Origin of the sequence: Alsobacter ponti (assembly GCF_024294805.1) — a bacterium.
GTDB lineage: Bacteria > Pseudomonadota > Alphaproteobacteria > Rhizobiales > Beijerinckiaceae > Alsobacter > Alsobacter ponti.
The window spans coordinates 1-198694 of record NZ_JANCLU010000008.1; the positions used below are offsets into that span (position 1 = coordinate 1).

Annotated in this window: 183 protein-coding genes and 2 tRNA genes; 74 read left to right on the forward strand and 111 right to left on the reverse strand. The window is 71.1% G+C overall.

The features are described from left to right. Positions 1-217: 217 nt before the first annotated feature. Both NK718_RS09740 and gcvA read right to left on the reverse strand, forming a co-directional pair. Positions 218-1444, reverse strand: coding sequence for an NAD(P)/FAD-dependent oxidoreductase (locus NK718_RS09740; protein WP_256515533.1), 1227 nt, complete (start codon positions 1442-1444; stop codon positions 218-220). A 239-nt stretch (positions 1445-1683) separates the two neighbouring features. Continuing rightward, positions 1684-2598, reverse strand: coding sequence for a transcriptional regulator GcvA (gcvA, locus tag NK718_RS09745; RefSeq protein ID WP_254741104.1), 915 nt, complete (start codon positions 2596-2598; stop codon positions 1684-1686). A 126-nt stretch (positions 2599-2724) separates the two neighbouring features. On the opposite strand from gcvA, the gene amaB reads away from it, so the two are divergent. Genes amaB through NK718_RS09765 form a run of 4 tightly spaced genes read left to right on the forward strand, consistent with a single transcriptional unit; the run spans position 2725 to position 8433 of the window. Beyond that, on the forward strand, positions 2725-4245 hold the full coding sequence (amaB, locus tag NK718_RS09750) for an L-piperidine-6-carboxylate dehydrogenase (RefSeq protein ID WP_254741107.1): 1521 nt from the start codon (positions 2725-2727) through the stop codon (positions 4243-4245). A gap of 35 nt (positions 4246-4280) precedes the next feature. Next, entirely contained in the window at positions 4281-5495 is a 1215-nt protein-coding gene (locus NK718_RS09755) for an acyl-CoA dehydrogenase (protein ID WP_254741110.1), read from the forward strand. Positions 5496-5506: 11 nt separating this feature from the next. Continuing rightward, complete coding sequence (locus NK718_RS09760) at positions 5507-6712, forward strand: CaiB/BaiF CoA transferase family protein (RefSeq protein WP_254741113.1); 1206 nt, start codon at positions 5507-5509, stop codon at positions 6710-6712. A 38-nt stretch (positions 6713-6750) separates the two neighbouring features. Then, positions 6751-8433, forward strand: a complete 1683-nt coding sequence (locus NK718_RS09765; RefSeq protein ID WP_254741116.1) for a thiamine pyrophosphate-binding protein — start codon at positions 6751-6753, stop codon at positions 8431-8433. A 16-nt stretch (positions 8434-8449) separates the two neighbouring features. Here NK718_RS09765 and NK718_RS09770 read toward each other — a convergent pair whose 3' ends face one another. Together NK718_RS09770 and NK718_RS09775 are read right to left on the reverse strand one after the other, a co-directional pair. After that, positions 8450-9487 (reverse strand): proline racemase family protein, encoded by a 1038-nt coding sequence (locus tag NK718_RS09770; protein ID WP_254741119.1) that lies wholly within the window; start codon positions 9485-9487, stop codon positions 8450-8452. A 72-nt stretch (positions 9488-9559) separates the two neighbouring features. Then, positions 9560-10486, reverse strand: a complete 927-nt coding sequence (locus NK718_RS09775) for a LysR family transcriptional regulator (protein WP_254741122.1) — start codon at positions 10484-10486, stop codon at positions 9560-9562. A 149-nt stretch (positions 10487-10635) separates the two neighbouring features. Between NK718_RS09775 and NK718_RS09780 the strand changes: the two genes are divergently transcribed. Genes NK718_RS09780 through mmsB form a run of 3 tightly spaced genes read left to right on the forward strand, consistent with a single transcriptional unit; the run spans position 10636 to position 14212 of the window. Next, positions 10636-12135 carry a CoA-acylating methylmalonate-semialdehyde dehydrogenase gene (locus tag NK718_RS09780; protein WP_254741124.1) on the forward strand — a complete coding sequence of 500 codons (1500 nt, stop codon included), beginning with the start codon at positions 10636-10638 and terminating at the stop codon, positions 12133-12135. Positions 12136-12164: 29 nt separating this feature from the next. Beyond that, positions 12165-13322 carry an isobutyryl-CoA dehydrogenase gene (locus tag NK718_RS09785; protein WP_254741126.1) on the forward strand — a complete coding sequence of 386 codons (1158 nt, stop codon included), beginning with the start codon at positions 12165-12167 and terminating at the stop codon, positions 13320-13322. An 11-nt stretch (positions 13323-13333) separates the two neighbouring features. After that, positions 13334-14212, forward strand: a complete 879-nt coding sequence (gene mmsB / locus NK718_RS09790; protein WP_254741128.1) for a 3-hydroxyisobutyrate dehydrogenase — start codon at positions 13334-13336, stop codon at positions 14210-14212. Here mmsB and NK718_RS09795 read toward each other — a convergent pair whose 3' ends face one another. After that, positions 14213-14641: a YqaA family protein gene (locus NK718_RS09795; protein WP_254741130.1), complete on the reverse strand. Its 429-nt coding sequence runs from the start codon at positions 14639-14641 to the stop codon at positions 14213-14215. A 104-nt stretch (positions 14642-14745) separates the two neighbouring features. On the opposite strand from NK718_RS09795, the gene glpK reads away from it, so the two are divergent. Together glpK and NK718_RS09805 are read left to right on the forward strand one after the other, a co-directional pair. Beyond that, positions 14746-16239, forward strand: coding sequence for a glycerol kinase GlpK (gene glpK, locus NK718_RS09800; protein WP_254741132.1), 1494 nt, complete (start codon positions 14746-14748; stop codon positions 16237-16239). Between the two features lie 46 nt (positions 16240-16285). Continuing rightward, on the forward strand, positions 16286-17050 hold the full coding sequence (locus NK718_RS09805) for a M48 family metallopeptidase (protein ID WP_254741579.1): 765 nt from the start codon (positions 16286-16288) through the stop codon (positions 17048-17050). Between the two features lie 4 nt (positions 17051-17054). On the opposite strand, the gene NK718_RS09810 is transcribed toward NK718_RS09805, so the two are convergent. From NK718_RS09810 to sppA, 9 genes are all read right to left on the reverse strand, one after another. Then, positions 17055-19304: a transglycosylase domain-containing protein gene (locus NK718_RS09810; protein WP_371877262.1), complete on the reverse strand. Its 2250-nt coding sequence runs from the start codon at positions 19302-19304 to the stop codon at positions 17055-17057. 413 nt (positions 19305-19717) lie between these two features. Then, the gene (gene accD, locus NK718_RS09815) at positions 19718-20587 is read right to left on the reverse strand and encodes an acetyl-CoA carboxylase, carboxyltransferase subunit beta (RefSeq protein ID WP_254741582.1); all 870 of its coding nucleotides are present in this window, start codon (positions 20585-20587) and stop codon (positions 19718-19720) included. Positions 20588-20613: 26 nt separating this feature from the next. After that, positions 20614-21447: a tryptophan synthase subunit alpha gene (gene trpA / locus NK718_RS09820; protein ID WP_254741137.1), complete on the reverse strand. Its 834-nt coding sequence runs from the start codon at positions 21445-21447 to the stop codon at positions 20614-20616. 87 nt (positions 21448-21534) lie between these two features. Next, the gene (gene trpB / locus NK718_RS09825) at positions 21535-22692 is read right to left on the reverse strand and encodes a tryptophan synthase subunit beta (RefSeq protein WP_254741585.1); all 1158 of its coding nucleotides are present in this window, start codon (positions 22690-22692) and stop codon (positions 21535-21537) included. A gap of 109 nt (positions 22693-22801) precedes the next feature. Further along, positions 22802-23497: a phosphoribosylanthranilate isomerase gene (locus NK718_RS09830; RefSeq protein WP_254741139.1), complete on the reverse strand. Its 696-nt coding sequence runs from the start codon at positions 23495-23497 to the stop codon at positions 22802-22804. Positions 23498-23579: 82 nt separating this feature from the next. Beyond that, on the reverse strand, positions 23580-24539 hold the full coding sequence (gene lhpI / locus NK718_RS09835) for a bifunctional Delta(1)-pyrroline-2-carboxylate/Delta(1)-piperideine-2-carboxylate reductase (protein WP_254741142.1): 960 nt from the start codon (positions 24537-24539) through the stop codon (positions 23580-23582). A 7-nt stretch (positions 24540-24546) separates the two neighbouring features. Then, positions 24547-24888, reverse strand: a complete 342-nt coding sequence (locus NK718_RS09840; RefSeq protein WP_254741145.1) for a lipopolysaccharide assembly protein LapA domain-containing protein — start codon at positions 24886-24888, stop codon at positions 24547-24549. Positions 24889-24973: 85 nt separating this feature from the next. Next, complete coding sequence (locus NK718_RS09845; RefSeq protein ID WP_254741148.1) at positions 24974-25264, reverse strand: integration host factor subunit beta; 291 nt, start codon at positions 25262-25264, stop codon at positions 24974-24976. A gap of 58 nt (positions 25265-25322) precedes the next feature. After that, complete coding sequence (gene sppA / locus NK718_RS09850; protein ID WP_254741151.1) at positions 25323-26276, reverse strand: signal peptide peptidase SppA; 954 nt, start codon at positions 26274-26276, stop codon at positions 25323-25325. A 132-nt stretch (positions 26277-26408) separates the two neighbouring features. Here sppA and NK718_RS09855 point away from each other — a divergent pair, with 132 nt between their 5' ends. Both NK718_RS09855 and NK718_RS09860 read left to right on the forward strand, forming a co-directional pair. Beyond that, on the forward strand, positions 26409-27731 hold the full coding sequence (locus NK718_RS09855) for a bifunctional folylpolyglutamate synthase/dihydrofolate synthase (RefSeq protein ID WP_254741154.1): 1323 nt from the start codon (positions 26409-26411) through the stop codon (positions 27729-27731). A gap of 70 nt (positions 27732-27801) precedes the next feature. Next, complete coding sequence (locus NK718_RS09860; RefSeq protein WP_254741157.1) at positions 27802-27969, forward strand: hypothetical protein; 168 nt, start codon at positions 27802-27804, stop codon at positions 27967-27969. A 57-nt stretch (positions 27970-28026) separates the two neighbouring features. On the opposite strand, the gene trxA is transcribed toward NK718_RS09860, so the two are convergent. From trxA to ahcY, 7 genes are all read right to left on the reverse strand, one after another. After that, positions 28027-28344, reverse strand: coding sequence for a thioredoxin (gene trxA / locus NK718_RS09865; protein WP_254741160.1), 318 nt, complete (start codon positions 28342-28344; stop codon positions 28027-28029). A 95-nt stretch (positions 28345-28439) separates the two neighbouring features. Next, the gene (gene addA / locus NK718_RS09870) at positions 28440-31946 is read right to left on the reverse strand and encodes a double-strand break repair helicase AddA (protein WP_254741163.1); all 3507 of its coding nucleotides are present in this window, start codon (positions 31944-31946) and stop codon (positions 28440-28442) included. After that, the gene (gene addB / locus NK718_RS09875) at positions 31943-35095 is read right to left on the reverse strand and encodes a double-strand break repair protein AddB (RefSeq protein WP_254741166.1); all 3153 of its coding nucleotides are present in this window, start codon (positions 35093-35095) and stop codon (positions 31943-31945) included. Before addB ends, addA begins: the two co-directional genes overlap by 4 nt. Continuing rightward, on the reverse strand, positions 35085-35783 hold the full coding sequence (locus tag NK718_RS09880; RefSeq protein ID WP_254741169.1) for a nucleotidyltransferase family protein: 699 nt from the start codon (positions 35781-35783) through the stop codon (positions 35085-35087). The genes addB and NK718_RS09880 overlap by 11 nt, the downstream gene beginning before the upstream one ends. Positions 35784-35804: 21 nt before the next feature. Then, a complete protein-coding gene (tsaE, locus tag NK718_RS09885; protein ID WP_254741172.1) occupies positions 35805-37361 on the reverse strand; it encodes a tRNA (adenosine(37)-N6)-threonylcarbamoyltransferase complex ATPase subunit type 1 TsaE in 1557 nt (518 codons plus the stop codon). A gap of 14 nt (positions 37362-37375) precedes the next feature. After that, positions 37376-39904: a PAS domain-containing sensor histidine kinase gene (locus tag NK718_RS09890; RefSeq protein WP_254741175.1), complete on the reverse strand. Its 2529-nt coding sequence runs from the start codon at positions 39902-39904 to the stop codon at positions 37376-37378. A 228-nt stretch (positions 39905-40132) separates the two neighbouring features. After that, a complete protein-coding gene (ahcY, locus tag NK718_RS09895; protein WP_254741178.1) occupies positions 40133-41539 on the reverse strand; it encodes an adenosylhomocysteinase in 1407 nt (468 codons plus the stop codon). 178 nt (positions 41540-41717) lie between these two features. Here ahcY and NK718_RS09900 point away from each other — a divergent pair, with 178 nt between their 5' ends. From NK718_RS09900 to ptsN, 5 genes are all read left to right on the forward strand, one after another. Next, positions 41718-41900, forward strand: coding sequence for a hypothetical protein (locus tag NK718_RS09900; protein ID WP_254741182.1), 183 nt, complete (start codon positions 41718-41720; stop codon positions 41898-41900). A gap of 120 nt (positions 41901-42020) precedes the next feature. Further along, on the forward strand, positions 42021-42845 hold the full coding sequence (gene lptB / locus NK718_RS09905) for an LPS export ABC transporter ATP-binding protein (RefSeq protein WP_256515540.1): 825 nt from the start codon (positions 42021-42023) through the stop codon (positions 42843-42845). A gap of 107 nt (positions 42846-42952) precedes the next feature. Next, positions 42953-44482, forward strand: coding sequence for an RNA polymerase factor sigma-54 (gene rpoN, locus NK718_RS09910; protein WP_254741188.1), 1530 nt, complete (start codon positions 42953-42955; stop codon positions 44480-44482). A 120-nt stretch (positions 44483-44602) separates the two neighbouring features. Beyond that, complete coding sequence (hpf, locus tag NK718_RS09915; protein WP_254741191.1) at positions 44603-45190, forward strand: ribosome hibernation-promoting factor, HPF/YfiA family; 588 nt, start codon at positions 44603-44605, stop codon at positions 45188-45190. Between the two features lie 90 nt (positions 45191-45280). Continuing rightward, complete coding sequence (gene ptsN, locus NK718_RS09920) at positions 45281-45745, forward strand: PTS IIA-like nitrogen regulatory protein PtsN (protein ID WP_254741194.1); 465 nt, start codon at positions 45281-45283, stop codon at positions 45743-45745. A 7-nt stretch (positions 45746-45752) separates the two neighbouring features. Here the strand turns inward: ptsN and NK718_RS09925 are convergent, their stop codons facing one another. Beyond that, positions 45753-46760, reverse strand: coding sequence for a glucokinase (locus NK718_RS09925; protein ID WP_254741197.1), 1008 nt, complete (start codon positions 46758-46760; stop codon positions 45753-45755). 151 nt (positions 46761-46911) lie between these two features. Between NK718_RS09925 and NK718_RS09930 the strand changes: the two genes are divergently transcribed. Next, positions 46912-48528: a fumarate hydratase gene (locus tag NK718_RS09930; protein ID WP_254741200.1), complete on the forward strand. Its 1617-nt coding sequence runs from the start codon at positions 46912-46914 to the stop codon at positions 48526-48528. A 20-nt stretch (positions 48529-48548) separates the two neighbouring features. Next, positions 48549-48893 carry a hypothetical protein gene (locus NK718_RS09935; protein WP_254741203.1) on the forward strand — a complete coding sequence of 115 codons (345 nt, stop codon included), beginning with the start codon at positions 48549-48551 and terminating at the stop codon, positions 48891-48893. 61 nt (positions 48894-48954) lie between these two features. Here the strand turns inward: NK718_RS09935 and NK718_RS09940 are convergent, their stop codons facing one another. The 4 genes from NK718_RS09940 to NK718_RS09955 all read right to left on the reverse strand — a co-directional run bounded on the left by NK718_RS09940 (position 48955) and on the right by NK718_RS09955 (position 53402). After that, positions 48955-50058, reverse strand: a complete 1104-nt coding sequence (locus NK718_RS09940; RefSeq protein WP_254741205.1) for a polyamine ABC transporter substrate-binding protein — start codon at positions 50056-50058, stop codon at positions 48955-48957. 161 nt (positions 50059-50219) lie between these two features. Beyond that, entirely contained in the window at positions 50220-51374 is a 1155-nt protein-coding gene (locus NK718_RS09945; protein ID WP_254741207.1) for an aminotransferase, read from the reverse strand. A gap of 63 nt (positions 51375-51437) precedes the next feature. Further along, positions 51438-52010 (reverse strand): ActR/PrrA/RegA family redox response regulator transcription factor, encoded by a 573-nt coding sequence (locus NK718_RS09950; RefSeq protein WP_254741209.1) that lies wholly within the window; start codon positions 52008-52010, stop codon positions 51438-51440. A 78-nt stretch (positions 52011-52088) separates the two neighbouring features. Next, entirely contained in the window at positions 52089-53402 is a 1314-nt protein-coding gene (locus tag NK718_RS09955; RefSeq protein WP_254741211.1) for an ActS/PrrB/RegB family redox-sensitive histidine kinase, read from the reverse strand. 293 nt (positions 53403-53695) lie between these two features. Here NK718_RS09955 and NK718_RS09960 point away from each other — a divergent pair, with 293 nt between their 5' ends. After that, positions 53696-55018, forward strand: a complete 1323-nt coding sequence (locus NK718_RS09960; protein ID WP_254741213.1) for a polyhydroxyalkanoate depolymerase — start codon at positions 53696-53698, stop codon at positions 55016-55018. Between the two features lie 75 nt (positions 55019-55093). On the opposite strand, the gene NK718_RS09965 is transcribed toward NK718_RS09960, so the two are convergent. Together NK718_RS09965 and NK718_RS09970 are read right to left on the reverse strand one after the other, a co-directional pair. Continuing rightward, positions 55094-56260 carry a M20 aminoacylase family protein gene (locus NK718_RS09965; RefSeq protein WP_254741215.1) on the reverse strand — a complete coding sequence of 389 codons (1167 nt, stop codon included), beginning with the start codon at positions 56258-56260 and terminating at the stop codon, positions 55094-55096. A gap of 143 nt (positions 56261-56403) precedes the next feature. Next, a complete protein-coding gene (locus NK718_RS09970; protein WP_254741217.1) occupies positions 56404-57378 on the reverse strand; it encodes a threonine ammonia-lyase in 975 nt (324 codons plus the stop codon). 126 nt (positions 57379-57504) lie between these two features. Here NK718_RS09970 and argE point away from each other — a divergent pair, with 126 nt between their 5' ends. The 6 genes from argE (at position 57505) to NK718_RS10000 (ending at position 64462) form a co-directional block, all read left to right on the forward strand. Continuing rightward, positions 57505-58659 (forward strand): acetylornithine deacetylase, encoded by a 1155-nt coding sequence (gene argE / locus NK718_RS09975; protein ID WP_254741220.1) that lies wholly within the window; start codon positions 57505-57507, stop codon positions 58657-58659. 149 nt (positions 58660-58808) lie between these two features. Further along, positions 58809-60392: an ABC transporter substrate-binding protein gene (locus tag NK718_RS09980; RefSeq protein WP_254741223.1), complete on the forward strand. Its 1584-nt coding sequence runs from the start codon at positions 58809-58811 to the stop codon at positions 60390-60392. A 75-nt stretch (positions 60393-60467) separates the two neighbouring features. After that, positions 60468-61445, forward strand: coding sequence for an ABC transporter permease (locus NK718_RS09985; RefSeq protein WP_254741226.1), 978 nt, complete (start codon positions 60468-60470; stop codon positions 61443-61445). A gap of 7 nt (positions 61446-61452) precedes the next feature. Then, complete coding sequence (locus NK718_RS09990; RefSeq protein WP_254741229.1) at positions 61453-62406, forward strand: ABC transporter permease; 954 nt, start codon at positions 61453-61455, stop codon at positions 62404-62406. Continuing rightward, positions 62403-63446 carry an ABC transporter ATP-binding protein gene (locus NK718_RS09995; RefSeq protein ID WP_254741232.1) on the forward strand — a complete coding sequence of 348 codons (1044 nt, stop codon included), beginning with the start codon at positions 62403-62405 and terminating at the stop codon, positions 63444-63446. Before NK718_RS09990 ends, NK718_RS09995 begins: the two co-directional genes overlap by 4 nt. Then, positions 63443-64462: an ABC transporter ATP-binding protein gene (locus tag NK718_RS10000; protein ID WP_254741235.1), complete on the forward strand. Its 1020-nt coding sequence runs from the start codon at positions 63443-63445 to the stop codon at positions 64460-64462. Before NK718_RS09995 ends, NK718_RS10000 begins: the two co-directional genes overlap by 4 nt. A 4-nt stretch (positions 64463-64466) precedes the next feature. Here the strand turns inward: NK718_RS10000 and NK718_RS10005 are convergent, their stop codons facing one another. Further along, positions 64467-65708 (reverse strand): peptide ABC transporter permease, encoded by a 1242-nt coding sequence (locus NK718_RS10005; RefSeq protein WP_254741238.1) that lies wholly within the window; start codon positions 65706-65708, stop codon positions 64467-64469. 257 nt (positions 65709-65965) lie between these two features. Next, positions 65966-66397, reverse strand: a complete 432-nt coding sequence (locus tag NK718_RS10010) for a DUF1036 domain-containing protein (protein ID WP_254741241.1) — start codon at positions 66395-66397, stop codon at positions 65966-65968. Positions 66398-66553: 156 nt separating this feature from the next. Between NK718_RS10010 and NK718_RS10015 the strand changes: the two genes are divergently transcribed. Together NK718_RS10015 and NK718_RS10020 are read left to right on the forward strand one after the other, a co-directional pair. Next, positions 66554-67384 carry an N-formylglutamate amidohydrolase gene (locus NK718_RS10015; protein WP_254741244.1) on the forward strand — a complete coding sequence of 277 codons (831 nt, stop codon included), beginning with the start codon at positions 66554-66556 and terminating at the stop codon, positions 67382-67384. A 117-nt stretch (positions 67385-67501) separates the two neighbouring features. Continuing rightward, on the forward strand, positions 67502-67747 hold the full coding sequence (locus tag NK718_RS10020; protein WP_254741247.1) for a DUF2312 domain-containing protein: 246 nt from the start codon (positions 67502-67504) through the stop codon (positions 67745-67747). 100 nt (positions 67748-67847) lie between these two features. On the opposite strand, the gene NK718_RS10025 is transcribed toward NK718_RS10020, so the two are convergent. The 3 genes from NK718_RS10025 to NK718_RS10035 all read right to left on the reverse strand — a co-directional run bounded on the left by NK718_RS10025 (position 67848) and on the right by NK718_RS10035 (position 73170). Further along, the gene (locus NK718_RS10025) at positions 67848-69503 is read right to left on the reverse strand and encodes a peptidoglycan L,D-endopeptidase MepK (protein WP_254741250.1); all 1656 of its coding nucleotides are present in this window, start codon (positions 69501-69503) and stop codon (positions 67848-67850) included. 182 nt (positions 69504-69685) lie between these two features. Then, entirely contained in the window at positions 69686-71545 is a 1860-nt protein-coding gene (locus tag NK718_RS10030) for a L,D-transpeptidase family protein (protein ID WP_254741253.1), read from the reverse strand. Between the two features lie 149 nt (positions 71546-71694). Continuing rightward, a complete protein-coding gene (locus tag NK718_RS10035) occupies positions 71695-73170 on the reverse strand; it encodes a sigma-54-dependent transcriptional regulator (RefSeq protein ID WP_254741256.1) in 1476 nt (491 codons plus the stop codon). 218 nt (positions 73171-73388) lie between these two features. Between NK718_RS10035 and NK718_RS10040 the strand changes: the two genes are divergently transcribed. Further along, complete coding sequence (locus tag NK718_RS10040; RefSeq protein ID WP_254741259.1) at positions 73389-75227, forward strand: M3 family oligoendopeptidase; 1839 nt, start codon at positions 73389-73391, stop codon at positions 75225-75227. A gap of 40 nt (positions 75228-75267) precedes the next feature. Further along, positions 75268-76632 carry an ABC1 kinase family protein gene (locus NK718_RS10045; protein WP_254741262.1) on the forward strand — a complete coding sequence of 455 codons (1365 nt, stop codon included), beginning with the start codon at positions 75268-75270 and terminating at the stop codon, positions 76630-76632. A gap of 72 nt (positions 76633-76704) precedes the next feature. Here the strand turns inward: NK718_RS10045 and NK718_RS10050 are convergent, their stop codons facing one another. Genes NK718_RS10050 through NK718_RS10060 form a run of 3 tightly spaced genes read right to left on the reverse strand, consistent with a single transcriptional unit; the run spans position 76705 to position 78869 of the window. Further along, on the reverse strand, positions 76705-77787 hold the full coding sequence (locus NK718_RS10050) for a M48 family metallopeptidase (RefSeq protein ID WP_254741265.1): 1083 nt from the start codon (positions 77785-77787) through the stop codon (positions 76705-76707). Between the two features lie 18 nt (positions 77788-77805). Continuing rightward, positions 77806-78366 carry a LemA family protein gene (locus tag NK718_RS10055; RefSeq protein ID WP_254741268.1) on the reverse strand — a complete coding sequence of 187 codons (561 nt, stop codon included), beginning with the start codon at positions 78364-78366 and terminating at the stop codon, positions 77806-77808. 41 nt (positions 78367-78407) lie between these two features. Further along, the gene (locus NK718_RS10060; protein ID WP_254741271.1) at positions 78408-78869 is read right to left on the reverse strand and encodes a RidA family protein; all 462 of its coding nucleotides are present in this window, start codon (positions 78867-78869) and stop codon (positions 78408-78410) included. Between the two features lie 134 nt (positions 78870-79003). Here NK718_RS10060 and NK718_RS10065 point away from each other — a divergent pair, with 134 nt between their 5' ends. After that, positions 79004-80422, forward strand: a complete 1419-nt coding sequence (locus NK718_RS10065; protein ID WP_254741274.1) for a sodium:proton antiporter — start codon at positions 79004-79006, stop codon at positions 80420-80422. A 129-nt stretch (positions 80423-80551) separates the two neighbouring features. On the opposite strand, the gene NK718_RS10070 is transcribed toward NK718_RS10065, so the two are convergent. Continuing rightward, positions 80552-81439, reverse strand: coding sequence for an SMP-30/gluconolactonase/LRE family protein (locus tag NK718_RS10070; RefSeq protein ID WP_254741277.1), 888 nt, complete (start codon positions 81437-81439; stop codon positions 80552-80554). Between the two features lie 113 nt (positions 81440-81552). Between NK718_RS10070 and NK718_RS10075 the strand changes: the two genes are divergently transcribed. The 3 genes from NK718_RS10075 (at position 81553) to NK718_RS10085 (ending at position 83705) form a co-directional block, all read left to right on the forward strand. Continuing rightward, positions 81553-82254: a GntR family transcriptional regulator gene (locus NK718_RS10075; RefSeq protein ID WP_254741280.1), complete on the forward strand. Its 702-nt coding sequence runs from the start codon at positions 81553-81555 to the stop codon at positions 82252-82254. Beyond that, positions 82251-83174 (forward strand): dihydrodipicolinate synthase family protein, encoded by a 924-nt coding sequence (locus tag NK718_RS10080; protein WP_254741283.1) that lies wholly within the window; start codon positions 82251-82253, stop codon positions 83172-83174. The genes NK718_RS10075 and NK718_RS10080 overlap by 4 nt, the downstream gene beginning before the upstream one ends. A gap of 144 nt (positions 83175-83318) precedes the next feature. Continuing rightward, positions 83319-83705 (forward strand): hypothetical protein, encoded by a 387-nt coding sequence (locus NK718_RS10085; protein WP_254741286.1) that lies wholly within the window; start codon positions 83319-83321, stop codon positions 83703-83705. Positions 83706-83734: 29 nt separating this feature from the next. Here NK718_RS10085 and coaA read toward each other — a convergent pair whose 3' ends face one another. Genes coaA through hisB form a run of 7 tightly spaced genes read right to left on the reverse strand, consistent with a single transcriptional unit; the run spans position 83735 to position 88299 of the window. Then, on the reverse strand, positions 83735-84688 hold the full coding sequence (gene coaA / locus NK718_RS10090) for a type I pantothenate kinase (RefSeq protein WP_254741289.1): 954 nt from the start codon (positions 84686-84688) through the stop codon (positions 83735-83737). Positions 84689-84718: 30 nt separating this feature from the next. After that, a complete protein-coding gene (locus NK718_RS10095) occupies positions 84719-85039 on the reverse strand; it encodes a phosphoribosyl-ATP diphosphatase (RefSeq protein ID WP_371877258.1) in 321 nt (106 codons plus the stop codon). Next, positions 85039-85812 carry an imidazole glycerol phosphate synthase subunit HisF gene (gene hisF / locus NK718_RS10100; protein WP_254741292.1) on the reverse strand — a complete coding sequence of 258 codons (774 nt, stop codon included), beginning with the start codon at positions 85810-85812 and terminating at the stop codon, positions 85039-85041. Before hisF ends, NK718_RS10095 begins: the two co-directional genes overlap by 1 nt. Beyond that, positions 85805-86557: a 1-(5-phosphoribosyl)-5-[(5-phosphoribosylamino)methylideneamino]imidazole-4-carboxamide isomerase gene (gene hisA, locus NK718_RS10105; RefSeq protein WP_254741295.1), complete on the reverse strand. Its 753-nt coding sequence runs from the start codon at positions 86555-86557 to the stop codon at positions 85805-85807. Before hisA ends, hisF begins: the two co-directional genes overlap by 8 nt. Beyond that, positions 86545-87195 (reverse strand): imidazole glycerol phosphate synthase subunit HisH, encoded by a 651-nt coding sequence (gene hisH / locus NK718_RS10110; RefSeq protein ID WP_254741298.1) that lies wholly within the window; start codon positions 87193-87195, stop codon positions 86545-86547. The genes hisA and hisH overlap by 13 nt, the downstream gene beginning before the upstream one ends. Next, positions 87192-87680, reverse strand: coding sequence for a DUF2628 domain-containing protein (locus tag NK718_RS10115; protein WP_254741301.1), 489 nt, complete (start codon positions 87678-87680; stop codon positions 87192-87194). The genes hisH and NK718_RS10115 overlap by 4 nt, the downstream gene beginning before the upstream one ends. Before the next feature lie 31 nt (positions 87681-87711). Then, positions 87712-88299 carry an imidazoleglycerol-phosphate dehydratase HisB gene (hisB, locus tag NK718_RS10120; RefSeq protein WP_254741304.1) on the reverse strand — a complete coding sequence of 196 codons (588 nt, stop codon included), beginning with the start codon at positions 88297-88299 and terminating at the stop codon, positions 87712-87714. A gap of 175 nt (positions 88300-88474) precedes the next feature. On the opposite strand from hisB, the gene hslV reads away from it, so the two are divergent. The 3 genes from hslV (at position 88475) to NK718_RS10135 (ending at position 91494) form a co-directional block, all read left to right on the forward strand. Continuing rightward, the gene (hslV, locus tag NK718_RS10125) at positions 88475-89029 is read left to right on the forward strand and encodes an ATP-dependent protease subunit HslV (protein ID WP_254741307.1); all 555 of its coding nucleotides are present in this window, start codon (positions 88475-88477) and stop codon (positions 89027-89029) included. Between the two features lie 26 nt (positions 89030-89055). Next, complete coding sequence (gene hslU, locus NK718_RS10130) at positions 89056-90363, forward strand: ATP-dependent protease ATPase subunit HslU (protein WP_254741310.1); 1308 nt, start codon at positions 89056-89058, stop codon at positions 90361-90363. Positions 90364-90495: 132 nt separating this feature from the next. Then, complete coding sequence (locus NK718_RS10135) at positions 90496-91494, forward strand: complex I NDUFA9 subunit family protein (RefSeq protein ID WP_254741313.1); 999 nt, start codon at positions 90496-90498, stop codon at positions 91492-91494. Positions 91495-91525: 31 nt separating this feature from the next. On the opposite strand, the gene NK718_RS10140 is transcribed toward NK718_RS10135, so the two are convergent. From NK718_RS10140 to NK718_RS10155, 4 genes are all read right to left on the reverse strand, one after another. Continuing rightward, positions 91526-92233 (reverse strand): sulfate transporter family protein, encoded by a 708-nt coding sequence (locus NK718_RS10140; RefSeq protein WP_254741316.1) that lies wholly within the window; start codon positions 92231-92233, stop codon positions 91526-91528. Positions 92234-92262: 29 nt separating this feature from the next. Continuing rightward, positions 92263-92748, reverse strand: coding sequence for an MmcB family DNA repair protein (locus NK718_RS10145; RefSeq protein WP_254741318.1), 486 nt, complete (start codon positions 92746-92748; stop codon positions 92263-92265). A gap of 31 nt (positions 92749-92779) precedes the next feature. After that, complete coding sequence (locus tag NK718_RS10150) at positions 92780-94447, reverse strand: GMC family oxidoreductase (RefSeq protein WP_254741320.1); 1668 nt, start codon at positions 94445-94447, stop codon at positions 92780-92782. Between the two features lie 69 nt (positions 94448-94516). Continuing rightward, entirely contained in the window at positions 94517-94867 is a 351-nt protein-coding gene (locus NK718_RS10155) for a RidA family protein (protein WP_254741322.1), read from the reverse strand. Positions 94868-95124: 257 nt separating this feature from the next. On the opposite strand from NK718_RS10155, the gene NK718_RS10160 reads away from it, so the two are divergent. Further along, positions 95125-95724 (forward strand): NYN domain-containing protein, encoded by a 600-nt coding sequence (locus tag NK718_RS10160; RefSeq protein ID WP_254741324.1) that lies wholly within the window; start codon positions 95125-95127, stop codon positions 95722-95724. Between the two features lie 26 nt (positions 95725-95750). Here the strand turns inward: NK718_RS10160 and NK718_RS10165 are convergent, their stop codons facing one another. The 8 genes from NK718_RS10165 to NK718_RS10200 all read right to left on the reverse strand — a co-directional run bounded on the left by NK718_RS10165 (position 95751) and on the right by NK718_RS10200 (position 105399). Beyond that, the gene (locus tag NK718_RS10165) at positions 95751-96710 is read right to left on the reverse strand and encodes a dipeptide ABC transporter ATP-binding protein (protein WP_254741326.1); all 960 of its coding nucleotides are present in this window, start codon (positions 96708-96710) and stop codon (positions 95751-95753) included. After that, entirely contained in the window at positions 96707-97696 is a 990-nt protein-coding gene (locus NK718_RS10170) for an ABC transporter ATP-binding protein (RefSeq protein WP_254741329.1), read from the reverse strand. Before NK718_RS10170 ends, NK718_RS10165 begins: the two co-directional genes overlap by 4 nt. Positions 97697-97700: 4 nt before the next feature. Beyond that, complete coding sequence (locus NK718_RS10175) at positions 97701-98612, reverse strand: ABC transporter permease subunit (protein WP_254741332.1); 912 nt, start codon at positions 98610-98612, stop codon at positions 97701-97703. Further along, positions 98602-99615, reverse strand: coding sequence for an ABC transporter permease subunit (locus NK718_RS10180; RefSeq protein WP_254741335.1), 1014 nt, complete (start codon positions 99613-99615; stop codon positions 98602-98604). Before NK718_RS10180 ends, NK718_RS10175 begins: the two co-directional genes overlap by 11 nt. Before the next feature lie 110 nt (positions 99616-99725). Further along, on the reverse strand, positions 99726-101324 hold the full coding sequence (locus NK718_RS10185) for an ABC transporter substrate-binding protein (protein ID WP_254741338.1): 1599 nt from the start codon (positions 101322-101324) through the stop codon (positions 99726-99728). Positions 101325-101442: 118 nt separating this feature from the next. Continuing rightward, the gene (locus NK718_RS10190; protein WP_254741341.1) at positions 101443-102042 is read right to left on the reverse strand and encodes a tetratricopeptide repeat protein; all 600 of its coding nucleotides are present in this window, start codon (positions 102040-102042) and stop codon (positions 101443-101445) included. Positions 102043-102112: 70 nt separating this feature from the next. Further along, complete coding sequence (gene typA, locus NK718_RS10195; protein WP_254741344.1) at positions 102113-103936, reverse strand: translational GTPase TypA; 1824 nt, start codon at positions 103934-103936, stop codon at positions 102113-102115. 230 nt (positions 103937-104166) lie between these two features. Further along, the gene (locus NK718_RS10200; RefSeq protein ID WP_254741347.1) at positions 104167-105399 is read right to left on the reverse strand and encodes an argininosuccinate synthase; all 1233 of its coding nucleotides are present in this window, start codon (positions 105397-105399) and stop codon (positions 104167-104169) included. 146 nt (positions 105400-105545) lie between these two features. On the opposite strand from NK718_RS10200, the gene NK718_RS10205 reads away from it, so the two are divergent. Together NK718_RS10205 and NK718_RS10210 are read left to right on the forward strand one after the other, a co-directional pair. Further along, positions 105546-106151 carry a 2-hydroxychromene-2-carboxylate isomerase gene (locus tag NK718_RS10205; protein WP_254741349.1) on the forward strand — a complete coding sequence of 202 codons (606 nt, stop codon included), beginning with the start codon at positions 105546-105548 and terminating at the stop codon, positions 106149-106151. Continuing rightward, positions 106148-106927 carry a HesA/MoeB/ThiF family protein gene (locus NK718_RS10210; protein ID WP_254741351.1) on the forward strand — a complete coding sequence of 260 codons (780 nt, stop codon included), beginning with the start codon at positions 106148-106150 and terminating at the stop codon, positions 106925-106927. Before NK718_RS10205 ends, NK718_RS10210 begins: the two co-directional genes overlap by 4 nt. A gap of 642 nt (positions 106928-107569) precedes the next feature. On the opposite strand, the gene NK718_RS10215 is transcribed toward NK718_RS10210, so the two are convergent. Continuing rightward, a tRNA-Leu gene (locus NK718_RS10215) sits at positions 107570-107654 on the reverse strand. A gap of 48 nt (positions 107655-107702) precedes the next feature. Continuing rightward, complete coding sequence (locus NK718_RS10220; protein WP_254741353.1) at positions 107703-108449, reverse strand: class I SAM-dependent methyltransferase; 747 nt, start codon at positions 108447-108449, stop codon at positions 107703-107705. A gap of 177 nt (positions 108450-108626) precedes the next feature. Between NK718_RS10220 and gloB the strand changes: the two genes are divergently transcribed. Further along, positions 108627-109394, forward strand: coding sequence for a hydroxyacylglutathione hydrolase (gloB, locus tag NK718_RS10225; protein WP_254741355.1), 768 nt, complete (start codon positions 108627-108629; stop codon positions 109392-109394). Next, complete coding sequence (locus NK718_RS22170; RefSeq protein WP_254741357.1) at positions 109391-110173, forward strand: GNAT family N-acetyltransferase; 783 nt, start codon at positions 109391-109393, stop codon at positions 110171-110173. Before gloB ends, NK718_RS22170 begins: the two co-directional genes overlap by 4 nt. On the opposite strand, the gene yddG is transcribed toward NK718_RS22170, so the two are convergent. Then, entirely contained in the window at positions 110158-111066 is a 909-nt protein-coding gene (yddG, locus tag NK718_RS10235; protein WP_254741359.1) for an aromatic amino acid exporter YddG, read from the reverse strand. The two genes, NK718_RS22170 and yddG, sit on opposite strands and share 16 nt — an antisense overlap. Positions 111067-111176: 110 nt before the next feature. On the opposite strand from yddG, the gene NK718_RS10240 reads away from it, so the two are divergent. Further along, positions 111177-111764, forward strand: a complete 588-nt coding sequence (locus NK718_RS10240) for a hypothetical protein (RefSeq protein WP_254741361.1) — start codon at positions 111177-111179, stop codon at positions 111762-111764. A gap of 96 nt (positions 111765-111860) precedes the next feature. Here the strand turns inward: NK718_RS10240 and phbB are convergent, their stop codons facing one another. After that, positions 111861-112586: an acetoacetyl-CoA reductase gene (gene phbB, locus NK718_RS10245; RefSeq protein ID WP_254741363.1), complete on the reverse strand. Its 726-nt coding sequence runs from the start codon at positions 112584-112586 to the stop codon at positions 111861-111863. 106 nt (positions 112587-112692) lie between these two features. Beyond that, positions 112693-113871, reverse strand: a complete 1179-nt coding sequence (locus tag NK718_RS10250) for an acetyl-CoA C-acetyltransferase (RefSeq protein WP_254741365.1) — start codon at positions 113869-113871, stop codon at positions 112693-112695. A gap of 281 nt (positions 113872-114152) precedes the next feature. Between NK718_RS10250 and phaR the strand changes: the two genes are divergently transcribed. Next, positions 114153-114743, forward strand: coding sequence for a polyhydroxyalkanoate synthesis repressor PhaR (gene phaR / locus NK718_RS10255; RefSeq protein WP_254741591.1), 591 nt, complete (start codon positions 114153-114155; stop codon positions 114741-114743). Positions 114744-114896: 153 nt separating this feature from the next. Next, entirely contained in the window at positions 114897-115181 is a 285-nt protein-coding gene (locus NK718_RS10260; protein WP_254741368.1) for a hypothetical protein, read from the forward strand. Positions 115182-115286: 105 nt separating this feature from the next. On the opposite strand, the gene rpmF is transcribed toward NK718_RS10260, so the two are convergent. Both rpmF and mtgA read right to left on the reverse strand, forming a co-directional pair. Next, on the reverse strand, positions 115287-115472 hold the full coding sequence (gene rpmF / locus NK718_RS10265) for a 50S ribosomal protein L32 (RefSeq protein ID WP_254741370.1): 186 nt from the start codon (positions 115470-115472) through the stop codon (positions 115287-115289). 146 nt (positions 115473-115618) lie between these two features. Then, positions 115619-116320, reverse strand: coding sequence for a monofunctional biosynthetic peptidoglycan transglycosylase (mtgA, locus tag NK718_RS10270; RefSeq protein WP_254741373.1), 702 nt, complete (start codon positions 116318-116320; stop codon positions 115619-115621). An 81-nt stretch (positions 116321-116401) separates the two neighbouring features. Between mtgA and NK718_RS10275 the strand changes: the two genes are divergently transcribed. The 3 genes from NK718_RS10275 to NK718_RS10285 all read left to right on the forward strand — a co-directional run bounded on the left by NK718_RS10275 (position 116402) and on the right by NK718_RS10285 (position 119101). Beyond that, complete coding sequence (locus NK718_RS10275; RefSeq protein ID WP_254741376.1) at positions 116402-117337, forward strand: polyprenyl synthetase family protein; 936 nt, start codon at positions 116402-116404, stop codon at positions 117335-117337. Continuing rightward, the gene (locus NK718_RS10280) at positions 117334-118002 is read left to right on the forward strand and encodes a DUF1345 domain-containing protein (RefSeq protein WP_254741379.1); all 669 of its coding nucleotides are present in this window, start codon (positions 117334-117336) and stop codon (positions 118000-118002) included. Before NK718_RS10275 ends, NK718_RS10280 begins: the two co-directional genes overlap by 4 nt. Before the next feature lie 82 nt (positions 118003-118084). Further along, the gene (locus tag NK718_RS10285; protein WP_254741382.1) at positions 118085-119101 is read left to right on the forward strand and encodes an efflux RND transporter periplasmic adaptor subunit; all 1017 of its coding nucleotides are present in this window, start codon (positions 118085-118087) and stop codon (positions 119099-119101) included. A gap of 9 nt (positions 119102-119110) precedes the next feature. Here NK718_RS10285 and ispG read toward each other — a convergent pair whose 3' ends face one another. Continuing rightward, on the reverse strand, positions 119111-120394 hold the full coding sequence (gene ispG / locus NK718_RS10290) for a flavodoxin-dependent (E)-4-hydroxy-3-methylbut-2-enyl-diphosphate synthase (RefSeq protein WP_254741385.1): 1284 nt from the start codon (positions 120392-120394) through the stop codon (positions 119111-119113). 53 nt (positions 120395-120447) lie between these two features. Beyond that, positions 120448-120990, reverse strand: coding sequence for a Fur family transcriptional regulator (locus tag NK718_RS10295; protein WP_254741388.1), 543 nt, complete (start codon positions 120988-120990; stop codon positions 120448-120450). Between the two features lie 126 nt (positions 120991-121116). Here NK718_RS10295 and NK718_RS10300 point away from each other — a divergent pair, with 126 nt between their 5' ends. After that, positions 121117-121917, forward strand: a complete 801-nt coding sequence (locus NK718_RS10300) for a 3-hydroxybutyrate dehydrogenase (protein ID WP_254741391.1) — start codon at positions 121117-121119, stop codon at positions 121915-121917. An 18-nt stretch (positions 121918-121935) separates the two neighbouring features. On the opposite strand, the gene NK718_RS10305 is transcribed toward NK718_RS10300, so the two are convergent. From NK718_RS10305 to purC, 8 genes are all read right to left on the reverse strand, one after another. Then, positions 121936-122613 (reverse strand): class I SAM-dependent methyltransferase, encoded by a 678-nt coding sequence (locus NK718_RS10305; protein ID WP_254741394.1) that lies wholly within the window; start codon positions 122611-122613, stop codon positions 121936-121938. Positions 122614-122676: 63 nt separating this feature from the next. Then, the gene (locus tag NK718_RS10310; protein WP_254741397.1) at positions 122677-122931 is read right to left on the reverse strand and encodes a hypothetical protein; all 255 of its coding nucleotides are present in this window, start codon (positions 122929-122931) and stop codon (positions 122677-122679) included. 275 nt (positions 122932-123206) lie between these two features. Then, entirely contained in the window at positions 123207-123545 is a 339-nt protein-coding gene (grxD, locus tag NK718_RS10315; RefSeq protein WP_254741400.1) for a Grx4 family monothiol glutaredoxin, read from the reverse strand. Positions 123546-123589: 44 nt separating this feature from the next. Further along, positions 123590-123826 carry a BolA family protein gene (locus tag NK718_RS10320; RefSeq protein ID WP_254741403.1) on the reverse strand — a complete coding sequence of 79 codons (237 nt, stop codon included), beginning with the start codon at positions 123824-123826 and terminating at the stop codon, positions 123590-123592. 13 nt (positions 123827-123839) lie between these two features. Then, entirely contained in the window at positions 123840-126050 is a 2211-nt protein-coding gene (purL, locus tag NK718_RS10325) for a phosphoribosylformylglycinamidine synthase subunit PurL (protein WP_371877263.1), read from the reverse strand. A gap of 37 nt (positions 126051-126087) precedes the next feature. Beyond that, positions 126088-126792 (reverse strand): phosphoribosylformylglycinamidine synthase subunit PurQ, encoded by a 705-nt coding sequence (gene purQ, locus NK718_RS10330; RefSeq protein WP_254741409.1) that lies wholly within the window; start codon positions 126790-126792, stop codon positions 126088-126090. A 4-nt stretch (positions 126793-126796) separates the two neighbouring features. Next, on the reverse strand, positions 126797-127039 hold the full coding sequence (gene purS / locus NK718_RS10335; protein ID WP_254741412.1) for a phosphoribosylformylglycinamidine synthase subunit PurS: 243 nt from the start codon (positions 127037-127039) through the stop codon (positions 126797-126799). A gap of 200 nt (positions 127040-127239) precedes the next feature. Next, a complete protein-coding gene (gene purC / locus NK718_RS10340) occupies positions 127240-128034 on the reverse strand; it encodes a phosphoribosylaminoimidazolesuccinocarboxamide synthase (protein ID WP_254741415.1) in 795 nt (264 codons plus the stop codon). A 295-nt stretch (positions 128035-128329) separates the two neighbouring features. Here purC and NK718_RS10345 point away from each other — a divergent pair, with 295 nt between their 5' ends. Then, on the forward strand, positions 128330-128653 hold the full coding sequence (locus tag NK718_RS10345) for a DUF1476 domain-containing protein (protein ID WP_254741418.1): 324 nt from the start codon (positions 128330-128332) through the stop codon (positions 128651-128653). Between the two features lie 110 nt (positions 128654-128763). Beyond that, on the forward strand, positions 128764-129570 hold the full coding sequence (locus NK718_RS10350) for an HpcH/HpaI aldolase family protein (RefSeq protein WP_254741421.1): 807 nt from the start codon (positions 128764-128766) through the stop codon (positions 129568-129570). 6 nt (positions 129571-129576) lie between these two features. Here the strand turns inward: NK718_RS10350 and NK718_RS10355 are convergent, their stop codons facing one another. Beyond that, complete coding sequence (locus NK718_RS10355) at positions 129577-130491, reverse strand: methyltransferase domain-containing protein (RefSeq protein WP_254741423.1); 915 nt, start codon at positions 130489-130491, stop codon at positions 129577-129579. Between the two features lie 123 nt (positions 130492-130614). Between NK718_RS10355 and NK718_RS10360 the strand changes: the two genes are divergently transcribed. The 5 genes from NK718_RS10360 to NK718_RS10380 all read left to right on the forward strand — a co-directional run bounded on the left by NK718_RS10360 (position 130615) and on the right by NK718_RS10380 (position 134965). Beyond that, positions 130615-131385, forward strand: a complete 771-nt coding sequence (locus NK718_RS10360; protein WP_254741426.1) for a ComF family protein — start codon at positions 130615-130617, stop codon at positions 131383-131385. Positions 131386-131453: 68 nt separating this feature from the next. Next, entirely contained in the window at positions 131454-131708 is a 255-nt protein-coding gene (gene grxC, locus NK718_RS10365) for a glutaredoxin 3 (RefSeq protein WP_254741429.1), read from the forward strand. A gap of 12 nt (positions 131709-131720) precedes the next feature. Next, positions 131721-132602: a carbon-nitrogen hydrolase family protein gene (locus NK718_RS10370; protein WP_254741432.1), complete on the forward strand. Its 882-nt coding sequence runs from the start codon at positions 131721-131723 to the stop codon at positions 132600-132602. A 12-nt stretch (positions 132603-132614) separates the two neighbouring features. Further along, positions 132615-133094, forward strand: a complete 480-nt coding sequence (locus NK718_RS10375) for a DUF1178 family protein (protein WP_254741434.1) — start codon at positions 132615-132617, stop codon at positions 133092-133094. A gap of 131 nt (positions 133095-133225) precedes the next feature. Further along, positions 133226-134965 carry a DUF6600 domain-containing protein gene (locus tag NK718_RS10380; RefSeq protein WP_254741437.1) on the forward strand — a complete coding sequence of 580 codons (1740 nt, stop codon included), beginning with the start codon at positions 133226-133228 and terminating at the stop codon, positions 134963-134965. Positions 134966-135041: 76 nt separating this feature from the next. Here the strand turns inward: NK718_RS10380 and NK718_RS10385 are convergent, their stop codons facing one another. Continuing rightward, positions 135042-135932: a lipid kinase gene (locus NK718_RS10385; protein WP_254741440.1), complete on the reverse strand. Its 891-nt coding sequence runs from the start codon at positions 135930-135932 to the stop codon at positions 135042-135044. Positions 135933-135940: 8 nt separating this feature from the next. After that, positions 135941-136648 (reverse strand): phosphatase PAP2 family protein, encoded by a 708-nt coding sequence (locus tag NK718_RS10390; RefSeq protein ID WP_254741443.1) that lies wholly within the window; start codon positions 136646-136648, stop codon positions 135941-135943. Positions 136649-136775: 127 nt separating this feature from the next. On the opposite strand from NK718_RS10390, the gene NK718_RS10395 reads away from it, so the two are divergent. Then, the gene (locus NK718_RS10395; RefSeq protein ID WP_254741445.1) at positions 136776-138014 is read left to right on the forward strand and encodes a DNA topoisomerase IB; all 1239 of its coding nucleotides are present in this window, start codon (positions 136776-136778) and stop codon (positions 138012-138014) included. Here the strand turns inward: NK718_RS10395 and NK718_RS10400 are convergent. From NK718_RS10400 to clpB, 20 genes are all read right to left on the reverse strand, one after another. Next, on the reverse strand, positions 137941-138795 hold the full coding sequence (locus tag NK718_RS10400; protein ID WP_254741448.1) for a class I SAM-dependent methyltransferase: 855 nt from the start codon (positions 138793-138795) through the stop codon (positions 137941-137943). The two genes, NK718_RS10395 and NK718_RS10400, sit on opposite strands and share 74 nt — an antisense overlap. Next, entirely contained in the window at positions 138792-139784 is a 993-nt protein-coding gene (locus tag NK718_RS10405) for a GNAT family N-acetyltransferase (RefSeq protein WP_254741450.1), read from the reverse strand. Before NK718_RS10405 ends, NK718_RS10400 begins: the two co-directional genes overlap by 4 nt. Next, positions 139781-140839 carry a glycosyltransferase gene (locus NK718_RS10410; RefSeq protein ID WP_254741453.1) on the reverse strand — a complete coding sequence of 353 codons (1059 nt, stop codon included), beginning with the start codon at positions 140837-140839 and terminating at the stop codon, positions 139781-139783. Before NK718_RS10410 ends, NK718_RS10405 begins: the two co-directional genes overlap by 4 nt. Further along, positions 140836-141693 carry a PIG-L deacetylase family protein gene (locus tag NK718_RS10415; RefSeq protein WP_254741455.1) on the reverse strand — a complete coding sequence of 286 codons (858 nt, stop codon included), beginning with the start codon at positions 141691-141693 and terminating at the stop codon, positions 140836-140838. Before NK718_RS10415 ends, NK718_RS10410 begins: the two co-directional genes overlap by 4 nt. 13 nt (positions 141694-141706) lie before the next feature. Then, complete coding sequence (locus tag NK718_RS10420) at positions 141707-142636, reverse strand: glycoside hydrolase 5 family protein (RefSeq protein WP_254741457.1); 930 nt, start codon at positions 142634-142636, stop codon at positions 141707-141709. After that, positions 142633-143466 carry a TIGR04290 family methyltransferase gene (locus NK718_RS10425; protein WP_254741460.1) on the reverse strand — a complete coding sequence of 278 codons (834 nt, stop codon included), beginning with the start codon at positions 143464-143466 and terminating at the stop codon, positions 142633-142635. Before NK718_RS10425 ends, NK718_RS10420 begins: the two co-directional genes overlap by 4 nt. Beyond that, positions 143463-144272, reverse strand: a complete 810-nt coding sequence (locus tag NK718_RS10430; protein WP_254741462.1) for a nucleotidyltransferase family protein — start codon at positions 144270-144272, stop codon at positions 143463-143465. Before NK718_RS10430 ends, NK718_RS10425 begins: the two co-directional genes overlap by 4 nt. A gap of 2 nt (positions 144273-144274) precedes the next feature. Then, positions 144275-145360 carry a CgeB family protein gene (locus NK718_RS10435; RefSeq protein WP_254741464.1) on the reverse strand — a complete coding sequence of 362 codons (1086 nt, stop codon included), beginning with the start codon at positions 145358-145360 and terminating at the stop codon, positions 144275-144277. Next, positions 145357-145956 (reverse strand): histidine phosphatase family protein, encoded by a 600-nt coding sequence (locus tag NK718_RS10440; protein WP_254741467.1) that lies wholly within the window; start codon positions 145954-145956, stop codon positions 145357-145359. The genes NK718_RS10435 and NK718_RS10440 overlap by 4 nt, the downstream gene beginning before the upstream one ends. Before the next feature lie 19 nt (positions 145957-145975). Further along, positions 145976-147052, reverse strand: a complete 1077-nt coding sequence (locus NK718_RS10445) for an inositol-3-phosphate synthase (RefSeq protein ID WP_254741469.1) — start codon at positions 147050-147052, stop codon at positions 145976-145978. Between the two features lie 67 nt (positions 147053-147119). After that, on the reverse strand, positions 147120-148145 hold the full coding sequence (locus NK718_RS10450; protein WP_254741472.1) for a UDP-glucuronic acid decarboxylase family protein: 1026 nt from the start codon (positions 148143-148145) through the stop codon (positions 147120-147122). Between the two features lie 100 nt (positions 148146-148245). Next, positions 148246-149346, reverse strand: a complete 1101-nt coding sequence (locus tag NK718_RS10455) for a CgeB family protein (protein ID WP_254741594.1) — start codon at positions 149344-149346, stop codon at positions 148246-148248. A 14-nt stretch (positions 149347-149360) separates the two neighbouring features. Next, positions 149361-150458: a CgeB family protein gene (locus NK718_RS10460; RefSeq protein WP_254741475.1), complete on the reverse strand. Its 1098-nt coding sequence runs from the start codon at positions 150456-150458 to the stop codon at positions 149361-149363. Beyond that, positions 150455-151561, reverse strand: coding sequence for a CgeB family protein (locus tag NK718_RS10465; protein WP_254741478.1), 1107 nt, complete (start codon positions 151559-151561; stop codon positions 150455-150457). Before NK718_RS10465 ends, NK718_RS10460 begins: the two co-directional genes overlap by 4 nt. After that, positions 151558-152667, reverse strand: a complete 1110-nt coding sequence (locus NK718_RS10470) for a glycosyltransferase family 4 protein (protein ID WP_254741481.1) — start codon at positions 152665-152667, stop codon at positions 151558-151560. The genes NK718_RS10465 and NK718_RS10470 overlap by 4 nt, the downstream gene beginning before the upstream one ends. Before the next feature lie 47 nt (positions 152668-152714). Then, positions 152715-154007 (reverse strand): TIGR04295 family B12-binding domain-containing radical SAM protein, encoded by a 1293-nt coding sequence (locus tag NK718_RS10475; RefSeq protein WP_254741484.1) that lies wholly within the window; start codon positions 154005-154007, stop codon positions 152715-152717. Further along, positions 154004-155086 carry an SDR family NAD(P)-dependent oxidoreductase gene (locus tag NK718_RS10480; protein ID WP_254741487.1) on the reverse strand — a complete coding sequence of 361 codons (1083 nt, stop codon included), beginning with the start codon at positions 155084-155086 and terminating at the stop codon, positions 154004-154006. The genes NK718_RS10475 and NK718_RS10480 overlap by 4 nt, the downstream gene beginning before the upstream one ends. Beyond that, positions 155083-156195: an NAD-dependent epimerase/dehydratase family protein gene (locus tag NK718_RS10485; RefSeq protein WP_254741490.1), complete on the reverse strand. Its 1113-nt coding sequence runs from the start codon at positions 156193-156195 to the stop codon at positions 155083-155085. Before NK718_RS10485 ends, NK718_RS10480 begins: the two co-directional genes overlap by 4 nt. A gap of 530 nt (positions 156196-156725) precedes the next feature. Further along, complete coding sequence (locus tag NK718_RS10490; protein ID WP_254741493.1) at positions 156726-157799, reverse strand: heparan-alpha-glucosaminide N-acetyltransferase; 1074 nt, start codon at positions 157797-157799, stop codon at positions 156726-156728. Positions 157800-157947: 148 nt separating this feature from the next. Further along, positions 157948-160581, reverse strand: a complete 2634-nt coding sequence (gene clpB / locus NK718_RS10495) for an ATP-dependent chaperone ClpB (protein WP_254741496.1) — start codon at positions 160579-160581, stop codon at positions 157948-157950. 192 nt (positions 160582-160773) lie between these two features. Between clpB and NK718_RS10500 the strand changes: the two genes are divergently transcribed. Continuing rightward, positions 160774-161544, forward strand: coding sequence for an MOSC domain-containing protein (locus NK718_RS10500; protein ID WP_254741499.1), 771 nt, complete (start codon positions 160774-160776; stop codon positions 161542-161544). Between the two features lie 5 nt (positions 161545-161549). On the opposite strand, the gene NK718_RS10505 is transcribed toward NK718_RS10500, so the two are convergent. Beyond that, entirely contained in the window at positions 161550-162680 is a 1131-nt protein-coding gene (locus NK718_RS10505; protein ID WP_254741502.1) for an SDR family oxidoreductase, read from the reverse strand. Between the two features lie 95 nt (positions 162681-162775). Then, positions 162776-163519, reverse strand: coding sequence for a bifunctional 2-polyprenyl-6-hydroxyphenol methylase/3-demethylubiquinol 3-O-methyltransferase UbiG (gene ubiG, locus NK718_RS10510; RefSeq protein ID WP_254741505.1), 744 nt, complete (start codon positions 163517-163519; stop codon positions 162776-162778). A 184-nt stretch (positions 163520-163703) separates the two neighbouring features. Between ubiG and NK718_RS10515 the strand changes: the two genes are divergently transcribed. The 5 genes from NK718_RS10515 (at position 163704) to NK718_RS10535 (ending at position 170999) form a co-directional block, all read left to right on the forward strand. Next, the gene (locus NK718_RS10515) at positions 163704-164939 is read left to right on the forward strand and encodes an aspartate kinase (protein WP_254741508.1); all 1236 of its coding nucleotides are present in this window, start codon (positions 163704-163706) and stop codon (positions 164937-164939) included. 267 nt (positions 164940-165206) lie between these two features. After that, a complete protein-coding gene (ptsP, locus tag NK718_RS10520; RefSeq protein WP_254741511.1) occupies positions 165207-167474 on the forward strand; it encodes a phosphoenolpyruvate--protein phosphotransferase in 2268 nt (755 codons plus the stop codon). A 51-nt stretch (positions 167475-167525) separates the two neighbouring features. Then, positions 167526-168623: a peptide chain release factor 1 gene (gene prfA, locus NK718_RS10525; RefSeq protein WP_254741513.1), complete on the forward strand. Its 1098-nt coding sequence runs from the start codon at positions 167526-167528 to the stop codon at positions 168621-168623. Next, a complete protein-coding gene (gene prmC, locus NK718_RS10530; protein ID WP_254741516.1) occupies positions 168620-169546 on the forward strand; it encodes a peptide chain release factor N(5)-glutamine methyltransferase in 927 nt (308 codons plus the stop codon). The genes prfA and prmC overlap by 4 nt, the downstream gene beginning before the upstream one ends. Before the next feature lie 502 nt (positions 169547-170048). Beyond that, positions 170049-170999, forward strand: a complete 951-nt coding sequence (locus NK718_RS10535) for a DUF4167 domain-containing protein (RefSeq protein ID WP_254741518.1) — start codon at positions 170049-170051, stop codon at positions 170997-170999. A 152-nt stretch (positions 171000-171151) separates the two neighbouring features. Here NK718_RS10535 and NK718_RS10540 read toward each other — a convergent pair whose 3' ends face one another. The 5 genes from NK718_RS10540 to NK718_RS10560 all read right to left on the reverse strand — a co-directional run bounded on the left by NK718_RS10540 (position 171152) and on the right by NK718_RS10560 (position 178008). Continuing rightward, entirely contained in the window at positions 171152-171736 is a 585-nt protein-coding gene (locus NK718_RS10540) for a CarD family transcriptional regulator (protein WP_254741520.1), read from the reverse strand. Positions 171737-172152: 416 nt separating this feature from the next. Beyond that, on the reverse strand, positions 172153-172491 hold the full coding sequence (gene fdxA / locus NK718_RS10545; protein WP_254741523.1) for a ferredoxin FdxA: 339 nt from the start codon (positions 172489-172491) through the stop codon (positions 172153-172155). A gap of 272 nt (positions 172492-172763) precedes the next feature. After that, a complete protein-coding gene (locus NK718_RS10550) occupies positions 172764-173072 on the reverse strand; it encodes an RNA-binding S4 domain-containing protein (RefSeq protein WP_254741526.1) in 309 nt (102 codons plus the stop codon). A gap of 6 nt (positions 173073-173078) precedes the next feature. Then, positions 173079-176483: a helicase-related protein gene (locus NK718_RS10555; RefSeq protein WP_254741528.1), complete on the reverse strand. Its 3405-nt coding sequence runs from the start codon at positions 176481-176483 to the stop codon at positions 173079-173081. Positions 176484-177159: 676 nt separating this feature from the next. Beyond that, positions 177160-178008, reverse strand: a complete 849-nt coding sequence (locus NK718_RS10560) for a DUF3108 domain-containing protein (protein WP_254741530.1) — start codon at positions 178006-178008, stop codon at positions 177160-177162. Between the two features lie 326 nt (positions 178009-178334). Between NK718_RS10560 and rpmB the strand changes: the two genes are divergently transcribed. Both rpmB and NK718_RS10570 read left to right on the forward strand, forming a co-directional pair. Continuing rightward, complete coding sequence (rpmB, locus tag NK718_RS10565; protein ID WP_254741532.1) at positions 178335-178628, forward strand: 50S ribosomal protein L28; 294 nt, start codon at positions 178335-178337, stop codon at positions 178626-178628. Between the two features lie 137 nt (positions 178629-178765). Beyond that, complete coding sequence (locus NK718_RS10570) at positions 178766-179371, forward strand: queuosine precursor transporter (RefSeq protein ID WP_254741535.1); 606 nt, start codon at positions 178766-178768, stop codon at positions 179369-179371. 2 nt (positions 179372-179373) lie between these two features. Here NK718_RS10570 and NK718_RS10575 read toward each other — a convergent pair whose 3' ends face one another. From NK718_RS10575 to NK718_RS10590, 4 genes are all read right to left on the reverse strand, one after another. Continuing rightward, complete coding sequence (locus tag NK718_RS10575) at positions 179374-180399, reverse strand: esterase-like activity of phytase family protein (protein ID WP_254741537.1); 1026 nt, start codon at positions 180397-180399, stop codon at positions 179374-179376. Further along, positions 180396-182294, reverse strand: coding sequence for a cobaltochelatase subunit CobT (cobT, locus tag NK718_RS10580; RefSeq protein ID WP_256515538.1), 1899 nt, complete (start codon positions 182292-182294; stop codon positions 180396-180398). Before cobT ends, NK718_RS10575 begins: the two co-directional genes overlap by 4 nt. A 28-nt stretch (positions 182295-182322) precedes the next feature. Next, a complete protein-coding gene (cobS, locus tag NK718_RS10585; protein ID WP_371877264.1) occupies positions 182323-183300 on the reverse strand; it encodes a cobaltochelatase subunit CobS in 978 nt (325 codons plus the stop codon). 177 nt (positions 183301-183477) lie between these two features. Beyond that, on the reverse strand, positions 183478-184110 hold the full coding sequence (locus tag NK718_RS10590) for a J domain-containing protein (protein WP_254741546.1): 633 nt from the start codon (positions 184108-184110) through the stop codon (positions 183478-183480). A 114-nt stretch (positions 184111-184224) separates the two neighbouring features. On the opposite strand from NK718_RS10590, the gene NK718_RS10595 reads away from it, so the two are divergent. The 3 genes from NK718_RS10595 to NK718_RS10605 all read left to right on the forward strand — a co-directional run bounded on the left by NK718_RS10595 (position 184225) and on the right by NK718_RS10605 (position 185597). Next, entirely contained in the window at positions 184225-184494 is a 270-nt protein-coding gene (locus tag NK718_RS10595) for a BolA family protein (RefSeq protein WP_254741549.1), read from the forward strand. Positions 184495-184598: 104 nt separating this feature from the next. Beyond that, entirely contained in the window at positions 184599-185141 is a 543-nt protein-coding gene (locus tag NK718_RS10600; protein ID WP_254741551.1) for an HdeD family acid-resistance protein, read from the forward strand. 270 nt (positions 185142-185411) lie between these two features. Further along, positions 185412-185597 (forward strand): Flp family type IVb pilin, encoded by a 186-nt coding sequence (locus tag NK718_RS10605; RefSeq protein WP_254741553.1) that lies wholly within the window; start codon positions 185412-185414, stop codon positions 185595-185597. A 137-nt stretch (positions 185598-185734) separates the two neighbouring features. Here the strand turns inward: NK718_RS10605 and NK718_RS10610 are convergent, their stop codons facing one another. Continuing rightward, positions 185735-186976 carry a polysaccharide biosynthesis/export family protein gene (locus NK718_RS10610; protein WP_254741555.1) on the reverse strand — a complete coding sequence of 414 codons (1242 nt, stop codon included), beginning with the start codon at positions 186974-186976 and terminating at the stop codon, positions 185735-185737. A gap of 570 nt (positions 186977-187546) precedes the next feature. Here NK718_RS10610 and NK718_RS10615 point away from each other — a divergent pair. After that, the gene (locus tag NK718_RS10615) at positions 187547-187819 is read left to right on the forward strand and encodes a hypothetical protein (protein WP_254741557.1); all 273 of its coding nucleotides are present in this window, start codon (positions 187547-187549) and stop codon (positions 187817-187819) included. An 83-nt stretch (positions 187820-187902) separates the two neighbouring features. On the opposite strand, the gene NK718_RS10620 is transcribed toward NK718_RS10615, so the two are convergent. Continuing rightward, positions 187903-188484 (reverse strand): BA14K family protein, encoded by a 582-nt coding sequence (locus NK718_RS10620; protein WP_254741559.1) that lies wholly within the window; start codon positions 188482-188484, stop codon positions 187903-187905. A gap of 233 nt (positions 188485-188717) precedes the next feature. Between NK718_RS10620 and NK718_RS10625 the strand changes: the two genes are divergently transcribed. After that, positions 188718-191342 (forward strand): hybrid sensor histidine kinase/response regulator, encoded by a 2625-nt coding sequence (locus NK718_RS10625; RefSeq protein ID WP_254741561.1) that lies wholly within the window; start codon positions 188718-188720, stop codon positions 191340-191342. Between the two features lie 30 nt (positions 191343-191372). On the opposite strand, the gene NK718_RS10630 is transcribed toward NK718_RS10625, so the two are convergent. Beyond that, a complete protein-coding gene (locus NK718_RS10630; RefSeq protein ID WP_254741563.1) occupies positions 191373-191660 on the reverse strand; it encodes a hypothetical protein in 288 nt (95 codons plus the stop codon). Positions 191661-191848: 188 nt separating this feature from the next. On the opposite strand from NK718_RS10630, the gene NK718_RS10635 reads away from it, so the two are divergent. The 5 genes from NK718_RS10635 to NK718_RS10655 all read left to right on the forward strand — a co-directional run bounded on the left by NK718_RS10635 (position 191849) and on the right by NK718_RS10655 (position 198391). Next, positions 191849-192286: a translation initiation factor 2 gene (locus tag NK718_RS10635; protein ID WP_254741565.1), complete on the forward strand. Its 438-nt coding sequence runs from the start codon at positions 191849-191851 to the stop codon at positions 192284-192286. 784 nt (positions 192287-193070) lie between these two features. Further along, positions 193071-193895, forward strand: coding sequence for a putative universal stress family protein (locus tag NK718_RS10640; RefSeq protein WP_254741567.1), 825 nt, complete (start codon positions 193071-193073; stop codon positions 193893-193895). Between the two features lie 98 nt (positions 193896-193993). Continuing rightward, on the forward strand, positions 193994-196606 hold the full coding sequence (locus NK718_RS10645) for an ABC transporter transmembrane domain-containing protein (RefSeq protein WP_254741569.1): 2613 nt from the start codon (positions 193994-193996) through the stop codon (positions 196604-196606). Between the two features lie 14 nt (positions 196607-196620). Further along, positions 196621-197085: a Crp/Fnr family transcriptional regulator gene (locus tag NK718_RS10650; RefSeq protein WP_254741572.1), complete on the forward strand. Its 465-nt coding sequence runs from the start codon at positions 196621-196623 to the stop codon at positions 197083-197085. Positions 197086-197197: 112 nt separating this feature from the next. Next, positions 197198-198391, forward strand: coding sequence for an acetyltransferase domain-containing protein (locus tag NK718_RS10655; RefSeq protein ID WP_254741574.1), 1194 nt, complete (start codon positions 197198-197200; stop codon positions 198389-198391). A 54-nt stretch (positions 198392-198445) separates the two neighbouring features. On the opposite strand, the gene NK718_RS10660 is transcribed toward NK718_RS10655, so the two are convergent. Then, positions 198446-198522, reverse strand: a tRNA-Arg gene (locus NK718_RS10660). Between the last annotated feature and the right edge of the window lie 172 nt (positions 198523-198694).

Below are 198694 nucleotides of genomic sequence, written 5' to 3' on the forward strand. Positions count from 1 at the left end.
CTCATCACCCTCAACGCCATGCTCCGAGACCAGAAGGACTACCGATCCGCTTGACCGAAAAATACAGTTGCCGGATCCGGTTCCGCTTTCGCTGCACCGGTCCGGGGACGGGCGGGCCTGCGGCCCGCAGGCGGGAAACAGCGGGCTTTTCGCCCGTGAACTCCTTTGGCTGTCCACCACCTGGCCAGCCCCAACGGGAGCCCAGCCCCCCGCCCGCTCAGATCACGTTGCGCTCCAGCAGCGGGCGGTTCTCGACGATGCGCTCGTGGCCCAGCGCGGAGAGGTCGAGCGTGCGGTACGCGCCGTGGGCGACCAGCTCGGCGAGGCCGCGGCCGACGGCGGGGGCCTGCTGCAGGCCGTGGCCGGAGAAGCCCGTGGCGAGGTAAAAATTCGCCGCGCCGACGGCGCGCCCGACGATGGCGTTGTGGTCCAGCGTGCACATGTCGTAGTGGCCGGCCCAGGCGCGGCCGGGACGGATCGCCTCAAAGGCCGGCACGCGCGTCGCCAGCGCCGGCCAGTAGACCTCCTCGAACAGGCTCCACTCGACCTCGAAGTCCCGCCCGGCGTCCGGCTCGTCGTCGGCCTCGGGCGTCGAGGGCGGGCCGCCGCAGATGAACATCTGCCCCTCCGCGCCGCGCCGTCCCTCCGGCCGGAACCACACGCCGCTGGTGTCGATGACCAGCGGCGAGCCGTCGACCTCGCCCCGGCAGGTGAACGCGAACACGCAGCGCTTGCGCGCCACGACCGGGATGTCGACCCCGGCCATCGCCGCCACCTGGCGTCCGCCCGACGCCCCGGCCGCGTCGACCAGCGCGCCGCAGGCGATGCGCCCGCCACCGGCGAGCCGCACCGCGACGACCCGGCCGCCCTCGCGCTCCACCGCCGTCACCTCGTCGTCGACATAGACGACGCCCAGGCTGCGCGCCTTGCGGCGGAAGGCCTGCATCATCCCCCAGCCGTCGAACCACCCCTCGCCGCTGCGGCCCCACGAGGCGGCGGCGACGCCCTCCGTATCGAGCCACGGGAAGCGCGCCTGCAGCCCCGGCGGATCGAAGAGCTGGATGTCGGCCCCCATGCCGGTCTGCAGGGCGTTGACCTCGCGCAGCACCGGGGCCCCCGCCTCGCCGGCGAGGTAGAGATAGCCGCCCTCGTGCAGGCCGATGTCCGGCCGGTCGCCGTCGACCGACAGGCGCTCGCCGATCTCGCGCAGGAAGCCGATGCCGTAGAGCGAGATCGCCACGTTCACCGGGCTCGAGTACTGCTGGCGGATCGAAGCCGCCGACAGCGCCGAGGCGGAGAACTGGTAGGTGGGGTCCTTCTCCACCACCACCACGGAGCCGGCGAAGCCGGGATCGGCGGCGAGGTGCATCGCGACGGAGGAGCCGATGGCGGCGCCGCCGACGATGACCACGTCGGCGCTGGCGGGAACGGACTGGGCGGACAAGGCGAAACCCCGGACTGCGGAATCGGGCGGGTGAAGCGGGCGACATCATGAGCCGCGTTCATGATCCGCTCAACCCCGAATTTGTCGAACTGCGTTCTTCCGGCGCGGGACTTCCGGACCGGGATCGCGGCTTCGGAATTTCCGGCCGACGACGCGTTGTTCCGCATTCGTTGTGGAACAAGGCGGCCGAACTCCCGGTGTTCCGACGGGCTCGGCGTCGAACTCGGCGGCGAAGATCGCTATCGAGGTTCGGCGTTGGAATGTTCGCACGCCGCGAGCAGCCAGTCCCGGAAGGCGGCCACCGGCGGCCTGTCGCGGCGCTCGCGCGGGTAGACGAGGTAGTAGGCCTGGGCGCTCTCGACCGGCCGGTCGAAGGGGATGACCAGCGTGCCGGCCTTGAGCTCCTCCTCCACCAGGAAGCGCGGCACGATCGCCGCGCCGAGCCCCGCCTGCGCCGCCTGGGCCACCATGGCGAACTGCTCGAACACCGGGCCGGGGATCGTCTTCTCCGAGCCAAGCCCTTGAGATGTCAGCCATTCCGCCCAGCCGCGCGGGCGCGTCACCTGCTGCAAAAGCGGCAAGGCGAGCAGGTCGCGCGGCTCCCTGACCCCGGCCTGCGCCACCAGCGCGGGGCTGGCGACGGGGACGATGGTCTCGCCCATCAGCCGGTGCGCCACCGCCCCGGGCCAGTTCGCCTCGCCGAAGTGGATGGCGGCGTCCAGGTCCTCGGAGGCGAAGTCGAACGGCCGGATGCGCGTGGCGAAATTGATCGTGATCTCAGGATGTTGGCGGAAGAACTCGGGCAGGCGCGGGATCAGCCAGCGTGTGCCGAAAGTGGGCAGGATGGCGAGCGACAGCACGCCCCCCGCGCCCCGGTGCGTCATGATGCTCAGCGTCGCCGCCGAGAGCCGCACCAGCGCCTCCCGAACCTGCCCGGCATAGGCCTCCCCCGCCGGCGTCAGCGCCACCCGCTGCCGCACCCGCTCGAACAGCCTCACCCCCAGCTCGGACTCCAGCAGCGCGATCTGCCGGCTCACCGCCCCCTGGGTCAGGTTCAGCTCCTCCGCCGCCCGCGTGAAGCTGCCGTGCCGCGAGGCGGCCTCCAAAGCCTGCAGCGCGCCCAGCGAGGGGACCGGAATTCGTGTCGAATTCATGATGGAACCTGATGAGTTCGTGAGAACATATCGGTTGCGCCGCGACCCGGAAAGGGTCACTTTTCGGCTCGAAACGCGCCCCGGCCGCCGCCGGGAGCGCCCTTACGCGCACGCGGAGTGCTCAAAATGTCCGTTTCCGTCCGCGCCGATGTCCTGGCCGTGCTGTCGCGCCTCGGCGTCGACGAATCCGCCTTTTCCGCTTCCGGCCTGCCGGCCCGCTCGCCGGTCACCGGCGAGGTCGTCGCGACCCTGCGGGAGGACGGCCCGGCCGAGGTCGAGGCCGCCATCGCCCGCTCCGTCGAGGCCTTCGCCGCCTGGCGGAAGATCCCCGCCCCCCGGCGCGGCGAGTTCGTCCGCCTGATCGGCGAGGAACTGCGCGCCCACAAGGCCGATCTCGGCCTGCTGGTGACGCTGGAGGCCGGCAAGATCGTCTCCGAGGGCCTCGGCGAAGTGCAGGAGATGATCGACATCTGCGACTACGCGGTCGGTCTCTCCCGCCAGCTCTTCGGCCTGACCATCGCCACCGAGCGGCCGGACCACCGCATGATGGAGACCTGGCATCCGCTCGGGCCCTGCGGCGTCATCACCGCCTTCAACTTCCCCGTCGCGGTGTGGTCGTGGAATGCGGCGCTGGCCTTCGTCTGCGGCGATCCGGTGATCTGGAAGCCGTCCGAAAAGACGCCGCTCACCGCCCTGGCGGTGCAGGCGGTCGTGGCCCGCGCCGCCGCGAAGTTCGGCGGCGTGCCGGCCGGCCTGTCCCAGGTGCTGATCGGCGGACGCGGCGTCGGCGAGGCGCTGGTCGACGACCACCGCGTGCCGCTGATCTCCGCCACCGGCTCCACCGCGATGGGCCGCCAGGTGGGCCCGCGCGTGGCGGCGCGCTTCGGCCGCTCGATCCTCGAGCTCGGCGGCAACAACGCCGCCATCGTCGCCCCCTCCGCCGACCTCGACATTGCGCTGCGCGGCATCGCCTTCGCCGCGATGGGCACGGCGGGCCAGCGCTGCACGACGCTGCGCCGCCTCATCGTCCACGAGAGCGTCTACGACACCCTCGTGCCGCGCCTGAAGAGGGTCTACGAGAGCGTGCGCGTCGGCGATCCGCGCGAGGCGGGGGTGCTGGTCGGCCCGCTGATCGACGAGGGCGCGCTGGAGGGCATGGAGCGGGCGCTCGCCGAGGCGCGCGCCATGGGCGGCTCGGTCACCGGCGGCGGACGCCGGGACGTCGGCGGACCCGACGCGTGCTACGTCGCGCCGGCGCTGGTGGAAATGCCCTCGCACGCCGGGCCGGTGCTGCGCGAGACCTTCGCCCCGATCCTCTATGTGGTTCGCTACCGGACGATCGAGGAGGCCATCGCGCTCAACAACGCGGTGGGGGCGGGCCTGTCGTCGTCGCTGTTCACGCTCGACATGCGCGAGGCGGAACGCTTCGTCTCGGACGAAGGCTCGGATTGCGGCATCGCCAACGTCAATATCGGGCCCTCTGGGGCGGAAATCGGCGGCGCGTTCGGCGGCGAGAAGGAAACGGGCGGCGGCCGCGAGGCCGGCTCCGACGCCTGGAAGGCCTATATGCGCCGCGCCACCAACACGATCAATTTCGGCACCACCCTGCCGCTGGCGCAGGGCGTCAGCTTCGACATCGGGGCCTGAGAGCCCCGCCACCCAACTCGACCGAGGAGAGCCCGATGACCGCCGTCGCCAAGCCGCGCAGCCAGGCCAAGCCGGCCGCCTTCCAGTGGGACGATCCGTTCCTGCTGGAGGACCAGCTCACCGAGGACGAGCGCCTGATCCGCGACACCGCCCGCGGCTACGCGCAGGAGAAGCTGCTGCCGCGCGTGATCGAGGCCTACGCCCACGAGAAGACCGACCGCGCCATATTCAACGAGATGGGCGAGCTCGGCCTCCTGGGCGTGACGCTGCCGGAGGATTATGGCTGCGCCGCCGCGGGCTATGTCTCCTACGGCCTCGTGGCGCGCGAGGTCGAGCGCGTCGACTCGGGCTTCCGCTCGATGATGAGCGTGCAGTCCTCGCTCGTCATGTACCCGATCTACGCGTATGGCGACGAGAACCAGCGCCGGAAGTACCTGCCCAAGCTCGCCTCGGGCGAGTTCGTGGGCTGCTTCGGCCTGACCGAGCCGGACGCCGGCTCGGATCCCGCCGGCATGAAGACGCGCGCCGAGAAGGTCGCCGACGGCTACCGCCTGATCGGCTCGAAGATGTGGATTTCCAATTCGCCCATCGCGGACGTGTTCGTGGTGTGGGCGAAGTCCGCCGCGCACGACGACCAGATCCGCGGCTTCATCCTCGAGAAGGGCATGAAGGGCCTGTCGGCCCCGAAGATCGGCGGCAAGCTGTCGCTGCGCGCCTCCATCACGGGCGAGATCGTCATGGACGGCGTCGTCGTGCCCGAGGAGAACCTGCTGCCCAACGTCGCCGGGCTGAAGGGCCCGTTCGGCTGCCTCAATCGGGCCCGCTACGGCATCTCGTGGGGCGTGCTCGGCGCGGCGGAGGATTGCTGGCACCGCGCCCGGCAATACACGCTGGACCGCAAGCAGTTCGGCCGCCCCCTCGCCGCCACCCAGCTGGTGCAGAAGAAGCTTGCCGACATGCAGACCGAGATCACGCTGGGCCTTCAGGCTTCGCTGCGGGTCGGCAGGCTGTTCGACGAGGGCAAGGTCGCGCCGGAGATGATCTCGCTGGTCAAGCGCAACAATTGCGGCAAGGCGCTCGACATCGCCCGCGTCGCCCGCGACATGCACGGCGGCAATGGCATCCAGGAGGAGTACATGGTGATGCGCCATGCCCAGAACCTGGAGACGGTGAACACGTACGAGGGCACGCACGACGTGCATGCCCTGATCCTCGGTCGCGCCCAGACCGGGCTCCAGGCATTCTTCTGAGCGGCGCGACCATGACCGCCTCGGCTTCCCCCGCTCGGCGTCCGCTCGACGGCGTGCGGGTGCTCGAACTGGCGCGCATCCTGGCCGGCCCGTGGGTCGGCCAGACGCTGGCCGATCTCGGGGCGGACGTGGTGAAGGTCGAGCGGCCGGGCAGCGGCGACGACACGCGCGCCTGGGGACCGCCCTTCGTCCCCGCCGCGGACGGCGGAGACCTCTCGGCCGGCTACTTCCACGCCTGCAATCGCGGCAAACGCTCGATCGCGGTGGATTTCGAGACCGAGGAGGGCCAGGCGCTGGTGCGCCGGCTCGCCGCGAACGCGGACATCGTCATCGAGAACTTCAAGGTCGGCGGGCTGAAGAAATACGGCCTCGACCACGAGAGCCTGCGCGCCGTCAATCCGCGCCTGATCACGTGCTCGATCACCGGGTTCGGGCAAACGGGCCCCTACCGCGAGCGCGCCGGCTACGACTTCATGATCCAGGCCATGGGCGGGATCATGGACCTCACCGGCGACGCCGATGGCGAGCCGCAGAAGCCCGGCGTCGCCTACGCCGACATCTTCACCGGGGTCTACGGCGTCATCGGCGTGCTGGCCGCCCTGCGCCAGCGCGACGCCACCGGCGTCGGCTGCCACATCGACATGGCGCTGCTCGACACCCAGGTTTCCGTGCTCGCCAACCAGGCGCTCAACTACCTGGTGTCCGGCCGCACGCCCCGGCGCATGGGCAACGCTCACCCCAACCTCGTGCCCTACCAGGTGTTTCCGGTCGCCGACGGGCACATCGTCATCGCATCGGGCAATGACGGGCAGTATCGCCGGCTGTGCGGCGTGCTCGGCGTGCCGGAGCTCGCCGAGCATCCGGACTACCTCACCAACGCGCTGCGCATCGCCCATCGCGAGGCGCTGATCGCCCGGCTGACCGAGCGGACGCGTCTGTTCGCGCGCAACGACCTGCTCGCCGCGCTGGAAAAGGTCGGCGTGCCGGCGGGACCGATCAACACGGTCGCTGACGTGTTCGACGACCCGCAGGTGCGCGCCCGCGGCATGCGCGTCGACCTCGAGGCCCCGCAGGCCGCCGCCGGCTCCGTGCCCAGCATCCGCTCGCCCCTGACGCTCGACGGCGCGCCCATGGTGGCGACGCGTCCCTCGCCGCAGCTGGGGGAGCACACCGACGAAGTTCTGGCGGATCCGGCCTGGACCCGGCACAAGGCGTAAGCGTTCGCCCTCATCAGACGTCCCGGAGCCTGCCTGTCATGACCGACCCTCGTCCCGCATCCCGCACCGGCGGCGAACTGATCGTCGATTGCCTCGCCGCGCAGGGCATCGAGCACGTGTTCTGCATCCCCGGCGAGAGCTACCTCGCCGTCCTCGACGGACTCTACGAGCACAAGATCGAGGTGACGGTGTGCCGCCAGGAGGCCGGCGCGGTGATGATGGCCGACGCGGTCGGCCGGCTGACCGGCCGGCCCGGCGTCGCCATGGTGACGCGCGGCCCCGGCGCGACCAACGCGGCGCACGGAATCCATATCGCCGAGCACGACAGCGTGCCGCTGATCCTGTTCGTCGGGCATGTCGAGCGCGGCGTGCGCGGGCGCGGCGCGTGGCAGGAGATCGACTACAAGGCCGTGTTCGGCACCATGGCCAAGTGGGTCGTGGAAGTGGACGACGCCGCCCGCATCCCGGAGATCGTCTCGCGCGCCTTCCATGTCGCCATGCAGGGCCGGCCGGGTCCGGTCGTCATCGCCCTGCCGGAGGACATGCTGCTGGACCGCGTCACCGCCGCCCCGGGGCCGCGCGTTGAGCCGGTCGAGATCTGGCCCGGCCAGACGCAGATGGCCGAGTTGCAGAAGCGGCTGTGGGCGGCGCGCCGGCCGGTGCTGGTGCTGGGCGGCGGCGGCTGGTCGGAGACCGCCTGCGCCCGCGTCCGCCGCTTCGCCGAGCGTTTCGACCTGCCGGTCGCCACCTCGTTCCGGCGCGCCATGCTGTTTCCGGGAGATCACCCCAACTACGCGGGCGAGATCGGCCTGGGGCCGAACCCGAAGCTCGCCAGGCGCATCGCCGAGGCCGACCTGGTGATCCTGGCCGGGGGCCGCATGTCGGAGGTGCCCTCGCAGGCCTATACGCTGTTCGACGTGCCCGCGCCGCGCCAGACGCTGGTGCATGTCCACGCCGACGCCGCCGAGCTCGGCAAGGTCTATCACCCGGCGCTGGGCATCAACGCCTCGCCCAACGCCTTCGCGGCGGCGCTGGAGACGCTGCAGCCGCCCACCGCGATCGCCTGGGCCGACGATACGAAGCAGGCCCGCGAGGATTATCTGGGCTGGACGGAGCAGCCGACGCGCCTGCCGGGCGCGTTCCAGTACGGCGAGGCGATGGCCTGGCTTCGCAACCGGCTGCCCGAGGACGCGGTGGTGACCAACGGGGCCGGCAACTACGCCATCTGGGTCGGCCGCTACCTGCGCTACCGGCGCTTCGGGACCCAGCTCGCGCCGGTGTCGGGCTCGATGGGCTACGGCCTGCCGGCGGCCGTGGGCGCGAAGCGCCAGTTCCCGCAGCGCATGGTGGTGTGCTTCGCGGGCGACGGCTGCTTCCTGATGAACGGGCAGGAATTCGCCACCGCCGTGCAGTACGAGCTGCCGATCATCGTCGTCGTCGTCGACAACGGCATGTACGGCACGATCCGCATGCACCAGGAGCGCGAATATCCGGGCCGCGTCTCCGCCACGCGGCTGAACAACCCGGACTTCGCCGCCTATGCCGTCGCCTTTGGCGGGCACGGCGAGCGGGTGGAGACGACCGAGCAGTTCGCCCCCGCCTTCGAGCGCGCGGCGGCGTCCGGCAAGCCTTCCATCCTGCACGTGCTGATGGACCCGGAGGCGATCACGCCGGCGACGACGCTGACGGCCCTGCGCGAGAAGTCGCTCGCCGGCAAATAGGCGCGGCGGCTCCCGTTCAGCCCACCCGCTCGCGCGCCTCGGCGAAGCTGCGGCCGAGATCGAAGCCGAGACCCAGCCGGTCCGCCGGCTCGACCACGAACACGCCGCGCCCGGCGTGGAAGGAGCGGCCGCCGACCTCGACGCGCACCGCGCCCTCCGGCCCGTCCTCGGCCCGGCGGGTGACGCGGCCGGTGAAGGGCTCGCCGGAAATGCCTCGGAAGACGCGCTTCCGCCCCGTCTCGACGCGCCCGCTTGCGTGGTCGAGCGCCATGCGCGCCGTGACGCCCGAGCCGGTGGGGCTGCGATCGATCTGCCGCTCGGCGAAGACGCACAAATTCCAGCTCTCGGCCTCGGGCGGCGCGTCGTCCGTCAGGATCGTGCCGTAGAGGAAGCCCAGGTCCGGCTCGGTCGGGTGGTCGATGCGCATCCCGGCGCGGATCGCATCGGTCAGCGCGCCGGCCGCCGCCACGAGGTCGTCGACCGGCGTGGCGAAGAAATCGAGGCCGAAGCGGGAGGCCGGCAGGATGGCGTAGAACGCGCCGCCATAGGCGATGTCGGAAACGATCCGGCCATGGCCCGGAAGCTCGACCGCGACGTCGCGCGCGTGGACGAAGGCCGGAACGCTCTCGAACCTCACCTCGCCCACGACGCCGTCCTTCACCTCGCAGGACACGGCGAGCGGCCCGCAGGGCGCCTCGATGACGAAGCGCGTGACCGGCTCGACCGGCGCGACCAGGCCCTGCTCCACCACCCACCGGCCGAGCGCCACGGTCGCGTGGCCGCACATGGTCGAGTAGCCCTCGTTGTGGGTGAAAAGCACGCCCAGCGCCGCGCCGGGATAAGACGGGCGCACGGGGATGACGCCGTACATGCCGGCATGTCCGCGCGGCTCCAGCATCATGGCGCGGCGCAGATGGTCGTGGTTGTCGCGCGCGTCGCGGCGCTGGGCGAGGATCGTGTCGCCCTTCAGCGCCGGATAGCCGCCGGTGACGATGCGCACCGGCTCCCCGGCCGTGTGCATGTCGGTGAAGGACAGTTCGATGCGGCCTGGCATGGCGGAGCTTTCGCGACGAAGGGGACGGAGCGGATGGACGACGCTTAGCGCGGAGCTCGGCCGCTTTCCAGTTCAGGGAGCGGCCGGCGCGGGCTCGCGCGCTTCGCCCATCAGCAGGCCCCGCGCCTGGCGAACCTCGCGCAGCACGAAGTCGGCGACGGCGCGCACGCGGGCCACGTCGCGCAGCTCGGCGTGGACGATCAGCCAGAAGGTCCGCGTCAGGCTGACCTCGCGCGGCAGCACGGGGGCGAGCCCCGGCCGTCCCGCCGCCATGAAATGCGGCAGCACGCAGACCCCCGCGCCGGCCAGGGTCGCCTCCATCTGCGCGACGAGGCTGGAGGATTGCAGGCGCGGCCGCAGGCCCTTGGCGACCTCGTCGAGGTAATCGAGCTCGGGCATGTAGATGAGGTCGTCGATATAACCCACCAGCGGATGGGCGAAGAGGTCGTCCGGCGTGCGGATCGGCGGCGACGCCGCGAGGTAGTCGCGCGAGGCGAACAGGCCCAGCCGGTAGTCCGTCAGGCGGCGGGCGACGACGCGCCCCTCCTTGGGCGGAGCCAGCGCGACGGCGATGTCCGCCTCGCGCTTCGACAGCGACAGCAGGCGCGGCATGGCGACCAGCTGCAGCTCCAGGCCCGGGTAGCGCGCCACCAGCCGCGCCGTGCGCGGGGCGAGGAACAGGCTGCCGAACCCGTCGGGCGCGCCAATGCGCACCGAGCCCGACAACGCCAGGTCGGCCCCGCCGATGTCGCTGGAGGCCGCGAGCGCGGCGCTCTCGATCGCCTCGGCCGTCGCCACCAGCCGCTCGCCGTGCGGGGTGAGCGCGTAGCCCTGCGGGCGGCGCTCGAACAGCGTCGCCTTGAGCGCGGCTTCCAGCGACGCGATGCGGCGGCTGACCGTGGCGTGGTCAGCCCCGAGCCGGCGGGCGGCGACGGTGAGCCGGCCGGCCCTCGCCACCGCGAGAAAGAAGCGCAGATCGTCCCAGTTGAACTGGCTCATGGAAGGGGCGGACCTGTGGGTATTTTCGCACGGAACAGGACGAAAAACTCCCATGGTCGTGCGCGGATCGCAATGATACTCATGGCCTCAATATCTTGGCCCCAAGCCGGGCGCGAGGCGCGCCCTACGACCCGATCCGGGAGGACAGCATGGTTGCGGAACTCACCCATTTCATCGGCGGCAAGCACGTCAAGGGCACGTCGGGCCGCTTCACGGACGCGTTCTGGCCGATGACGGGGGAAGTCGCCTCGAAGGTGCCGCTCGCCAGCGCCGCAGAGGTCGACGCCGCCGTCCAAAACGCCAAGGCGGCGCAGCCGGCCTGGGCCGCCACCAATCCGCAGCGCCGCGCGCGCGTGATGATGCGCTTCCTCGAGCTCGCCGCGCGCGACAACGAGGCGATGGCCGAGCTGCTGGCCCGCGAGCACGGCAAGACCATCGCCGACGCCAAGGGCGATATCCAGCGCGGCCTCGAGGTGATCGAGTTCTGCATCGGCGCGCCGCATTTGCTGAAGGGCGAGTACACCGAGGGCGCGGGCCCGGGCATCGACATCTACTCGATGCGCCAGCCGCTGGGCGTCGTCGCCGGCATCACGCCGTTCAACTTCCCGGCGATGATCCCGCTGTGGAAGTGCGGGCCGGCCCTGGCCGCCGGCAACGCCTTCATCCTCAAGCCCTCCGAGCGCGACGCCGGCGTGCCGCTGCGCATCGCCGAGCTGTTCCTGGAGGCCGGCCTGCCGCCGGGCGTGATGAACGTGGTGCAGGGCGACAAGGAGGCGGTCGACGCCATCCTCGACCACCCCGACATCAAGGCTGTCGGCTTCGTCGGCTCGACCCCGATCGCCGAGTACGTCTATTCGCGCGGCTGCGCGGCGGGCAAGCGCGTGCAGTGCTTCGGCGGCGCGAAGAACCACATGATCATCATGCCCGACGCCGACATGGATCAGGCCGTCGACGCGCTGATCGGCGCGGGCTACGGCTCGGCCGGCGAACGCTGCATGGCGATTTCGGTCGCGGTGCCCGTCGGCAAGGCCACCGCCGACCGGCTCGTGGACAAGCTCATCCCGCGCATCGAGGCGCTGAAGGTGGGTCCCTCGACCGATCCGAGCGCCGATTTCGGCCCGCTGGTGACCAAGGCGCACCTCGACAAGGTGAAGGCCTATGTCGACCTCGGCGTGAAAGAGGGCGCGACGCTCAAGGTCGACGGCCGCGACTTCAAGCTCCAGGGCTACGAGAACGGCTTCTACATGGGCGGCTGCCTGTTCGATAACGTCACCGAGGACATGCGCATCTACAAGGAGGAGATCTTCGGCCCGGTCCTCTCCGTGGTGCGCGCGCCGACCTACGAGAAGGCGCTGAGCCTTGCCAACGAGCACGAATACGGCAACGGCGTCGCGATCTTCACCCGCGACGGCGACGCCGCCCGCGACTTCGCGGCGAAGGTCAATGTCGGCATGGTCGGCGTCAATGTGCCGATCCCGGTGCCGATCGCCTACTATACGTTCGGCGGCTGGAAGCGCTCGGGCTTCGGCGACCTCAACCAGCACGGCCCCGACGCCTTCCGCTTCTACACGAAGACGAAGACCGTCACCTCGCGCTGGCCGACCGGCATCAAGGAAGGCGCGGAGTTCGTCATCCCGACGATGAGCTGAGGCGGACCCGCGGGGGCGAGGGCAGGGCCATGAGCGCGTTCGCGTTGACCGAGGACCAGGTCGCGATCCGCGACATGGCGCGCGCCTTCGCCGCCGAGACGCTGGCGCCCCACGCGGTGGCCTGGGACGAGGCCAAGCACTTCCCGGTCGACGAGATGCGGCAGGCCGCCGCCCTCGGCATGGGCGGCATCTACGTGCGCGACGACGTCGGCGGCTCGGCCCTGGGCCGCCTCGACGCCGCGCTCATTTTCGAGGCTTTAGCCACCGGCTGCCCGACGGTGGCGGCCTTCGTCTCCATCCACAACATGGCCGCGTGGATGATCGACGCGTTCGGCTCCGACGAGCAGCGCCGGCGCTTCCTGCCGGCACTCACCACCATGGAGCACATCGCCAGCTACGCGCTGACCGAACCCGGCGCGGGCTCGGACGCCGCCGCGCTCAAGACGCGGGCGCGGCGCGACGGCGACGTCTACGTGCTCGACGGGGCCAAGCAGTTCATCTCGGGCGCGGGCGTCTCGGACGTCTACGTGACCATGGTGCGGACCGGCGAGGACGGCCCCGCCGGAGTCTCGACGCTGGTCGTCGAGAAGGGGACGCCCGGCCTCTCCTTCGGCGTCAACGAGCGCAAGATGGGCTGGAACGCCCAGCCGACCCGGCAGGTGATCTTCGACAATTGCCGCGTGCCCGTGGCGAACCGGCTCGGGGCCGAGGGCATCGGCTTCAAGATCGCCATGGCGGGGCTCGACGGCGGCCGGCTGAACATCGCGGCCTGCTCGCTCGGGGGCGCACAGGCGGCGCTCGACAAGAGCGTCGCCTACATGGGCGAGCGCAAGGCGTTCGGGAAGCGGCTGCGGGACTTCCAGGCCCTGCAGTTCCGGCTCGCGGACATGGCCACGGAGCTGGAAGCGGCGCGCAGCTTCCTGTGGCGGGCCGCGGCGGCGCTCGACGCCAAGGACCCGCAGGCGACGCAGCTCTGCGCCATGGCCAAAAGGTTCGTCACCGACGCGGGATTCGCAGCCGCCAACGAGGCCCTGCAGTTGCACGGCGGCTACGGCTATCTCGCCGATTACGGCATCGAGAAGATCGTGCGCGACCTGCGCGTCCACCAGATCCTCGAGGGCACCAACGAAATCATGCGGCTGATCGTGGCGCGCGGCCTGCTGGGGCGCGGGCGGAACGACGCCTGAAGGAGGACACCATGGCGACCATCGCCTTCATCGGTCTCGGCAACATGGGCGGCCCGATGGCCGCCAACCTGGTCAAGGGCGGACACAATGTCGTCGGCTTCGACCTCGAGCCGGCCCACCTCGCGGCGGCGCGCTCCGCCGGCGTCACGGCGGCGGCGAGCGCGGTCGAGGCGGTGCGCGAGGCGGACGTCATCGTCACCATGTTGCCGGCCGGCAAGCACGTGCTGTCGGTGTGGTCCGAGGTGCTGCCGGCGGCGCGCCGGGACGCGCTGGCCATCGATTCCTCCACCATCGACGTCGCCAGCGCCAAGCAGGCCCACGAACTCGCGGCCCGCCACGGGCTCGCCTCGCTCGACGCGCCGGTGTCGGGAGGCGTCGGCGGCGCGAAGGGGGCGACGCTGACCTTCATGTGCGGCGGCGCGGAGCGCGCCTTCGAGCGCGCCGAGCCGCTGCTGAGCCTGATGGGCCGCAAGGTCGTGCATTGCGGGGCGGCCGGCGCGGGTCAGGCCGCCAAGATCTGCAACAACATGATCCTCGGCATCTCGATGATCGCGGTGAGCGAGGCCTTCGTGCTCGGCGAGAAGCTCGGGCTGTCGCACCAGGCGCTGTTCGACGTCGCCTCCACCTCGTCAGGCCAGTGCTGGTCGTTGACGACCTATTGCCCCGTGCCGGGGCCGGTGCCCACCAGCCCCGCCAACAACGGCTACGCGCCCGGCTTCGCCGCCGCGCTGATGCTGAAGGACTTGAAGCTCTCGCAGGAGGCCGCCGCCGCCACCGGCGCGACGACGCCGCTCGGGGCGCAGGCCGCCGCGCTCTACGAGAGCTTCGCCGCCGCCGGCTTCGAGGGAAAGGACTTCTCCGGCATCGTCGAGTTCCTGCGTGGGCGCTGACTACACGGCAAGCCGCACGACGCCGGCCACCGCGAGATAGCGGGCCAGCTTGGCGAAGGCCACGATGGGCGTGAACAGCCACAGCGGCGTCCGGAACACGCCGGCGATCACCGTCAGCGGGTCGCCGATGACCGGCGTCCACGACAACAGCAGCGACCACAGGCCGTAGCGCCTGTACCAGTCGCAATAGCGGTCGAACCGGTCCGGCTTCACGGGGAATCGCGGATGGTCGCGCCACGCGGCGAGGAAGCGCCCCACCGCCCAGTTGGCGCAAGAGCCGAGCGTGTTGCCGACGGTCGCGACGGCCAGCGCGGTGGCGAGATCGACACGCCCCGTCGCCAGCAGGCCCACGAAGGCGAGCTCGGAGGAGCCGGGCAGCAGCGTCGCGGAGAGGAAGGCGGCCGTGAACAGGCCGGCGAGTTCGAGCATGGGGGTTCCGCCGCGCTCCGACGGGCTGGGGCCTTGCCGGACGCCCGTCCCCATAGCTTAATCGCGGTGCGGATGCCAATTTGCGCCGCGCCGAGGGAGGCACCATGACGTTCGTTCTCGCCATCGACCAGGGCACGACCTCGTCGCGCGCCATCCTGTTCCGGCCGGACACGTCGATCGCGGCGCTCGCCCAGCAAGAGTTCCCGCAGCATTTCCCCGCCTCGGGCTGGGTGGAGCACGAACCGGAGGACCTGTGGAGCTCGACGCTCCAGGTGTGCCGGGAGGCCATGTCCGCGGCTGGCGCGGCGGCTTCCGACATCGCCGCCATCGGCATCACCAACCAGCGCGAGACGACAGTCGTCTGGGATCGGCGGACCGGGCAGGCGATCGACCGCGCCATCGTCTGGCAGGACCGGCGCACCGCCGATTTCTGCGCGCGGCTGGTCCGGGAAGGCGCGGAGGACATCGTGACCGCGCGCACCGGGCTGCGCCTCGACCCGTATTTCTCCGCCACCAAGATCGCCTGGCTGCTCGACAACGTGCCGGGCGCGCGCGCCCGGGCGGAACGGGGCGAACTCGCCTTCGGCACCGTCGACACCTTCCTGCTCTGGCGGCTCACCGGCGGCGCGGTGCACGCGACCGACGCCACCAACGCCTCGCGAACCCTGCTCTTCAATATCCACGACGGGAACTGGGACCCCGCCCTGCTGGAGCTGTTCGGCGTTCCCGCCTCGATGCTGCCGCGCGTCCTGGACTGCTCGGCGCATTACGGCGATACGGTTCCGGACCTCTTCGGCGGCTCCATCGCGGTCCGCGGCATCGCCGGCGACCAGCAGGCGGCGACCGTGGGCCAGGCCTGCTTCCAGCCCGGCATGATGAAATCCACCTACGGCACCGGCTGTTTCGCGCTGCTCAACACCGGCGGCGCGCCGGTCGCCTCGCGCAACCGGCTGCTCACGACGATCGCCTACCAGCTGGCCGGCCAGCGCACCTACGCGCTGGAGGGGTCCATCTTTGTCGCGGGGGCCGCCGTGCAGTGGCTGCGCGACGGGCTGGCCATCATCGAGCGGGCCGCCGAGGCCGGGCCGCTGGCCGAGCAGGCCGACCCCGCCCAGGCGGTCTATCTGGTGCCAGCCTTCGTCGGCCTCGGCGCGCCCTACTGGGACGCCGAGAGCCGGGGCGCGCTGTTCGGCCTGACGCGCGCCACCGGGCGGCGCGAGATCGCCCAGGCCGCGCTGGAAAGCGTCTGCTACCAGAGCCTCGACCTTCTCGAGGCCATGCGCGCCGACTGGCCGGACGCGCAGTCCGCGGAGACCGTGCTGCGCGTCGACGGCGGCATGGTCGCCTCCGACTGGACGATGCAGCGCCTCGCCGACATTCTCGGCGCGCCCGTGGACAGGCCGCAGGTGCGCGAGACGACGGCGCTCGGCGCCGCCTACCTCGCCGGCTATTCGGCCGGCGTCTACCCGGAGCCGGAACGCTTCGCGGACCGCTGGCGGCTCGACACGCGGTTCACGCCCCGGCTCGACGACGCGACGCGGCGGACCAAGGTCGCGGGATGGCGGGACGCGGTGTCGCGCACCCTGACCAGAAGGTGAACACCGCGGCGTGGACAAGCGCCGCGCGATGCCTCACCCTCCCCTCATGATTCTCGGTTTGCGCCTCGGCCTCCGGCGGCATGCCGCGCCGGCGAAGGATCCGACCCATATCGACGTGACGCATGGCGACGACGTGTTCCGGGTCGCGGTGAAGCGGGCGACCGGGGCGCGGCGCTTCACGCTGCGCGTCAGCGCCGCCACGGGCGATGTCGTGCTGACGTTGCCGACGCGTGGCGACCTCGCCCGGGCCCAGGATTTCGCCCTGCGCCACGGCGGCTGGATCGCCTCGCGGATGGCCAAGCTGCCGGCGGGAGTCGAGATCGGCCCTGGCGCGATCATTCCCTTTCGCGGCGAGGACCACCTCGTCGAGCACCGAGCACAGGCGCGCGGCACCGTGTGGACCGAGCGGATGCAGGGGCGCGGGCCGGCGCGCCTCGTGGTGGCGGGCTCGGCGGAACACGCTCCACGCCGCGTCGCCGACTTTCTCAAGCGGGAAGCCAAGAAGGACCTCGACGCGGCGGTGCTGAAATACACCACGGCGCTGGGCGTGCGGGCGGTCAAGATCACGCTGCGCGACACGCGCAGCCGCTGGGGATCCTGCTCGGCCGCCGGGCGGCTGAACTTCTCCTGGCGGCTGATCCTCGCGCCGCCCTTCGTGCTCGACTACCTCGCGGCGCACGAAGTCGCGCATCTCAAGGAGATGAACCACTCGCCGCGCTTCTGGCGGATCGTCCACAAGCTGTGCGACCGCACCGACGAGGCCGAAGCCTGGCTCAAGCGGCACGGCTCCTCGCTGCACCGCTATCGCTAGGGGCTCATCCGCCGAACAGCCGGTCCAGGAAGCCGCCCGAGCGCGGCGGCGGCGGCGCGCGGCCGGGCGCGGAGCCGTTCGGGACCATGCCGGGCGGACGCGGCGGGCCGTCGAACCCGGCAGGCGGCCTCTGCGCGGGCATGGGCTGCGGGGCGGGAGGATAGGCGGCGCTCGCCTGCTGCGAGATCGGCGCGGGCGGCAGGATCAGCGGCCCGCCGCCGCTGGCGCGCGCCGGGGGCGTCGCCGCGGCCACGGGCGCGCCCGCCGACGGGTCGGGGATCAGGCCCGGCGGGGCCGGCACGAAGCTGGGGTCGCCGGCCGGAGCGGGCGAAAGCTGCTTCCACTGGCCTCCCGGCAGCGGCGACGGCGGCTGGCCCGCCAGCGCCACCTTCATGAAGCGGCTCCAGACCTCGACCGGCAGCGTGCTGCCGGACGCCTTGCGTGTCGGCGAGCCGTCGTCGTTGCCGAGCCAGACCCCGGTGAGCAATGTGCTCGTGTAGCCGACGAACCAGGCGTCGCGCCAATCCTGGCTCGTTCCGGTCTTGCCGGCTGCTTCCCAGCCCGGAAGCTCCGCCTTTCGCGCCGTGCCGGTGAGCAGCGTCTCGCGCATCATGGCGTTCATCATGCCGACCATCTGCGGATCGACGACGCGGCCGAGCCCCGTGCCTGTGCGCGAGTAGATCAGTTCGCCGGAGCTCGTCTTCACCTGCCGGATGACGTAGGGCATCACGCCGATGCCGCCATTGGCGAAGGGAGCGTAGCCGGTGACGAGCTCCACCGGCGTCACCTCGGACGTGCCCAGCGCGATCGACGCGTTGGGCTCGAGCTTCGACGTGATGCCGAGGCGCTGCGCCGTCTGCACCACGGTCTTCGGCCCGACTTCGACCGCGAGCCGCACCGCCACCGTATTGAGCGACAGCGCCAGCGCCGTGCGCAGGCTCACCGGCCCGCGATAGTCGCGCGAGTAGTTCTCCGGCTGCCAGCCCTTGACGTTGATCGGCGCGTCGTCGCGGATCGTGTCCGGCGTCAGCCCGCGCTCCAGCGCGGCGAGATAGACGAAGGGCTTGAAGGCGGACCCGGGCTGGCGCTTGGCGGCGGCGGCGCGGTTGAACTGGCTGTCGCCGTAGTTCCGGCCGCCGACCATGGCGCGAATCGCCCCGTCGGGCTGCATCGACACCAGCGCCCCCTGGCTGACGCCGAACTTGTCGCCCTTTGCGGCCAGTTCGTCGACAAGCGCCTTTTCGCCGGCCGCCTGCAGATTGGCGTCGATCGTCGTGGACACGACGATGTCGCGGTCGATGGAGCCGATGAAGTCGTCGAGCACGTCCATCACGTAGTCGGCCGCGTAGTTGACCGACCCGGCCCCGCCGGACTTCGCCGCGCTAGGCGGGTTGGCGAGCGCGATCTTGGCCATCTGGTCCGAGATCAGGCCCTCGCGCGCCATGGCGGCGATGACCAGCGCGCCGCGCGCCTGGGCGGCCTGCGGGTTGCGGTTGGGCGCGAGACGCGAAGGCGCCTGCACCAGCCCCGCCAGGATCGCGGCCTCGCCCAGCGTGACCGCGCGGGCGCTCTTGCCGAAATATTTCTGGGCCGCCGCCTCCACCCCGTAGGCGCCCGAGCCGAAATAGACGCGGTTGAGATAGAGCTCGAGAACCTGATCCTTCGTGTAGTTGCGCTCGAGCCAGAGCGCCAGGATGGCCTCCTGGATCTTGCGCGAGGCGGTGCGTTCCTGGGTCAGGAACAGGTTCTTGGCGAGCTGCTGGGTCAGCGTCGAGCCGCCCTGCACACTCCCGCCGCTGCGCATGACGTTGCGCACGAGGGCGCGGCCGATGCCGAGCGGATCAATGCCGAAATGCTGGTAAAAGCGATGGTCCTCGATGGCGACGAAGGCGGCGGGAAGGTATTTGGGAAGTTCCTTCAGCGTCACCGTGCGGCCGCCCGTCTCGCCCCGGTTCGCCAGCAGGGAGCCGTCGGAGGCGAGGATCGCGATGTTGGGCGGGCGCTTGGGCACCGCGAGCTGGTCGATGGGCGGCAGCTTCGAGGCGTGGAACGCGACCAGCGCGCCGACGCCGATGACGCACCACAGCGACAGGACGACGCCCCAGTAGACCAGCCGCCCGGCCCACGATCCGCCGCCGCGCCGGCCGCGACGGCCGCCCTTGCCACCCTTGCCACCCTTGCCGCCGTTTCCGCCGCGCGCGTCGCCGCGCCCGGCGCGGTCGGCGGAAGCGTCCTTGCGAGCGGTCCTTGCCATCGAAGCCTCGGGCGCGTCGGAGTCGTCGTCGGGGGGCGCGGCCGCGCGGGGCCTGGCCGGAGCTTCCGCCGCCTCGGCCGCGAGGCGCTGGCGACGGGTTTCGGACAGCGGGTCGTCTCCCGGCCGGATCACCGGGTCGAAGGTCGGTTCGCGGCGCTGGGTCGTTGCGTGGGCGTTCGCGCGCTTGGCGCGGACGGGCTGGGCTCCCGGCCGGTCCTCGGCGGTCAGGCGAAGATCGAAACCGGTCCGGTCGGCCGGTCCGCTTCCCAGAGCCGGTTCGCGCCGCTCGCGCGCATCGCCGCGCCGTCCCTCCGCCATCGACAATTCCAAGCACCCGCTCGCCGCCAAGCGGGCCACGACCCGCGAGGCAGCAAACTCACCCTAAATGCGGCGAATTAACGAAGGGCTAAGGATCAGGCGGCCGCGGCGGTCGCCGGCCGGGCCTTGGTCAGCAGGCGGCACAGCCGCGCGACGGTGGCGCGGATCTCGTGGCGGTGAACCACCATGTCGACCATGCCGTGGTCGCGCAGATATTCCGAGCGCTGGAAGCCCTCCGGCAGCTTCTCGCGAATCGTCTGCTCGATCACGCGCGGGCCGGCGAAGCCGATCAGCGCGCCGGGCTCGGCGATGTGGATATCCCCCAGCATCGCGTAGGAGGCGGTGACGCCGCCCGTCGTGGGGTTGGTGTGGACCACGATGTAGGGCTTGCGGGCGGCGCGCAGGCGCTGCACCGCGACCGTGGTGCGCGGCATCTGCATCAGCGAGAACATGCCTTCCTGCATGCGCGCTCCGCCGGACGCCGCAAACATCACGAAGGCGGTGTCGCGCTCGACGGCCGTCTCAAGCCCCTTGATGACCGCCTCGCCGGCTGCCATGCCGAGCGAGCCGCCCATGAAGTCGAAATCCTGCACGCCGACGGTGAGCTTCAGCCCCTCGACCTCGCCGAAGCCGACCTTCACGGCGTCCTGCGCGCCGGTCTTGGCGCGGGCGTCCTTGAGGCGGTCGACATAGCGCTTCTCGTCGCGGAACTTCAGCGGATCGACGGGGACTTCCGGCAGCGGAATGTCCTCGAACACGCCGTCGTCGAACATGGATTTCAGCCGCGCGCCGGCGGCCATGCGCATGTGGTAGTTCGAGCCGGGGATGACGAAGAGGTTGGCCTCGACGTCCTTGTGGAAGACGAGCTGACCCGAGTCGGGACACTTGATCCACAGGTTCTCGGGCGTGTCGCGCCGCAGGAACGAACGGATCTTCGGCCGCACGACATTGGAAATCCAGTTCATCGGGTCGATCTCCGGGCGCGCCATGGTCAAGCCGCCTTCTTCGAGACGCGCCGCACGCCGGCGGCGATGTCGCGCACCACGGCGCTCACGGCCTCGACCGTCGCCGGAGTCGCACGCCCCTCGCTGAGCGACAGGCGAACCGCTTCGACCAGCGCCGTGCCGACGACCACGCCGTCCGCGCCGCGCGCGATGGCCTCGGCCGTCTCGGCGTTCTTGACGCCGAAGCCGACCGCGACCGGCAGGTCGGTGTGGCGCTTGATGCGCGCCACCGCGCCCGTCACCTTGCCGTAATCGGGGATGGCCGCGCCGGTGATGCCGGTGACGGACACGTAGTAGACGAAGCCGGAGGTGTTCGCGAGCACGGCCGGCAGGCGCTTGTCGTCCGTCGTCGGCGTGGCGAGGCGGATGAAGTTGAGCCCGGCGGCCAGCGCCGGCTTGCACAATTCGTGATCCTCTTCCGGCGGAAGGTCGACCACGATCAGGCCGTCGACGCCGGCGGTGCGGGCGTCCGCGAGGAAGCTGTCGACGCCGTAGACGTAGATCGGGTTGAAATAGCCCATCAGGATGATCGGCGTGGCGTCGTCCTCGGCGCGGAAGGCGCGCACCAGAGCGAGCGTCTTGCGCAGGCTCATGCCCGCCGCCAGGGCGCGCACGCCGGCGGCCTGGATGGCCGGCCCATCCGCCATCGGATCGGTGAACGGCATGCCGAGCTCGATCAGGTCCGCGCCGGCCTTCGGCAACGCCCGGACGATGTCGAGCGAGGTCTCGGGATCGGGATCCCCGGCCATCACGAAGGTCACGAGGGCGGCGCGGCCTTCGGCGCGCACCGCTTCGAAGCGGCGGTCGATGCGTGTGGTCATGCGGCGTGCCTTAGCATGGGCGCGCGCGCCCTGCCAATCGGACGTGGCGCGCGGCCTTGGAACGGGAACTCCGCCATGCAGGCGGGGTCAGCTCATGCCGCCGAGATGATCGGCCACCGTGAAGATGTCCTTGTCGCCCCGGCCGCAGAGATTGACGATCATCAGGTGGTCCTTCGGCTTGGCCGCCGCGATCTCCACCGCCTTGGCGACGGCGTGCGAGGGCTCCAGCGCGGGAATGATGCCTTCGAGCTTCGACAGCAGCTGGAACGCCGCGAGCGCCTCCTTGTCGGTGGCGGAGATGTAGGTGACGCGCCCGATGTCGTGCAGCCAGGAATGCTCCGGCCCGATGCCCGGGTAATCCAGCCCGGCGGAGATCGAATGGCCCTCGGTGATCTGGCCGTCCTCGTTCATCAGCAGGTAGGTGCGGTTGCCGTGCAGCACGCCGGGCCGCCCGCCCGTGAGCGAGGCGGCGTGCTCGCCGGTCGGGATGCCGTGCCCGGCGGCCTCGACGCCGAAGATCTCGACGGACTTGTCGTCGAGGAAGGGATGGAACAGGCCAATGGCGTTGGACCCGCCGCCGATGCAGGCGATCAGCGAGTCCGGCAGCCGGCCCTCGCGCTCGAGCATCTGCTCGCGGGCCTCCCGGCCGATCACGCACTGGAAGTCGCGCACCATCGCCGGGTAGGGGTGCGGGCCGGCGGCCGTGCCGATGCAATAGAACGTGTCGGCGACGTTCGTCACCCAGTCGCGCAGCGCCTCGTTCATGGCGTCCTTCAGCGTGCGCGAGCCCGACTGCACGGGCACGACCTTCGCGCCGAGCATGTGCATGCGGAAGACGTTGGGCTTCTGCCGCTCGACGTCGACCGCGCCCATGTAGACGATGCATTCGAGCCCGAAGCGCGCGCACAGCGTGGCGGTGGCGACGCCGTGCTGGCCGGCCCCCGTCTCGGCGATGATGCGCTTCTTGCCCATGCGGCGAGCGAGCAGGATCTGCCCGAGCACGTTGTTCACCTTGTGCGCGCCGGTGTGGTTCAGCTCGTCGCGCTTCAGGTAGATCTTCGCACCGCCGCAATGCTCTGTGAGCCGCTCGGCGAAATAAAGCGGGCTCGGCCGGCCGACATAGTGCGTGAGGTACTCGCCCATCTCCTTGTGGAAGGCCGGGTCGGCCTTGGCCGCCTCGTAGGCCTGCTCCAGCTTCAGGATCAGGGGCATCAGCGTCTCGGCGACGAAACGGCCCCCGAACATGCCGAAATGACCCGTTTCGTCGGGGCCGGTGCGAAAGGAATTGGGGTTCTGGATCGTCACGGTCGAGGTCCTCGCGCGCCGAGCGGCGCTGGTGGGATGGGCGGCGGCGTCAGCCGCGGCCGCGAAGGGCGCCCGCGCCGGGCGGCGCGGGCCTGGGACGGGCCGCGCCAGCGCGCGCGGCGAGCACGAAGGAGGCGATGCGCGCCGGATCCTTGACGCCCGGGGCGCTTTCGACGCCCGACGAGACGTCGACGCCGGGAGCCCCGGTGACGGCGAGCGCCGCGGCGACGTTGTCCGCGTCGAGGCCGCCGGACACCATGAAGGGCTTGCCGAGGTCGAGGCCCGACAGCACCTCCCAGTCGAACGGCACGCCGTTGCCCCCCGGCAGCAGGGCGTCCTTCGGCGGCTTGGCGTCGAACAGCAGCCGGTCCGCTACGTCGGCGTAGCCGGCGGCGCGGGCGAGGTCGGCGCGTCCGGACACGCCGAGCGCCTTGATGATCGGCAGGCCATAGCGGCTCCGCACGGCGGCGACGCGCCCGGGCGACTCCTGTCCGTGCAGTTGCAGCCATTCCGGCCGAAGCGCCTCGACGATGGAGTCGAGCAGCGCGTCGTCGGCGTCGACCGTCAGCGCCACGCGCTCGGCCCGGCCGGCGACCAGCGCGCCCAGCGTGCGGGCTTCCGACAGCTGCAGGTGACGCGGCGAGCGCGGGAAGAACACGAAGCCGACCATGTCCGCGCCCGCGTCGAGCGCCGCTTCCAGCGTCTCGGGCGTACGAAGTCCGCAAATCTTGACGGTCAATGTCATGCGGGCATGTCCGGGCGGGGAAATCCGCGTCTCCATCGCATGCGCGGGCGTGCGAGTCCACCCGCCCACGCGAGCGGGAGACTCACCCCACGGACGCGTTCAACCTGTCCCACACCAGCATCGCGCCGGCGAGGTCCTCAATGGCCGTGCCGACAGACTTGAACAGCGTGATCTCGTCTGCCGCGCGCCGGCCCCGGTGCACGCCCCGGCACAGGTCGAACAGGTCCGCCCTGACGTCGCCCGGGCCGATCAGCCCGGAGGCCAGCGGAATCGCGAGGTCGCCGCCTTCCTTGGTCGCGCCCGCGCGGGTGTCGCAGAACAGCGCGGCGCGGCGCACGCACGCATCATCCGTCTCGCGCATGGTGGGCTTGAACGCCCCCACGCAATCGAGGTGGACGCCGGGCTTGAGCCATTCGCCGCGCACCAGCGGGTCGACGGACAACGTCGCGCACGAGACGATATCGGCCTCTCGCACGGCGGCCTCGAGGTCGTCGACCGCGCGCACCGGCAGGCCCTCGGCCTTCAGCGCGTCGGCGAGCTCGCGGGCGCGTTCGAACCGGTGGTTCCAGACGGCGATGTCGGTCAGAGGCCGCTGCGCGGCGTGGGCCCGGATCAAAAAGGGCGACAGCGCGCCCGCGCCGACCATCACCATCCGGCTGGCGTCGGGGCGTGACAGATACCGGCCGGCCACGGCGGAGGCGGCTGCCGTCCGCCAGACCGTGAGGCGCGTACCGTCGATGGCGGCGAGCGGTGCGCCGGTCGCGCCGTCCTGGAGGATGTACGAGCCGAGCACGCTCGGCAGGCCCCGCGCGGCGTTGCCGCGAAAAATCGTCACCAGCTTGGTGCCGAGATAGGCGGGACTGACCGACGCACCGGTCCAGGCCGGCATCAGCAGCAGCGTCGCCTCGTCGCCCTGCCGTTCGATGTCGTGGTGATGGCGGGGCGGCACCACGATGTCGGAGCGAAACGCCGCGTCGATGGCGTCGGCGAGCGAGGCGGGATCGAGCAGGCGGTCGACATCGGCCGCGGAAACGACGCGCATGGAAGGCTCAGCGTATGCTGGAGGGGACGAGATCGGCGGAGGTCGAGGTCGCGGCGGAGGCGCGCAGCCGCTCCGCCTCGTCGCGCAGCCGCGCGGCCTCGCGGGCGTGCAGTCGCGCCGCCTTGCGGTGGCGGCCCTGCGATAGCCATACGGCCGAGCCGCCGAGCACCACGCCCACCGCGAGGGCGAGGAAGACGATCGCGAACAGCGGCAGGCTGATCGCCGGCCCGATGCCGAACCACTCGTAGGGGTCGACCTGGACGGCGACCGGCTCGCGGTTGGCCACCGCGAACAAAGTGACGAGCGCGACCACGGGCAGCAGGATCAGCGCCTTGAGAAAACTCTTCATCGTGAACTCCTGCCTGGGCCCGCGGGGGAGCGGCGGGCGGGCGACGCTTCAGGACGCGACGACGCGCGTCCCGCGCCGTGCCGGCTCAGCGCGCCTCGTCCCGGTTCAGGCGCAGGCGCATTTCCTTGCCGGCCTTGAACACCGGAACGACCTTCTCGCCGACGGGCACATGCTCGCCGGTGCGCGGATTGCGGCCGATGCGCGCGTCGCGCTTCTTCACCGAGAACGCCCCGAACCCCCGGATCTCGACCCGGTCCCCGCGCGCCAGCGCCTGGGTGATCTCGTCGAGAATGGCGTTGACGACATTCTCCGCGTCCCGCTGATACAATTCGGGGTAGTGCTCCGCGATTTTCTGCACCAGCTCGGACTTGATCATGACGGTCTGGCCCCCCGCGGCCGCTAACACACTGCAAAGTCTAATTTATTGCCCGATGTCAAGGCTGCCAGAGCGCCAGCATCCCGTCAAGGACGGGCCGCGCGGCGGCCGTGTCGAGCGCCTTGAGCCCGCCCGCGAGGTCGCGCAGGCCAACGGCGCCGGCCACCGAGGAGGCGATGCCGAAGAGGCCCAACGCGCGGTCCTCGGTCCGTTTCCATTCCTTCACCGGCAGGTCCTTGGCGATGCCCTTTTCCTTCTCCAGCCAGGCCACAGCCTGCTTCTGCGCGCCGAGTTCGTCGACGAGCCTGAGCCCGAGCGCCTGGGAGCCGGTGAACACGCGGCCGTCACTGACCGTCGCCAGCTCCTGGCCGGTGATGCCGCGCCGCGACGAGACGAGCCCCTTGAACCAGTCGAAGCTCGAGACGACGAGCGAACGCAGCGCCTCCTGCGCCTCAGGCGTGCTGCGCTCGAACGGGCTCGGCGCGGCCTTGAGCGGGGCCGACTTCACGGTTTCGACGGTGACGCCGATCTTGTCGAGCAGGCCCACCACGTTCGGCATCTGGAACAGCACGCCGATCGAGCCGACGAGCGAGGTCTGCTGCGCGACGATGCGGTCCGTGCCCATCGCCGCGATGTAGCCGCCGGACGCCGCCATGCCGGAGACGACGGCCACCGTCGGCTTCTTGGCGGACAGTTCGCGCAGCGCGTCGAACAGCAGCTCGGAGCCGGTCACGGTGCCGCCGGGGCTGTTGATCTCGACCAGCACGGCGCGCGGGGCCGCGCTCTCGCCGACACGCTTGATCAGGTCCAGCGTCTTGTCGTCGCCGGTGATCACGCCGGAAATCTCGATCTTGGCGACATGGGCCTGCGCCCGCGCCCCGAATTCGCGGTCGCCAAAGGCGAGCGCGAGGCCGACGATGGCCGCGCAAGCGACGGCGAAGGCCGCCACGCGCCAGAAGGTCACCTTGCGCGCCATGCGCCGGCGGTCCACGAGATAGTCGCTGTCCGACATCGCTGCTGCTCCAGGCCCCCGCCTTTCCCTAGCCTCGATGTCGGACGAGAGCAACCGGACGCCGGACGGGCGGTGTTGCGCCGCGCGGCGGCAGCGGATAGTCGTCCGGCTCGTCGCCGCGATGGATGGCCCATGCTCCCCTCAGACGCCCTGCTGGCGCGTTTCCTCGCGCTCCACCCCAAGCTGATCGACCTGTCGCTCGGCCGGCTGGAGCGGCTGCTGAAGGCGCTCGGCGAGCCGCACCGCCGCCTGCCGCCGGTGATTCACGTCGCCGGCACCAACGGCAAGGGTTCGACGGTCGCCTTCATGCGCGCCGTGCTCGAGGCGGCGGGGCTCAGCGTCCACGTCTACACCTCGCCCCATCTGGTGCGCTTCCACGAGCGCATCCGGCTCGGCCGCCCCGGCGGCGGCGAACTCGTGACGGAACCGGCCCTGGTCGACGCCTTCCGCCGCTGCGAGGAGGCCAATGGCGGCCAGCCGATCACCGTATTCGAGATGACCACCGCGGCCGCCTTCCTGCTGTTCGCCGAGAACCCGGCCCACGTGCTGCTGCTCGAAGTGGGCCTGGGCGGGCGCTTCGACGCCACCAATGTCGTCGAGAAGCCGCTCGTCAGCGTCGTGACGCCGGTGTCGATGGACCATTCGGAATATCTCGGCGACAGCATCGCGAAGATCGCCGGCGAGAAGGCGGGCATCTTCAAGCGCGGCGCGCCCTGCGTGATCGCCTTGCAGGAGCACGCCGACGCTCTCGCCGTGCTCGAGAGGGCCGCCGCGCGCACCGGCGCCAAGGTGACGGTCGGCGGGCAGGATTTCCACGTCCACGAGGAGCAGGGACGGCTGGTCTACCAGGACGACGACGGCCTGCTCGACCTGCCGCTGCCGCGCCTGCCCGGCCGGCATCAATACGTCAACGCCGGCGCGGCGATCGCGGCGCTGCGCGCGGCCGGTTTCGGCCGCCTGCCGGCCAAGGCCTACGAAACCGGCATCGCGGGGGCGGACTGGCCGGCCCGCCTGCAACGCCTGTCGCGCGGCCGGCTCGCCGGCCTGCTGCCGGACGGGGCCGAGCTGTGGCTCGACGGGGGCCACAACCCCGATGGCGGAAAGGTGCTGGCGGCGGCGATGGGCGATTTCGAGGAGCGCCGCGCCCGACCGCTGGTGATGATTGTCGGCATGTTGGGCACCAAGGATTCGGCCGGCTTCCTCGACCCCTTCCGGGGCCTGGCGCAGGAGGTGCTGGCGGTGCCGATGACCACCCAGACCGCCGCGCGGCCCGCCTCCGAGGTCGCCGAGTTCGCCCGCGAGGCGGGCATTCCCGCCCGCGCCTTCGCCAGCTTGGAGGCGGCGCTGGCCGATATCGGGGAGCGGGACTGGGACCAGGCGCCGCGCGTGCTGATCTGCGGCTCGCTCTATCTCGCGGGCGAGGTCCTCGCCGCCAACGGAACGCCTCCGTCCTGAAACCGGGGCGCGACCGCGGCTGGCACGCTTTCTGCAACTCCACGATGTGGGGGAGAGCCAGGAGGCGACGATGCGCCGCTGCATGCTGACGACGATCGGGGCGGGTAAGACCGGCCAGACCTATCTCGTCGTGATGTTCGTGAACGAGGTGGAGCAGTACACCCTGGCGGGGCTGAGCCTTTCGAGCGCGCTCGGGGCCATCGAGCGCTTCATGGACGCCGGCCGGCCCGGCGTCTGACGCAGCAACGAAAAAGGCGCCGGCGAGGGCGCCTCTTCGGGGTCGATCCCGCGCGGCTCAGATGCCGGACGAGATCCACTTCTGCAACTCGCCCTTCGGCGCGGCGCCGACCTTCTGCGAGGCGATCTTGCCGCCCTTGAACATCAGCAGAGTCGGGATGGAGCGGATGCCGAACTGCGCCGAGACGTTGGGGTTCTCGTCGACGTTCAGCTTGACGATTTTCACCTTGCCGGCCAGCTCCTTCGAGATTTCCTCGAGCGCGGGAGCGATCATGCGGCAGGGGCCGCACCACTCCGCCCAGAAATCCACCACCACCGGCTCGGCGGAATCGAGCACGTCGGACTTGAAGGTGGCGTCGGTGACCTTGGCAGTCATGTCATCCTCGCGAACTGGAAGCCGCAACAAGGGAATCCCGGCGGCAGGGGTCGGATCGGAAGCTATGGACGGCCCCGGGAAGCGTCAAGTCAGCCTCACGCAGGGGTGATGCTCCCGGCGGGCGCGGCGGCGATGGCGGCGAGCGCGGCGTCGAGCCGCTCCGGCGCGATCTCGGCCGCGACCGGCGCGCTCGTCCACACCAGCAGGCAGCGCACGGGCCGCCCCGGGTACAGCTTCTGAACGAGCGCGCGGTAGACGGCGAGCTGGCCGACATAGGCCGGCGACACGTCGGCGGGGTCGGCGGGCGGAACCGCGGCGGTCTTGTAGTCGGCGATCCAGACCGCCTCCTCGGTCACCGCGAGCCTGTCGATCTGGCCGGAGACGGGCGTCATCGCACCCCCCGGCCCCAGCGGCAAACGACCCGCGACCGGCGCCTCGGCGCGGCTTTGCGGACCGAACAACACGCCCAGATCGGCGTCCTCGAGCAAGGCCAGCACCTGGGCGGCGATCGCCTCGCGGCGCGCCTCGGGCAGGCTCGCGCCGCGTCGGGCGAGCAGGCGCAGCGCCGCTTCACGGCGCGCCGGACCCGGCAGGGCCGGCAACGATTCGAGCAGGCCGTGGACGAGCACGCCGACGAGCCGCGCCTCGCGGACGAAGGGCCGGTCTCCGGCGCGGCCGCCGGCCTCCGCCGCCTCTACGGCGCTCGACGGGCGCACCGGCGGCCGAGCCGCCGGCTCCGCGGGCGCGGGCGTTTCGAGCCAGGCGGGAGGCTGGAACGGCGTCTCCGTCCGCGTCGCCTGTCGGGCTGGCGCGGCGGGGTGCGGCGCGGAGCGCCAGCGCAGCACGGGGTGGCCATCCGCCAGCGTGGCGGCGGCGCAGCCGGGCTCGAGCGAACGGCGGATCATGTCGTACCAGCAGTCCGCGCCGCGCCCCTTGCGGTTCTCGAAGCCGGCGACGACCAGCAGGTCCCTTGCGCGGGTCATGCCGACATAGAGCAGGCGGTGATATTCCTCGCGCGCCGCGTCGGCGAGGCGCTGCCGCGCCGCCGTCACGGCGGGCGGGTCGCTGTCCTTCGACGGCGACCAGACCGGCGCGCTCAGCCCGTTCGGCAGCGGAAGCTGGAGAATGCTGGCGCGCGAGGCCGGGACAGTGCAGGTGTCGGCGAGGAACACCACCGGGGCCTCGAGGCCTTTCGCGCCATGCACGGTCATCACGCGCACCTCGTCGCGCCCGGCCTCCATGTCGCGGCGGATCATGATGTCCGCGCCCTCGATGGCGGCGAGGAAGCGCGGCAGCGAGGGAGTCTCGCGGTGCTGGTAATCGAGCGCCAGCCGCAGGAACTCGTCGACGGCGTCGCCCGCTTCCGCGCCGAGCCGCGCCAGGACGCGGCGGCGGCCGCCTCCCGGCCCGAGCACGGCGGCGTAGAAATCGAACGGCCCGGCGCGCCGGGCCAGCGCACGCCATTCCGTCACCAGCGTTTGCGCCGAGGCGAGGCGCGTGTCCGTCGCGGCGGCGCGGGCGAGCGCGTCGGACAGGCTGCCCGCCCGGCCTGGCGCGAAGCGCAGCAGATCGTCGTCGTCGAGCCCGACGAGCGGCGACTTCAGCAGCGACGCCAGAGTCAGGTCGTCGTCCGGCAGAAGGGCGGAGCGCCCGAGCGCCACGAGGTCGAGCACCGCGATGTGCTGGGTCAGCGCAAGCCGGTCGGCGCCGGCAACGGGCACGCCCCTGTCCTTCAGGGCGCGGATCATCGCCTCGAAGAACGGTCCCCGGCTGCGCACCAGCACCAGCACGTCGCCGGGCCGCACGGTCCGGCCCTCCTCGTCGCCTCGCCCGCGCCAGGCGTCGATGCGCGCGGCGATGCGCTCGGCCAGCCGCACGAACGGCGCGCCCTCCTCCGGCTCGTCGACGGGCTTCGACCAGGCTTCGGGATCGCGCGGCGGCGCCGGAACCTCGGGCTCCCAGATCTCCACCATGCCAGGCGCGCCCCGGCGGGCGCTCTCGTGGACCGTGCCGATCGCGACAGGGTTGGGGCCGTCTTCCTCGAAGGACAGCCCGCGAAAATGCGCGGCGACCTTGAACACCTCGTCGACCGCGCCGAGGACGTCCGGGGCGGAGCGGAAGGACAGGGTGAGCTTCTCGTCGTAAAACGCCCAGCGCGAGGCGTCGGCCCGCCGCAGGGCGTCGAAGCCGCGCCTGAAGTGTGTGCGCGCGCGCTCGAACGCACGCGGCTCCGCGCCCTGGAACGAGAAAATCGACTGCTTGGGATCTCCCACCGCGAACACGGTGCGCACGCGCCCGGCGCGGCTCTCGCCGGAAATGAAGTCCTCCGCCAGCCCGCGCAGGATGTCCCACTGCACCTCGCTCGTGTCCTGCGCCTCGTCCACGAGAATGTGGTCGATGCCCTGGTCGAGCTTGTAGAGCACCCAGGCCGCGTCGGCGCGCGACAGCAGCCTCGCCGTACGGGCGATCAGGTCGTCGAAATCGAGCGCGCCCCGCGCGCTCTTGCGCGCCTCGTTATCCTGGATCACCGCCTCGGCGAGGGTCAGCAGCGCGTGGGTGCGCTCCACCGCCAGCGCCGCCTTGCGCAGCTCCGCCAGCGCATGGACCCGCTCCCGCTCCGCGCTCATTCGATCGGCCAGCGCCGGATGGGCGGCGCGCACTTTTTTCGTGACGAAGCTGCTGTCGGCGCGCGGTCCGCCCGCCTTGGTCAGGAAGGCGCAGACATAGGCGTCGTGGCGCGCCTGATCGTCGGCGGCCGCGTGGGCGGCTTCGAGGAAGCCCGCCAGCTTCGCTTCCGTCGCGCCGCCCGACGCGCGCAGCGTGGCGGCGACAGAGAGCCATTCGGAAGGCGGCAGGCCGCCGCTCACGACCTCCCCGACGATGTCGGCGGCGGTCTGGCCGGGCGCGAGGCCCAGCTCCGCCGCCAGCGCGTCCATGGCCGCCCGAATCCCGGCGGCGTCGCGCGCCTGCTCGCGCATCCAGCCCTTCAGCCTCAGCGCGTCCCGCAACAGGGCGGCGAGCGTCGATTCGGCGGCGACTTCGCCGGCGATCGCGAGCGCGTCCGCGATGGGGCCGGTGGGATGCAGCGCGGCCTGCGTCAGCACGTGCTTCTGCGCCGCGGCGAGCATCTCGGCGGCCGTGCCGTCGTCGAGCACCTGGAAGCGCGCCGAGACGTTGGCCTCGAAAGGGAAGAGATGCAGGAGACGTTCGCAGAAGGCGTGGATGGTCTGGATCTTCAGCCCGCCGGGCGTCTCGATGGCGCGGGCGAACAGACGCCGGGCCATCGCCAGGCGCGCCGGCGCGGGGCGCTCGCCCTCGATGGCGGCGATGGCGTCCGAGAGACGGGCGTCGTCCATCGACACCCACGAGCCGAGAATGTCGAAGACGCGGTTGGCCATGTTGGCCGCCGCCGCCTTGGTGAAGGTGAGCGAAAGGATGCGGCCGGGCTGCACGCCATCGAGCAGCAGGCGGACGACCCTGTTCGCCAGCACCGTCGTCTTGCCGGAGCCGGCGTTGGCCGACACCCAGGCGGAGGCGCGCGGGTCCGAGGCCCGGCCCTGGGCCTGGCGCGTCGCCACCGGGATGGTGAACCCGCCGCTCAAGCGCCGCCCTCCTCATCGCCGCCGCCGACCAGCGACCACTCCCGCACGCGGGCGAGATGGTCGTAGGGCGCGTAGCGCTTGGCGTACTGCACATAGGGGCGCGACACGAAGGGGCGCTCGCCGGCGGCGTATTCGTCCATCATCGCCGCGAGCCGCTCGATATGCTCGCGCACGAGGTCTTCCAGCTCGAACGGGTTCTTCTCGTCCCGCACCGGCTGTTCCTTGCCGGCCACGGAGCCGCCGGAGAGCTTCACATAGAGCAGCTCCTCGACCGGCCCGGCGCGTCCGATGGGCTCGAACGCCCCGGCCTCGACCATCGCGGCCTCGAGCGTGAGCTGCGGGCTGAAGCCGGCGCGCACCACCTTGGGGGTCGGCGCGGCGCCGGTCTTGAAGTCCACGACGCGGAAGCCGCCGGACGGCGTCACCTCGATGCGGTCGGCCACGGCGCGAAGCTCGAAGGTCGCGCCGCGTTTCAGCGGCAAAGCGAGCCGGCCATACACTTCCGGATAGAGGGCCACCCCCACGGCGCGGCGCGTCGGCTCCCATTGCGCGATCCACGCCGCCATCCGCTCGAAGCGCGGCCACCAGGCCGCCGCGACGTCCTTGTGGTCGCGCAACTGCGGCGTCTGGGCGAACAGCTCCGTCCCGATCGCCCGCAGTTCGGCGAGCGGGTCGGCCGGCAGCGCGTCCGGGAAGCGCTGCGTGAAGCGCTTCATCGCCTCGTGGACCAAGGTGCCCCGCAGCGCCGCGTCCGGTTCGGTGGCGACGGGATCGAGCGGGTCGAGCTCCAGCACGTGCCTGGCGAAGATCGCGTAGGGATCGCGCACCAGCGTTTCGATCTCGGTGACGCTGAGGCTCAGCGGCACGCGGCCTTCCGGCGCGAGCGGCGCGGGCCGGCGCGCCGGACGCGCGGGTCCGACCGCGTCGAGATGGCGCGCCAGCGCCAGCAGCGCGTCGCCGCGCTCCCGCACGGCCGCCCAGGCCGGATCGCCGGCCACGGCGCGCAGGCGCTGCACGAGGCGCGAGGGCACCGTGGGATCGCCGCCGCGCTTCAGCGCGCGGGTGATGACGACGCGCGGCGCGCCGAGCGCCTGCGCGAAATCGTGCGCCATCTGCCCGATCCGCCGCTCCGGGGCCGGCAGGCCCAGGTCCCGCCGCATGGGGCGGTTCAGGAAGGCGTCGCCGCGCGTCTCGCCCGGCCACGTCTTCTCGTCGAGCCCTCCGAGGACCCTCAGGTCGCAATCGAGCAGCCGCGCCTCCAGCAGGCCCCAGATGTGGATGCGCCGGTGGGTCTCCCCGGCGCGGCGCACGACGCGGCCGGCCATCAGCGCCTCCAGGAAGGCGGGGTAATCGCCGAGCCGGCCGGGGACGCTCTCGCCGCTCGCTTCACGCAATTCGTCGAACAGCGCGGCCAGGCCCTCGCCGTCGGGGCCCGAGAATGCGTCGCCCTCGTCGTCAGGACCCGGTTCGCCGAGCGCCGCGAGCACGGATTCATGCGCGGCCGGCAGGGTGACCAGGTCGCCGCAGCCGGCGAGAGCCGCCGGCGTGAAGCCCGAAAACGCCGCCTCGAGCCGTCCGAGCCAGGCGTCGAGCGCGTTCCAATCGGCGTCGCCGAGGCGGCGGCGCGGGCGCGGGGCATGCCGGCCGCCGCTCTCCTCGCGGGCGACCGGCAGGGCGGCGCGTAAGGCGGCGAGCCCGGGCTCCAGCGCGGGGCCCCGCAGCACGCCTATCTCCAGCGCCGCGCGGGCGCGCTCCCGCGTGCGGCGAGGCAGGCCCAGCCGGCACAGAGGATGCGCGGCGAGCGCCAGCAGCGCGTCGGCCTCGAAATCCGCCGCCGCGGCCTCGGCCACTAGCTGCGCGAGCAGGCCCGCCGAGGACTGGGCGAGCGGTTGCCCGGCCGAATCGTCGACGCGGATGTCCCAGCGGCGCAACTCGGCGGACACGCGCGCCGCCAGCGTGCGGTCCGGCGTCACCAGCGCGGCCACGCGGGACGGGTCCTCGACCGCTTCGCGCAGCGCCACCGCGATCGCCACCGCCTCTTCGCGATCGTCCGCCGCCTCGACGAAGGACAGGCCGGCAAGCGCCGCCGGGATCGAGTCCGGGTCGAGGCGTTCGTTTCGGGTGCTCCAGCGATGCGTCGTCTCGGCCGGGCGCAGCGCCTCCGACACGAAACGTTCCCGCAGAGCCAGCTCGGGGGTGGGCTCGCCAAGCACAGGGATGTCCTCCCGCGCCAGGCCGAAGCCGGGCAGCAGGCTCGCCAGCACGGCCTGCGGGTGGCTCGGATGGGCGTTGTCTCCCGGCGCGGCGATGGCGTCCCAGGCCTCGCTGTCGAGGCCAAGGTCCAGCCCGGGCAGCACGACCGCGCCGCGCGGCAGGCGCGCGATGGCGTGCAACAGCGCCGCCGTCGCCGGCATCGAGCCGGTCGACCCGGCGGCGATCATTGGGCCCGCGGGCGGCTGGCGGCGAAGGCGCTCCGCCTCGGCCAGCAGGATCCGGTGCCGCCGCAGCGCCGCGTCGAGCACGCCCCGCTCGGCGCACCAGGCCGGCCACGCCGCCGCGGCGATGCCGAGAAAAGCGCGGGAAATGTCCCAATACCGGCTGTACTCGTCCGGCACCAAGGCGTTGACGTCGTCCACGGTGCGGCCGTGGATCGACAGCGAGTCGATCAGCATGCCGAGGTCGCCGGCCATCGCCAGGGCGTCGGCGGGCGAGGACGGCACCAGCAACGGCTCAGAGGGGCCGAGGTCCATGATCTCGCGCCCCACCGCCTTCGCCCAGGCGAGCACGAGCCGGGCCAGCACGAGGCGGCGGGTCGTCTCGCCGACGGCGGGCGGCAGGCCCTCGGCCTCTCCGAAGCCTCCCGCCAGGGCCTCGACGAGCTGCGCCTCCTCGGCGTCGTCGACGTCGCCCAGCGGCACGATGCGCGGCAGCAGCGCCGCGCCCGGATCGGCGGCCTCCGCCAGCAGGGCGGCCAGGCCGCGCGCGGCGCGCCGCGTCGGCACGAAAACCGTCGCTTCGGAGAGAGAGAGGGGGTTGCCCCGGTCGGGCCAGCCGGGGATCAGCGCGCCGGAGAGCATCGCCGAGGCGAGGGTCGGCAGGAACGCCGCCCCCGGCGGAATGCTGAAGACCCTGGCGCGTTCAGCGGACACTCTCGTCGATCTTCCGTTCGGCCTCGGCGATGGATGCGGGCGTGCCCACATGCAGCCAGAAGCCGTCGAGTCGCAAGCCGTGCAGGCGGCCGGACGCGGCGGCGCGGTCGAACAGAAGATTGAGCGAGAACGGCCCCTCGGGCGTGTCGGCGAAGAACTCGGGGCGAACGATGATGACCCCGGCATACACAAAGGGAGCGACGTCCCGGCCCGTCCGGCGCTGCAGGCGGCCGAGCGCGTCCATGTGGAAATCGCCGCGCCCCTCGTAGCCGGTCGACGTCCAGGTGGGGGCGACCAGCATCAGCATGTCCATCGCGGCGGGATCGTAGGCTTCCGCCATCCGCACCAGATTTGAGCGCGGCCCGTCGATCCAGAAGCTGTCGGCGTTGACGATGTAGAAAGGGTCCGGGCCCAGCAGATTCAGGGCCTTCTTCACGCCGCCGCCCGAGTCGAGGAGGAGGTCGCGCTCGTCCGAAATGACCAGCTCGGGTCGGTCGCGCCGAGCCAGATGGGCTTCCATCTGCTCGGCCCGGTAATGCACGTTGACCACGGCCTTGCGGACGCCCGCCTCGACCAGCGGATCGAGGTTGCGGTCGATCAGCGTGCGCCCGCCCACCTCGACCAGCGGCTTGGGGAGTGTGTCGGTGATCGGGCGCATGCGCAGGCCGAGGCCCGCGGCGAGCACCATGGCTGTGGTCGGGACGCGCATTCAGGCGGTGGGGAACAGCGACGGCAGGTTGGCCTCGTACCACGCCTTGAGGTCGGCCAGCGCCGGATGCGACAGGTCGCGCCGGAGATAGGCCTCGATGCGCGGCAGGTGCTTCAGATATTGCGGCTTGCCGTCGCGCCGGTCGAGCCGGGCGAAGATGCCGAGGATCTTGGTGTTGCGCTGCGCGCCGAGCGCCGCGTAGGCGTGCGCGAAGGCGCTCATGTCGAAGGCGGGGTCGGCGAGGCGGCGCTGGCGGGCGTAATGCCCCAGCAGCTTCAGCTCGAGCTCCTGCGGCACCGTGACGCGCGCGTCCTGCATCAGCGACACGACGTCATAGGCGGGGTGGCCGATCACCGCGTCCTGGAAATCGATCAGCCCGACGCGCGCGAGGCCCTCGCGCTCGGGCAGCCATATCAGGTTGGGCGAGTGATAGTCGCGCAGCACCCACGTCTTCGGCCCGTCGACGATGGGCTCCAGCGCGGCGCGCCACAGGTTCACGAAGGCGCTTCGGACCGAGCCGGAGGCGTTGGCGCCGACCACGTGCGGCAGGTACCAGTCGAGCAGCAGCTCGACCTCGATCAGCATGGCGTCGAGGTCGTAGGGCGGCAGGGCGTAGTCGCGGCCGGGCTCGACCGGAAGCGTCGTCGGCAGGTCGCGCCGGTGCAGATTGGCGAGCAGCGCGGCGGACTCGGCGTAGCGCTCCTCGTCCGGCGCGCCGGCGGAGAGGACGCCGCCGTCGCCGAGATCCTCGATCAACAGCAGCCCCGTCTCGAGGTCCTGCGCGATGATGGCGGGCGCGCTGAAGCCCTGCTGGCGCAGGCCGTTCGCCATCGCCACAAACGGGTGGACGCTCTCGGCGAGGCGGGCCAGCGAGCTGTAGGCGCGGCCCATGCGCACCGGCGGGCCGTCCGGCCGGCGGGGCGAGATCATCAGAATGGCGGTCTCGCCGTGCAGCGTCAGCCGCTCATAGGCGCGGGTGGAGGCGTCGCCGAGCAGGTATTCGCGCCTGGCGTCGCCCCAGCCGGCTGCGGCGAGCAGGCGGTGGATCGCGCCGGCGCGCGCCACGCGCGCCGCCCACGCGCCGTGCCCGGTGAGCACGGCCACGCGCGCCCCCGGGCCCGCCGCCGGGTCGAGCCGCAGCGCCACGTCGAGCCGCTCCGCCGTCACCAGGAAGCCGGCGCGCTCGGGCCATTCGACCAGCACGAGCGAGTTGTCCGCCGCTTCCTCCCAGCCCAGCTCCTCCAGGTCGTCGGCGCCGCCGATGCGGTAGAGGTCGGCGTGGACGATGGGGTAGCGCTCGCCCTCGTAGGCCTGCATCAGCGTGAAGGTCGGGCTCGGCACCTCCAGCCCCGGCTCGCCCGTCAGGGCGCGGATGAGATGCCGGGCGAAGGTGGTCTTGCCGGCCCCGAGATCGCCCGTCAGCGTCACGAGGTCGCCGGCCGCCAGCAACGGCGCGAGATCGAGCGCGAGCCGCTCGGTCGCGGCCTCGTCGGCCAGCCGCACCGTCCAGCTCGCTTCCGGCAGGCCGTTGCGGGGGGCGGGGGCCGGTTCGGTCATCGCCAACTGGTTCCTCATTCGGCCGCCACCATGTCCTGGGCGTCGTCGGCCGGGAAGGTGCAGGTGACCGTGGTTCCCTGGCCGGCTACGGATGCGATGTCAACGGTTCCGCCGTGCAGTTCGACGAACGAGCGGACGATGGAGAGGCCGAGCCCCACGCCCCGGTGGGCCGAGCCCTTGGTGTCGCTCGTAAAGCGCTCGAACACCCGGTCGAGCAATTCGGCGGGGATGCCGCGCCCCTCGTCGCGCACGCCGAGAACGACAGCGCCGTGGCGGCGCTCGGCGAACACGGTGACGGTCTGGCCCGGCCGCGAGAAGCCGATGGCGTTGGACAGCAGGTTGAACAGCACCTGCCGCACGCGCTTGCCGTCGGCCGTCATCGCCCCGATCCCGGCGGGCACGTCGACGACGAGGCGGATGCGCGACTCGGCGATGCGGTCCTGCACGCCCTCGACGGCGGCGCGGATGGTCTCGCGGATGTCCACGGGGCCGAGCGACAGCTCGATTTCGCCGGTATCGATGGTCGCCAGGTCGAGAATGTCGTCGATGATCGCCATCAGCGCCGCCGACGAGCGCAAAATGTGGTTGGCGTAGTCCTTCTGGCGCTCGTTGAGCGGGCCGACCGTGCCGTCCGCCAGCATCTGCGTGAAGCCGATGACGTTGGTCAGCGGCGAGCGCAACTCGTAGCTGACGTGGTGGACGAAGCTCTCGCGCAACTGCCCGGCGCGCTCCAGCGCCTCGTTGCGCTCGGTGAGGGCGCGCTCGACATTGGTGTTGGCGGTCACGTCGACGAAGGTCAGCAGCGTGCCCCCGTCAGGCAGCGGGGCGGCGGCGCAGTCCAGCACGATGCCGTCGCGACGCTGCATGCGCACGGCGACGCCCTGCCGCGTCTCGGTCAGGCCGGCGACCGCGCCGCGGATCTCCTGCCAGCCGGCGTCGTCGAGGCACAGCTCGCGCCCGCGCGCCACGATCGCTTCGATATGAGCGCGCTCCGCCGTCGTCTCCGGCGCGAGGCCCCACATCGCCGAAAAGGCGGGGTTGAGCAGCTTGAGCCGGCCGTCCGCGCCGAACACGGCGACGCCCTCCTTGAGCGCGGCCAGCGTCTCGGACTGCACGCGCAGCACCGAGTTGAACTGCGTCTCGAGGTGGAAGCGCTCGGTGACGTCCTCGAAGAGATAGGTCACCCCGCCGCCGGGGTTGGGGTTGGTGACGACGCGCAGCGTGCGCCCGTCGGGCAGGTACCAGGGCGTCTCGCGCGGCTCGAGCGCGTGATAGGCCTCCAGCATCTGGATCTTCCACGAGCGGTAATCGGCCTGCTCGGGCAGGCGGCGCATGTGGCGCAGGCGGTCGAGGATTTCGCCGTCGGTCGGCGAGGCGTCGAGGAAGCTCTCCTCGATCTCCCACAGCCGGCGATAGGCGACGTTGCAGAAGCGCAGCCGTCGGCGTCCGTCGAAGATCGCCACGGCCGTCGGCAGTTGGTCCAGCGTGTCGGCGTGGCTCTTGCTCAGGGCGTTGAGTTCCGCGCGGAGGCTTTCGATCTCCGACACGTCGGTGGCGATGCCGATCGAGCCCTTGGCCGTCGTCAGGTCGAGCACGTCGAACATGCGCCGTTCGCCGGCCACCACCACCGGCACGCGGCCCTGGTAGCGGCCGTCCCGCAGGCGCGCGCGAGCGGCCTCGTCGCGCACCGCGCGGTCGAGCAGTTCGACGCCCTGGCTCACCGCCTCGGCGCCGGTGGGCGCCTCGACGGCGCGCGCATAGGCGAGATTCGCCCAGGACAGCCGCCCCTCCGCGTCGCGCAGCCACAAGGGCTGGGGCAGCGCGTCGAGCATGGCGCGCATGGCGTCCGCTTCGTCCGCCAGACGGCTGTGCTGATCCTGCAGGTGAATCACCTCCAGCCGGTCGCCCGAAACGTCGCGCACGCGCAGCACGGCGCGGCCCATCACCGGCCGCCCCTCGGCCTCCATGATGCGCCCGCCCGGCGTGCGCAGCACCATCCGGAACCCTTCGCCGTGGGTCTTCAGGCGCTCGACCGCGGTCTCGACGGCCTGCGCCTGGGCGGCCGGCAGCCATGTGCCGAAGGCCAGGACGCGCCGGTGGGCCTGGCCTTCCGACACGAGGGCGAGGTCGCCCTCCATGTCCGGCTCGCCGCCCGGCCCGCCCCAGGCGACGACGATCTGCGGCTCGGAGCCGAGCAGCACGTCGGCGCGGTCGCACCGGGCACGCAATTCGCCGATCTCGCCGAGCAGGGCGGCTTCCCGCTCGCTCCAGCGCCGGCGCTGGCCGATATGGATGATGGCCGTGGCGGTGGCGAAGAAGACGAGCCCCATGAAGACGGCGAGGCCGACCGCCCCGTGCGGGTCGACGCGCGCCGGGATCTGGGACATGACGCCGGTCCATGGCGCGGCGGCGGCCTCGGCCGAGGCGAACGCCGCCGGGCCCGAGAGGGCGGTCGCGGCGAGCAGGCGCAAACGTCCGGCCACGGCGGCGGGAGAGCGGCCGGCCCGCAGGTCTCCTCGATCGCCCGGCCCGCGCTCGGCCATCTCCGCTCTGTCTCCCGCGCTGGCGCCCCGAGGGCGCAATGGACCGCAGGGGCCGCGCCCCGGCCCCGAATCAGCACACAATAGCCGCCTCACGAGTCCGCCCGAAAGTGGTTAACCGCCCGTGAAAACACCAACGCGCGCAGGCAGTCGACGGCCGTTGCCGAAATGCAAGAAGCCCGGCCTCGCGGCCGGGCTTCCAGGGGTGACTTCGATCGCGGGCGGCGAGCGTCAGTAGCGATAGTGATCCGGCTTGAACGGGCCGGACTGCGCCACGCCGAGATAGGCCGACTGCTTGTCCGTGAGCTGCGTGAGCTTGACGCCGATCTTGGCGAGATGCAGCGCCGCGACCTTCTCGTCCAGGTGCTTGGGCAGGGTGTAGACCTTGCGCTCGTACTGGCCCTGCTTGGTCCAAAGCTCGATCTGCGCCAAAGTCTGGTTGGTGAAGGACGCCGACATGACGAAGGAGGGATGCCCCGTCGCGTTGCCGAGGTTCACCAGCCGGCCTTCGGAGAGCACGAGGATGCGCTTGCCGTCGGGGAACTCCACCTCGTCCACCTGCGGCTTGACGTTGTGCCACTGGAAATTGCGCAGCGCGCCGATCTGGATCTCGCTGTCGAAGTGGCCGATGTTGCAGACGATGGCGCGGTCCTTCATGGCCCGCATGTGGTCGACGGTGATGACGTCGACATTGCCGGTGGCGGTGACGAAGATGTCGGCGCGCGGAGCGGCGTCGTCCATCGTCACCACCTCGTAGCCCTCCATCGCCGCCTGGAGCGCGCAGATCGGGTCGACTTCCGACACCATGACGCGGCAGCCGGCATTGCGCAGCGAGGCGGCCGAACCCTTGCCCACATCGCCGAAGCCGGCGACCATGGCCACCTTGCCGGCCATCATCACGTCGGTTCCGCGACGGATGCCGTCGACGAGCGACTCGCGGCAGCCGTACAGGTTGTCGAACTTGGACTTGGTGACGCTGTCGTTGACGTTGATGGCGGGGAAGAGGAGCTTGCCCTCCTTCTCCATCTGATAGAGGCGGTGAACGCCCGTGGTGGTCTCTTCGGTGACGCCGCGGATCGCCGCGCCGTTGCGGCCGTACCAGCCGGGATTGCTCTTCAGCCGCTTCTTGATCGCCGCGAAGAGGACTTCCTCCTCCTCGTTGGACGGCGTGTCGAGGAAGGCGGTGTCGCCGCCCTCGGCGCGGATGCCGAGGTGAATCAGCAGCGTCGCGTCGCCGCCATCGTCGAGGATCATGTTCGGCGTGCCGCCGTCGGCCCACTCGAAGATGCGGTGGGTGTACTCCCAGTAGTCCTCGAGGCTCTCGCCCTTGATGGCGAAGACGGGCGTGCCGGCCGCCGCGATGGCGGCGGCGGCATGGTCCTGCGTCGAGTAGATGTTGCACGAGGCCCAGCGCACGTCCGCGCCGAGCGCCTGCAGGGTCTCGATCAGCACCGCCGTCTGGATCGTCATGTGCAGGGAGCCCGCCACGCGCGCGCCCTTGAGCGGCTGCGACGGGCCGTATTCGGCGCGCGTCGCCATCAGGCCCGGCATCTCCGTCTCGGCGATGCGGATTTCCTTGCGGCCCCAGTCGGCGAGACCGATGTCGGCGATGCGGTAGTCGTTGAAATTGTGGGTCATGGCAGGTCGCCCCGTCGCTGGTTGGGGAAATTCGAAGGCCGCTCTATAGCACCGGCGCGCGATGGGAGCAATAAAGACATAAAGAAATCTTTATATCCCGTTTTGACGGATGCCTCCAGGCCGGGGAACGCCCACGCGCGGGCCGGGTTAAGGCCCTCTCACCCATAGGGCCCGGATCATGGCCAGGCACGGCAAGACTGAGCGCAAGACCGCGCGGCGCGAGCGCCGCCCCACGGAGCAAGGCGGGCCACCGCCCGCCGGCCCGCACGCCAAGCCCGAGTTGACCGACCCGGACAAGACGCCCGGCGCGGGAACCCTGCCGGAGCCCCGCCGCGACGACGTGTCGTCCGGCACCGGCTAACGGCGTCGGCTGCACCGGGATTCCTTGCGGTGGCCGCAAAGCTCCGCTAGACGAGGCGAAACGGCTTCTCCGGACAGTTTCGTGCGATTCTTCTTTCGCCAGCGCGCCAGCGATCGCCAGATGACGCTCGCCTTGCCCGAGGGCGCGGACGAGCACGGCCGCGCCGTGCTTCCCGACGGCCTCGCGCCGCGCCACGACGGCTCGGACGGCGACTGGGGCAGCGCCGGCGTGCTGGCGGTCGAGGGGCTCGCCAAGTCCTATCGCGGGCGGGCCGTGGTTCAGGACGCCGGGCTGTTCGTGCGCAACGGCGAGGCGGTCGGACTCCTCGGCCCGAACGGCGCGGGCAAGACGACCATCTTCTACATGATCACCGGGCTGGTGAGGCCCGACCGGGGCCGCATCTCGCTGGACGGCCACGACGTCACGGCGCTGCCGATGTATCGCCGCGCCCGGCTGGGCATCGGCTACCTGCCGCAGGAGGCCTCGATCTTCCGCGGCCTCAATGTCGAGGACAATATCCGCGCGGTGCTCGAGGTCGTGGAGCCGGACCGCGCGCGGCGCGAGCAGGAGCTCGAGTCCCTGCTCGACGAGTTCGACATCAAGCGGCTGCGCAAGGCGCCGTCCATCGCGCTGTCGGGCGGCGAGCGGCGACGCTGCGAGATCGCCCGCGCGCTGGCCGGGCGGCCGTCCTTCATGCTGCTCGACGAGCCCTTCGCGGGCATCGACCCGATCGCGGTCGGCGACATCCAGGCCCTGGTCCGCCACCTCACCGCACGCGGCATCGGCGTGCTGATCACCGACCATAACGTGCGCGAGACGCTGGGCCTGATCGACCGCGCCTACATCATCCACTCCGGCCGCGTGCTGATGGAAGGCACGCCGCAAGAGATCATCGCCAGCGAGGATGTTCGCCGGCTCTATCTCGGCGAAGACTTCCGGCTCTGAAGCTTCCGCTTTGACCGCGACGGCGGCGCGAAGTAAGACATGATCCAAAGGCAATTTCCGTGCCGCGACGCCGGCCGGCGCGCGGAAGCGTTTTGGATGCGGTTGGAATGAGATTTTCGCAGCGGCTCGAGATCCGTCAGGGCCAGTCCCTGGTGATGACGCCGCAGCTGCTGCAGGCGATCAAGCTGCTGCAGTTCTCCAGCCTCGAACTGTCCAACTACGTGGAAGCCGAACTCGAGCGCAATCCGCTGCTGGAGCGCGACGACGCGGAGCGCCCCGAGGGAGAGACCGACGCCGTCCCCGAGGCCGCCGAGGCGGGCGACCCCGGCGAGATCGCGCCGGAGCGCGGCGAGATCGACCGGGGCGCCGACGTCGACCTCGGTAACGAATTTCCCGACGAGACGCCGGTGTCGCGCGCCGAGAGCGCGCCCGAGCCGGACGGCCTCGGCCTCTCGGCGGGTGCCTGGTCGGGCGTCGGCCCGGGCGGCGGCGGCGACGAGCCGTCGAGCCTGGAGGCCTATGTCGCCGCGCAGCCCTCGATGCAGGACATGCTGGGCGACCAGCTCGCTCTGGCGACGCGCGACCCCGTCGACCTGCTGATCGGCCGGACGCTGATCGACCTCATCGACGAGGCCGGCTACATCACCGAGCCGCTGGCCGAAGTCGCCGAACGGCTCGGCGTGCCGCTTGAGCGCGTCGAGCGGACGCTCGCCATCATCCACGGTTTCGAGCCGGCCGGCATCGGGGCGCGCAACCTCGCCGAATGCCTGCGCATCCAGCTCGTCGAGGCCGATCGCCACGACCCGGCGATGGCGGCGCTGCTCGGCCGCCTGGACCTGCTGGCGAAGCGCGACTTCGCCGCCCTGAAGAAGATCTGCGGGGTCGACGACGAAGACCTCAAGGACATGGTGTCGGAGCTGCGCCGGCTCGATCCCAAGCCCGGCCTGCGCTTCGGCGGCGGGCCGATCCAGCCCGTGGTGCCGGACGTCTATGTGCGGCGCGGCGCGGACGGCGGCTGGGCGGTCGAGCTCAACAGCGACGTGCTTCCGCGCGTGCTCGTCAACCAGAGCTACCTCGCGACCGTGTCGAAGGCGGTGCGCGGCGAACCCGAGAAGGCCTACCTCACCGATTGCCTGCAGACGGCCAACTGGCTGACACGCAGCCTGGAGCAGCGCGCCCGCACCATCCTCAAGGTGGCGACCGAGATCGTGCGCCAGCAGGACGCCTTCCTGGCGCACGGCGTCGAGCACCTGCGCCCGTTGAACCTGCGCACCGTCGCCGACGGGATCGCGATGCATGAATCCACGGTGTCGCGGGTGACCTCCAACAAGTACATCGCCACGCCGCGCGGCGTGTTCGAGATGAAGTACTTCTTCACCGCCGCGATCGCCGGCACGAAGGGCGGCGACACGCATTCGGCGGAAGCCGTCCGCCACCGGATCAGGCAGATGATCGACGCGGAGAACCCGGCGGACGTGCTGTCCGACGACGCCATCGTCCAGAAGCTGCGCGACTCGGGCATCGACATCGCCCGGCGCACCGTCGCCAAGTACCGGGAAGGCCTGCGGATTCCCTCGTCGGTGGAGCGCCGCCGCGAGAAGATGGCGATGCGGGAGACCGCCGAGCAGGGCGTCTGAAATCACCCCAAGTTGACTTCGGATCGGGCCGTCCTTACCTCTTGGACGAGGCCTGCCGGGCGTCGGCGCCCGGGCGATCGCGCCCGACGAAAGAGCAGGTCGTCAGAGCCGGAGCTGATCATGGCACTGCGTGTCTCGGGCAAGAATCTCGACATCGGCGAAGCCTTGCGCCAGCAGATCGTGGATCGGGTGTCCGGGGCCGTCCGAAAGTTCTTCGACGGGGGCTTCCAGGGTCACGTGACCGTGGAGCGCGACGGGACGGCCTTCCGCACCGATTGCGCCCTGCACCTCGCCTCGGGCGTCACCCTGCAGGTCGATTCGACCGCGCACGACCCCTATCTCAGTGCGGACCGCGCGTCCGAACGCCTGGAAAGCCGCCTGCGCCGCTACAAGCAGCGGTTGAAGGGGCGCTCGCCGGTCAACGGCGTGCAGCGCACCGTCGAGGTTCCGGCCTATGTGATCCAGGCGCCCGACGAGGCCGACGAGGAGATCGACGGCGAGTTCCACCCCCTCGTCATCGCAGAAACCAAGAAGAGCATGCGGACGTTGTCGGTCAGCGAGGCCGTGATGGATCTCGACTTGACGGGAGCGCCGGTTGTCGTATTTCGTCACGCCGGTTCGGAGCGGGTGAACATGGTGTATCGCCGCAGCGACGGAAATATCGGCTGGATCGATCCCCCGGCGCTCGCGCCCGGTGACGGCCAGTAAAGCATTCCAGTGACATCGGCTCGCAGGTGACCTGGCCCGCTTCGTGCAGGGCCAGGCGTGGCGCGCAGCGGGCGAAGGCGAAGACGACATATGCCTCTCACGGACTTCCTCACCCCCGAAGCGGTGGTGCCTTCGCTCAGGGCCAGCAGCAAGAAGCAGGCCCTCCAGGAAATGGCCGCCAAGGCGGCCGAGCTTTCCGGGCTGCCGGAGCGTGAAATCTTCGAGACGCTGTTGCAGCGCGAGCGCCTCGGCTCGACCGGCATCGGCCAGGGCATCGCGATCCCGCACGGCAAGCTCGCCAGGGTCGAGAAGCTGTTCGGCGTCTTCGGGCGGCTCGACCGGCCAATCGACTTCGAGGCGCTGGACGGCGAGCCGGTGGATCTCGTCTTCGTGCTGATCGCGCCGGAATCGGCCGGAGCCGACCATCTCAAGGCGCTGGCGCGGGTCGCCCGCGCTCTGCGCGACCAGACCGTCACCCAAAAATTGCGCGCCGCCCGCGACGCCGCCGCCCTCTACTCCGTGCTGACCCAGGCTCCCGGGTCGCAGGCCGCCTGAATTTCCGCTAGGCCGACCAGAGCCGCTCGCCGTACTCCAGCACGTAGCGTCCCGGCGTCGCGCCGATCGCCGCCAGCCCCTCGAGAACCGCCTCCGGCTCCACCACGAGCCGCGTGCCGATGCGCCGCGCGAGCCCGTCGACCGGGGCCTTATCCTCGAAGACGCGGCGGAACTCGACCGGGTCGATCAGCTCGCGCATGCGCGGCAGGATGCCGCCGGCCAGCGTGACCCCGCCGGTGGCGACGAAGGTGATGCCGATGTCGCCGGCGAAACGCGCCACGAGCCGCAGGAAGGCCCGGCAGGTGCGCGCCTCCTCGCCGCCGCGATCGGCGAGCGCGCGCGCGACGATGCCCGGCCCGTCGAGCGCGGGCGTGGGCCGGCCGTCCGCCGCCGCCCGCGCCTTGTGGACACGCACGAGCCCGGGACCCGACATCACCGCCTCGGTGGTGATGCGCCCCCGGGCGCGCTCCAGGTGCGGCCACCAGCGTTCCTCGTCCGCCCCGTCCGGACCGAAGCCGATATGGCAGGCCTCGCTCGGCACCGGCACGAAGCGGTCGTCGACATGGAGCAGCGCGCCGATGCCGAGGCCCGTCCCCGGGCCGAGCACGACGAGCGGGCCGTGCGAAGGCAGGTCCGGCCCGATGCGCTGGAGATAGGCGTCGGGAATGGCCGGCAGCGCCAGGGCCTGCGCCTCGAAATCGTTCAGCAGCAGACCCTCCGCCACCACGCCCGCGGCGACGAGGGCGGGTCCATCGATCGTCCAGGGCGCGTTGGTGAGCGTCAGCGTGCGGCCGTCGACAGGCCCGGCCCCGCACAGGATGGCGGAGCGGGGACGGACCGACTCATGCGCCGTGGCCGCCAGCATCGCCTCGGCCACGCCGGCATAGTCGGCCGTGTGCGCGCGCGTCAGCACGCGCAGCCGCACGCCGGGCGCGTCCACCATGGCGAAGCGCGCATTGGTGCCGCCGATATCGCCGACGAGAAGCGGGAATGGAAAGGTCGGGGCGTGGGGCATGGCGGTCCGCTAACGTGGGCTGCCGCCATCTCACGGACGCCGAGGCCCGGTGTCAACGCGCGCCGGCGCGCCTCAGCACTTCGACGACTTGGAAAGCGCGCCCGATCGGCCTAGAAGCGCGGTCGGATTTCCGGCACAAGCGAGACGCAGAATGGCCAGCGCGCACAACACGCTCTTCCCCCTTGCCGAGGACACGACTCCGTACCGCAAGCTCGACCTGCCCGGCGTCGGGGTGGAGAGCGTCGCCGGGCGCGAGCTGGTGACCGTGGCCCCCGAGGCGCTGCGCGGCCTCGCCAAGCAGGCCTTCATCGACATCAACCACCTGTTGCGGCCAGGGCACCTGGCCCAGCTCGCCAGCATCCTCGACGACCCGGAGGCCACCTCGAACGACAAGTTCGTCGCCTACGACCTGCTGAAGAACGCCAACATCGCCGCGGGCGGCGTCCTGCCCATGTGCCAGGACACCGGCACCGCCATCGTGATGGGCAAGAAGGGCCGCCTCGTCTGGACCGACGGGACGGACGAGGACGCGATTTCGGACGGAATCCGCGACGCCTATTTCGAGAAGAACCTGCGCTATTCGCAGCTCGCTCCGCTGTCGATGTTCGAGGAGCGGAACACGAAGAACAACCTTCCGGCCGAGATCAACCTCTACGCGGAGGGCGACGACGCCTACAAGTTCCTGTTCGTCGCCAAGGGCGGCGGCTCCGCCAACAAGACCTTCCTGTTCCAGGCGACGCCCTCCCTGCTGACCCGGGACCGCATGATGGCGTTCCTGAAGGAGAAGATCCTCACGCTCGGTACCGCGGCGTGCCCGCCCTACCATCTCGCCATCGTCATCGGCGGCACCTCGGCCGAGCTGGTGATGAAGACGGTCAAGCTCGCCTCGACCCGCTACCTGGACGGACTGCCGACGCAAGGCTCGGAGGCCGGCCACGCGTTCCGCGACCTGGAGATGGAGGCCGAGGTTCACAAGCTGACCCAGAGCCTCGGCGTCGGCGCGCAGTTCGGCGGCAAGTATTTCTGCCATGACGTGCGCGTCATCCGCCTGCCGCGCCACGGCGCGTCGCTGCCGATCGGCCTCGGCGTGTCTTGCTCGGCCGACCGCCAGACGCTGGCCAAGATCACTCGCGACGGCGTCTTCCTCGAGCAGCTGGAGCACAACCCCGCCAAGTACCTGCCCGAGGTCGAGGACACGCATCTCGGCGGCGACGTCGTGCAGATCGACCTCACCCGGCCGATGAAGGACATCCTCGCCGAGCTCACGCGCCATCCGATCCGCACGCGCCTGTCGCTGACCGGCCCGATGATCGTCGCCCGCGACCTCGCGCACGCCAAGATTCGCGAACGGCTGGAGCGCGGCGAGCCCATGCCGGAGTATTTCCGCAACCACCCGGTCTACTACGCCGGGCCGGCCAAGACGCCGGCCGGCTACGCCTCCGGCTCGTTCGGGCCGACCACGGCGGGCCGCATGGACTCCTTCGTCGATCAGTTCCAGGCGGCCGGCGGCTCGATGGTGATGCTGGCCAAGGGCAACCGCTCGAAGGAGGTGCGCGAGGCGTGCGCCCGGCACGGCGGCTTCTACCTGGGTTCGATCGGCGGCCCCGCCGCGCGGCTGGCGCAGGATTGCATCCGCAAGGTCGAGGTGCTGGAATACCCGGAACTCGGCATGGAGGCGATCTGGCGCATCGAGGTCGAGAACTTTCCGGCCTTCATCGTCGTCGACGACAAGGGCAACGACTTCTTCAAGGAACTCAATCTCGGCTGAGGCCGGAGGACGGGGGCGGCATGACGAGGGGCGCGGTTCCGCCTGTTCTGGCGGTGGTCGCGGCGCTGCTGGGCGGTGTCGCCGCCGCTTCGGCCGGCACCGTGCAGACGCCGGAGTGCAAGCGCGACCTGCTGGTGCTCGACAGCGAGGCCAAGCTCGGCCAGGACCGGCTGGCCCGCGCCCAGGAGGCGCCGCGGCGCGAGCTTTGCGAGATCTGGCGGCGGCACGTCGAGTTCGCCAAGCGCGCCGGCGCGACCTACCGGCGCTGCAAGACCGACACCGAGCGCCGCGTGCTCTCCGGCGACATGGACACCCAGGTGCAGGACTTCCAGGCCGCTATCGCCAGCCAGTGCAAGGGCCTGTAGCGCCGGCGGCGCGGCGGCCCGAGCGAACGGGACCGCGCCGGTGGCGCGGTCCCCGCGGCGATTATTTCCCGGTCTTCACGCGCGTCCACAGGCGGGTGTTCTGCTTCTGCAGCTTGTCGTCCCAGGACGAGTTCGTGAACAGCCGCTTGAGGACCTCGGCGTTCGGGTAGATGCCGGGATTGTTGAGGATTTCCGGCTTCACGCCGCCCTTCGCGGCGAGGTTTCCGCTGGCGTAGTTGACGAAGTTGACGTTGCGGGCGGCGATGTCGGGCCGCAGCATGAAGTCGATGAAGGCGTAGGCGTTGGCCGCGTTCGGGGCGTCGACCGGAATCGTCATCGAATCGAACCACATCAGCGCGCCCTCGCGCGGGATGGCGTATTGGATCTCGACGCCGTTCTTGGCTTCGTCGGCGCGCTTGCCGGCCTGCAGCACGTCGCCGGAATAGCCGACCGCCAGGCAGATGTCGCCGTTGGCGAGCGCGTTGATGTACTCCGAGGAGTGGAACTTGCGCACGTTGCCGCGGATCTTCATCAGCACGTCCGCCGCCTTCTGGTAGTCGGCCGGGTTCTTCGAATCCGGGTTGAGGCCGAGCCAGCGCAGCACGCCGCCGAACGTGTCCTCCGGCGCGTCCAGCACCATGACGCCGCAGTCCTTGAGCTTGGAGATGTTCTCCGGCTTCAGGACGATGTCCCAGCTGTCGATCGGCTTGTCGCCCAGGCGCTCCTTCACCTTCTTGACGTTGTAGCCGATGCCGGTGGTGCCCCACATGTAGTTGACGGCGTAGGCGTTGCCGGGATCGTAGGCCTTCAGCCGGTCGGTGATCTCCGGCCACATGTTCTTCAGGTTGGGCAGCTTGGCCTTGTCGAGTTTGGTCAGCACGCCGGCCGCGATCAGGCGCTGCAGCGGCGCGCCCGACGGGACGACGACGTCGTAGCCCGACTTGCCGGCCATCAGCTTGGTCTCGACGATCTCGTTGTTGTCGTAGGTGTCGTAGACGACCTTGATGCCCGTCTCCTTGGTGAAGTCCTCGAGCACCGTGGGGTCGATATAGTCGGACCAGTTGTAGACGTTCACGACCTTGTCCTGCGCGCGCGCCACGGTCGCCACGGGCAGGGCGAGGGCGAGCGATGCGTACAACAGGCCGCGGCCGAGGGCTCGAATCATGTCGGACTCCGGGTCTTTCAGGCGGCGCCCGAGGGCGCGATTGGCGAACACCGGCACGCTAGTGCATCGGGCGCGAAAAGGTGAGCCCGTTTTTCGGCCGAAACCCCGGTGTTGACAACGGCTTGGCGCGCCGGGCAGGGACGCCGCCCGACCCCCGCCGTTCAGGCGGCGCGCCGCGCCGCCGTTTCGAGCCGGGCCAGCGCGCCGTCGAGCACGGCGTCGGTCTTGGCGAAGCAGAACCGGACGACGCTGCGGATGGCGTCTCGCGCGTAGAACGCCGAGACCGGGATCGCCGCCACGCCGAACTCGCGCACCAGCCGCTCGCAGAACGCCACGTCGTCGCGCTCCCCGAGCGGGGCGAGGTCGACGTTGAGGAAATAGGTGCCGTAGGAGGGCAGGACGGAGAAGCCGCGCGCCGCCAGCCCGGAGGCGAACCGGTCGCGGCTGCGCTGCAGCCCGTCGCGCATGTCCCGGAAATACGCGTCGTCCTTGCCGAGGCCGTAGGCGACCGCGACCTGGAGATTGGGCGGCGTCGTGAAGGTCAGGAACTGATGCGCCTTGGCCAGCACGCGCAGGATCTCCGGGGCGGCGCAGACGAAGCCCACCTTCCAGCCGGTGAGCGAGAAGATCTTGCCCGCCGACCCGATCTTCACCGTGCGCTCCCGCATGCCGGGCATGGCGATGAGCGGCAGGTGGGACAGGCCGTCGAACACGACGTGCTCCCACACCTCGTCGCACACCGCGACCGCGTCGTGCGCCACGCAGAACCGCGCCAGCAGCTCGAGATCCGCGCGGCCGTAAACCGTCCCCGCCGGGTTCAGCGGGTTGTTGAACAGCACCACCTTCGTGTTCGGCGAGAACGCCTTCGCCAGCATGTCCTCGTCGAAGCGCCAGTGCGGCGGCTCCAGCCGCACGAAGCGGGGCACGCCGCCGGCGCGCAGGACGAGCGGCAGATAGGCGTCGTAGAGCGGCTGGAACAGCACGACCTCGTCGCCCGGCTCGATCAGCGCCATCAGCGCGCCGGCCAGCGCTTCCGTGGCGCCGGAGGTGATCATCACCTCCCGCTCCCAGTCCAGCCCGACGCCCTGGTGGTGGCGGTAATGGGCCGCCACCGCCTGGCGCAGTTCCGGCACGCCCATCATCGGCGGATACTGGTTCCAGCCCGAAACCACCGCCTCGGCCGCCTTGCGGCGCACGTCCTCGGGGCCGGGATCGTCCGGGAAGCCCTGGCCGAGATTGATGGCGCCCGTCTCCCGGGCCAGCCGGGACATGACCTCGAACACGGTCGTGGGCAGCTCGGAAAAGATCGGGTTCATGGCTCGCCTCCGGATGCGCCTGTCTAGCATGGCGGCGCGGCCGGACCCAAGGCGCGGCGGCCCTCAGCGGGGCGCGCGCTTGGCGAGGATTCGCTGCAGCGTGCGGCGGTGCATGGCGAGCCGGCGCGCCGTCTCGGACACGTTGCGGCCACACAGCTCGAAGACGCGCTGGATGTGCTCCCAGCGGACGCGATCCGCCGACATCGGGTTCTCCGGCGGAGCGGCCCTGGTCTCGGTGGCGCAGTTGAGCGCCGCGTCGATCTCGTCGGCGTCGACAGGCTTGGCCAGGTAGTCGAACGCGCCGAGCTTCACCGCCGTCACCGCCGTGGCGATGTTGCCGTAGCCCGTGAGGATGACGCCGCGCGCATCGGCCCTGACGCGACGGAGATTGGAGAGCACGTCGAGCCCGTTGCCGCCGGCGAGCCGCAGGTCGATCACGGCGAAACGCGGAGGGTCGCGCTGGATGGCGGCGTGGCCCTCCTCGACGGTTTCCGCCGTGGTCACCTGATAGCCCCGCGCCTCCATGGCGCGCGCGAGGCGGGTGAGGAAGGGCCGATCGTCGTCGACGATGAGCAAGGATTTGTCGGCGTCGGCCTGATCGGCCGGGGCCGGGTCCGTGGCGACGCTGTCGAGCATGTCAACCTCCCCGGCCCTTACGCGCAAGGGGGCGGTCGGGTTCACGAGTTCCGTCGATTTTGGTGCCGTTCCGTACTTTCAAAGCCGAAAAGCGCTCTCCGACGCGGGTCCGTGGTCTTGCGGAGTGCGCTCGAACGCCTCCCGCGGCCACGTCACGCGCACGGTGGCGCCGCCCGCCGGGCCGTTGCGCATGTCGAGCGTGGCGCCCGTGCGCTCCAGCAGCGTCTTGGCGATGAACAGACCTAGACCGAGGCCGCCGCGCGCGTCGCCCGCGCGGGCGTCCCGGCGGGTCGTGACATAGGGCTCTCCCAGCCGCGACAGCACGTCGCCCGAGAAGCCCGGCCCGTCATCGGCGATCGCCACCGTGACGGAGCCGGCGTCCCACCGCGCCTCGATCCGCACGGTCTCCCGCGCGAAATCCACCGCGTTTTCGACGAGATTGCCGAGGCCGTACAGCATCCCCGGATTGCGCCGGCACACCGGCTCCGGGCCCTCGCCGGCCAGCCGGGACTCCACCGCGCGGAACGCCCGGCGCGGCCCCGCCACCTCCTCGATCAGCACGCCGAGGGGCAACCGGTCGAGCGGGCCCTGCTCCTCGTCGTCCATCGAGGTCAGCTTGAGCAGGATGTCGCGGCAGCGCTCCGCCTGCTGGCCGAGCAGCGCGACGTCCTCGGCCAGCGGGCCGTCTTCGGGAACCGCCTTGCGCAGTTCGCGCGCCACCAGCGCGATGGTGGCGAGCGGCGTGCCGAGTTCGTGGGCGGCCGCCGCCGCCAGACCGTCCAGCTGCGAGAGATGCTGCTCGCGGGCCAGGACCAACTCCGTCGCGGCGAGGCCCTGGACCAGCTGCCGCGCCTCCTCGGCGACCCGGCGCGCGTACAGGCCCAGGAACGCGAGCGCCAGCAGGAGCGCGGTCCAAACCCCCGCCTGGTAGAGAGGCGGGAGCGTCATCGTGTCCCGTTCCGCCCAGGGAAGTGGGAGGTGAAACACGACGAGCACCGTCGCCGCCGCCATGACGAGTCCGCCCAGAGCGAAGGTGCGCGCCGGCGGCAGCGACGCGGCCGCGACCATCACGGGCGCCAGGAACAGGATGGCGAAAGGGTTCTCGAGCCCGCCGGTGAGGTAGAGCAGCCCCGCCAGCTCGACGATGTCGAACGCCAGCAGCGCCGTCGCCGCGTTCTCGTCGAGCCTCCGCGCGGCCGGGAAACGAAGAGTGAGCCAGAGGTTCACCCCCGCTGAGACCGCCACCACAGCCAGGCACGGGGCGAGCGGCACGTCGAAGCCGAGCCCGAATTTGACGGCGACCAGTGCGATGGTCTGGCCCGCGATGGCGAGCCAACGCAGCCGCACAAGCGTCCGCAGCCGCAGCCGCGACGCGCTTCGCCTGAAATCCATGGAGCCCGTGTCCGGCATTCACCGGGAACTAGCGCGCCGCCACTCGCCGGCCAGCGGGAGCCGGAAATGCAGGGAAGAGCGGATTCGGGAACAAACGGCGCGTCGCGCCCGTTGTGCACTGCAACCGAAGTTCCTATATGTTACTGAAATGCAACATACGTCGAAAGTCTGGGATTTGTTGGGCTTTCAGCTGATTGTTTAGAAAGAGTGACCGGCTAAGGTCAGGGTCCTGCATTGCAGCGCGATAGGCTCTCTGCGGCGCAGCATCGGCATCGGCACTGGAGACCGCGTATATGCAGCTCCCCTATTACATGTGGTACGAGGCCGTTCACACCCTTCTGGGGCCGGCGCGCGCGCTGGCCGGCTCGACCCGCGGTTTTTACGACAACCCGCTGAACCCTCTGTCGAATTCGTCGCTCGCCCGGTCCGTGACCGCGGCTTGCGAGCTGTTCGAACGCACGACCCGGCGTTACGGCAAGCCGGACTTCGGCCTGCCTACGACCCTCGTCGACGGGGAGCGCGTCGACGTGATCGAGCGCATCGTCTGGCGCAAGCCGTTCTGCAATCTGATTCATTTCGACCGGTCCCTGGGCGAGCTGCGGCCCCGCCAGCCCAAGCTGCTGATCGTCGCGCCGATGTCCGGCCACTACGCCACGCTGCTGCGCGGCACGGTCGAGGCGTTCCTGCCCTCGCACGAGGTGTTCATCACCGACTGGGTGGACGCGCGAATCGTTCCGACCTCCGAGGGCACGTTCGATCTCGACGACTACATCGACTACGTCATCGAGATGCTGCACCTGCTGGGGCCGGACGTGCACGTCATGGCGGTCTGCCAGCCCTCCGTGCCGGTGATCGCCGCCATCGCGCGGATGGAGGCGGAGGACGACGCGCACGCGCCGCGCTCCATGACGCTGATGGGCGGCCCGATCGACACCCGCGTCAGCCCCACCCAGGTGAACCAGCTGGCGCAGAAGCGCGGCATCGACTGGTTCAAGCGGCACTGCATCGTCAAGGTGCCGTTCCCGAACCCCGGCTTCATGCGGTCGGTCTATCCGGGCTTCCTTCAGCTCGCCGGCTTCATGGCGATGAACATCGACCGCCATCTCGAGGCCCATGGCGAGATGTTCAAGCATCTCATCGAGGGCGACGGCGATTCGGCCGAGAAGCACCGCGACTTCTACGACGAATATCTCGCCGTGATGGACCTCACGGCCGAGTTCTACCTGCAGACCGTCGACACCGTGTTCGTGAAGCACAGCCTGCCCAAGGGCGAGATGATGCATCGCGACCTCCCCGTCGACCTCGCCGCCATCCGGCGCGTGGCGCTGATGACGGTCGAGGGCGAGAAGGACGACATCTCCGGCGTCGGCCAGACCGAGGCCGCCCACCGCCTGTGCCCCAACATCCCCGAGGCCATGCGCGTGCACTGGTGCCAGCCCAAGGTGGGACACTACGGCGTCTTCAACGGCTCGCGCTTCCGCAAGGAGATCGCGCCGCGCATCGCGCAGTTCATCGCCGCCAATGACGGCCGCAAGCCGGCCGCCAACTCGAACCGCTCCGCCACCGTGGCGCGGCTCGGCGAGCGGCAGCTGGTGAGCCGGCCCGCCGCCGAGTAAGGGCGACCGGAGAATTTCGTGTCATCGACCCCCGGCCGGCGGCCGGGGGTTTTTTCTTGGGCCAGCCCCCGCCGCTCAGGCGGCCGGCATCGACGCCTCCACGAGGCGCGCCCAATAGCTGACCCCGTGCGGAATGGCCCTGTCCTCGAAGTCGTAGGCGGGGTGGTGGACGCTCGCGGTGTCGCCGTTGCCGATGAAGATGAACGCGCCCGGGCGCGCCAGCAGCATGTAGGAGAAATCCTCCGCCCCCATCACCGGCGCGTAGTCGGTGTCGACCTTGTCCTCGCCAGCGACCTCCTTCGCCACCGAGGCGGCGAACTCGGTCTGGCGGAGGTGGTTGCTGGTGCACGGATAGCCGCGATTGTACTCGACGGTCGCCGTCGCGCCGTGCATCGCCGCGACCGCCGTCGCCACGTCCTTGAGGCGCTGTTCCACCAGGTCCTGCACCGCCGGCTTGAAGGTGCGCACCGTGCCTTTCAGCGTCGCCGACTGCGGCAGGACGTTGAAGGCGTCGCCGGCGTGGAACCAGGTGATCGACAGCACCGCCGATTCGAGCGGGTCGACGTTGCGGGCGACCACCGACTGCAGCGCTGTCACCATCTGGCTGCCGATGACCACCGCGTCGATGGCCTGGTGCGGATAGGCCGCATGTCCGCCCTTGGCCTCGATCTGGATGGTGAAGCGGTCGGCGGCGGCCAGCATCGGGCCGGGCCGCAGCGCGAACTCGCCGACCGGCAGGCCGGGCGCGTTGTGCATGCCGTAGACTTCCTGCACGCCGAAGCGGTCCATCAATCCGTCATCGACCATCGCCTTGCCCCCGCCGCCGCCTTCTTCGGCGGGCTGGAAGATCACCACCGCCGTCCCGGCGAAATTGCGCGTCTCGGCGAGGTAGCGCGCGGCGCCGAGCAGCATCGCCGTATGGCCGTCATGGCCGCAGGCGTGCATCCGGCCGGCGTTGCGCGAGGCGTAGGGCTTGCCGGTGATCTCCTGAATCGGCAGGGCGTCCATGTCGGCCCGCAGCCCGATCACCCGGTCGCCGGGCAGGGATCCCTTGATGACGCCGACCACGCCGGTTCGCCCGATGCCCGTGACCACCTCGTCGCAGCCGAACGCCTTCAGCTTTTCGGCCACCACGCCCGCCGTGCGGTGCACGTCGTAGTCGAGCTCGGGGTGCGCGTGCAGATCGCGTCGCCAGTCGGCGATCTCGTCGGCGAACGCGGCGATGCGGTTGATGACGGCCATGTTGCAACCTCGGCGGCAGATAGAACCTGTTTTCCGGCAGACTAGATCAAGCCGCGCCTCCTTGGGAGGACAGCATGGCCCGATCTCGCGTTTTGTCGCGCGATCTCGCGCGAAAATCGCGCAAGGCGCGTTCGCCGCGTGTTCTAGGCCACACCGAACTGGCGCGACAGGGCCTCGACGTCGTCGAGCGCGATGTTGGAGCCGCACAGGACGAGGCCGATCCGCGCGTCCGCCGGCAGGTCCGGCAGCAGCCGGGCGGCGGCGGCGACGGTGGAGGCCGCCGCCGGTTCGCACAGCACCTTCTCCTCCTGCAGCAGATAGCGCATCTCCCGCACCGCCTCGGCGTCGGGCACGAGATGAACGCCGGCGAACAGGGCGCGCGCCGCCGCCAGCGTGCGTTCGGTGACGAAGGGCGCGCCGAGCGTGCGGGCGATCGACGTCGGCTTGATGGTGACCGGCCGGCCGGCGGCGAGGGCGGCCGTCATCGTCTCCGCCCCCTCGGTTTCGACGCCGTGGATCTGCACGGCCGGATTGCGGCCCTTGATCGCGGCCGCCACGCCAGCTGCGAAGCCGCCGCCGCCGATGGCGACGAACACATGGGAGAGGTCCGGCGCGTCCTCGGCGAACTCGAGGCCCGTCGTGCCGTTGCCCGCGATGATCACCGGATCGTCGTAGGCGTGCAGGCTGATGCGGCCCGCGGCGGCGTAGGTCTCGGCCTTCGCGAAGGCCTCGGCCGCCGTCTCGCAGAACTCGACGCGCGCGCCGTAGCCGCGCGTCAGCTCGACGTTGAAGCGCGCCGTGGCGGTCGGCATCAGCACCAGGGCGTCGACGCCGAACTCGGCCGCGCCGCGCGCCACCGCGATGGCGTGATTGCCGCCGGAGACCGCGACGACGCCGCGCGCCCGCTCCTCGGGCGTCAGCCCCAGCAGCTTGTTGGCGACGCCGCGCACCTTGAACGAGCCGGCGAGCTGGAGGCATTCCAGCTTGATCGTCACGTCGCGCCCGAATCGGGCCGAGAGGGCGGGGCTGCGCCAGGCGGGAGTGCGGCGCACCCGGCCGGCGATGCGGGCGCGGGCGGCCTCCACGTCGGACAGGCTGACATCGAACGATACGGACATGAGGGGCCTCGCGGAGCGGCGGAAACGGACGCGAACTGTCCGGACCGCGGGCCGCCAAGTCAATCCGCCCGCCGCGCTTGACCTCTCCTGCCCGGCCGGCCGACAGTCGCGCGTCGGAGTGTGCTCATGAAATTGTCTTCCAGGGAGATGCTTGCGCGTCTCATTGCGTTTCCCACCGTCTCAAGCGCGTCCAATCTCGATTGCATCGAGTTCATCCGGGCTTACCTGGCCAGCCACGGCGTCGAGAGCCGGCTTGTGCCCAGCCCCGACGGTCAGAAGGCGAATCTCTTCGCCACCGTCGGTCCCACCGTGGAGGGAGGCGTCGTGCTGTCCGGCCATACCGACGTGGTGCCGGTGGACGGGCAGGCCTGGACGACCGATCCCTGGGTCCTCACCGAGCGCGACGGCCGGCTCTACGGACGCGGCGCGTGCGACATGAAGGGCTTCGACGCGCTGGCGCTGGCGGCCGTGCCGGACATGCTGCGCGCCGGCCTGAAGCGGCCCTTCCACCTCGCGCTGTCCTACGACGAGGAGGTCGGCTGCACCGGCGCGCCGCCGATGGTGGAGGAGATGGCGCGCGTGCTGCCGACGCCGTCCGCCGTCATCGTCGGCGAACCCTCGCTGATGCGCGTCGTCACCGGCCACAAGGGCTCGGTATCGTGGTTCACGACCGTGCGCGGCCATACCGTGCATTCCAGCCGCATCGACATCGGCGTCAGCGCGACGATGACCGCAGCGCGCCTCGTCACCTGGCTCGACGACACGATGGAGGAGAACAAGCGGCGCGCCGATCCCGACAACCCGTTCCTGCCGCCCTGGACGACTCTGCATTGCGGCACGCTGAACGGCGGCATCGCCACCAATGTCGTCGCCGCCGAGTGCCGCTTCGTCACCGAGGTCCGGGCCATCCCTACCGAGGATCCGTGGAGTTACAAGGATCGATTCGAGGCCTATGTCCGCGAGGTGATCGAACCGCGCATGCGCGCCGTCGCCCCGGACACCGGCGTCGACATCGAGTTCCGCGCCGCCGTGGCGGGGCTCGCGCCGGAGGTCGACGGAGAGGCCGAACGACTGGTCCGCCGCCTGACGGGCGACAACGGCCTGCACGTCGTCTCCTACGGCACGGAGGCCGGCATCTTCCAGAAAGCCGGCTGGTCGACCGTGGTGTGCGGCCCCGGCGACATCGACCAGGCCCATCAGGCGGACGAGTTCATCGCGGTGTCGGAATTCGAGGCGGGAGAAGCCTTCATCCGGCGCCTGACGTCGGAACTTGCGGCCTGACGGGCGCCCCGCGCGCTTAAACGCTGGACCCCGGCGCGCGAGCGCGTCTAGTCTCGCGGTCATCGGCGGCGCGAGACCGCCTGGAATTCGGATGAAAACAGGCCGAGAGGCGCGTTGCGCGCCGAACCGGCCGACGCTGGAGGGATGAGATGTTCCGGAAAACCGTGATCCTGGCCGCGACTGCCCTGGCGCTGACCATGGCGCCGGCCTTCGCCAAGACGCTGCGATACGCCAACCAGGGCGACCTGAAATCGCTCGATCCCTACACGCTGAACGAGACGACCACGAACGCCCATCTCGGCAACGTCTACGAAGGCCTGACCAAGCGCGGCAAGGACCTCGCCATCCAGCCCGGCCTCGCGGAGCGGTGGGAGACGCCGGAGCCCACACGATGGCGCTTCTACCTGCGCAAGGGCGTGAAGTTCCAGAACGGCGAGGACTTCACCGCCGACGACGTGCTGTTCTCCGCCGATCGCGTTCGAGCGCAGGGCTCGAATTTCCAGACGCGCGTGCCCAAGGACGCCAAGTTCGTGAAAGTCGACGACTACACGGTCGACGTCGTCCTGTCCTCGCCCAATCCCATCCTGAACTCTCAGTGGGACACCTGGTACATCATGTCGAAGAAGTGGGCGGAGGCGAACAACGCCGTCGCGCCCACGCCGGCCGCCGCGACCACGCCGAGCTACGCGGCGCTGAACGCCAACGGAACCGGGCCGTTCAAGATCGAGAGCCATCAGGCCGGCGTGAAGACCGTCTTCAAGCCCAACCCCGGCTGGTGGGGCAAGCCCGAGCACAATCTGACGGAGGTGATCTTCACGCCGATCAACTCCGACGCGACACGCGTCGCCGCGCTGCTGTCCGGGGAGGTGGACATCATCGAGCCGGTGCCGCTCCAGGACATCCAGCGCGTCAACGCCTCGGCCAACGCCCAGGTGCTCACCGGGCCGGAGCTGCGCACCATCTTCCTCGGCTTCGACCAGACGCGCGACGAGCTGCTGGAGTCCAACGTCAAGGGCAAGAACCCCTTCAAGGACCCGCGGGTGCGCGAAGCCTTCTACAAGGCGATCGACATCGAGGCGATCAAGACGCGCGTCATGCGCGGCCTCTCGACTCCCTCGGCGCTGATGATCGCGCCCGAGCTGTTCGTCTACTCCAAGGACTTCGTCCGCCCGAAGCTCGACGTCGACGGCGCCAAGAAGCTGCTGGCCGACGCCGGCTATCCCAACGGCTTCGAGGTCGGCATGGACTGCCCCAACGACCGTTACGTCAATGACGGCGCGATCTGCCAGGCGGCCGTCGGCATGCTGGCGCGCATCGGCGTGAAGGTGAACCTCAATGCCCAGCCCAAGGCGCAGTTCTTCGCCAAGGTGCTGAAGTCCGGCGACTACAAGACGTCGTTCTACCTGCTCGGCTGGACGCCCGGCACGTTCGACAGCCATAACGTGCTGTTCGACATCATGGGCTGCCGCGACAACCCGAACTCCAACCGGGGCGAGTCGAACCTCGGCAACTACTGCAACAAGAAGCTCGACGCGCTCACCGACCAGATCCTGGTCGAGACGGACGTCGAGAAGCGCAACCAGATGATCAAGGAAGCCTTCAAGATCGGCTTCGACGACTACGGCTACATCCCGCTGCACCAGCAGTCGCTGGCCTGGGGCGTGGCGAAGAACGTCAAGGTCGCCCAGCGCGCGGACAATTCCGTCCTGCTCTACTGGATCACCAAGGACTGACCGACGCGGCGCCCCGGCCCGCGCCGGGGCGCCGTCCGGCCGCATTTTCGCATCGCGGCCGTCCGAAGGGTTTTCATGCTCGCTTTCATTCTCAGACGCATCGCCCAATCCGTCGTCGTGCTCCTGACGGTGGGGCTGATCGCGTTCGCGCTGTTCCGCCTGGTGGGCGACCCGATCAACCAGATCGTCTCGCTCGACACGCCGCAGGAGCAGCGGCTCAAGATTAGGGCCGAACTCGGCCTCGACGACCCCGTCATCGTGCAGTTCGGGCGCTATCTCGCCCGCGCCGCGCATTTCGACTTCGGCATCTCCTACCAGTTCCGCCAGCCGGTCTCGACGCTGATCGGCGAGCGTATGCCGGCGACCCTGGAGCTGTCGCTTGTCGCCGCGCTGTTCTCGCTGGTGGTGGGCATCCCGATGGGCGTCTACACGGCGCTGCGGCGCGGCTCGGCGCTGTCCTCCGCCTTCATGGCGCTGTCGCTGGCGGGCGTGTCGCTGCCGACGTTTCTCATCGCCATCCTGCTGCGCTACGTGTTCTCGGTGCAACTGGGCTGGCTGCCGTCGTTCGGACGCGGCGCGGTGGTGCAGCTCGGCTTTTGGTCGACCGGGCTGCTGACGCCGAGCGGCCTCAAGGCGATCATCCTGCCGTCGATCACGCTCGGCCTGTTCCAGATGACGCTGATCATGCGGCTCGTGCGCGCCGAGATGCTCGAGGTGCTGCGCACCGACTACATCAAGTTCGCGCGGGCGCGCGGCCTGTCCGACCGGGCGATCCATTTCGGCCACGCGCTGAAGAACACGCTGGTTCCGGTGATCACCATCGCCGGCCTGCAGCTCGGCTCGCTGATCGCCTTCGCGCTGATCACCGAGTACGTGTTCCAGTGGCCGGGCATGGGCGCGCTGTTCCTCGGCGCGGTGCAGAACGTCGATATCCCGATCATGGCGGCGTATCTGATGCTGATCGCCTTCATCTTCGTGATGGTGAACCTGGTCGTCGACATCCTCTACGCCGTCGTCGATCCCCGCCTGCGCGCGCATTTCCAGACGGCGTGAGGATGCGATGACGCCGGAACCCGCGACCACGCCGACCGCCGCCGCCCGCGCCTCGGCGTGGGCAAGGCTGCGCGACTCCGACATCCTGGCGAGCTTCCTCGCCTCCAAGGTGACGATGGTGTCGGCCTTCGTCACGGTCGTCATGCTGGCCGGGGCGGCGTTCGCCCCGTGGATCGCGCCGACCAACCCGTTCGATCCGGCGAGCGTCGATCTGCTGAACTCGCTGCTGCCGCCGCGCTGGGTCGAGGGCGGCGACCCGCAATTCCTGCTCGGCACCGACAATCAGGGCCGCGACCTGTGGTCGGCCATCCTCTACGGCATGCGCGTGTCGCTGATCGTCGGCGTCTGCGGCGTCGCCATCGCGGCGACGCTGGGCATCTCGCTGGGCCTGCTCGCCGGCTATCTCGGCGGCCGGCTGGATGCGTTCATCATGCGCGTGGCGGACATCCAGCTCACCTTCCCCGCCATCCTCATCGCCCTGGTGATCGACGGCGTGGTGCGGGCCCTGTTCAAGGGCGTGGCGCGCGAGCACACCGCCTTCGGCGTGCTGGTGGTCTCCATCGGCCTGTCCTTCTGGGTGCAGTACGCGCGCACTATCCGCGGCTCGACGCTGGTGGAAAAGAACAAGGACTACGTGCAGGCGGCGCGGCTGATCGGCATCCCGGCGCCGCTGATCATGCTGCGCCACGTGCTGCCCAACGTGATCGGCCCGGTGCTGGTGATCCTCACCATCAACCTGGCGCTCGCCATCATCACCGAGGCCACGCTGTCCTTCCTGGGCGTGGGGCTGCCGCCGACGCAGCCCTCGCTGGGCACGCTGATCCGCATCGGCAACGATTTCCTGTTTTCCGGCGAGTGGTGGATCGTCGCCTTCCCCGGCATCACCCTCGCCGCCTTCGTGCTCGCCGTGAACATGGTCGGCGACTGGCTGCGCGACGCGCTCAATCCGAAATTGCGATGACCCAACCGGTTCTCTCCGTCCGCGACCTGAAGGTCGACTTCGTTACCCGCCGCGGCACGCTGAAAGCGCTGGACGGCGTGTCCTTCGACATCGCGCGCGGCGAGGTGCTGGGCGTGGTGGGCGAATCGGGGGCCGGCAAGTCCGTCACGGGCGCGGCGGTGATCGGCCTGATCGAGCCGCCCGGCCGGATCTCCGGCGGCGAAATCCTGCTGGGGGGCCAGCGCATCGACGACCTGCCCCCGGCGGCGATGCGCCGCATTCGGGGGCGGCGCATCGGCATGGTGTTCCAGGATCCGCTGACCAGCCTGAACCCGCTCTATCGCGTCGGCGACCAGATCGTCGAGACCATCCTCACCCACCTCCCGGTCGGCCGCGCCGAGGCGCGCCGGCGCGCCATCGATTTGCTCAAGGAGGTCGGCATTCCGGCTGCCGAACGGCGCATCGACGGCTACCCGCACGAGTTCTCCGGCGGCATGCGCCAGCGCGTCGTGCTGGCGCTGGCCCTGTGCGCGGAGCCGGAACTGGTGATCGCCGACGAGCCGACCACGGCGCTCGACGTGTCCGTGCAGGCGCAGATCATCGGGCTCATCAAGCGGCTCTGCGCCGAGCGCGGCACGGCCGTCATGCTCATCACCCATGACATGGGCGTCATCGCCGAAACCGCAGACCGCGTGGCGGTGATGTATGCGGGCCGCGTCGCCGAGATCGGGCCGGTGCGCGACGTGGTGAAGCGGCCGTTCCACCCCTATTCGCGCGGGCTGATGGGCTCCATCCCCACGCTCGAGGGGACGGCCGACCGCCTGGTGCAGATCCCCGGCTCGATGCCCAGGCTCGCCGCCATCCCGAGCGGCTGCGCGTTCCACACGCGCTGCCCGCACGCCTTCGCGCAGTGCTGGCTGGAGCGGCCCGAACCGATGGAGCACGAGGGCCACAGGGTCGCGTGCTTCCTCTACGAACCCGGCATGGAGTCGGCCCGCGCCCGGGCGGACCGCATCCCGGCCGATTCCCCGCCCGTTCCGACCGAGGAGGCGAAGCCATGACCGACGCCCCTCTCGTCCAGGTCACCGGGCTGCGGCGCGTCTTCGACGTGTCCAAGCCGTGGCTCGACCGCGTGGTGGCGCGCGAGCCGCGCCAGACGCTGAAGGCCGTCGACGGCGTCAGCTTCGAGATTCGACGCGGCGAGACCTTCGCGCTGGTCGGCGAATCGGGTTCCGGCAAGTCGACGGTGGCGCGCATGGTGGTCGGCCTGCTGCCTCCGAGCGCGGGCGAGGTCGTCATCGACGGCGTCTCAATGACCGACCGCAAGGACGCCGCGCGCCGGGCGCGGCTGCGTCGCCGCATCCAGATGATCTTCCAGGACCCCTATGCCAGCCTCGACCCGCGCTGGCGCGTGGGAGACATCGTGGCCGAGCCGATCCGAGCCTTCAATCTGGCGCGGGACCGCCGCGAGGTGGAGCACCGCGTCGGGGAAGGGCTGAAGCTGGTCGGCCTCGACCCCGCGGACGCGCGCAAGTTCCCGCACGAGTTCTCCGGCGGGCAGCGCCAGCGCATCGCCATCGCCCGCGCCCTGGCGGCCGAGTCGGACTTCATCGTCTGCGACGAGCCCACCTCGGCGCTGGACGTGTCGGTGCAGGCGCAGATCCTCAACCTGATGCGCGACCTCCAGGACCGGCTGGGCCTCACCTACCTGCTGATCAGCCACAACCTCGCCGTGGTGCGCCACATGGCGACGACCATCGGCGTGATGTATCTCGGCCGTCTCGTCGAGGTCTCTCCGGCCCGCGACGTGTTCGCCGCGCCGCGCCATCCCTATACGCGGATGCTGCTCGACGCCGTGCCGGACCTGGCGATGTCCGGCCGCCCGCGCACGCCGGTGCAGGGGGAGATCCCCAACCCGATCGCGCCGCCTTCCGGCTGCACGTTCCACCCGCGCTGCGGATTGGCCGACGAACGCTGCCGGCGCGAGGCCCCCGCGACGATCGAGGGAGTGGCCTGCCACGCCGTCGCCGAAGGACGCGCCGGCGCGGCGCGGCCGGCCCGCGCCGCCGGGGGCTAGCGCCTCACGGGGCCGGGATGCGCCGCCGGCGCGGCGCGACGATGCGCGAGGGCGGCCGCCGCGTGCGGTACTGGCCGTGGTCGACCGCGAAGACCATCACGCACGCCACCGACAGGCCGATCAGCCACCAGGCCTGGATCGAGCCCTGCCCCGCGACGGCCAGCGTGAAGGCCACCATCAACGTCATCAGCGCGCCGGGCGCGGCGCCCGCGTGCAGGCGGCTCGCGCCGAGAATGGCGCGCGAGAGCAGCAGCGCCAGCGCGCCGGCCCCGAGGAAGCCGAGGTCGTACCAGACCTCGAACAGGATGCCGCTCGGTGTCTGCGCCGGCACGAGGCCGGCCGCCTTGGCCCTCATCGCCGTGTCGAGGCCGTGCCCGGTGATCAGGCGCAGCGGATCGTCGGTGACGATGCGCGCCCACGTCCGCACGCTGTTGACGCGCGCATGGTCGGAGCCCAGCACCAGCTTGGCCCCGGGCCGCAGCAGGAAGGGAATCAGCGGCGCGGCGATGACGAGGCCGGGCATGGCCGCGAGCGACAACATCCGCCCCAGCGGCGGGTTGACGGTGGCGACCGCGAACACCAGCGCGCCGAGGATCATCGCAGCCAGGGCCGCCTGAGCGTTGCCGAGCACCAGCGAGGCCGTGACCACCGCCACGAGCAGGAAGGCGGAGACGAAACGGTCGCGCGACACGAGCCAGGTCACGGCCATCGGCGCCATCAGCACCAGCAGGAGCAGCCCGCGGTCGAGCAGCGAACGGTCGAACTCCGCGACCGAGGGGCTCATCATCGGCCAGATCGTCAGCGCCAGCGCGCCGATCCCCGCCAGGCCCACGCCGACGGGCAGCAGGTAGAGATCGGAGGAGCGCATCCGCTCCGGCAGCGCCGCCGCGGTGAGGAGCCCGAACAGGCCGAAACCGAGCGCATTGACGAGGCGCTCCGCCGCCTCGGCCGGAAAAGGCGTCCACAGCAGCGACAGCGCGGCCCAGAAGAAGATGAAGCCGGCGAGGAGCCCGGCCGGCCCGCGCAGCCCCTCCCAGGTGCGGGAGAACGGGGCGCGCCCCTCGGTTTCCAGCAGGCTGGCGAGCAGCAGCAGCGCCATGCCGATCGGCACCACGATGACGAGCCCGCGCCGCGTGCCGATGGCGAGAGCCGGCGCGGCCATGGCGAGCACGGCGAAGCCGAGCCGGCGCAGCAGGCGCGCCGCGTCCACCGCCGCATCGTCGTGATCCCGCCCCAACCGCGCCATCCAGTCTCGAGCCTCCCGAGCCCCCGGACATGCCGGACCCGGAACAGTCTAACGGGGCGGGGAGAACGAGGCTGTGGGGTTCACGCAACAGTGACAGGCGTTAAGCGAAGACCTGGTCGTTGAAGACCTGGCCGTTCCGGGGCGGTGATTCCGCGATCACTTCGGATTCGCGAGTCGCGGGAATCGCTTGTCGTGGTCGGGCGATCACCGCGCGACGCGGGCAGGCGGACGCCCCCCTCTCCTCTCCGCGCCGCTCCTCAGGGCGCGCGCGGCAGCGGACGGGTCGGGTCGGTGAGCTGGACGGTCCAGTTCTTTTGCTCGCCGGTGTCGATCTCGAAGAAGCCGACCCGATCGAACCCCCGCGCCAGACAGTCCTCGACGCCGCGAATCGTGAACTCCTTGTCGCGCACGCACATGAAGGTCTTGCCGCCCCATTCGCCGCCGCGGTCGTAGTCCTGCGCGAAGACGTAGTAGTAGCGCGCAGCCAGCGCGCCCTTCAGCATGGTCTCGCAATCGTTCGGCTTGAGATTCCACCAGCCCTCTGACAGCCAGCCCTGCGCGTCGCGATAGCCCATCGCCACGCCGACGCGGCTCTGCGTCATGTTGCACAGGCGCAGATCGGCGCGGGCGGGCGGCGAAAAGCCGAGGCCGAGGGCCAGAAGGGCGAGGACGAGGAAAGGGCGGCGCATGAGCGGCTGGGATGCCTCGGGTGCGGTGAACGGGCGGCGGCGCCGGTCGATTTGCCCGGAGCCGCCGCGCGCTGTCAACCGCGCTCCCCGCGCGGATCTCGGGCGCCCGGCGCGCGGAGGCTGGACTGGCCAGGCCTCTCCGGTTATCCCGCCGCCATGCTGACTCCCGCCAACGCGCCGGCCGCGCCGGTCGAGACCGTGCCCGGCGATCCCGCCCGGGGCGTGCTCGTGATCTGCGACCACGCATCCAACGCCATGCCGCCGGAGTACGGCGCGCTGGGGCTGCCGGCGAGCGAGCTGGCCCGCCACATCGCCTACGATATCGGGGCCGCGGCGGCGGCCCGCGCGCTCGCCCGCCGGCTCGGCGCGCCAGCCGTGCTCAGCACGTTCTCGCGCCTGCTGATCGATCCGAATCGCGGCGAGGACGACCCGACGCTGGTGATGAAGCTGTCGGACGGCGCGGTCGTGCCAGGCAATGCGCGGGTGGACGCGGCCGAGGTGGAGCGGCGGCTCGCGCGCTTCTACCGGCCCTACGACCGGGCCGTCGGCGAAGCGGTGGAGCGCGCGCTGGCGGCGGGCGCGCCGCCCGCCATCGTCTCGGTCCACTCCTTCACGCCGGTCTGGAAGGGGACGGCGCGGCCCTGGCACGTCACCGTGCTGTGGGACAGCGACCCGCGCCTGCCGCTTCCCCTGATCGCCGCGCTTTCCGCCGATCCGGCGCTGACGGTCGGCGACAATGAGCCCTATGACGGGGCTCTGGCGGGCGACACGCTGAACCGCCACGCCACCCGGCGAGGCCTGTCCAACGCGCTGATCGAGATCCGGCAGGACCTCGTTTCGACGTCGGAGGACGCGGCGGCGTGGGGAGAGCGCCTGGCCGACGCGCTCGCGCCGCTCGTCGAAGACCCGGCGCTCCGGCGGGTCGAACCGCACCCGACACGCACCGCCACGCGCCACCGGGCCGCCTGGAGTCCGAAGTCGTCCTGACCCGCCATGCCCGGAATTCACAGGCGGGAGACCAAATCCGTGGCGAGCCTTGACCCTGCCCCGGCTTTGGCCGAAACCCTCGGACGACTTTCCACACGATTCCCGGGGGCTCAGGCCATGGACAACACCAGCTCGATCGCCGCCGATCAGCTCAAGACCATCATCGAGCGCATCGAGCGCCTCGAGGAAGAGAAGAAGGCGATCGCCGACGACATCAAGGACGTCTACGGCGAGGCGAAGGCCAACGGCTTCGACACCAAGATCCTGCGCAAGATCGTCGCGATCCGGAAGAAGGACCACGCCGAGCGCAAGGAGGAAGAGGCTATCATGGAGCTCTACCTCGAGGCCCTCGGGATGGCGTGATCGGCTCGGCGTGATCGGCCTGGCGTGAGCCGCGACGCGGCCGACCCGGCCCAAACGCAAAAGGCGCCCGCGAGGGCGCCTTTTTTCATGGTCTTCCGGCTTAGGGGGTGAAGCGGGCCACCGGCAGCGCCTTCACCGCCGGGCCGGCGAAGCGGTCCGTGGCCAGATCGGCGGCGGGCCGCGCCTCGAAGCGCATGGCCACCGCCTGATGGGGCTTCGCGGTCATCGGGGAGAGGTCGCGGGCCGGAGCCGCCGGCCTGGCCTTGGCCATAGCGACATGGGCGTCGGCGGCCGGCGTCGTCTCGGTCCTGGCGCGCGCGAACAGCCAGGCGAGGCCGTTGCGGTCCAGCGCCTCCTGGCGCGGCAGCGCCGTCGGCGGCGGCGCGGCGGCGATCTTCACCCCGGCGAGCGAGCCGGGGCGCGCCGGCGGCAGCGGCACGGCAGCGTAGGCCAGCGCCGGCCCGATGCTGGACGTCGTCTCGGGCGACGCGGGGAGCAGGCCCGGCGTCAGCGGGCCGGCCGAGGCCAGCAGCACCGGCCGGGCCGGCGGCAGCGGCACGTCGACGGCCGCCAGCGCGACCGGCGGCAGCAGGCCGGAGGGACGCGCCGTCGGCAGCGGCACGTCGGCGAATTGCGGCTGGGCGGCGGCCGTGCGCTGCTGGCCGGCGGCGCCCTGGCTCCACACGAACTGGGGCGTCGGCTCGGCGCGGGCGACCACCACGGGCTGCGGCTCGGGCGGCGTCGGCGCGGCGGCCCTGACGGGCGCGGGAGCGGGACGCTCGGCCGGGCGGCTCGGCGCGATGGTCGTGTTGGGGAAGTACGGCGCGGGCCTGTCGCTCTCGCCATTGAATGCGGTCGGCGCGTAGGCGAGCTGCGCGGGCGCGACCGAGGCCACCTGCGTCCGGCCGCCGGGCCGCGCGCGGCCGCGCGGCGCGACGTCCTCGACCTCGTCCTCGTCGCCGCCGCCGCGTCCGAACAGGGCGGCGAAGAAGCTTTTGCCGCGCCGGTTCGAGAAGAAGCCGCCGCTGTCGCCGGCGTCGGCGTACGCGACGCCGCCATTGGCCTGGATCTCGGCCAGCGCCTCCTCGTAGCGCGGCATCGGCTTGCCGTCGGTCGGGATGTGGACCGTCTTGCCGTCGGGGAAGACGCGGGCGAGCTGGTCGCGGGTCATGCGCGGCCAGTGGCGCACGCTGCCGGCGTCGAGATGCACGAACGGGTTGTAGGAGGTCGGATAGTAGCCGACGCCGCCGCGCTGCAGGCGCAGCGCGATCTCGCGCACCTTGGCCATCGACACGTCGGGCAGGAAGAAGTCCATGGCCTTGCCGGCCATGTGCTGAGAGTGCTCGGCCACGGCGCGCGAGCGGCGGCGCAGCATGGCGTTGGTCTCGGGCGCGCGATAGGCGGAGACGACGTGGAGCGGCTCCTCGCTGCCGACCTCGCGGCGCACCTCCCACACGATGTCGAACAGGCGCGGGTCCATGCGGATGGGCTCGTCGCGCCGCCAGTCGCGCAGAATCCAGTTGAGCTTTTCCAGCGCCGCGGCGTCGAACTGGCCGTCGCGCTTGTAGGTGATGGTCGCCGATTCCCGCGTGTGGGTGTGGTAGATCTCGATGGTGCGGGTCTCGCCGTTGGCGACGGCGTTTCCGACGTGGCCCGTGCCGCCGATCAGCACCGCGGAGGCGGCGAACCCGGACGCGACCCAGCGAAGCAGGCGGAAGGCGGCGGCCGGAGCGCGCCGCGAAACTGATGACGCCAAGGGACTCAACTCTTCCTGGGCGGGAGCGCGCGAGGCGCGCTGTGTCCCGCAGGTTTCGTTGGTCCAACTTTGCCCAACTGGGTTAATGGCACGTTAGCCCCCCGCCGAAAATGAACCCTGTTAACCAGGTTTCCCGGCAAGGTTGCATGATCGGGAGGATGTGGCCACCCTCCCGCGACCATTCAGCGCAGGTGCGCGTAGCGCCGTCCGTCGGCGGAGATCCCGAGCGCCGTCTGGATCTTCTCGTCGTAGCCATAGATGTCCTGGCGGCGCTGCAGCCGGCCGGACTCGTCCACGAACAGCGTGAAATAGGCGATGTGCACCGGCACGGGCTGCTTGAGCGTGATCGTGCGCTCGCCCTTTCCGATCAGCCCGCGCATGCGCGCCTCGTCGTAGCCCTGCGCCCCGAGCAGGAACTCGGCGAGCCGGAACGGCTGGTCGACGCGCACGCAGCCGTGGCTGTAGGCGCGCCGGTCCGTGGCGAACAGCCGCCGCGACGGGGTGTCGTGCAGGTACACCGAGTGCTGGTTGGGGAACAGGAACTTGATGAATCCCAGCGCGTTGCGCTCGCCCGGCGGCTGCCGCACCGACAGCGAGCCGTTGCGGCGCACCACCTCGTAGCCGTGCTTGGCCGCGTAGTCCGGATCCTGCGCCATCTTGGGCAGGATCTCGTTGCGCATGATCGAGGGCGGAATGTTCCAGTAGGGGTTCACCACCACGTATCGCATCGGCTCGGAGAACACCGGCGTCGGCGTGTCGGGCTTGCCGACGATGACGCGGGCCTCGTGGACGACGCGGCCGTCCTCGACGAGGGACAGCGAATAGTCCGGCACGTTCACCAGGATATGGCGCTCGCCGAGGTCGCGCGGCAGCCAGCGCCACCTCTCCATGTTGGCGATGATCTCGGCGGCGGTGACGCCGGTGGCGCGGCGCGTTCCGTTCAACGCGTTGGCCGTGGCCGCGTCGAAGCGACCCGTGGCCTTGAGCCCGTGGGCGCGCTGGACCTCGGCGACGAGATCGGCCAGCTCGGAATCGTAGAGCGTGTCCGTCGCGTCGGGAGCTCCGAGGCGGGCGCGCAGCGCCGGCACGCGGGCGTCTCTCGCGCCGGTCCGCAGCACCGGGCCGGGCGGGATCGCACCATGCGCCGGCATCGCCGCGGTCGCCTCCTTCACCATCGCGAGCTGCTGGCGCAGTGCACGATAGCCGGGATGGGCGGGCTGGTAGTCGGCCAGCGTCGCGCCCGGGTTGGATGCCGCCGCCAGGCGCGCCAGCACCTCGGCCGGCGCGGGCAGCGCGATCGGCGGGGTCAGCAGCTTGGACAGGCGGGTGGGCTCGACGCGGCCGCCGCGCGCGTCGCGGGCATAGGCGTAGGCCGCCGAGGAGAGCGCCAGCTCGGCGCGCGCCACCGCCAGCGGCGTCGCGTTCGCGGGGCCGGCAGCGGCGTAGGCGGCGGCGTCCATGCCGTCTTCGTCGGCCCGGGAGAGCTGGTCGGTGACGGACCGCACGGCCGGCAGGGCCTTTCCGTCTTTGTACCAGAGCGGGGCGTCGGCCCGCGTGGCGTAGAACGCCGCGATGGCCTCGCGGTCGCGTCGCGCGAGCTGCGCGAATGCCGCGACGGACGGGTGCTCGGCGTCGAGCTCGGCGCGCAGCGCGGCGGCGGCCATGTCGGCGCGCGGCACGTCGATGACGACCGTCACCGGCGGCAGGTCGGGCGGCGGAATGTCGACCGCCGCTTCCCGCGCGGCCCGCGCGGCGGCATCCTCGACGAGCAGCGGGCCCTCGGGAGCCTCGGGCAGCGGAATCGACTGGGCGACGTCGGTCGCGGACTGCAATTCCTCGGGCAGCGCCGGCAGGTTCTGCTCCGCGAGAGGGAGCACGAGGTTCGGCCCGTCCTCGCCGGCCGCCTCGGGACCGGCGGCCTGCGCCACGGCGGGCGGCGCGTCGACAGCGCCGCCCTCGGCGCGCGCGGAGGGCGCGCCCGCCAGTACGAGAGCGGCGAGGCAGACGCCGGCCGACAGCACCCCGAAAGCCCGGATGCGCATGAAAGTCTCCGTCGGGACCGGGGGATGGCGCCTCAGTGTCGTCACGTTCGCTGGTCCGTTCGTTTCTGTATACGCAGCAAAGGCCGCTTGTATTCTCATGTTCAGACGCGCCAGCGAAAAGTTCTTCGCGTGTGTCCGAAAGGACGCGCTCAGGCAGCGTTCTCCGCCTCCGCGAGCCCCAAATCCTTCATCTTGCGGTAGAGGGTCGAGCGGCCGATGCCGAGCCGGCGCGCCATCTCCGTCATGTGCGAGCGGTAGTGCTGCAGGGCGAAGCGGATGGCCTCCTCCTCCAGCGCGGCGAGCGAGCGAACGTGGCCGTCCTCGCCGAGAAGCCGCAGGCTGGAAGGGTCGCGCAGCTCCATCTCGCGCGGCGCAGCCATGTAGCGCGGCGGCTCCGGCGCGCGGGCGGCCGGCAGCGCCGGCACGCGCACCTCGAAGCCCTCGACGCGGGAGGCGATCTGCGGGAACTCCGCCACGGTCAGCTCGTCGCCGTCGCACATCACGACAGCGCGGAACACGGCGTTCTCGAGCTGGCGGATATTGCCCGGCCAATCATAGGCGGTGAGCAGGGCGCTGAGCTCGGCGCTGACGCCGCGCACGCGCTTGCCCTCTTCGGCCGCGAAGCGGGCGGTGAACCGCCGCGCCAGCTCGGGAATGTCCTCGCGCCGCGCGCGCAGCGGCGGCAGTGTGATCGGGAACACGTTGAGCCGGTAGAACAGGTCCTCGCGGAAGCGGCCCTGCTTCACCAGTTCGATCAGGTTCTGGTTGGTCGCGGAGATGAGCCTGATGTCGACCCGCACCGGCCGGCGGCCGCCGACGGGATCGACCTCGCCCTCCTGGATGGCGCGCAGCAGCTTGGCCTGCGCTTCGGGCGGAAGCTCGCCGATCTCGTCCAGGAACAGCGTGCCGCCGTGCGCCTCGACGAACTTGCCGACGTGCCGTTCGGTGGCCCCGGTGAAGGCCCCCTTCTCGTGGCCGAACAGCACGGATTCGACGAGGTTCTCCGGGATGGCGGCGCAGTTCACCGTGACGAACGCCTTGCCGCGACGATCGGACGAGCCCTGGATGGCGCGCGCCAGCAACTCCTTGCCGACGCCCGATTCGCCCTCGATCAGCACCGGGATGTGCGACTTGCAGGCGCGCTCGGCGAGCCTGATGGCGCGAGTCATCTCGGGACTGCGGCTGGCGAGGTCGGCGAAGCCGAGCGTGCCCGTCGCGTGCCGCTTGAACAGGCGGATCTCCTCCTCAAGCGCGCCGGCCTTGAGCGCGTTCTTGATGGAGATGGCGAGGCGCTCGACGCCGACCGGCTTCACCACGAAGTCCGACGCGCCGGCGCGCATGGCCGAGATCACGGTTTCGATGGAGCCGTGCGCGGTCTGCACCACGACGGGCGGCATGCGGCCGAGGGCACGAAGGCGGCCGAGCACGCCCATGCCGTCGAGGTCCGGCATCACGAGGTCGAGGATCACGAGGTCGATCCGGCCGCCGGTAGGGCCGGTGAGCGCCTGCATCGCCGCCTCGCCGCCTTCGGCGAGAACCGCCTGATAGCCCAGCCGCTGGACGGTGTTCTCCAGCAGTCGGCGCTGAATCGGGTCGTCGTCGACGATCAGGATGGTGCTGCTCATGTCTCCCCGCGCGAAAGCCCGCCACGACAGCCCGCCCGACGGCGCTGTCCCGTTTCGGGGCGATCCTGACCGATCAGGGTAAACGCGGCTTTAACGGCTGGAGCGAAACGGGACGCCCCCCGACGGGACGCCGGTGTGGCCGCGCGGCCATTGATCCGGGGGGCCGTCTCGCCGATATGAAGGGGTGCCGTCCCTGCCGCGCAGCCCCCGGAGACCCGATGCAGCGAATCAGCCCCGCCCACAGCGCCCCGGCTTCCCAGGCCGGAAAGCCCGCCGAAGCGCTCGGCTCGCTGCCGGAATGGAACCTCGACGACCTCTACCCGGGCATGGACTCGCCGGAGTTCGCGGCGGACCTCGCCGCCGGCGAGGCCGAGTGCAAGGCCTTCGCCGAAGCCTATCGCGGCAAGCTCGAAGGGCTGCTGAAAGGGCCCAGGCCCGAGGAAACGCTGCACGAGGCGGTGCGCCGCTACGAGGCCATCGAGGACAGGCTCGGCCGCATCATCTCCTATGCGGGACTCGTCTACGCCGGCGACACCACGGACCCCAAGCGCGCCAAGTTCTACGGCGACGCCCAGGAGAGGCTGACGGCCGCGTCCTCTGACCTCCTGTTCTTCCAGCTCGAACTGAACCGGATCGACGACGCCGCCCTCGACGCGGCGGCTTCGCGCCCGCCGCTGGCCCATTTCCGACCTTGGCTGGAGGACATCCGCAAGGAGAAGCCCTACCAGCTCGACGACAAGATCGAGCAGCTGTTCCACGAGAAGTCGGTGACCGGACGGGCGGCGTGGAACCGGCTGTTCGACGAGACGATCTCGGCGCTCAAGTTCAACGTGAATGGCGAGGAGCTGACGCTCGAACCCACGCTCAACAAGCTCCAGGACGCCGACGGCGAGGTGCGCCGCACGGCGGCGGAGGCGCTGGCCGCCACGCTGGGCGCGAACCTTCGCATCTTTACGCTGATCACCAACACGCTGGCCAAGGACAAGGACATCGCCGACCGCTGGCGCGGCTTCCAGGACGTCGCCGACAGCCGGCATTTGTCCAACCGCGTCGAGCGCGAAGTGGTGGACGCGCTCGTCGGCGCGGTGCGCGAGGCCTATCCCCGCCTGTCGCACCGCTACTACAGGCTGAAGGCCCGGTGGTTCGGGGTCGACGCCCTCAACCACTGGGACCGCAACGCGCCGCTGCCCAAGGTCGAGCAGCCGATCATCGGCTGGGACGAGGCGCGCGGCACGGTGCTCGACGCCTATCGCGGCTTCTCTCCGGCCATGGCGGAGATCGCCGGCCGCTTCTTCGACGGACGCTGGATCGACGCGCCGGTCCGTCCCGGCAAGGCGCCGGGCGCGTTCGCCCACCCGACGGTGCCCTCCGCGCACCCCTACGTGCTGCTCAACTACCAGGGCCGCCCACGCGACGTGATGACGCTGGCGCACGAGCTGGGCCACGGCGTCCACCAGGTGCTGGCCGCGCCGAACGGCGCGCTGATGGCCCCGACGCCGCTGACCATGGCCGAGACCGCCTCGGTGTTCGGCGAAATGCTGACCTTCCGCGCCCTGCTCGACAAGGCGCGCGACCCGACCCAGCGCCGCGCCATGCTGGCCGCCAAGGTCGAGGACATGATCAACACCGTGGTCCGGCAGATCGCCTTCTACAGCTTCGAGCGCGAGGTCCACACCACGCGCGCCTCCGGCGAGCTGACGGCCGAGCAGCTGGGCGCGCTCTGGCTGAAGGTGCAGGAGGAGAGCCTGGGACCGGCGATCCGGCTGGGGCCGGGTTACGAGACCTTCTGGGCCTACATCCCGCATTTCGTCCACTCGCCGTTCTACGTCTACGCCTACGCCTTCGGCGACTGCCTCGTGAACTCGCTCTACGGCGTCTACGAGAAGGCGTCGGACGGGTTCGCCGAGCGCTACCTCGCCATGCTGGCGGCGGGCGGCACCCGTCACCACACCGAGCTGCTGGCGCCGTTCGGGCTCGACGCGCGCGATCCGGCCTTCTGGCAGATCGGCCTGTCGCTCATCGAGCGGATGATCGGCGAGCTGGAGGCGATGGACTGAGCCTATCGACGCCGCGCCCCGCGCGCCCCATATCCCGGCCATGGCCGAGAACGACGACGAACGAAACCGCCTCGCCGCCCGCATGTCGCGCTATGCGAAGGTGGGCGCCAACATGGGTGGCGTGGCAGCCCGCATTGCGGGAGCGAGGCTGCTGGGCCGGGAAGGCGCGGACCGCTCCAACGCCGCCGCGCTGACGCAGGCGCTGGGCGGGCTCAAGGGCCCCATCATGAAGGTCGCCCAGCTGATGGCGACCATCCCCGACGTGCTGCCGCCGGAATACGCGGAGGAGCTGTCGCGCCTGCAGAGCGAGGCCCCGCCGATGGGGCCGGCCTTCGTGAAGCGGCGCATGATCGCCGAGCTCGGCCCCGACTGGCAGGACCGCTTCGGCAGCTTCGAGCTGCGTTCCTGCGCCGCCGCCTCGCTCGGCCAGGTCCACCGCGCCACCGCCAAGGACGGCAGCCTGCTTGCCTGCAAGCTGCAATATCCGGACATGCAGTCGGCCGTCGAGGCGGACCTCAAGCAACTCGACCTGCTGTTCGCCCTGCACCGGCGCATGGACCCGGCCATCGACACGCGCGAGATCGCCAAGGAAATCGGCGAGCGCGTGCGCGAAGAGCTCGACTATCGCCGCGAGGCGGCCCACGCCGCGCTCTACGGCGACATGCTCGTCAAGGAGCCGATGGTGCGGGTTCCGGGCGTGTGGAAGGAGCTGTCGACCGCCCGCCTGCTGACCATGGACTGGCTGCAAGGCGAGAAGCTGCTGGACTTCCGCTCGCATTCGCTGGAAGAGCGCAACCGCATCGCGCAGGCGATGTTCACGGCGTGGTGGCTGCCCTTCAGCCATTACGGCGTGATCCACGGCGACCCGCATCTCGGCAACTACACCGTGTTCTCGGACGGCGGCGAGCCGCGAGGCATCAACCTCCTCGACTATGGCTGCATCCGGATATTCCCGCCGAGCTTCGTCGGCGGCGTCGTCGACCTCTATCGCGGGCTGATGGAAGGCGACGAGGCGCGCATCGTCCACGCCTACGAGACCTGGGGCTTCCGCGGCCTGAAGAAAGACGTCATCGAGGTCCTGAACATCTGGGCCCGCTTCATCTACGGGCCGCTGCTCGACGACCGCGTGCGCACCATCGCCGACGGGGTCCGCCCCGGCCAGTACGGACGGCGCGAGGCCTACACGGTTCACCAGGCGCTCAAGCAGAAGGGCCCGGTGAGGGTGCCGCGCGAGTTCGTGTTCATGGACCGCGCCGCCATCGGGCTCGGCGGCGTGTTCCTGCACCTGCGCGCCGAGATGAACTTCCACCGCCTGTTCGCCGCCGCGATCGAGGACTTCTCGCTGGCCAAGGTCGAGGCGCGCCAGCGCAAGGCGCTCGCCAGGGCGGGACTGGCGTCCGCCTGACGCCGGCGGGTGGTGATTCCGCGACCACTTCGAAAACCCGAATCCTCGCAGAAGCTTGCAGTGATTCCCGGATCACGGGCCGGATGGGTCGGGATCGCCCGCGCCGGGGTGGGGACCCCATGGTCCTGCCGCCGGCGGCGGCTCGGGCAGGCTCGCCGGCGCGGGAGGCGGCGGGCGGCCGCCGGCGTACTTTACGAGCGCGGCGACGCGATCCTCGATCGAGGGGTGGGTCGCGAACAGGTCGGCGAAGCCCGAGCGGGGGTTGTCGAGGCACATCTCCATGACGCCCGACGGCACGCCCGGCAGCTCGCCCTTGCCCGAGATCTTCATGAGCGCGGAAATCATCGCGTCGGGATTCTTGGTCAGCTCGACGGAGCCGGCGTCGGCGAGAAATTCGCGCGAGCGCGACAGCGCGAAGCGGATGAGCTGCGACAGCGCCCAGGCGAGCGCGATCAGCGCGGCGGCGATCAGGACGCCGGCGGCCGCGCCGCCCTTGCCGCGCCGCCGGTCTCCCGACTCGCCGTCCCCGCTCCGGATGGGTCCCTCGAAGCGCATGCGCATGATGACGCGGAAGAACAGCTCGCCGGCGAAGGACAGGATGCCGGCGATGACGACGGCGATCACCATCGTGGCGACGTCGCCGTTGCGGATATGGGTCAGCTCGTGGCCCAGCACCGCCTCGATCTCGGCGTCGTCCAGCGCCTCGATGAGCCCGCGCGTCAGGGTGATGGCGTATTGCCGCTCGTTCAATCCGGTGGCGAAGGCGTTGAGCACCGGCGTCTCGGCGATCTCCAGGCGCGGCATCGGGAGCCCGCGCGAGATGCACAGATTCTCCAGGAGGTTGTAGAGGCGCGGCTCCTGCGCGCGCGTCACCGCCGCCGCGCCGGTGACGGCGTCGATCATCTTCTGGTGAAAGGCGTAGGCGATGGCGATCCAGACCCCGACGCCGATGGTCGCCAGCGGCGCGGCGGCGAGGAAGTCGCCGAAGGCGCGCCAGAGCAGCACGTCCAGCGGCGCCGGGCTGCCGAGCGACTCGGCGAACAGCGCGCCCGCGTAGGTCATCACGTAGACCAGCAGGACGAGGCCGACGAACAGCGCGACGGAGCGGATCCTGTTGGCGCGGATATGCGTGTAGAGGCCGAAGGCGGGGAACATGGCCCGCCCTCCCCGGGGCTAGAACTTGACGCTCGGCGCCTGGTCGAGGGCCTTGCGGTCGGCCTCGCCGACGTCGAAGAACTCGCGCGGCGTGAAGCCGATCGACCGCGCGAAGAACACCGCCGGAAACGACTCCAGCGCCGCGTTGTACTCGCTCACCGAATTGTTGAAGAAGCGCCGCGCCGCCGCCAGCTTGTTCTCGATGTCCGACAGGTCGGTCTGGAGCTGCTGGAAATTGGTGTTGGCCTTGAGGTCGGGATAGGCCTCGGCCAGCGCGAGCAGCCGGCCGAGCGCGCCGCTCAGCGCGCCCTCGGCCGCCGCCTGCTGCGCCGGTCCGCTGGCCCCGAGCGCCGCGTTGCGCGCCTGGATGACGGCCTCGAGCGTGCCGCGCTCGTGGGCGGCGTAGCCCTTCACCGTCTCGACGAGGTTGGGAATGAGGTCGTGCCGCTGCTTGAGCTGGACGTCGATGTCCGCGAAGGCCTGCCCGACGCGCTGCCGCAGGCCGACCAGGCCGTTGTAGACCATGACCAGCCACAGGCCGATCAGAGCCAGGACGCCGAGAAGAATCCAGAAGCCCATGCGCCACCCCCGCTCGCTCGCGAGCGCCTTATATCACGCCGTCAGTCGCGGATGCGAATGATGGCCTCGACCTCGACCGTGATGTTGCGCGGCAGCGAGCCCATGCCCACCGCCGACCGGGCGTGGCGGCCGGCGTCGCCGAGCACCTCGACCAGCAGGTCGGAACAGCCGTTGATCACCTCAGGGTGGCGGTCGAACTCCGGCGTGGCGTTGACCATGCCGAGCAGTTTCAGCACCTCGACTTTGGAGAGATCGCCGCCGGCGGCCTCCTTCATCAGCGCCAGCAATTGCAGCCCGACCAGCCGGGCGTCGTCGTAGGCGCGGCGCACGTCGACGTCCGCGCCGACCTTGCCGGTGCGCATCGAGCCGTCCGGCAGGCGCGGCCCTTGCCCGGCGAGGTAGACCGTCGCGCCATCGCGGCGGATCGGCACGTAGTTCGCCATCGGCGAGGGCGGCGGCGGCAGGGTCAGCCCGAGCTGGGCCAGCTTCTCTTCGGGTGTCATGAACGTCTCCGCGTCGGTCGGCGGGCAGTGTGGTGGCGTGGGCGCGGGCGCGCAAGAGGCCGCCGCGCCGGAGCCTGGCCGCGTTGCCTCCGCGACTTGGATTAGCTAACCAAGACGGAAGCTCGGGAGGGGACATGACGATGGCGAGGCGCGCCGCGGCGCGGGTTGCGACGACCTTGGCGGCGCTGGCGGCCGGCGGGCCGGCCTTCGCGGCGACCGGCGTGGACGGGGCGAGCCTCGGCTTCGCCTGGGCGCTGCCGTTCATCGGCATCCTCCTGTGCATCGCGCTGGGTCCGCTGGCCTTCCCGCACGCCTGGGAGCACCACCAGGGCAAGATCGCCGCATTCTGGGGCGTGGCCATCGTCGCGCCGCTGGCGCTCGTCGCCGGGCCGGAGGCGACAGTGGAGGCGGTGGCGCACACCGCGCTCACCGAGTACATGCCATTCATCCTGCTGCTGCTGGCGCTGTTCACCACGGCCGGCGGCATCCTCATCGCCGGTAACATTCACGGATCGCCGGCGATGAACACGGCGCTGCTCGCCATCGGCGCGCTGTTCGCCAGCCTGATCGGCACCACCGGCGCGTCGATGGTGATGATCCGCCCGATGCTGCGCGCCAACGACGACCGGCGGCACAACACGCATGTCTTCGTGTTCTTCATCTTCCTGGTGTCGAACCTCGGCGGCGCGCTGACGCCGTTGGGCGATCCGCCTCTGTTCCTCGGCTTCCTCAAGGGCGTCGACTTCTTCTGGACGACGCGCCACCTGGCGGCCGAGACCCTGTTCGCCTGCGCCGTCGTGCTGGCGACCTTCTTCGTCATCGACAGCTGGGTCTACCGCCACGAGAAGGCGCTGCCGGACCCCACGCCGGACAAGCGCGTGCGCGTGCGCGGCCTCGGTAACCTCGCCCTGATCGGCGTCATCATCGCCGCCATCCTGCTCAGCGCCGCGTGGAAGCCGGGCGTGCGCTTCACCGTGCTGGGCGCGGAGCTGGAACTGCAGGATCTCGTGCGCGACGCCATCTTCGTCGTCGTCACGCTCGTCTCGCTGCGCATCACCAAGCCCGAATACCGGGCGGCCAACGGCTTCTCCTGGGGGCCGATCCAGGAAGTGGCGCGGCTGTTCGCCGCGATCTTCACGGTGATGATCCCGGTGCTGGCCATGCTGCGCGCCGGCCGCGACGGAGCGTTCGCGCCGCTGGTGGCGCTGGTGTCGAACCCGGACGGCTCGGCCAACAACGCCGCCTATTTCTGGCTGACGGGCGGCCTGTCCTCCGTGCTCGACAACGCGCCGACCTATCTCGTCTTCTTCCAGCTGGCCGGCGGAGACGCGCAGGTCCTGATGCGCGAGGGCGCGTTGACGCTCGCGGCGATCTCCTGCGGCGCGGTGTTCATGGGCGCCAATACCTATATCGGCAACGCGCCGAACTTCATGGTCTACGCCATCGCGCGCGACGGCGGGGTGAAGATGCCGAGTTTCATCGGCTACATGGCGTGGTCGGGCGCGGTGCTGATCCCGACCTTCATCCTCACCACGCTGCTGTTCTTCCGCTGAGCGCCGGGAACCGCGACGGCGGAACGCCGTTGGGGCCGGGCGTGCGGGGCGGCTCCGTTTTTGCTGTTTCCGGAACCTCGCCGCGGGCCGAAGCAGAACAGCGTCAGGCCCGCGGACCCGCCCGCGACCTCACCCCTTCAGGATCGGCTCGCCGAAGCGCGCCACCGGCGCGCCGGGCACGTCGACCGGGAACGAGATCAGGGTGCCCTCCTGCCTGTGGCCGAGCCGGTCGGTGGTGAGCGAGGTGACGTAAAGCGTCTTCAGATCCGGCCCGCCGAAGCAGGGCATGGTGGGGGAAGCGACCGGCAGCATCACCTTGCGAACCAGCGTCCCGTCGGGCGCGATGCGGTTGAGGCAGCCCGCCGACACTCCGGCCGACCAGTAATAGCCCTCCGCGTCGCACGCCGCCCCGTCCGGGCGTCCCTCGTCCTCCTCCATCGTGCGCACATGACGGCGGTTGGAGATCGCGCCCGTCGCGAGGTCGTAGTCGTAGGCGCGGATGAAGCGCTGGCGGCTGTCGGAGTGGAACAGGGTGCGGCCGTCCGGGGAGAAGGCGAGGCCGTTGGAGACGATCAGCCCGTCCTCCATGCGCCGGCACGTCCCGTCAGGGTCGACGCAATGGAGCGCCGCCACGGTCTCCTTCTCCGGCCGGTCGTCCATGCTGCCGACCCAGAAGCGGCCGTCCGGCGCGACCTTGCCGTCGTTCAGCCGGTTGCCGGGCCGATCCGGCTCGGGCCGCGCCAGCAGGGTCAGGGCCCCCGTGGCGAAGTCGTACATGTAGACGCCGTCCCGCAGCGCCACCACCGCGCGGCCGCCGGGCGCGAGGCCGAAGCTGCCGATGGCGCTGGGCATGGGAAACCGGCGCAAATCGCCGGTGGCGGGGTCGAGCCGGAACAGCGTCGCCGCCGGGATGTCGACGAAATACAACGCCTTCTCGTCCGCCGCCCAGCACGGCCCCTCGCCCGTTCCGAGCGGGACGTCGATGAGACGCGTGACTTCGGGCGTGACGATCTCCATGGGCGGTTCTCCGTTGCCCGGCGCGCCGGGTTTGACTCTGCTGAAATTTGATATATCAAGCTCGCGACCGCGGGGGCAACCCCGCAATCGAGCGCCCAATCGCCGAGGCCCCGATGTCCACCGCAGCGCGCGCCCGCCTCGACCCCGTCGACCCCTCCCTGCTGAGAGGACTGCGCGACCACGTCCACGAGGCGCTGCGCCGGGCCATCGTCAGCGGCGAGATTCCCTCCGGCGCGGCGCTGAACGAGCGTCAGCTCGCCGAGGAGCTGGGCGTCAGCACCACGCCGATCAAGGAAGCCCTGCGGCGGCTGGAGAACGAAGGGCTGGCGGTCACCGAGCCGCGCCGCGGCACCCGCGTCACCTTCGACGCGCGTCAGGCGGAGGAGATGGCGCTGGCCCGCGCGGCGCTGGAGGGCATGATCGCCCGCCTCGCCGCCCAGCGCGTCGACGACGCCGCGCTGGCGGCGATCCAGGCGACCGTGGAGCAGATGCGCGCCGCCACCGCCGAGGGCGACGTGCCGCGCCTCATCGCGCTCAACGAGCAGTTCCACGACGCCATCCACGACGCCTCCGGCTGCCGGTATCTGCACCGGTTGATCGAGGGCCAGCGCGTCTACGACCACACGGCGCGCAGCATCATCCTGGGCGACGCCGAGGAGCGCGGCCGCGCCTTCGCCGAGCACGCCGCGATTTTCGAGGCCCTCGCGCGTCGCGATCCGGACGCCGCCGAGACGGCCATGCGGGACCACGTCGTCCGATCCGGGCGGCACCACGTCAAGGCGGCCTTCGACCGCCGGAAGGAGCAGGCATCATGAGCATCCAGAAGGTCAGGGCCGCGCTGGGCGGCATCTCCGGCGTGCACATCACTCCCTACGCCGCCGACGGCTCGCCGGAGCCCCGCCAGCTGGCGCGCGTGATCGACCGTATCGCCGTCGCCGGCATCCACAACATCGTCTCGGCCGGCAATACCGGCGAGTTCTACGCGCTGACGCCGGACGAGGTGCGCCTGGTCCACGACACCGCCGTCGAGGCCAATGCCGGGCGGTCGCTGTTCACGGCCGGCGTCGGCCGCTCGCTCAAGGAGGCCATCGAGCTCGGCCGCCGCGCCAAGGCGAACGGCGCCGACGCGCTGATGGCGCACCAGCCGCTCGACCCCTTCGCCGCGCCGCAGGCGCAGGCGGCCTATTTCAAGGCCATCGCAGACGGCGTCGACCTGCCGCTCGTGGCCTATGTGCGCTCCGACGCGATGAGCCTCGCCGACATCCTCGGCGTCGCCAACCATCCCAACGTCGCGGGCGTGAAGTTCGCCACCACCAACCTGATGCTGCTCTCCGAGTGCATCCGCGCCAGCGGCCCCGGCACGGCGCTGTGGGTGTGCGGCCTCGCCGAGGGCTGGGCGGCGCCGTTCTACGCGGTGGGCGCGCGCGGCTTCACCTCCGGTCTCGTCAACGTGGACCCGGCCCGCTCGCTGGCCATTCACGCGGCGCTCGAGTCCGGCTATTTCGACCGGGTGCGCGACCTCGTCGCCACCATCGCGAAGTTCGAGACGATGCGGACGCGCTTCGGCAACGGCGCCAACGTCACGGTCGTCAAGGAGGCCATGGAGATGATCGACTTCCCGTGCGGCCCGGTGCGCCTGCCCGGCCTGCCGCGGCTCGACGAGGCCGACCGCGCGACGCTCGCCGGCGTGCTGCGCTCGTGGGGCCTGCTCGCCCGCAGCGAAGCCGCTGAATAAGGGGTCATGACCAGGCTGCCCGCCAAGCGCGCAGGCTGAACCGGCCCAGCGGTCAACGGCTGAAGCGACGCGGCCGGCCCTCGCGGGCCGGCCGTTCGCGTTTTCCGGTTGGAGCGGCGTCCGAATGGAGCACGAGCGCACCGTTTGCGCCACGCCGAAGAATCTGATTTTCTTGCCGTTATTACTGTCTTTTTTTACTTGGGATTGCAGATGGCTACTACCATTAATTTAAAGCATCAAGCTTCCGGCGTGATCAAGAAAGGCTATTACGGTTTTTCCTGGACGACGCTGTTCTTCGGCTTCTTCCCGGCCCTGTTTCGTGCCGATTTCCTTACCTTCCTCGGTGGCTTCGCGATCAGCGTGATCCTGGGCTCCTTCACCTTCGGCCTCGGCGCGCTTTGCGTGCAGGTGATCTGGGCGTTCCTGTACAACGGCTACTTCACCCGCAAGCTTCTCACCCAGGGCTACCAGATTCTCGATCAGGAGCCCGCGCTGACCCTGGCGCGCCAAAAGCTCGGCGTCGCGGCCTGAACCCAGGGGCGGGCCGCGCGCGGCCCGCCCTACAGCTTGCGCAGCGCCACCTTCTCGATGCGGTGGCTCGCGCCCTTGGTCAGCACCAGGCTGGCGCGGGGGCGGGTGGGCAGCACGTTCTCACGCAGATTGACGAGGTTGATGCGCCGCCAGATGCCGCGCGCCGTTTCCTTGGCCTCCTCGTCGGTCAGGTCGGCGTATTTGCGGAAGAAGGAGCGCGGGTCGCGGAACGCCGTCTCGCGCAGGCGCATAAAACGCTCGACGTACCACTTCTCCAACTGATCCTCGTCGGCGTCGAGATAGACGGAGAAGTCGAAGAAGTCGGAGACGAACGGCACCGCCTTGCCGTCGCGCGGCTGGCGGCTCGGCAGCAGCACGTTGAGCCCCTCGACGATCAGGATGTCGGGCCGGTCGACGACCACCGTCTCGCCGGGCACGACGTCGTAGACGAGATGCGAATAGACCGGCGCGGCGACCCGGCTCTCGCCGGCCTTGATCGCCGACAGGAAGCGGATCAGAGCCGATCCGTCATAGCTCTCGGGAAAGCCCTTGCGCTCCATCAGGCCCTCGGCCTGCAGAACGGCGTTGGGGTGCAGAAAACCGTCCGTCGTGACCAGCTGCACCTTCGGCGTGTTGGGCCAGCGCGACAGCAGCGCCGTGAGCACGCGGGCGGTGGTCGACTTGCCGGCCGACACCGAGCCGGCGATGCCGATGACGTAGGGCACCTTGCCGTCCTCGGCCATGAGGAAGCGCTGCGTCGCCTTGAACAGGCCCTGCGTCGCGGCGACGTAGAGCGACAGGAGCCGCGACAACGGAAGGTAAATCGCCACGACCTCCTCGAGCGAGATGGGGTCGTTGAGCGACTGGATGCGCTGCAGATCGCCGGCGTTGAGAGTCAACGGCGTGTCGGCGCGCAGGGCGGCCCATTCGTCGCGCGTGAACTCGCGAAAGGGGGAGAGGCCGTCCGGCGTCTTGTCGATCACGCGCGTGTCCTCATCGGGGTCGCTCCGTTCTCACCCCTTCGGGCGCGAGGCCTTTTCCTGCAAACCGGACTGACCGGTCCGACGCTCCAGCTCGTCGAGCACATCCTGCAACGGGACGCCGCGCGCGCGAAGCACGACCAAAAGGTGATAGAGCACGTCGGCGCTTTCCATCTTCAGCCCCTTCGCGTCGCCCTGCACGGCGGCGATGACGGCCTCGACCGCCTCCTCGCCGAGCTTCTTGGCGCTGTAGGCCGGGCCCTTCGACAGCAGCCGCGCGGTGTAGCTCTCGTCCGGCGACGCGCCGGCGCGGGAGGCGAGAAACGCGTCGAGGTCGCTCAGCGTGAAGCCCATCAGTCCATCCTCACCGCAAGCCCGGCGTCCGCCAAGCGCTGCTTGGCCTGCCGGATGCTGTACTCGCCGAAATGGAAGATCGACGCCGCCAGCACGGCGCTGGCGTGGCCGTCGCGGACGCCCTCGACCAGGTGGTCCAGCGTGCCGACGCCGCCCGAGGCGATGACCGGCACCGACACTGCGTCCGAGATGGCGCGCGTCAGGGCGACGTCGTAGCCGATCTTGGTGCCGTCGCGATCCATCGAGGTCAGCAGCAGCTCCCCGGCCCCCAGCTCGCACACCTCCTCGGCGTAGGCGACGGCGTCGATGCCTGTCGGCTTGCGGCCGCCATGGGTGAAGATCTCCCAGCGGTCCGGCTCGTCGGGGCCGGAAACGCGCTTGGCGTCGATGGCGACGACGATGCACTGCACGCCGAACTTCTCGGCGGCGCGGCGCACGAACTGGCGATCGTGGACCGCCGCCGTCATGATCGACACCTTGTCGGCGCCCGCCAGCAGCAGGGCGCGGATGTCCTCCACCGTGCGCACGCCGCCGCCCACCGTGAGCGGCATGAAGCAGGCTTCCGCCGTGCGCGTGACGACGTCGAGCAGCGTGCCGCGCCGCTCGTGGCTGGCGGTGATGTCGAGGAAGCACAGCTCGTCCGCCCCGGCGGCGTCGTAGGCGACGGCGCTCTCCACCGGATCGCCGGCGTCGCGCAGGTCGACGAAGTTGACGCCCTTGACGACGCGGCCGTCCTTGACGTCGAGGCAGGGGATGACGCGGACCTTAAGCACGGGCGTCCTCCACGGCGCGGATCAGCGCCAGCGCCTCGCGCGGGTCGAGCCGCCCGTCATACAGCGCGCGGCCGGTGATCGCGCCTTCCAGCACGGCGCAGTCGGGCTCCAGCAGCCGGCGCACGTCGTCGATGCTGGCGAGCCCGCCCGAGGCGATAACCGGGATGCCGACGGCGCGGGCGAGGCCCAGCGTCGCCTCGATGTTGAGGCCCTTGAGCACGCCGTCGCGGGCGATGTCGGTGTAGACGATGGCCGCCACGCCGGCGTCCTCGAAGCGGCGGCCGAGGTCCTCGGCCGACATCTCGGACAGGCGCGCCCAGCCCTCCACCGCCACGCGGCCGTCGCGGGCGTCGATGCCGACGGCGATGCGGCCGGGGAAGCGGCGCGCCGCCTCGCGCACGAAATCGGGGTCGCGCACCGCCGCCGTGCCGATGATGACGCGGCGCACGCCGAGGCCCAGCCAGCCCTCCACCGTGCGCATGTCGCGGATGCCGCCGCCGAGCTGCACCGGCAGCGACACGCGCGACAGGATGGCGCGCACGGCGTCGCCGTTGACCGGACGCCCGGCGAAGGCCCCGTCGAGGTCGACCAGATGCAGCCAGGCGAAGCCCTGCGCCTCGAACTCCGCCGCCTGGGCGGCGGGGTCGTCGTTGAACACGGTAGCCTGCGCCATGTCGCCCTGGACGAGGCGGACGCAGCGGCCTTCCTTCAGGTCGATCGCGGGGAACAGGATCACGGGCGCCACCTCAGGAAATTGGTGATCAGGGCCAGGCCCAGCTTCTGGCTCTTCTCGGGATGGAACTGCGTGCCCACGATGTTGTCGCGGCCGACGATGGCGGTGATCGGCCCGCCATAGTCGGTGCGCGCCACGAGGTCCGCGGGATCGGACACCTGGAAGTGGTAGGAGTGCACGAAATAGGCGTGCAGCCCGTCGGGACCGGTGGGGACGCCCTCGAGCAGAGCGTGCGGGCGCAGCTGCTCCAGCGTGTTCCAGCCCATGTGCGGGATTTTCAGCGTCGGGTCGGAGGGCTCGATCAGCGTCACGTTGCCGGCGATCCAGCCGAGGCCCCGGCTCGTCACGTATTCCAGGCCGCGCTCGGCGAGGAGCTGCATGCCCACGCAGATGCCGAGGAAGGGCCGACCGCGCCGGCGCACCGCCTCCTCCAGCGCCGCCGCGAGGCCGGGGACGGCGTCGAGGCCGGCGCGGCAGTCCGCGAAGGCGCCGACGCCCGGCAGCACGATGCGCTCGGCGGCGAGGATCGCCTGCGGGTCGCTGGTGACGACGACCGGCGTCGCCAGCCCGGCCTCGCGGGCGGCGCGCTCGAACGCCTTGTGGGCCGAGTGCAGGTTTCCGGAGCCGTAGTCGACGATGGCGACGGTCATGAACGCACCCGTCCGGGTTCGGGGAACAGGCCGGTGACGCCTCCGGGCGGCGGCGCGGCGGGGTAGGAGGCGGGCGGCCTGGGCGCGGGCGGGCGCGAGGCGCCGGCCAGCCAGCGCGTGAAGAAGCGGCGTTCGGCCTCCTCCCGGTCGCGTCCGCCGACCACGTCCACGGCCGAGAAGCCGCGGCGCGACAGCGTCCAGCCGCGAAGATCGGCGGCGAAGACGCCCATCAGAACCGCCATCAGCAGTTCCAGCAGCCCGACGGCCCAGCCCGGCGCGTCGAGCGCGCGCCCGCCGACGCCGAGCGCCAGCACCGTCGCGAGGACGGCGAGGAACACCCACCACATGCGGTGGAGCAGCGGCCACAGCATCGGGAACAGGAAGGCGAGCCAGTGGAAGCCGTCCTTCACCAGCACGGTCTTCTCCAGCCCTTCGGCCGATCCGCGCGCCGCCTGGCGCGGCGCATGCACGACATAGACGGTCATGGCCTGTCTTTCCCGCCGCGACAGGCGCGGCTCAGAGCGCGCCCTTGGTCGAGGGCACCCGTCCGGCCTCGCGCGGGTCGAGCGCGCAGGCGGCGCGCAAAGCCCGGGCCAGGCCCTTGAAGCAGCTCTCGGCGATGTGATGGCTGTTTTCGCCGTACAGCGTCTCGACGTGCAGCGTCAGGCCGGCGTTCATGGCGAAGGCCTGAAACCACTCGCGCACCAGCTCGGTGTCGAACTCGCCGATCTTCTCGCTTGTGAACTGCGCGCGGAACACCAGGAAGGGCCGGCCGGAGATGTCGACGGCGACGCGGCTCAGCGTCTCGTCCATGGGCAGGTGGACGCAGGCGTAGCGGGCGATGCCCTTCTTGTCGCCGAGCGCCTTGCGCAGCGCTTCGCCCAGCGCGATGCCGATATCCTCGACGGAATGGTGCTGGTCGACGTGCAGGTCGCCCTCGCAACGGACCACGATATCGAACAGCGCATGGCGGGCCAGCAGCACGAGCATGTGGTCCAGGAACCCGACGCCCGTGCGGACGTCGGCCTCGCCGGACCCGTCGATGCCGATGCTGACCGAGACGTCCGTCTCGGCGGTCTTGCGCGAAACGCTCGCGGCGCGCATGGGGTGTCTCCGTCGACGGCCCGCAACGGCCGCCGGGGGCCTTCTAGCAACTCCCGTGCCCGCGCGCCACCGCTTCGCCCGCCGGACGGCCGGAATGCGCGCCCGCCGGGCCCCGGGTTTGGCGTTGCGGCGGATGTCACCTACATGAAGGACACCCTGGCAGCGGATACGGACCATGACAGCAGACGACGACAGGCGCTGGCGCGCCACCACCATCCTGATGGTGCGCAAGGGCGGCAAGGTGGTGATCGGCGGCGACGGACAGGTCAGCCTCGGGCAGACGGTGATGAAGTCCAACGCCCGCAAGGTGCGCCGGCTCGGCAAGGGCGAGGTCATCATCGGCTTCGCCGGGGCCACCGCCGACGCCTTCACCCTGTTCGAACGGCTGGAAGCCAAGCTCGAGCAATATCCCGGCCAGCTGATGCGGGCCTGCGTCGAACTGGCCAAGGACTGGCGCACCGACCGCTATTTGCGCCGGCTGGAGGCGATGATGCTGGTCGCCGACCGCAGCGTGGGCCTGGTGCTCTCCGGCAACGGCGACGTGCTGGAGCCGCAGGACGGCGTGATGGCCATCGGCTCCGGCGGCAACTACGCGCTGGCCGCCGCCCGCGCGCTGCTCGACACCGACATCGACGCCGAGACCATCGTGCGCCGCAGCCTCGGCATCGCCGCCGACATCTGCGTCTACACCAACGGCAACCTCACCATCGAATCGCTCGACGCCGCCTGAGCGCGCCGTCCCAGCCCGGTACCGCCATGATCACATTCTCCCCGCGCGAGATCGTTTCCGAACTCGACCGCTTCATCGTCGGCCAGCGGGACGCCAAGCGCGCCGTCGCCATCGCCCTGCGCAACCGCTGGCGCCGCCAGCAGCTCACCGGGCCGATGCGCGAGGAGGTGCTGCCGAAGAACATCCTGATGATCGGCCCCACCGGCTGCGGCAAGACGGAGATTTCCCGCCGGCTCGCCAGGCTGGCCGGCGCGCCCTTCCTGAAGATCGAGGCGACCAAGTTCACCGAGGTCGGCTATGTCGGCCGCGACGTCGAGCAGATCGTCCGCGACCTCGTCGAGATCGGCATCGGCATGGTGCGCGAGGCCCGCCGCAAGGACGTCGAGGCGCGCGCCCAGAAGGCGGCCGAGGAGCGCGTGCTCGACGCGCTGGTGGGCCCCGGCTCCAGCGCCGCGACGCGCGACGCCTTCCGCCGGAAGCTGCGCGCCAACGAGCTGGACGACAAGGAGATCGAGATCGAGCTGCAGCAGGGCGGCGGCGGCCTGCCGCTGTTCGAGCTGCCCAACATGCCCGGCGCGTCGGTGGGGGCGATCTCGATCGGCGATTTGTTCGGAAAGGGGCTCGGCGGCCGCACCAAGGCGCGCCGCACCACCGTGCGCGACGCCTACAAGCCGCTGGTCGCCGAGGAAAGCGACAAGCTGCTCGACCAGGAACAGATCGTCGACGAGGCGATCCGCCAGGTGGAGGAGAACGGCATCGTGTTCCTCGACGAGATCGACAAGATCTGCGCCCGCGAGGGCCGCGGCGGGGCCGACGTGTCGCGCGAGGGCGTGCAGCGCGACCTGCTGCCGCTGATCGAGGGCACCACGGTCAACACCAAGCACGGCGCGGTGAAGACCGACCACATCCTGTTCATCGCCTCCGGCGCGTTCCACGTCGCCAAGCCGTCCGACCTGCTGCCCGAGCTGCAGGGCCGCCTGCCGATCCGCGTCGAGCTGGCCTCGCTGAACGAGGCCGATTTCCGCCGCATCCTGACCGACACCGAGGCGAGCCTGGTGAAGCAGTACGTGGCGCTGATGCGCACGGAGGACGTGACGCTGGTGTTCACCGACGACGCCATCGACGCCGTCGCCCGCATCGCCGTGCAGGTCAACGCCTCCGTCGAGAACATCGGCGCGCGGCGGCTCCAGACGGTGATGGAGCGCATCCTGGACGAGATCTCGTTCACCGCGCCCGACCGAGGCGGCGAGACGGTGACGGTCGACGCCGCCTACGTGCAGCAGGCGGTGGGCGACCTCGCCGCCAACGCCGACCTCAGCCGCTTCGTGCTCTGAACGGCGCCGTTCGGCCGGGCGCAAAGCGTGGGCTTATCCGTAGGTCTAAGCGGCGCGGGGGGTGGGAAGCGCATTTCCTCACGCCGGAAAATGCTCTAAGAGCCTCGTCGAATGGCTTCAGGAGTCTGCGGAATGGACGTCGCATCCAACCAGCTCGTCACGGTGTTCGGCGGGTCCGGCTTCATCGGCCGGCATCTGGTGCGCGCGCTCGCCAACAAGGGCTACCGCATCCGCGTCGCGGTGCGCCGTCCCGATCTCGCGCTGTTCCTGCAGCCCATCGGCAATGTCGGCCAGATCCACCCTGTGCAGGCCAATCTGCGCTACCCCGACAGCGTCGCCCGCGCCATCGAGGGCGCCGACGCCGTGGTCAACCTGACCGGCATCCTCGTCGAGTCGGGCAAGCAGAGCTTCGAGGCGGTGCAGGAGAAGGGCGCGCTCGCCGTCGCCCAGGCCGTCGCCCGGGCCGGCATCACCCGCTTCGTCCAGATGTCGGCGATCGGCGCGGACGCGGACTCGCCGTCGGCCTACGCGCGCAGCAAGGCGGCCGGCGAGGCCGCCGCGCTGTCGGAAGTCCCGACGGCGGTGGTGGCGCGGCCCTCCGTGGTGTTCGGCCCCGAGGACGCCTTCTTCAACCGCTTCGCCACGCTGGCCCGCTTCTCCCCGGTGCTGCCGATGGTGGGCGACGGCTCGACGCGCTTCCAGCCGGTATTCGTCGGCGACGTGGCCCAGGCCATCACGCGCGCGGTGCAGGGCCGCGCCACGCCGGGCGCGACATACGAGCTGGGCGGGCCGGAGGTGAAGACCTTCCGCGAGGTGCTGGAGTTCGTGCTCGCCGTTACCGAGCGCCGCCGGCTGATCGTGCCGCTGCCGCTGGGCGTGGCGCGCGTGCAGGCCGCCGTCCTCGAGACGCTGAACGCCATCAGCTTCGGCGTGATGCCGCAGGCGCTGCTGCTGACGCGCGACCAGGTGACGCTGCTCCAGCGCGACAACGTCGTCTCGGACGAGGCCGTCGCGCAGGGCCGCACGCTGGCCGGGCTCGGCATCCAGGCGGAGACGATCGAGGCGGTCGTGCCGTCCTACCTCGAGCACTACCGCCGCATGGGCCAGTACGACACCGGCAAGTACGCCTGAACCGGCAAGGACGCCTGAGCCGCGCCGGCGCTCAGATATCCGGCGCCGCCTGCAGCGCGGGCGCGCCGGCCGCGAGGCGCTTGTGGACGTGGACCATGAGGATGGCGCCGAACAGCGGCGTCAGCAGGTTGAGAAACGGCACCACCACGACGCAGGCGATCAACGCGCCGGCCAGCGTCACCGTGCCGGGATGGCGGGCGCGCAGCGCCCTCACCTCCGCCAGCGGCCGGTAGCGCCCGGCGGCGAGCTCGAAATACTCCCGGCCGAGCAGGATCGCGTTGGCGGCGAAGAAGGCGAGCAGGCCGACGCCGGGCACGAACCAGATCAGCAGCGCCAGCAGGTTGACGCCGAGCGAGACCAGCGCGAAGCGCAGCCCCTCCCACGCGGCGGTCATCGGCGGCAGCGGCCGGCCGATCGGCTCGCCGGGGTAGTCCTGCCGTTCCACCGTCTCGGCCACCTCGTCGAGGAAGAAGCTGGCGACCAGCATCGACACGGGCGGAATGAGATAGATGAGCGCCACCACCAGCCCCAGGCCGGCGAAGAGGCCGGCATAGGTGGTCACCAACGGATGGTCCTGCGCCGTCGCGACGCCCGACAGCCACCACGCGAACAGGCGCGTCAGCGCCAGCCAGACCAGCGCCAGCAGCGCGACGGTGAGCCCGAGTGACTTCCACAGGACGCGCCGGAAGGCGGGCGACAGCGCCTCGGCGAAAGCCCGCAACCCCAGCGCGACGATCATACAGTCTCCTTTGACGTCTTGGGCCCGACTCAGAAACCGCCGGCGACCGCTTCCGGATCCGCGAGCGCGTGCAGGCGCTGGGCGCAGGCGTGGGCGAAGCGCAGCAGCAGCGCCTTGCGCGTCGCCGCCGGAAGGCGGTGCTCTCCGGGATGGCGGAGGATCTCCGCCCCATAGGCGTCGGCGAGGATCAGGCCCGCCTCGTCCGGCATGATGTCCGCCGGCACGTGCTGCGGGATGGCGAAGAACAGCCGGTCGCAATGGAGGCGGTAGTCCGGCCACTTGGCGTCGGCGCGGAAGTCCTCGACGCTCGACTTGACCTCGACGATCCACACCGCGCCGTCCGGCGCCAGGGCGACGATGTCGGCGCGCCGGCCCGAGGCGAGCGGCAGTTCCGTGACGGTGGCGAAGCCCAGCCCGCCGAGCAGGCGGCGCGTGCCGCGCGCCACGGCGAGCGCCGTCGGGGACTGCCGCCCGTCCGGCGGCAAGACGAGGGAAGCGTCGAGGGCTGCGGACACGGAAGCCTCCTGCTGCTGCGGCGACGCGGGGTCAGGCCGCGCTCGACACCGCGACGGGCCGTCCCGCCGGGGCGGCCCTGGCGTCCTCCAGGATCATCGCCGCGCCCTTCTCGGCGATCATCATGGTCGGGGAATTGGTATTACCGGAGGTGATTCGCGGCATCACCGAGGCGTCGGCGACGCGCAGGCCCTCGACGCCGCGCACGCGCAGCCTTGCGTCGACCACCGCCGCCGGATCGTCGTCGCGTCCCATCCGCGCCGTGCCGACCGGATGGAAGATCGTGGAGGCGACCTCGCCCGCCGCCCGCGCGAGATCCTCGTCGGACGTCAGGTGCGCGCCGGGCCGGAACTCCTGCGGGTGAAAGCGCGCCAGCGCCGGCGCGGCCACGATGCGGCGCACCAGCTTGAGGGCGTCGGAGGCGACGCGCCGGTCCTCCGGCTCCGCCAGGTAGTTCGGCGCGATGGAGGGCGCGTCCCCGGCGCGCGGGCTCGACGCGTGGACGGCGCCGCGGCTCGCCGGCCGCAGGTTGCAGACGCTGGCGGTAATGGCGGGGAAGTCGTGCAGCGGGTCGCCGAACTTGTCCAGCGACAGCGGCTGGATGTGGAATTGCAGGTTTGGCGTCGCGTAGTCGGGCGAGGAGCGCGTGAACAGCCCGAGCTGCGAGGGCGCCATGGTGAGCGGGCCGGTGCGGAACAGGGCGTATTCCAGCCCCATGCCGGCGCGCTTGAGATAGCTGCGGTAGTCGACGTTGAGCGTGCGCACGCCGTCGACCTTGAAGATCGGCCGGATCTGCAGGTGATCCTGCAGGTTCTCGCCGACGCCCGGCAGGTGCGCCGCCGTCTCGACGCCGAGGCTCTGGAGCCGCGCGCCGTCGCCGATGCCGGAGAGTTCCATGAGGTGCGGCGAGCCGATCGCGCCGGCCGCCAGCACGACCTCGCGCCGCGCCCGCGCGATGCGCTCAGCTCCGCCCTGCCGGTAGGCGACGCCGACGGCGCGGCAGCCCTCGATCAGCACGCGCTCGGCGAGCACGCCGGTCTCCAGCCGCAGGTTCGGCCGGCCGAGCGCCGGCTTCAGGAAGCCGCGCGCCGCGCTCCAGCGCCGGCCGCGCTTCTGGTTGACCTGGAAATAGGACGAGCCCTCGTTGTCGCCGGTGTTGAAGTCGTCGACCTTGGGGATGCCGACCTGCTCGGCGGCGTCGCGGAAGGCGTCGAGCACGTCCCAGCGCACGCGCGGATACTCGACCCGCCATTCCCCGCCGGAACGGTGGAAAGCGTTGGGCGGCAACACGTGGTCCTCGTGGCGCAGGAAGAACGGCAGCACGTCCTCCCAGCCCCAGCCCTCCAGCCCCATCTGCCGCCAGCCGTCGTAGTCGGCGGCCTGGCCGCGCATGTAGATCATGGCGTTGATGGCGGAGCTGCCGCCGATCACCTTGCCGCGCGGATAGGCGATGGCGCGCCCGCCCAGCCCGGGCTCGGGCTGGGTCTTGAACATCCAGTCGGCGCGCGGATTGCCGATGGCGAACAGGTAGCCGACCGGGATGTGGAACCAGATCCAGCCGTCGCGCCCGCCGGCCTCGAGCAGCAGCACCCGGTTGGCCGGGTCCGCCGAGAGCCGGTTGGCCAGCACGCAGCCGGCCGAGCCCGCCCCCACGACGATGTAGTCGTACTCGTCCGCCGCGCTCGACACACTGGCCGCCATGGTCCACGTCCCTCGATTCGCACTCTACCGCACCGCCGCCGTCCCGGGGATACGGCGGCGTCCCCGCCCTCAGCGCGCGGCGATCATCACGATCTCGACCGTGTAGTCGGGCGCGGCGAGCTTCGCCTCGACGGTGGCGCGGGCCGGCGTGTTGCCCTTCGACACCCACTGGTCCCACACGGCGTTCATTTCCGCGAAGGTCTTGATGTCGGCGAGATAGATGGTGGCCGAGAGGATCTTCGTCTTGTCCGTGCCGGCCTGCGCGAGCGTCTCGTCGATCTGCGCCAGGATGTCGCGCGTCTGCTCGGTGACGCTCTTGCCCTTCGCCGCGTCGGCGACGTGGCCAGCCAGGTACACCGTGTCGCCGTGAATCACGGCGTCGCTCATGCGCGGGCCGCAGCCGATACGTTCAATGGTCATTCGCCTGTCTCCTTGAAAGCCGATGCCGGGGCTTACCAGCGCGAATGCGGCGTGTCACGGCGGGACGGATAGGTTTGCGAATTGATCCGGCGCCTTCGGCGTTCGCGAGAGTCTCCCTCTCACAACGCGCTTGCAAAAACGCCGATTTTCACATAACCTTTCTTTCATTAGCCCCCCGTCGGACTTGGCCGCTTGCGGTCCCCGGCGGGGTTTTTTGTTTTTCGATGTTGATTGCGATGCAAGGTCCATTGAACGCCATGGCGTTCTTCGACGTGCAGAATCTGTTCAGGCATGCGAAGGACGCTTTCGGTCACCACCATCCGAATTTCGACCCTCTGAAACTGCATGCGCGAGTGTGCGAGTTGAAAGGGTGGCGGCCGACATTGGTTCGGTATTACACGGGCATTCCGTCCGCCGTGGAAGATCCGAAGTGGCACGGATACTGGAGCAATCGCATTCTTGCGCTCAAGCGCGCCGGCGTTCACGTCACGACGCGGCCGCTCCGCTACAGACATCTGCCGCCGTCGAAAGCCGGCGATACTCCTCAAAATATTAAAATCGCTCAGGAAAAAGGGATCGATCTGCGGCTTGCGCTCGATCTCGTAGCCCTCGCGCGGAAGCGAAATTTCGACGTGGCAGTGATCTATAGCCAAGATCAGGACCTTGCCGAGGTCGTCGAGGAGATTCTCGAGATCGGGAAGGAACAGGAACGGCGGATCGTCCTCGCCTCCGCCTTTCCCGCCGGGCCTCGAGCAACCTCGGGGCGCGGGATTGATCGGACCGAGTGGATCAAGATCACCCAGAACGAATACGACGCCTGCCTCGATCCGCGCGATTTTCGACCGAGGGGAGCGTAGCTCGGCCGACCGCTTTCCAAACGGTTCTACCCCTCCACCGCCCAGCACGCGACCAGGCGGCCGTGCTTCGTCTCGAGCGGCGGGTTCTGCACGCAGCGGGCGTGAGCGAGCGGGCAGCGCGGGTTGAACGGGCAGCCCTTGGGCGGATCGAACGGCGAGGGCAGCTCGCCCTGCAGCACGATGCGCTCCTTCTTGGCCAGCGGGTCGGCCACCGGCGTCGCCGACAGCAGGGCCCGCGTGTAGGGGTGCTGCGGCGCGGAGAAGATCGCGTCGCGCGAGCCCACCTCCACGGCGTGGCCGAGATAGATGACCATCACCGTGTCGGCGATGTGCCGCACCACCGACAGATCGTGCGAGATGAACAAATAGGCGAGGCCGAATTCCTGCTGCAGCTCGGCGAGCAGGTTCAGCACCTGGGCGCGGATCGACACGTCGAGCGCCGACACCGGCTCGTCGAGGACGAGGATCTTGGGCCGCAGCATCAGCGCGCGGGCGATGGCGATGCGCTGGCGCTGGCCGCCCGAGAACATATGCGGGTAGCGGTCGACATATTCGGGCCGCAGGCCGACGCGGGCCATCATGTCGCGCGCCGCCCTGGCGCGCTCGGCCGCCGGCATGTCCGTGTTGACCAGCAGCGGCTCCTCGAGCGCCGCGCCGATGGTCTGGCGCGGATTGAGCGAGCCGTAGGGGTTCTGGAACACGATCTGCACGTGGCGGCGCAGGTCGCGGCGGTCCTTCGCCGTCGCGGTGGCGAGGTCGACGCCGTTGATGCGCAGCGTGCCGCGCGACGGCTCCTCGATCATGGTGACGAGACGCGCCAGCGTCGACTTGCCGGAGCCGGATTCGCCGACCACGGCGAGCGTCTTGCCGGTCTCGAGGTCGAACGAGACGCCGGCGAGCGCCTTGACGGTGGCGGGCGGTGAGAACATGCCGCGCTTCGCCGAGTACTCCCGCGCGAGGTCGCGGCCTTCGAGGACGACGCTCATGCCGCGCGCTCCCGGTTGGTGGGCTGGCCCTGGACCAGCGCGTAGTGGCAGAGCGCCCGCCCGAGCTGGGGCGAGGCGTGGGGCGGGCGGGTGGTCCGGCACAATTCGGTGGCGAAGGCGCAGCGCGGCGAGAACAGGCAGCCCGCCGGCCGGTCGAACTGGCCGGGCACGACGCCCGGAATCGAGGGCAGCACGCGGCCGGTGGCGCGCTCGGGCAGCGCCGCCAGCAGAGCGTGCGTGTAGGGATGGTGCGGATCGGCGAACAGCGGCAGCGTGGCGTTCGTCTCCACCTGCTGGCCGGCGTATTGCACGATGACGCGGTGGGCCGTCTCGGCCACAACGCCCATGTCGTGGGTGATCAGCACCAGGCCCATGCCGGTCTCCTGCCGCAGCCGCAGCAGCAGGTCGAGGATCTGCGCCTGGATGGTGACGTCGAGCGCGGTGGTCGGCTCGTCGGCGATCAGCAGCTTGGGCCGGCAGGCGATCGCCATGGCGATCATCACGCGCTGGCTCATGCCGCCGGAGAGCTGGTGCGGGAACGCCGACAGGCGGCGCTGCGGATCGGTGATGCCGACCTCCTCCAGCAGCTCCACGGCGCGCCGGCGTCGCGCGGCGCGGTCGAGCTGCAGATGCGCCTTCAGCGTCTCGCCGATCTGGTAGCCGACCGTGAAGCACGGGTTCAGCGACGTCATCGGCTCCTGGAAGATCATGGAGATGTCGCGGCCGATGATCGAGCGCCGCTCGCGCGACGACAGGGTCAGCATGTCGCGCCCGTCGAAGCGCATCACGTCGGCGGTGACGGTCGCCGTCCACGGCAGCAGGCCCATCAGCGCCAGCATGGCCACCGACTTGCCGGAGCCGGACTCGCCGACGATGGCGACGACCTCGTTCTGGTCCACCGTCAGGTCGACGCCGTCGACCGCCTTGAACGCCCCGTTGCGGGTGGCGAAGGAGACGGAGAGGTTGCGGATTTCGAGGAGGCTCACGCTCTCAGCTCCTCTTCAGCTTGGGATCGAGCGCGTCGCGCAGCCCGTCGCCCATCAGGTTGATCGAGATGACGGTGACGAGGATGGCGAGGCCCGGCAGGGTGACGATCCACGGGTTGGAGCGGATGAACTCGCGGCTGTCGGCGAGCATCGAGCCCCATTCGGGCGTCGGCGGCTGCGCGCCGAGGCCGAGGAACCCCAGCGCCGCCGCCTCCAGGATCGCCTCCGACACGCCCAGCGCCGCCTGCACGATGAGCGGGGCGAGGCAGTTGGGCAGCACGGTTGAGGCCATCAGGCGCAGGCGGCCGACGCCGGCGACGCGCGCCGCCGTGACGTAGTCCTTGCCGATCTCGCCCATCGCCGAGGCGCGCACCAGCCGCACGTAGCGCGGCAGGAACACGATGGTGACCGCGACGATGGTGTTGGCGAGGCTGGGCCCCAGCACCGACACGATCAGGATGGCGAGCACCAGGCCCGGCACCGAGATGATGAGGTCCATCACGCGCATGATGGCGACATCGGTGATGCCGCCGGCGAAGGCGGCCACGAGGCCGAGCGCGACGCCCACCGCCACCGACACCACCATCACGGCGAGGCCGATGAACAGCGACACGCGCGCCCCGTAGACGAGGCGGGAGAGCATGTCGCGGCCGAGGGCGTCGGTGCCGAGCACGTAGCGCCAGTCGCCGCCCTCCGACCATGCCGGCGGAAGCTTGCTGAACTCGCGGAACTGCTCGGTCGGCGAATAGGGCGCGACGAGCGGCGCGAACACCGCCAGCAGCACGATGAGCAGCAGCACCAGCATGCCGATCACCGCGCCGCGGTTCTCGGAGAAGGACGCCCAGAAGGCGCGCAGCGGACCCGCCGGGGCGGGGATGGCCGGCGCGGTGTCCACGACGGAAATGTCAGCGGCCATGGCGAATCCGCGGGTTGATGGTGCCGTAGAGGATGTCGACGGTGAGGTTCACGATGATGACCACCGAGGAGATCAGCAGGATGCCGCCCTGCAGGGCGGGATAGTCGCGCCGGCCGATCGACTCGATCAGCCACTTGCCCACCCCGGGCCAGGAGAAGATCGTCTCCGTCAGGACCGCGCCCGCCATCAGCGAGCCCACTTGCAGGCCTATGATCGTCACTACCGGGATCAGCGCGTTGCGCAGCGCGTGGACGCCGATGACGCGGAACGTGCTCAGCCCCTTGGCGCGCGCCGTGCGGACATAGTCCTCGCTCAGCACCTCCAGCATGGACGAGCGCGTCATGCGCGCCAGCGTCGCCAGCGGCACGGTGCCGAGCACGATGGCGGGCAGCACCAGATGGTGCAGCGCCGACCAGAACGCGCCGGGCTGGTCGGAGAGCAGCGAGTCGATCAGCATGAAGCCGGTGACAGGCTCGAAATAGAAGCGGATGAGGTCGATGCGGCCCGACACCGGTGTCAGGCCCCAGCGCTCGGCCACGAGCATGATGAGCAGCAGGCCCCACCAGAAGATCGGCATGGAGAAGCCGGTCAGCGAAATGCCCATGAGGGTCTGGTCGAATATGCTGCCCCGCTTCAGCGCCGCAATCACGCCGGCGGGAATGCCGATGCCGATGGCGAACAGCATGGCGAAGAACGACAGTTCCAGCGTCGCCGGGAAGAGCTGGAAGAATTCGGTCAGCACGCGCTCGTTGGTGACGATCGAGGTGCCGAAATCGCCGTGCAGGAGCTGCCAGACATAGTCCAGGAATTGCTTCCAGACCGGCTGGTCGAGCCCCAGCTCGTGGCGGAACTGCGCCAGCCGCTCGGGCGAGATGCCGCGCTCGCCGGTGCGGACCTCGACGGGGTCGCCCGGCACGAGCCGGATCGCCACGAAGGTCACGAACATCAGCGCGAAGAAGGTGGGAATGGTGAGCGCGGCGCGCTTCAGCAGGAACTTGAACATGTTTGGGAGGCACCGTCATGAAGGCGGCACGGACCCGCGGCGCGGGCCCTTGAAACAAGGGAGGGGCGGCGTTGCGCCGCCCCTCCCGAAAGGTCAGGCCGAGACGCCCGTCACTGGACGTCGACGCCGTTGAACTTGTGGCCGCCGAGCGGGCTCTGCTTGTAGCCCGTCACGCCCTTGCGCATCACCTCGTAGACGATGGAGTGCGCGATCTTCATGTCGGGCGCTTCGTCGTGCTCGATAACCTGCATTTCCTCGTAGAGCTTGGCGCGCGCCGCCGGGTCGGCCAGGGTCTTGGCCTTGTTGAGGCGGTCGTCATACTCCTTGTTGCACCACTTGGACAGGTTCTGGCCGCCCGGACGGGCCGCCGCGCAGCCGCGCAGGAAGAAGAAGTTGTCCGGGTCGCCGTTGTCGCCGGTCCAGCCGAGTTGCACGGTCATCGCCTCGCCCTGCTGGGCGCGCTTGCGGTACTCGCCCCACTCGTAGGTCACCAGCTTGGCGTTGATGCCGAGCTTGGCGAGGTCCGCCTGCATCATCTCGGCGATGCGCTTGGCGTTGGGGTTGTAGGGCCGCTGCACGGGCATGTACCAGAGGTCGATGTCGAGCGGCGTGGTGACGCCCGCTTCCTTCAGCATCGCCTTGGCCTTCTCCGGGTCGTAGGGATAGTCCTGGACCTTGTCGTTGTAGCCCCACAGCGTCGGCGGGATGAGGTTCTTGGCCGCCTGGCCGGCGCCCAGGTACACGTCCTTGACGATGGCGGCCTTGTCGATGCCCATGTTCAGGGCCTGGCGGACGCGCTTGTCGTCGAAGGGCTTCTTCTGCGTGTTGAACGCCCAGTAGGCGATGTTGAGGCCCGGCTGGTTGATGACCTGGAGCTGCGGGTCCTTCTGCATCTCGGCGAGGTCAGCCGGACGCGGATAGGGCACGAAGTGGCACTCGCCGCTCTTCAGCTTGGAGTAGCGTGCCGTCGGGTCGGGCGTGATGGCGTAGACGAGGTCGTCGATCTTCGGCTTCTCGCCCCAGAACTCCTTGTTCGCCTTGTAGCGGATCACCGCGTCCTTCTGGTAGGCGACGAAGGAGAACGGCCCGGTGCCGACCGGGATCTGGTCGAACTGCTCGGGCTTGCCGGCCTTGAGGAGCTGCTCGGCGAACTCGGCCGACTGGATGGTCGCGAAGTCCATGGCCAGGTTGGCGAGCATCGGCGCGTTCGGCTCCGCCAGCGTCATCACGACGGTGTAGTCGTCCTTCTTCTCGATGCTCTTGAGGAGCTTCGGCATGTCCATGTCGTTGAAGTAGTCATACTTCCCGCCGGACACCTTGTAGTAGGGGTGGTCGGTCTTCCACTGCCGGTTGAACGAGAACAGCACGTCGTCGGCGTTGAAGTCGCGCGTCGGCTTGAAGCCGGTGACGGTGTGCCACTTCACGCCCTTGCGCAGCTTGAACGTGATGGTCAGGCCGTCGGGGCTCACCGTCCAGCTTTCCGCCAGGCCCGGGATGACCTTGGTCGTGCCGCGCTCGAACTCGACGAGCTGGTTGTAGACCGGGCGCGCGGCGTCGAAGCTGGTGCCGGTGGTGTTCAGGGCGGGGGTGAAGTTCTCGGGGCTCCCCTCGGAGCAGTAGACCAGCGTCTTGGCGGACAGGCCTGTGGAGGCCATCAGCACGGCGGACAGGGCGAGTGCCGCCAGGCCGCTACGTTGCGCCGTTTTCATTGCGTATTCCCCTCGATGTTTCTTGACGGTTTTCCGCCGCCGGAGGGCGGCTTGCGGCCAAACTAAGCGGTTTTGCCGGCAATAGGCAATCCACCCGCGCGTCTGTGGAATTCGCCGCTCAGTGCCATTGCGCACGGCGCATCTGGCCGAGCTCGGCCACCGCCTCCGCCAGCCCCTCCAGATGAGGGTTGATGGCCAGCGCCACCTGGAACGCGGCGCGCGCCTCCGTGAGCCGGCCGTGGCGCAGGCAGATCTGGCCGAAGCTGGAGACGGCGCCGAAATGGCGCGGCTCCAGCAGCAGCGTGCGCTCGATGTCGCCGAGCGCGTCGGCGTCGCGCTTCTGGATGAAGGCGAGGATGCCGCGCTTGTGCCAGGCCTCGGCCCAGTCCGGCCGGCGGCGCACCAACGCGTCGAGCAACGGGCGCGCGAGGTCGAACGCGCCCGCCCCCATCGCCTCGAGGGCGACGGCCATGTCGGTGCAGGCGCGCCGGTCGCGATGCGAGATCCAGTGCGCCCACACCATGTCCTCGATCTCGTCGGGGTCCTTGCGGGGGCGGCGCTCGGCCAGCTCGCGCAGCAGCGCCTCCAGCCGGCCCGGGCGGGGCGCGGCGGGGGCGCGCCCGTCCAGCTCCAGCACCAGCGCGAGCACGGCGTCGACCTTGGCCTCGTCCAGGGGCTTGCGGCGGGTCCGCCGCGCCGGGCGGGGTGTGGTGGTCATGCCCATCCAGATAGGGCGGAACGCGCGGGCGGCGAGGCGGCGCGAGGCCGCCGCCGCCCCGTCGCGCGGCTCAGGCCACGGCCTCGCGAGCGCGCTCGGCGCGCTTGCGGTCGTTGGGGTCGAGCAGCGTCTTGCGCAGGCGGATCGCCTTGGGCGTCACCTCGACCAGCTCGTCGTCCTGGATGTAGGCCAGCGCCTTCTCCAGCGTCATGCGGATCGGCGGGGTGAGGCGCACGGCCTCGTCCTTGCCGGCGGCGCGCACGTTGGTGAGCTTCTTGCCCTTGAGGACGTTGACCTCGAGGTCGTTGTCGCGGGTGTGCTCACCGACGATCATGCCCTGGTACACCTTCCAGCCGGGCTCGATCATCATCGGGCCGCGGTCCTCGAGGTTCCACAGCGCGTAGGCAACCGCCTCGCCCGCCTCGTTGGCGATCAGCACGCCGTTGCGGCGGCCGGCGACGTCGCCCTTCCACGGCGCGTATTCATAAAACAGGCGGTTCATGATCGCGGTGCCGCGCGTATCGGTGAGCAGCTCGCCGAGATAGCCGATGAGGCCGCGCGTGGGGGCGTGGAACACCAGGCGCTGGCGATTGCCGCCGGAGGGGCGCATCTCGATCATGTCGGCGCGCCGCTCGGACATCTTCTGCACGACGACGCCGGAATGCTCCTCGTCGACGTCGATGACGACCTCCTCGATCGGCTCCAGCATCTCGCCGGTGGCCTCGTCGCGCGAGAACACCACCTTGGGCCGCGACACGGCGAGCTCGAAGCCCTCGCGGCGCATCGTCTCGATGAGGATGGCGAGCTGCAGTTCGCCGCGCCCGGCGACCTCGAACGAGTCCTTCTCGGAGGATTCGGTGATGCGCAGCGCGATATTGCCTTCGGCCTCCTTGAACAGGCGGTCGCGGATGACGCGGCTCGTCACCTTGTCGCCCTCCGTGCCGGCAAGCGGCGAGTCGTTGACGCGGAAGGTCATGGTGACGGTCGGCGGGTCGATCGGGTGGGCCGGCAGCGGCGCCTCGACCAGCGGGTCGCAGAACGTGTCGGCCACGGTGCCCTTGACCATGCCGGCGATGGCGATGATGTCGCCGGCCTCCGCCTCGTCCACCGGCACGCGCTCGAGGCCGCGGAAGCCGAGCACCTTGGAGATGCGGCCCTGCTCGATCAGGTTGCCCTTGGCGTCGAGCACCTTGAAGGCCTGGTTGGGCTTCACCGTGCCCGACGTGATGCGGCCGGTGACGATGCGGCCGAGATAGGGGTTGGCCTCCAGGATGGTGCCGAGCAGGCGGAACGGCCCCTCCTCGATCTTGGGGGCCGGCACGTGCCGCAGCACGAGGTCGAACATCGGGCCGAGGCTGTCCTGCGGGCCGTCCGGGCTTTCGGCCATCCAGCCCTGCTTGGCGGACCCGTAGAGGATCGGGAAGTCGAGCTGGTCGTCGGTGGCGTCGAGGGCGGCGAAAAGGTCGAACACCTCGTTGACGACCTCGTTGGCGCGCTGCTCGGGCTTGTCGATCTTGTTGATCGCCACGATCGGGCGCAGGCCGAGCTTGAGCGCCTTGCCGACCACGAACTTGGTCTGCGGCATCGGACCCTCGGCGGCGTCGACGAGCACGATGACGCCGTCGACCATGTTGAGGATGCGCTCCACCTCGCCGCCGAAATCGGCGTGGCCGGGGGTGTCGACGATGTTGATGCGGGTGTCCTTCCACTGCACCGAGGTGCACTTGGCGAGGATGGTGATGCCGCGCTCGCGCTCCAGGTCGTTGGAGTCCATGGCGCGCTCGGCCACCTTCTGGTTCTCGCGGAAGGTGCCCGACTGCATCAGCAGCTTGTCGACCAGCGTGGTCTTGCCATGGTCGACGTGGGCGATGATCGCGATATTGCGCAGCTTCATGGGGATCTCTCAAACGGCAAAGCCCGGCTCCGTCGGGGGAGTCGGGCTGGCGCGGCTTCTCGTTGGTTGCGCCGCAATATCACAGGGGAGGGCCGGGGACAACGAGGGATTGGGCGGAGGGGGGTGGGGGCGGATGCGCGCGATCAGCCGAGCGCCGCTGCGCGCAAACGGGAAACCGCCATCAACTCACGTTCTTCCTGCTCGCTGAGGCGGGGGCTCGCCCGGTCGGCTTACACCCCCAGCTTGCGCTTGCGGGCGCCCAGGGTGCGCAGGCGCAGGGCGTTGAGGCGGATGAAGCCGGCGGCGTCGCGGTGGTCGTAGGCGACCGCGCCTTCCTCGAACGTCACCAGCTCCTGGTCGTACAGCGAATAGGGGCTCTCGCGGCCGATCACCCAGGCCGAGCCCTTGTAGAGCTTCAGCCGCACGCGGCCGGTCACCGCCTCCTGACTCTTGTCGATCATCGCCTGCAGCATCTCGCGCTCCGGCGAGAACCAGAAGCCGTTGTAGACGAGCTCGGCGTATTTCGGCATCAGCTCGTCCTTGAGGTGCGCCGCGCCGCGGTCGAGCGTGATCGACTCGATGCCGCGATGCGCGAAGTACAGGATCGTGCCGCCGGGCGTCTCGTACATGCCGCGGCTCTTCATGCCGACGAAGCGGTTCTCGACGAGGTCCAGCCGGCCGATGCCGTTGGCGCGGCCCAGCTCGTTGAGGCGGGCCAGCAGCGTCGCCGGCGACATCCGGACGCCGTCGATGGCGACCGGGTCGCCCTTCTCGAAGTCGATCGCGATGACGGTCGGCGTGTCGGGGGCCTTCTCCGGGTCGAGCGTGCGCGAGTAGACGTAGTCCGGCACCTCGACGGCCGGGTCCTCCAGCACCTTGCCCTCGGAGGAGGCGTGCAGCAGGTTGGCGTCGACCGAGAACGGCGCCTCGCCGCGCTTGTCCTTGGCGATCGGGATCTGGTGCTGCTCGGCGAACTCGATGAGCCGCGTGCGCGAGGTCAGGTCCCACTCGCGCCACGGCGCGATGATGGTGATGTCGGGCTTCAGCGCGTAGTAGCCCAGCTCGAAGCGCACCTGGTCGTTGCCCTTGCCGGTGGCCCCGTGCGAGACGGCGTCGGCGCCGACCTGCTCGGCGATCTCGATCTGGCGCTTGGCGATCAGCGGCCGGGCGATGGAGGTGCCCAGCAGGTACAGCCCCTCGTACTGCGCGTTGGCGCGGAACATCGGGAACACGTAGTCCCGCACGAACTCCTCGCGCAGGTCGTCCATGAAGATGTTCTCGGGCTTGATGCCGAGCAGCAGCGCCTTGTCGCGCGCCGGCCCCAGCTCCTCGCCCTGGCCGAGATCGGCCGTGAAGGTCACGACCTCGCAACCGTAGGTGGTCTGCAGCCACTTGAGGATGATCGACGTGTCGAGCCCGCCGGAATAGGCGAGGACGACCTTCTTGACGCGCTTGTCGGACATAGGGGCTCACTCTCTCCGGGCCGCGAGGCCCCGCGAATTCGCGCGGGACTATAGGCATGGCGGGCGCGCGCGCAAGGCCCGCCTTGGGAGGGGGCGGCGGGCGCGGCGCGCTTGCGGCGGGCGGCCGGGGTGCTAGGCTCGGCGGCATGACCGAACAGCCCGTCGTCGACTTCTGGTACGAGTTCTCCTCGCCCTATTCCTTCCTCGCCGCCGAACGCATCGGGCCGCTGGCCGAGGCGCGCGGCGTGCGCCTGGTGTGGCGGCCCTTCCTGCTCGGGGCGGTGTTCAAGCACAACGGGCTGGAGCGCTCCCCCAACCTCGCGGTCCCCGCCAAGACGCGCTACATGTGGCGCGACGTCGAGCGGCGCTGCGAGCGCATGGGCCTGCCGTTCCGCGTGCCCGACGCCTTCCCCCTCAACGGCCTCTCCGCCTCGCGCGTCGCCGTCGCCCTGCCGGACGAGGCGCGCCCCGCCTTCACACGCGCCGTGTACCGCGCCGCCTTCTGCGAGGGCCGCGACATCGCCGAGCCGGCGGTGGTGGAGGAGGCGCTGCGCGAGGCGGGTGTCGACTTCGAGCCGGCGCTGGCCGCCGCCCATACCGAGCTGGTGAAGCACGCCCTGCGCCGGCAGACCGACGCCGCCGTCGCGAAGGGCGTCTTCGGCGCGCCGACGCTGGTGACGCCGGACGGCGAGCTGTTCTGGGGCAACGACCGGCTGGAAGAGGCGCTCGACTGGGCGCTCGGGACGCGATGAGCCTCAGCCCCGAGGAGCTGGAGCGCTACGCGCGCCATATCGTGCTGCGCCATGTCGGCGGGCCGGGCCAGCAGAAGCTGAAGCGGGCGCGGGTCCTCGTGGTCGGCGCGGGCGGGCTCGGCGCGCCGCTCATCCAGTACCTTGCCGCCGCCGGCGTCGGCACGATCGGCGTGGTCGACGACGACGACGTGTCGCTCTCCAATTTGCAGCGGCAGGTGATCCACGGCACCGACGATGTCGGCCGCCCCAAGGTGGCGAGCGCGGCGAGCGCGGTGGCCCGCCTCAACCCGCACGTGACGGTCGAGCCGCATCGCCTTCGCCTGACGGCGGACAACGCCGAGGCGCTGGCGGCGCGCTACGACGTGGCGGCCGACGGCTCCGACAATTTCGAGACGCGCTACACCGTCTCCGACGCGTGCTTCCGCGCCCGGCGGCCGCTGGTGACGGCGGCGCTCGGCGTGTTCGACGGCACGCTGACCACGATCCGGGCGCACGAGACGGGGCCGGACGGCGCGCCGAATCCCACCTATCGCTGCCTGTTCCCCGCGCCGCCCCCACCCGGCGCGACGCCGACCTGCGCCGAGGCCGGCGTGCTCGGCGCGCTGGCCGGCGTCATGGGCGCGCTGATGGCCCTAGAGACGATCCGCGAAATCGTCGGCTTCGGCGAAGGCCTCGTCGGCCGCCTGCTGATGCTCGACGCCCTGTCGATGCGCTTCGAGACGGTCGACTACGCCTGGGACCCCGACAACCCCCTCAACGGCCGCGGGGCGCGGTAGCGGGCGCGGGCCTACCCGCAATCCCGCTTGACATTCTCAGGAATTTATGCCTATATGGCTCTCGTCCTCACCCGAGGAAGGGGCGTCTGCAGCGTGGCCGATGCGGGTGGGGGGCGGTGGCCGGTTCGAGGGAGCGTCACGCACTCCCGAGCGCCGGCGGCCCAAGCCGCTCAGGTTCGTCGCCGCCAACAGCGGGACAGTAACCCGGGCTGGATGGTTTCTCAGCTTCCAGGACGGACTTCGTCACGCGATATGCGGGCGGGGGTCGATCGGGAGGCAAGGGCCAGCCGGCTTGCGGGACCAAACAGGGTGAGTGTCATGCCCCCTGGGACCAAGCGGAGCAAGCCTCAAACACCGCGCGCGGAACGGCGGGGGTCAACTCTCGTCGGTATTACACCCTCACCTCCGGCATCCGCCGGCGGGACGAGGCCCCCGCCGTTCCGCGCCGCCCTTCCGGGCTCCGCAGAACAAGCCAAGCCCCGCATCCGGCAGGATGGCGGGATACTGGTGCTTGGGCAAGGACGGGCCGAACCCCCCCTTTGGGTGCCTGGCAACCGCCTTTAATAACAAAGCCTTTAACGCGGCGCGCCGCCGCGCGGGAGATCGGGTTAAGGCCGAAGCCTTGGGTGCACACGGGATCGTTGGTGCCCCTAGCCGGAATCGAACCAGCACTCCTTGCGGAAACCGATTTTGAGTCGGTCGCGTCTACCAGTTCCGCCATAGGGGCGCGCGCCTGAGGCGAGCGGCGCGGATCATAGCGGGGGAATGCGACAGGTCAATCCGCGCCGCGCGTCAGCACGCGGGGCGTGGCGGCGAGCGCCGGGGACATGCGGGCCGAGACGCGGCGCGTCTGGCGCACCACCACCGGACGGTACAGGGTCTTGGTCGCCTCGATGACGTGGACGCCGGCGAAGGGCAGGGACAGGGTAACGCCCAGCCGCTCCCACGCCGTCGCCGAGCGCAGGAAGGTCCGGCTCGGGAAGGGCGGCACGTAGAGCGCCTCCGACCAATGCACCGGCGAGAACAGCGCCTCGCGCAGGACCTGCGTCAGCTGCCCGCGCGAGAAGGGCTGCCCCTGGCCGAACGGCGTCGTGTCCATGCGCGCCCACATGCCGCGCCGGTTCGGCGCGACGGCGATCAGCCGCCCGCCCGGGGTGAGGATCCGCCAGATCTCCGACAGCAGTTCGCCGGGGCTCTCGCCCGTCTCCAGCGCGTGGACGACGAGCACGCGGTCGACCGACGAATCGCGGAGCGGCAGCATGGAGAGCTCCGCCAGCGCGCTCGCCGACAGCCCGTCCGTGGGCCAGTTCACCACGCCCTGCGCCGCCGGCATGAAGGCCAGAATCCGCTCCGCCTCGCCGGTGAAGACGTCGAGATAGGGCGTGGCGTAGCCGACCCCGAGCACGATCTGCCCGGCCACGTTGCCCCACCGCGCCCTGATGCTGCGGCCCAGCAGGCGGCGCGCCACGACCCCCAGCGGCCCGGCGTAGAAGCTGCGCAGGTCGACCACGTCAGGATGCATGGCTGCTCCCCGCACCGCGCCGGGGGCGCGCGAAATTCGCGTTCATCGTGATCCCATGAAGCAGAACCGAGTTGCAGGACGCAAGCGCCCACAAGACAATGGACCGGCGCGACCCCGCCCGGCGGCGGCCGCGCCGGGCCTCGACCGAACGGCCCCCGAGTGCAGGAAGTGTCCGCCATGCCCGCAGAGATCCGCCAGTTCCTCATCGGCTCCGACAATTTCGGCGTGCTGCTGCACGATTCGGCGACCGGGGCGACCGCCTCCATCGACGCCGGCGAGGAGGCCCCCATCCTCGAAGCCCTCGACAAGGCGGGATGGCGGCTGACGGACATCCTCGTCACCCATCACCACGGCGACCACGTCGCCGCCCTGCCGGCGCTGAAGGCGCGGTTCGGCGCGCGCGTCGTCGGCCCGGCGGCCGACGCCCACCGCGTTCCCGAGATCGACGAGGGCGTGCGGGAGGGCGACGTCGTGCGCGTCGGCCATCTCGAGGCCGAGGTGATCGAAACGCCCGGGCACACCTCCGGCCACATCGCCTACCATTTTCGCGGCGAGAAGCTGCTGTTCGCCGGCGACACGCTGTTCTCGCTGGGCTGCGGTCGTCTGCTGGAGGGCACGGCGGCGCAAATGTTGAGCTCGCTCAACAAGCTCGCGGCGCTGCCCGACGACACGCGCGTCTATTGCGGCCACGAGTACACGCTCTCCAACGCCCGCTTCGCGCTGAGCGTCGACCCCGGCAACCCGGCGCTGAAGGCGAGGGCCCAGGAGGTCGAGCAGCTGCGCGCCGCCGACGCCTTCACCCTGCCGACCATGATCGGCATCGAGAAGGCGACCAATCCCTTCCTGCGCGCCGCCGACCCCGCCATCGCGCGCCAGATCGGCCTTTCCGGCCGCTCGCCGCTGGAGGTGTTCGCCGAGCTGCGCGAGCGGAAGAACCGCGCGTGAGCGAGACGCTTTCGAGCGCGAGGGCCGCTGAGGCGGCGGCCGATCTGCGCCTGGTCGAGGAGCTGGAGCGGCACAGCGCGGCCTCCTGGCCCGCCCCGGAGGTGACCGCGATCGGCGGCTGGGAGCTGCGCCACACGCCAGGCTCGCGGTCGCGCCGCGTCAACTGCCTGACGCCGGTGACCTTCGCGCCGGACGGTTTCGACGCCGCGCTGGAGGCGGCGCGACGCATCTGCGCCGAGCGTGGCGCGCCCTGCACCGTGCGGTTGCAGCCCCTGGCCGGCGAGAAGAGCCGCGAGCGCGTCGCGAGGCTCGGCCTGGCGCCGGGCGACGCCACGTCGGTGCAGCTCGCCCCGCTCGCGGCCGGCGGGGCGGTTCCGGACGGCGTCTCGCTCGTCGACGGCTTCGACGCCGCCTGGGTGGAGGCGATGGGCCTCGCCCACGAGGACGACGCGACCGAGCTCGCCGTCGTGGCGCTTCTGCTCGAACGCGCCGCCGCCGGGCAGGTGCTGGCCACGGCGTTCGACGGCGGGCGGCCCGCGGCGTTCGGACGCGCCGTGGTGCGCGGCGACCTCGCCGGCATCTTCCATGTCGTCACCGACGCGGCGCACCGCCGGCGCGGGCTCGGCCGGCGCACCGTGGCGGCGCTGATGGCGGCCGCCGCCGCGCGTGGGGCCCGCCGCGCCTATCTGCAGGTCACGGTCGCCAACGCGGAGGCCCGTCCGCTCTACGCCTGGCTCGGCTTCCGGGAAGTCTATGTCTACGACTACTGGGCCGCCTGAGCGGCGCGCCGTCCCTGGAAGCCGCGGCTGACCAGCGCGCCGCCGACGACGAGCACCGCCGCCAGCAGCAGCCAGACGCTGGGATCGGCGAAGCCGGTGGCGATCAGGATCAGCGTGGAGAGCAGCGGCGCGGCGTTGGAGCCGATGCCGAGCAGCGTGATGTCGCCCTTCTTGACGCCGACATCCCACAGATAGAAGGCGGCCCCGACCGGCCCGAGGCCCAGCGCCAGCACGGCCAGCCACTGGCCCGCCCCCCGCGGCCAAACCGTGGTCTCGAACGCCAGGTGCGCCGCCGCAGACAGGAGCGCGGTGGCGAGGCAGAAGCCGACCACGGCGTCGGTCGGCACGTGCCCGAATCTTCGCGACAGCACGGAATAGCCCGCCCAGGTGAAGGCGCAGGCGAGCGCCAGCGCATAGCCGGGCGCGTCGGCGGAGTCGAGGCTGAGCTGGCCGCCGCGCGCCGCCATCAGCACCGCGACCCCGGCGAACCCCATGACCGCGCCCGCCAGGTGGCGGGCGTGCAGGCGCCCTCCCGGCAGAAAGGCCGCGAACAGCACGATGAGCAGTGGCCAGAGATAGGCGATCAGGCTCGCCTCGGCCGGCGGGGCGAGGCGCAGCGAGGCGAAATAGAGCGCGTGGTAGCCGAACAGGCCGCCGACGCCGAGCAGCCAGACCGGCCACGGCTGGCGCAAGGCGCGGACGGCGTCTGGGCGACGCAGCCACGACGCTGCGCCCAATCCGCCGCCCAAGGCGAAGGTCATCGCCGCGAGCTGGAAGGGCGGCGTGTCCCCGGCGGCGGCCGTGAGCGCGGCGAGCGCCGACCACAGAAGGATCGCGCCGAAGCCGAGCAGGGTTGCTCGAACAAATGATGCAACTTCAAGTTGTTTCATCATTTCAACCGCTCGACACTCAATTTTAACCCGTCATGTTGTTGCATGGCCTTGCATGACATGTTAGACAATTTCCGATGTTTCGCGTCGAAAGTTCGTTTTGAACCCCCGCATTGTGCGCCAAGTCGCTGGTTGTTAGCGGCATTTTCGCGAATACGTTATTTGAGCAAGGGTTTCCGAGAATGGACACACTCAACGAGACGACAAAGGGCGCATTGATGCGGATCCGGGAGGATCTCTCGGCCCGCCTCTTCCGAGAGAACGAGGATTACCGCGTCCTGCTCGCCCTTCAACACGCCATTGGCTGGCTCGAAGCGCCGCCGGCGGGCGCCGAGCCGCCCGCCGCATCGCTGAGCGCGGCTGGCCCGGTCGCCTCCGCCTTCGAGATGCTGGCGCAGCTCGCGCAGGCGCCGCGTACGGCGCGCCGCCGCAACCCGCCGCCCTTCGTCGACCCCGCCCAGGGTGGCGCGTTCAGCCAGCGCGACCTGGTGGCCGCCATCCTGCGCGAACGCGGCGAACCGACCCGAATCACCGAGCTGCTCGATCTCATGGAAATGCGCGGCAGCCCGGTCGGCGGCGCGCGTCCGAAGGGCAATTTGTCGTCCAACCTGTCGCAGGACCGGCGGTTCTACCCGGTGCGCTACCGCGACCATTCCTGCTGGTGGCTGGTCGGCGAGCCGATCGTCCCGCGCAATCCCTGAGCGACGCCGTCCCGACGATAAAACGGCCGGGTCCAGCCCGGCCGTCTCGTGAGTCGCGTCGGGAATCGCGGCGGGCGAACCCGCCGCGATCCGGCCTCAGACCATGTACTGGCCGCCATTGGCCGACAGCGTCGAGCCGGTGATGAAGCCGGCGTCGTCGGACGCCAGGAACACCACGGCGCGCGCGATCTCTTCCGGCTCGCCGAGGCGGCCGACGGGGATCTGGGGCAGGATGGCCTTGGCGAGCACGTCGGGGCTGATCGCCTTCACCATGTCGGTGGCGATGTAGCCGGGGCAGATCGCGTTGACGGTGATGCCCGCCCGCGCGCCTTCCTGAGCCAGGGCCTTGACGAAGCCGATGTCGCCCGCCTTGGCGGCGGAGTAGTTCACCTGGCCCATCTGGCCCTTCTGGCCGTTCACGGATGAGATGCAGATCACGCGACCGAACTTGCGCTCGCGCATGCCTTCCCACACCGGCCGCGTCATGTTGAACAGCGAGTTAAGGTTGGTATTGATGACGCCGTACCACTGCTCGGGCGTCATCTTGTGGAACATGCCGTCCTTCGTGATGCCGGCGTTGTTGACGAGCACGTCCACCGGGCCGAGATCGGCCTCGACCTGCTTGAGCCCCGCGACGCACGCGTCGTAGCTGGACACGTCCCACTTGTAGACGCCGATGCCGGTCTCGGCCTTGAATTTGGCGGCCGCCTCGTCATTGCCGGCGTAGCTGGCCGCGACCTTGTAGCCGCCGGCCGCCAGCGCCTTGGAAATGGCCGCGCCAATGCCGCGCGTGCCGCCTGTCACCACCGCAACTCGTGCCATGCGTCTCCCCCCTGAATTCGGCTGGTTGAGGAGCGTCGGACCGACGCTCCGAAATGAGCCGGACGCCCGTCGGGCGTCCGGCCGGCGCCCTGTCGGCCTGGCGCGCTCAGCGCTCCAGGCACATGGCGATGCCCATGCCGCCGCCAATGCACAGCGTGGCGAGGCCCTTCTTGGCGTCGCGGCGCTTCATCTCGTGCAGCAGCGTCACCAGCACGCGCGCGCCGGAGGCCCCGATCGGGTGGCCGATGGCGATGGCGCCGCCGTTAACGTTCACCTTGGACGTGTCCCAGCCCATGTCCTTGTTGACCGCGATGGCCTGGGCGGCGAAGGCCTCGTTCGCCTCGATGAGGTCGAGGTCGCCGACCTTCCAGCCCGCTTTCTCCAGCGCCTTGCGCGAGGCCGGGATGGGACCCGTGCCCATGATCGCCGGGTCGACGCCGGCCGTCGCCCAGGCGGCGACGCGCGCCAGGGGCTTGAGGCCGCGCTTTGCCGCTTCCTCGGCGGTCATCAGCACCACGGCGGCGGCGCCGTCATTGATGCCGGAGGCGTTGCCGGCCGTCACCGTGCCGTCCTTGGAGAAGGCCGGGCGCAGCTTGGCGACCGCGTCGAGCGTCGTGCCGGGGCGAATATATTCGTCCTGATCGACGACCACGTCGCCCTTGCGGCTCGGCACCGTCACCGGGACGATCTCTTCCTTGAACTTGCCGGCCTTCTGCGCCGCCTCGGCCTTGTTCTGCGAGGCCACGGCGAACTGGTCCTGTTCGTCGCGGGTGAGCTGCCACTTGGCGGCGACGTTCTCCGCCGTGTTGCCCATGTGGTAGCCCTGGAAGGCGTCGAGCAGGCCGTCGCGCAGCATGGTGTCGACGAACTTCAGGTCGCCCATCTTGGTGCCGTTGCGCAGATGCGCGGTGTGCTGCGCCTGCGACATCGACTCCTGGCCGCCGGCCACGATGATCTTGGCGTCGCCGTTGGCGATCTGCTGCAGGCCGAGCGCCACCGCGCGAAGGCCCGAGCCGCAGAGCTGGTTGAGGCCGAACGCCGTCTTCTCCTGCGGAACGCCGGCCTTCATGGCCGCCTGCCGGGCCGGGTTCTGGCCCTGGCCGGCCGCGAGGATCTGGCCGAGGATGACCTCGTCCACCTCGTCGCCCGAGACGCCGGCCCGCTCCATCGCGGCCTTGACGGCGACCGCGCCGAGGTCGTGGGCGGGAACGTTGGCGAACGCGCCGTTGAACGAGCCAACCGCCGTCCGAGCGGCGCTGACAATGACGATATCCGAAGCAGCCATGGGGCAGATCCTCCTGTCGGGAACACTTTCCGCTGCGTCGCAAAGGTCTATTCGCGCCGCTGTCGTCGAGCATTGTTTCGGCCGGCCAAAGGCCAGCGTCAAGGGCCGCGAGGGCCCTAGGATGTCGTCCTTTGGTGGCGGAAAGCGGCCAAAACACCCGTAATGTTTGACGAAAGTCGAAGAAATCTGGTTTTCGCAGCGCCACAAAAAGGCTAGCGTCGCAGTTGGCGCGCTGCCACGGCGGCGCGCCGGGAGGCCCCTCGCAGGCGCAGCGGATGGACATGACCACCGAGAAGAAGCCCACCGTCATCAAGAAATACGCGAACCGCCGCCTCTACCATACGGGCACCAGCACCTATGTGACGCTGGACGACCTGGCCGGCATGGTGAAGGGGGGCGAGGACTTCGTCGTGTTCGACGCCAAGACGGGCGAGGAGATCACGCGGTCCGTTCTGGCGCAGATCATCTTCGAGCAGGAGGGCAAGAGCGGGCAGAACCTGCTGCCGATCACCTTCCTGCGCCAGCTCATCCGTTTCTACGGCGACAGCATGCAGGCTCTGGTTCCGAGTTACCTGGAACTGTCGCTACGCACCCTGACCCAGAACCAGCAGAAGTTCCGGGATCAGCTCTCCACGACCTTCGGGCAGAACCCGTTCGGAAACGCCGCCTTCACGGCGATGGACGAGCAGGCGCAGAAGAACATGGCCATGTTCCGTGACGCGCTGCGGATGTTCACGCCCTTCCCGCTGGCAGGCGGCGACACCGGTGAGGCGTCCGACAAGGCCGAGGGGCCCGCCGGCGGCGAGATCGACGACCTGAAGAAGCAGCTCATCGAGATGCAGCGCCGGCTCGACAAGCTGTCCAGCAAGTAAACCGGCTCACCGCCGCGCCGTCCCGAAACGGGACGGTTGCGCCGCCCGGCGTGCCGGAACGGAGCGATCCGGGCGGTTCGGGGCTGGATCGATCCTTGCACGGAGGAAGCGGGGCGAACCGGCATTGCGCCGGATCGGGACGGAGGCGAGGCCATGGGCGAGCCCGGCGAGGCGACCTGGCGGGACGAGGACGACGCGCAGGCGCCACGCGCCATCGTGGAGATCACGCCGCCCCGGCGCGCCCACCGCGCCGGAGGACGGCCGCCGCGCCCGGCCGACGCCGGCTTCCTGTCGCAGCTTCTCGCCGTGCGCGCCGGCATGCCCTCGCAACGCACCCGCCGCCGCGCCGAGCCTGAGGACGGCGCGATCGCCTACCGCTCGTCGGACCAGCTGGACCGCGATCCCGCCGCGCCCGGTCGCTTCTCGCGCAAGGCCTGACTCGCCGACGCCGCACAGCAAAACGGCGCCCCAAGGGAGCGCCGTCGCGTCGTTTTCGTGCGGTCGTCCGTCAACCGCCGGCCCGCGCGGGCCGGCCAGTTCGGCTCACGCCTCGGTCTTGGCCTTCAGAACCTGACGGCCGCGATACATGCCCGTCTTCAGGTCGACGTGGTGCGGACGGCGCAGCTCGCCCGAGTCCTTGTCCTCGACATAGGTCGGGTTCTTGAGGGCGTCGGCGGAACGGCGCATGCCGCGCCGGGACGGCGAGGTCTTTTTCTTCGGAACGGCCATGGAACTCTCCGGTGGTCAGGGCGCGCAGCCGGGCGCGAGCGCCCTTACGGCCTGCCGCCGCGAATTGGAAGCCGGGCTTATACAGTCATCCCGGCCAAGTTTCCAGTCGCCCGGGACTCTTTTTTCGGACCGAAGTCCCGCCGCGCCTACCGCACGCACTCGGTGTAGGGCTCGGACGCCGCCGCGCGCCCGGCGACGATCGCCGCGAGGCGCTGGTGGCCGCGCGAGGGCCGCCTGGAGTCGCGCCTGATCGGGTTCGGCAGCGCGGTGGCGAGCAGGGCCGCCTCGCGCGCCGAAAGCGCGGCCGCGGGCTTGTTGAAGGCGGCGCGGGCGGCCGCCTCGGCGCCGAAGACGCCAGGGCCCCACTCGGCGATGTTGAGATAGACCTCCATGATGCGCTTCTTCGGCCAGACGAGGTCGAGCCACAGCGCCAGCGGGATCTCCAGCCCCTTGCGGACATAGGAGCGCGACGGCCAGAGGAACAGGTTCTTGGCGGTCTGCATGGTCAGCGTGGAGGCGCCGCGCGACGGCGCGCCGTCCTCGGCGTCGGCGATGACCTCGCGCAGCGCGTCCCAGTCGACGCCGCCGTGTTCGCAGAAGCGGGCGTCCTCCGACATCATCACCGCCGCCACGAGGCGCGGACTGATGCGGCCGAGCGGCGTCCAGCTCCGGTCGACGGACTGGAAGGTCAGCCAGCGCCCCAGCATGAGCGTCGAGACGGGAGGAACGAAGCGCCACGCCACGCTGAGCGCCAGCACGAGCGCGACGATGGCGAGCACGGCGTAAAACGCCCAGCGCAGCACGCGCCGCAGCCGCCAGCCCACTCCGCCCGTCCCGCGCGCGCCCATGCCGCAGCCTTGACCGATCCCGCCGGATAGGGCAAGCCGACCACAGCGCGGCGAGTTCCGAGAGCCCGAGTCCGCAGAACCATGGTCCAGCCACCCTCAGCCTTCGAAGTTCGCCTCGGCGCCGACGCCGAGGCGATCGAGCGCATGCTGGAGACGCTGCTCGACCCCGCGCCCCGCCCCGGCGAGATCGCCCGGCCGCGCCGCCTGATGGAGGCGATGCGCTACGCGACGCTGGGCGGCGGCAAGCGCCTGCGGCCCTTCCTGCTGGTGGAAAGCGCCCGCCTGTTCGGCGCGGCCGGCGAGGGCGTGCTGCGCGCCGCCTGCGCACTGGAGATGGTGCACTGCTACTCGCTCGCCCATGACGACCTGCCAGCGATGGACGACGACGCCATGCGCCGGGGCAGGCCCGCGCTGCACCGCGCCTTTGACGAGGCGGCGGCCATCCTGGCCGGCGACGCGCTGCTCACCTACGCCTTCGACGTGCTGGCCGACGACGCCACTCACCCCGACCCCGGGGCGCGCGCCGCGCTCCTGCTCGGCCTCGCCCGCGCCGCCGGGTTGGGCGGCATGGCCGGCGGCCAGATGCTCGATCTGGAGGCGGAAGGCCGCTACGAAGCGGCCGGGCCGCTGGCGCTCGACGAGCCGGCGGTGCGCCGGCTGCAGGCGATGAAGACCGGAGCGCTGCTGTCCTTCGCGCCCGAGGCGGGAGCCATCCTCGGCGGCGCGTCGGCCGAGGACCGGGCCACGCTGCTCTCCTACGGCAAGGCGCTGGGCGCCGCCTTCCAGGTGGCCGACGACATCCTCGACGTCGAGGCGAGCGCCGACGCGCTGGGCAAGGCGACCGGCAAGGACGCGGCGCGCGGCAAGGCGACGCTGGTCGGCGTACTCGGCCTCGACGAGGCCAAGGCGGAACGCGACCGCCTCGCCCACGCGGCGGTGATGGCGCTGGCCGGCTTCGGTCCGGAGGCCGACACGCTGCGGGAAGCAGCCCGCTTCACCGCCGAGCGACGCTCATGACGCTGGGGGAACGCTTCGTCCGCATGGCGCGCGCGAGGCGTATCCTGCTGGCCAGCATCGCCGTCGGCCTCGTCGTGTACTCCCTGCTGCCGTCGTACCACCGCCTGCCGTCGCGCTGGCTGATGTCGTGGGACGTCGGAGTGCTCGTCTACCTAGTGGCCGCCCTGTGGACGCTGTACCGCTCCACCGTCACCGACATCAGGGAGCATGCGCCCCTGTATGACGAGGGCCGGCTCGTCATCCTCGCGCTGGTGATCACGGCGGTCACGGCGAGTTTCGCGGCCATCGTGCTGGAACTGGCCATCTCGCGCGAGGGCGGCGGCAGGATCGACGCGCTCGCCCTCACGCTGGCCGGCGCGACCGTGCTGCTGTCGTGGACGTTCACGCACCTGATCTTCGCCGTCCATTACGCGCACGAGTATTACGGCGTGCACGAGGACGGAGACCGCGGCGGGCTGCAGTTTCCCGGCGTCGGCGAGCCCAACTACCTGGATTTCCTGTATTTCGCCTTCGTCATCGGCTGCGCCACGGCGACTGCCGACGTGGATATCGTGAGCCGCCGCATCCGCAGGATCGCGCTGACGCACGGCGTGCTGTCGTTCCTGTTCAACACGGCCATCCTGGCCCTGACCATCAACATCGCCGCGGGACTCATCCCCGGCTGACCGCCGCGCCCCGTCGCGTGACGCGGCGGCCGCAAAATGGTACGACAACCGCAGCAGAGCCACCAAGGAATCCCTCGGCACGATGGCCCGAACACCCCGGTCCGCCTTCGCGCTCGCCGCGCTGACCGTTTTCGCGGCGGCGGCGCTGGGCGTCTCCGCCTTCGCGGTCTACGCGGCGCGCGGCGCCGCGCCGGCCTCGCGCTGGGCGACGGCGAGCGTGGACCGCGGCCCCGTGGTCGTCACCATCGCGGGCATCGGCACGGTGGAGGGCGGCGACTCGGCGGGCCGCGCGCTGGTGACGCTGATCCCGGACGCCGACCTCGAGCGCGTCAAGCCCGGCCAGCCGGTTCGCGTCGCGGTGGACGCCTATCCCAACCGGGACCTGCACGCCTCGGTAACGAGCGTCCGCCCCGGCCCAGCCGGCACGGCGCGCGCGCTGGTGACGCTCGACGCGACGGAGCCGGCGCTGGCCGGCGGCGACTCGGCCTGGGTGCGGATCGAGGTGGAGCGGCGCGACAACGCGCTGCGTGTGCCCTACGCCGCGCTGCTGTTCCAGCCGGGCGGGCCGGAGCCCGCGCCGACGGTCTCCGCCGCCGACCGCAAGGCCTTCGCCGGCCAGGCGCTGGCCCAGTTCATCGAACACGTGAAGCGTGATGTGGGGTTCGACCCCGCCCAGTGCGCGGAGGCGGACCGCATCGCCCGCGAACTCGGCGACGCGGTGGCGCTGGGCCTGGGCCCCGAGGCCGACCCGGCGACGCGGCGCGAGCGCGTCCACGCCATGCGGCGCACCTTCATCAAGCGGCTCGCCGGCGTGGTCCGGCCGGAGCAGCAGGCCCGCTTCGACGCGGTCGTGGCGGCGCGGGCGAAGCGCGCCGGCCGCGACACCGGGCAGGCCGGGCGCATTCACATCTTGACGGATCGGGGCGACATCGAACCCGTCGCGGTCCGCATCGGGGCGATGGACGGGCTTCACACCGAAGTGCTCGGCGCGCCCATCGAGGCCGGCGCGCGCGTCGTCATCGGCGAAGCCAGGCGCGACGGGAGCAGGCTGGCCTTCGCCGAAACGCTGCGCGCCTGGCTGCCGCGCGCACGCCCCTAATTCGCGGCGTTACTCGGCGGCGCTTTGCCGCGCGCCGAAGCGCTTCTCGATATAGGCGTTCACCATGGCCTTGAAGTCGGCCGCGACGGTCGGCCCGCGCAAGGTCGCCGCCTTGCGTCCGTCGATGAACACCGGCGCGGAGGGCGTCTCGCCGGTGCCGGGCAGCGAGATGCCGATGTCGGCGTGCTTGGACTCGCCGGGGCCGTTCACGATGCAGCCCATCACCGCCACGTTAAGCGTCTCGACGCCCGGATAGGTGCGCTTCCACTCGGGCATCGAGTCGGAAATCCAGGCCTGGATGTCGCGCGCCAGCTCCTGGAACACGGTCGAGGTCGTGCGGCCGCAGCCGGGGCAGGCGGCCACCAGAGGCACGAAGGTGCGGAAGCCCATCGTCTGCAGCAGTTCCTGCGCCACCTTCACCTCGAGCGTGCGGTCGCCGCCCGGCTCCGGGGTCAGCGACACGCGGATCGTGTCGCCGATGCCCTCCTGCAGCAGGATGCCCATCGCGGCCGACGAGGCGACGATGCCCTTGGAGCCCATGCCGGCCTCGGTCAGGCCGAGATGCAGCGCGTAGTCGGAACGCTCCGCCAGCATGCGGTACACGGCGATGAGGTCCTGCACCGCCGAAACCTTGGCCGAGAGGATGATCCGCTCGCGTGGTAGGCCGATCTCCTCGGCGCGCTCCGCCGAGAGCAGCGCCGACTGGACCATCGCCTCGCGGGTGACGGCCCGCGCGTCCAGCGGCGCGTCGGCGCGCGCGTTGACGTCCATCAGGTAGGTCAGCAGTTCCTGGTCCAGCGAGCCCCAGTTGGCGCCGATGCGCACGCTCTTGCCGTGGCGGATCGCCGTTTCGACGATGGCCCCGAACTGGCGGTCGCGCTTCTCGCGGAACCCGACATTGCCGGGATTGATGCGGTACTTGTCCAGCGCCTCGGCGCAGGCGGGGTGATCGGCCAGCAGCTTGTGGCCGATATAGTGGAAGTCGCCGACGAGCGGCACGGCGACGCCCCGCCGCAGCAGGCGGTCGCGGATATGCGGCACGGCGGCGGCCGCCTCGTCGCGGTCCACGGTGATGCGGACGATCTCGGACCCGGCGCGGGCCAGCGCCGCGACCTGCGCGACCGTCGCCTCGATGTCCGCCGTGTCGGTATTGGTCATCGATTGCACGACGACAGGCGCTCCGCCGCCCACCTTCACCGTTCCCACCATCACCGGAACCGTGACGCGGCGCGGGCGGGGCCCGGATTCGGCGGGCGGCGGCAGGCAGGACAGGGCGGCGAGATCGGTGGTCATGGAAGCGTCCGGACAATTCTGTTGGGGGTGGACCCGGGCGGCGGCGTCGGGCCTCAGCCCCGGCAATGCGCGCAGGACCCGGCCAGTTCGATGACACGGGCGTGCGGGGTGAAGCCCTGTCTGCGCGCAAGCTGGGCGAGGTCGCGGCGCAGCTCGTCCGAGACGGCCTCGTCGACCCCGCCGCAGCGGTCGCAGATCATGAACACGACGAGGTCGCCCGGGGCGTGGCGGAAGGGGCAGGCGATGAAGGCGTTGCGGCTCTCCAGCCGGTGCGCGAAGGCCTGCTCAAGAAGGAAATCAAGGGCGCGATAGATGGTGACGGGCGCGTGGCGCTTGCCGCCGCCCGCCTCCAGCGCGTCGATCAGGTCGTAGGCGCTCATGGGGCGGTGGGTGGCGTAGAGCGCTTCCAGCACCTGCCGGCGGATCGGGGTGAGGCGCAGGCCGCGTTCGGCGCACAACGCCTCGGCGTCGGCAATGGCGGCGGGCGCACGCGCCGCGTGGTCGGCCGCGTGGGCGCAGCCGCCGTGCTCGTGCGCGTGCCCGCCCGTCGCGTCGGCCGGACACTGGGGCGTCGGTCGGGAGTGTGAATGCGTCATCATTCGTCCTTCGCCGCCCTCTGTAGCACGGACGGCGCGCGCGTGCAGGCCCGGCCATCGCCGAAGGCAGCACTTGCCCGTGCGGGGGGCTGGAGTAGATTGCCGCGGCGCAACACAGGAGCTTCCATGTCCACGATCTCGCCGTCGCTCGCGGGCCGCAACGCGGTCGTCACCGGCTCCACCTCCGGCATCGGCCTCGCCATCGCGCGGGCCCTGGCCGAGGCGGGCGCCAACGTCGTCGTCAACGGGCTCGGAGACGCCGCCGCGATCGAGGCCGCCCGGGCCGGCATCGAAAAGGACTTCAAGGTCCGCGCCCTGTACAACGCCGCCAACATGCTCAAGCCGGCCGAGATCGCCGGCATGATCGCCGAGGCCGAAGCGCAGCTCGGCAGCGTCGACATCCTCGTCAACAACGCCGGCATCCAGCACGTCTCGCCGGTCGAGGATTTCCCGATCGAGAAGTGGGACGCGATTATCGGCATCAATCTCTCCTCGGCCTTCCACGCCATCCGCGCCGCCGTCCCGGGCATGAAGAAGCGCGGCTGGGGGCGCATCATTTCCACGGCCTCGGCGCACTCGCTGGTGGCCTCGCCGTTCAAGTCGGCCTATGTCGCCGCCAAGCACGGCATCGCCGGCCTCACCAAGACGGTGGCGCTCGAGCTCGCCACCAGCGGCGTCACGGTGAACTGCATCTCGCCGGGCTATGTGTGGACGCCGCTCGTCGAGAACCAGATCCCCGACACCATGGCCGCCCGCAACCTCACCCGCGAGCAGGTGATCCGCGACGTCATGCTGAACGGCCAGCCGACCAAGCAGTTCGTCACCGTCGAGCAGGTCGCCGGCGTGGCGCTGTTCCTGTGCTCCGACGCGGCGGCCCAGATCACCGGCTCCAACCTCTCCGTGGACGGCGGCTGGACGGCGCAGTGAGCCAGGGCGGCGCGCCGCTCACGCGGCCGCGAACCGCCACACCGTGGTGCGCTTGACCTCGCTGTCCTCCAGCTCACGCGTCGTCGCGACCTGGTAGACGGCGAGGGGCTCCAGCCTTTCGCGCGGCAGGTAGGACCGGCCGGGATCGCCGACCAGCACCGTCGCGCCCCGGCGGGCCAGCGCTTCCAGCCAGTCCGTCACGTTTCGCGCCATGTCGCGCTCGTAGCAGACGTCGCCGGCGAGCACGGCGTCCCAGCCCTCGTCGCGGCCGACCACGTCGGCGCATCGCCCGGCAAGCGCAACGGCGTTGGCGGCGGCGTTGACGCGGATCGCCGCCAGCGCGAACGGGTCGATGTCGGTGGCCTCGACCGAACCCGCCCCGGCCAGCGCGGCGGCGATGCCGGCGAGCCCCGAGCCGGAGGCGAAGTCCAGCACACGCCGCCCGGCGACCAGTTCGGGTTGGTCGAGCACGTGGCGCGCCAGGGCCTGCCCGCCCGCCCAGGCGAACGCCCAGAACGGTGGAGGCAAGCCGATCTCGCCGAGCTCCTCCTCCGTCTTGCGCCACAGCTCGGTCGCCTCGGTCGCCAGGTGCAGCCGGATTTCAGGGGCGTGCGGCACCGGGACGAGCCGCGTGTGCTGGCGGATGAAGCCATCCGGGTCGGCGGCGGGATTGCTCGGGGAGCGGGGGCCGGTCATGGCCCGGCATAGCGCGTTTCGGAGGGGAAGGACACCGCCTGGCGGGAGGAGCCCTGCGCCGGGTCAGATGAAGGTCGGCGCGCCGGCCAGCCAGAGCGCGGCGGCGCAGAGGGTCGCCAGCAGGCCGATCCCCAGGGGAAGGCCGATTTCAAGGCCGAAATGGGCGCCGACGCGACGTGCCATGCCGCCGTCCTCGGAGAGGCGGGCGCGAACCTCGGCCCGCAGCGCGCGGCACCGTGGGTCGCTGTCGAGCACGGCCGCGAGCCGGGCCATGCCGGCGGCGTCGTCAACCAGTGCGTCCGCCCTCAGATGCGGCATGATGGTCTCCCTGATCGTCCATCGTCGCCAGCTTCGATCCCCAATCGGACCGGGACTTGACCGCCACGGGGCCTTTTTGCGGCAGAGGTCCGGTGCAACGGGAAGTCTGGCAATCGTGCACGCGCTACTTGCATTGAAGCTGTGCATGCCCGCACAGGCCGCACGTTGATCTAACGCAGAGCGAAACGAAAAAGCCTCCTCCCGCGTGGGGAGGAGGCTCATATATTACAGCGCTGGTTAAGGCCGCCGGCGCGGGCCTGCGCCCGGCCCCGGACTCAGGCCTTGGCGGCCTGCTTCACGGCGACGCCCTTGTCGGTCAGGTGCGTCTGCAGCTCGCCCGACTGGAACATCTCGCGGACGATGTCGCACCCGCCGACGAACTCGCCCTTCACGTAGAGCTGCGGGATCGTCGGCCAGTTGGAGAAGTCCTTGATGCCCTGGCGGATGTCGTCGTTCTCGAGCACGTTCACGCCCTTGTAGGGCACGCCGAGGTAGTCGAGGATCTGCACAACCTGCCCGGAGAACCCGCACATCGGGAACTGGGGCGTGCCCTTCATGAACAGCACGACATCGTTGGCCTCGATGTCGCTCTTGATCACGTCATGGATGCTCATTGGGTCTTCCTTTCCTCATGCGCGGTCAAGGCGCGCCGGATGGGTCAATTCTCGGGTGTCGAGGTCGTCAGCGCAAGGGCGTGGAGCACGCCGCCCATGTTTCCCTTCAGCGCCGAATAGACGAGCTGGTGCTGCTGCACGCGCGTCTTTCCTTTGAAGGCGGCCGAGACCACCGTGGCGGCATAGTGGTCGCCGTCGCCGGCGAGGTCGCGAATCTCGACCCTGGCGTCCGGCAGGGCTTCCTTGATCAGCCGTTCGATCTCGTGGGCGTCCATGGCCATGGGAAGGCTCCTCTCAAGCGGCCTTGCCGGCCATGTAATCGGGCAGCCACGCTTCGTGGGCGGAGCGCAGCGCCGTCACCGATATGGGCCGCTCGCCCGGCAGCGTCAACGCGTCGCCGCCGCTGCGGCCGATGCGAAGGGCCGGCACGCCGGCCGCGCGCGCTTCGGCCAGGATGGCGTCCGCCCGCGCCGGCGTCACGGCCAGCACGTAGCGGGCCTGATCTTCGCCGAACAGGGCGGCGTGGAGGGGCAGGCCGGGCGGAGGCGTCTCCAGCGTCGCGCCGATCCCGGACGCCATCGCCATTTCGGCGAGCGCCACGGCCAGACCGCCGTCCGAGCAGTCATGCGCGGTGCGCACGCGGCCGGAGCGGATGAGGCCGCGCACGAAATCGCCGTTGCGGCGCTCGACGGCCAGGTCGACGGGCGGCGGCGCGCCCTCCTCGCGGCCGCAGATGTCGCGCAGATAGACGGACTGCCCCAGCCAGCCGGCGGTGTCGCCGATCAGCAGCAGCGCCTCGCCTTCCGCCCCGAAGCCAACGCCGGCGCATTCCGCCACGTCGTCGACAAGGCCGACGCCGCCGATGGTGGGCGTGGGCAGGATTCCGCGGCCGTTCGTCTCGTTGTAGAGCGATACGTTGCCGGACACGACCGGGAAGTCGAGCGCGGTGCAGGCCGCGCCGATGCCGCGGATGCAGCCGACGAACTGGCCCATCGCGTCCGGGCGCTCGGGATTGCCGAAATTGAGGTTGTCGGTGATGGCGAGCGGCTGTCCGCCGACGGCGGTGATGTTGCGCCACGCTTCGGCGACGGCCTGCTTGCCGCCTTCCACCGGATCGGCCTCGCAGTAGCGCGGCGTCACGTCGGAGGTCAGGGCCAGGCCCTTGGGTCCGTCGAGCACGCGCACCACGGCGGCGTCGCCGCCTGGCGCCTGCACCGTGTTGCCCAGGATCAGGTGGTCGTACTGCTCCCAGACCCAGCGCTTCGAGCACAGCTCGGGCGCGCCGATCAGCTTGAGCAAGGCCTTCTCGTTCGACAGCGGCGCGGCGACGCTCTCCGGCGCGATGGTCGGCTGCGGGGCGCTTGCGACATGCGGCCGGTCGTAGAGGGGCGCCTCGTCGCCGAGTTCCTTGATCGGCAGGTCGGCCATCACCTCGCCGTGGTGCTTCACCACGAAGCGCAGCGTGTCGGTCGTCTTGCCAATCACCGCGAAGTCGAGGCCCCACTTCACGAAGATGGCCTCGGCCTGCTTCTCCTTGGCGGGGTCGAGCACCATGAGCATGCGCTCCTGGCTCTCGGAAAGCATCATCTCGTAGGCGGACATGCCCGCCTCCCGGCAGGGCACCTTGTCGAGATCGAGCTCGATGCCGAGGTCGCCCTTGGCGCCCATCTCCACGGCCGAGCACGTCAGGCCCGCCGCGCCCATGTCCTGGATGGCGATGACCGAGCCGGTCTGCATCAGCTCGAGGCACGCCTCGAGCAGCAGCTTCTCGGCGAACGGGTCGCCGACCTGCACGGTCGGGCGCTTCTCCTCGGACTTGTCGTCGAACTCGGCCGAAGCCATGGTCGCGCCGTGGATGCCGTCGCGGCCGGTCTTGGAGCCGAGATAGACGATCGGGTTCCCGACGCCGGTCGCCTTGGCGTAGAAGATCTCGTCCGCCTTGGCGATGCCGACTGCCATGGCGTTGACGAGGATGTTGCCGTCGTAGCGGGTGTGGAACCCCATCTGTCCGCCGACGGTGGGAACGCCGAACGAGTTGCCGTAGCCGCCGATGCCCGCGACGACGCCCGACACGAGATGGCGCGTGCGCGGGTGCGACGGGTCGCCGAAGCGAAGCGCGTTGAGGCAGGCGACCGGGCGCGCGCCCATGGTGAACACGTCGCGCAGGATGCCGCCCACGCCGGTCGTCGCGCCCTGGTAGGGCTCGATGTAGCTCGGGTGGTTGTGGCTCTCCATCTTGAACACGCAGGCGAGGCCCTCGCCGATGTCGATGACGCCGGCGTTCTCGCCGGGGCCCTGGATCACCCACGGGGCCTTGGTCGGCAACGTCTTCAGGTGCAGGCGGGAGGACTTGTACGAGCAGTGCTCGTTCCACATCGCCGAGAAGATGCCGAGCTCGGTGAAGGTCGGCTCGCGGCCGATGAGCTCCAGAATGCGCTTGTATTCGTCCGGCTTCAGGCCGTGTTCGGCGACGAGCTGGGGAGTTATCGCAATCGTGTTCGGGATCACGCCGGGTCTCCGTCAATGTTGGCCCGGGGGGCGCTCACGCGGCGGTCGCCGCGAAATGGTCGACGAGGGAGGCGAACAGCCCGCGCCCGTCCGTGCCGCCGACCAGCGGGTCGATCAGGTTTTCCGGATGGGGCATCATGCCGAGCACGTTGAATCCGGCCGAGTAGATGCCGGCAATGTCGTGCAGCGAGCCGTTAGGGTTCGCCGAGCCGCCGACATGGCCGTCCGCGTCGCAATAGCGGAAGGCCACCCGTCCCTCGTGCTCGAGCCTATCGATGGTGTCCTCGTCGGCGACGTAGTTGCCCTCGCCGTGGGCGATGGCGACTTTGATCACCTGCCCGACATGGTAGGCGCTGGCGAAGGGCGTATCGGCGCGGTCCACCTTCAGATGCTGCATCTTGCAGACGAAGCGCAACTGCGCGTTGCGCATCAGCACGCCGGGGAGCAGGCCGGATTCGACGAGGATCTGGAAGCCGTTGCACACGCCGAGCACCAGCCCGCCGCGCGCCGCGTGGGCGCGCACGGCGTCCATGATGTTGGCGCGTCCGGCAATCGCGCCGCAGCGCAGATAGTCGCCGTAGCTGAAGCCGCCCGGCAGCACGACGAGATCGGTGCCGCGTGGCAGCTCGTGGTCGGCATGCCAGACATAGTGAGGCTCGTGGCCCGAGGCGTCGCGCAGCGCGCGCCCGGCGTCCCGCTCGCGGTTCGAGCCCGGGAAGATGACGACGGCGGCCTTCATCGGCTCAGCCTCCGATCTCGACGCGGAAGTTCTCGATGACGGTGTTGGCGAGCAGCTTCTCGCAGGCGGCCTTCAGCGCGTCCTCGGCGCGGGCGCGGTCCGCGCCGGCGAGCTCGATGTCGAACACCTTGCCCTGGCGGACACTTTCCACGCCCTCGATCCCGAGGGACTTCAGGGCGCCTTCGATGGCCTTGCCCTGCGGGTCGAGAACGCCGGTCTTCAGGGTGACGGTCACGCGCGCTTTCATCGGGATCTCGCTCGACGGTTCGTGAGAGCGCCCGGCCGGACGGGCCCGGGTCCAGGCTGGTATCGCGATAAGGGGTCCGCCGCGGCAACGCAACCCCATGCGCGTCCCGCCGAGCCCGCGTTGGCGGGGGCGCCGCGCGCCGGAACGGAAACGGGGGCCGCGAGGCCCCCGTCGAACCATCCCGCGCCTGTCGGCCGGATTTACTGCACGAGCTTGGGGCCGGTCGCGCCGACCCGCTCGTTCTCGCTGATGATGCCGAGACGCCTTGCCACCTCGGTATAGGCCTCGACGAGGCCGCCGAGATCGCGGCGGAAGCGGTCCTTGTCCAGCTTGTCGTTGGACTTGATGTCCCACAGCCGGCAGGAGTCGGGGGAGATCTCGTCCGCCACGACGATCCGCATCATGTCGCCTTCCCACAGGCGGCCGCACTCCATCTTGAAGTCGACGAGGCGGATGCCGACGCCGAGGAAGAGGCCGGACAGGAAGTCGTTGACCCGGATGGCCAGGGCCATGATGTCGTCGATCTCCTGCGGCGTGGCCCAGCCGAAGGCGGTGATGTGCTCTTCCGACACCATCGGGTCGTTGAGGGCGTCGTTCTTATAGTAGAACTCGATGATCGAGCGGGGAAGCTGCGTGCCTTCCTCGATGCCCAGCCGGGTCGCCAGCGAGCCGGCCGCGACGTTGCGCACCACCACTTCGAGCGGAATGATCTCGACCTCGCGGATAAGCTGCTCGCGCATGTTGAGCCGGCGGATGAAGTGCGTCGGCACGCCGATGTCGTTGAGGTGCTGGAAGACGTATTCCGAAATCCGGTTGTTCAGCACGCCCTTGCCGTCGATGACCTCGTGCTTCTTGGCGTTGAACGCGGTCGCGTCGTCCTTGAAGTGCTGGATCAGCGTTCCCGGCTCCGGGCCTTCATAGAGGACCTTGGCCTTGCCTTCGTAAATGCGACGGCGGCGGTTCATCGGCGTGTACCGTGTTTTGAGGAAGTCCATCGGACGGCCATACCTCGCGTGAGAGATCGTCCGCAACGGCGCGAACGGGATGGGATCGATTCGGCTCGCGTCCAGCCCGTCTGCGCGGGCAACCTACCCGATCGAACCTGCGAGCACAACGACAGCGCCCCGGCGGGCCTGTGGATCGGCGTCGATCCGCCTCCGCGGCTTATATGGTGCAATGCAGCACAAAGTGCAAACGCCCCGGCTCTGGCGTTACAACCTAAAGTGGCTATATCAGGAGCGCATGACAGGGGGACGCCGGGACTCCGGCCGATCGTAGGAGAGGGACGAGATGACGACATTCGACAAGCGCGAGGAAGCCTTCGAGCGGATGTTCGCCAGGGACGAGGAACTGAAATTCAAGGCCATGGCCCGCCGCAACCGGCTGCTCGGCCTGTGGGCGGCCCAGCAGCTCGGCAAGAGCGGCGCGGAGGCCGACGACTACGCCAGGGCCGTGGTGGCCGCCGACTTTGAGGAGGCCGGCGACGACGACGTGTTCCGCAAGGTGAAGGCCGATTTCTCGACCGCCGGGGTGGCGTTTTCCGAGGCGCAGATCCGCTCCACCATGGACGAGCTGCTCGCCCGCGCCGTCACGGAAGTTCGTGAAGGCCGCTGAGCGCTTCTGTTTCCGGCCGGGCGGCGGCTTGCCCCCGCGCCGCGCGCTGGCCTAGCATCTTCGGCCCCGGGCGACGTCGCCCGGGGTTTTTGATTCCCGGAGGAACCGAGATGCCGAGCGCCGACGCGTTTGCCGCCCTGTCGCACCGCTGGGGCCGCCCGCCCGGCCTGCTGACCGCCTGGCTCGGCATTCCATCGCCCATCCTGGCCGGCGTGGTGGCGCGCGAGGGCGTCGACTGCGTCACGCTGGACATGCAGCACGGCGGCTTCGATCTGGCGGCGGCCGTGCTCGGCATCGGGCAGGTGATGCTCGCCGGCAAGCCGGCGCTGGTGCGCGTGCCGGTCGGCGACTACGCCACCGCCTCGCGATTGCTGGATTCCGGGGCCGCCGGGATCATCGCGCCGATGGTGAATTCCGTGGCCGACGCCCGCGCGCTCGTCGAGTTCACAAAGTTCCCGCCAGTGGGCGCGCGCAGCTGGGGGCCGGTGCTGGCGATGGACGCCTCCGGGCTGGGTCCGGCGGACTATCTGCGCCGAGCCAACGGGCTCACCAAGGCCATCGCGATGGTGGAGACGCGCGAGTCGCTGGCCGCGCTCGACGACATTCTCGCCGTAGAGGGCGTCGACGGCGTCTTCGTGGGGCCGTCGGACCTGTCGATCACGCTGTCGGGCGGCGCCCATGTCGACGCCGAGCACAAGGATGTCGACGCCGCGCTGGACCACGTGCTGGCCCGCTGCAGGGCGGCCGGCAAGGCGGCCTGCGTGTTCGCGCCGTCCGGACCGCGGGCCGGCGAGATGCGCCGGCGCGGCTTCGACCTCGTGGCGCTGGCCAACGATGTCGGCCAGGTGCGGCTCGGGGTGAAGACGATGCTGGAGCAGGCGGGAGCCGCGAAGGGGCCGGCGACCCAGGGCTACTGACCGGGGCTACTGACCCGGGCCGGGCTTCTCGCCCGCCGGCCGCTCCGGCACGCCGAGTGCGTCGGCGAGGCGGGCCTTGGCCGAGCCCGGCCGCAGCGGCTTCTGCTGGCTCTCGTGCGGAGCCCAGCCGGAGACCCACAGCAGCTCGAAGGTGGCGCGCACCCGCCCGTCCGGGTCCGAGAACCGCTCGGCGTAGATCTGCATCATGCGCAGCAGCGTGTCGCGGCGCAGCGGCGTGCGCCGCCGCTCGACGAGCACGTTCGTCGCGCCCATGGCGCGCAGGTCGCGCAACAAAGCGAGCGGGTCCGCATAGCGGACGGTGAAGGCGTCGACGTCGGTCACCGGCAGGGCGAAGCCGGCCCGCTGCAGCAGCGCGCCCATGTCGCGGACGTCGGCGAACGGCGCGACGCGCGGGCTGACGCCGCCCTCGACCTCGCTCTCGGCCTGCGCGAAGGCCTGCCGCAGCTCGGTCAGCGTCGCCCCGCCCGCGAGGCAGGCGAGAAACAGCCCGTCCGGCTTCAGCGAACGCCGGATCTGCGCAAACGCGCCGGGCAGGTCGTTCACGGTCTGCAAGGCCAGCACCGACACCACGAGGTCGAGGCTTTCGGGCGCGAAGGCGGGCGTCTCGTCGTCGAGCACGACGCCGCTCCACGGTCCCGCGCCGACCGCTTCGGCCGTGGGGACGGCCCGGACCAGCGCGCCCGACACTCCGGCGGCGCGCAGGGCTGCCGCGGCGTGCGGCGTCGGCGTGCCGAGGTCGACGGCGACGCTGAATCGCCGCAGGACGGCGCCGAGCCGGTCGCCCAGCTCGTCGGCGGCGCGCTCCACGAGGAAGCCGGCGCCCGGTTCGGCGGCGCGCAGCGCGCGGCGCAGCCGGTCGCGGCGCAGGGCAGGGTCGAAGATCAGGGGAGCGCCGCTCATGCGGTCCGGCCTCGCGCGGGACGGTGTGGGTTCGGGCGGGTTATGGAGCGCGGGGCCCCGCGCGTCAAAGACTCGCGCCAAAGTCGTGGTGCGGCGGGGCCCGGGCGCGCCTAGCATCGGCGCATGTCGGACGCGACCGAGACGATTGCAAGGACAAGGCGCGGCTGGGTCGCAGGCGCGCTGCGGGCCGCGCTCGACCTGGTCTATCCACCCTCGTGCATCGGTTGCGGAGCGGCGGTGGCGGAGCCGCACGGGCTTTGCGCCGCCTGCTGGCGCGGCCTTCCCCTGATCTCGCGGCCGTACTGCGAGCGGCTGGGCACGCCGTTCTCGGTGGACCATGGCGGCGCGCTGCTCTCGCCCCAGGCTCTGGCCGACCCCCCGGTGTTCGAGCGGGCGCGCGCCGTGGCGCGCTACGAGGGCCTGGCGCGCGACCTCGTGCATCGGCTGAAATACGGCGACCGCCACGATCTCGCCCGGCCCATGGGTCGCTGGATGGCGCGGGCCGGGGCCGAGCTGCTGGCGGACGCCGACGTGCTGGTGCCCGTGCCGCTGCACGCCTGGCGAATCTGGACGCGGCGCGCCAACCAGGCCGGGCTGCTGGCAGCCACCATCGCCGCCGTCTCCGGGGTGCCGGCTGCCCCCGGGGGGCTGGCGCGCGTGCGCCGCACGCGACCGCAGGTCGGCCTCACGCGGGCCGAGCGCGGCCGCAACCTGCAGGGCGCCTTCCGCGTGCCGGAGGAGGGCGTGGCTTCCGTCGCCGGCCGCCGCGTCGTGCTGGTCGACGACGTGCTGACCACGGGCGCGACCGCCAACGCGGCGTCCCGGGTGCTGCTGCGGGCGGGGGCGTCGAAAGTCGACGTGCTGGTCTTCGCGCGCGTGGCTCACCCGCTCTGAGCGCCTGTGGAAAAGCCGTTTCGCCCCGCCTATATAAGCGCCGACCTGAATGATTTCTGGACAGGACGATGACCAGGCCAGTGACCATCTACACCAAGTCGTGGTGTCCCTATTGCCACGCCGCCAAGGCGCTGTTGCAGCGCAAGGGCGTGGCGTTCGACGAGATCGACGTCGCCGACCCCGCCAAGCAGGAGGCGATGAGCCGCAAAGCGGGCCGCCGCACCGTGCCGCAGATCTTCATCGGCGACACGCATGTCGGCGGCAGCGACGATCTTCACGCGCTCGAAGCGGCTGGTAAGCTGGACGCCCTGCTGGCCGCCTGAGAGGACGAGCTGATGTCGTCGCATTCCGTGTTCCGTGCCGCCTGCGTCCAGATGCGTTCCGGCATGACGCCGGCCGCGAACATCGACCAGGCGGCGGCTCTCGTCCGCGAGGCCGCTGGCCTGGGCGCGTCCTACGTGCAGACGCCCGAGATGTCGAACGCGGTGTGCCGCGACCGCGACACGCTGTTCGCCAGCCTGGCGCTGGAGGAGGCGGACCCCATGCTCGCCGCCTTCCGCGAGCTGGCGCGGGAGCTGCGCATCCACCTGCACGCCGGCTCGCTCGCCATCCTGCGGCCGGACGGCAAGGTCGCCAACCGCGCCTTCCTCATCGACCCGCGCGGCGACGTCACCGCCCGCTACGACAAGATCCACCTCTACGACGTCGACCTGCCGAACGGCGAGAGCTGGCGGGAGTCGCGCACCTACACAGGCGGCGACCGCGCCGTGGTGGCCGATTTGCCGCAGATGAAGCTCGGCATGACGATCTGCTACGACATCCGCTTCCCGCACCTCTACCGCGCCCTCGCCGAGGCGGGCGCGCAGATGCTCTCCGCCCCGGCCTGCTTCACCAAGCAGACCGGCGAAGCCCACTGGGTGGTGCTGCACCGCGCCCGCGCCATCGAGACGGGCTCGTTCATGGTGTCGGCCGCCCAGGCCGGGCATCACGAGGACGGGCGCGACACGTTCGGCCATTCGATCATCGTCGACCCGTGGGGCCGCGTGCTGGCCGAGGCCGGCGCGGAGCCCGGCGTGATCGCCGCCGACATCGATCCCGCTCTGGTGGCCGACGCGCGCGCCCGCATTCCGACCCTGGCCCATGCCCGCGCATTCACGCTGGAACCAGCCGGCGAGCTGGCGGAGCCGCCGCGCGGCTCGCCCGCCTGGACCGCCTGACAGACACGCGCCATGATCCGCTACGCGCTGCGCTGCGACAACGGACACGAATTCGAGAGCTGGTTCCGCGACAGCGCCTCCTTCGACGCGCAGGCCGCGCGCGGGCTCGTGACCTGCCCCGTGTGCGACACCGCCAAGGTCGAGAAGCAGATCATGGCCCCCACCGTGGCGCGCACCGACGTGCCGCGCGCGGCGGCGGACGCGTCGGAAGCGCCCGCCGCGGTTCCCACCGCCCCTGCGGCGCTGCCGGTGGCGTTGATGTCGGAGCGGGAGAGGGCCTTCCGCGAGGTGCTTCGGGCGGTGCGCGAGCACGTCATCGCCAATTCCGAGCATGTCGGCCCGCGCTTCGCGGAGGAAGCGCGGCGGATGCACGATGGCTTGAGCGAATTCCGTTCGATCTGGGGCGAGGCGACGCCCGACGAAGCGCGGGCGCTGGCGGAGGAAGGTATCGACGCGCTGCCGCTGCCGGTGCTCCCCGACGAGCGGAACTAACCCGCGCGGTCCCGCGTCCCCTTACAGGCGTGTAATCATATCAAGGGCTTGCGGCCCCGCCCTGGGCGCGGGAACAACAGCCGCGACCCCCGAGTTGATCGGTCGACCCCTTTCCAGAAGGAGGAAAACCGATGAAGCGATCTGATTTTATGACAGGCGCGGCCGTTGCCGCCCTTCTGCTCGCGACGCCCCTGGCGCTCGCGACTTCCGCCGATGCGCAGTCCGCGCGCCGCCACATGCAGCCGATGCATTCCGATTCTCGCGGCATGCCGTCCGACGCGCGCATGCACTCCGACTCGTCGTCCATGCGGTCCAGCACGACGACCACCACGCGCGAGACCGTCTCGGTCGAGCAGCTGCGCACCAAGCTTGAGCCCGAGGGCGAATTCGTCCGCGTCTCGAAGCTCGGAGAGGCGTGGCGTCCGCGCGACGTCGAACGCGACTGGCAGCCCTATACGAACGGCCGCTGGATCTTCAACCAGCAGGTCGGCTGGTACTTCGAATCCGACGAGCCGTGGGCCGAGATCACCTATCACTACGGCCGCTGGTACGATGATCCCGAGCAGGGCTGGGTGTGGATCGCCGGCACCGAGTGGGCTCCGGCCTGGGTGGAATGGCGCCGCAACAAGGACTATGTCGGCTGGCGTCCGCTGCCCCCGTCCAACGCTCCGCGTCGTGTCGCCACCCGGCGCGGCGACCGCGGCTATGACGTGACCGAGATCCAGGAAGAGTGGGTCTTCGTCCCGACCCGCGAGATCACGACCGAGCGGATCACCACGGTTCGCATCGAGCCGAGCCGCGTGGTCGAGGTCTATCGTGACGCGCGGCCGATCGGCAGCGTCGAGCGGCGCGGCTCCTACGCCGTGAACTTCGCCCTGCAGCCGCAGGTGCTGGAGCGCGAAGCGAACATCCGCATCGAATCGCGCAACATCCCGCGCGCCGAGGCGGCCCCCGTGCCTCAGCCGGTCCGCGCCATCGCGACCGAGGAGCGCACGACCACCTCGACCACGAGCACGCGCCGCGACGGCCAGGACAACCGTCCGGCGGCCTCCGACACGGAGCAGCGTCCCGGCCAGCCGCCGCGTCCCGGTCAGGCTCGCGGCACGGAGCCGAACGATCGTCCGGCGGCGGCCGACGCCCAGAAGAAGGGCGAGGACGCCAGCAAGCGCATGGGCCAGGACACCTCGCCCGGCGCCAAGCGGCCTGACGCGACCGGCGCGGTGAAGCGGCCGGGCGAGCAGGACAACCAGGCCGCCAAGCCCGACGATCAGTCGAAGGGCAAGACCGCGACCGACTCGACCAAGCCGGACGACCAGTCGAAGGGCAAGGCCGCGATGGACTCGGCCAAGCCCGACGACAAGTCGAAAGGCAAGGCCGCGACCGACTCGACCAAGCGCCTGCCGGCGAACGCCAACGCCGGCGGCGAGGATCGCGGCCAGAACCGCGCCGAGCAGCGTCGTCCCGCTAACGCGGCGGCCGGCGAGGACAACGCCAAGTCGAACCGCAGCACGGCCGAGCAGCAGCAGCGCCGCCTGCCGGCGAACGCCAACGCCGGCGGGCAGGATCGCGGCCAGAACCGCGCCGAGGAGCGTCGCTCCCCGGCCGGCGCGGCCAACGCCAACGCCGGCGGCGAGGATCGCGGTCAAAACCGCGCCGAGCAGCGGCGTCCCGAGCAGGCCGGCCAGGCTCGCCGTCCGATGCCGGACACCACGGGCTCGACGCGCCCGGCCGGCCGTTCCGGCGAGTCGCCCGCGATGCAGCGCGGCGGCGAGCAGGGTGGTCCGGCCGCGGCCGGCGGCGCGCAGCGTCCGCGTCCCGACGCCGGTCCGGCGCAGAAGCGCAAGCTGCCCGACCAGGGCGGCGCGGAATAACGGCCCACAAGACGGACGGCCCGCCGCCGTGGCGGGCCTCTCCGGCCCTCGCCCCTCGGGGCGGGGGCTTTTCTTGTCAGATGGCGCCGAGGCCCGGGGCTTCGTCCGGCGCGAACACGCGCAGCGCGCCGGGCCGCACGACGAAGCGGGCCGGCGTCATCGCGCGCAGCTCGCCGTCGACATTGATGCGCTTGGGATGAGCGGTGTGGATCTCGAACCACGCGCCATGAAGGGCGCGCACGTCCGGCGCATGCCGGTGCTCGCCGGAGCGCAAGGCGGGGGCGATCACCGCCAGCCGCCACAGGCGTCGCGTTTCGAGGCTGTACAGGTCGAGCCGGCCGTCGTCGATGCGCGCGTCCGGCGCGATGGTGAGGCCGCCGCCGTAGTGCCGCCCATTGCCGATGGCGATCTGCAGCGTCTCGACCTCGGCCGCGCCGCTCGCGCCTGTAATGGTGGCGCGGAACGGCCGCGCCTTGAACAGCACGCGCAGGCTGCCGAGCACGTAGCCGAAGGGGCCGAAGCGCCGTTTCGTCTCGGCCGCGATGTCGGAGGCCAGCGCGGCGCTGATCCCGACGCTCGCGACATTGAGGAACACGACGCCGTTGACGTCCCCGACGTCGACCGAGCGCACATTGCCGGAGGCGATGATCTCGGCCGCGGCCGGCAGATCCGTGGGAATGCCCAGCGTGCGGGCGAAGTCGTTGCCGGTTCCGAGCGGAAGGACGCCCAGCGTGAGCCCGGTTCCGACCATCGCGCCGGCCACGGCGCTCACCGTGCCGTCCCCGCCCCCGGCGATCACCGCGTCCACGGCGTGGCGGTGCTCCTCGACATAGGCGGGGATGCCGCCGGGCGAGCCGTTCCAGTGCCGCACGATCTCCACACCGGCCGCTTCCAGCCGCGCCGTCGCGGCATCGAGCGGGGCCGAGCCCGACCGGCTGTCCTGGTTGACGATCAGCATGGCCCGCATGGCTGCGCTCAGTCCACGCCGCGGTCGGCGGACGCGGTCTCGACCGTCCCGCGTCGCTGAAGCGCCAGCGCGACGCGCCAGCACAACAGCGCCCAGGCGGCCCCCACGCACCAGCCGGCGAGCACGTCGGTGGGCCAATGCACGCCGAGATAGACGCGGCTGGCGCCCACCAGCAGCGTCAGAAAGATGACGACGCCGAGGATGTAGGACTTCAGCCGCTTTCGCTCGGCGGTGCGAGCGAGCAGCGCGCCGATGGTGAGGTAGGTGACGGCGGACAGCATGGCGTGGCCGCTCGGAAAGCTCAGCGTGTGCACCTCCGCCAGCCGCGCCACCAGGTCCGGCCTGGGCCGCTGGTAGCCCAGCTTGAGCAGCGAGCTCAACAGCGTGCCGCCGCCGACCGACACGGCAAGCAGGATGGCGGCGTGCCACTTGCGGTCGATGGCGAGATAGAGGACGGCGATCACCGTCACCAGCGTCAGGACCGCCGTGCCGCCGAGGCTGGTGATGTCGCGCATCATCGCCTCCAGCCACCACGGGCCGATCGGGTCCGCGTGGTCGCCCGGGGTGCGCAGCGCGAGCAGGATGGCGCTGTCGAAGCGATGGGTTTCGCCTTCGCCCACCTCGTCGGCGATCTGGAAGAAGCCGAACAGCAGCGCCGCCATCACCATCAGGCTCACGAGGGAGCCGAGTTCGAGTCGAAAGAGGCGGCGGATCATGAGGGCCCCGTGCGGATGCGGTATGGCGTCGCCGCCATGGTGGCGCGTTCCGCCCCGCACGGGAACCCGTCTCCGCGCCGGTGGTTGCATCCGCACGGCGCGTGGCGCGCGCCATGACGGGTGCGGGATGGACAGCACGATCGATCTGGACGCGGGCGAACGCCTCGTCGAGCAGCGCGAGGCGGCGGAGAGCGCCGGCCTCGTCTATGTATCCGACGATGTGCCCGGCATCGGGCGGCGGCGCGCGGGCTCCGGCTTCGCTTATGTCGACGCGAAGGGCGCGACGGTGCGCGACCCGGCGACGCTGGCGCGCATCCGCTCGCTCGCGGTGCCGCCGGCCTGGCGCGACGTATGGATCTGCCCCGTCCCGGAGGGCCACATCCAGGCGACCGGGCGCGACGACAAGGGGCGCAAGCAGTACCGGTACCACCCCAAATGGCGGGAGGTGCGCGACGGCTCCAAGTTCGAGCACATGCTGGACTTCGCGCGCGCCCTGCCGGCCCTTCGCCGGCGCGTCGCCGACGACATGGCCGGCGGCCGGCTGACGCGCGAGAAGGTGCTGGCGACGGTGGTCCACCTGCTCGAGAGCACGCTGATCCGTGTCGGCAATCCGGACTACGCGCGGCAGAACGGCAGCTACGGCCTGACGACGCTGCGCGACCGGCATGTCAGCATCGACGGCAAGGAGCTTCGCTTCGCGTTCACCGGCAAGTCGGGCAAGACGTGGCGGCTGCGGGTGGCAGACCGGCGCATCGCCCGCATCGTCAAGGCCTGCCAGGACATTCCCGGCCAGCACCTGTTCCAGTATTTCGACGAGGACGGCGAGCGGCGGCCGGTTACCTCGTCCGACGTCAACGCCTATCTGCGCGAGGCGACGGGGCAGGACATCACGGCCAAGGACTTCCGCACCTGGGCGGGTACCGTGCTGGCCGCCATGGCGCTGAAGGAGTTCGAGGCGCTCGACGGCGCGGCGCGAACCAAGAAGAACGTCAAGGTGGCGATCGAGCGCGTCGCGGCGCGGCTCGGCAACACGCCGACGATCTGCCGCAAGTGCTACGTCCATCCCGAGGTGGTGAACGCCTATCTCGAAGGCTCGCTGCTGGAGGAAGTGGAGCAGGAGGTCGAGCAGGAGCTCCGCGACGAGCTCGACACGCTGAAGCCGGAGGAGGCGGCCCTGCTGGTGCTGCTCAGGAACCGGCTCAACCGCGACATCGCGGCGCGGGAGGCGGCGGAGCGGAGCCGCGACGCGGGGAGCGGCCAGAAGCGCCGACGCGCGGCCCGCTCGCGCGGGGTCAGCGCGGACGCGCCCAGTGGAACACGCGCCCGTCCCACAGCGAAAACGGCCGGACGCAAGCGCCGCGCGTGAACCCCGCCGCGGCCGCCGCGGCTTCGGCTTCCTGCAAGTCGAGGTCCGGATCGCCGCGATACGACCAGTTCATGACGACGAGCGCGCCCCCCGGCCGCAGCGCGCGGAAAGCGTCCGCGACATGGGCGGCGGCGAGCCCCGCCGAGACCAAATAGGGCATCACGTCCACCGCCAGCACGAGGTCGGCCGCGCCGTCGCGGACACAGGCGAGGTCCCGTCCGGCATGCAAGGCGAAGAGCAGGTTCGGCGCGTCCTGGGCGACCGCGCGGGCATGGCGCAGCAGACGGCGCGACACGTCGAGCCCCAGCACGGCATCCACGCGCGGCGCGAGCAGGCGGGCCACCCGGCCCATGCCGCAGCCGAGGTCGATGACTGTGGTGGCGGGGTCCAGCAGGCCGCGCGAGTCGAGCCAGCCGACGATCTCCCCGCCGGCCGCCTCCAGCAGCGCGGCGTCGCCCAGGCTGTAGAGGGCTACGGCCGCTTCGGGCGACACGCTGGCGACGCGGTCGAACGTCTCCGCCCAGCGCCGGACCGGGTCGCCGGCTTCCGCAGTCGCGGCGTGGTCGGCATGGTCCAGCACGCCGCGAACGACGTCCCACGCCCCCGGGCGCTCCCGCCACAAGCGCAGCGGCGCGCCGGCGCGCGGATCCGCCGTCAGCGCCGCCTCGACGTCGGTCTCGTGCTCGGCCGCGATGATCAGCCGCATCAGCAGCAAGGGGGGCGACAGGCCCTCGTCGAGCCCCGTGGCGACGATGTGCCGAAGCCGCGCCTCGGCGCTCACGGCGCGTCGCGTCCGGCCGTCACGACCAGCGTGTGACCATGCCGGTCCGCCGCACCCCAGCGGAACTTGTAGTCCTCGGCCCCGCGCAGCAGGCTGAAGCGCGCGCAGCCGGCGGCGGCCGCGCGCTCGATGGCGTCGCCGAGGAGCAGGGTGCCGGGGCTCTCGCGCTCGAACTCCGGATCGAAGCCGCTGAGATACGCGTAGGCGGTCGCGCCATGGCGCAGGCCATAGTAGACGCCGGCCAGCCGCCCACCGATCGTGAGCGCCGTGGCGTCCAGCAGTCCGGTCTCGCTCAACGCGGGCGCGGCCTGACGGTGGAACGCGCGCACGGCGTCGTCGGCGAGCACGCCGGCCCCGCCCTTGCTGCGCCAGCGCGCCCCATGCAGCCGGAAAAGCGCCTCCAGCCACGCGTCGAGGCCGAGCCGCGTCGCCTCGACCACGGCGGCCCCGCCGCGCCGTTCGGCGCGATGCCGGGCCATCCGCAGCTTGCGGCGCTGCGCCGCCGGCACGCTCTCCAGCCCCGCCGCGCAGGCGAGCTCGGGCGCGGTCTCCCCGACGTGCCACTCGGCTTCCCCTCCGCGCCAGAAGAGGTGCTGCAGCGCCGCCCCGGGCGGAACGTCAGGCCAGACGATCCGGCCATCGGGGCCGGCCGCCGACAGCATGGCGACCGCGAGGGCCGGGCCTGCCGCCGGCTCGTCAGGGTCGATCAGCACGTCGTGGAAGTCGGACACCGAGACGCCCAGGGGCAGCAGGCTCCCCGCCGTCGGGTCGCGGTAGAGCGGAGCGAGCGCCACGAGCCGGCGTCCACGCCTCACCGCGACCGTGGCGAGCTCGCCCGGCGCGAAACTCCGCCACCACGGCAGCAGCCATGAGGGCGACTGGAACGGCGTCGCGTCGGGGCAGCGCCGCCACAGGGCGTCCCATTCCGCCGCGAGGCCCTGGAGGGCGCTCGCGTCTTCGATCGCGCATTTCGCCAGCGCCACCGTCATGGCGTCGCCCGCAGCGCTGGCCGCACGGCGAGCCGGGCGTAAAGATCGAGCACGGCGTCGGTCATGCGGCGCGCGTCGAAGCGTTCGCGCGCCACCGCGCGGCACGCCGCCGGGTCGATCCGGTCGGCGCGGCCGATGGCGGAGGCCATCTGCTCCTCGTCGTCGACGAGAAAGCCGGTGACGCCGTCGACCACCGCGTCGCGCAGCGCGCCGTTCGGAAAGGCGATCACGGGGGTTCCGCACGCCGCCGCCTCGCGCGCCACGAGCGAGCTCGTCTCGGCGACCCGCGAGGGGATCAGCACACATCGCGCCGCCGACAGCAGGCGGCGCTTGCGGGCGAAGCCGACCGGTCCGATGAAGCGCCGCGCCTCGTCGAGCAGCGGCCGGACCTCGCCTTCGAAATAGGCGCGGTGCGCGGGGTAGGGATAAAGTTCGCCGGCCGCCAGCAGCGGCACGCCGGCGCGCCGGGCGGCCCGGATCGCCGCGTCGACCCCCTTCTCCGGGCAGATCCGCCCGAGGAACAGGGCGAAGCTCCGGCGCGCGTGCCGCGCCCGGGCGAGATCGTCCACTGGAACGCCGTTCTCGATGGGTTCGAGCAGCGCGGCCCCGCGCGGGCACGCGGCGGCCTGCGACGCGGAGACCGGCAGCAGGAACGTGTCCGGCCGGCTCGGCCGGAACAAAGCCTCCGGGTACCACGAGGGCGGGAGATGCAGGGTCACGACGGCGGGCGGGCCGGACGGCGGCAGGGTCTCGTAGGCGTCGACGCCGTGCAGGTGGACGACGTCGACCGCCTCGCGGCGCAGGGTTTCGGCGATGGCGGCGCGGCAGCGCGCCCGCCCGGCGGCGAGGACCGCATTGGTCAGCGGGCCTTCGCAGGCGGGCGTCGCCACGAGTTCGCCGGCGACGCGCGAGCCCTCGCTGGCCACGACGAGGGAGCGATGGCCCGCCTCGACCAGCGCCCTGTCGATCCAGCCCAGCACCTGCTCCGCGCCGCCGACGGTGTCTGGTGACACCGGCGCGAAGGGGTAGGCGACGGAGAGCACGGTCAGGCTCACTTGAGCGCCTCCGGCAGGCCCGCCAGCGCGCGGGCGGCGCGGGCGTGGAGCAGGAAACGGCGTCCGTCCATGCCCCAGTCGTGCCGTTCGTAGAGCAGCGGACCGGGCGGCAGGCCGGCCCCGTCGCGGGCGGGCGCGAGGCGGAACAGCTCCGGCCCGAGCGGGAAGCCGGCGAGCGTCCCCGACTGGGTCACGAAACAGGCCAGCAACGCCGCCTTGGCGCTTTCCTGGGCGGGCGTGAGCGCCAGCCGCCACACCGGACCCGCCCGGTCGTCCGCGGCGAAGTCGCGCCGCAGCCAGCCGCCGTCGCCGCCGTCGCTGCCATCGCGGTAGAGAGGGGCCTCAACGATGGCGGGCGGCTCGCCGCCGCGCGCCGCGATCAGCTCCGCCGCCAGATGGACGGCCAGCGCGACGGCGTCGTGGTCCGGGTGGCCGCCCTCGTAGGCATGCGTGAAGACAATCCGCGCGCCTTCCAGCTTGTCGCGCAGGTGCAGGGCGATCCAGCCCATGGCCTCCGCCGCGCCCTGGTCGGGCACCAGCAGGGCCGAGAGGGCGGACAGCGGCACGCCGGCCTGCGTCATCGCCCGCTCCAGCTCGCGCCGCCGCGCGGCGGCGTAGTCGGCCGGGCAGGCGAAGCCGCAGCGTCCCGCGTCGGCCCCGTCGCGCGGCGCGCCGTCGGTGACGTGCAGGATGCGCGCGCCGGCGAGGCGCGGCAGTTGCCCGCCCAGCATCAGCGTCTCGTCGTCCGGATGCGCGACGACGACCACGACGTGATCGGCGTCGACCGGCCCCGTTCCCCCAGCGGCGAGCGCGTCGAGCATCGCCGTGGCGAGGGCGTCGTGGGGCCCGGTCATCGCCGCGCCGCCGTCAGGCTTCCGCCCGCGCCAGGACGGGCCGTTGCTCGCCGCTCCCGGGCGCGTAGCGCCGGATCATGGCGGCGCAGAACTCGGCGAATTCCTCGGGCGCGATCGGCGGGCTGGTGTGGTGGGGCTCGATGCCGCGATGCTCGGGCGTGAAGCAGAAGGTGACGGTGACGTCGAAATCCCGCAGCGCCTCCATCTGGCGGTCGAACCAGGCGAGCGCGTCCGGCCGGAAGCTGTCGGCCCAGGAGAGCCCGGTGCGCAGATGCCGCACGCCGAGCCGCTTCAGCCACGCCACCGCCGGATCAAGACGGTGGTCCTCGAAGTGGAACCACTGGCAGACGCCCATGTCGGGGGCGAAGTCGCCGAAGATGTCGGCGGCGGGCTTGGGCGAGCCGTCCTCGCGCAGGAGGCCCATGTGGAAGTGCCGGTAGTAGGACGAGCCCTCCGCCTCCTTGTGGCGGGTGGTGGCGGGCCAGGCGCGCGGCAGGTCGTAGAGGCTGTACCAGTGGATGCGGGGCGTCTTGCCGATCAGCAGTTCGGCGGTGCGGCGCAGGCCCCAGGCCTGGACCTCCTCCGCGCCGAAGCTGGAGACGCCGACCTCCGACACCCAGACCGGCTTGTCGGTGACGGCGCGGATTTCCTCGAGCTTGGCGGGCCATTCGTGGATCTGCCAGAGGTTCCAGTCGAGCGGGAAGCCGTGGACGGCGACGACGTCGACGTGGTCCATGACGCCCTTGTCGGCGAGGTTGCGCACGAAGCCCGGGTCGATCGGCGACATGCCGCCCAACACCCTGGGAAGACTGCCGTTTTCGGCCCGGATCGCCTGCCCGGCGAGGCTCGCCATCTCGGCGAAGCGGCTCCAGTCGGGGTCGATCGCCGGGTCCCAGTGCGACTTGTTGTTGGGCTCGTTCCAGATCATCGCGGCTTCGATCATGACCGGTCACTCCCCTCCCCGGGGGCAAATTTGCGTGCGGGATAAACGGGTTGGGCGTCGGGGCTCCGCTCGGCGGGGCGGCACAGATAGACCTCCGCCTCGGGGTGGGCGACGATGGCGAAGCCGGCGGAGCGCAGCATCGCCTCGGCGCAGGCCCGGTTGGGCACCCACCAGTTGGTCGGATCGTTGGCGTAGCGGTTCTCGACGAAGTGCAGCCGGGGATAGCCCGGCTGGTCGAAAATCTCAGTCTCCGCAAAGGGATAGTCGGGTTCGAGCGGCTCGATCCGGCGGCTGCCGCGCTGCATCGACTGGAACACCAGGAGGTCACCGACGACGTGCTCGCGGATCAGGTCCAGCGCCAGCAGCGGGTGGCGCAGGTGGTACAGCACGCCCATGAACAGCACGACGTCGAAACGCTCGCCGATCGTTCCAATGTCGTAGACGGACATTGTTCGGAATTCGATGTTCAGGCCCAGGATTTCCGCGGCGAATTGCGCCTGCATCAGGTATTCGACATCGGAATCCACGCCCAAAACCCGAGAAGCGCCTCTTCGCTTCATTTCGATCGAATAAAACCCGCCGTTGCAGCCGATATCGAGCACGCTCTTGCCGGTTAGGTCGGCCGGCAGCGCGTCGGCGAAGCCGGCGAACTTCACCGCCGGGTAGTCGCCCAGGAAGTGCTCCGGCGCGGTCTTCACCCCGTGCAGGTCGATGTTGTGGAACCACGGTCCGAGGCTTTCGGCCCGGCGGCGGATCTCCTCCAGCCGGTCGGGGCCGGGGCGCTCGCCGCGCTCCGCCCGCGCCGGCCCGAACCTGTCGAGCGTGGTCATGGCGTCTCCCTTCCGTCGCGGGGCGCGAGGCCCTCGAAGGCGCGTCCGCCCGGCTCGGCCGGACCCACCCGTGTGCCGTCGCCGCCGCCCTCGCCGAGGAGGCCGATGGCGGCGCGGTAGCCGTTGAGCGTGCCGACGTCGACGTAGCGCGTGCCGGCGCGCACCCCGACGGCCCGGCCGCCCTCGGCGAGCCAGGCGTTGACCAGCGTGCCGATATATTCGTCGCGGCCGTTGCGGCGCGCCCACAGCTCGGCCAGTTCCGCCAGCACGCGGCCGGGGGCCTTGAAGGCCCCCCACACCCAGCGCGTGCCGGGGTCCGGCTGCTTGACGCGGATTTCGCGCACCGCGCCGTTGCGATCGAGCGCCACGGCGTCGAACAGCTCGGGACGCTCGACGGGGAACAGCAGGAACGACAGCACGTCGTCCGGCAGGCGGGCGAGCGCGTCCTCCGGAAACCACACCGTGTCAGGCAGGCCGACCATCACCGCCTCGTCGGGCGGGATCAGCGGCAGCGCGCGGAACACCGCGTCGCACAGCCCGCTCGGGCGCGGCTGCACCACGTAGGCGATCGCCGCCTCGCCGTAGCCGGCGCCGTAATACTCCATGATGTCGGACTTGCCGGGCGAGATGACGAAGCAGATCTTGTCGGCCCCGCCGCGCAGCATGCGCTCGACCAGGTACTCGCTGACCGCGCAGGGGCGCTCCACCGTCCCGTGCATGCGGCTGCCGACCGGCAGCAGCTCCTTGGAGAAGGCCAGCGGCTGGATGCGGCTGCCGCGTCCCGCGGCGGGAACGATGCCCCACATGGTCAGGCCTCCATGCGCGCGCCGGCGGCGGCGTCCTCGAGCAGGGTGACGAGCTGCCGGGCCCGGCGCGGCGAGGCGTGCTCGGCGAGCGCCCGCTCGCGCGCCGCGCGGCCGATGCGCGCCAGCTCCTCCGGCGGGCGGTCAAGCGCCGCCAGCGCGTCGTCGGTCGTGTCGGCGATCAGGATCTCGCGGCCCGGCTCGAAGAAGGCGTCGAGGCCTTCCCAGGCGTCGGAGAGCACGCAGGCCCCGCAGGCCGCCGCCTCGAACAGTCGGCCGGACGGGCACCAGCCCATCGCGGCCATGGCGGCGCGGGTGACGTTCAGCGTCATCCGCGAGGAGGCGTAGAAGGCCGGGTGCTCGGCGGGCGGCAGGTGGCGGACGAAGAAGATGTTGTCGGTCCACGGGAAGTCCGGCGGGTACTGCGCCCCGGCCAGGACGAATCGCGAGGCGGGCCGCCGCCGCGCCGGCTCGACGAACAGCCGCTCCAGCGCCGGCTGCCGGTCCTCGGCGTAGGTGCCGATATAGGAGAGGTCGGCGGCGTAGCGCGGCTCGGGCGGCGCGGGACGGTACAGGGCGGGGTCGACATGGCCGTAGAGCGGCGCGACGCGCCGCGCGCCGAGTCGGTCGCGCAGTGCGTCGAGCGCGCGCCCGCCGGTGTAGCTCAGCACGAGGTCGAAATCCGCGAGCCCTCGGGGGCCGATGGCGCTGACCTCGCGGCCGCCCTCGATCAGCGCCAGCGTCACCGGCGTGTCGAGGTCGTAGAAGACGCGCAGCGGCCGGCCGGCGTCGAGCATCAAAGCGGTCGCCTCCACGCCGTGCGGGCAGAACGAGGTCACCATGGCGACGTCCGCGTCGGCCAGCTCGCGCGCCGCCTCGCGCCGCGCCTCGTCCCACGTCCCGTACAGCCGCAGCCCGCCGCCGGGCAGCTCGAAGACGTCGCGCGCGGCAGCGTACCAGGGCGCGTCGTGCTCGAAGAAGACGACCCGGCAGCCCTGCGCCGCCAGCGCGTCGATGAGGCCGCGCCAGAGCGTGGCGTGGCCGTTGCCCCACGACGAGGAGACGCTGAGGCCGAAGACGACGAGCTTCATGGCGGCGGAGCCTCGTTGAGGGCGACGACCCGCGCGCCCCAGTCGTCCAGCGCGACGGTGCTGACCGAGGCGGGGGCGACCTCGATGCGCGACCAGGCGTCGGCGGAGAGGCCGAGCGCGTGCAGCAGCACGGCGCGGATCGGTTCGGCGTGGCTCACCAGCACGAGCGCGGAGTCCGGCCAGGCGGCGCGCAGCGCCAGCGCCTCGGCGACGAGGCGGGCCTGCAGTTCGGCCATGGTCTCCCCGCCCGGCGGGCGCACCCAGGCGCGCGCCGCGTTCCAGCGCTTCCACAGATCCTGCCCGGCGAGGTCGGCGAAAGCCCGGCCCTGCCATTCGCCAATGTCGATCTCGTCCAGCGCCGGCCTTGTGACGAGGTTCAGCCCCAGCGCGGCGGCGATCGGGGCGGCCGTCTCCTGGGCGCGTTCGCGCGGGCTCGCCAGCACGGCGGCGACGCTCGCCCCGGCGAAGCGGCGGGCGAGCCGGGCCGCCTGGGCGTGTCCCTCGGCGGAGAGGCGCACGCCCGAAGCGCGCCCCGCCAGCGTGGTGGAGACCGCGCCATGCGTGGCGTGCCGAACCAGATGCAGCGTCGTGGTCACCGCCTCGTCCCGCTCCCGCTCACGCCCCCGCCACGAAGGCGAGCGTGCGCTCGCGCGCTTCTGCGTCGGTGTACTGGCGCGGCGGGGACTTCATGAAATAGGAGGACGGCGCGGTGAGCGCGCCGCCGATGCCGCGGTCGAGGCCGAGGCGGGCGCAGCGCACCGCGTCGATGACGACGCCGGCGGAATTGGGCGAGTCCCACACTTCGAGCTTCAGCTCGAGGTTCAGCGGCACGCCGCCGAAGGTGGTGCCCTCCATGCGGATGTAGCACCACTTGCGGTCTTCCAGCCACGGCACGTGGTCGCTCGGCCCGACATGGATGTCGTCGGCGTCGAGCGGCACGTCGAGCTGGCTGGTGACGGCGCGGGTCTTGGAGATCTTCTTCGACTCCAGCCGCTCGCGCTCCAGCATGTTGCGGAAGTCGGCGTTGCCGCCGAAATTGAGCTGGTAGGTGCGGTCCAGTCGCACGCCGCGTTCGCGGAACAGATTGGTCAGCACGCGGTGGACGATGGTCGCGCCGACCTGGCTCTTGATGTCGTCGCCGATCAGCGGCAGGCCGCGCTCCTCGAAGCGGCGGCGCCAGCCCTCGTCGGAGGCGATGAACACCGGGATGCAGTTGACGAAGGCGCAGCCCGCCTTCAGCGCCTCGCCGGCGTAGAACTCGGTCGCGAGCTGCGAGCCGACCGGCAAATAGGAGACGAGCACGTCGACGCCCGCCGCCTCCAGCGCCGCGGCGACGTCGACCGGCGCGTCCTCCGCCTCGGCGATTTCGTCGCGCATGTAGCGGCCGATGCCGTCCAGCGTCGGGCCGCGCAGCACCCGCACGCCGGACGGGCGAGGCCGGGCGAAGCGGTCGGTGTTGTTGGGCTCGGCGAAGATCGCCTCCGCCACGTCGCGCCCCACCTTGGCGGCGTTGATGTCGAAGGCCGCCGCGATCTCGATGTCGCGGACATGGTAGCCGCCCAGCTCGACGTTCATCAGTCCGGGCACCGGCTCGTTGGTATCCGCCTCGCGGTAGTAGTCGAGGCCCTGCACGAAGGACGACGCGCAGTTGCCGACGCCGACGACGCCGACCCGGATCTTTCGCCTGCTCATGCGCGGCCTCCTCTCGTCCGTCCCGGCCGCGACCGCGGCCGTCGCCTCCGCGCTTGCGCGAGGGCTCTCACACCCGCGCGCCGCGCGCGGCCACGGCGCTTTCGCGCCGGCGCGCGGAGACCGGCCGCGTCACGGAGGCGAAATAATCGATGGTGGCCTCCAGCCCGCGCTCCAGCGGCGTCACCGGACGCCAGCCGAGCCTGTCCCAGGCGAGCGAGATGTCGGGGCGGCGGCGGCGCGGGTCGTCGACCGGCAGCGGCCGGCGCACCACGGCGGAGGACGAACCGGTCATTGCCAGCACGCGCTCCACGAGGTCGCCCACCGTCAGCTCCACCGGGTTGCCGAGATTGACCGGCCCGGGCAACTCGCCGTCGTGCGCCATCAGCTTGAGCAGGCCGGAGACGAGGTCGTCGACGTAGCAGAAGCTGCGCGTCTGGCTGCCGTCGCCGTAGACGGTGATGTCGTCGCCGGCGAGCGCCTGGGTGACGACGTTGGAGACGACGCGGCCGTCGTCGGCGGCCATGCGCGGACCGTAGGTGTTGAAAATGCGGGCGACGCGGACTTCGGCCCGGCCGGCGCGGGCGTAGTCGAACGCCAGCGCCTCGGCGGCGCGCTTGCCCTCGTCGTAGCAGGCGCGCGGGCCGGTGGAGTTGACGTTGCCCCAGTAGGTTTCGCGCTGCGGATGGACCTCCGGGTCGCCGTAGACCTCGCTGGTGGAGGCGAGCAGGAAGCGCGCGCCGGTGCGCTCGGAAAGCCGCAGCAGGTTGGAGGTCCCCACCACGCTGGTGAGCATGGTGTGCTCGGGGTCCGCCTGGTAGCGCGGCGGCGAGGCGGCGCAGGCGAGGTTGTAGACCTCGGCGAGCTTCAGGCGGGGCTGGCGCAGCCTGGCCGGCAGCCCGTCGACGATGTCGGCCTCGATGAGGTCGAAGCGAGGCTCGCGCTCCAGATGGCGCAGGTTCCGCCGGTGACCGGTGAGAAAATTGTCGAGGCACAGAACCTCGGCGCCTTCGGCCAGCAGGGCATCGCACAAATGAGAGCCGAGGAATCCAGCTCCGCCCGCGACCAGAACCAGGCGCTGTCTTCCGTTCTTCATGTCCCGACTTCTCCGGTTTCCCTGGCGGGCAACGCTGCCGGTTTGTAGATGGTTCATCTGTTTTTTGACCGGCTTGCGCCGGGACCGTCGAGGTCGCGCTTCACGCGGGCTGGGCTTCGGCGGCCCGCGGCGAGCGGCGCGCCCGCGCCCGCGCCTCGAGGAGCGCCGCCTCCAGCTCGCCGGCGCGATGGCGCGCCGAGTGGCCGGCCTCGATGCGCGCCAGCGCCGCGCGGCCGAGCATCCAGCGGTCGGGGTCGGAGATTTCCGTCAGCGCCGCCAGCGTGTGCTCGGGCGCGTCGGCCAGCACGATCTCGCGTCTGGGGGAGAACAGCTCGTCCAGCCCGTCCCAGCGGTCGGAGACCACCGGCGTGGCGCAGGCGGCGGCCTCGAACAGCCGCACGCTGGGGCTGTGGCCGGCCTTGACCATGTCGGCGCGTGTGACGTTCAGCGTCCAGCGGCTGGCGGCGTAGAAGGCCGGGTGGTCGGCGGGGCCGACATGGTCGATCAACTCGACATTGGCCGGCCAGTCGATGTCGGCGGGATATTGCGGGCCGGCGACGACGAATTTCAGCAGCGGCGCACGGCGGGCGGGCTCGATCAGCAGCCGCTCCAGCACGGGCTGCCGGTCCGGGCTGTAGGTGCCGAGATAGGACAGGTCCCATCGCTTCTCGACGTCGAGCGGCAAGTACACGTCGGTGTCGACGGAACAATAGAGCGGCCGCGCGGCGGGCGAGCCGAATTCGCGCTCCAGCCGCTGCAGCGTCGGCCCGCCGGTGAAGGAGAGATAGACGTCGTAGGAGGGGATCTGGTCGGGCGAGAGATAGGCGCAGTCGCCGCGCTCCAGCGCCGCCAGCGTCACCGGGGTGTCGATGTCGTAGAAGGCGGTGACGCCGCGCGCGGCCTTGCGCGCGAAGCGGCCGACCTCGATCCCCTCGGGGACGTAGGAGCCGACGATCACCGCGTCGGCGGCGGCGATCCGCTCGCGCCAGCGCTCCAGCCCGGCGAGGTCGTCGTAGAAGGCCAGCTCGCAATAGCCGGGGTCGGGCAGGTCGCGGTTGGCGGCGTACCAGGGCTGGTCGCGCTCCAGGAACAGCACGTCGTGGCCGCGCGCCGCGAAGGCGCGCAGCAAAGCGCGGTAGGTGGTCGCGTGGCCGTTGCCCCACGACGAGGACAGGCTGAGGCCCAGCACGACGAGCCGCATCGGCCGCGCCGCGCTCACGCCACGCTCCTGGCGCGCCGCGCCGCGCGACGCGCGTCGAGGATGGCGTCCACCTGGGCGGCGCGGCTGGCGTAGGTGTGCTCCGCCAGCACGCGCGCCAGCGCCCGGCGGCCGATCTCCTCGGCGCGCTCCGGCGTCAGCTGGCGCAGGTGCTCGGCGACGTCCTGCCCGTCGCGCGCCACCAGGATCTCGGCGTCGGGCTCCAGGAACTGCTCGATGCCCACCCACGCGTCGGTGACGAGGCAGGCGCCCGCGCCGGCCGCCTCGAACACGCGCGTCGCCGGCGAGTAGCCGATCGCCGCCATCGAGTCGCGGGCGACGTTGAGCACGGCGAGGCAGGAGCGGTTGAAGGCGTTGTGCTCGCGCGTGTAGACGTGCCCGAGCCGGCGCACGTTGGGGGTGGTCGGCTTGTCCTCCCAGCCCGCCCCGCCGATGACGAAGCGGCGCTCCGGCAGCATCGCGGCGGGCTTGAGGAAGAACTCCTCGACGCGCGCCTCGCGGTCCGGCAGGCGGTTGCCGAGGAAGCCGAGGTCGCCGGAAAAGCGCGGCTCCGGCGGCGCGGGATGGTGGGTGTCGGGGTCGAGGCCGTTATAGACAGGCTCGCAGAAGGCAGCGCCCAGCTCGCGATAGGCGGCCACCACCGGCGGGCCGCCGCCATAGGTGAGCACGGCGTCGAGCGAGCGCAGCGCCTGGCGCAGCCCGTGCTGCGGCGCGGCGCGCAGCTCCGCCAGCGTGGCAGGGGCGTCGACGTCCCAGTAGACGCGCAGCGCGTCGGGGCGGGCGGCGCGCAGCACGCCTTCCAGCAATTCGTCATCGAAGACGCCGACGCCGCTCGCCTTGACCACGATGTCGGCCTTCGCCGCCGCCGCCACCGCCTCGCGCAGTCCCTCGGGCGTCGCCGGGAAGACCACCGAGGTCGCCCAGTCCGGCGGGTCGATGTCGCGGTGCTTCTGGCGGTCGTAGGCGTCCGGCTCGTAGAAGGTGATGGCGTAGCCGCGCGCGGCGAGGTTCTTCAGCAGGCCGCGATAATAGGTGGCGGCGCCGTTCCAGTAGGACGACACCAGGCTGGAGCCGTAGAAGGCGATCGAGGTCATGCCGTCTCCAGGGTTGTGACGCCGAGGCGCTCGGCGATGGCGAGAAGCTCGCGCATGCGGTGCGCGCAGCTGTGGCGGGCGCGGATGGTCTCCAGCCCGTGGCGGACGAGCCCCGCGCGAAGCGCCGGGTCGTGCGCGATGTCGCGCAGATGCTGCGTCATCGCCGCGCCGTTGCGGGCCACGAGATAGTCGAGCCCGGGCGAGAACAGCCGTTCGGCGTCGCTCCACGGCGCGCAGACCAGCGGCACGCCACAGGCCAGCGCCTCGAACACGCGGATCGTCGGGATGCCGGGCAGCGCGTCGACATAGAAGCGGCGCGGTACGTGGACCGTCGCCAGGTGGCGCGCGAAGACCGCTGGCGCCTCGGCGTTGGGCAGCCAGCCCCGGTAGCTCGCGCCGAAGCGCGCCAGCAGCTCCAGCGCCTCCGGCGGATAGCGCACGCCGTGGATATCGAGGGCGAGTCCGGCGTCGCGGGCAGGGCGGAGCAGGAAATTCTCCAGCTCGGCGGTGCGCTCGCCGTCGCCCCAGTTGCCGATCCACACGAGGCCGCGCCGCTCGCCTTCGCGCTCCGGCGGGCGGAACAGGCGCGTGTCGGCCGCCTCGTGCCAGACGAAGACGCGGTCGCCCCAGCCCCAGCGGCGGTAGACCCGCGCCAGCGCCTCGCCAAAGGCGAGCACGCCGTCATAGGCGTCGAGGTCGAAGCGGCGGATGGCGTCGGGGTCGCTGACGGCGCGGTGATGGGTGTCGTGGAACAGCAGCTTGAACCGCGCCCCCGCGCGCCGCAGCGCGCCGATCCGCGCCACCAGCGCCGGCTCGTTCCACTCGTGGACGACGACGAGGTCGACGCCGTCCAGCGCTTCGTCCAAGGGCGCGTCGTCGGGGAGGCGGCGCGTCCGCAGCTCGGGATAGACGGCGCGCCACGCCTCGGCCGCCGCCGGGCCCCCCTCCTGGACAAGGTTGTCGCGGCTCCACGACTGCTCGGGCTCGTAGGCGTCGACCTCGTGGCCGGCGTGGACCAATTCGCGCAGCACGCCGCGCAGGAAGTGCGCGTTGCCGTGGTTCCAGCACGAAGCGAGCGAGTGGGTGAAATAGGCGATCCTCACGCGGCTCTCCCCTTCCGGCCGGCGTCGGACGCCAGCGCCGCGTGCAGCCGCGCCATGCGGCCGGCCATGGCCTCCACCGTGTAGCGCCGGGCGCGGCGGCCCGCCTTGGCGGCAAGCGTGGCGCGCAGCGCCTCGTCGCGCAGCACGGCGTCCAGCGCCTGCGCGAACGCCGCGTCGTCGCGCGGCGGGGCGAACAAGGCCGCGCCGTCCCACAATTCGCGGAAGGTGGGGATGTCGGAGAGCACCAGCGCGCAGCCGGCCTGCGCCGCCTCCAGAACGCCGAGGCCGAACGGCTCATAGAGGGCGGCGGAGGCGAACACCGGCGCGTCGCGCAGCCACAGCCGCATCTCCGCCTCGCCCAGCGGGCCGAGCGCGCGGGCGTGGCGCAGCGCCGCCTCGCCGCCATGCGGCGCGCGCAACGGGCCGGCGGCCAGCACCGGCCAGGCGAGGCGCGCCGCCGCGCGGTCGAGCGTGGCGACGTCCTTGCCCTCGTCCCACAGACGGCCGGCAGTGAGCGCGAAAAGTTCGTGTGTCCCGGCCGGCGCGTCGGAACGCGGCGGCGGGGCGCGGCCGTTGCGCGCCACGGCGGGCGGGCGGCGCAGCCCGTAGGCTTCCGCCACGGCGCGGGCGAAGGCGGCGCTCGGCGCGACCACGGCGTCGACGGCGCGCAGCCCGTCGGCGGCCATCTCGACGCGCCAGCGGAAGTCCTCCGGCAGGGCGGCGTCGCCCTTCACGGCGCGGTGCCAGGTGGCGAGGCAGGAATGGTGGACGCCGAGGCAGGGCACGGGGAAGGCCGCGCCCGCCGCCAGCGCCGGCGCGTGCAGCTGCACGAGGTCGGCCTCCACCTCGCCGGCCAGCGCGGCGAGCCGCGCCCCGGCGTGCGCCACCTCGGCACGGTCGGTCGCGGTCCAGTCGAGCGGCAGCCCGGTGCGCGCCAGGCGCAGCCCCGGGATCGCCCGCGCGGCGGCCTCCTGCGCCGCGTCGGGCTCGGGGCCGAGCACGGCGAGGATTGTCTCGGTCCCGTGCGCGGCGAGGCCGCGCGCCAGGTCGAGCGCGTAGGTCCAGACGCCGCCCACGGCGTCAGTCGTCATCAGCAGCCGCGTCATCGTCCCGTCGTCTCCCCCCCTGTCTCCACCGTCTCCCATGCGCGCGTTCACGCCTGGGAGCAGCGGGCCTCCAGCGCCGGCAGCGGCAGAGGGCGCTGGTCCTGGATGTCGCTGAAGTGGTCGAACTGGCGAAGGTAGTGCTCGTGCGCGCGCTCCCAGGCGCGCTCGTCCGGCTGGCCCCACAGGCGGCGATAGTCGGGCGAGCTGGGGTAGGGGTAGAGCGGCACCGGGTCGTTGGCCCACACGCCGTGGGCCTGCAGCTTGGCCCGCCACGTCGCCACCAGCTCGGCGTCGTCGTCGGCCATGGCGATCAGGTTGGCCTGCACGAACGGCACGCGCCGGCGCGCGTGGATCAGCCGCTCGGTCAGCTCGTCCGTGGAAAGGCGGCAGTTCTTGTCGAGCGCCGCGCGCCCTTCGACGGTGAGGCTTTCGACTCCCGCCTCGATGGAGACGCAGCCGGCCCGCCCGAGCAGGTCGAGCATGTCGGGCTTCCACAGGTCAATGCGGGTCTGGATGCCGAAGCGCACGTCGCGCTCGACGAGCGCCTCCAGAAGCGCCTTCTGCGGCAGGAAGATCTCGTCGATGAAATAGAGGTAGCGCACGCCCTGCGCGATCAGCCCGTCGATCTCCTCGATCAGCGGCGCGAGGTCGCGGCGGCGATACTTGTCGCGGAAGTCGATCTTGGCGCAGAAGCTGCACGTGTAGGGGCAGCCGCGCGAGGCCTCGACCTCGGCGCCGGGGCCGACGGGCGCGGCCTCGAAGCGATGGTGGTGGTGGTGGTGGCGCGCCACCCACTCCGCCGGCCAGGTCAGCGCCGGCAGGTCCGTGAAGCGCGCGGCGCGCGGCGCGCCGGTGACGCGGACGCCGTCGCCGTCGGGGAAGGCCACGCCCGGCACGTCGGCGAGCGGCCCGCCCCGCGCCAGCTGCGCCACGGTCTCCTCGCATTCGCCGCGCGCCACCACGTCGACGCCGAGCTTTCGCAAAGTGGTCTCCGGCGTGGCGGAGCCGTGCGGTCCCACCGCCACGGTGCGCCCGCCGCGACCGGCCAGCGCGTCCAGGAACTCGCGCGGCACGCGCAGCTCGGGCTGCGCGCAGCGCCAGAACAAGTAGGTCGGCGCGGTGGCCACCACCGTCATGTCGGGGCGGAAGGCGGCGACCTCCTCGGCCAGGTCGGCGTTGGGGATGTCGCAGATATGGCCGTCGACGAGCAGGCACTCGTGGCCTTCAGCCTCCAGCAGCGCCCGGCAATAGCCGAGCTCCAGCGGCAGATGCGGCTCGCGGCAGCCGAAATAGATGGAGTTCTCGAACGACCAGCGCGGATTGACGAGGGCGACTCTCATTCCGCCGCCTCCACGCTGGGCCGCCCGCCGCCGCCGCCGCCGCGCTCTTCCTCGAGCCAGGCGGCGAGCCGTTCCAGGCCCTCGCGCCAGGCGAGCGGACGGCGCAGGCCGAGCCGGTCCATGGCGCGGCCCGTGTCGGACACGTAGTAGCGCTGGTCGCCGGCCCGCCAGTCGGCGTGGACGATGGCCGTCTCGCGCCCGACGAGCTCGTCGATGCGGCCGACGAGCTGGCGCAGGCTCACCGCGTTCTCCGGCCCGCCGCCGAGGTTGAAGGCGGTTCCGGCGACCTCCTCGATGCGCGCCCAGCAGGCGAGATAGGCGTCGACGCAGTCGCCGATCTCCAGCACGTCGCGCACCTGGCAGCCGTCGCCGTAGATGGTGATCGGCTGGCCGGCGAGCGCGCGGATGAGGAAGTGCGCCACCCAGCCCTGGTCCTCGGTGCCGCGCTGGCGCGCGCCGTAGATGCAGCTCATGCGCAGCACGGCGGAGGGGATGCCGAAGGAGCGCGCGGCGTCGAGCACGTACTGGTCCGCCGCCCCCTTCGAGCATCCGTAGGGCGTGTGGAAGTCGAGCGGCCGGGCCTCCGACACGCCGTGGTCGCGCAGCGTCGGGTCCACCGGCACGTAGGCGTTGTCGGTGCGCTCCAGCGCGATGTCGGCGAGGTCGCCATAGACCTTGTTGGTGCTGGCGAAGACGACGGGCACGCGCCCGTCGCGGCGGCGCAGCGCGTCGATGACGTTGAAGGTGCCGCCGAGATTGACGTCGAAATCCTCGCGCGGGTCGACGAGGCTCGTCGTCACCGCCACCTGCGCGGCGAAGTGGAAGACGGCGCAGGCCTCGCCCACGGCCGCGTCCACGGCGTCGCGGTCGCGCACGTCGGCGCGCACATGGCGGACGCGGTTGCCGTGCCGGCGCAGCAGCCAGTCGAGATTGGCCTCGACGCCCGGCCGCGCCAGCGCGTCGAGCACGATGACGTCGCGCCCGTCCGAGGCCAGCCGGTCGGCGAGGTTGGAGCCGATGAAGCCGGCGCCGCCGGTCACCAGCACCGGCCCGTCGGCGCTGTCGGGAGCGCCGCTCATGCCACCAGACCCCGCTGCTCCAGCTCGCGGCGCGCCTCGTCGACGCGGTCGTGCGCGGTCTGGCGGGCGACCCATTCGGCGAGTTCGGCCAGTCCTTCCGAGAAATTGCGCGAAGCGCTGAAGCCCAGCATGTCGCGCGCCTTGCGCACGTCGCAGAAGCAGTGGCGGATGTCGCCGATGCGCGCCTTGCCGACCGTCTCGGGCTCGAGCTCCGGGCGGTCCATGGCGGCGGCCAGCATCTCGCCGATCTGCAGGATGGAGCGGTCCTCGCCGCTGCCGACGTTGAACACCTGCCCGGGCGCGCTCGGGTGCTCCAGCGCCAGCACGAAGGCGCGGGCCACGTCCTCGACATGCACGAAGTCGCGCCGCTGGCGGCCGTCCTCGAACACCATCGGCCGCTGGCCGTTGAGCAGGCGCGAGGCGAAGATGGCGAGCACCCCGGTATAAGGGTTGGAGAGCGCCTGGCCGGGCCCGTAGACGTTGAAGAGGCGTAGCGCCACGCCTTCCATGCCGTAGGCCGGGGCCAGCGTCATGGTGAGCTGTTCCTGCACGTACTTCGTCAGCGCGTAGACGGACGCCAAAGAGGGGCGCTTCCATTCCGGTGTCGGCACCGGGATCAGCGGCGCGCCCTCGGGGTCGAGCGGGTCCCAGCTCGCCTCCTCGGAGAGGCGCGGCGCGCGGCGGGCTTCCTCCACCGGAGCGCCGTCGCGCGTCACGTAGAGGCCCTCGCCGTAGATGCTCATCGACGAGGCGACGACGACGCGGCGCACGTCGGAGTCGATCAGCTTCTGGTAGAGCGCGGCGGTGCCGAGGTCGTTGACCGAGACGTAGCGCTCCACCGCGTACATGCTCTGGCCGACCCCGACCTCGGCCGCGAGGTGGACGACCTTGTCGACGCCGACCAGCGCGCGCCGCAGCGCGTCGTCGTCGCGCACGTCGCCGACCACCAGCTCGGCCTCGGGCGGCAGGTCTTCGGGCGGCTGGCCCTGGTGGACCTGCTCGATCAGGCTGTCGAGGATGCGCACCTCGCAGCCCTTGCGCAGCAGCGCCCTCGTCACATGGCGTCCGATGAACCCGGCGCCGCCGGTGATCAAGATCCTCTCCGGCACGCGCGCGTCTCCTTGGCCTGACCTTGCGGGGTTTGTCTCAGGATCGGAACCGCCCGGGGCGGCGGCGGGTTCCATCGCCTGGCGCATGGAAGGACCGGGGTCGGGCGTGGCCGTCGCCGTGGCAGGCGGACGCAATGAGGCGCGCCGGCAACCGCCCGCGCGGTTACGCCGCAGGCGGGAGGCGGCTCTTTAGGTTCGCCCTGCTTTTTTATGCGGGCCTCCGGCCCGCCCGTTCCCGGACCGGTGCAGCGTCAGCGGAACCGGAGCCGGGACCCAGCGCAATATGTCGCGCGTCAGCGCGTCATCATGAAAAGGCTTTTGCAGCGCCGCTTCGCGGCATCATCCATGCGCGACCCCGGACACCCCTCCGCTTTCGCTCCGGGGTTCCGGGAACGGGCGGACTGGCGTCCGCCGTTTGCGCTGATGCTGCGGGGTTCCGGGGACGGGCGGACGAGGTCCGCCCTCTGGGTCCGGGGAACGGGGCGGGCGGGATGCCCGCCCGGCTTCGCGAATGGGTTGGGCGTGAACGCCTACTTGGCCGGCTCGGGCGCGGGCGCGGATTCGGCGGGGGAGTCGTCCATCTCCTGCCCCTTGCACATCAGCGCCGCGTCGCGGATGCGGAGGCGGTCGGCGTCGCTGGCGCGTCCCGCGAGCGAGCGGCCGGGAATGTCGGTGCCGGCGAGTTCGTTCGCGATGCACTGGCAGCCCGCCGCGCAATAGGCGGCGTCCGCGCCGGCGCCGCGGCATTCGGCGATGCAGGCTTCGACGAAGCGGTCGACCCGGGCGCCGGGCGCGGGCGCCGTGGCGCGCACCGGCAGGCCCACCGCGACGGCGAGCGACAGCAGCCCGAACAGAGCGGGCTGATGCACGAGGTAGATGACGAGGCTGTGCCGCCCGGCCCAGCGCAGGCCGCGCGACACCGGATCGGCGGCGGCCCAGCGCGCCAGCGCCGCGTCGAGCCCGGCCGCCAGGGCAAGCCGCGCCAGCGCCACGCCGCCCAGCACGACGCCGAACCACGGGAAGATGGGCTCGAAGTCGTTGGTGCGCGGCAGCGAGGCCGAGAGCCCGAGCCACCACCAGGCCGGGCCGTCCAGCGTCGTCGAGAACACGAAGGCCGGCAGCGCGAGCACGATTGCGGCGACGGCGGCCGTGAGCCAGACCGGCGCGCGCACGAAGGGCAGCGCCAGCACGCTCGACACCGCGATGCAGTGCAGGATGCCGAAGAACACGAAGCTGTCGGCGTCCATCATCCACGTCGACAGCGAGACCAGCAGCGCGCCGCCGGCGACGAAGGCGAGCCGCGTCAGGAACGGCCCGCGCCGCACCCCGTCGCGGTGGGCCAGCACGAGGCCGACGCCGACGAGCGCGAGAAAGCTGCCGGCGATGAGCTTGGCGAAGAGCCGCCAGGCCGGGTCGATGCCGGCCTTGAGGCCGATGACGCCGAAGAACCCGAGGTCCCAGGTGAAGTGGTAGATCACCATCGCCACGATGGCGACGCCGCGCGCCACGTCGATGGCGGGGATGCGCGGCGTTGCGGCGGGGAACAGGGGGACGCCGGGCGCGGCGGCCGGCGGCGGGGGGAGGGTCGGCTGCGGGGCGGACATGCAGCCTGTCTACGCGACGCCTCGGCCTCGCGCTACTGGGGGTCCGTGACGGAGGGCGCTCGCGGCGGCCGCGCGACGAAAAAACCCCGCCGGAGAGTCCGGCGGGGTTCGACGGTCGGGGCTCGCGCCCGGCTGGGCGCGGCGAGGCTCAGTTCAGCAGCGCGCCTTTCGGCGGAGCGGCCTCCGGGGCAACGATGACGTCGCCGATCAGCAGGCCGTCCGGACCGGCGGTGACGCTCAGCCGGTCGCCGTCCTTGACGCGCCCGGACAGGATCAGCTCGGCGAGCGGGTCCTGCACGTTCTTCTGGATGACGCGCTTCAGCGGACGCGCGCCGTAGGCGGGGTCGTATCCCTTGGCGCCGAGCCAGTCGCGCGCCGAGGGGTCCAGCTCCAGCACGAGCTTGCGCTCGTCCAGCAGCGCCTGCAGGCGCTTCATCTGGATGTCGACGATCGCCCCCATCTGCGCCCGCTGCAGCCGGTGGAACAGGATGATCTCGTCCACGCGGTTCAGGAACTCGGGCCGGAAATGCGCGCGCACCTGCCCCATCACCAGTTCGCGCACCGCGTCGGTGTCCTCGCCCTCGCGCTGGTTCACCAGATGCTCCGACCCGAGGTTGGAGGTCATGATGATCAGCGTGTTGCGGAAGTCCACGGTGCGGCCCTGGCCGTCGGTGAGGCGGCCGTCGTCGAGCACCTGGAGCAGGACGTTGAACACGTCCGGGTGCGCCTTCTCGACCTCGTCGAACAGCACGACCTGGTAAGGCCGCCGCCGCACCGCCTCGGTCAGCGCGCCGCCTTCCTCGTAGCCGACATAGCCGGGAGGCGCGCCGATGAGCCGCGCGACGGAGTGCTTCTCCATGTATTCCGACATGTCGAGGCGCACCATGGCGGTCTCGTCGTCGAACAGATAGGCGGCGAGCGCCTTGGTCAGCTCCGTCTTGCCGACGCCGGTCGGGCCGAGGAACATGAACGAGCCGATCGGCCGGTGCGGGTCCTGCAGCCCGGCGCGGGCGCGCCGCACCGCCGTCGAGACGGCGGCGACCGCCTCGGCCTGGCCGACGACGCGGGTGGCGAGCTGGTCCTCCATCTTGAGCAGCTTGTCGCGCTCGCCCTCCAGCATCTTGTCGACCGGCACGCCGGTCCAGCGGGAGACGACCTGCGCGACGTCGTTGGCCGTGACGGCCTCCTCGACGAGCGCGCCGTCGGCCGCCTTCGCGCCCTCCTTGCCCTCCAGCTCGGCCAGCTTGCGCTCGATGTCCGGGATGACGCCGTAGGCCAGCTCGCCGGCGCGCTGGTACTCGCCCTTGCGCTGCGCGTTGGCGAGGTCGGTGCGGGCCTGCTCCAGCTGTTCCTTGAGCTTCTGGGCGGAGCCGAGCTTGTCCTTTTCGGCCTTCCAGCGCGCGGTGAGCGAGGCGGAGCGCTCCTCTAGGTCCTTCAGCTCGCCCTCGAGCCGGCCAAGCCGGTCGCGGGAGGCCGCGTCGGTCTCCTTCTTCAGCGCCTCCTGCTCGATGCGCAGCTGCACGATGCGGCGGTCGATCTCGTCCAGCTCCTCGGGCTTGGAGTCGACCTGCATGCGCAGGCGGGCGGCGGCCTCGTCGACGAGGTCGATGGCCTTGTCCGGCAGGAAGCGGTCGGTGATGTAGCGGTTCGACAGCGTGGCGGCGGCGACGATGGCGCTGTCGGTGATGCGCACGCCGTGGTGCAGCTCGTACTTCTCCTTCAGCCCGCGCAGGATCGACACCGTGTCCTCCACGGTGGGCTCGGAGATGAAGACCGGCTGGAAGCGCCGTGCCAGCGCCGCGTCCTTCTCGACGTGCTTGCGGTACTCGTCCAGCGTGGTGGCGCCGACGCAGTGCAGCTCGCCGCGGGCGAGCGCGGGCTTGAGCAGGTTGGAGGCGTCCATCGCGCCGTCGGCCTTGCCGGCCCCGACCAGTGTGTGCATCTCGTCGATGAACAGGATGACGCCGCCCTCGGCCGCCGTCACCTCGTTGAGCACGGCCTTCAGGCGCTCCTCGAACTCGCCGCGATACTTCGCGCCGGCGATCAGCGCCCCCATGTCGAGGGCGAGCAGTTGCTTGTCCTTGAGGCTCTCCGGCACGTCGCCGTTGACGATGCGCAGCGCCAGGCCCTCGGCGATGGCGGTCTTGCCGACGCCGGGCTCGCCGATCAGCACGGGGTTGTTCTTGGTGCGCCGCGACAGGACCTGGATGGCGCGGCGGATCTCCTCGTCGCGGCCGATCACCGGGTCGAGCTTGCCGTCGCGGGCGGCCTGGGTGAGGTCGCGGGCGTATTTCTTCAGCGCGTCGTAGGCGTTCTCGGCCGAGGCGTTGTCGGCGGTGCGGCCCTTGCGCAATTCGTTGATGGCGGCGTTCAGGCCCTGCGGGCTGACGCCGGCCTTGGCGAGGATCTTGCCCGCCTCCATATCCTTCTCGGTGGCGATGGCGAGCAGCAGGCGCTCCACCGTCACGTAGGAATCGCCGGCCTTCTGGGCGATCTTCTGGGCGGTGTCGAACAGCCGCACGATGTCGCGGGTCGCCTGCGGCTGCGACGCCGCGCCGGAGACCTTGGGCATCTTGGCGAGCGCCATGTCGACGAGGCGCAGCGCCTCCTTCGGGTCGCCGCCGGCGCGCGCGATCAGTCCGGCGCACAGCCCCTCGCTGTCGTCCAGCAGCGCCTTGAGCAGGTGCTCGCCGGCGAGCTGCGGATGGCCCTCGCGCATGGCGATGGTCTGGGCGGACTGCACGAACCCCTTGGCGCGGTCGGTGTACTTCTCGAAATCCATGGTGCTCCTCCTGCGGCCGCGCCGACCGCCCCCCCCGCCCGGCCGCCGCGCGGACAAGACCGCTTGCGGAAACCCTCGCGGGGATTAAAGCACGGACGGCGCTCCAATCGCGCGGAACCCTCCAGGAGGCGTCCCGCGCAGCTTATGTGGGTGTGTCATTTTCACAACGTAAGAGGCGAGGGCGAGAATTTCATGACCACGGACCGGGCCTCCATCGTCGCCATCCAGCGCTACCCCGTGAAAGGCCTCTCGCCGGAGCCTCTGGCGCGCGTCGCCGTCACGCCGGGCGACCCGCTGCCGCACGACCGCCGCTACGCCGTCGAGAACGGCCCGTCGGGGTTCGACCCCGCCGCGCCGCGCCACCTCCCCAAGGTGGCGTTCCTCATGCTGATGCGCAACGAGGCGCTGGCGCGGCTCGACGCCCGCTTCGACCCCGCCACGACGACCCTGACCGTCGCCGAGGGCGGACAGGAGCCGTTGCGGGCGGACCTGTCGACCACGGAGGGTCGCGACGCCGTCGCGCGCCTGCTCGAAGGCGTCGCCGGGAGCCAGATGCGCGGCCCCGCCCGCGTTCTGGAGGCGCCCGGCTTCAGCTTCTCGGACACGCCTCGCCGCGTCGTCTCGCTCATCAACCTCGCCAGCGTGCGGGCGCTGGAGCAGCGCATGGGCGCGCCGGTGGACCCGCTGCGCTTCCGGGGCAACCTGCACCTCGAAGGACTGCCGCCTTGGGGCGAGTTCGACCTGCTGGACCGGGAGTTGGCGACCGCCGCCGGCGTGCGGCTGCGCGTGGTCAAGCGCATCCAGCGCTGCGCGGCGACGCAGGTGGACCCGGTGACCGGCTTCCGCGACCTCGACATTCCCGGCGCGCTGGACCGCTTCTACGGCCACACCGATTGCGGCGTCTACGCCGAGGTGGTCGCGGGCGGCGAGCTGGCCGTCGGCGACGTGCTGGCCGCGCAGTAGCGCCGTCACGGGCCGGTGTGCCAGTTGTCCTCGCGAGACGGATCCTCCTCGCGCCGGCCCGCGACTCCGGTCGGACGCGCGGGCCGATAAGGGGGCGTCGGGCGGGCGGGGGCCGGGCGGCCGGCGTCGCGCCGCCTCCCCGCGCCCATCAGGGCTGACGCCGCCGCGGCGACGCCCGCCGCCACCACCAGGCTCGCCACCGGGTGCAGCGCCGCGCGGGTGTAGAGGCTGCGGTTGAACACCGGCCCGGGCTGATGTCCGCGCACCTCGCCGCCGTGGCGGGTCGGGCGGTGCAGCGCGCCCTCGGGGTCGTGCGCCTGCCCCGGCCGCAGCTGCTCGCGCACGGCGCGCGTCTCGCCGTACATGTCCATCATGCGCGGCGCGAGCGTCCCCAGGCCGGTCATCAGCCGTCCCGCGCCGCCGACATAGATGTCGCGCGCCGGGTGCTCCGCCGCCTGCAGGATGGCGTAGGCTGCCTCCTCCGGCGCGTAGGCGGGGGCCGGCAGGCGCGGCTCGTGGCCGGTGTAGTTGCGCGCGTTCTGCGGGAACGGCGTGTCGATCGAGGTGGGCTTGATCAGCGTCACCGACACCGGCGCGCCCTCCTCCTCCAGCTCCATGCGCAGCGCGTCGGTGAAGCCCTTCACGGCGTGCTTGCTCGCCGCGTACATGCCCTGGATCGGGAGCGAGACGTCGGAGGCGACGCTGCCGAGGTTGACGATGGCCCCGCCCTTGCGCCGCAGATGCGCCGCCGCGACGGTCGAGCCGTGAACCACGCCCCAGAAATTGGTGTCGAACAGGCGGCGGTGGTCGTCGTCGGTCACCTGCATCAGCCGTCCCCAGATCGACACGCCGGCGTTGTTGACCCATGTGTCGAAACCGCCGAAGCGGCGCATCGCGGCCTCGCAGGCCTGCTGGACGTCTTCGCGCCGCCCGACATCGCCCTGCACGATCTCGACCTGCGCGCCGCCTCGCTCGAGGTCGGCGGCGACGTCCTGCAGGGCCGGTCGGCCGCGCGCCATCAGCACCAGCCGCGCACCGCGCCGCGCCGCCTCGCGCGCCGTGGCGAGGCCGATGCCGCTGGTCGCGCCGGTGATGACGATGGTCTGTTCGGATAGGGGCTTGAGGGACACGGCCATGCGCGGGTCCTCCTGATGCTTGCGGGGAGGGGTCCCGCCCGCAACGCCCCGGTTCCCGGCGATGTTCCCCGCGCGCGGGCTCGCCGGCCGGCCGTTCAGGCGCTGGCGCACACCATATAATTGACGCCCGTGTCGGAGGAGAGCCGCCACGTCCCTTCCAGCGGGTTGAACGCCACGCCGGTCTCATCGCGCACCCGCAGGCCGCCGCGCGCGATGGCCTCGGCCAGCTCGTCCGGGGTGACGAACTTGTCCCACTGGTGCGTGCCGCGCGGCAGCCAGCCCAGCACGTATTCGGCCCCGACGATGGCCAGCGCGAAGGCGCGCAGCGTCCGGTTCAGCGTCGCCATGAAGAGCTGGCCGTCCGGCTTCGCCGCCGCGCAGCAGGCGGCGACGAAGGCGTCGACGTCCGTCACGTGCTCCACCACCTCCATGGCGAGCACCACGTCGAAGCGGCTGCCCTCGGCGACGATCTTCTCCACCGTCGACTGCCGGTAGGTGACCGCGACGCCCGAGCGCTCGGCGTGCAGCCGCGCCACCTCGACATTGGTGGGGGCGGGGTCGATGCCGGTGACGTCCGCGCCGAGCCGCGCCAGCGGTTCGCAGAGCAGGCCGCCGCCGCAGCCCACGTCGAGCACCGACACGCCCGCCAGCGGCTGGCCGGAGCGCGGGTCGCGCCCCAGCCGCTCGGCCACGCGGTCGCGGATGAAGGCGAGCCGCACCGGGTTGAGGCGGTGCAGCGGCTTCATCGGGCCGGAGGGGTCCCACCACGTGCGCGCCAGGCGGTCGAAGCGCTCGACCTCGCCGGCGTCCACCGAGCCGCGTGCAGGGGAAGCGTCCATCGTCCTCTCCGTCGTCCTCTCCGCCGGCGCGGCGGGCCGATGCCCGATTCGCGCCCGGCACGCGCCAAACCGTTGACAGTCTAGACCGTCGCCGTCATGAGTGTGCGCCCTTTTCCGATGCCGGGCCGCGCGGCGCAAGGCCGTCGACTCCCGGCGCAACGCAACGAAGAAGCCCGAGAGCCCGATGGCCCGTCTCGTCATGAAGTTCGGCGGCACCTCGGTCGCCACGATCGAGCGCATCCGCAACGTCGCGCAGCACGTCCGGCGCGAGGTCGAGGCCGGCCACCAGGTGGCGGTGGTCGTCTCGGCCATGTCGGGCAAGACGAACGAGCTGGTCGCCTGGTGCCGCGAGGCTGCGTCGCTCTACGATCCGCGCGAGTACGACGTCGTGGTGGCCTCGGGCGAGCAGGTCACGTCCGGCCTGCTGGCCATCGTGCTGCAGGGCATGGGCATCAAGGCGCGCTCCTGGCAGGGCTGGCAGATCCCGCTCACCACCGACGACGCCCACGGCGCGGCCCGCATCGCCGGGTTGGACGGAACCGGCCTGGAAGAGGGCTTCGCGCGCGGCGAGGTGGCCGTCGTGGCCGGTTTCCAGGGCATTCACGCCGAGACGAAGCGGGTCACGACCTTGGGCCGCGGTGGCTCCGACACCAGCGCCGTGGCGCTGGCGGCCGGCATCCAGGCCGACCGCTGCGACATCTACACCGACGTCGACGGCGTCTACACGACGGACCCGCGCATCGTGCCCAAGGCGCGCCGGCTGGACCGCGTGGCCTTCGAGGAAATGCTCGAAATGGCCTCGCTCGGCGCCAAGGTGCTCCAGGTGCGCTCCGTCGAGCTCGCCATGGTCCATAATGTGCGCACCTTCGTGCGCTCCTCCTTCGACGACCCTGCCAACCCGCAGGCCGGCACCCTCATCTGCAACGAGGAAGACATCGTGGAACAGCAGATCGTCACCGGCATCGCCTATTCCAAGGACGAGGCCCAGATCACCCTCCGCCGCGTCGCCGACCGCCCGGGAGTGGCCGCCTCGATCTTCGTTCCGCTCGCCGAGGCGAATATCAACGTCGACATGATCATCCAGGTCGTGTCCGACGACAGCACCACGACGGACCTGACCTTCACCGTGCCGACCGCCGACTACGAGCGCGCCGTGACGATCCTCGAAGGCGCGCGCGGGGCCATCGGCTTCGGCCAGCTGCAAGGCGCGACCGACCTGGTGAAGGTGTCGGCCATCGGCATCGGCATGCGCAGCCACGCCGGCGTCGCCGCCAAGGCGTTCAAGGCGTTGGCCGAGAAAGGCATCAACATCCGCGCCATCACCACCTCCGAAATCAAGTTTTCGGTGCTGATCGACGCGGCGTACACGGAACTCGCCGTGCGGACGCTGCATTCGCTGTACGGCCTCGACAAGGCCTGACCCGCGAAGGCCTGGCCCGAAGGCCGGGCGGCATACGGAGCCGTAAGAGTTCGAGCCGGGTGCGAAACGGCGCACCGCTGCCTGTGGAAGAGGCAGGCCCTCTGGCATTTCCCATGGTTGCAATGTTAGACGGTCTGCGACGCCGACCGGTCCGGACTTTGCATCGGGGATGGGCGCTGGAGTAAAAAAGGTTCGGGCCTGCGCCTGACCGGAGGAGCTTGATTCGTGTTTCTTCCGTCGAACACGGCCTTGGGTGGGGAATAAGCGATGCGAGGGGCTCTCGGCGGTCCGCGCCTGCTGCTCCGCCGGCTTCGCGAGGTCATGGCGGAGCCGGTCAGCGCCCAGGCTCGCCTCGACAAGATCGTCGTCCTCATCGCCGCCAACATGGTGGCCGAGGTCTGCTCCTTCTATGTGCTGCGCTCCGACCAGACCCTCGAGCTCTACGCCACCGAGGGCCTGAACCGCGACGCCGTTCACCTGACGACGATGAATGTCGGGGAGGGCCTGGTCGGCCTCATCGCCCAGCGCGCCCAGCCGCTCAACCTGCCGAACGCCCAGTCGCACCCCGCCTTCTCCTACAAGCCGGAGACGGGCGAGGAGATCTACCAGTCCTTCCTCGGCGTGCCCGTGCTGCGCGCCGGCAACACGCTCGGCGTGCTCGTCGTTCAGAACCGCGCCCACCGCCTCTACTCCGAGGAGGAGGTCGAGGCGATGCAGACGACGGCCATGGTGCTGGCCGAGATCATCGCCTCCGGGGAGCTGCAGCAGCTCGCCCGCCCCGGCACCGACATCGCCCTGCGGCGGCCGATGAGCCTCACCGGCGAGTGCCTGTCGGAGGGCGTGGGCCTCGGCTACGTCGTGCTGCACGAGCCGCGCGTCGTCGTCTCCAACCTCATCGCCGACGATCCGGCCAAGGAAGCGGCGCGCCTCGACGCCGCCATCGACGGGCTGCGCAGCCACATCGACGCGCTGATCGAGCGCGGCGACGTCGCCCATGGCGGCGAGCACCGGGAGGTTCTGGAAACCTTCCGCATGTTCGCGCACGATCCCGGCTGGCTGCGCCGCCTGCGCGAGGTCATCCAGTCCGGCCTCACGGCCGAGGCGGCGGTGGAGCGCGTGCAGTCCGACAACCGCGCCAAGATGATGCGGCAGACCGACCCGTATCTGCGCGAGCGCCTGCACGACCTCGACGAACTGGCCAACCGCCTGCTGCACCGCCTGGTCGGCCGCGACCTCGTCGGCGGCCAGACCGTGCTGCCCGACAACGCCATCCTGGTGGCGCGCTCGATGGGCCCGGCCGCGCTGCTCGACTACGACCGGTCTCATCTGCGCGGGCTCGTGCTGGAGGAAGGCGGGCCGACCAGCCACGTCGCCATCGTGGCGCGCGCGCTCGGCATCCCGGCCATCGGCGGCGTCGAGAACGTCACCAGCCTCTCCGAGGCCGGCGACGCCATCATCGTCGACAGCGGCGCCGGGCAGGTGCTGCTGCGGCCGCAGGCGGACGTCGAAGGCGCCTTCCGCGAGAAGGCGCGGCTGCGCGCCCGCCGGCAGGAGCAGTACCGCAAGCTGCGCGACCTGCCCTGCGTGACCCGCGACGGCGTCGACGTGGCGCTGCATCTCAACGCCGGCCTGATGGTCGACCTGCCGCATCTCGCCGAGACGGGAGCGGCCGGCATCGGCCTGTTCCGCACCGAACTGCAGTTCATGATCTCCGAGCGGCTGCCGACGATGAGCGAGCAGATCGCGCTGTACCGCTCCGTGCTGGAGGCCGCCGGCAGCCGGCCGGTGACCTTCCGCACGCTGGACATCGGCGGCGACAAGGTGCTGCCCTACATGCGCCAGATGGAGGAGGAGAACCCGGCGCTCGGCTGGCGGGCCATCCGCATCGGCCTCGACAGGCCGGGCCTGCTGCGCGCCCAGATCCGCGCCATGCTCAAGGCCGCCGCCGGCCGCCCGCTCAAGATCATGCTGCCGATGGTGGCGACCGTCGACGAGTTCACCCGCGCAAAGGACCTCGTGGCGCGCGAGCGGCTGCACCTCGACCGCCACGGCTACGAGCCGCCCTCCGACCTGCGCCTCGGCGTCATGGTGGAGGTGCCCTCGCTGCTGTTCCAGATCGAGGAGATCGCGGCGCGCGCCGACTTCCTGTCCGTCGGCTCCAACGACCTGATGCAGTTCCTGTTCGCGGCCGACCGCGAGAACCCGCAAATGGCCAACCGGTTCGACGCGCTGCACCCGGCCTGCCTGCGCGCGCTGCGGCTGGTGGCCCGCGCCGGCGAGAAGGCGGGCATCCCGGTCACCCTGTGCGGCGAGCTGGGCGGCAGGCCGCTGGAAGCGATGGCGCTGCTGGCGCTCGGCTACCGCTCGCTGTCGATGTCGCCCGCCTCGGTCGGGCCGATCAAGGCCATGCTGCTGTCACTCGAGGTGGCGCGGGCGCGCGAAACCGTCGACGCGCTGATCGACGACGCGGGGGGCCTGGCCACCATCCGGCCCCATCTCGCCGAATTCGCGGAGAAGCACGGCGTGCCGGTGTAGCGGGCGCGAAGCCCTTGCCTTCGCCCCGATCTGCGTTCAAGCCTTGCCGCCATGTCCGAGCCCGTCCAGCGCCTCCCGGCCCACACGATCGAAGCGATCCTGTCGCGGCACGCCGTCATCAACGACCGGCTCTCCGCCGGCCCCGACGGCGAGACCTTCGTCACGCTGTCGCGCGAGCTGGCGGAGCTGGAGCCGGTGGTCGGCGCGCTCAAGGCCCTGCGCGCCGCCGAAAGCGAGCTGGCCGACGTCGACGCCATGATCGACGACCCCGGCGTCGACGCCGAGATGCGCGAGATGGCCGAGGCCGAGCGAGACGAGCTGGCCGGCCGCGTCGCCGGTCTCGCCCGCGAGGTGCGGCTGATGCTGCTGCCCAAGGACGAGGCCGACGAGCGCGGCGTCATCCTCGAGGTCCGCGCCGGCACCGGCGGCGACGAGGCCGCCCTGTTCGCGGGGGACCTTTTCCGCATGTACCAGCGTTACGCCGACGCCCGCCGCTGGAAGGTCGAAATCCTCTCGGTGAGCGAGGGGACGATGGGCGGCTACAAGGAGATCGTCGCCGAGATCCACGGCCGCGGCGCGTACGCCAGGCTGAAGTTCGAGAGCGGCGTGCACCGCGTGCAGCGCGTGCCGGAGACGGAGGCGGGCGGGCGCATCCACACCTCCGCAGCCACCGTCGCCGTGCTGCCCATCGCCGAGGAAGTGGACGTGGCGATCGACGAGAAGGACCTGCAGATCGACACGATGCGCGCCCAGGGCGCGGGCGGCCAGCACGTCAACAAGACGGAGAGCGCCATCCGCGTCACTCACCTGCCCACCGGCATCGTCGTGTTCGTGCAGGAGGAGCGCTCGCAGCACCGCAACAAGGCCAAGGCGATGGAGCTTCTGCGCACCCGCATCTACGACATGGAGCGCCAGCGCCTCGACAGCGCGCGCGCCGCCGACCGGCGCTCGCAGGTCGGCTCGGGCGACCGCTCAGAGCGCATCCGCACCTACAATTTCCCGCAAGGGCGCGTCACCGACCACCGCATCAACCTGACGCTGTACAAGCTGCCGCAGGTGATCGAGGGGACGGCGCTCGACGAGCTCGTCGACGCGCTCACCACCGAGCATCAGGCGGCCCTGCTCGCCGCGCAGGAGAGCGCCGCATGAGCGCCGACGGCAAAGGCCCCGCCGCCGGCGGCGGGGAGACGCACGGCATCGCCGCCTCCACCACCCGCCTGGCGGCGCTGAAGACGCTGGGCGAGGTGTTCCGCGCCGCCGGCATCGCCACGGCGCAGCGCGACGCCCGCCTCCTGCTGCTCGACGCCGCCGGGCTGAGCCATCCCGACCTGATCCGCGCGCCTCGCGAGGCGCTCGGCCCAAGGGTCGCGGCCAAGCTGGCGAGCCACGTGAGCCGCCGGCTGACGCGCGAGCCGGTGGCCCGCATCCTCGGCGAGTGGGAGTTCTGGAGCCTCCCCTTCACCCTGTCGCCGGCCACCCTGGTGCCCCGGCCGGACAGCGAGACGGTGGTCGCCGCCGCGCTGCTGGCGCTGAAGGACCGGCGCAAGACCGGGCGCGGCGTACGCGTGCTCGACCTCGGCGTCGGCTCGGGCTGCCTCCTGGTGGCGCTGCTGCACGAGATGCCCGAGGCGACCGGCGTCGGCGCCGACGTCTCGCCGGAGGCGCTGGAGACGGCGCGCTTCAACGCCGCGCGCAACGGCGTCGGCGACCGCGCGGCCTTCGTCGAATCGGACTGGGGCCGGGCCATCGAGGGGCGATTCGACTGCATCGTCTCGAACCCGCCCTACATCGCGAACGCTGTCATTGACGGGCTCGAGCCCGAGGTGCGCGTCCACGATCCACGTCTTGCCCTGGCCGGCGGGCCGGATGGGCTGGCCGCGTATCGCGCCATTGCCGATGCGCTGCCTGCGCTGATGGCCCCCGGCGCGGTGGTCGCCCTGGAGATCGGCTCCGACCAGGACGTGTCCGTGACGGAACTTTTCCGGCAGCGCGGATTTGAGGTGGAAGGCCCATTCGCGGATTTCGGTTCGCGCCCCCGGGCGCTGGTGATCAGGGCCACTGCTTCGGCCTGAGGCGGCCGGCGGGGCCGACAAATTTGCCGGCTCGGGACGAAAATGCTTGGTTTCCGGGCGGAAACCGACTAGTGTCGCGGCAATCGAAACGTCGGACATGGCGTGGCGCGTTTGCGCAAACCGGCTCCGTTGAGAGCACCCCCGCAGTTGAGAGCACTCCCCCGAAGGTGAGCTTCTGGTACTGCGGGAACGATGCTCTCCGGACGACGCATCCGGTCCCGCGAGGGGCCGTGGCGCGAGCGGCGCGGTTCGACAACGGGTCCTGTCCGATTCGCAGTCTCCGGCATGGCCGGCGATGCCGCCGCAGGATCGAGGCGCGGGCCCGGCCCGAAGCCTCGTGCGGCAGGAACGGGCGCAGCATCAACACGCGACTGAGTCGCGGAGCGGAAAAGACGGGCTTGATCGCCTCCAATCGAAAGACCGCCGGCCATGACATCCGCGATCCCATGAGGACGCGCGGCGCGGCGTATTGCTTCAACCAGGGATCTGTGAAGGACGTTCGATGAGACCCAGTCATCAGAACAGCAACAACAAGCGCATGCGCGGCCGCAACCGCAGCGGGGGCGGCGGCGGTGGCGGCGGTGGCGGCAAGGGTCCCAACCCGCTGTCGCGGTCGTACGAATCGAACGGGCCCGACGTGAAGATCCGCGGCACCGCCCAGCACATCGCCGAGAAGTATCTGCAGCTCGGCCGTGACGCGCAGGCGTCCGGCGACCCGGTCGCCGCCGAGAGCTACTGGCAGCATGCCGAGCACTATCTGCGCCTGATCGCCGCCGCGCAGGAGCAGTACCGCCAGCAAAATCCGTCCTATCGCCCGTATGAGCCGGTGCAGGACCAGGACGACGACGACATGGACGAGGGTGCGCCCTACCCGGCAACCTCCCAGGGCCAGCCGGAGCCTCGCTTCCCGCAGCAGCCCCAGGGCGAGGGCGACGAGCAGCCGCAGCAGCGCTTCCAGCCGCGTGAGCCGCGTGAGCAGCGCGACTTTCAGCCCCGCCAGCAGCGCGAGCAGCGCGATTTCCAGCCCCGCCAGCCGCGTGAGCCGCGCGACTACCAGCCGCGCGAGGGCGAGCAGCCGCGCGAAGACCGCGAGATGGGCCAGCGCGGCGAGGGCTTCAGCCGCCGCGAGGACCGTTTCCCGCGCCGCCCGCGCTTCGAGCGCCAGGAGGGGCCCCGTCCGGAGTTCCCGCGCAACGACCCGTCGCGGCTGGAGCAGCCCCGGCTGGAGCAGCCGCGCGCCGAGCAGCCCCGCGCCGCCGACCCCGTCGAGGCGAGCCTGCCGGCGTTCATCACCGCTCCGGTGCGTGCGCCGGCTTCGGTGGAGGCCGAGCCGGTCGCGCCCGCGCCCGTCGCCGATGAGGCCGGGACCTTCCCGCTGCGCGCCCGCCGCCGCCGCAAGCCGCGCGCCGACGAGGCCGCCCCAATTCCGGACGACGCGCCCGCCGGCGAGTAAGCCTCAGGCGTCCGACAGACTAAAAAACCCGCCGGGGCGACCCGGCGGGTTTTTTGTCGCCGCGGCGAGGCGGCGCGTGAAAATGGGGGCGGCGCATAAAAAATCCCCGCCGAAGCGGGGATTTTGATGGTTCAGCCGGTGGTCGAAACCGCTCAGGCGGCCTCGACCTCCTCCTGCTCCTCGTCCAGGTCGGCGGCGGCCTCGGCCGCCTTGCCGCGCTTCGGCGACTTGGCCAGCTGCGCCTCGATCAGCTTCAGCGCCTCGCCCTCGTGCAGCCGGTTCACGGCGGCGACCTCGCGGGCCATGCGGTCGAGCGCGGCCTCGTAGAGCTGCCGCTCCGAGTAGGACTGCTCGGGCTGGGCGTCGGAGCGGTGCAGGTCGCGCACCACCTCGGCGATGGCGATCAGGTCGCCCGAGTTGATCTTGGCTTCGTATTCCTGGGCGCGGCGCGACCACATGGTGCGCTTGACCCGGGCGCGGCCGGTGATGGTGTCGAGCGCCTTGGCGACGAGGCCGTTCTCGGCAAGCTTGCGCATGCCGACGGTGGCGGCCTTCGCGGTCGGCACGCGCAGCGTCATCTTGTCCTTCTCGAAGGAGATGACGAACAGCTCGAGCTTGAAACCGGCGACTTCCTGCTCATCGATCGAGACGATCTGCCCGACGCCGTGGGCGGGATACACCACGTACTCGCCCATCTTGTAGCCATGCCGCGTCGTATTCTTCTTCACGTTCGTCATGTGCAGGTCATCTCCTCGTGCCGGGCGCTCGCCCGGTTACTCGACGGCCGGATCGCTCCGGCGCTGCAGGCGGGTCGGACTCTATCGTCGCTCGCGACGCCTGGTTCCCCACACGCGACACAAAAAGCGGGCATTCCGTCAGGGGACGGCTCGGATCACCGCTGATCGTGCTAATGGGTCCGGTCCGGTCTTGTCAGGGCTGACCGGGGATGCGGAGGGTATGGCGGGCGGCTGACAGTATCGACCACCAAAAATGCATATCACAAAAATGGCGGTGAATCAAAAGCAATCGCCATCGGCCCCGCCGAAGCGGGTCCTCGCGTCCCGGTTGCGTCGTCAGGACGGCGCACATGATGGCCCGACGGCGGCCCGCGTCAAGGGCGCGGGCGGGCGGGCGGGATGGCGCTCAGGCCCGCTCAGTCGCCCTCGCCGGGCTCCGGCGAGAAGTACTTGTCGAGCTTGCCCGCCTCGCCGTCGTGCTCCTTGGCGTCGGCCGGCGGCTCGCGCTTGATCGTGATGTTGGGCCAGGTCTTGGCGTATTCCGCGTTCAGTTTCAGCCACTTGTCCAGGCCGGACTCGGTGTCGGGCTTGATCGCCTCGGCCGGACACTCGGGTTCGCACACGCCGCAGTCGATGCATTCGTCGGGGTGGATGACGAGCATGTTGTCACCCTCGTAGAAGCAGTCGACGGGACACACTTCCACGCAGTCCATGTACTTGCACTTGATGCAGTTCTCGACGACCACATACGTCATGTCGGGCTCCGGGTCCGGAACGAGGCCGGCGGCGCGGGTGAGTGGGCCGCCATCTGCTAGCCGAGTTGACCTTCGGTGGCAAGGCTCGCCGCGGGTCCGTGGAGCCCCGCATTCGGCGCATGGCTGGGCTGCCCGTTCCCGTCGTATTCTTTCGAACGCCGATGCGAAATCCGCATCTTCGGGCGCACTTCCGCGCAATGTTCGCGCCGGAACGGCCAAGTTCGAGCCGAACGTTCCGCCGTCATTGTCGAAAAACGCCTGTTCGAGCCGAATTAGCCCGAAACGTCCTCGTAGAGCCCCTGCGCTTCCGGAAAGGAGCCACGCCGTTCGGCCGCCGACAGCACGCGGACCACACGCGTGGCGTGCGGCAGGGCGAGGGTGAGGACGTCGCCGGGGCCGATGGGCCGCGCCGGGTTGGTCTGGCGCTGGCCGTTGAGGCGCACGCGGCCGGCCTCGATCAGCTCGTTGGCGAGGCTGCGGGTGCGGGCGAAGCGGGCGTAGACCAGCCACTTGTCGAGGCGCTGGCGTTCGGCGGCGGGTTCCGCCGAAGGCCTGTCGCGTCCCGTGTCGCGGCCCTTCACGCGCGCTCAGCCCTTCTGCTTGGCCTCGAGCTCGGCCTTGAGGGCGAGCAGCTTGGCGAAGGGCGAGTTGGGGTCGGGCGCCTTCTCGCGCGGGGGGCGGTCGCCCCATTCGCGCGCCGGGCGCTCGCCGCCGCGCGGGCCGCCCTTGCCGCCTCCTCCGAACTTGCCCTGGCCGGGCTTACCCTGGCCGGACTTGCCCTGGCCGGGCTTGCCGCCGCGGAAACGGTCGTCGCGGCGCGGCCCGCGATCCTGGCGCGGCGCTTCCCCTTCGGGACGCTCCGGCCGGGCGACGGCGGGATTCTCGCCTTGCGGACGCTCCCCCTGGGGACGCTCACCCTGCGGCCTGTCTCCCTGGGGCCTGTCCCGGCGGCGGTCGCCCCGGTTGTCGCCCTGCGGACGGCCGTCCCGGCGGGGACCGCGCGCCTGGCGCTCGCCGGCCTCCTCGGGCCGGCCGTGCGGGCGGCCCGGCCGGCGGTCGCGGCCATGGCGGCCGGGCTGGTGGCGATGTTGCCGCCAGATCTCGATCAGGATCGGCTCGGCCGGCTCGGCGGTCGCCTCGTCGGCCCCGGTGGTCGCGGCCTGTTCGGGCGCGGCCTCGTCCGTCGCCGACGGCTCCGGAGCAGCCTCTTGCGAAGCCGTCTCTTGCGGAGCCGCCTCCTGCGAAACAGCCTCCTGCGCAACGGCTTCGGCGGGCGCGGCCTCGGCGCTCAGCCCGTCGGGCGCGGGGGCCTCGGCGGCAGGTTCCGGTTCGGCGGCGGTCGGCTCGGGCGCGGCCTCGTCCGTCGAAGCCGGCTCGGGCGCGGCCGCTTCCGACTCGACCGCTTCCGACTCGACCGTCTCCGGCGCGGCCTCGGAGCTCAGGCCGTCCGGGGCCGGCTGCGCGGCTTCCTCGGGCGCGGGCGCGGCCGATTCGGCGGGCGCGGCCGCCGGCGCGGCGGGGGCGGCGAGCGGGACGGTGATCGCCGCGCCGGCGCGCTTCTCGGAGACGTAGCCGAGCGAGCGCAGGATGGAGGCGAAGTCCTCGCCGGCGCAGCCGCACAGCGAGGTCATGGCGGTGGTGACGACGAAGCCGTCGCCGTCCGCCGCGCCGGGCGGCGGCTCGCCCTGCGTCGCGCCGGGCCGGTAGTGGATGGCGGGGCGGATCAGGTCGGCCAGCCGTTCCAGGATGTCGACGCGCACGGCGCGCTCGCCGCAGACGCGGAAGCCGGCGGCGCGGTAGAGGCCCTTCGGGGCTTCCTTGTCGACGGGGATCGAGGTGCGGCCGGAGGCGGCGAGGTGCAGGATGTCGTCCAGCCCCTTCACCTCCGCGCCGCCGTGCTTCAGCGCCCAGAGCTGGGCGGCGAGGCCGCGCGGCGCGGGCTTCAGCAGGGCAGGCACGGTGAGGTGGTACGCGCCGAAGCGCACGCCCATGTTGCGTAGCCCGGCGCGGGCGTCCTGGTCGAGGCCCTTGACGTCGTCGGCGACGCGCGAGCGCTCCAGCACGCCGAGCGCCTCGGCGATCTGGAAGGCGAGGCCGCGCGCGATGCCGCTCAGCGTCTCGGCGTTCTCCAGCTTCACCAGCGGGCCGAGCAGTCTGTCGACATGGGCCTTGAGCCAGAGGTCGAGGCGGGCCTGCGCCTGCTCCCGCGCGCCGGCGCCCAGATGCTCGTCGGCCAGCAGGCGGACGCGCGGCTCCAGCAGCTTGTCGCCGGCGGCGAGCCGTCCCACCACCTCGCCCTGCCAGCGCAGCGCGCCGTCGTTGGAGAGCACGAAGTGGTCGTCGCTGGCGCCCGAGAGCCGCGCGGCGCGCGTCTCGATCTCGCCTGCCAGGGCCTTCACCGCCGCGTTGCGCAGCGCCTTGGCGTCCGGGCCGCCGGCCTGCGGATCGGGGGCGAACTGGAACCCCTGCAGGCGACCGACGTGGTGGCCCTCGACGAGCACATCCCCCGCCGCCGTGATTTCAGCCTCGAGCATGGCGTTCTCTCTCAGACGGCGCAGCAGCACGCTGGTGCGCCGATCCACAAACCGATGGGCCAGACGCTCGTGAAGCGCATCCGACAGCCTGTCCTCTACCTGACGGGTGACGCCCTGCCAATGCTCAGGATCGGCGAGCCAGTCCGGCCGGTTGGCCACGAAGGTCCATGTGCGCACCTGCGCGATGCGCGCCGACAGCGCGTCGATGTCGCCGTCGGTGCGGTCGACCTCCGCCACCTGGCGCGAAAACCAGTCGGTGGAGAGCCGCTTGTGGCGCATGAGCTGGCGGTAAATCGCGCCCACCAGCTCGGCATGAGCCTGCGGGGCCACCTTGCGGTAGTCCGGCACCTGGCAGGCTTCCCACAGGCGCTCCACGGCGGCCGGGCTGGTGGCGAAGGCGCGCGTCTCGTCCTCGCGGCCGACGATCTCCAGCGCCAGCAAATCGTCGGCGGCGAGCGCGCGGGTCAGCCCCGGCTCGGTCGGCAGCCGCTCCAGCGAGGCGATCAGCGCCGCCACGCTGGAGAAATCGAGGTCCGGGTTGCGCCATTGCAGCACGCCCAGCGGGTCGAACACGTGGTCCTCGAGCTGGGTCACCAGCTCGGGCTCGAACGGCTCGCAGCGCCCCGTGGTGCCGAACGTGCCGTCGCGCAGATGGCGGCCGGCGCGCCCGGCGATCTGCCCCAGCTCGGCCGGCGTCAGGCGGCGGTGCATGGCGCCGTCGAACTTGCGGTCGGCGGCGAAGGCGACGTGCTCGAGATCGAGGTTCAGCCCCATGCCGATCGCGTCGGTGGCGATCAGGAAGTCGACGTCGCCGTTCTGGTACAGCGCCACCTGGGCGTTGCGGGTGCGCGGCGACAGCGCGCCCAGCACCACCGCAGCGCCGCCGCGCTGGCGGCGGATCAGCTCGGCGATGGCGTAGACCTCCTCGGCCGAGAAGGCGACGATGGCCGAGCGGCGCGGCAGGCGGGTGATCTTCTTCTCGCCGGCGAAGCTCAGCGTCGAGAGCCGGGGCCGCGACACCACGCTGACGCCGGGCAGCAGCTGCTCGATCAGCGGCTTCATGGTGGCCGCGCCGATCAGCAGCGTCTCGGCGCGCCCGCGCATGTTGAGCAGCCGGTCGGTGAACACGTGGCCGCGGTCGCGGTCGGCGGCGAGCTGGATCTCGTCCACCGCCACGAACGGCACGTCGAGGTCGCGCGGCATCGCCTCGACGGTGGCCACCCAGAAGCGCGCGCCCGGCGGCTTGATCTTCTCCTCGCCGGTGACGAGCGCCACCGCCTCGGGGCCGACCCGGTCGACGACGCGCTGGTACACCTCGCGCGCCAGCAGCCGCAGCGGCAGGCCGATGAGCCCGGCGTTGTGGCCGATCATCCGCTCGATCGCGAGGTGGGTCTTGCCGGTGTTGGTGGGGCCGAGCACCGCGGTGACGCCGCGGGACCGGACGGAAGGAGGAAGCATACGAAGCACTATGACCGAACCTTGCAGACGGGCCGCCCCGGCCCGAGGCGACGACCCCGCGCGGCCCTTGTATCACGCCGGGACGCCGCGCGGGCGTCTCTTTCACGACCCGAACGCGATGCGAACGAATCGCGCCCGAATCGCTGACTCGCACTGAGTCTTCGTTCGTTCTCTACAAGATGTAGGCCGCGTCCCGCCGAATCACACCAGCGCCCCGTCCTGAATCCCTGAAAGTTTTTCCGCGCCTCGACCAAATAATTCCGGCGCGATGCGGGTGGCCAAGACTCAGCCAACGTCGCGAGACTCGGGTCATGGTTAACGGAACACTGACATCCGCCGCGACAAGACTCGGCTCCGCGTTCACGCTTCGACAAAACCGCGAACGGAGGCGGCACGAATCGGCGAACGCACGTGGTGCGTCGCGTCGCCGCAAGGCGGCGGGCACGGCGAAGCAGAAGGCGGGAGGGCAGGCCGACCGGCGCCGGCGGGCGGGCGCGAGCCGGCCGCTTAACGCGGAACGTGCCATGGCGGGACGCCGTCATGGTCAACCGAATCTGAACAGGTCCCGGAGAAAGCGACCCAAAGCGGGGCAGGCGCGCGCGGCGGCGGCGCGAAAGGCGAACGAATCCCGTCCGAATCGCGTCGCGCCGTTAAGCACGTTGCCGGGGCGGCGGAGTCAATTCTTGCTGGCGGTGAGCTTGGTCGCCTCGATGACGGCGGTGCCGATCATGGTGCGCACGGAGATCTTGTAGGGCAGCAAAGCGCGCGGTCCCTCGAAGGGCGCGAGCCACACTTCCATCTCCTTGTTCTCGGCCATGAACTGCGTCGCCTTGCGGCTGGCGCGGTGCCCGGCGATGGGCGTGTAGCGCGCCGAGCAGACGAGCACGTCGCCCGAATAGCCGGGCACGCTGACCTTGCGGGTGGCCGAGTAGCTGAGCTTGACGTCGAACCGGCCGGCCCCGTCGAACACCGGGATGGTGCGCTCGCAATTGGCGCGGTCGAGCAGTCCGTTGCCGGGCGGGGGCGACATCAGGAGCGCGCTGATCGGATCGACGACGTTGCGCGTGTGGCTCTCCTGCAGCGGCACGCGGTCCGGGCGCGGCTCCAGCGGCGGCTCGATCTCCAGGTTGGCGACCGAGCCTCCGTTCAACGCCATGCGCACGGAGACCGTGTTGTCGCCGCCGCCGGAGACGAGCGCGTAGGTGGCGGGCGACACCTTGCCGCCGGTGGCGCTGCCGGTGGCCGCGCCGGCCCCCTTGCCGCTGGTGAGCATGCCGGCAAGGCCCGTCATGCGCGCCTTGACGTCGAGCTTGTAGGCGTCGCGGTTGAAGGTGGCGGCGAGCTGCGCCGTGCCGATGGGCAGGCTGGCGAGGCTGATGCCGTACTGGATCTCCACCGCGTCGGCCGCCCGCGCGGCGGACACGGCGAGCGCGAAGGACGCGACGCCGAGCGCCAATGCGCGGCGGCGGCCACGGGCGGCGAGGAAGAAGCCGGGCAAGAAGCCGTTGAGGAAGGGCGAAGGCATGATCGCGCGGGCTGGTCTCGTCGGGCCGCCGCTCGCCGGCAGGCTTGGTCAGGTTGAACCAATGTCGGCCGGAAAGCGACTGTTTCAAGGCGCGACACTGTGACAGATTCGTCATCGCCCGCGAGGGGCGCGCGCGCGGCGCATCGCCTCGGCATCGGCTTGACGCTCCGGGCGGGCTCCACTATAGACCACGCACCATTCAATGCTGCGTGGTTCATGGACGGCGGCCTCGGCCGCCATCTCTGTTTCGGCCCATCCGTTTCGCAGGTCGCCCGCCGGGCGGCGGGGACGAAGCCGGAGCCACGGACACGAGAAGGATAACGGCGATGGCTCGTCGGTGTGAACTGACCGGAAAAGGCGTGCAGACGGGCAACCTCGTCAGCCATTCCAACCGCAAGACGAAGCGGCGCTTCCTGCCCAACCTGTTCAACGTGACGCTGCAGTCGGACGCGCTGGACCGCTCGGTGCGGCTGCGCGTGTCGGCGAACGCGCTGCGCTCGGTGGAGCACCGCGGCGGCCTCGACGCGTTCCTCGCCAAGGCGCACGAGGACGAGCTGTCGCAGGGCGCGCGCGAGCTGAAGCGCGAGATCGCCAAGAAGACGGCCGCTCCCGCGGCCTGAACGGCCCGCGCCGAAACGACGTGAAGACCTCGCCCTCGCGGCGGGGTTTTTCGTTTGCGCGGCGCGTTGCGGTGTCGACGGCGCTTGCGCGCCTTGTGAGTGTGAACGGCGCTCGTGCGCCGGTGCAGGAGGTCCCCATGCTGTCGACGGTGCGGGTTCTGGCGCTGCCGGTGCTGGCCATGACGCTGATCGTCGTGGCCTCGAACGTGCTCGTGCAGCACCCGATCCCGTGGTTCGGGCTCGAGGACTATTTGACCTGGGGCGCGCTGACCTACCCGGTCTCGTTCCTCGTCACCGACCTCACCAACCGGCGCTACGGCGTCGGCACGGCGCGCCGCCTCGTCGTGGTCGGCTTCGTCATCGCCGTCGTGCTGTCGATTGCGCTGGCGACGCCGCGCATCGCGCTCGCCTCCGGCACGGCCTTCCTGGTCGGCCAGCTCCTCGACGTGACGGTGTTCAACCGGCTGCGCCGCGACGTATGGTGGCACGCGCCGCTGGCCGGCAGCCTGGTCGGCTCGGCGCTCGACACGGCCCTGTTCTTCTCCATCGCCTTCGCCGGCATCCCGGCCATGTCCGGGCTCGTCAACTTCGCCGGCTTCCAGGTGCCGCTGTGGACCAGCCTGGCGATGGCCGATTTCGGCGTGAAGGTCACCATCGCGCTGCTGGCGCTGATCCCCTACGGGGCGCTGCTCAACGTGGTGCTGCCGGTGGAATCGCTGCGCCGCCCCGCCGCCGCGCGCTGAAGTCAGGCCGCCGGCGTCCCGGCGAGGCGGAACTGCAGCAGCACGGTCTTCTGCAGCAGGAAGAAATTGTCGTCCGAAATGAGCGTCAGCACGACGCCGCGCGCGTCGGAGTGGACGGCGAGCCCCTCCATGTTGTCGATGCGCGCCGGCGAGCCCAGCTCCAGCAGAGTGGGGCCGTCGAGCAGCGCGCCGGGGCGCACCGCCGAGCCCTCGACGCGGCGGATGCGCATCCCCCAGCCCGACAGCCAGCCGAGCCGGCGCTCCAGGATCAGCAGGTCGCCCGAGGGCAGGAAGGCGGCGTCGGTGACGTCGTAGCCGCCGCGCCGCGCCACGGTGAAGCGGCCGCCCGGGCCGGTGACGAACCAGCCGCGCGTCGGCGTGTCGTCGCCGGGGTCGGAGCGCTCGGCGATGGCGATCACGGAGCCGGCCAGCGGGCCGAGCGGCACCACGGCGACCGCCTCGAAGCTCTGGTTTTCTGGCAGCGTCTTCACCTCGGCCGGCAGCGGCATGACCTCGCCGCGCGCGGCGAGCCCGTCGCGGCCGATGGGGAAGCGCAGCACCTCGTGGACGCCCTCGATGCCGACATAGGCCATGCCGCGCCAGATGGTCAGGCTCTCGGTGTCGCGGCGGCGGCTGCGCGGCAAAGCGCGGCCGCCCGGCCCCTGCATCGGCGCGACGCGCGCGTCGGCCAGCGCGCGGGGGCGGCCGTTCTCGGTGACGAGCGTGCCGGCGACCCAGTAGCCGCGGTCGGAGAGCGCCAGCAGGCCGCGTCCGTCCGGGTCCATGAACAGGCCGGAGAGGCCGCCGAAGTCGCGGCTGTCGGAGGTGAGCACCAGCCCGCCGAGGAACTCGACGCGGCCGAGCCCGCCGACGCCCAGCTCCTCGAACGGCGCGGCGCGCACCGTGATGGGCACCTCGTCGATGGCGTGCGGCGGCCGGTTGCGCGCGATGGCGACGCTTAAGCCCGCCGCCGAGAGCGCGCCGCCGGCGGCCAGCGCCAGGACGCGGCGGCGGCTGAAGCGGCTCATGCCCGGCCGGCGACGCGCCGGACCGGCGCCGCGCGGACGGGCGTGATCTTGTCGTCGAACAATTCGGCCAGCTTCTCGGTCATCGCCCCGCCCAGCTCCTCGGCGTCGACGATGGTGACGGCGCGCCGGTAGTAGCGCGTGACGTCGTGGCCGATGCCGATGGCGATCAGCTCGACCGGCGAGCGGGTCTCGATGTCCTCGATGATCCAGCGCAGATGCCGCTCGAGGTAGTTGCCCGGGTTGACCGACAGCGTGCTGTCGTCGACCGGCGCGCCGTCGGAGATCATCATCAGGATCTTGCGCTGCTCCGGCCGCGCCAGCAGGCGCTTGTGCGCCCAGTCCAGCGCCTCGCCGTCGATGTTCTCCTTGAGCAGGCCCTCGCGCATCATCAGGCCGAGGTTCTTGCGCGCCCGCCGCCACGGCGCGTCGGCGGACTTGTAGACGATGTGGCGCAAATCGTTGAGCCGGCCGGGATTGGCCGGCTTGCCGGCCTGCAGCCACGCCTCGCGCGACTGGCCGCCCTTCCACGCCCGCGTGGTGAAGCCGAGGATCTCGACCTTGACGCCGCAGCGCTCCAGCGTGCGGGCGAGGATGTCGGCGCAGGTCGCCGCCACTGTGATCGGCCGGCCGCGCATCGAGCCCGAGTTGTCGAGCAGAAGCGTCACCACCGTGTCGCGGAAATTGGTGTCCTTCTCGCGCTTGAACGACAGCGGCTGGTAGGGGTCCATGACGATGCGCGGCAGGCGCGCCGGGTCGAGCGTGCCTTCCTCGAGGTCGAACTCCCAGGCGCGGTTCTGCTGCGCCATCAGGCGGCGCTGCAGCCGGTTGGCGAGCCGCGCCACGACGCCCTGGAGGTGGCCGAGCTGCTTGTCGAGATAGGCGCGCAGGCGCGTCAGCTCGTCGGGGTCGCACAGCTCCTCGGCCCCGACCATCTCGTCGAACTTCTCGGTGAAGCGCTTGTAGTCCGGCCCGCGCGCGTCGCGCGCGCTGGAGGGCGGCGGACGCCACGCCTCGGCGGCCTCGTCGCCGTCGGCCTCCTCGCTCTCCTCCGGCATCTCGCCGGTGGGCCCATCCTCGGTCTCGGAGGCGCCTTCCTCCATCTCCTCGGTGGCGTCCTCGGAGCGCTCGGCCTCGGCGCGCTCGGAGGCGGACTGCTCCTGCGCCTCGCCCTCCTGCGATTCCTGGTCCTGGCTCTGCTCGGACTGGTCCTCGCTCTCGTCGCTGTCGTCGCCCTCGACGTTGGAGTCCTGCGCCATGTCGAGGCTGACCAAAAGGTCGCGCACGGAGCGGGCGAAGTTGCGCTGGTCCTCCAGCGAGTCGCCGAGCCGGTCGAGCTCCTTGCCGGCCTTCTCCTCGATCCACGGCCGCCACAGATCGACGATGCGCTGGGCGGCGCGCGGCGGGCGCAGCCCGGTCATGCGCTCGCGCGCGATCATCGCCACGGCGTCCTCGATGGGGGCGTCGGCGCGGTCGGTGATCTCGTGGTAGGCGCCGCGGTGGTAGCGGTCCTCCAGCATGGCGGAGAGGTTGCCGGCCACGCCGGCCATGCGGCGCGAGCCGATGGCCTCGACGCGCGCCTGCTCCACGGCGTCGTAGACGGCGCGGGCCTGCTGCCCCTCCGGCGCCATGCGGCGATGCACGCCGGCGTCGTGGCAGGCGAGCCGGAGCGCCATGGAATCGGCGTGGCCGCGCACCACGGCGGCGTCGCCGGGGTTCATCTTGCGCGGCGGCTCGGGCAGGCGCGCCCGGTCCGGCGTCAGGGCCGGGCGATCGGCGGCGAAGGTCACCTCCAGCTCGGGCTGGCGGGCGATGGCGCGCAGGCACGAGGCCACCGACCGCTTGAACGGCTCGACGGGCGACTCCTTGGGCTGGGCTGGCTTGCGGTTGCTGCTCATCACGGACGCGCGCGCGCGGTCTCCCGGGTCACGACAGGGCGACGTTGACGGCGCTCTCCGGCAGCTCCTGCCCGAAGCAGCGCTGGTAGAACTCCGCCACCAGCGGCCGCTCCAGCTCGTCGCACTTGTTCAGGAAGGTGAGCCGGAAGGCGAAGCCGAGGTCCTTGAAGATGTCGGCGTTCTCGGCCCAGGTGATCACCGTGCGCGGGCTCATCACGGTCGACAGGTCACCGTTGATGAAGGCGTTGCGGGTGAGGTCGGCGACGCGCACCATCTTGCTGACGATGTCGCGGCCTTCCTTGCCGGTGTAGTGCTTGGCCTTGGCCAGCACGATGTCGACTTCCTTGTCGTGCGGCAGGTAGTTCAGCGTGGTGACGATCGACCAGCGGTCCATCTGGCCCTGGTTGATCTGCTGCGTGCCGTGATAGAGGCCCGAGGTGTCGCCGAGGCCCACCGTGTTGGCGGTGGCGAACAGGCGGAACGCCGGGTGCGGGCGGATGACGCGCTTCTGGTCCAGCAGCGTCAGCTTGCCGGAGACCTCCAGCACGCGCTGGATCACGAACATCACGTCCGGGCGGCCGGCGTCGTACTCGTCGAAGCACAGCGCGATGTTGTTTTGCAGCGCCCAGGGCAGGATGCCGTCCTGGAACTCGGTCACCTGCTTGCCGTCCTTCAGCACGATCGCGTCCTTGCCGACGAGGTCGATGCGCGAGACGTGGCTGTCGAGGTTGATGCGGATGCACGGCCAGTTGAGCCGGGCGGCGACCTGCTCGATATGGGTCGACTTGCCGGTGCCGTGATAGCCGGTGACCATGACGCGGCGGTTCTTGGCGAACCCGGCGAGGATGGCGAGCGTCGTCGCCTTGTCGAACAGGTAGTCGGGATCGAGGTCCGGCACGTGGGCGTCCCGCTCGGAATAGGCGGGGACCTCCATGTCGGTGTCGATTCCGAACAGCTGCCGCGCGGACACCTTCCTGTCGGGCAGGCCGGCCACCGGCGAATTCATCGCAGACATGCAACCTCTCAAGACTCGGCGGGGCCAAGGCCCCAATGCGACGGCGGTCACCGGGCGTGACCCGAGGCGTCGCTTCCCGGGCCATCAATAAAAGACTGCACGCGCCCGCGCAATTCTCACGGGCTCAATGCAGCGCCGCGCGCGGACGGGGGCGGCCGCTTCCCGCCTTCAGGCGCGGCCGGCCGCTTTCAGCGTGTTGTAGGCGTTGATGACGTCGCGCAGGCGGTCCTCGAACGAGCGGTCGCCGCCATTGGCGTCGGGGTGGACCTGCTTCACCAGCGCCTTGTAGCGCGCCTTCACCTCGGCCGGGGGCGCGGTGTCCTCCAGGCCCAGCGTCTCGTAGGCGCGGCGGGCGACGGGGCCGACGCTGGGGCGCGGCGGCTGCGGCTCGGTGGCGGCGCGCCCGGCGAAGCCGGCGGCGCGGAACACGCCGAGCGGATCGTCGTAGACGAAGGCTTCGCCGGCGTGCGCCGGGCCCTCGGGCCGCCGTCCGCCGCCTGCCGTCCCCATCTGCCAGGTCGGGCGATGGCCGATCACCGCCTCCTTCTGGTAGGCGGCGATGGCCGCGTCGCTCATGCCGTTGAAATAATTGTAGCTCTGGTTGTAGGCGCGCACGTGCTCCAGGCAGAAGCGGAAATACTGGCCTTCCTGCCCGCGCCCCTTCGGCGCGCGATGCTCCCCGAGCGCGGCGCAGCCGGGATGCTCGCAACCCGGCGCGTCCGGCGCGTCCGGCGCGACGCCGGCGGCGGCCCGGCGCGGCCGGGAGCGGATTTTGTCGAAGAGTCGCGAGTTGAGATTCATGACCGCCGCATTATGAGTCCCCGAGGTCGGGCCGCAAGGGCCCGAAGACAAGAACGCCTCAGCCGCGACGACGACGCATAGCCGCGTCCGGCTCCGATCCGAAAAGGTGACCCCATGTCCGTGAAGGCCGCGATAACCCGCAAACTCGGCGAGGCGCTCGCGCCGCTTTCCCTCTCCGTGGTGGACGATTCCGAACGTCACCATGGCCACGCCGGATGGCGGGAGGGAGGCGAAACCCACTTCAGCGTCAACGTAGTGTCGGCGGCGTTCGCGGGCAAGAGCCGGGTCGACCGCCACCGCATGGTCAACGCCCTGCTCGCCGAGGAGCTGGCCGGCCGCGTCCACGCCTTGGCGATCACCGCCAAGGCGCCGGGCGAGCCGTAGGGCCTCGCTCCTCGCGTTATCCCCCTCGCCCCTTGCGCGCCGGGGCTGGCCAGCGCGCGCCGGCGGGGCCATGCTGCGCCGGGAATATCGAGAAGGAGCCTCGCATGGCGGACGGGATGGCGGAACGCAATCCGTGGTGGCCGATGGGCCTGGGCGCGACGCTGATCGTGCTGGCGCTGGTGTGCGTGTGGCGGGCGTTCCTCTCGCCGGCCGACAACATGGTGCTGATCGGCGTGCTGATGCTGGTGGCCGGCGGCGCGGAGGGGCTGCACGCCGTGTTCGGGCGCGAGTGGCGCGACTTCGTCACCGATCTCGCGCCGGGGCTGCTCTACGTGCTCGTCGGCGGCACCATCCTGGCGAGCCCGCTGTCGGGCGCGTTCGTGCTGACGCTGGTGATGGCCGCCGCCTTCGTCACCGGCGTGGTGTGGCGCATCGCCGTCAGCCTGCGGGACGAGCGCCCGGGCGGCTGGACGATGCTGGCCGTCGCCGCCGTCGTCACCCTGGTCGTGTGGGGCCTGCTGGTGTGGGCTTGGCCGGCCTCGGCGCGCTGGGTGCTGGGGGCGGTCGCGGCGGCCGGGCTGCTGGTCGCCGGCATCGGCTGGATCCGCCGCGGCATGGCCGCCCGCGCGGAGCACGAGACACTGTAGAGCTCCCGCTAAACGCCGGCTCCCGAGAGCGATTGAGCCCAAGCCGGCGGGCTGTCCCCGCGTGCAGAAGAGGGGACAGCATCGGCGCAGGAAGACATTAATCTTTCCCGTCAACCGGCCGTAAACTCTGATTCCAGGGCTCGTTAGTGTAGTAATGTGGTTGTACAACTCTCGGTAATAATTGGGGGCTAAAGCTCTTGCACACGGGGCTGGCAAACAGATGAACATCAGGCCAGCAGCCCCGGCGGTCCAAAGACAGGAGCTACACCCATGACGTCCATGATCAAGCGCTTCATCCGCAACGAGTCCGGCGCCACCGCCATCGAGTACGGCCTCATCGCCGCCATCATCGGCGTCGGCCTCATCGTGTCGATGCAGGCTCTGCGCGACAACCTGAACACCACCTTCACGAACGTCGGCACGGCCGTCGCGGGCGCGAACGCCACCGCTCCCTGATCCGCGCTCGGGTCTGCCTGAGCTGACGTCATGGCTCCTGGCCGATCGGCCGGGGGCCATCGACGTCGCCAACGAAAACGGACGACCCGGGCCTCCGGGTCGTCCGTTTTTATTTGGGCTTTATTGTCGACGGCTCGCTACTGCGCGCGCATCGCCTCGACCGGAGCCATCGGCAGGGCGACGTCGATCACATCCCCCGGTTGCAGTTCGGTGCTCTCGTCGGCCTGCAATTTCTGGCTCTGGCCGTCCTGGTCCTTGCGGTAGAGCACGACGTCGGGCGCCTCGCCCTTGCCGCGCACGAGCTGCGACTTGATCGCGCCGGTGTAGAGCAGCTTCTCGGCCACAGCCTCCAGCCGCGAGCGCGTCGCCGCCAGCTTGACGTTGACGTCCTGCACCTCGGTGAGGATGTCGAGCCGCCGCTGGTCGTCGACCTTGGCGATCTGGCGGCCGATTTCCTCGACCTGCCGCTCGCTCTGGCTGCGCTGGACGGTGGTCTGCAACCACTGGGTCGCCGAGAGCAGGCTGTTGCGCCGCGCTTCGGTCATCCGCATCATCGGCACCGTGCCCTTGGCCAGCAGGTCGCGCACCCGGTCGGCCTCGCGGCGGTCGGCCTCGACGCCCTCGGCTTCCTTGTCCTGCCGGTCCGCCAGCAGGTTCACCTGCTCCTCGGCCTGCTTCTTGGTCGCCTCCAGGAACGCCTTTTCCTTCGACACGTCGCCGGTGCGCACGCGCAGCTGCTCGGCCTCGATCTCGGCGATCTGCTCGGCGACCTTTTCGGGGATCGGGGCTTCCAGGCCGACGGACTTGGGCATCTCCGTCCGCCCGTCCAGCTCCGCCTGCAGGCGCGCGATGCGCGTCTGGCCCTTGGCGAAGTCGAGCCACAGCGAGTCGTATTCGGAGCGCAGGTCCGCCGCCTCGAGGAAGGGATTGCTCATGCGGAAGCGCATGATGTCGAAGCCGCCGGCCAGCGCGATGGCCTGGCGCACCGTCAGTCCGGGGCGGAAGGTCTGTTCGCCGGGCTTGGCGACGTCGCCGCGCAGATAGATGGGGCGGTACTCGACGATGCTGACCGTCACCTCCTCGGAGATGATCTGCACCGAGACGGTCCGCCCTTCCGGCGTGCGCTGCTGGTAGATGCGGGTGGGGAGAATGGTGCGCAGCGTGTCGCGCGCCTCGGTCAGCGGCATCCCCGCCACCTTGAGCTGGCCGATGAGCGGATAGGAGATTTCGCCGTCGACGCTCACCGGCACGCGCTGGCGCAGCTCGGGAACGCCCGCCACGGCGATCTCCAGCACGTCGCCGGTCTGGATGCGGTACTGGGCGCTCGCGCCCGACACGCCGGCAAGCCAGCCGGCCAGCGCCAGCGTGGAAACGGCCATCAGGCCGGGGCGGCGCCGACCCGGCTGTCGCAGGACAGATTTCAAGGCTTCATCCCTCTCGCGTGATGCGGGTCAACGCCGGCGCGCCGCCACGGTTCCGCCGCGCCGCGCCGCACCGCGAAATCTTGTGCGACGCACCATGAATCGCCGGAGCCGGAAATTGGTTGCGAACGCACCCGTTTCGGGCGTTTTCCGCCATGCTTTCTGTGCAAGGCTGAGTTGAAGGGCGATTTTCGAGCCGTTTCGTGCCGAAAACGGCGAAGTGGCTGAACGGCGGTTTGGCGTCGAATTGGTCACCCCCAGCCGCTGCGGGAGGCGACTTCCTGCCGATTCCGCCCGATCCCGACGCATAACGACGCGGAAACAGTCACAGTGGCCTGAAATCTCGCCACCGGCGATGCTGCGACGCAAAAATACGCGTCTTAAGTGTTTCGCAACTGCGAAAAGAACTAGACTTGCCGCAAGAGATCGAACCCGAGCGGCGGTTCTCGTCCCGGTCCGGTCTCCCCGAAACGCCACCGGGCGCGACGGGCGCAAGAAACGACAACTCTCGACTTGGGGATTACACCAATGACCACCCTGACTTATTCCGCGACGTCCGTCGCTTCCGCTTCCGACGCCGGCTCGCTGCTGTCGCGCCTCGCCGCGCGATTCTCGGCGGTCCTGCGCGCCATCGACGACTCCATCGTCGACCGCCGCATCGCCCGCTGCCTCGCCCGCAACGGCGGCGTCATGACCGACGACATCGAGCGCCAGCTCGGCTGGATCGCGGACGGCATCGCCCCCGAGCAGACCCGCGCCCTCGACGCCGCCGCCATCGGCGTGCTGATGCTGCGCGGCTGAGCGCGCCCGGCGTTCACTGCCGAGGGGAGATCATTTTCCGGCGCCGGGGCCTGTCTCCGGCGCTTTTTCGTGCGCGGCGCGGCTCAGCGCGTCTTGCACTCCCGGACCTTGCCGTCGAACGTGCGGTAGGTCTGCGTCGCGGCGTCGTAGCTCTTGTAGCGCTGGCAGCCGGCCGAGCCGCGGGCCGAGCCGCGGTCGATCACGGCCGGCGCGTCGTCGCCCGCCGAAGCGACGTCGACCGCCTCGCGCGTCAGCAGCGGCGGCTGCGCCTCCGCCGAGCGCGACGGCTTGACGATCTCCAGCTTGGCCGAGGGCCGGGCCGGCGGCAGAACCGAGGGCGTCTGGTCATAGGCGCTGGCGGCGGCCGGCACCGGGCCGGGCGACGGAGCGAGCGGGGCGGGGATCGCGCGCGGCGCGGGCTTCTCGGGCTTCTGGAGCGAGGCGGTGGCGGAGGGCGCAACGGAGGTCGATGCGGGGGACTTGGCCGGCATCGGCGCGACGACGACGGCCTGCGGCGCGCGGGCCGGCGCGGCGGCCGACGGCGGCGTGGCCTTCTCGGGCTGCGCGGCCCCGTCCTGTCGCAGGTAGTAGCTGGCCGCGACCACGATCGGCGCGACGATGGCGACGCCGCCGATCAGCCTCGCGAGTGCCGGTACGTTGATCATGCATCTCCGCCGGGTTGCGTCCGCCGCGCCGGCTTACCCGCCCGGCGGCCCCGATTCAATCTTCAAACATTAACACGTCGCGGGGCGAAGCGCAGCCTCGCAGCGATTCGGCGGCCGACGGCCCCCCGCCCGACGCGGAATTGCGTTTTCCGGCGCGCGCCCGCGTGCTTTAGTCGCGCCGGGTTTTTCGATCACGAGACGAGACTTTGGTTGCGCGAGTGAAGCCGCCCGGATTGTCGACGCGCGCCCGGCTCGTGATGCTGGTCACGGCGGCGTTGATGCCCGCCGTGCTGTTCATCGCCTGGCTGGCGGTGCGCTACACCGCCGACGAGCAGGGCCGCCACCGCGCCCAGGCGCTCGCCCTGTCCCAGCAGGTCTCGACCGCCGTGGACCGCGAGATCGTCGCGCTGCAGGCGGCGCTGGAGGCGCTGGCCACCTCGCCGGCGCTGCAGGACGGCAACCTCGCCGCCTTCGACGCGCAGGCGCGGCGCGTGCTGCAGTTCCGCGGCAGCTTCGTGGCGATGCGCGAGCGCTCGGCCCAGCAGGTCATCAACACCGGCCTGCCGTTCGGCACGAAGCTGCCGGTGTCGCGCGACCCGGTGGTGCTCGGCGTCGACCGCGAGGTGTTCGCGACCCAGCGGATCGTCGTGTCGGACCTCTATGTCGGCGCGGCCACCGGCCTCAAGCTGGTGCTGATCGCCGCGCCGGTCGTGATCGGCGGCGAGGTGCGCTACTCGCTCAACATCGCGCTCGACCCCGCCCGCCTCGCCGACATCCTCATCGCCCAGGCCCCCTCGCCGGAGTGGACCGTCGCCATTGTCGACAAGCGCGACCGCATCGTCGCGCGCAACCGCCTGCACGAGCGCTTCCTCGGCAGCGAGGCGACGCCCTCGATGCGCGAGAGCACGGCGAAAGGCGACCGCGGCGCCTGGATGGGCGTGACGCTGGAGGGCACGACGACGGTGAGCGCCTTCACCCGCTCCCCGCTGACCGGCTGGCGCATCGCCGTCGGCGTGCCGCAGGAGGTCATCGACGCGCCGCGCCGCCAGCTCGCCTCCATCCTCGGCGCGTGGGCGGCCGCCGCGCTGGCGCTGTCCATCCTGCTGGCCGGGTTCTTCGCGCGCTTCGTCGAGCGCCCCCTGGAGCGGCTCACCCGCGCCGCGCGCGAGCTGGGCGAGGGCGACACGGTGACGCCGATCGCCACCGGGCTGCGCGAGGCCGACGCGGTGGGCGACGCGCTCGCCGACGCCTCCGCCCTCATCCTGCGCCGCGAGGAGGATCTGCGCGAGGCGCAGCGGGCGCTGCACGAGGCCAACGCGGCGCTGCAGCGGCGGGTCGACGAGCGCACCGCCGACCGCGACCGTCTGTGGCGGCTCTCCACCGACCTGATGGTGGTGCACCGGCCGGACGGCGTCATCGTCGCGGCCAATCCGGCGTGGACGGCGACGCTCGGCTGGAGCGAGGGCGAGCTGGTCGGCGCCTCGCTCTACGACTTCTTCGACCCCGCCGACGCGGCGCGCACCCGCGAGCGCGTCGACGGCATGGAGCGGCCGGGGGGCTCGGACCGCTTCGAGGCGCGCTGCCGCGGCCGCGACGGCTCCTGGCGCTGGCTCGCCTGGACGGCGACCGAGGGCAACGGCCTGATCCACGGCGTGGCGCGCGACGTCACCGCCGAGAAGATCGCCACCGAGGAGCTGGAGCGCGCCCAGGCGGCGCTGCGCCAGTCGCAGAAGATGGAGGCAGTGGGCCAGCTCACCGGCGGCATCGCGCACGACTTCAACAACCTGCTGCAGGCGGTGTCCGGCCAGCTCGAACTGATCCGCCGCCAGGCCGGCGAGGCGACGCGGGTGCGCCGCTGGGCGGACAACGGCCTGCAGGCGGTGGAGCGCGGCACGCGCCTCACCGCGCAATTGCTGGCCTTCTCCCGCATCCAGCGGCTGGAGCTGCGCCCGGTGGTGGTCTCGGAGCTGGTCGGCGGCATGCGCGACCTGCTGGCCCAGACTCTCGGGCCGATGATCGTCATCCGCGCCGACATCGCCGCGCCCGGCGTCGCGGTGCTGGCCGACGCGACGCAGCTCGAGCTGGCGCTGCTCAACCTCGCCATCAACGCCCGCGACGCCATGCCGGAGGGCGGCGCGCTGACCATTTCGACCGCGCTGTGCCGCGTCGCCGACGATCCCGAGCTGAAGCCGGGCGACTATCTCGAGCTGCGCGTCGCCGACACCGGCGCGGGCATGACGGCCGAGGTCGCGGCGCGCGCCTTCGATCCGTTCTTCACCACCAAGGGCGTCGGCAAGGGCACGGGCCTGGGGCTCAGCCAGGTCTACGGGCTGGCGCGGCAGGCGGGCGGCACGGCGCGCATCGACACCCGGCCCGGGCGCGGCACCACCGTGTCGCTGATCCTGCCCGTCGCGGCCCAGGGCGCGCCGGCCGAGCCGCCGCCGGCGCGGACCGAGCCGACTTCCGCCGAAGCCGGCGACGGCGCGCGCGTGCTGGTGATCGACGACGACCACGACGTGCGCGCCTGGCTCGTCGAATCGCTGACCGAACTCGGCTACCGGCCGGAGGAGGCCGAGGACGGGCCGTCCGGGCTGGCGCTGCTGCGCAAGCGGCGGCCGGACCTCGTGGTGCTGGACTTCGCCATGCCGGGCATGACCGGCGCGGAAGTCGCGCGCATCGTGCGGCAGGAGGACGCCACGCTGCCGATCATCCTCGCCACCGGCTATGCCGACACGGCCGCGCTCTCCACCGTGCTCGGCCCCGGCACGATCCTGCTGCGCAAGCCGTTCGGGCAGAGCGAGCTCGCCGCCGCCGTGCGGCGCATGCTGGATGCGGCGGCCAGCCAGGCGGCGCGCTGAGAGGCGGGTTCGGCCTCGCGACGAAACCCCTCAGAACGGCCGACGGCTGACCGGCTTGCACAGATAGCCGACCATGCAGGCCGAGCTGTCGCGGGTGCGCAGCCAGTCGGGCTGCGCCATCTCGCCCTGCGAGCAATAGGTCTGGTTGGCGACATAGCGGTCGTACACGAAGGGCCCGGTGCCGAGCACCAGCGCGCCGCTTCGGTTCACCAGAGCCTGCGCGTCGCGGCAGGTCATGGTCAGCGTGTCCGGCCGGCCCTGCGCGGCGGCCGACCCGGCTTCCGCCAGCAAGGCGAGCGCCAGCAGTGTCCGCTTCATCGCGGCGTCTCCCGTCATGGGGCGGTGTTGCGGGAACCGCCCTTCACCCGCCGCCCATACAAGCACGAGCGTGGGCGTGGCGCACGCCACGTTCGTGTCATCGTGTCCGGTGCAACCGCCGGTCCGTGGCGCGCGGCCGGGCGCGCGTGGGACTGTTCCGAAGGTTCCCACGGGAAGAGGCGATCGAGATGATGCGGAATATGGGCCTGGCGGCGGCGATGGGACTGGCGCTGGCGCTGGCCGGATGTGCGACGGTGACGCGCGGCACCACCAATCAGGTCACTTTCACCTCCGAGCCGAGCGGCGCGGAAGTCAAGACGTCGATCGGCCATGGCTGCACGACGCCGTGCACGATCGAGGTGCCGCGCAAGAGCGAGTTCGTCGCGACGTTCAGCCTGGAGGGGTACAAGCCGGCGCAGGTGCCGGTCGCGACGCGGGTCGCGGGAGCCGGCGCGGCCGGCTTTGCCGGCAACGTGCTGGTCGGCGGGTTGGTCGGCATGGGCGTCGACGCCGCCACGGGCGCGACCTACGAGCACTTCCCCAACCCGGTCTCTGCGACGCTCGACGCGGTGCAGTCCACCGTGAGGGGCAAGCCCAAGGCCAAGCGCGGCGTTCCGCAGGCCTGAGGCCGCTTGGGGGGTGCAGGCAGAGCCCGCTCCAGTCCCCTGCACGCCGCAGAGAAGCGCAAAATGCGGACGCCAGTCCGCCCCGTTCCCGGACCGGTGCAGCGAAGCGGAACCGGAGCCGGGACCCAGCGCAATATGTCGCGCGCAGCGCGTCCTGATGGAAAAGGCGGATAAGGCGCCGCTTCGCGGCACCATCCATGCGCTGGACCCCGGACACCCCTCCGCTCGCGCTGCGGGGTTCCGGGGACGGGCGGACTTTCGTCCGCCCTTTGGGCTTGGCGGGCGAATCCCGCCCTTGGGGCAGTGCTCCAGTTGTTCGGGAACGTGACCCGGACACGCGTCCGCCTCGAGCCGCGGCCCTGCGGGCCGCCCCGTTCCCGGACCGGTGCAGCGAAGCGGAACCGGAGCCGGGACCCAGCGCACGATGTCGCGCGCAGCGCGTCCTTGTGAAAAGGCTGATAAAGCGCCGCTTCGCGGCAACATCCATGCGCTGGGCCCCGGGCCTGCCTCCGCCAAAGGCTCCGGCATCCCGGGGACAGGCGGGCAGAGCCCGCGAACGCCAAGCGCGGCCATCCGCCCGCGAGCGCCGCGGTCGGCCGCTTGCCATTCGCGGCGGGCCGCCGGGCGATCCGTCGGGTTGGGCATTGCCTTCAAGCATTTAGCTTGTTGCGCTCAGCTTTGCGCAACGCCATCATGCGCCAGCCGCGCGGTCCGGCGCTCAGGGCGGGGGCGCTCCCCCTTTTTCCCTCGCGTCCCTTCCCGCCGCCGGCGGATGGGGGCATCCATGTCGCTTGTCGTTCTTGCCGCCGCCGACGGGGGGCCGCTGACGGCCCAGGTCGTCGAGACGGCGCTTCAGCTGCGGTCCGTGCTGGGCGGCTACTGCAAGGCGTTCCACGTCCGCGACCGCGGGGCCTACCTCCCCACCGCCTTCGGACTGGCCGAGGGACCGGCGGTGTTCGACGAGCAATGGGCGGGCGACCTCGACGAACGGGCCGAGCACGCGGCGCGCGTCTGGGCCGAGCGCAACACGGCCGGCGACGACGCCGTGTTCCATGACGTCAACGGCGAGGAGACCGGGGTGCTTGTCGCGAACGCGCGGGTCAGCGACATCGCCGTGGTGGCGCGGCCCGGGTCGGATGTGGCGCGGCCGGAGCCCGGCTACGTCAACGGGCTCGTGTTCGAGAGCGGGCGGCCGATCCTCGTCGTTCCGCCGACCGTGTCGCCGCGCTGGATGGAAGACGGGCTGATCGTCTGGAACGGCTCCGCGCAGGCGGCGCGGGCGGTCGGGGCGGCTCTGCCGCTGCTGCGCCGCGCCCGCCGCGTGCGGGTGGTGTCGTTCGGCCGCGAGACGAGCCGCGCCCCCACCGGCGCGCTGGTCTCCTACCTGTCGCGCCACGGCATCGCGGCGGAGGCCGCCGGCGTCGACCCCGGCGGGGTCACCTCGCGCGGCCGCGGGCGGGCGGTCGTCAACTACGCCTTCGAGACCGGGACGGGCTTCACCGTGATGGGGGCGTATGGCGAGCAGGGGCTGATGAGCTTCCTGGGGCTCGGCGCCGCCACCGCCAAGGTCATCACCGGCACGCGCGTGCCGCTGCTGCTGGCCCACTAGAACCGCCGCCGGTTCATCCGCGGGGCCGTCTGGACAGACGCGTCCCTCTTGACCATTCTGGCGGGCCCGGACCGGGCCGACGCGCGGGACCGAGCCTGATGGAGAAGAACCTCTTCCGGTACATCTGGCGCCACAGCGCCCGCGAGCAGCTGGTCATCCTGGCCATCGTGCTGGTGTCGATGGTGTTCTATTTCCTGTCGCTCGACCTGCCGCGAACCATCGTCAACGACGCCATCCAGGGCCGCGCCTACGGGGCCGCGCCGACGAAGACGGTGCTGGTCTGGAAGCTGTCGCTGCCCGCCTTCCTCGGCGGCGGCGAGACGGTGCTGTTCTCGGGCGTCGACATGACGCGCATGCAGTATCTGTTCGCGCTGAGCGGATTGTTCCTGCTGCTGGTGATCGTCAACGGCGCGTTCAAATACGTCATCAACGTGCGCAAGGGCGCGCTGGGCGAGCGCGTGCTGCAGCGCATGCGCTCCGACCTGTTCGCCCAGCTGGTGCGCTTCACGCCCGAGCAGTTCCGCAACGTCAAGGCCTCCGAGGCCGCGACGATGATCAAGGACGAGGTGGAGCCGGTCGGCGGCTTCGTCGGCGACGCCTTCATCCAGCCCGTGTTTCTCGGCGGGCAGGCGCTGACGGCGATGGCGTTCATCCTGCTCCAGAGCGTGCCGCTCGGCCTCATCGCCGGCGGCATCGTGCTGGTGCAGGCGCTGGTGATCCCCAAGCTGCGCCGCGAGCAGCTGCGGCTCGGCAAGCAGCGCCAGTTGCAGTCGCGCGCGCTGGCCGGCGCGGTGGGCGAGGTGGTCGACAGCATCGCCGCGGTGCAGGACGCCGGGGCCGTCGCCTACGAGCAGTATCGCATCGACCGGCGGCTGGAGACGCTCTACCAGATCCGTTTCGCGCTCTACAATCGCAAGTTCGTCGTCAAGTTTCTCAACAACTTCCTCGCCCAGATCACGCCGTTCCTGTTCTACCTGGTGGGCGGCTACTACGCGCTGACCGGCTCGCTCGACATCGGCCAGCTCGTCGCCGTCATCGCTGCCTATCGCGACCTGCCGCCGCCCGTGAAGGAGCTGATCGACTGGGACCAGCAGCGCATGGACGTCGACATCAAGTACGAGCAGGTCGTCGAGCAGTTCACGGCGGAGTCCCCGCCCGTGCCGCTGGAGGGCGACGACGAGATCCGCCTGCTCTCCGGCACTCTGGACGTCAAGCAGTTGCAGGTCGTCGACGCCCGCAACGCCGTGCTGCTGGAGCCGACGACGCTGAGCCTCAACCTGCCCTGCCACGCCGTGTTCCTGGCCCAGGGCGGCGACGCCGCCGACCTCGTCGCCCGCGCCATCGGCGCGCAGATCACCCGCTACGCCGGGCAGGTGCAGATCGCCGGGCACACCATGGCGCTCGCTCCCCTGCGCGAGCGCGGCCGCCGCCTCGGCTTCGTCGACCGCAACCCGATCATCTTCAACGCCACCATCCGCGCCAACCTGCTCTACGCGCTCAACCAGCGCCGTCCGGAGCGGCCGACGGAGGACGACGAGGCGTGGATCGACTTCGAGGCCGCCGGGGCGAGGGACGCCGAGGACCTCGACCGCCGGCTCGTCGAGGCGCTGGAATGCGTGGGGCTCGCCGACGGCATCTACCAGATGGGCCTCAACGCCCCCATCGACGCGGCCCGCTACCCGGATCTGCCGGACGCCATCGCGCGGGCGCGGCCGGTGGTGCGCGAGGTGCTGGCGGCGCGCGGCGCGGCGGAGTTCGTCGAGAGCTTCGACCCGCAGCTCTACAACCGCAACGCCACGCTCGGCGAGAACCTGCTGTTCGGCGTGCCGCGCGGCAAGCGCACCGTGCTCGACCTCGTCACCGGCCCGGAGATGGCGCCGCTGCTGGCCGCCGGCGGGCTGATCGACCGCTTCGTCGACATCGGGCGGAAGATCGCGGAGATCACGGTTGAAATCTTCTCCGACCTGCCGCCGGGAAGCATCCTGTTCGAGCGGTTCTCGTTCATCGCCTCCGAGGACCTGCCGGTGTTCCGCGACATCCTGGCGCGGGCCGGCGGCGGCTCGGGCGAGCAGGCGGCGGCCGACCGCCGCGCGCTGCTGGGCGTGGCTCTGCCCTATATCGAGTCGCGCCACCGCCTCGACCTCGTCGACGGCGAGCTGGAGGCGCGCATCGTCGCGGCGCGGCGCGACCTCATGCGTGCGCTCACCGCGCGCGGCTCCAAGGAAATCGAGTTCTACGATCCCGAGCATTACTGCAGCCTCGCCTCGATCCAGGACAATCTGCTGTTCGGGCGCATCTCCTTCGGCGCGGCGGGCGCCGGCGCGGAGGTGATGGCGGCGATCCGCGACACCAGCGCGCGCTTCGGGCTGGAGCTGGCGATCCTGCGCGTCGGCCTCGACTCGCCGGCCGGCTATGCCGGCAAGCTGCTATCGCCCTACCAGCGCGCCGCCATCAGCGTCGCCCGCGACATCGTCAAGTCGCCCGACGTGCTGGTGCTGAACGAGGTGACGCTGGGCGGCAGCGAGGCGGAGATGCAGGAGATCGTCGCCCGCATCCGCGCCCGCATGGCCGGCCGTACGCTGATCCTGGTGACGCGCTCCGAGCAGATGGCGCGCGGCTTCGACGCGCGCGCCGTGTTCTCCGGCCAGCGCCTCGTCTCCTTCTCCGCCGGCGCGCCGCTGCCCGCCGAGCCCGTTTCGCAGATCGCCTGAGGACGTTTCGACAGATGGGCATTGAATCCGAAATCCAGTCGCTCCAGTCCATTCCCATGTTCCGCGACGTCGAGACGGCACGGCTGAAGCTGATCGCCTTCACCTCGATGCGGCTGACCGTGCTGCCGGGCCGCGACCTGTTCACCCAGGGCCAGGTGTCGGATAGCGCCTACATCATCCTGGAGGGCGAGGCCGACGTGCTGCTGCAGAACGCGTCGGGCGGGCGGGTCATCGCGCAGCTCGGCAAGAACGCGCTGGTCGGCGACATGGGCGTCATCCTCGGCGAGCCGCGCTCCGCCACCATCCGCGCCGCGACGCGGCTGGAGGTGATGCAGATCCCGCGCGAGAACTTCCTCTCGCTGGCCTGCGACATGCCGAGCATCGCGCTCTCCGTGATGCGCGAGCTGGCCCGCCGCGTGCAGGCGGGCAACATCCGCATCGCCGAGCTGATGCAGCAGGTGGAGCAGGCGCGGGGCTAGCGCCGCGCGCCGGCCGGCGGTTTGATCTGACGCATGGCGGGCGGAGTTGCGGGGTTGCACGCTATATTTGCGCCCCGGCCTCACGCGACGGGGCGCACCCGGAGGCGTGCCCATGGACGCTGCGTCGCCCCTGTCCTCCACCGCCGCGCCGGCCGCGACCGCGCATGCGCGGCTGACCAGCATCGACATGGTGCGCGGCCTCGCCATCGTGCTGATGGCGCTCGACCACACGCGCGACTTCTTCGGGGCGAGCGGCCAGAACCCCCGCGACGTCACCGACGCGGCTTTGTTCCTGACGCGCTGGGCGACGCATTTCTGCGCGCCGACCTTCATCATGCTCGCCGGCGTCTCCGCCTTCCTCTACGGGTCGCATGGCCGCGCCCCGGGCGAGGTCAGCCGCTTCCTGCTCACGCGCGGGCTGTGGATCGTCTTCGTCGAGTTCACCTTCGTGAATTTCGGCTGGAACCTGACGCTGACGAGCGGGCTATTCGTCGCGCAGGTGATGTGGGCGATCGGCGTGTCGATGATCGTGCTGGCCGGGCTCGTCCACCTGCCGCGCGCCGCCGTGGCGGCGGTCGCCGTGGCGCTGATCGCCGGCCATAACCTGCTCGACGGCATCCGGCCGGAGGCGCTAGGGCCGCTCGCCTTCGCGTGGACGCTGCTGCACGTTCCGGGAAAGCTGCAACTCGCTCCGGGCGTCGAGCTGCTCGTCGTCTATCCGCTCGTGCCGTGGCCGGGGGTGATGGCGCTGGGCTATGCCGTCGGCCCCGTCTTCAAGGCCGATCCGGCCCGCCGGAGGGCCCTCCTGCTCGGCGCGGGGGCGGCGCTGCTGGCCGGCTTCGTGGCGCTGCGGGCGAGCAATCTCTATGGCGACCCGCAGCCCTGGCGTCACGGCGACACGGCGCTGCAAACGGCTTTGTCCTTCCTCGACTGCGAGAAATACCCGCCCTCGCTGCTCTATCTGGCGATGACGCTGGGGCCGGCCTTCATCCTGCTGGCGCTGAGCGAGGGGGCGCGCGGCCGGCTGGCGGACACGCTCACCATGTTCGGGCGCGTGCCGTTCCTGTTCTACGTCGTCCACCTGCCGGTGATCCACCTGCTCGCCGTGGCGATGGCATGGCTCACGGTGGGCGAGACGGGCTGGCTGATCGGCGCGTTCGTGCCGCCCAAGCCGCCGGGCTACGGCCTCGGCCTGCCGGGCGTCTACGCCGTCTGGCTCGCGGTGCTCGCCCTGATGTACCCGTTGTGCCGCCGCTTCGCGGACCTGAAGTCCCGACGCCACGACTGGTGGCTGAGCTACCTCTGATCCAGCCGCCGCCGTTGCGGCGGCGCGCGAAACAGGGCAGCAATGCCGAGAAACTGGCGATCCCGGGATGACTCGAACATCCGACCTACGGTTTAGGAAACCGCCGCTCTATCCGGCTGAGCTACGGGACCGCACGGGCGTGCATTTAGCACGCGGGGGGCGCGGCTTCCAGAGGGGCGGGTGGCTTGCAGCCCTGGCGGCGGCGGCGCTGGCGGCGTTCGCCGGGCCGGGGCTCGCGGCCGGGCCGGGCGACGCCATGGCGGCCTGCGCGCGCGAGGCCAGGGACATCGGCCCCGTGCGCGT

Coding starts and splice junctions, on each gene's coding strand:
- gcvA (WP_254741104.1), bottom strand. CDS start 2,598: ATGAATTCGACACGAATTCCGGTCCCCTCGCTGGGCGCGCTGCAGGCT.
- amaB (WP_254741107.1), top strand. CDS start 2,725: ATGTCCGTTTCCGTCCGCGCCGATGTCCTGGCCGTGCTGTCGCGCCTC.
- NK718_RS09755 (WP_254741110.1), top strand. CDS start 4,281: ATGACCGCCGTCGCCAAGCCGCGCAGCCAGGCCAAGCCGGCCGCCTTC.
- NK718_RS09760 (WP_254741113.1), top strand. CDS start 5,507: ATGACCGCCTCGGCTTCCCCCGCTCGGCGTCCGCTCGACGGCGTGCGG.
- NK718_RS09765 (WP_254741116.1), top strand. CDS start 6,751: ATGACCGACCCTCGTCCCGCATCCCGCACCGGCGGCGAACTGATCGTC.
- NK718_RS09770 (WP_254741119.1), bottom strand. CDS start 9,487: ATGCCAGGCCGCATCGAACTGTCCTTCACCGACATGCACACGGCCGGG.
- NK718_RS09775 (WP_254741122.1), bottom strand. CDS start 10,486: ATGAGCCAGTTCAACTGGGACGATCTGCGCTTCTTTCTCGCGGTGGCG.
- NK718_RS09780 (WP_254741124.1), top strand. CDS start 10,636: ATGGTTGCGGAACTCACCCATTTCATCGGCGGCAAGCACGTCAAGGGC.
- NK718_RS09785 (WP_254741126.1), top strand. CDS start 12,165: ATGAGCGCGTTCGCGTTGACCGAGGACCAGGTCGCGATCCGCGACATG.
- mmsB (WP_254741128.1), top strand. CDS start 13,334: ATGGCGACCATCGCCTTCATCGGTCTCGGCAACATGGGCGGCCCGATG.
- NK718_RS09795 (WP_254741130.1), bottom strand. CDS start 14,641: ATGCTCGAACTCGCCGGCCTGTTCACGGCCGCCTTCCTCTCCGCGACG.
- glpK (WP_254741132.1), top strand. CDS start 14,746: ATGACGTTCGTTCTCGCCATCGACCAGGGCACGACCTCGTCGCGCGCC.
- NK718_RS09805 (WP_254741579.1), top strand. CDS start 16,286: ATGATTCTCGGTTTGCGCCTCGGCCTCCGGCGGCATGCCGCGCCGGCG.
- NK718_RS09810 (WP_371877262.1), bottom strand. CDS start 19,304: ATGGCAAGGACCGCTCGCAAGGACGCTTCCGCCGACCGCGCCGGGCGC.
- accD (WP_254741582.1), bottom strand. CDS start 20,587: ATGAACTGGATTTCCAATGTCGTGCGGCCGAAGATCCGTTCGTTCCTG.
- trpA (WP_254741137.1), bottom strand. CDS start 21,447: ATGACCACACGCATCGACCGCCGCTTCGAAGCGGTGCGCGCCGAAGGC.
- trpB (WP_254741585.1), bottom strand. CDS start 22,692: ATGTTCGGGGGCCGTTTCGTCGCCGAGACGCTGATGCCCCTGATCCTG.
- NK718_RS09830 (WP_254741139.1), bottom strand. CDS start 23,497: ATGACATTGACCGTCAAGATTTGCGGACTTCGTACGCCCGAGACGCTG.
- lhpI (WP_254741142.1), bottom strand. CDS start 24,539: ATGCGCGTCGTTTCCGCGGCCGATGTCGACCGCCTGCTCGATCCCGCC.
- NK718_RS09840 (WP_254741145.1), bottom strand. CDS start 24,888: ATGAAGAGTTTTCTCAAGGCGCTGATCCTGCTGCCCGTGGTCGCGCTC.
- NK718_RS09845 (WP_254741148.1), bottom strand. CDS start 25,264: ATGATCAAGTCCGAGCTGGTGCAGAAAATCGCGGAGCACTACCCCGAA.
- sppA (WP_254741151.1), bottom strand. CDS start 26,276: ATGTCGGACAGCGACTATCTCGTGGACCGCCGGCGCATGGCGCGCAAG.
- NK718_RS09855 (WP_254741154.1), top strand. CDS start 26,409: ATGCTCCCCTCAGACGCCCTGCTGGCGCGTTTCCTCGCGCTCCACCCC.
- NK718_RS09860 (WP_254741157.1), top strand. CDS start 27,802: ATGCGCCGCTGCATGCTGACGACGATCGGGGCGGGTAAGACCGGCCAG.
- trxA (WP_254741160.1), bottom strand. CDS start 28,344: ATGACTGCCAAGGTCACCGACGCCACCTTCAAGTCCGACGTGCTCGAT.
- NK718_RS09880 (WP_254741169.1), bottom strand. CDS start 35,783: ATGGTGCTCGCCGCGGGCCTCGGCCTGCGCATGCGCCCGATCACCGAC.
- tsaE (WP_254741172.1), bottom strand. CDS start 37,361: ATGACCGAACCGGCCCCCGCCCCCCGCAACGGCCTGCCGGAAGCGAGC.
- NK718_RS09890 (WP_254741175.1), bottom strand. CDS start 39,904: ATGGCCGAGCGCGGGCCGGGCGATCGAGGAGACCTGCGGGCCGGCCGC.
- ahcY (WP_254741178.1), bottom strand. CDS start 41,539: ATGACCCACAATTTCAACGACTACCGCATCGCCGACATCGGTCTCGCC.
- NK718_RS09900 (WP_254741182.1), top strand. CDS start 41,718: ATGGCCAGGCACGGCAAGACTGAGCGCAAGACCGCGCGGCGCGAGCGC.
- lptB (WP_256515540.1), top strand. CDS start 42,021: ATGACGCTCGCCTTGCCCGAGGGCGCGGACGAGCACGGCCGCGCCGTG.
- rpoN (WP_254741188.1), top strand. CDS start 42,953: ATGAGATTTTCGCAGCGGCTCGAGATCCGTCAGGGCCAGTCCCTGGTG.
- hpf (WP_254741191.1), top strand. CDS start 44,603: ATGGCACTGCGTGTCTCGGGCAAGAATCTCGACATCGGCGAAGCCTTG.
- ptsN (WP_254741194.1), top strand. CDS start 45,281: ATGCCTCTCACGGACTTCCTCACCCCCGAAGCGGTGGTGCCTTCGCTC.
- NK718_RS09925 (WP_254741197.1), bottom strand. CDS start 46,760: ATGCCCCACGCCCCGACCTTTCCATTCCCGCTTCTCGTCGGCGATATC.
- NK718_RS09930 (WP_254741200.1), top strand. CDS start 46,912: ATGGCCAGCGCGCACAACACGCTCTTCCCCCTTGCCGAGGACACGACT.
- NK718_RS09935 (WP_254741203.1), top strand. CDS start 48,549: ATGACGAGGGGCGCGGTTCCGCCTGTTCTGGCGGTGGTCGCGGCGCTG.
- NK718_RS09940 (WP_254741205.1), bottom strand. CDS start 50,058: ATGATTCGAGCCCTCGGCCGCGGCCTGTTGTACGCATCGCTCGCCCTC.
- NK718_RS09945 (WP_254741207.1), bottom strand. CDS start 51,374: ATGAACCCGATCTTTTCCGAGCTGCCCACGACCGTGTTCGAGGTCATG.
- NK718_RS09950 (WP_254741209.1), bottom strand. CDS start 52,010: ATGCTCGACAGCGTCGCCACGGACCCGGCCCCGGCCGATCAGGCCGAC.
- NK718_RS09955 (WP_254741211.1), bottom strand. CDS start 53,402: ATGGATTTCAGGCGAAGCGCGTCGCGGCTGCGGCTGCGGACGCTTGTG.
- NK718_RS09960 (WP_254741213.1), top strand. CDS start 53,696: ATGCAGCTCCCCTATTACATGTGGTACGAGGCCGTTCACACCCTTCTG.
- NK718_RS09965 (WP_254741215.1), bottom strand. CDS start 56,260: ATGGCCGTCATCAACCGCATCGCCGCGTTCGCCGACGAGATCGCCGAC.
- NK718_RS09970 (WP_254741217.1), bottom strand. CDS start 57,378: ATGTCCGTATCGTTCGATGTCAGCCTGTCCGACGTGGAGGCCGCCCGC.
- argE (WP_254741220.1), top strand. CDS start 57,505: ATGAAATTGTCTTCCAGGGAGATGCTTGCGCGTCTCATTGCGTTTCCC.
- NK718_RS09980 (WP_254741223.1), top strand. CDS start 58,809: ATGTTCCGGAAAACCGTGATCCTGGCCGCGACTGCCCTGGCGCTGACC.
- NK718_RS09985 (WP_254741226.1), top strand. CDS start 60,468: ATGCTCGCTTTCATTCTCAGACGCATCGCCCAATCCGTCGTCGTGCTC.
- NK718_RS09990 (WP_254741229.1), top strand. CDS start 61,453: ATGACGCCGGAACCCGCGACCACGCCGACCGCCGCCGCCCGCGCCTCG.
- NK718_RS09995 (WP_254741232.1), top strand. CDS start 62,403: ATGACCCAACCGGTTCTCTCCGTCCGCGACCTGAAGGTCGACTTCGTT.
- NK718_RS10000 (WP_254741235.1), top strand. CDS start 63,443: ATGACCGACGCCCCTCTCGTCCAGGTCACCGGGCTGCGGCGCGTCTTC.
- NK718_RS10005 (WP_254741238.1), bottom strand. CDS start 65,708: ATGGCGCGGTTGGGGCGGGATCACGACGATGCGGCGGTGGACGCGGCG.
- NK718_RS10010 (WP_254741241.1), bottom strand. CDS start 66,397: ATGCGCCGCCCTTTCCTCGTCCTCGCCCTTCTGGCCCTCGGCCTCGGC.
- NK718_RS10015 (WP_254741244.1), top strand. CDS start 66,554: ATGCTGACTCCCGCCAACGCGCCGGCCGCGCCGGTCGAGACCGTGCCC.
- NK718_RS10020 (WP_254741247.1), top strand. CDS start 67,502: ATGGACAACACCAGCTCGATCGCCGCCGATCAGCTCAAGACCATCATC.
- NK718_RS10030 (WP_254741253.1), bottom strand. CDS start 71,545: ATGCGCATCCGGGCTTTCGGGGTGCTGTCGGCCGGCGTCTGCCTCGCC.
- NK718_RS10035 (WP_254741256.1), bottom strand. CDS start 73,170: ATGAGCAGCACCATCCTGATCGTCGACGACGACCCGATTCAGCGCCGA.
- NK718_RS10040 (WP_254741259.1), top strand. CDS start 73,389: ATGCAGCGAATCAGCCCCGCCCACAGCGCCCCGGCTTCCCAGGCCGGA.
- NK718_RS10045 (WP_254741262.1), top strand. CDS start 75,268: ATGGCCGAGAACGACGACGAACGAAACCGCCTCGCCGCCCGCATGTCG.
- NK718_RS10050 (WP_254741265.1), bottom strand. CDS start 77,787: ATGTTCCCCGCCTTCGGCCTCTACACGCATATCCGCGCCAACAGGATC.
- NK718_RS10055 (WP_254741268.1), bottom strand. CDS start 78,366: ATGGGCTTCTGGATTCTTCTCGGCGTCCTGGCTCTGATCGGCCTGTGG.
- NK718_RS10060 (WP_254741271.1), bottom strand. CDS start 78,869: ATGACACCCGAAGAGAAGCTGGCCCAGCTCGGGCTGACCCTGCCGCCG.
- NK718_RS10065 (WP_254741274.1), top strand. CDS start 79,004: ATGACGATGGCGAGGCGCGCCGCGGCGCGGGTTGCGACGACCTTGGCG.
- NK718_RS10070 (WP_254741277.1), bottom strand. CDS start 81,439: ATGGAGATCGTCACGCCCGAAGTCACGCGTCTCATCGACGTCCCGCTC.
- NK718_RS10075 (WP_254741280.1), top strand. CDS start 81,553: ATGTCCACCGCAGCGCGCGCCCGCCTCGACCCCGTCGACCCCTCCCTG.
- NK718_RS10080 (WP_254741283.1), top strand. CDS start 82,251: ATGAGCATCCAGAAGGTCAGGGCCGCGCTGGGCGGCATCTCCGGCGTG.
- NK718_RS10095 (WP_371877258.1), bottom strand. CDS start 85,039: ATGGGCTTCACGCTGAGCGACCTCGACGCGTTTCTCGCCTCCCGCGCC.
- hisH (WP_254741298.1), bottom strand. CDS start 87,195: ATGACCGTCGCCATCGTCGACTACGGCTCCGGAAACCTGCACTCGGCC.
- NK718_RS10115 (WP_254741301.1), bottom strand. CDS start 87,680: ATGACCGTCTATGTCGTGCATGCGCCGCGCCAGGCGGCGCGCGGATCG.
- hisB (WP_254741304.1), bottom strand. CDS start 88,299: ATGCGCGCCGCGAGCGTTTCGCGCAAGACCGCCGAGACGGACGTCTCG.
- hslV (WP_254741307.1), top strand. CDS start 88,475: ATGACAGCAGACGACGACAGGCGCTGGCGCGCCACCACCATCCTGATG.
- hslU (WP_254741310.1), top strand. CDS start 89,056: ATGATCACATTCTCCCCGCGCGAGATCGTTTCCGAACTCGACCGCTTC.
- NK718_RS10135 (WP_254741313.1), top strand. CDS start 90,496: ATGGACGTCGCATCCAACCAGCTCGTCACGGTGTTCGGCGGGTCCGGC.
- NK718_RS10140 (WP_254741316.1), bottom strand. CDS start 92,233: ATGATCGTCGCGCTGGGGTTGCGGGCTTTCGCCGAGGCGCTGTCGCCC.
- NK718_RS10150 (WP_254741320.1), bottom strand. CDS start 94,447: ATGGCGGCCAGTGTGTCGAGCGCGGCGGACGAGTACGACTACATCGTC.
- NK718_RS10155 (WP_254741322.1), bottom strand. CDS start 94,867: ATGACCATTGAACGTATCGGCTGCGGCCCGCGCATGAGCGACGCCGTG.
- NK718_RS10160 (WP_254741324.1), top strand. CDS start 95,125: ATGGCGTTCTTCGACGTGCAGAATCTGTTCAGGCATGCGAAGGACGCT.
- NK718_RS10165 (WP_254741326.1), bottom strand. CDS start 96,710: ATGAGCGTCGTCCTCGAAGGCCGCGACCTCGCGCGGGAGTACTCGGCG.
- NK718_RS10175 (WP_254741332.1), bottom strand. CDS start 98,612: ATGGCCGCTGACATTTCCGTCGTGGACACCGCGCCGGCCATCCCCGCC.
- NK718_RS10180 (WP_254741335.1), bottom strand. CDS start 99,615: ATGTTCAAGTTCCTGCTGAAGCGCGCCGCGCTCACCATTCCCACCTTC.
- NK718_RS10185 (WP_254741338.1), bottom strand. CDS start 101,324: ATGAAAACGGCGCAACGTAGCGGCCTGGCGGCACTCGCCCTGTCCGCC.
- NK718_RS10190 (WP_254741341.1), bottom strand. CDS start 102,042: ATGACCACCACACCCCGCCCGGCGCGGCGGACCCGCCGCAAGCCCCTG.
- typA (WP_254741344.1), bottom strand. CDS start 103,936: ATGAAGCTGCGCAATATCGCGATCATCGCCCACGTCGACCATGGCAAG.
- NK718_RS10200 (WP_254741347.1), bottom strand. CDS start 105,399: ATGTCCGACAAGCGCGTCAAGAAGGTCGTCCTCGCCTATTCCGGCGGG.
- NK718_RS10205 (WP_254741349.1), top strand. CDS start 105,546: ATGACCGAACAGCCCGTCGTCGACTTCTGGTACGAGTTCTCCTCGCCC.
- NK718_RS10210 (WP_254741351.1), top strand. CDS start 106,148: ATGAGCCTCAGCCCCGAGGAGCTGGAGCGCTACGCGCGCCATATCGTG.
- NK718_RS10220 (WP_254741353.1), bottom strand. CDS start 108,449: ATGCATCCTGACGTGGTCGACCTGCGCAGCTTCTACGCCGGGCCGCTG.
- gloB (WP_254741355.1), top strand. CDS start 108,627: ATGCCCGCAGAGATCCGCCAGTTCCTCATCGGCTCCGACAATTTCGGC.
- yddG (WP_254741359.1), bottom strand. CDS start 111,066: ATGATGAAACAACTTGAAGTTGCATCATTTGTTCGAGCAACCCTGCTC.
- phbB (WP_254741363.1), bottom strand. CDS start 112,586: ATGGCACGAGTTGCGGTGGTGACAGGCGGCACGCGCGGCATTGGCGCG.
- NK718_RS10250 (WP_254741365.1), bottom strand. CDS start 113,871: ATGGCTGCTTCGGATATCGTCATTGTCAGCGCCGCTCGGACGGCGGTT.
- phaR (WP_254741591.1), top strand. CDS start 114,153: ATGACCACCGAGAAGAAGCCCACCGTCATCAAGAAATACGCGAACCGC.
- NK718_RS10260 (WP_254741368.1), top strand. CDS start 114,897: ATGGGCGAGCCCGGCGAGGCGACCTGGCGGGACGAGGACGACGCGCAG.
- rpmF (WP_254741370.1), bottom strand. CDS start 115,472: ATGGCCGTTCCGAAGAAAAAGACCTCGCCGTCCCGGCGCGGCATGCGC.
- mtgA (WP_254741373.1), bottom strand. CDS start 116,320: ATGGGCGCGCGCGGGACGGGCGGAGTGGGCTGGCGGCTGCGGCGCGTG.
- NK718_RS10275 (WP_254741376.1), top strand. CDS start 116,402: ATGGTCCAGCCACCCTCAGCCTTCGAAGTTCGCCTCGGCGCCGACGCC.
- NK718_RS10280 (WP_254741379.1), top strand. CDS start 117,334: ATGACGCTGGGGGAACGCTTCGTCCGCATGGCGCGCGCGAGGCGTATC.
- NK718_RS10285 (WP_254741382.1), top strand. CDS start 118,085: ATGGCCCGAACACCCCGGTCCGCCTTCGCGCTCGCCGCGCTGACCGTT.
- ispG (WP_254741385.1), bottom strand. CDS start 120,394: ATGACCACCGATCTCGCCGCCCTGTCCTGCCTGCCGCCGCCCGCCGAA.
- NK718_RS10295 (WP_254741388.1), bottom strand. CDS start 120,990: ATGACGCATTCACACTCCCGACCGACGCCCCAGTGTCCGGCCGACGCG.
- NK718_RS10300 (WP_254741391.1), top strand. CDS start 121,117: ATGTCCACGATCTCGCCGTCGCTCGCGGGCCGCAACGCGGTCGTCACC.
- NK718_RS10305 (WP_254741394.1), bottom strand. CDS start 122,613: ATGACCGGCCCCCGCTCCCCGAGCAATCCCGCCGCCGACCCGGATGGC.
- NK718_RS10310 (WP_254741397.1), bottom strand. CDS start 122,931: ATGCCGCATCTGAGGGCGGACGCACTGGTTGACGACGCCGCCGGCATG.
- grxD (WP_254741400.1), bottom strand. CDS start 123,545: ATGAGCATCCATGACGTGATCAAGAGCGACATCGAGGCCAACGATGTC.
- NK718_RS10320 (WP_254741403.1), bottom strand. CDS start 123,826: ATGGCCATGGACGCCCACGAGATCGAACGGCTGATCAAGGAAGCCCTG.
- purQ (WP_254741409.1), bottom strand. CDS start 126,792: ATGAAGGCCGCCGTCGTCATCTTCCCGGGCTCGAACCGCGAGCGGGAC.
- purS (WP_254741412.1), bottom strand. CDS start 127,039: ATGAAAGCGCGCGTGACCGTCACCCTGAAGACCGGCGTTCTCGACCCG.
- purC (WP_254741415.1), bottom strand. CDS start 128,034: ATGGACTTCCTCAAAACACGGTACACGCCGATGAACCGCCGCCGTCGC.
- NK718_RS10345 (WP_254741418.1), top strand. CDS start 128,330: ATGACGACATTCGACAAGCGCGAGGAAGCCTTCGAGCGGATGTTCGCC.
- NK718_RS10350 (WP_254741421.1), top strand. CDS start 128,764: ATGCCGAGCGCCGACGCGTTTGCCGCCCTGTCGCACCGCTGGGGCCGC.
- NK718_RS10355 (WP_254741423.1), bottom strand. CDS start 130,491: ATGAGCGGCGCTCCCCTGATCTTCGACCCTGCCCTGCGCCGCGACCGG.
- NK718_RS10360 (WP_254741426.1), top strand. CDS start 130,615: ATGTCGGACGCGACCGAGACGATTGCAAGGACAAGGCGCGGCTGGGTC.
- grxC (WP_254741429.1), top strand. CDS start 131,454: ATGACCAGGCCAGTGACCATCTACACCAAGTCGTGGTGTCCCTATTGC.
- NK718_RS10370 (WP_254741432.1), top strand. CDS start 131,721: ATGTCGTCGCATTCCGTGTTCCGTGCCGCCTGCGTCCAGATGCGTTCC.
- NK718_RS10375 (WP_254741434.1), top strand. CDS start 132,615: ATGATCCGCTACGCGCTGCGCTGCGACAACGGACACGAATTCGAGAGC.
- NK718_RS10380 (WP_254741437.1), top strand. CDS start 133,226: ATGAAGCGATCTGATTTTATGACAGGCGCGGCCGTTGCCGCCCTTCTG.
- NK718_RS10385 (WP_254741440.1), bottom strand. CDS start 135,932: ATGCGGGCCATGCTGATCGTCAACCAGGACAGCCGGTCGGGCTCGGCC.
- NK718_RS10390 (WP_254741443.1), bottom strand. CDS start 136,648: ATGATCCGCCGCCTCTTTCGACTCGAACTCGGCTCCCTCGTGAGCCTG.
- NK718_RS10395 (WP_254741445.1), top strand. CDS start 136,776: ATGGACAGCACGATCGATCTGGACGCGGGCGAACGCCTCGTCGAGCAG.
- NK718_RS10405 (WP_254741450.1), bottom strand. CDS start 139,784: ATGACGGTGGCGCTGGCGAAATGCGCGATCGAAGACGCGAGCGCCCTC.
- NK718_RS10415 (WP_254741455.1), bottom strand. CDS start 141,693: ATGACCGGGCCCCACGACGCCCTCGCCACGGCGATGCTCGACGCGCTC.
- NK718_RS10420 (WP_254741457.1), bottom strand. CDS start 142,636: ATGATCGAAGCCGCGATGATCTGGAACGAGCCCAACAACAAGTCGCAC.
- NK718_RS10425 (WP_254741460.1), bottom strand. CDS start 143,466: ATGACCACGCTCGACAGGTTCGGGCCGGCGCGGGCGGAGCGCGGCGAG.
- NK718_RS10430 (WP_254741462.1), bottom strand. CDS start 144,272: ATGTGGGGCATCGTTCCCGCCGCGGGACGCGGCAGCCGCATCCAGCCG.
- NK718_RS10435 (WP_254741464.1), bottom strand. CDS start 145,360: ATGAAGCTCGTCGTCTTCGGCCTCAGCGTCTCCTCGTCGTGGGGCAAC.
- NK718_RS10445 (WP_254741469.1), bottom strand. CDS start 147,052: ATGAGCAGGCGAAAGATCCGGGTCGGCGTCGTCGGCGTCGGCAACTGC.
- NK718_RS10450 (WP_254741472.1), bottom strand. CDS start 148,145: ATGAAGAACGGAAGACAGCGCCTGGTTCTGGTCGCGGGCGGAGCTGGA.
- NK718_RS10455 (WP_254741594.1), bottom strand. CDS start 149,346: ATGCGGCTCGTCGTGCTGGGCCTCAGCCTGTCCTCGTCGTGGGGCAAC.
- NK718_RS10460 (WP_254741475.1), bottom strand. CDS start 150,458: ATGACCTCGATCGCCTTCTACGGCTCCAGCCTGGTGTCGTCCTACTGG.
- NK718_RS10470 (WP_254741481.1), bottom strand. CDS start 152,667: ATGACGCGGCTGCTGATGACGACTGACGCCGTGGGCGGCGTCTGGACC.
- NK718_RS10475 (WP_254741484.1), bottom strand. CDS start 154,007: ATGAGAGTCGCCCTCGTCAATCCGCGCTGGTCGTTCGAGAACTCCATC.
- NK718_RS10480 (WP_254741487.1), bottom strand. CDS start 155,086: ATGAGCGGCGCTCCCGACAGCGCCGACGGGCCGGTGCTGGTGACCGGC.
- NK718_RS10490 (WP_254741493.1), bottom strand. CDS start 157,799: ATGTCCGCCCCGCAGCCGACCCTCCCCCCGCCGCCGGCCGCCGCGCCC.
- clpB (WP_254741496.1), bottom strand. CDS start 160,581: ATGGATTTCGAGAAGTACACCGACCGCGCCAAGGGGTTCGTGCAGTCC.
- NK718_RS10500 (WP_254741499.1), top strand. CDS start 160,774: ATGACCACGGACCGGGCCTCCATCGTCGCCATCCAGCGCTACCCCGTG.
- NK718_RS10505 (WP_254741502.1), bottom strand. CDS start 162,680: ATGGCCGTGTCCCTCAAGCCCCTATCCGAACAGACCATCGTCATCACC.
- ubiG (WP_254741505.1), bottom strand. CDS start 163,519: ATGGACGCTTCCCCTGCACGCGGCTCGGTGGACGCCGGCGAGGTCGAG.
- NK718_RS10515 (WP_254741508.1), top strand. CDS start 163,704: ATGGCCCGTCTCGTCATGAAGTTCGGCGGCACCTCGGTCGCCACGATC.
- ptsP (WP_254741511.1), top strand. CDS start 165,207: ATGCGAGGGGCTCTCGGCGGTCCGCGCCTGCTGCTCCGCCGGCTTCGC.
- prfA (WP_254741513.1), top strand. CDS start 167,526: ATGTCCGAGCCCGTCCAGCGCCTCCCGGCCCACACGATCGAAGCGATC.
- prmC (WP_254741516.1), top strand. CDS start 168,620: ATGAGCGCCGACGGCAAAGGCCCCGCCGCCGGCGGCGGGGAGACGCAC.
- NK718_RS10535 (WP_254741518.1), top strand. CDS start 170,049: ATGAGACCCAGTCATCAGAACAGCAACAACAAGCGCATGCGCGGCCGC.
- NK718_RS10540 (WP_254741520.1), bottom strand. CDS start 171,736: ATGACGAACGTGAAGAAGAATACGACGCGGCATGGCTACAAGATGGGC.
- fdxA (WP_254741523.1), bottom strand. CDS start 172,491: ATGACGTATGTGGTCGTCGAGAACTGCATCAAGTGCAAGTACATGGAC.
- NK718_RS10555 (WP_254741528.1), bottom strand. CDS start 176,483: ATGCTTCCTCCTTCCGTCCGGTCCCGCGGCGTCACCGCGGTGCTCGGC.
- NK718_RS10560 (WP_254741530.1), bottom strand. CDS start 178,008: ATGCCTTCGCCCTTCCTCAACGGCTTCTTGCCCGGCTTCTTCCTCGCC.
- rpmB (WP_254741532.1), top strand. CDS start 178,335: ATGGCTCGTCGGTGTGAACTGACCGGAAAAGGCGTGCAGACGGGCAAC.
- NK718_RS10570 (WP_254741535.1), top strand. CDS start 178,766: ATGCTGTCGACGGTGCGGGTTCTGGCGCTGCCGGTGCTGGCCATGACG.
- NK718_RS10575 (WP_254741537.1), bottom strand. CDS start 180,399: ATGAGCCGCTTCAGCCGCCGCCGCGTCCTGGCGCTGGCCGCCGGCGGC.
- cobT (WP_256515538.1), bottom strand. CDS start 182,294: ATGAGCAGCAACCGCAAGCCAGCCCAGCCCAAGGAGTCGCCCGTCGAG.
- cobS (WP_371877264.1), bottom strand. CDS start 183,300: ATGAATTCGCCGGTGGCCGGCCTGCCCGACAGGAAGGTGTCCGCGCGG.
- NK718_RS10590 (WP_254741546.1), bottom strand. CDS start 184,110: ATGAATCTCAACTCGCGACTCTTCGACAAAATCCGCTCCCGGCCGCGC.
- NK718_RS10595 (WP_254741549.1), top strand. CDS start 184,225: ATGTCCGTGAAGGCCGCGATAACCCGCAAACTCGGCGAGGCGCTCGCG.
- NK718_RS10600 (WP_254741551.1), top strand. CDS start 184,599: ATGGCGGACGGGATGGCGGAACGCAATCCGTGGTGGCCGATGGGCCTG.
- NK718_RS10605 (WP_254741553.1), top strand. CDS start 185,412: ATGACGTCCATGATCAAGCGCTTCATCCGCAACGAGTCCGGCGCCACC.
- NK718_RS10610 (WP_254741555.1), bottom strand. CDS start 186,976: ATGGCCGTTTCCACGCTGGCGCTGGCCGGCTGGCTTGCCGGCGTGTCG.
- NK718_RS10615 (WP_254741557.1), top strand. CDS start 187,547: ATGACCACCCTGACTTATTCCGCGACGTCCGTCGCTTCCGCTTCCGAC.
- NK718_RS10620 (WP_254741559.1), bottom strand. CDS start 188,484: ATGATCAACGTACCGGCACTCGCGAGGCTGATCGGCGGCGTCGCCATC.
- NK718_RS10630 (WP_254741563.1), bottom strand. CDS start 191,660: ATGAAGCGGACACTGCTGGCGCTCGCCTTGCTGGCGGAAGCCGGGTCG.
- NK718_RS10635 (WP_254741565.1), top strand. CDS start 191,849: ATGATGCGGAATATGGGCCTGGCGGCGGCGATGGGACTGGCGCTGGCG.
- NK718_RS10640 (WP_254741567.1), top strand. CDS start 193,071: ATGTCGCTTGTCGTTCTTGCCGCCGCCGACGGGGGGCCGCTGACGGCC.
- NK718_RS10645 (WP_254741569.1), top strand. CDS start 193,994: ATGGAGAAGAACCTCTTCCGGTACATCTGGCGCCACAGCGCCCGCGAG.
- NK718_RS10650 (WP_254741572.1), top strand. CDS start 196,621: ATGGGCATTGAATCCGAAATCCAGTCGCTCCAGTCCATTCCCATGTTC.
- NK718_RS10655 (WP_254741574.1), top strand. CDS start 197,198: ATGGACGCTGCGTCGCCCCTGTCCTCCACCGCCGCGCCGGCCGCGACC.